Source organism: Variovorax sp. VNK109 (assembly GCF_049445855.1).
Taxonomy (GTDB): Bacteria; Pseudomonadota; Gammaproteobacteria; order Burkholderiales; family Burkholderiaceae_C; genus JAGOCV01.
The window spans coordinates 224941-451147 of record NZ_JBMSDV010000001.1; the positions used below are offsets into that span (position 1 = coordinate 224941).

Below are 226207 nucleotides of genomic sequence, written 5' to 3' on the forward strand. Positions count from 1 at the left end.
GCGCAGTTCGATGCGTCGTTCCCGAAGCTCGTGCCGATGTTCGACGAATTCTTCGGAAACGCCAACAGCCAGCTCAGCGACGCAGCAGCGCCTTGAGCGCGTTCTGCAAACGTCGCGCGCTGGCGTCGTCGTGCGCAGAAGCCAGCACGGCCGCCACGTCCTGGCCCCAGGTCTGCGCCGGCGGCGGATCGTTGCGGCGTGTGAGCAACTGCAGTTGCATCGCACGGCGCGCCTCGAGGTGCTCCGCCGGCGTCGGCACTTCAGCAGCCATTTCGAGGCGCAGCAGCGCTTGCGCAGCGTCGCCCTTCGGCGCGCTGCCGAGACTCTGCGTCCAGCCGGTGCGCAGCGCCGGGGACACCGCACGACCCAGCTCCGCCTGGCTCGGGATCGCATCGGGCTTGCGCTGCGACCATGCGTCGAGCAGTTGCGTCAATGCTTCGCCATGAGCCTGCGCCGCAAGCTTCTTGAGTGCAAACTGTGCGCGGTCCATCGCGTCGCGCTGGGCGCGGAATGCCGCGTCGCCCAGGCGCGGGCCGCGCGGTGCGTCGTCTCGCGGGCCAAAGCCACGGCGGTCGTCACCGCGGCCTGCGCCGAAACCACCCGGGCCACGCGCCCCGTCACGACGGTCATCGGAGCGACGCTCCCCGCCGCCACGACGGTCGTCACGGCGATCCCCGGGGCGTCCGCCACGTGCAGGCGTGGGTGCCTCAGCCTTGCGTGCGCCGGGACGATCGTCACCACGCACGGCGACCACCGGCTTCGGCGGCGCCTTGGGTGCTGCAGCGGGAACTGGCGTTGCTTCGCCCTCGGCAGATTCTGTGGTGCCGCCAGCATCAGGTGCTTTGGCGCTTTCGTCTGCCGCACTTGCCTGAACAGCGTCGACAGCCGATGCAGCGGTGGTGACATCGGCGTCCGTCGCCGCAGGCGCGGGGGGTGCACCAGGCGCAACAGCCTGCTGCGCCGCCTGGTTGCGGATCGCCGCTTCCAGCGCGGTCACGGCGGCACGGATCTGCTGCGCGTCACCGCCCGCGCTGGCACTCTCGACAGCCTTCGCCGCCTCCAGCACCACGCGATCGTGCTCGCTCATCGCCGTCGCCGCCTTCTCGCGCTCGGCGGTCTTGCGGTTGAAAGCGTCGTCGATGGGCTTGCGGAATGCGTCCCACAGCTTCTGCTCCTGCCGACGGTCCAGCGGCACCACTTGCGCCTCGGCCTGCCAGCGCTGCTGCAGCGACTTCACCGCGTCGATGCGCAACATCGGCGCGGCACCCAGCGTCGTGGCCTCTTCGATCATCGCGTGGCGACGCTGCAGGCTCGCCTTCTGCGCAGCTTCGAGCGGACCATGCGCTGCAGAAATGGCTTCTTTCCATTGCGGCTGCAGTTCTGCGAAAGCCTTTTCACCCAGATGCCCGGCTTCACGCCAACGCTCGGCAAAATGATGCAAGGCGCGGTTCACGGCCTTCCAGTCGGTGTTTGCGGACTGCGCGGTTGTCCAGGCCTTGACCTCTTCGATCAGCGACAGGCGCTGCGCCTTGTGCTCGGCCGATTCGGCGCGCACCTTGTCGAGCCAGGCTTCCACGACCTTGTGGGCTTCGTTGCACGCTTCGTCAAAGCGCTTCCACAACGCGTGATTCGGCGCGCCGCCCTGGTCGATCTGCTTCCATTGTTCGCGCAAGCCACGCAGCGTCTCCTGCATCTTGCGTCCGCCCACGCGCGGCTCGACGAGCAATGCTTCAGCCTTGTTGACGAGCTCCTCGCGCAACTGGTCTGCACGCCAGCGTTGCCAGCCCTCGAGTTCACCGGCTGCTGCCAGCGCGGCATGGGCCTGCGCTTCGAGCTTGTCGTCGATGAGCTTGCCGTGTTCCTTGAGCGCATTGCGCAGTGCAGACGCCGCGCCAACGCTGGCCTTGCCGTGGCCTTCGGCGATTTCCTGCTCGAGCCTGGTGAGGACTTCGCGCACAGCAGTCACCGAACGCGCGCGCTCTTGCGGGTCGACCTTCGGCCGCGCGGGCTTGGCAGTCTTGGGAGCCGCTTCGGGGGCGACGCCGCGCGCTGCGCGCAATTCGTCGGCCCACACCGGCACCGGCGGCAAGGGAGCCGCCGCATCGGACGCAGCGGCAACGGCCAACGCGAGCGCTGCGGAGAAGGCCTCCCACACGACGAGGAGCTGACCACGCGAGGCATCGAGCAGGGGCGGGAACTTCGGATCGAGGCTGGCCCAGCCCGCATCCACCTGCAGTGCATCAGCCTGCGATTGCCAGGCGGCAACGTCCGTACCCAGGGTCTCGGCTGCGGCCCGCGCGTCCTGCCAGCCCTTGGTGGACAGCACCTCGATGCGTTGCGCGAGCAGCACGGCGGCTTCACGCTGTACCTGCACGCGATGCTGCAAGTCTTCAATGGCCTTGACGCGATCCGCCAATTGCGTCTTCAGTGCTGCCAGCGGCTCACGGCTGAGCGGCGCGCCGGCCTTGGCCGCGTCGCGTTGCCAGGCGAGCGCATCGGCAATGTTCAGGCGCGTCTGGGCAAGAAGCGCCTGCGCCTTGTCGGCCCATTCGGCAGCAATGGTTTCCTGACCCTTGGCACGGCGCAGTTCGTCGAGCTTCTCGCGCACCGGGCGCGCAGCACCCTTGTCGCGCGCACTCAGCTCCTTGAAGACTTCCTGCATCAGTTCGGGCGTGGGCTGGGTGGCAAGCCATTCACGCACACGCGAGGCGCGCTCACCCGCCGTGGGCGCAGAAAACGCGCCACCCGTGGTGGCGTCGAGAGGATGGGCTTCCTGGGGTTTGGGGGACTGCTGGCTCACGGGAACTGCTTCGGGCGATGGTTTACGGGACTGAAAAGGAAACATGCGATCTGCTTTTTTATTCCAACGACGTGCTGCTGACCACCGTTTGCCGGTGGCCGCGCCTTGTCCCCCTATTTTCGCCGCTATTTTCGGCGGCGACCCGGGAATAAACGCTGACCCTGCCGCTAACGTGTCGCCAGGCTGAGCTCCGCGCGGGGCCGCCATGCACCTTCGGCGGCCGTTGTGGCCGCAACGGCAGGCAACGCAGGTGCGCCGAGGAACAGCCGCTCAGCCGGAATCTGCCTGGAAGCCAGGTAGTCCTTCACGGCCACGCCGCGCTGGACAGCGAGCTCCCGCATCAGGTCCGGCGTGACGGGAATGCTTGCCAGAAGCAGGCTTTCCATTTCGTCCTGCGGCAGCTCTTTCATCATGCCGACGAGATTTCGCGGCTTCGGCATGTCGGCGCGGCGATAGACCGCGCGCAGCAACGCCGGGTATTCCGCATCGCTGACGGTGACTGTGCCCGACGCGCTCTGCCCCCCGAGCACCATGACGCGCCGCTTTTCAGCCTGCACCAGCTGGCGCAACCTGTCGCGCTTGAAAGCGTCACGCTCGGCGTCGAGGTTGGCGGCGCCGACCACCGTCATGCGGAGTGCGGGACGGTCGGCCAGTGCCTTGGCGATCTTGTCCAGACTCTGCTGCGACTGTGGCGTCACTTCTGACGTGCCCGCGGGGAACGTGATCGCGCTCAACTCGTCGCCTCCTCCGCCGAATGCGCCGGCCAGCAAGCTGAAGGGCGAGGTGATGGCCTTCACGATCAGGTTGACGATGACCTTGAAGATCACGGGCCCCAGGCTGAACTGCGGGTCGTTGAGCGAACCGCTGATGGGCAGGTCGATGTCGATCACGCCATTGCGATCCGCCAGCAGCGCCACCGCCAGCTTCACCGGCAGGCTGTTGGGCGCGCCGGGCACCGGCTCGCTGAAAGTCAGCTGATTGAGCACGAGTTTGTTGCTCGCCGTGAGTTGGCCATCGGGCTGCACCTTGTAGGCGACGTCCACGCTCAGCTTGCCGCGCTCGATGCCATGCCCGGCGTACTTGATGCTGTAAGGCGACAACGGCGAGAGCTCGAGGTCGCGCACCTTGCCGCGAACATCGAGCGCGAGCGGCTTCGCGAGCGGGTTGAGCTTGCCGGTGATCTCCAGTGAAGCCGTGCCTTCCGCACGGCCCCGGAGTTCGAGATCCGCCAGCTCCGGCTCGCCTTGCGGCGCCAGCGATGAGAACGCGCCCAGGCGACCCGTGAGCTCACTGAGGTTGGCGCTGTAGTTGGGCCGGACGAAATAGTCGGAGAACAGCACGCGGCCATTCACCAGCGAGATCGGGCCGAAGCGGATGTCGGCCGGCGGGCCTTCTGCAACCGGCGCGGTTGCTGTGGCGCTTGCCGAGGCAGTCGCTGGCTGGCCCGCAGATGGCGGGTCGTGCCTCACCAGATCCTGCAGGTTGATGCGCCCGTCCGGATTGATCGTCACGCGCGCATAGAAATCGGCCAGCGTTGTTTCGCGCACATTGACGCGCGTCATGGTGCCCGGTGCCATGGCCACCTCCAGTCCGCGCAGGCTCAACGCTTTCCAGCTGAGCAGCTCTTCGCTGATGCTGAAACCGGCCGGCGCTCCAGCCACCTGCGCCAGCGGCACCGTGTTCGCACGGAAATCTTCCAGCGACGTATCGCCCGACACCTGGACGGCCGGACCTGCCGGCATCTGCGCGAACCGGACTTGTCCGCGGAAGCTCGCATCCGCACGCAGCAGCTCGATGTTCAGGAACTGCTGGAGATAGGCCGCGAAAGCATGAGCCGGCACGGCAACGGCCTCGAGTCGACCTTGCGCGACCAGCGGTCGAGGGGCCACGGTGCCACGGAAATCCACACGACCCGGCTCGCTGCGGGGCGTCGCGATGCGCGCCGACATGTTCACCTGCGCGGCACGCGCGGTGTCAGGCGCGACGTTGCGGGCCAGCAGCTTGAGCGCGGAGACCTCCAGCGCAACCGGCCTGCGGGAAGAGCGCGCGGCAAAACGGTCGGCAAACGACACGGCGCCACCCTCAAGGCTGAATTCGGCCAGCGTCACGGCCCAAGGCTTGGAGCTTTCCGCGGAAGATGCGCCGGCTGGTGTCGTGCTCCGCAGCCATCGTTCATACATCCAGACACCGTCGGCATCACGCTCGACACGCAGCCTGGGCTGGGTGATTCCAAGGCGGCCGACGGCAAGAGTCTGCTTTGCCAAGTCGGCCTGCACGTCGGCAACCTCCAGCTTGCCGAGCCCGGCGAGTTGCGTCTTGCCATTCGCCAGCGCCACATTGGCAATCGACGCGGCAGGCACGGCGATCTGCAGGCCGTCGGGTTTCCACGCCACCCGGGTTTGCGCACTGAGCGTGCCGGACAAGGTGGGCTCGATGAACGGGCGCAGATATGGCGCGACGACCTGAAGCGACAAGCCGTCGAGTTGCGCGTCCAGCTGCGCGGCGTCAGCCGTCGCCTCTCCCTTGAATGAAATCTGGCTCTGGGCGAGTTTGCCGGCGCCGCTGAACGGGATCGGCTGGCTGGCCGGCCACGCGACAGCATTGGCTTCCATGCCGAAATCCGTCAGCGCCAGATCTGCTGCAGGTCGCAGGGTCGCGTCGTGCCATTTGACGGTGGCTCCCTGGACCGAGAGCCTGGCGAGTTCGACACGCCAGGCCGGACCGGGAGTTGCCGTGTCCGGAACGGCCACCGCAGTAGGCGCACTTTTCGCCTCAGCCGGCTTTGGCGGCGTGGCGATCTCCACCAGATTGACCTGCCCACCCGCTCCACGGGTTACCGCCAGCTCCGGCGTGTCGAGCACGAGCTCGGACAGCTTGACCGAGCGTTCCAGCGGGCGCACGTCGGCCAGCCCGATCCGCAGGCTGCGGAAATCGAGCAAGGGCGCGTCCTGCCTGTCCGTCAACTTGAGACCGGAGATCTGGACGGTGCCGCTCAGGCGCACGGCCATCTGGGGCACTTGTTCGAAGTAGACCTTCATGTCGGCATCCACCGAAGCGGTTTTGAGCCGGACAGGAAGAGAAGCCGGAAGATAGGCCAGATAGGGCGACAGATCGAAGCCATTCAACCGGAATGCCGCATCCGTTTTGCGCGTTTCGTCGAACGGCGTGCCCTCGGCCGTGGAGTCGAAGCGGCTTCCGTTGAGGGAAAAAGCAAGGCGGGGGAGCACTTTCACCTCGCGCTGCGATGGCAGATTGCTCAGGAACGGCACGCCCAGCGCGAAATCCCGCAGCGCGTGCGTCTTGCCGACGCTGTCGTCCTGGAAATCCAGGGAGCCCCCCTGGATGGCCAGGTTGTAGAGCGCAAAGCGAAGCGGGTCGGCAGGCTTTTCCGGCTCGACGCCGCCCGACAGCTTCTGCAGCACATCGTCGATGTCGTAGCGCCCCGCGCCCAGATGGCGAAGGCGCACGAGCGGCTCATCGACCTGAACCGCGTCGACGACCGGCGCCAGCCGAAGCAGGGACTGCAGCTCACCATCTATATAGATACGTTGCACCGTCAACTGGGGCGGCGCACCCTCCGCACCGGCGATGCTCAGTTGCCGCAGTGTCAACTCGAGCGACCATGGACGGAAATCAACCTCGCCTACCGTGACATCGCGCCCCAGCGCCAGACTGGCCTGCTTCTGCAATTGGGACTTGACCAGCGGGGGCACGGCGACCCACGCCACGGCCCAGATCGCAAGCAGGCCCAACACGGCCCACAGCACCTTTCGCACCCATTTCCTGCCGAGAATCTGCGCCATGTTGCTCATGCGTGGAAGTGTCCATCGCCGGGCAACACGAGGTCAACCGAAGTCAGCCATTGAGAGGCGGGACCGGGTACCCCGGATCGACCAGAAAGAAGAAAGCCCGGCCACCTGGCCTTCAGCCGGATGGTCGGGCTCGACGGCTGACGCGAAGGCCCATGCCGTCTCGGTTTTGCAAGACTGGAAGCGTGTTGTTCCAGCCTGCCGGGCGCAATGGATTGCGCCCAAGGGTTGCCGTCGGTTTTCCGTCACCTCTGGTGCCGGCTACCTCTGGCGGTATGCCTGAACATTCAGGCCCGGGAAACTTAGCAAATGGGCCTCAGGATTTCAAAAAATGCTTTTCTATGGCTTCCAAAGCAGCGATTGCCTGATGAAAACCCGCATTTGTAAGATATTTTTACTTATGAAAGATTGATTTGATATTCTTGACTAGATATTAAGAATGTTTTTACAATCCGCCCCGTCCCAGCTTTCAGGGACACACGAACCCGCTGCCGACCCCGGCTACATCGGTTCCACAGACGCCCAGAGCATTCCCAAGCGGGCAGGAACCAGATGGCGTACCAATCCAACGACGTACCCTGCGACTGCCTCCTGCAGTCTCCCAAGGTCCGCGCCACGATGAGGAAGTGCTATGACAGCGTTAGAGAAAACAGTCCAGGCCGTACAGACGTTCGCGTCCGATGTGGCCGAGGGCTTTTTCGAGATCACGCACAACGGCTTCGCCCTGCTGGGCCTGGCCGTCGTATTCGGCGTGATCACACTGACGGCCCGCCCTGACCTGCGTCAGACGGGCGAAGAGAAATTGATGGGCTGGCTCCAGGCCCGCCAGATCGCGGCCCTGGGCATCACGCCCGAGCCGAGCGCCATGGAGCGCGCGACTGCCGCCAACCCGCATGCCCTCCCCAAGGACCAGGCGGCCGTGGCTTTCTGGCTGAGCCGCAAGTACAAGGTGGCGCCCGAGCCGTTGAGCGTGCTGGTGGCGGAGGCTTACGAGGTCGGCCGCAAGGCCAAACTCGACCCGACGCTGATCCTGGCCATCATGGCCGTGGAATCGAGCTTCAACCCTTTCGCGCAGAGCCCTGTCGGCGCACAGGGGCTGATGCAGGTGATGACCAAGGTCCACACCGACAAATACGACAGCTTCGGCGGCACCCTGGCCGCATTCGACCCCGTGGCCAATCTGCGGGTGGGCGTGAAGGTGCTGCAGGAATGCATCGCCCGCGCCGGCTCGCTCGAGGGAGGCCTGCGCTTTTACGTGGGTGCGGCCAATCTCGAAGACGACGGTGGCTATGCCGCCAAGGTGATGGCCGAACACGCCCGCCTGATGGTCGTGGCCTCGGGCCGCGCCATGCCGGTGGTTCCGCCGATGCCTGCCGCGCCGCCGGTTCAGGTGATCCCGGTCGAAGCCGGTCCGATCGCACATCCGCCTTCCGCCGACAAGGTGGCTCTGCTGTCCCAGTCCTGATCGGCTGGCGCAAACTGCGCCGGCTCAGTTAAACTCCAGCCCGTGCGCAACTGGCGATAGGTGCCCGCTCCCGCGAGCGAGGCGCTGACGTGGAAAAGCACGGGGCTTGCCCCCGTCAACCACTGGGAAGCGCACCGCCTGCCGCCGGCAGGTGTTCAGCCGTTCGCCTGGGCAGCCCTTGTTTTGCAAGGCCAACGTTTCAGGACTGCCATCCATGTACAACCGCAACATCCTCGTCGAACAGACCGACCCCGAGATCTGGGCTGCCATCCAGGCCGAGAACGCCCGCCAGGAACACCATATCGAGCTGATCGCCAGCGAAAACTACGCCTCGCCCGCCGTCATGGCCGCGCAGGGCACACAGCTCACCAACAAGTACGCCGAGGGCTACCCGGGCAAGCGCTATTACGGCGGCTGCGAATACGTCGACATCGCCGAGCAGCTGGCGATCGACCGCATCAAGCAGATCTTCGGCGCAGACGCCGCCAATGTGCAGGCGCACTGCGGCGCCTCAGCCAATGAAGCCGTGTTCCTCGCCTTCCTCAAGCCAGGCGACACCATCATGGGTATGAGCCTGGCCGAGGGCGGCCACCTCACGCACGGCATGCCGCTGAACATGTCGGGCAAGTGGTTCAACGTCGTGTCCTACGGCCTCAACGAGAAGGAAGAGATCGATTACGACGCCATGGAGCGCAAGGCGCATGAGTCGAAGCCCAAGCTGATCGTGGCCGGCGCATCTGCCTATTCGCTGCGCATCGACTTTGCCCGCTTCGCCAAGGTGGCCAAGGACGTCGGGGCGATCTTCATGGTGGACATGGCCCACTACGCCGGCCTGATCGCCGCAGGTGTTTACCCCAACCCGGTGCCGCACGCCGACGTCGTGACCTCCACCACGCACAAGAGCCTGCGCGGCCCGCGCGGCGGCTTCATCCTGATGAAGGCCGAGCATGAGAAGGCCATCAACAGCGCCATCTTCCCTGGTCTGCAGGGCGGCCCGTTGATGCATGTGATCGCGGCCAAGGCCGTGGCTTTCAAGGAAGCGCTGAGCCCCGAGTTCAAGGCATACCAGCAGCAGGTTGTGAAGAACGCGCAGATCGTCGCCGAGACGCTGACGCAGCGCGGCCTGCGCATCGTCTCCGGCCGCACCGAAAGCCATGTCATGCTGGTCGACCTGCGTGCCAAAGGCATCACCGGCAAGGAAGCCGAGGCCGTGCTGGGCGCCGCCCACATGACCATCAACAAGAACGCGATCCCCAACGACCCGGAAAAGCCGATGGTGACCAGCGGCGTGCGCATCGGCACCCCCGCCCTGACCACACGCGGCTTCAAGGACGAGGAAGCCCGCGCCACGGCCAATCTGGTGGCCGACGTGCTGGACAATCCGCGCGATCCGGCGAACATCGAGGCGGTTCGCGCCAAGGTGAATGCGCTGACCGCGCGCTTCCCTGTGTACAAATAATGAGCCCCTACGCTCAGCAGTTCGTGTCGTCGCTGCCCCCCGAGGGGGCCGAGCCCGCCTTGGGGCGGCCCGGTGGCGGGCTGTAACCATGCGCTGCCCCTTCTGCGGCCACGCCGAGACCCAGGTGGTCGAGACGCGCGTGTCCGAAGAAGGGGATTTCATCCGCCGGCGCCGCCAGTGCGCCGACTGCGAGAAGCGCTTCACCACGTATGAAAGGCCGGACGTCAACTACCCGGCCATCGTCAAGAAAGACGGCCGGCGCATCGACTACGAACGCGCCAAGCTGCTGGCCTCCATGAACCTGGCGCTGCGCAAGCGCCCCGTCAGCACCGACCAGATCGACAGCGCCATCGAGCGCATCGAGGAAAAACTCCTCAGCCTGGGCCTGCGCGAAGTGCCCTCCACCCGCATCGGCGAACTCGTCATGCGCGAACTCAAGAAGCTCGACAAGGTCGCCTACGTGCGGTTTGCCAGCGTTTACCGCAGCTTCGAAGACATCGACGAGTTCCGGGCGCTGGTGGATGAAGTGCGGCGTTGACGCCTTTTTCCGCAAGCTGGGCGACTTACGCAGCTACAGAGTCCACGCCACCTGTCCTCTGCCGGGAGCGCCAACTATTTCACACCGGCTCCCAATAATTGTAACGACGAATTGCCACTTGTCGGGAAAGAGTTCCCGCCCATCGGCACGCGGGAAGATACAGTTGTGACCATCTATATCCTTCCCCAACCGCTAAGAGGCCCGACATGCAACGCAAGAATGGATTTACCCTGATTGAAATGATGATCGTTGTCTCGATCGTCTCGATCCTGGCCGCCATTGCCATTCCCGCTTATTCCGATTACATCCGTCGAAGCAAGATTTCCGAAGCGGTCGCGGAACTGAGCTCGATGAAGCTCAAAATGGAGCAGTATTTTCAGGACAAGCGCACCTACACCGATTCGTGCACCGCCAATACCGTCGCCCCCCTGCCAGCAGCGACCAAGGAATTCACCTTCGCGTGCCCGACCCGGACTGACACCACCTATGTAGTGACGGCGACAGGCAATCCGGGCACCATCATGGCCGGCTTCACCTACACCATCAACCAAGCCGGCGTGAAGCAGACACTGGCGCTGCCCACTGGCTGGCCCGGGGCAGGCAATACGACCACCTGCTGGATCACGAAGAAGGGGGATCTGTGCTGACCGGGCGCCGCGTTCACGGCTTCACGCTGATCGAACTGGTGGTCGCGATGGCGATCCTGGCCGCTCTGGTGGCACTCGGCGCTCCGACACTGCGGGAGTTCAGCGCCAATAGCAAAATCAGGGCGGCTGCCGAGAGCATGGTCGCCACACTGCAACAAGCCCGCAGTGAAGCGCTCACCCGCAATGTACCGGAGGCCGCGCCAATCGAATTCGTGCTGACCAATCAGGATCCGCTGGAAAGCAACGTCGACGCAGTCGTTCCGACCGTCGGCGGCAGGAACTGGGTCGTGCGCGTCAAGGACATGTCGCCCAGCCCACCTGCGACGTACCTGTTCATCAGCGGCCAATCCGGCAGCGACGGGTCCGCCTCGCAGCCTGTCACGCTGACCGCGACATCGACCAGCGGCAGCGTCAAGGGCCTCTATTTCAACAGCCTTGGACAACTCAGTGTGAATGCTCCTGCGGGAGCGACAGGTGCACTCAATGAGCCTGCTTCGTTCCTGTTCAGCAATCCGCAGGGCGGCAACTGCCAGAGCGCGACGACGGACCCCGGCAGCATGCGCTGCCTGCAAGTACGCGTGTCCGTCAGCGGCCAGGTTCGCCTGTGCGACCCGATGGTGACAGCAGTGGGCGACTCCCGCACCTGCTAAGGAAGACCCGCATGACCACCCATCGATCCGCAGGTTCTCAACAAGGCAGCTTTGTCATTGAAGCGCTGGTGTCCCTTCTGATTTTTTCCCTTGGCATCCTTGCGATGATGACCGCCAGCCGCGTTGCGATCTCGGCGCAGACAGATGCCAACATCCGCACTGATGCCGCACAGTTGGCAAATGAGGCTGCGCAGATCATCTGGCTGAACGTGGACCGCACCAAAGAAAGCGACAAGCCGGAATTTGGCGCCTCGCTGAATACGTTTGCATATCAACCGGACGGGGCAGACTGCGTCTTCTCTGGCAGTACCACTGCGGCAACCTCCATCCCGGCCATCGGTGCCTGGCTCGCAAAAGTGAAATCGACGGCAGGCCTGCCGGGTTCGCTTGAAACCGGCCAGCAAATCAAAGTGGAACTCGATCCGGTTGACATTGACGATGGGAAGCCGGCAGGCCGAAACAAGGTGACGATCACGTTGTGCTGGCAAGGTCCCAACGATCTGGCCAAGCGGCAGCACATCCTCGTCACGCAGGTGAACTGAACGATGAACAACCTTCGCAATACCCGCCGCCCCCCGGCCAGTGCAGGCTTCTCGCTGATGGAGGTCATCGTCGGGATTGCCATCGGCATGGTGGCCATCATCGTCATCATGCAGACCTTGTCGGTCTGGGACGCGCAAAAACGCACCACGACGTCCGGTGCCGACGCGCAGTTGAACGGCAGCATCGGCATGTACGCGATGGACCGGGACCTCAAGCTGGGAGGAATGGGTTTTGGCACCGCGAACGCAGCAGTTCTGGGCTGCAGCGTCAAGGCCAGAAGCGCAGCGCGCGGCGGTGATTTCCTTTTCGATCTTATGCCCGTGCTCATCACGCCCGACACGGTCACCGGCCGCGACGAGATCGCGGTGACGTACGGAAACTCCAAGCTGCTGACTGCCGACATCGCGTTCACGGCGGCGACGACCACTTCCAAGGTCGCCACACGGCAAGCCGGCTTCCTGGTCGGCGACAAGGTGATCGCCACCCGTGAATCGGGCACCATGACCTGCGACATGGTCGAGATATCCGATGCCAGCAATGTCGATGGCAAGACCCTCGTCCATGCTGGCGGTGACTGGAACCGCACGTCCGGCTCCGACCCCACGCTCGCCACGGGCTTGCTGTTCAATATGGGCGACGCCCCCAGGCGACACGTCTGGCGAATCCAGTCGGACAATCTGGTGTGGTACGACGACTTCCTCACCGACCCTGCCACTCTTCCGGGCGCCGCTACACCGGTCGCTGAAGGCATCGTAGGCCTCAAGGCCGTTTATGGAATTGCCTCCGCCGGAACGACCATCGACAACTGGACCACAACTGCCCCCACCGACTGGACGACAGTACGGGCCATCCGCGTCGGCATGCTCGCGCGCAGCCGGCAGTACGAAGCCGTGCTCAAGGGCGACAAGACCTGCTGCGTGGACGTCACGCCCGATGTACCGACCTGGTTTGGCTCCACGCTGACCACGCCGGTGCCCTTTGTCATGACCAATCTGGATGGCTCGGACGGTACCAGTGAACCCGCCAACCCTGCCAACAACTGGAAGCGTTACCGCTATCGGGTGTACGAAACACTCGTCCCGCTGCGCAACGTGATTTGGGGAGTTTCGTCGTCGTGAGCATGAAACTGCGCCACCGCACAATGCCAGCCCGCGTCGGGTTCGCACGGGAGCAAAAAGGCATGGTCCTTGTGCTTTCCGTCATAGTCCTGATCGCGATGACTCTGGCTGCCTACGCCATGATGCGCGCTGTAGGCAGCAGCCTCAGCGTTGCAGGCAACCTTTCGTTCCGCCAGAACGCAACACTTGCCGGGGACACAGGCATCGAGGAGGCCATCAAATGGGTGGTCAACAACGACAACGTTCCCAAGCGCCTCGTGCGTGACGCCACCGTCCCTTACTACTATCCCACGTGGTTCGCGCCCGACGGCACGAGCACGTTTGATCCCTTCACATTCACCTGGGACAACGACACGAGTTCCGCAGAAATCAAGCAGCAGGGCGGCAACACCATCCGCTATGTGATCCACCGCATGTGCAAGGCTGCGGGCGACCTGTCCAGCAGCCCGACCCAGCAGTGCGTGCTGGTGCCCAAGAAGTATGTGGTGGAAGCACAAGGCTGCAAGCCGGACGAAGACCCGGCGTGCGGCACAGGCAATCTCGTCTATTTCCGCGTTACCGCGCGCGTGCAAGGCCCGCGCAACACCGTCAGCTACGTCCAGGTGCTCATGTTCTGAGCGCGCAGGGGGAAAAATGAAAACGAAACACGCTTCCACAACCCAGGGCCGCTCGCGCGCCCTGCGCAATGCCGCCCGGCTGGGGCTTGCGTCAGGTGCCTTGCTTCTCGCCTCTGTGGCAGGCTATGGCGCATCGACGGCCGATTCGACGGTGATCGGCACGGCGAACATCGCCAACGTGCCTGTCAGCAATGCGCGCACGTCGGTCATCAAGCCAAACATCATGCTGCTGGTGGACTCGTCGAAATCGATGTCCTGGACGCACATGCCGGACTCGATGGAAGTCGTGGGCCAGTTCGAGATGCCCATTGGCTATCGCTCCGCCGTCTGCAACGGGTTGTATTTCGATCCGGCCAAGAACTATCAGGTTCCCAAGTACGCCAATGGCAGCTCGCGCCCCACGCCCACGTGGCCCAATGCTGTCTACAACTACTACCTGCCTTCGGAGGCACCGGTCCCCAGCGCATCAATGCCCACGCCGGCCACGACGGTCGACCTGAACGTCAACTTCCAGGCCTACGACAACAAGACCCGCTATTTCAATTCATCTGCGGCGATCCCATCGGCCGGCTATAGCGATACGCGTCAGCAGGCCTACTACTACGTCTTTACTGGCACCACGGCGGTCCCCACGCCGACGGCTGACGGCTGCCGCCAACTCGAGTCCGTATCGGGCGTTTCGCCCAATACGGAGGTAAGCATTCCCGCCACGGGCGGCGGCACGTGGGAGCGCAAACTGGTCGCAAACCAGGGCGCAACCATCCAGCAAAAATTCGTCATCTGGTATCAGTACTACCGCACGCGTATGCTGCTCATCAAGAGCGGCGTGGGTTTGGCTTTCAACGGTTTGACCGATAGCTTCCGGGTCGGCCTTGTCACCATGGCGCCCACCGACACAGTCGGCGGGCCCGTGGTCAACTCCAAGTATCTCGCCATCAACGATTTCGCGGGCGACGGCAACAGTGGCCAGAAGTACGACTGGTACCAGAAGCTTGAAGGCCTGGTACCCGACGCCACGTCTTCACCCGCCCGCGAGGGCCTGGCCCGCGTAGGCCTGCACTATGCGGACCGGACCAAGCTGCTGGGCAACACGGCCAGCGGCCGCTCCACTGCGTCCATCGTGGCCGGCATGTCGGACCCTTACCAAGGTTCGTGCCAGCCCAACTTCACCATCATGACGACGGATGGCTACTGGAACAGTTCTGCCAATTCCGAAGCCTGGGGCCCTATCGGCATGAACGGGGCCAACGTCGGCCAGCAGGACGGTGACCTGTCCAACCCGAACTCGCCCCGTCCGATGTGGGACGGCCGTTCGTCTGGCCGCAAGACAACCATCGATGCCCAGAACGCCTACAGCTACACCGCATGCCCGGGGGTATGGGTCACCAGGAGCACGGCCCAGATCTTCCAGAGTACGTCGCGCACCACGCAATCGTTCCAGCAGATGCTGGCCTCGACGCACCAGGTCCTGCAGAGGACCGACCAGACCAGTGAATCGACCAGCCGCACGACGCGCAGCGAGGCGCAGGTGCAGGCCGCCACGTCGCAACTGAACATAGCCACCTTCCAGCGGCTGCGCAGCACGTCCCAGACGATGCGTAGTTCGCAGCAGTGGTTGCAGACGACGTCGCAAGTGCGCCAGAGCACCGCGCAGATTTTCGACACCACCACGCGCATCACGGCAAGCACCTCGCAACAGACGGAAAGCACATCGCAAACCAGCCGGAGCACGCTGCAGAATCGCCAGAGCACCTCGCAGATCCTGCGCACGCGCACCTGGATCACCGCCGGCACCGCCACGCTGCAAAGGTCCACCTCTCAGCGCACGCAAAGCACGTCGCAACGCAACCAGAGCACGTCGCAACTGCAGCGCAACACCTCCCAACTCACGCGGAGTACGACGCAAGCCAACGTCTCCACCGCGCAGATCCGTACGAGCACGTCCCAACTGCAGCGCAGCACGTCACAACTTCAGATGAGCACGGTGCAGAACCGGGCGACGACCGCGCAGATCCGTGCGAGCACGTCCCAGCTCACGCGAAGCACGTCGCAATTGACCAGGAGCACGTCGCAACTCACGCGAAGCACTGCCCAGATCAATGTGAGCACGCTGCAACGCACGCTCAGCACCTCGCAGCTGCAGAAAACCACATCGCAGCTGCTGCGCTCGACATCCCAGCTCAATAGCTACACGGAACAACTGCAGCGCAGCACCTCGCGCTGGACGCGCTCGACGCGCCAGGACTTCCGGCAGACGGCGGAGTCGTACACCGCAGTCCCGATTGATTCCTGCGTTACAGGCCCAGGCGTCGCGTGCCCCAAAGCCATCACCGGCCCGACTGCTGTAGTCAGCTGCTCGCCGCAGACGCCCAATTCCGGCAACGAGTATCTGCAGATCACCTGCACGGAAACGACCACCGGCCCGACCGGCGTCGCATCCTGCACGCCCGCTGGTGCCAGCAGCAGCAATGACTACACCAGCACCACTTGCTATACGCCGCCGCCGGTCTACACGCCTGTAGCGAGCTGTACCCCTGTGGCTGCGGGCTCCGGCAACAACTGGACGGCCACCAAGTGCACAACCCTCACCAGCGGCCCGACTGCTGTTGCCTCGTGTACTGCCAGCGGCGCCAACGCCGGCAACAGCTACACAGCCACCACATGCGCCAGCAGCACACCCGTGGTAACCGGCGTGGAGACGTGCACGCCCTCCGGTCCGACCAGCGCCAACGATTACACGACGACCACCTGTGCCACGGTAACCACGGGCCCCACCGCGGTCGGCTCCTGCACCCCGGCGACCGCGGGCACCGGCAACCAGTGGAAGACCACGACCTGCGCCGACGTGACCACGGGCCCGACCCCTGCGGCGTCCTGCTCGCCGGCGACTGCTGGCGTCGGCAACAGCTACACAGCCACCACCTGCAACACCGTCACGAGCGGCCCCACCGGCGTGGCTTCCTGCACGGCCTCAGGCGCCAATAGCGGCAACAACTACACCACCACGACCTGCAACACGGTGAATACCGGCCCCACGGGCGTGGCTTCCTGCGTAGCCGCAGCCGCTAATGCAGGCAACAGCTATGTCGCCACCAGCTGCAACACCGTGACATCCGGCCCGACCGGCGTCGGCTCATGCACACCTGCCGCTGCCGACGGCACCAACAGCTATGTCGCCACCTCGTGCAGCACGGTGACGACCGGCCCGACCCTGGTGGCTTCCTGCACCAACGCGAGCGCCAACGCCGGCAACAGCTACACCGCCACCACCTGTGCCACGACGACCAACGGCCCGACCCCCGTCGCGACGTGTACCCCCACGGGTGCCAACGCGGGCAACAATTTCACGAGCACCACTTGTGATGTTGTAGCCCCCCCGGCCACAGGTGTGCAAAACTGCACGGCATCTTCCGCCAACGCAGGCAACAATTACACGACTACCTCCTGCAACACCGTCACGACCGGTCCGACCGGCGTGCAAACCTGCTCGGCGTCGGCTGGCAACAGCGGCAACTCCTGGCTCACGACCACCTGCAACACGGCCACCACGGGCCCGACACCCAGCGCTGCCTGCACCCCGATCACAGCTGGCTCAGGCAATTCCTGGACGACGACGACCTGCAACACGGTCACCACCGGCCCGACGCCTGCCGCGTCCTGCACGCCTGTCGGTGCCAACGCGGGCAACAGCTACACCGCCACGACCTGTAGCAACGTGACCAGCGGCCCCACCGGTGTCGCTTCCTGCACGGCTTCCGGACCCAACGCCGGCAATACGTACACCACCACCACCTGCAACACCGTGAACACCGGCCCGACTGGCGTGCAAACCTGTTCGGCATCAGGTGCAAACGCTGGCAACAATTACGTGGAAACCACCTGCTTTACAGCGACCACCGGCCCGACGCCCGTGGCCAACTGCTCAGCACAGACTGCCGGATCAAGCAACAACTGGCTGACACGCACCTGCTCCACCGTGACCTCGGGACCGACTCCAGTGGCCTCCTGCACTGCCTCGGGTGCAAATGCCGGCAACAGCTACACCGTGACCACCTGCAACACCGTCACCACCGGCCCGACGACCGGCGCCTGCACGGCCTCCAGCGGCACGGCCGGCAATAACTGGGTCACAACCACCTGTACGGTGCTGTATGGCACGCCGTCCAACGTGGGTGCCTGCGTTCCGGAAGATCCGGGCCCGACCAATGGCTACGTCGGCCGCGTCTGTAACTTCAACGGTGGCGACGGCCCGACGGCGGTGGCGTCCTGCACGCCGCAGACCGCCGCCTCGGGCAACGGATGGGTCAACGTGTTCTGCAACACCCAGACCACCGGCCCGACGCCGATTGCCACCTGCACACCCTCGTCCCCGAATGCCGGCAACAGCTTTGTGACGACCACCTGCGATCAACAGACCACGGGACCGACATTTGTTGAGGCCTCCACTTGCACGCCGGTCACTGCGAATGCGGGCAACAGCTGGACCACCACAAGTTGCAACACGGCCACCACCGGTCCGACCGGCGTCGCTGCCTGCACGCCGATTACGGCCACGTCCCTCAACGGCTGGAAGACGACCTCCTGCAACACGGTGAACACCGGCCCGACCGGCGTGGCCTCATGCACAAACGCTGCGGCTGGTCCTGGCAACAACTGGACCTCGAGAAGCTGCAACACAACCGTCACCGGCCCGACACCTGTTGCGTCGTGCACCAACATCACGACCCCGACATTGACCAACGACTGGACAACCCACAGCTGCAGCACGACCAACACCGGTCCCACGCTGGTGGCATCCTGCACGGCAGAAACAGCCAGCAGTGCCAACAACTACGTGACCACCACCTGTACCCCGAGCACGCCTGTCGTGACAGGCGTGCAGACCTGCACCCCGTCGTCGGCCAACAGTGGCAACAATTACACGACCACGACGTGTAACAACTCGGTCAGCGGCCCGACGGCCGTTCAGGCCAGCACCTGCGTGGCGCAGACAGGTAATGCCGGCAACAACTGGCTGACCATCACCTGCAATACGGGAACGACCGGGCCGACGGCGGTGAACACCTGTACCCCTTCCGCGGCCAGCGGCACCAATAGTTGGGTCACGACCACCTGCGCAGACAACAACACGGGACCGACGCCCACAGCCTCGTGTACGCCTCAAAGCAAGAATGCTGGAAACAACTACGTCCTGACCACTTGCCCTGTCGTCACAACCGGTCCGACCTTCGTGCAGTCCTGCACGGCCTCCCCGGCCAGTGGCGGCAATAGCTGGACGGCCACGACCTGTACACCGGTTACCAGTGGTCCCACCGGCGTCGCGAGTTGCACGCCCATTACGGCCACCGCCGGCAACAACTGGAAAACCACTACTTGCAACACTGCCACCACCGGCCCGACCCTGGTCGCCAGTTGCGAGGCTGCTACCGTGGCGAACAACGACAACAACTGGACACTGCGAACCTGCAACACGGTCACCACCGGTCCGTCGCCCGTCGCCTCGTGCACGGACGCAGCAGCCGGTGCCGGCAACAACTACATCAAGACGACCTGCACGGCCGTCGACACCGGTCCCACTGGCGTCCAGAACTGTACCGACACGCCCGCCAATGCCGGCAACGCTTACACCTCGACCACCTGCCTGAACAGCATCGGTGGCCCGACCGGCGTCGCCACCTGCACGCCGCAGACCGGAAGCGCCGCCAACAACTGGCGGACGATCACCTGCGTCGGCCCGGTCACGACCGGCCCGACGGCGGTGGCCTCCTGCACGTCGGGAATTTCGGATGACTACACCATCACCACCTGCAACACGGCCACCACCGGCCCGGATGTGATCGTGGCTACGGATTGCGCAAATGCCGCGCCGTCCAGCGCCAACGGCTACATCGGTACGACCTGCACGCCAGTGGACGGCAAGCGCCAGAGCTACGTGACGACCAAGCGCACCACCGAAGTGATGTACAGCGGCACGACGACCAGCCAGATACTCCGCGACGTCACCGATGTGAGCGCCGTCCAGTACCTGGACAACGTGTGCCACTCGCCCAACGAAAACCCCTTGCCGCCCCTGCCGGCCAATGGCAAGCCGGCGGCAGGCTACAGCCCGCTCGCGTCCAACGAGACCGGCACGCTCAACGGCGTCCCGTTCACTTGCACCGAATGGCCTTGCATCAAGGACAACCCGGGCAGCGAAGGTGGCAGCAGTAATTCGCTGGCTGACGTCGCGCAATACTTCTATACGACCGACCTGCGCCCCGGCACCGACTACGGTCCGGACGGGGTCTATGGCCCGCCCACGGCGGGCCCCGGTGTGGAAGACGACCGCGCACGCTACCAGCACATGACGACGTTCGTCGTCGGCTTGGGCGTATCAGGCTCGGTCAAGTACCAGGACGACTATCGCAAGGGCATCCCTGGCGCTTTCGACGACATCCGCAAGGGGAACGTCAAGGCCTTGCCGAACTGGAAGGCAACGGAAGTCGGTGAGCAGGCGAACTGGCCCGTGTGGCCGGCAGCCGGTCTTGACTTCGAGAGCGACCCGGGGCTTTACAACGACGAGCGTTCGATTGACGACTTCTGGCACACTGCCGTCAACGGACGCGGCCAGTATTTCAGCGCGAGCGACTCCAACACCGTGGTGTCCGGCATCCGCGCTGCGCTAGGCTCCATTGCCGGTCTGGGCGGCGCCGGTTCGGCTGCCTCGACCACCACGCTGGAAATCACGGACGGCGACAACACGTCTTACGTGGCCAGCTACAAGACGGAAGACTGGTGGGGTGAGATCAACTCGGTGAAGGTGAATTCCGAAACCGGCGAAACGGACGACGTCGCGACCAAGAGCCAGTGGTCGGCACGTGATCTGCTCACCAACAAGGTTCAGGCCAACTGTGACACCCGCAGCATCTACTATTTCAACGCCTCGGCGACCGACAAACTGGCGCCGTTCACCTGGAACACGCGCAACTGCGGCACCAGCGGCACTACCACGGCACTAACGTCCGCCCTTCAGGCTTACTTCGGTGCCAGCCAGATCACCAACCTGAGCCAGAACCTGGACATGACCGACTCGCAGCGCACGGCAGCAGCCGCACCGGGCAACCTGGTCAATTTCATCCGGGGCCAGACGGGTCTGGAGGGTTACATCAATGGTGAAGACTCCAAGCTGTACCGCAAGCGCGCATTCGTGCTAGGTGACATCGTGGGCTCACAGCCGCAGTACGTGAAGGCACCATCCCGCAATTACACGGATGACTATTACAGCGACTTCAAGGCCGCCAACGCCACGCGCCAGCCCATGCTTTATGCCGGCGCCAACGATGGCATGCTGCACGCCTTCAACGCCACGACCGGTGAAGAAGTCTGGTCCTTCATCCCGACCGCGCTGATGCCCAGCCTGTACAAGCTGGCAGACAACGAGTACGGCAGCCGCCACGCATTTTTCGTGGACGGCACACCACAGATCTCTGACGCGTTCAACCCGGCCGACACGACCGACCGCGCGGAAGGCACCTGGCGGACCATTCTCGTCGGTGGTCTGGGCGCCGGCGGCAAGGAAAGCGATGTCGCCAACACCAATACGGGCTTCTTCGCGCTGGACGTGACCAACCCGGCAACACCCAAGGCGCTGTGGGAGTTCAACTACAAGGCCAGCGGCTGCTATGTCGCGGGCTCGCAGGAATACACTGACTGTGACCTGGGCCTGACGTTCGGCAAGCCGATCATCACCAAGCGTGCAAGCGACGGCAAATGGGTGGTGCTGGTGAGCTCGGGCTACAACAACACGGGCGGTGTAAACAAGGGCCGTGGCTTCATGTATGTGCTGGACGCGTTCACTGGCCGAATCCTGGAGAAGGTCGCCGCTGTCACCTCGACGCCGGATACGTTCACCGGGAATGAAACCACGCCCAGTGGCCTGCGCAACCTCAACAACTTCGTGATCAATGCGAATGCGGACAATACGACGCTGCGTACGTACGGCACCGACCTGCTGGGCAACGTGTGGCGCTTCGATATGGCTTCGTCGCCCACCACGGTGACTTTGCTGGGCGTGGCCCGCGACAAGGACGGCAACGCACAACCGATCACCACCCGTCCGGAACTGGCTGAAGTGGATGGATCGACCATCGTCCTGGTTGGTACCGGCCGCCTGTTGGGCATCACCGACCTGCTGGTGGACTCCAATTCGCAGATCCAGTCGGTCTACTCGTTCAAGGATGCCGATTATTCCGCGGGTGGCCTGCGCCAGCAGTTGCGTCCGATGAAGCTCACGCAAAGCGGCACGGGTACCAGCCTCACCCGTACCATCTCGTGCGACGGGGATGCAACGGCCTGTACGGGTACCGCTGGCTTCGTGGTCGATTTGCCGATCGCCGGCGAACGCATCAACGTCGACATGCGCCTGACTTCGGGCACGCTGGTCTTCGCCAGCAACGTCCCTGACAGCTCGACCTGCAGCGCCGGTGGCTTCTCGCTGCTCAACTATCTCGACCTGATCAAGGGCACGGCTGTGGGCGGAGATCCAGCGGGGGTGACCTCGGTCCACCTGTCGTCGTCGCTGAACGTGGGTCTCGGGTTGTTCCGCCTGAAGGACGGCACGATCATCGCCAACGCACGCGGCTCGGACGGCGTCATCACCCCGCTCCCGGTGCCCGTGTCGACACCGCCCAGCCCTGGCAAGCGGGTGAGCTGGCGCGAAATCACCGCGCCCAAGCAGTAAAGCGGGAGCAGCCGCCGCACCGTGACCGTGCTCGCGGCCCTTCCCTTCGGCCGGAGGCTCGCCCAGTGGCGAGCCTCCGGCTTTTTGCGTGATCCAGCCCGCAGGCGGCTTGCCTTCGGTCTTGTGCTTTCGGTGATGCTTCATGCACTGGTGTTGCTCAGGCTGGTGCAGATGCAGGGCAGCGTCACCTCGGACAACGACTCGGTGCCGATCGTGGTCGAGCTGCTACGCGCCGAGAACGAAATGCAGGTGGTGATGATCCGGGAAGCACCCGCACCCCAGCCAGGGCCAGATGCGCCGCAGGTGGTGGCGGAGGCAGCACCACCTCCGCCCGAGCCGGTGACGGCACCCCCGACTCCGGCTGCGGCCCCTCTTCCGGCGCCGGCGCCCTCACCCACGCCGGTCGCCGTACCCACGCCACCGCCCCTGCCATCGCCCCCCGCGCCGGCAATGCCCCCGGCTCCGGCCGAACCGCCAGCACCTGCTCCTCCCGCTCCACCCAGCGTGGCAACAGGCGGCAGCCCGCCTCCTGCGCCACCGACCTCCTACAACGTGAGCGGGTCACTCAACCCGCCACCCCGACTGCTCAGCGATGTGGATACAGAAAGCACCACGGTCCTTGGCGAGGGCCGTGTTGTCGTGCGCGTGCTCATCAACGCCCGAGGCGAGGTAGACGAGGTTGTCGTACTGACGTCCACCCCCAAGGGAAAGTATGATGCGGCTGCCATCGCCGCCTTCTCCAAGGCCCGCTATTCGCCTGGTTACCTCGACGGTCGTGCCGTCAAGAGCCAGATCACCTATGAAATCAATTACCAGCCGATCAACCGGGGCTCGGCCGTGTCAGGTCAGTCGAACTGACGCGCAGGTCGCGCCGCATCCATGAACACCTCCGTCTGGGACGACGCTCTCGCCCTGGCCCGGCAGGCCATCCCGCTGTCGTCGCCCAATCCCCGTGTCGGCTGTGTGCTGGCAGATGCCGGGGGCCAAGTGATTGGCCGCGGCTTCACGCAGCAGCCGGGCGGCGCACATGCGGAAGTGATGGCGCTGCGCGACGCTGCAGCCCGTGGCTTGCCCACGCAGGGTGCCACGGCCTGGGTGACGCTGGAGCCCTGCTCGCACCATGGCCGCACGCCTCCATGCGCGGACGCGCTTGTCGCGGCCGGGCTTGCGCAGGTGAATGTCGCCATGGTCGACCCCAACCCGCAGGTGTCGGGGCGCGGCCTGGCGCTTCTGCGCGAAGCAGGATTAGCGGTGGAACTGCTTTCGCCTGACCACCCGGTCGCCGTCGCGGCGCACGACCTGAACGCTGGCTTCATCAGCCGCATGACGCGCGGTCAGCCATGGCTGCGGCTGAAAACCGCCGCATCGCTGGACGGAAGGACCGCGCTGAACAACGGGACGAGCCAGTGGATCACCGGCGAAGCAGCGCGCGCCGACGGTCACGTGTGGCGTGCACGCGCGAGCGGCATCCTCACGGGCGTGGGAACCGTGCTGCGAGACGACCCGAGCCTGACCGTGCGTTCGACATCCGGCGGCACTTCGGGCGAGACGGAAATCCGCCAGCCCGACCTGGTGATCCTGGACAGCCACTTCAAGACGCCTCCGGGGGCACGGATATTCAGGACCGCACGGCGGGTTTTCGTCTATGGGCGCGAAGATGCCATGGCGAGCGAAGGTGCCGATGCGCGATGCAGGTCACTCCAGTCCGCCGGTGCGACGGTCATACCCCTCGCTTGCAGCGAGACATGGAAAAATGCCGGTGTTGACCTGCACGCCCTCGTGCGCGATCTCGCACGCCTCGAAATGAATGAAGTGCACGTGGAAGCGGGCGCGACACTCAATGGCGCGCTGCTGCGCGAAGCACTCATCGACGAGTTCCTTGTCTATCTGGCCCCCGTGCTGTTGGGGGAAGGCGCCGCCATCGCAGGCTTAGGCCCCCTCGAAACCCTGGCCCAGGCGTCACGCCTTCGCTTCACCGACATCCAGCCCGTGGGCAATGACCTGCGCCTGCGGCTGAGGCCTGCGACCGACACCCAATCCCTGCGAAAATAGCGTCATGTTCACAGGAATCATCACCGGGATCGGTCGCATTGTCGTCGTGCATTCGTTGGGCGAATCCTCCAGCCATGGCAAGCAGCTCGAGATCGAGGTCCCGCCTGGCTATCTGGACGATGTCGCGCTGGGAGACAGCGTGGCGCTCAATGGTGCCTGCATGACCGCAACTCGCATCGACAAGTCGTCCAGCCGCTTCACGGTGGACATCTCGGCCGAGTCGCTGGACAAGACCACCGGGCTTGACTCTCCCGGCCCCGTGAATCTAGAAAAAGCCTTGCGTGCAAGCGATCGTCTTGGCGGTCATGTGGTTTCCGGCCACGTAGACGGCGTCGGCCACATTACTCATTTCGGACCGGTGGGTGAGAGCTGGGACCTGCGTATCCGGGCGCCGGGCGCGCTCTCCCCGTTCCTCGCCATCAAGGGTTCGGTCACGGTCAACGGCGTGAGCCTCACCGTCAACACCGTCCATGACGGGGACGACGGCACGGAAATCGGCATCAACCTGATTCCCCAGACGATGCAACACACCACACTTGGCGGACTGGCACCAGGTGCTGGCGTCAACCTGGAAATTGACCTTTTCGCGCGCTACCTGCACAGAATGATCCAACTGACCAGCAGGCCGCAGCCCGCAACTTTCGCCGGCTGAGCCGGCTTGTCTTTCGGAGACATTCGAATGGAAAAACTTTCACGCCTCACCCTGGTCACAATCCCACTTCTTTGCATGCTGGTGCTTGCCGGCTGCAAACGGGCTGAAGAGCCCCGTGCCTCGTCCGGTGAGACTGGAACATCGATCGCCGCAAAGACCATCGAGCCAACGCAGGCAGCGCTGAGCATCAACGTTGGTTCCCACGTCCCCAACTGCAAGGAGGGAGGTCAGTTCCAGCCGATCACCTTGCCGGACAATATCGGCTTCGCCTGGACACCCGTCACGCAGCCGCCCGCCACACGATATGCGGTGTTGTTCACCAAGCTGCCCCCTGGCGCCACGACGCCCCTGGTCATTGCCGAACGAACCATCAAAGCCAGCGATGAACTCAAGGTGCAATCTGGCGAGCGCGTCACCGGCGTGAGCTACAAGGTTCGCGTCGTGGCCTATGACGACAAAGGTCCTGTTTGTATTGTTGACGGCATCAACGGCCTGTCGCCGCTGCCTAACTGAACACGATTTCCACCGATGACAGCCAACGTTTACAAAGCAGCCATCGCGCGGCAGCCCGCCCCCATCTCGCCCGTCACCGAAATCGTCGAAGAGATCCGCGCCGGGCGCATGGTCATCCTCGTGGACGAGGAAGACCGCGAGAACGAGGGCGACCTCGTCATCGCCGCCGACCACATCACACCCGAAGCCATCAACTTCATGGCGCGACATGCGCGCGGCCTGATCTGCCTCACGCTCTCGCGCGAGATCTGCGAGCGCCTGCAACTGCCGCCCATGGTGGCCCGCAACGGTGCCAAGCATTCCACCGCGTTCACCGTGTCCATCGAGGCAGCAGAAGGCGTGACCACCGGCATCTCGGCGGCCGACCGCTCGCGCACCGTGCAGGCCGCCGTCGCGCGCGACGCCAAGGCCAGCGACCTGGTGCAGCCCGGCCACATCTTCCCGCTGCAGGCGGTGGATGGTGGCGTGCTCATGCGCGCCGGGCACACCGAGGCGGGCTGCGACCTGTCCACCATGGCGGGTTGCAGCCCGGCGTCCGTCATCTGCGAAGTGATGAACGACGATGGCACGATGGCACGCCTGCCCGACCTGCAACTGTTTGCCGCCGAGCACGGCCTGAAGGTCGGCACCATCGCCGACCTCATCGAGTACCGCAGCCGCCACGAATCGCTGATCGAGAAAGTCGGCTCGCGTCCGCTGGCCACGCACTTCGGTGAGTTCACCGCCCACGCTTTCCGCGACAAGACGAGCGGCGACCTGCACCTCGCACTGGTCAAGGGCAGCTGGGGCAAGGACGACACCGTGGCCGTGCGCGTGCACGAACCGCTGTCGGTGCTGGATGCGCTGGAAGTCGACCGGTCCATGCACTCGTGGAGCCTGGACGCGGCGCTGCGCCTGATCGAGCGCGAGGGGCGCGGCGTGGCGGTGCTGCTCAACTGCGGTGAAAGCGCCGCCGAACTGCTCGCCCAGTTCGAAGGCAAGGCACGTGCGGCGCAGGCGCCAGAACGCGGCAGGATGGACCTGCGCACTTACGGCGTGGGCGCGCAGATCCTGCGCGAATGCGGCGTGCAGAAAATGAACCTCATGGGTGCTCCGCGCCGCATGCCCAGCATGGCCGGGTATGGGCTCGAGATCGCCTGCTACATCGACAAGGACTGACAAGAACATGTTTGGCGCAAACAAGGGAGCCCCCGAAGCGGGCAGCAAGTTGCTGGACGGCCGCAAGCTGTACATCGGCATCGTGCAGGCACGCTTCAACGAAGACATCACGAACGCACTGGCCGATGCGTGCAAGGCAGAACTCGCCGCGCTCGGCGTGCCGGAAAAGCACGTGGATCACGTGTATGTGCCCGGCGCGCTCGAAGTGCCGGTCGCCCTGCAGGCCATGGCCGAGCAGGACAAATACGACGCCCTCATCGCGCTGGGCTGCATCATCCGCGGCGAGACCTATCACTTCGAGCTGGTCGCCAACGAGTCCGGTGCAGGCGTGAGCCGCATCGCGCTGGACTACCAGCTGCCGATCGCCAACGCGATCATCACCACCGAAGACCTGCCGCAGGCCGTGGCACGCCAGACCGACAAGGGTCGTGACGCCGCGCGCGTGGCGGTCGAGATGGCCAACCTGCTGGACGCACTGGCATGACCGAACCGACGCAAGACGGCCTGCCGGAAGACGCCACGCCGGCCACCCCGCGCAAGCGCCCCGGTCTCACGGCCAGTGGCGCACGCAAGGCATCCGCCAAGTCCACCCGCAGCCGTGCGCGCGAATTCGCACTGCAGGCGCTGTACCAGCATCTCGTGGGCCGCAACACGGCGGAAGACATCGACGTCTTCACGCGTGACCTGGCCGGCTTCCACAAGGCTGATTCGGCCCACTACGACGCATTGCTGCATGGCTGTGTGGCCGAGGCTGCCGAGCTCGACGCGCTCATCCTGCCCCTGCTGGACCGCAAGATGGAAGAAATCTCGCCCATCGAGCACGGCATCATGTGGATCGGCGCCTACGAGTTCCGCCATTGCATGGACGTGCCGTGGCGCGTGGTCATCAACGAGTGCATCGAACTTGCCAAGGAATTCGGCGGCACCGACGGCCACAAGTACGTCAACGGTGTGCTCGGCGGGCTGGCGCCGCAATTGCGCGCCGCCGAAGTCGAGGCCGACAAGGCCGCGGGCAAGGCACGCTGACGCCGAGATGAAGATCGCCACCCGCGCGCAGCGCATCGAACCGTTCTACGTCATGGAAGTGGCCAAGGCCGCGCGCGCCTTGGCGGCCGAAGCAGCGCATGGCAGTTCGCCCATGATCTTCCTGAACATCGGCGAGCCGGACTTCACCGCGCCGCCCCTCGTGCAGGAAGCAGCCGCCCGTGCCGTGCGCGATGGCGTCACGCAGTACACGCATGCCGTCGGGCTGGACGCGCTGCGCGAGCGCATCAGCGGCTGGTACGCCCAGCGTTTCGACGCAGACGTGCCCGCACGCCGCATCATCGTGACAGCGGGCGCGTCGGCAGCCTTGCAGCTCGCCTGCCTCGCACTCATCGAAGCCGGTGACGAAATCCTCATGCCGGACCCGAGCTATCCGTGCAACCGGCATTTCGTCAGTGCGGCGGAAGGCAATGCCGTGCTCGTTCCCACGACACCCGAGGAACGCTTCCAGCTCAGCGCCGACAAGGTGGAGGCCGCGTGGAATGAGCGCACGCGTGGCGTGCTGCTGGCGTCTCCGTCGAACCCGACCGGCACGTCGATCCACCCCGCCGAGCTCCGCCGCATCCACAACTTCGTGCAGGACAAGGGTGGCATCACGCTGCTCGACGAAATCTATCTCGGCCTGAGCCACGACGAAACCTTCGGCCAGACCGCGCTGAAGATGGACGACCACGTCATCAGCATCAACAGCTTCTCGAAGTACTTCAACATGACGGGCTGGCGTCTGGGTTGGCTGGTGGTGCCTGACGTCCTGGTCCCCGTGGTCGAGCGGTTGGCGCAGAACCTCTTCATCTGCGCGAGCACGGTGTCGCAGCATGCCGCCCTCGCCTGCTTCGAGACCGAGAGCATCGCCGAATACGAACGCCGTCGTGCGGAATTCAAGGCGCGGCGCGACTGGTTCATCCCCGCGCTCAACGACATCGGCCTGAACGTCCCGGTCATGCCCGACGGCGCGTTCTACGCCTGGGCCGACTGCTCTGCTGCCTGCGCGAAGCTCGGCGTCAAGGACAGCTGGGACCTGTCGTTCGAGATCATGAAACGCGCCCACGTCGCCGTGACGCCGGGCCGCGACTTCGGCGCGGACAGCACGCACCGCTTCATCCGCTTTTCAACCGCCAGCTCCATGGCGCACCTGCAGGACGCCGTCGCGCGGCTGCGCACGCTGCTCGCATGACGGTGATGGCAACGTCGTCCCGACGCGCTTTCAGCTTCCCGCTGCGCGTCTACTGGGAAGACACCGACGCGGGCGGCATCGTCTTCTACGCCAACTACCTCAAGTACATGGAACGCGGCCGTACCGAGTGGCTGCGTTCGCTCGGCATCGCGCAGAGCACGCTGCGCGAAGAGACGGGTGGCATGTTCGTCGTGCTCGAAACTTCGGTGCGCTATCTCAAGCCCGCACGGCTCGACGATGAACTTCTTGTTACCGCGTCCCTCTCAGAGCAGGGGCGGGCCTCGCTCATAATCGCCCAGCAGGTGCTATCGAAACCAGAGCAGTCCGCAGAAGCCACCGTTCTCTGCGAAGGCTCCATCCGCATCGGCTGGGTCGACAGCCGCACCTTGCGCCCCGGGCGGATTCCGGTCAGCATCCTGCAATCGCTTCAGACAACATGAACCAACAAGACCTGTCCATCCTCCATCTCGTGCTGAACGCCAGCATCGTCGTCCAGCTGGTCATGCTGTTGCTGGTCTGCGTGTCCGTCACCAGTTGGGCGGCCATCTTCCGCAAGCTCTTCGCGCTCAAGCGCGTGAAATCGCTCAACGACGAGTTCGAGCGTGAGTTCTGGTCCGGCACCAGTCTGAACGACCTCTTCGCTGCCGCCGCACAGAACGCCAGGCAGGCAGGCCCGATGGAACGCATCTTCGCCAGCGGCATGCGCGAATACCAGAAGCTGCGCGAGCGCCGCATCGTCGACGCGCCCACGCTGCTCGACGGCGCGCGCCGTGCGATGCGGGCCAGCTTCCAGCGCGAGCTCGACGTGGTCGAGTCCAACCTGTCGTTCCTGGCCTCGGTCGGTTCCGTCTCTCCCTATGTCGGCCTGTTCGGTACGGTGTGGGGCATCATGCATGCCTTCACCGGCCTGGCAAGCCTTCAACAGGTGACGCTGGCCACCGTCGCGCCCGGCATCGCCGAAGCACTGGTCGCCACCGCCATCGGCCTGTTCGCCGCCATTCCCGCTGTCGTGGCCTACAACCGTTTCGCCCGCGACATCGATCGCGTCGCCATCAAGCTGGAGACCTTCATCGAGGAGTTCTCCAACATCCTGCAACGCAACCTCGGCACGGGCACGCCCGCCGGCCGCTGAGCGGGAACGAACGCCATGCCCGCCGTCGCATCCCGGGGCCGAGGCCGCCGCACCATCAACGAGATCAACATGGTGCCGTTCATCGACGTCATGCTGGTGCTGCTGATCATCTTCATGGTCACCGCACCGCTCATCACGCCCAGCCTGATCGACCTGCCCAGCGTCGGCCGCGCCTCCAAGCAGCCTGACCGCGTGGTGCAGATCGTCATCGGCAAGGACGAGTCGCTGCAGGTGAAGTCCGGCCCCGCCGGCGAGAAGAGCGCGCAGGTCACGCAGCGCGAACTCGTGGCGGCCGTGCAGCAAGCGCAGGCCGGCGATGCGACAAGTCCGGTCGTGATTGCGGCAGACAAGTCGGTCAAGTATGAGACGGTTGTAAAAGTCATGAACGAGCTGCAGAAGAGTGGCGTTCAACGCGTCGGTTTGTCCGTCCAGCTCGCGCCTTAGGACGCAAAGAAACGCAGAGCCATGCCCGCCCAGGCCGATCGCATCGAGTTCGCACCGCCACCGCAGAGCGGGATGGCGCGAGCGTTCGGCCTCGCACTCGTCGCGCACGGCCTGCTGGTCATTGCGCTCACCGTCGGCCTTCAATGGAAGCGCGAGGCCGAGAACGTGGCCGTCGAGGCCGAACTCTGGTCCAGCGTGCCGCGCGAGGCCGCACCTCGCCCCGTCGAAACACCGCCGCCTCCCCCGCCTCCGACTGCCAAGGTCGAGCAGGCTGCGCCTACACCGCAGCCTAAAGAAGCTGATATCGCCATCGAACGCGAGCGCAAGCAGCGCGAACTCGAGAAGGAAAAGCGCGAGCAGCAACGTGAACTGGAGAAGAAGCGCCAGGCCGAGAAGGACGCGCGCGACCGCAAAGCTGCCGATGAGAAAAAGGTGGCAGAGAAGCGCAAGCAGGACGAAGCCAGGCGCGAGGAGCAGCTGGCCAAAGCCGCCGAGGAAAAGAGGCGCCAGGACAACATCCGCCGCATGCAGGGGATGGCGGGCGCCAGCGGCTCGCCCGATGCAACAGGCAGCGCCTTGCAATCGGCCGGGCCGTCGGCAAGCTACGGCGCGCGTCTTGCGGCCCTGTTCAAGCGCAACATCAGTTTCCCGAATCCGGATTCGATCAGCGGCAATCCCAAGGCTACAGTGGAAGTACGCGTGTCACCCTCGGGGCTGATCATCGGTTCGAAGCTCACGCGCTCCAGCGGCGTGCCGGCCTGGGACGAAGCCGTGCTGCGGGCCGTGGAAAAGACCGAACGCATTCCTGCAGACGAGAACGGCCGCTTCGTCACCCAGTTCCCGGTGAACTTCGGCCCGAAGGACTGAGGCGCCTAGCGCACAGTGCCGCGCAACAATGCAGCTTCCCAGATGGGCCGACCCTGCGCCGCGGCCAGCGCCGCCATCGGCGCAGGGTCGTACGCCACCGAATGCTGCTCGACGTGCCAGCCATGGGGCGTACGCTCGACGATCGCATAGCGTGCGTCCGGCGTTCCCTGCTCCATGACATAGGGCTCAGGGTGATCGTCGTCATAGGCTTGTAGACCCACGCTCCCGGGATTCACCAACAAGGCTCCGTCCGGCATGACCATCGAGCGCGGCACATGGCTGTGGCCGCACGCGATCAGGCTGGCCCTGGTTGTTCCGAGACGTTCCCTGACTTCATCGGCATTGGCGGCCACCAGCTTGCCGCCACGCACCGATTCAAGAAAATGCTCGCAGTCGCTGCGCGGCGTGCCATGGCACACGAACACATCCGGCGAAAGCCACGCGTCGGGCTTCAGGCTGCGCATCCACGCAAGCTCTTCAGGCCCGAGCTGGCGCAACGCATAGGCATCGGACGGCCCACCGCCCTTGCGCTCGAAATCGAGCACCTGCCGCTCGTGATTGCCCGCGAGAACGAGCCAGCCCGAAGCCATGAGATACCGCGCTGTCTCGCGCGGCAGCAATGGCCCCGACAGGTTGTCCCCGAGGCAGACGATGCGGTCCACCGACCTGCGCGCGATATCGGCGACCACGGCTTCCAGTGCCGGAAGGTTGCCGTGGATGTCCGAAACGAATGCGATGCGGGTGTGACTCATCCAGCGACAAGCCTGCGCTTATTCGTACACGATGGATGCGGCCCCCTGGTCGGCCTGCGCCATCCAGCTGGCCAGTGCCGCGTCGCTGGGGAAGAACTTCGCGTCCTCGCCCAGTTGCAGCTCCGCCGTCGCGCCTTGGCGATGCACCTGCAGCCGCACGGCCAGACCCCGTACGAGTTCGCCCTGGTCCGAATACTCGCGCTTGGGCGGAAAGTCGTTGAGCAGGCGCTGGATGTCAGGTGCCTTGCCGTTCACCGCGACGCGCAGGAACTTGCCGAAGCGGCAGCGCGCGGTCGCGAGGTCCCACACCTGGTTCACGCTCAGGCGGAAGCCGCCGGAGAAACGGTCCGGCTGCAGCTTGCCCATGACGACGATGAGTTCGTCGTCCTTCAGCAGGTTGCGGTGGGCGTTGATCACGCCTTCATCGGCGGTGGCCTCGATCATCCCGGACTTGTCGTCGAGCTTGAACAGCGCGAGCTTGCCGCGCTGGCCGTTGATGACGCGGAAGTCGCTCACGATGCCCGCCAGCAGTTGCGGCTCGCGCGTGTCGATGAGCTCGTCGATCTCGCGCTTGACGAAGCGCCGCACCTCGGCTGCCACTTCGTCGAACAGGTGGCCCGACAGGTAGAAGCCGACGGCCGTCTTCTCGTGTGTGAGGCGCTCCTTCACACCCCAGGGCAAGGCTTCGACCAGGTCGGGCTCCTGCGTGCTGGAGCCATGTGTGTCGTCGCCCATGTCGAACAGGCCGCCCTGGTTCGCGTTGGCTTCGGTTGCGGCCGCAAAGTCGAAAGCGCGGTCGATGGACGCCACCATCGACGCACGGTTCTGCTGCAGCGCGTCGAACGCGCCAGCCTTGATGAGCGCTTCCACCGTGCGCTTGTTGATGCGCGTGCGGTCGATGCGGCGGCAGAAGTCGAACAGGCTGGTGAACGGGCCGCTCTCCCCGCCGGCCGGGCCACTGCCGCGCCCTTCACGTGCAGCGACGATGGCTTCGATGGCCTGCTGGCCCGTGCCCTTGATCGCGCCAAGACCGTAGCGGATGACCTTGTCCGTCACCGGCTCGAAACGATGGACGCCGCGGTTCACGTCCGGCGGCTCGAAGCTCATGCCGAAGTGCTTCACCGCATCTTCGAACAACACCTTGAGCTTGTCGGTGTCGTCCATTTCGACGGTCATGTTGGCGCAGTAGAACTCCGCCGTGTAGTGCACTTTCAACCAGCCCGTGTGGTAGGCGAGCAGGGAGTACGCGGCAGCGTGCGACTTGTTGAAGCCGTAGCCTGCAAACTTCTCCATCAGGTCGAATATCTCGTCAGCCTTCTCTTCGACGATACCGTGGGTGGCCAGGGCGCCCGCGCGGAATTTTTCGCGGTGCTCGGCCATTTCCTCGGCCTTCTTCTTGCCCATGGCACGGCGCAGCAAGTCGGCGCCGCCGAGCGAATACCCACCCAGGATCTGCGCGGTCTGCATCACCTGTTCCTGGTAGACCATGATCCCGTAGGTTTCGGAGAGCATGTCGGCCACGGCAGGATGCGGATACTCCACGTCCTCGCGCCCGTGCTTGCGCGCGACAAAACTGGGGATCAGGTCCATCGGGCCGGGACGGTACAGCGCATTCAGCGCGATCAGGTCTTCCAGGCGCGTGGGCTTCGCATCGCGCAGCATGCCCTGCATGCCGCGCGATTCGAACTGGAACACAGCCTCGGTCTTGCCGTCCGCGAAAAGCTTGTACGTTGGCGCATCGGTCAGGGGTATGTTCTCGAACGCGAAATCTTCCTGCCCCTTGTGCCGCCGGACGATGAAGTCCTTCGCGATCTCCAGGATGGTCAGCGTCGCGAGGCCCAGGAAGTCGAACTTCACGAGGCCGATGGCCTCCACGTCATCCTTGTCATACTGACTCACCGCCGATTCACTGCCGGGTTGCTGGTAGAGCGGGCAGAAGTCGGTGAGCTTGCCAGGCGCGATCAGCACACCGCCCGCGTGCATGCCGACGTTGCGCGTCATGCCTTCGAGCTTCTGCGCGAGCGCGACGAGCGTCTTGACCTCATCTTCCTTCTCCAGCCGTTCGGCAAGGATCGGCTCCGCCTTGATCGCGCCGTCGATGGTGATGTGCTGGCCCGGCTTGTTGGGAATGAGCTTGGAGATGCCGTCGCAGAACGTGTAGCTCATGTCGAGCACCCGGCCCACGTCGCGGATGGCCGCGCGCGCGGCCATGGTGCCGAAGGTGGCGATCTGGCTCACCGCGTCCTTGCCGTATTTCGACTTCACGTAGTCGATGACGCGGTCGCGGTTGCTCTGGCAGAAGTCGATGTCGAAGTCCGGCATCGACACCCGCTCGGGGTTCAGGAAGCGCTCGAACAGCAGGTTGTATTGCAGCGGGTCGAGGTCGGTGATCTTGAGCGCGTAAGCCACGAGCGACCCCGCGCCCGAGCCCCGGCCCGGCCCCACCGGGCAGCCGTTGTTCTTCGCCCAGCCGATGAAATCCCCCACGATCAGGAAGTAGCCCGGGAAGCCCATCTTCAGGATCACGTCGATCTCGAACGCCAGGCGCGCCTCGTAGCGTGGACGTTCCTTCTCGCGCTGCACGGCATCGGGGTACAAATGCTCGAGCCGCTCGTTCAGGCCTTCCGCAGATGCCACGCGGAAGTACTCCTCGATCGGCATGCCGTTCGGCGTGGGGAAATCAGGCAGGCGCGGCTTGCCCAACTGCAACTCCAGGTTGCAACGGCGCGCAATCTCCACCGTGTTGGCCAGCGCGGAAGGCACGTCGGCAAACAGCGCTTCCATCTGCGCGGCCGACTTGAAATACTGCTCGCGCGTGAACTTGCGCACGCGGCGCTGATTGCCGAGGATTTCACCTTCGGAGATGCACACACGCGCTTCGTGCGCCTCGTAGTCATCCTCGGCCGTGAACTGCACGGGATGCGTTGCGACCACCGGCAACTTCAGGCGCGCGGCCAACTGGACGGCTGCGATCACGTGCGCTTCGTCGTCGGCGCGGCCTGCGCGCTGCAATTCCAGATAGAAACGATGCGGAAAAAGGCTGGCAAGCTTCAAAGCCAGATCAGCCGCGCGTGCAGCGTCGCCCTGCACCAGGGCCTGCCCTACCGGACCGGCCTGCGCACCCGACAGCACGATCAGGCCTTCACCCAGTTCCTGCAGCCATTCCAGCTTGCAGACAGCCTGCGCCTTGACGATGTTGCGCGTCCACGCGCGCGCGAGCAGTTCGCTCAGGTTCAGGTAGCCCTGCCTGTTCTGGACGAGCAACACCACCCGCGACAGCACCGCCGCATCCTTGCCCAGACCTTCGAGGAAAACTTCGACGCCGATGATCGGCTTCACGCCCGCGCCCCGGGCTTCACGGTAGAACTTGATGGCACCGAACAGGTTGCTCAGGTCGGTGATGGCCAGTGCGCCCTGGCCGTCTGCGGCCGCAGTCTTGACGACATCGTCGATTCGGTTGGTTCCGTCGACGACGGAGAATTCGGTGTGCAGGCGCAGGTGGACAAACATGGGCTCATTGTAGGAAATGCGCCGCCCCGCTGAAGCCTTGACAGGTTCTTAAAATCACTCCCGTGAATCCCGCTGAAACCCCGTCCGCGCCCGGCGCAGTGCTCAACATTTCTGTCTACAAATTCGTCCCGATCCCGGACGCGGCGCAGCTGCGCGAAACGCTGTTCGAACGCGCGCAGGCCGCGACCCTGAAGGGCACGATCCTGCTGGCCGAAGAAGGCATCAACATGTTCCTGGCCGGCAGCGCCGGGGCCGTGCGCGGCTTTGTCGACGCGCTGCGTGCCGACACGCGTTTCGCCGACCTTGCACCGAAGGAAAGCTGGTCGACTTCGCAGCCTTTCCGCAAACTGCTGGTGAAGGTGAAGCGCGAGATCATCCGCATGAACCACCCGGCCATCAAGCCGGCGGACGCACGCGCACCGGCGGTGGATGCAGCCACGCTCGAGCGCTGGCTCGCGCAGGGCCACGACGACAACGGGCAGCCGGTCGTGACGCTGGACACGCGCAACGCCTTCGAGGTCGACCACGGCACGTTCGACGGCGCGATCGACTGGCGCATCGGCAAGTTCACCGAGTTCCCCGAGGCGCTGCGCGCGCACAAGGACGAATTCACCGGCAAGACGGTGGTGAGCTTCTGCACCGGCGGCATCCGCTGCGAGAAGGCGGCCATCCTGATGCGCGAGGAAGGCATCCAGGATGTCTATCAGCTCGAAGGCGGCATCCTCAAGTACTTCGAGGAAGTCGGCGGCGCTCACTACACCGGCCAGTGCTTCGTGTTCGACGAACGCGAGGCACTGGACGCAGAACTCAAGGCCAGCCAGGACGAGCCACGCTGACCCCGGGACAAAGAGCGGCCGTCAGAGCGGCTTGCGTTCCGGCAGCGGGATGAACTCCGTTTCGCCCGGCACCTTGTCGAAGCGGCCGGCCTCCCAATCGTCCGCAGCCTGCAGGATGCGCTCCTTGCGGCTGGACACGAAGTTCCACCACATGAAGCGGTGCCCGTCCAGCGGTGCGCCGCCCACAACGGCCAGACGCGCCGGGCCGGTCGATTCGATGCGCACGGCCTTCCCTGCCTCGAGCACGCCAAGCGTTTGCCGTGGCAGCGGCACGCCATCGACCAACACATCGCCGGACACGGGATAGACAGCGCGTTCTTCGACCAGCGCAGGCAGCTCGAAGACACCGCCCGACGGCAGATGGACGTCGAGGTAAAGCGTTGGCGCGAAGGTGGCCACCGGCGACTTCACACCGAACGCCTCGCCGATCAGCACGCGCACTTTCGCTGCGCCCACATCCGCCTCAGGGATCGACTCGGCTGGCGTATGCACGAATGCCGGTTCCGCTTCCTCGTGTTCGCGAGGCAATGCCGCCCACAGTTGCAGACCGTGGTTCACGAACTCCTTGTCCAGCAGGTCGTCCGGCTTGCGCTCGGAATGCACGATGCCCTTGCCCGCCGTCATCCAGTTGATCGCGCCGGGCTCGATGCGCTGCACGGCGCCCAGGCTGTCGCGGTGCATCATGGCGCCCTCGAACAGGTAGGTCACCGTCGCCAAGCCGATGTGCGGATGGGGGCGCACATCGTGCCCCTGCCCCGGGTGTTCGGTGACCGGGCCGAAGTGATCGAGAAAAAGGAAGGGCCCCACGGATTGCTTCTGCGCCGAGGGCAGCAGGCGGCGCACCATGAAGCCGCCGCCCAGGTCCTTGGCATGTCCGTTCAGGGCGAGTTGCAGGCTCATCATTTCTCCTTGTCATCGTGCAAAAAAAAAAAGGCGGCCTGCGGGCCGCCTTCGAAGCCATTGCTGGCGTTGCGGCCTCAGCCCTTGAGCCGGGCCGCGACTTCGGCAATGCGTTTGCCGAAGAGTTTCGCGGTTTCCAGGTCACCGGGCAAGCACTCGTCGGCACTCGAATCCGACGGCGAGGTCGCCATCGCACCGGCGAACGAGCCGACATAGTTGATGTCGTTGCGCTGCGACGCCTTGGTGTTCGCGGGCATCATGCCCGTTCCGACCCAGATGCCGCCGTGCTGCATGGCCAGCGTGAACAGGTAGTGCAGCGTGGACAGCTTGTCGCCGTTCATCGTCGCGCTGTTCGTGAAGCCCGCGAAGAGCTTGTCCTTCCAGCCCTGGCTGAACCATTGCTTCGAGGACGCGTCCGCGAACTTCTTGAACTGCCAGCTCGCCATGCCCATGTAGGTCGGCGAACCGAAGACGATCGCGTCCGCGCTGTTCAGCGTGTCCCATCCGCCCTCGGGCAGGTTGCCCTCGGCATCGATGGCCACGAGCGTGGCGTTGGCGCCTTCGGCCACCGATTGCGCGACGCGCTGGGTGTGACCGTAGCCCGAGTGGAATACGACGGCAATGCGTGTCATGACATCAACCCTTGCGCTTGGCATCGACGCTGAAGGCACCTGCGCCCCATGCGGCCAGCGTCAGCAAGCCACCGACGACGGCGATGTTCTTGAAGAACATGAGCTGCTGCATCATCTGCTGCTCGGCCGGCACACCCCAGTAGTTGTGGAAGATGAAGGTTGCGACGAGCGTGAACGCGGCCAGCGCCAGCGCTGCGATGCGCGTGCCGAAACCTGCCAGCAGCATGAGCCCGGCGCCCAGTTCGATGACGATGGCAATCACCACGCCCACCTCCGGCAGCGGCAGTCCCTTGGAAGCGATGTACCCCGCCGTGCCGGCGAATCCGCCGATCTTGCTGAAGCCCGCAGGGATGAAAAGCAGGGCGATCAGTGCGCGGCCGATCAGGCTCAGGGTGTTCTGGAAGGAAGTGGGCATGTTGGTCCTCGAAGGTTGGTTGAAAAAATGAGTAGGGACTGGAAAGGCCGCCAAAGGTTCACGCGGCCAGGTCGAACACCAGGACCTCGGCATCCTTGCCGTGATCCAGGGTGATTTGCGATTCGCCTTCGATCAGTGCCGCATCGCCACCTTGCAGCGACTTGCCATTGACCTCCAGCTCACCACGGATGAGGTGCACGTAGCTCTTGCGGGCAGGATCGAGCCCGAGCGAGGCCTTCTCGCCTTCGTCGAACAGGCCCGCATAGAGCGATGCGTCCGCGTGGATCGTCACCGAGCCTTCAGCGCCATCGGGCGACGCGACCAGGCGCAGCTTGCCGCGCTTCTCGCCGTCGTCGAACGACTTCTGCTCGTAGCTCGCGGGGATGCCGCGCACGTTGGGCTCGATCCAGATCTGCAGGAAGTGCGTTGTCTCGCCCTGGGCGTGGTTGAACTCGCTGTGCATCACGCCGCGACCGGCACTCATGCGCTGCACGTCGCCGGGCGGGATGCCCTTGACGTTGCCCATGCTGTCCTTGTGCGCCAGGTTGCCCTGCAGCACGTAGCTGATGATTTCCATGTCACGGTGGCCGTGCGTGCCGAAGCCGGTGCCCGGGGCGATGCGGTCCTCGTTGATGACGCGCAGGTTGCCGAAGCCCATGTGCTCCGCGTCGTAGTAATTGGCGAACGAGAAGCTGTGCTGGGACTTGAGCCAGCCGTGATCGGCGTGGCCGCGATCCTGCGATTTGCGAAGAGTCAACATGTGAAGCTCCTTTCTGTGTCAGGGCTGCAATGTGCAGCGCGTGGATGAAATGTAGATTCCCTCCATTCAGTTTTCAGCGCTTCAATTTGAAGAAATCATTCAAATATTTTGAATTAAACTTGTCGGATGGCCACACCCCGAGACGTCCTCACTCCCGATTCGCTGTCCATGCTGCAGGCCGTGGCGAAAGCGGGCAGTTTTGCGGCCGCAGCACGCGATCTGGGGCTCGTGCCGAGCGCGCTCACCTACCGCATCCGCGCCATCGAGGACGCGCTGGACGTGCTGCTGTTCGACCGCAGTTCCCGGCAGGCACGCATCACACCGGCGGGCGAAGAACTGCTGCGTGAATCGCGCCGGTTGCTGGACGACCTGGACAACGTGGCCAACCGCGTGAAGCGCGTGGCAACCGGCTGGGAGCCGCAGCTCACCCTGTCGGTGGATGGCGTGATTTCGCGGCTGGTGATGATGGAGCTCGCCGACGCTTTCTTCGCACTCGACCCGCCGACCCGGCTGCGCATCCGCGAGGAAACGCTGTCGGGCACGCAGGAGGCACTGACCTCGGGACTTGCAGACCTCGCCATCGGGATTGCGGCCGAGCCCCTGCTCACGAGCCTGATGATCAAGCCGCTGGGCAGCATGAGCTTCGTATTCGCTGTTGCGCCGCACCATCCGCTTGCGACCGCACCCGAACCGCTCACCGACGACGTGATCCGCCAGCACCGTGCGGTGGCCGTGGCCGACTCGGTGCAGCGCGGCGGCGGCGTCACCGTCGGTCTGCTGGGCGGGCAGGACGTGTTCACCGTGCCCACGATGACAGCCAAGCTCGAGGCGCAGTTGCGCGGCCTGGGTGCCGGCCACGTCCCCGAGCCGATGGCACGCCCTTTCATCGAGACCGGTCGTCTCGTCGTGCGCCAGACGCGCCGGCAGACACGCATCGGCCGAATGAGTTATGCGTGGCGCACCCCCGGAGCGTCCGGCATGGGCCGTGCGCTGCAGTGGTGGCTGCAACAGCTCGAAAGCCCGAAGACGCGTACGGCACTGCTCGAACGCCACCACGGCGTGTAGAGTGGGGGCATGGCACGAACCTCCCCGAACTCCTCCCTCCCCGCGCGTCGCGTGGCCGTCATCGGCGCCGGCATGGCCGGCATCACCTGCGCGCTGACGCTTGCCAAGGCAGGACGGCAGGTGGTGGTGTTCGAGCAGGGCGCCGAAGCCGGCGGCCGCATGTCCACGCGCGACACGCCGTTCGGCAGCTTCGATCCCGGCGCGCAGTACTTCACCGTGCGTGACGAACGTTTCGGGCAGGCCTTGCAGGCCACCGCCGCACCGTGCCGGCCATGGAGCGCCAACTCCGTGCGCGTGCTCGATCCGCACGGACGCGTGGCAGAAGCAGCGCGTCCCACCGGAGAGGCGCACTTCGTCGCCACGCCCGGCATGGGCGCCCTGTTGCAGCACTGGGCGGCCCCGCTGGCGGCCGGGGGCCAGCTCATCGGCAACACACGCGTCATGCGCATCGAGCGCGACGCCCTGCATGCCGAGCGCTGGCAACTGCGCACCGAGGGCATGGCCGGCGAACAGCACGTGCATTCCGATTTCGACGCCATCGTGCTTGCCATACCGAGCGCGCAAGCCCGCGAATTGCTGCTTGTATCGGGCCTGGCACCCGGCCTGTCGGACGCCATGGAAAGTGTGCAAGTCGCGCCCTGCTGGACACTGATGCTCGCCTTTCCCCAGGCGCCGGCTCCGGGGCAGCTCGGTCCGCAATGGAATGCCGCGCGCAGCACGCACCACCGCGTGGCCTGGCTCGCCCGCGAGTCGTCGAAGCCGCGCCGCGGCAGCGTGGAGCGCTGGACCGTGCAAGCCAGCGCGGAATGGTCGGCCGAACACGCGGGCGACGACGCACCGCGCATCCAGGCCAAGCTGCTTCGCGCGTTTTCCGAGATCACCGGCATCCATGCAGAGCCGTCGTATGCCGAGGCGATCTGCTGGCGCCACGCCCGCACCCTGGTCCCACTCGGCCAGCCGTATCTGTGGGATGCACGCGCCCGCATCGGCGCGTGCGGCGACTGGTGCCTGGGCCACCGGGTCGAAGATGCATTCGTCTCGGCGCTCGAACTCTCGCTGAACATGGCCTGATGGCGACGGGCTACGTCGGCCGCTTCGCTCCCTCGCCCACGGGCGCGCTGCATGCGGGCTCGGTGGCGGCGGCGCTGGCCAGCTGGCTCGACGCGCGCGCACACGGCGGCCAATGGCTGGTGCGCATCGAAGACGTGGACGCCGCCCGATGCGTGCCGGGTGCCGATCGCGTCATCCTCCAGCAACTCGCTGCGCTCGGCCTGCATCCCGACGCAGCGCCGCTGCGTCAGTCCACGCGCGGTGACGCCTATCAGGCCGCGCTCGACAGGTTGATCGAAGCCGGGCTCGCCTATCCCTGCGCCTGTTCGCGCAGCGACATCCTGGCTGCCCTCGCAGAGCGCGATGCGCTGCCGCGCCGGCATGAAGAGCTTGTCTATCCCGGCACCTGCCGCAGCGGGCTGAACGGCCGCCCCGCGCGCGCCTGGCGATTCCGCCTGCCGCAGGACGCCAGCGTGGACTGGCACGACCGTCGCCTGGGTGCGCAGCGGCAGGACGTTGCCACACGCGTCGGCGACTTCGTGCTCAAGCGCGCCGACGGCCAGTGGGCCTACCAGATCGCCGTCGTCGTGGACGATGCGGACCAGGGCGTGACCGACGTCGTGCGCGGGGTGGACCTGGCCGACAACACGCCACGCCAGTTGCTGCTGATGCGGGCACTCGGGTTGCCCGCGCCGCGCTGGCTGCACACGCCGCTGGTGCTCGGCGAAAACGGTGAAAAACTTTCCAAGCAGAACGGCGCGCAGCCGGTCGACACCGCAAGACCGCTGGACGTGCTCAATGCAGCAGCGGCGGCCTTGGGACTTCCCGCGCAGGCCGGCACGCCGCCGCAAGCCATGGCCGCATGGGTCGGGCAGTGGCGCGATCTCTACAATCTGTCTGCTTCATGACACGTCCCGACGAAACTCCAGAATCCCCCGCTGCCGACGCCGCTGCAGCACCCGAAGGGGTGCCATTCCCGAAGGCCATCCGTACCTTCGTCAAGCGCGGCGGCCGCACCACGACCGGCCAGAGCAAAGCCTTCGAGACACTGGGCCCGCAGTTCCTTGCCAGCTTCACCGGCCAGCCGATCGACTTCGAGAAGACTTTCGGGCGGCAGGCCCCCACCGTGCTCGAGATCGGCTTCGGAATGGGCGAAGCGACGGCGCATATCGCGTCGGGCCTGCCGGGCACCAACTTCCTCTGCTGCGAAGTGCACGAACCCGGCGTGGGCGCGCTGCTCAAGCGCATCGGCGAGCAGGGCATCGGCAACATCCGCATCCTCCAGCATGACGCGGTCGAAGTCATCGACCAGATGATCCCCGAAGCGTCGCTCGACGGCGTTCACATCTTCTTTCCCGACCCGTGGCACAAGAAGCGCCATCACAAGCGCAGGCTCGTGCAGCCCGCGCTCGTCGCGCGGCTGGCGCGCAGGCTCAAGCCCGGCGGCTACCTGCATTGCGCCACCGACTGGCAGCCCTACGCACAACAGATCCTCGAAGTGCTCGGTGCGGAGCCGCTGCTGCAGAACACCGCCGCCGACTACGCACCCAGGCCCGCCTACCGGCCGCTCACCAAGTTCGAGAATCGTGGCCTGAAGCTCGGGCACGGCGTCTGGGATGTGGTTTTCACGCGCCGCTGATCCGCGTCAAAAATCACTTTTTCATGCGCTTTCATCCCCATTTGGCCGACTTCACCACAGCGCGCCTTGGCATCGCAGGGCAACTGAGCTATGGTCGCTGTCACAGGCAGGTCACAAGAACACCACACGGCCACGGTTGAAAACGACAAGGGGGCGATTTGAAGGAATCGCAAATGGGCTTCGGACGCAGGAAATGGTTGTTGGGTACGGGTGCGACGCTCGCCGCACCGTTCGTCATGCCGGCGCACAGCTGGGCACAGGCCACCAAGGCCGCGCCGGGTGCCAGGCGGCTGGTGCTGGGACAGTCGGTCCCCCTCACCGGCAACGCGAGCGAAATCGGCCTGGCGTTCGCCGCCGGTGCCAAGTTGTACATCGACAGCTGGAACGCCAGACCCGCCAACGCAACGCTGCGCATCGAATTGCGCCAGATGGACGACGGCTACGAGCCCGCCACTGCGGCTGCCAATGCGCAGAAGCTGCTGGCCGAAGGCGCCGATGTGCTGTTCGGCTTCGTCGGCACGGCAAGTGCGGAAGCAGCGGCGGCTGTCGCGCAGAAACAGGACGCCCCCTTCTTCGCGCCTTTCGCCGCGAGCGATGGCTTGCGCGATGCAGCGCATGCCAACGTCTTCCACGTGCGTCCCAGCATGGCCGACGAGGCCTTCAAGATGGTGCGCCACTGCAACACGCTCGGCCAGACCCGCATCGCCGTCGTGGCCGATGACGACGCCATGGGCCGCGGTGGGCTTGCCGCTGTCAACCAGGCGATCGCCGAACTGAAGCTGCCGCCGCTGGTGGGCACGGCCTTCGTGCCACCGGGCAGCGACAAGGTCGATGCGGCCGTTGCCGCGCTCATGAAAGTACAACCGCAAGCCATCATCCAGGCCAGCCTGTTCAACACCACGGCCGCTTTCATCCGCAAGATCCGCAAGGCGGGCTACGGCGGTGCGTTCCTGAACTTCTCGGTGGTGGGCATCGATCCGCTGTTCACCGCGCTCGGCAAGGAAATCAACGGCGTCGTGGTTTCGCAGGTGGTGCCGTCCCCACGCCGTGCAGCCATTCCCATCGTGAAGGAATACCTGGCCGCGGTGGACGAAACCGACCTCGTGCCCTCATACGAAAGCCTGGAAGGTTTCATTGCTGCCAAGGCGCTGGCCGAATCGGCGCGCCGTGCCGGTCGCAGTGCCGACCGCGCAGCATTGGTCAAGGCCATGGGCTCGGTGACCGACTACGACGTCGGTGGTTTCCGCCTCAACCTGCGCGCGGGTGTTCGCGATGTGTCGCGCCCGATCGACCTCGTGACCATCACGGCCGACGGCCGGGTGATCCGTTAAGCGGCGGGCTCAGGCCCGTTCGGCCACCCAGCCCTGCACCGACTTCAGCGCAGCAGGCAGCCCGGCGGCATCGGTGCCACCGGCCATGGCCATGTCGGCCTTGCCGCCGCCCTTGCCGCCCACTTGCCGGGCGACGAAGTTCACCAGTTCCCCCGCCTTCAGCTTGCCCACGCTGTCGGGCGTGACGCCGGCTGCGATCTGCACCTTGCCGCCGTCGACCGCCGCGAGCACGATGGCTGCGGTTTTGAGCTTGTCCTTGAGCTTGTCCATGGTGTCACGCAGCGTTTTCGCGTCGGCACCTTCGAGCTTCGCGGCCAGCACCTTGATGCCGCTCACATCCACGGCCTGCGACATCAGGTCGTCGCCCTGCGAGGAAGCCAGCTTGCCCTTGAGCTGTGCGACTTCCTTCTCGAGTTGCCTGACCTGGTCGAGCACCTGGCCGATACGGCCCTGCAGTTCGGCAGCAGGGGCCTTGAGTGCGCCGGCCGCCTTGTGCACCGTGCTCTCCAGGTCCTGCAGATACGCCAGCGCATTGACACCGGTCACGGCTTCGATGCGGCGCACACCGGCGGCCACGCCGCCTTCGGCCACGACCTTGAACAGGCCAATGTCGCCGGTGCGCTGCACGTGCGTACCGCCGCAGAGTTCACGGCTCGTGCCGATGTCGAGCACGCGCACGTTCTCGCCGTATTTCTCGCCGAACAGCATCACGGCGCCGGTCTTCTGCGCTGAATCGATGTCCATCACGCGCGCCTGCGTGGCTTCGTTGGCCAGGATTTCGGCGTTGACCTTGTTCTCGATCAGGCGGATCTGCTCGCCGGTGACGGGGGCGTTGTGCGCGAAGTCGAAACGTGTGCGCTCGGCGTTGACCAGCGACCCCTTCTGCTGCACGTGGGTGCCCAGCACTTCACGCAATGCCTTGTGCATCAGGTGGGTGACCGAGTGGTTGCGCATGGTGGCCGCGCGCAGCGCGGTATTGACCTTCGCGGTCACCGCATCACCGATGTGAAGCGTACCTTCGGCCAGCGTGCCGTGGTGGCCGTACACGTCGGCCTTGATCTTCTGCGTGTCATCCACGGTGAACTTCACGCCGTTGCCGGCGAGTTCGCCCTGGTCGCCGACCTGGCCGCCGCTCTCGGCATAGAAGGGGGTCGTGTCCAGCACCACGGTGCCGACCTGCCCGGCATCGAGTTCGGGTACGGCCACGCCCTCGGCGTACAACGCGACGACGACGGCCTTCTCTTCGAGCTTCTCGTAGCCGGTGAAGATGTTGGACGCACCGGTGTATTCCAGCGCGCGGTCCATCTTGAACTTGCCGGCGGCGCGACCCGCAGCCTTCTGCTTGTCCATGGCGGCGTTGAAGCCGGCTTCGTCCACCGTCAGGCCGCGTTCACGGCACACGTCGGCCGACAGGTCGAGCGGAAAGCCGTAGGTGTCGTGCAGCTTGAAGGCCACGTCGCCGGGCAGCACCTTCGCGCCACCGGCCAGCGCCGCGTCGAGGATTTCCATGCCGTTGGCCAGCGTCTCGTAGAAGCGCTCTTCTTCGGCTTTGAGCACTTCGATGATGCGTTGCTCGCTGGCCGCGAGATTCGGGTACGCGGCGCCCATCAGCTTCACGAGGTCGGGCACCAGCTTGTGGAAGAACGGCGTCTTCTGGCCCAGCTTGTAGCCGTGGCGGATGGCGCGGCGGATGATGCGGCGCTGCACGTAGCCACGGCCTTCATTGGAAGGAATCACGCCATCGCTCACGAGGAACGAGGTTGCACGGATGTGGTCGGCGATGACCTTCAGCGACGGGTTCGACAGGTCGGGCGTGTGCGTCTCGCGGCCCGCAGCGGCGATGAGTGCCTCGAAGATGTCGATCTCGTAGTTGCTGTGCACATGCTGCAGGATCGCGGCGAGGCGCTCCAGCCCCATGCCCGTGTCCACGCACGGCGCGGGCAGCTTCTTCACGCTGCCGTCTTCCTGCATGTCGAACTGCATGAACACGTTGTTCCAGATCTCGATGTAGCGGTCGCCGTCGGCATCGGGGCTGCCCGGGGGACCGCCTGCAACTTCCGGTCCGTGGTCGAAGAAGATTTCGGAGCACGGACCGCAGGGGCCGGTGTCCGCCATCATCCAGAAGTTGTCGGACATGTACTTGCCGCCCTTGTTGTCGCCGATGCGCACGACGCGTTCGGGCGGCACGCCGATTTCCTTCGTCCAGATGTCGTAGGCCTCGTCGTCGTCGATATAGACGGTGGCCCAGAGGCGATCGCCCGGCAGCTTGTAGACCTCGGTGAGCAGTTCCCACGCCCATTTGAGCGACTCGCGCTTGAAGTAGTCGCCGAACGACCAGTTGCCCAGCATCTCGAAGAAGGTGTGGTGGCGCGCGGTGTAGCCCACATTTTCCAGGTCGTTGTGCTTGCCACCGGCGCGCAGGCAGGCCTGAACCGATGCGGCACGAACGTACGGGCGCTTGTCGGTGCCGAGGAACACGTCCTTGAACTGCACCATGCCGGAGTTTGTGAACATCAGTGTCGGGTCGTTGCCGGGCACGAGCGGGCTGGAGGCGACGACCGTGTGCCCCTTCGATGCAAAGAAGTCCAGAAAGGTCTTGCGGATGTCGGCAACGGTGAAGTTGGGGGTGCTCATCTGTCGAAGGGGCGCGTAAATGCTTGATTTATCAGAACATTCGATTATAGGTTTCAGCCCCGCTTTCAGCGCCCACATCGCCCGACGAGCTCGTACCAGGCCGGGTACGGGGTAGACCGCACGAGGGCGACATCGGTCACCATCCAGCGGATGGACTCGAAGAACTCCGGCGGCCTGCTCGCCGGCGTGGCATGGCGGCTGAGCGTGACGTGCGGCGTAGTCATGGCATGAAGGGGTTTCATGCCACTGCCCAGTGCCGAGGAAAGCAGCATGTCGCGCAGCCTGCGCAGGCCGAAGTTGTCCTCCGCGACGATCACCGCCTTGTTGCCGTGCCAGACCATGGCGTGATTGAGCTCGATCTGCATCGGCTTCAGGCGCAATTTGCCGAGGGACTGCGTCAGCCGCTGCTCCAGCACAGTCCAGTCCGCCAGCCGCGTGCCGGGGTCCGCGCCGAGGCCTGCCAGCATCGTGAGATGCAGGTGCCACGACTTTGTCAGCGAGCCGGGAGGCAGGCATGTCCAGCGCGATGCGTGCTCGAGAAGGCGCGCACGCACCTCGATTGGTGGGAGCAGGCACAAGTGCATGGGCAGCAGGCCGGCGGGATGGTCACGGCGCTCGGCCTTTCGAGAACTATTGTTCATGCGCATTCCCCTTCATGACTGTATTTATATACAGTTATACATGACAGTAGCGCGACAAATCCGGGAGAACGGCCAAATAGTTCTCAAAGCTTATGTTACATAACGGTTAAACCAGTTGGTCAACTTCTAGAATCCCGGGTTTTTCTTTGATCGCCCGAGTCCGAAGTCACATGATGGAAATCCTGGTTACCACTTATTCGCCCACGATGGTCGCACTGTCTTTCGTGGTTTCAGTCGTCGGAGCGCTGATCGCACTCTCCGCCGCACCCCATATGCTCCGCAGCAGCGGACGACTGTCGCTGCCGAACACCATCGCTGCCGGCACGGCGCTCGGCGGCATCGGCGTGTGGTCGATGCACTTCATCGGCATGATGGCGCTGCGCCTGCCCGTCGGTTACGGCTATTCGATCGCGGAGACGCTGATCTCGCTCATCGCCGCGGTCATCGCCAGCACGATCGCGCTCGTGTACGTGGCCCGCAATCCGCGCAACCCGCTGCGCCTCGTCGCGGCGGGCTTCTCGCTCGGCCTGGGTGTGTGCTTCATGCACTACCTCGGCATGTACGGCATGCGCTTCAACGGGTACCTCGCCTGGTCGCTCCCGCTGGTCGCCGCGTCCGTTGCGATCGCGTTCATTGCTGCCACGGCGGCACTCTGGCTGGCGTTCAACGTCCGCGGCTTCGCAGGCACACTCATCGCATCGATCGTGATGGCAGCAGCCGTCTGCGCCATGCACTACACCGGCATGTCCGCCGGCGACTTCGTCTGCACCACCGAGAACAAGTCGGCCGTGCCTTCTGGCGCCGGCATCATCAGCTCGTGGGAGTTGCCGCCCCTCGTGCTGATCGCCATTGCATGGATGGCCTTGCTGCTCGCGCTCGACCAGTTCATGCAGTACGTGTTCCACAAGGACAAGCGCAAAGCCGCCCGACCGATGGACGTTCCCGTCGAAGAGCAGCGCGCCTGATCACCTTCGACTTCGACGAGAAGCACCTGCGCATCGGCACGGTCTAGCTGTTCGGACAATTCAGGGCTTGTGACTGCGCGCCGCCGAAGAAATAATCGCGGCATGTCACCCGAGTGCCCTGAAACCAGCCCGCAGCCGAGCCGCCGTGTCATGGTGGTCGACGACACCGAGGTCAGCCGCATGCTGGCGCGCGCTTACCTCGAACTGGCGGGCTTCATCGTGAGCGAGCACGAAAGCGCCGCCGATGCGCTCACGCAATTGCGCGCGAATCCGGATGACAGCGGACTCCCGGCTGCGATGCTCATCGACATCGAGATGCCCGTGATGGGCGGCGAAGAACTTGCGCGCCGCGTCAGGGAAGAGTTCGGTGCCGCGCTGCGGCTGATCGGCTATACGGCGCATTGCCGCGACGAGGAACTCCGGCGCATCAAGGATGCGGGCTTCGATCAGGTCGTCATGAAGCCCGGATCGGTCGAGCAGATGGCGCTGGCCATCGGCGCCGCAAACGCATAGCGCCCCCGGCTCTTCAGGGTCTCAGCCTGCGCCGCCTTCCGGCGTCCACTCGAGGATGTCTTCCATCTGGACGCCGAGTGCCTTCGCGTAGTTGGCCGGAAATGCCTTGATGAGCGCGTCGCCCTCCCATCCCAGCTCCAGCGCGCGGGCCCGCCAGGACGCCATCTGCACCACGAGCGCGTCGTAATCCTGCGGGCTCGTCATGTTGCTCGCGCGTTGTCTGTCGACGATGCGGGCAATCGGCGCAGGCAGGCGCCACCTGCGTGTCAGCTCGGCCCCCACTTCCGCATAGCTGTACCCGAACGCCTTGACCTCCGCGCTGATGCGCTCGGGCTCCATGAGCGGCACGGCTGCATCGACTGCAGCCATGCGCTCCGGCATCCCCACACGCATGACGAGCTCGCCGATCATGTGGAGCAGACCGCCGATGTAAGCGGTGTCCTCGTCACCACGGCCCAGGCCGGCAATGTGCCGGGACAGTTCGGCCGTGTTGAGGCTGAAACGCCAGTACTGGTTCAGCACTTCCTCCGGCAGTGAGGGAAATGCATCCTTGGCCAGGATGCCGATCACCAGCGACCGGACCTTGGACAGCCCCAGCAACCGGACGGCCTCGGAAGGGCTCTCGATCAGGCGGCCCCTGAAAAACAGGGGCGAGTTCGCAACGCGCAGCAGTTGGAGAACCAGGACGGGATCCGACTCGATGATGGAGGTGACGTCCGCCGTGCGGGCATCTTCGTCTTCGAATGTGCGAGCCAGCTCCAGCACCGCCTGCGGGGCGCTGGGCAATGCGCTGGACGATGCGATCAGGGCATTGAGCTGCATGGGTTGCGGAATTGCACAGTTGGAGCGGGCGATGGGAATCGAACCCACGTCTTGAGCTTGGGAAGCTCAGGTCCTGCCATTGAACGACGCCCGCAGTGATCCATCAGCGACGGATCGCGGAAGTTTACGCGATCCAACTTCATTCGCCGCGCAGATCGGCCATCGGGCCGGACACCGGAATGCGCAGCCTGAATACCGAACCGGTATCGCCGGTGGCAAACAACTCCACGTCGCCGCCATGGCGACGGGCAATGCTGCGCACGAGATAAAGCCCCAGGCCCGTACCGCCAGTGCCGGCAGACGTCGTGCCGCGCTGGAATTTCTCGAAGATGCTGTCGCGTTCGTCCTGCCCGATGCCCCGCCCCTCGTCCCGGACGTCCAGGCAGATCGACGCTCCATCCACGCGGGTCGTGACTGTGACCGGACGATCCGCAGGGGAATACTTCAACGCGTTCTGGACCAGGTTCTGTACCGCGACTTCGAGCAGGGGCATGTCCCCCGCGATCGGGCAAGGCATGTCCGGAAGCACGATGCGCAGGCGTTGTTCACCTTGCGCGCCGAAAGCCGTCGTCAAGCGCTGCAGGATGGTCCGCAAGTCGAACCGGTCGCCTTTTCCGGCTGCAGGCCGCGACTGCGAAGGGTCTTCGGTCAGGAAGTTTTCGATGAGGCCGGTGAGGCGATCCACCGCCTTGCGTATCCGGCCCAGGCTCGTACGTGCGGGGGCGCTGGACGTGGTCAACTCCATCGCACCGGCCGCCGCGTCGATGATCGCCAGCGGTGTGCGGAATTCGTGCGATGCCATCTCGACGAACTGCCGCTGCTGCACGACTGCCTTGCGCTCGGCCTCCAGCGCGCCCTGGAGATTGAGTTCGGCCAGGCGCCTGTGTTCGACTTCCTTGTGCAGCAGTTCGTTGGTGTACGCCAGTTCCTGTGTGCGCTGGGCCACCTTTGCCTCCAGATCGCGTTCGGCGCGCCTGGCGACTTCGCGTTCGCGCCGGCGGGCCGTCCGGGCTTCCAGCTCGGATTTGCTCACGCGTTGCGCGATCAGCAGGCTCAGGAGAAGCAGATAGGTGATGCGCACGGCCACGGACAGCGGATCGAGGGCATCGCGATCCTGCAGCGCGGGGCCGCTGAAAAGTTCCAGCCGCGACACGAAGGTCAGCAGCAGGGGCGCCGTCACGCACAGCGCCGCGATCATGAGATCACGCTGGCGCCAGATGGAAACCCACCACACGTAGCAGAGGCCGGTGACGGCAATCGCCACCATGAGCAGCGCGAGCGGCGTCTGTACCAGCGCGTAGTGACCTGTGAGCGCAAACCCCGCGCCCACGAGGTTGAGCGCGATGCCGATCTGGCAGAAGCGCCAGAGCGGCATCGAGTAGCGGCGCACCTCGAAAAGCGAAGGAAAGAACCGCAGCGATGCTGCGTGGAACAGCGCCTGGATCGCGCCACGCAGATCCAGTTCCGGAGGACCGTGCGTGCCGGTGAGCGTCTGCACCACCTGCCAGAGATGAAGACTGGCCCCCGTCAAGGTCAGCAGCGAGAACTGCAGGTAAAGCTTGTCCTTGAGCCAGCGCCACAGGACCATGCTGACCATGCTCAACACCAGCGTCAGGCCCAGGCTCGTGCTGAGGAAGAAGAGTTGCGCCTGCAGCATCTGGTGGAAGCCGTCGTTCTGCCAGAGCGCAAGACTCCTGTCGGTCAGCGGGCGGGAGACACGCAGGTAATAGGTCGACCGGCGTTCGTGCATGACGATCGGGAAGATCAGGTCTGCGCTGCCGATCCGCCAGAAGAGCGTGTACTGCTGCCCCGCCACTGCAGGCAGGAGAACGCCTTCGGCAGTGCGCTCATACAGCATGACTTCGTGGGTTTCCGTTGCACGCAGCCGCAGGACCCATACAGGCAGGGTGTCGGCCCGGCGTGCCATCGACACGCGCAGCCAGCACGGGCTGGCCCGGCTGCAACGCGCGGCATCGCCATCGCCGAGCAACCTGAATTCATTGTCGTGCCGCCCGGCGATCACGTCCTGCACAGGCGCTTGTGCCCGCGCACCATCCAGCAGGAATGCCTGCGTTGTCAGTTCGACAGGGTCGTCCTTTCCATCCACCGGCGAAACCATGACGGCTCCCGCCATCAGGGGAGCCGTCATCAGCATCGACAGGAGGCCGTGGCGGATCGCGGGGAAGAAAGGCATGAAGTACTGTATGCGAAGGCTCTCGGCTGCGGCAATGGCATCAATGGAAATCACGGCTCCTGCCACTGCTGGCACCCAGCCTGCCGAGCATGGGCGTGAGGTCCACCAGCTGCTTCGCGACCAGATGGCAAACCTTGCCGCCACTGTCCACATCGCGCTGCCACGTGCCATGCACGGCCAGCAGGCGCGAGTGCAGCAAGGCCTGGCGCTGCGCCTCGCGCACGTGTTTCCAGACGATCACGTTGACCGGGCCTGTCTCGTCCTCCAGCGTGACGAAGATGGTTCCGTTGGCCGTCTGCGGCTGCTGGCGCACGGTGACGAGGCCGCAGGCCGCCACATGGCGGCCATGCGGCAAGCTGCCCAGTTCGGCCGATGTCTTCATCTGCATGGCTTCGAGTTTTTTCCTGAGCAGGGCCAACGGATGTTTTCGCAGCGTGAAGCCCAATGACGAATAGTCGAACAGGATTTCCTCACCTTCCTTCGCGGGGATGAGTTCGAGCGGCTGCTCCCGTACCGGTGCGCGCGACAGCAGGCGCGTCGGCCGCTTGGGTGCGGACGCGTCCCACACCTGCTGCCGGCGATGCCCCGAAAGCGACTTCAGCGCATCGCCCGAGGCGAGCGCATGCAGGTCGCGCGATTCGAGCATCGCACGCAAGGCGAGGTCTTCGACGTCGAGGAACGGGCCATCCTGCCGCGCCTGCACGATGCGATGCGCGGCCTTTGCATCGAGACTGCCGATCATGCGCAGGCCCAACCGTACGGGGACGAGAGGACGGTCGCAAGGTGCATGGGCATGGGCATGCACATGCGTGGATGACGCAGCGTGAGAGACCTCGCCCGGAAGCGATGCCATCACGAGCGTGCAGTCGCAGTCGCTCAGCGACACATCGGCAGGCAGCACCGGCACGCCATGCCGCTTCGCGTCCTGGATCAGTTGCGACGGTGAATAGAAGCCCATGGGCTGCGAATTGAGCATCGCCGCCAGAAAAGCCTCGGGCTCGTGCCGCTTGAGCCAGCTGCTGCTGTAGGCGAGCAATGCAAAGCTGTAGGCATGGCTTTCAGGGAAACCGTATTCGCCGAAGCCGAGCATCTGGTTGAAGATGTCACGGGCGAACTTTTCTTCATAGCCTTTATTCAGCATGCCGTCGATCAACTGCTTTTCGAAGCGGTGCACACCGCCCTTGCGCTTCCATGCCGCCATGGCCCGGCGAAGTTCATCGGCCTTGCCGGCATCGAAGCCCGCCGCGATCATGGAGATCTGCATCACCTGTTCCTGGAAGATCGGCACACCGAGGGTGCGCTTCAGTGCAGCCCTGAGACGGGACGGTTGTCCGAGCTCACGCTCTTCCTTCGTTTTCTCATATTCGATGGCATCCTCGGCACCCGCTTCGTCACCCGGGTGCTGCACCAGATACTGGCGCACCTTCTCGCGCGCCTTCAGGTACGGATGCACCATGCCGCCCTGGATCGGCCCTGGCCGCACGATGGCAACTTCGACCACCAGGTCATAGAACTTCGTGGGTTTCAGGCGTGGCAGCATCGACATCTGCGCGCGGCTCTCGATCTGGAAGACGCCGACGGTGTCGGCGTCGCGGATCATTTCGTAGGTCTGCGGGTCTTCGAGCCCGATATGCGATCGGGTGAATGGAGAGCCCCGCCGCGCGCTGATCAGATCCAGACAACGGCGGATGGCGGTGAGCATGCCCAGCGCGAGCACGTCCACCTTGATGAGCCCGAGGTCTTCGAGATCGTCCTTGTCCCACTGGATGACGGAGCGGTCTTTCATGGCGGCGTTCTCGATGGGCACGAGACGCCCGAGCTTCGTCTGCGTGAGCACGAAGCCGCCCACATGCTGGCTCAGGTGACGCGGAAATCCCTTGATGGCCCGCACCAGTTCCAGCCAGAGCGCTGCGACATGCGGCGTGATCGGATCCCCCGTTTTCATCGCCAGATCGCCAAGCCGCTGCACGGCCAGCCCGTCGTCGAACCAGAAGTGTTCTTTCGCAAACGCATCGATCAACGGCTCGCCGATGCCCAGCGCCATGCCGACATCGCGGATCGCGCTGCGTGTTCGATAGCAGATCACCACGGCGGCGATGGCCGCGCGATGCCGGCCGTATTTCCCGTAGATGTACTGGATGACATCCTCGCGCCGCTCATGCTCGAAGTCCACGTCGATGTCGGGTGGCTCGTTCCTCCGCTCGTGGCTGATGAACCGTTCCAGCAATGGATGCGACACGCGCGGATCGGCTTCGGTCACGCCCAGGCAATAGCAGACCACCGAATTGGCCGCCGACCCCCGGCCCTGGCAGAGGATGTTTTGCCGGCGCGCCTCCCGCACGATGTCATGCACCGTGAGAAAAAACATCTCGTACTTGCATTCGCCAATGAGTTTCAACTCCTTGTCGATCAGACCCACGATGTTCGGCGGAATGCCCTCCGGAAAACGCCGCGCCGCGCCTTCCATGGTGAAGTGTCGCAGCGCCTCCATCGGCGTCATGCCATGCGGCACCGACTCTTTCGGATAGTTGTAGCGGACGGACTCCAGCTCGAACCTGCACGCATCCACGACCTTCGACGTGTTGCGCATCAGCTCCAGCGGATACACCTGTGCCAGATGCATGCGCCTGCGCATGTGCCGCTCGGCATTCGCTTCGAGTTGCTGGCCGCACTCCTTCACCGGCCGGCCGAGGCGAACGGCAGTGATGACGTCATGAAGCGGCCGCCGCGAGCGTGCATGCATGAGCACACCGCCCGCCGCCACCAACGGCACGCCGCAGCGCTCACCCGCCTCGCGCAACGTGGCGAGCCACAGGCTGTCGTCGCGGTGGCTGGCGAGTTCGACAGCCAGCCACAGATGCGCGCGATAGAGCTTCTTCAGCGCCTGCAACCGCAGGCACAAGGCGTCGACGTCGAAATCTTCCAGCACTTGCCCGGCGTGGCGCGCCGGCGCGAACAGGATCTCGCAGCCCCTGAGCAGCGTCCAGTCACTGAAGTCCCAGCTCACGACGTAGCGGCCCTTGTCGGCCCGCATGCGCGCGGCGGTGATGAATTCGCAGAGGCCGCCCCAGCCTTCCAGGTCATGCGCGATGGCGACGAGGCGGCCATCGCCGGTGTCGAACTCGCTGCCGTAGAGCAACTTGAAGTTGTTTCGCATGCGGCGTTCGCCCGGCCGCTTCACCGTTTCCAGCCACTCGATGTAGCTCCGGTAATCCTTCAGGCCACTCCATGCGCGCACCACGCCCGCCACGGAGCATTCGTCGGTGATGGCCAGCGCCTCATAGCCCAGGTCCCACGCGCGCTCGACCAGTTCCTGCGGATGCGACGCGCCGCGCTGGAAGCTGAAGTTGCTCATGCAATGCAGCTCGGCATAGGCCGGCAGCGGGTCGGGTTCGTCCGGCACGAGGGGCGGCAGGGTTTCGTTCTCTGCGCGGTCCTCCCAGTCCTGCCGGGAAGGGCGGGGCTTGTCATGGGTTTCAGGCATGGACGTCAGGCATAAAAGCCCTGCAGGTACCACCGGCCCGAACGGCGCTCCCTGTAGATCCAGACGAGGCCCGACTGCTCCCCCTGCGCCACGTAGTAGTCGCGGAAACAGGCCGCGCCTTCTTCGCCGCCTTGGCCCTCTTCCCACCAGGCCGTCTCCATGCGACTGGGGCGGGTGAGCCTGCGCAGCGGGCCGCCGTAGTGCGGCGTGTCGTTGTGCACTTCGAGACACTGCGGCTGCGGCAGAAGCCACGCCGGAAAGAGCGCATCGGCCGCAGGGTTCGTGACGCCCGGCTTTGCACCCGGGGACTTCGCGGCCACCCAGTGCTGCATGCGCTCGGGCCGGTGGTCGTCGCCCGGCCGCATCACGCACACGGCGTCTTCGCCGAGCCGTGCACTCACGCGCTCGACGAACTCGTGCAGTCGCTCGCCTTTCACCTGGTCTTCGGGCAGCAGGCTCACGGGCATGCCACCCCAACTCGCGGTTTCCAGAGAACGCATGCGCAGGTGGTTGGCCGGCGCGGCCAGCGCGACGTGCGAGAGCCGTTCGTTCAGCAGGCGGCGCAGGTGCGCCATGTCCTGCGCAGGCCGCGCGGTGCGGATGACGAGTTGCGCGGTCGGCGGCAGCATCACGCCGTTCAACCGCTTCAGGTCGTGCGTCCATTCGAGTTCGAGCGCCAGCACGCCCAGCTTGCGCGACGCCAGCCATGCCTGCAGGCGCGACAGCAGCCGCTGCGCCGACCACATCAACTCGGGTGCGCTGGTGGCGGTGGCGGGCAGTTCGAGCTTCTCGTCGAAAGATTCCGGCGCTTCGATCCACGCATAACGCTCGGGCCGGTCGCCCCAAGCGGCATCGAGCGCCTCGAGCAATGGTGCGCCGAAACGCCGCGCCATGCCGCCGCGCGGCAATGCACGCAGGTCGCCCCAGGTCCGGCAGCCCATGCGCTCGAGCAGCCCGGCATGCGTCAACGCAGCCTGCAACGTGTCGATCGGGAATGCGGCAGGCAGGTTGGAAGCCGCTGGCAGCGGCTCGCCTCGCGCGCGCAAGCGCATCAACGCGAGCGCGGCAAGCGACGTACGGCCCATCGCTGCGGTGCGCATCGTCGGCAGGCCGGTTGCCGGATCGAGCAGCTTCGCACGCAACCGCTTCATGCCGCCCCACAGACGCAGGCTGCCGGAGACTTCGAGCAGCAATGCCTCGTCCACCCAGGCCACGCGCGACGTGAAGCGCAGCGCATGCCAGCCCCAGGCTTCGCGCTCGGCACCGGGACCGTCTTCAGGCAGCAGCGCGATCCAGTGCATGACCGCCCCCTGCAACAGTCGGCAGGCCGCGCGGCGACAGCCCAGCGACATCGGCAGCCATGGCGTCGGTATCCACGCACATCGACGTCGCACCCTTGCGGGACGCCAGCAACGCCTGCAGCGCCCTCGCCTGTGCACGCATGCGCAAGGGCTGCGCCAGCGGCGGGCCGCGGCGCTTGACGATCTGCACGTCGAGCGACGGGGCGGCGGCCGTGGCCTGCAGCTGCAGGCGCAGCCTGGCCGGCGAGCCGGTGCGCGCCGCACGCGCATCACGCAGCACGAAGAGCGGACGCGGCCTCTGCACGTCGGCCTGCATCGCCATCTGCAAACGGCGCAGTTGGGCATCGGTGGCCTGCGGCAGCCACGCGAGCACGGCCACCACGTCGGCGCACTTCAGGGCCTGCTCTGCCGCCCAGAGGCGCTGCGCGGGCGACTGCGACTCACGCGAGGCACACAGCCACAGCAAGCGTTCGCCCGGCAAACCCTGGGCCGCAAGGCTGGGTGCGAAGGGCACATGGGGCGGCGCCACCAGCACCACCGGCCCGGCGGCCTGTTGCACGCAGGCCGCCAGCGCCGGCAGCAGCAACTGCCAGAACGGCGTGCGTGCATCGCGCAGCAGCAGTTCCGTCATGCCGTCGAGCGGCCAGCCGCCGCCGGGCAGTTCGGCGTCGAGCGCGGCATGGCCACTGGGCAGCACGCGGCCCGCCTGATGGGCGAGCTCCTGCCCGCGCCAGACCGGCAATGAACCGGCCATGGCTTCGAGCGCGATGAGACGGGCTGAAGCGGCATTGGCCATGGCACACCCTGCTGGAATCCTTGTTGGTCGAAGTCAGGCCAGAATACTGTATTTATATACAGTCATCAAGCCGACCTGTAACAGCCCCCCTGCATCGTGGGCTTCCCGTGCCGGCAGACGGACCGGGCGCAATCGGACTAACATCGCCGGCCCAAGGAGTTTCCTCTTGCCTCTCTTCCGTTTCTTCGAGAAGCGGGTCACGCCCTATCCGCCGGCCGAACCCGCCCTGCCCCCGAAAAAATTCGTTTCCTTCGTCTGGGCCTGCGCCGCAGGGGTGCGCGGCTACGTCGGCTGGATGGCGCTGCTGTCGGCCGGCATTGCCGCATACGAAGCCTTCCTGTTCGCCGCGCTCGGCCATGTGGTCGACTGGCTGGTGAGCGTGCCGCAGGGCGAACTCTGGTCGCGCCACGGCGGCATGCTCTGGCTGCTGGGCGGCGTGCTTGCGGCCAGTGTCGTGCTGGTGGCGCTGCAGACCATCGTGAAGCACCAGGCGCTGGCCATCAACTTCCCGCTGCGCCTGCGCTGGAACTTCCACCGCCTGATGCTCGGGCAGAGCATGGCGTTCTATGCGGATGAATTCGCCGGCCGCATCACCACCAAGGTGATGCAGACCGCGCTGGGCGTGCGCGACATGCTGTTCACCACCAGCGACGTGCTGGTGGGCATCGGCGTGTATTTCATCTCCATCATGCTGCTGGCCTCGGGCTTCGACATCCGGCTGCTGGTGCCGTTTGCCGTCTGGGCCGCCTTCTACGCCGCGTCGGTGTTCTGGTTCGTGCCCAAGCTGGGAAAGATCGGCAAGGCGCAGGCCGATGCGCGCTCGATGATGACCGGCCGCATCACCGACGCGTACACCAACATCTCCACCGTCAAGCTGTTCTCGCACACGCACCGCGAAGCGTCGTTCGTGCGCGCGGCCATGGAAGACTTCAAGCGGACCGGCTATGCGCAGATGCGGCTCGTGAGCGCGTTCGAGATCGTCAACCACACGCTGGTGGTGCTGCTCATCGCAGGGGCCAGCGGCACGGCGCTGTGGCTGTGGTCGCTGGGTCAGGTAGGTGTGGGTGCTGTGGCTGCCGTCACCGCCATGGCGCTGCGCGTCACCGGCATGTCGCACTGGATCATGTGGGAGATGAGTTCGCTGTTCGAGAACATCGGCACGGTGCAGGACGGCATCAACATGCTCACACGCGCCCGCGCCGTGGTGGACGCACCCGATGCGAAGCCGCTGGCCATCGCGCGCGGCGAAGTGCGCTTCGACAACGTGAGCTTCTCGTACGGCCAGGGCCCGCGCGTCGTCGACCGGCTGTCGCTCACCGTGAAGCCGGGCGAGCGCATCGGCCTCATCGGCCGCTCGGGCGCAGGCAAATCGACGCTGGTGAACCTGCTGCTGCGCTTCCACGACGTGAGCGGAGGAAAGATCACCATCGACGGGCAGGACATCGCACACGTCACGCAGGACAGCCTGCGCAGCCACATCGGCATGGTCACGCAGGACACATCGCTGCTGCATCGCTCGATGCGCGACAACATCCTCTACGGCCGCCCCGACGCCACGGAAGAGCAGATGGTCACCGCCGCGCGCCGCGCCGAGGCGCATGAATTCATCCAGGGCCTGTCCGACCTGCAAGGTCGCACCGGCTACGACGCGCATGTGGGCGAACGCGGCGTGAAGCTCTCTGGCGGCCAGCGCCAGCGCGTGGCCATCGCGCGCGTGATGCTCAAGGACGCGCCCCTCCTGCTGCTGGACGAAGCCACGAGCGCTCTCGACTCCGAAGTCGAAGCCGCCATCCAGCAGAGCCTGGACACGCTGATGGAAGGCAAGACGGTGATCGCCATCGCACACCGCCTCTCCACCATCGCTGCGATGGACCGGCTCATCGTGCTCGACGCCGGCCGCATCGTGGAGGAAGGCGACCACCGCAGCCTGCTAGCGCAGGGCGGCATCTACGCGCGCCTGTGGGCACACCAGAGCGGTGGTTTCCTGGGCGGGGACAACGTGGAAGAAGAAGACATGTCAGTCATCGGCTGACACACGGACGCGCCCTGCACTGTCGGAGATCGTGAAGCGCGATCCCTACAGTGGGTATGAAGGAGACACCGTCATGGCCCTGTCGACCCATCGCATCCCGCCTTCCGGCCAGCCCGAAGTCAAATCACGGTCGCGCCACTTCTCGATGGTGCGCGATTTCCATCTCGCCGATTTCTTCACACTGGGCAACGCGGCCTGCGGTGTGGCCGGGGTTTTCCTCGCGATGCTGGCCATGGCGGGCAGCGACGCACCCGACCCCACCTACCTGCTGATCGCCGCCGCCTTCGCGCCTGCCGCATTCATCCTGGACATCTTCGACGGCCGCATCGCACGCTGGCGGCAGCAACATTCGGCGCTCGGCCGCGAGCTCGATTCGCTGGCCGACGTGATCAGCTTCGGCGTCGCGCCTGCCGCACTCGCCTTCGCAGCCGGCATGCAGGGCGGATGGGACGCGGTCATCCTCGCCTACTTCGTCTGCTGCGGCGTGAGCCGCCTCGCGCGCTACAACGTCACGGCCGAATCCATGGCCGATGAAGACAGCGGCAAGGTGAAGTACTTCGAAGGCACGCCCATCCCCACCAGCGTCATCCTCACCGCCATGCTGGCCGTCGCCGCGTGGCAAGGCCGTGTGGGCAATGAACTGTGGGGTGGCGTCTGGAACATCGCCGGCTGGGAGCTGCATCCCATGGCGCTGCTGTTCGCGCTGTCGGGCTCGCTGATGATCAGCAAGACGCTGCGGATCCCGAAACTCTGAGCATTGCGCCGATAGCCACATCGCTGTGGCATCATCCCTCGAGAAACACATGGAGAGGGAACGATGCGCATCACGCGGAAGGAATTTCTTCGGCGCGCCGCAGCGGGCAGTCTTGTTGCTACGGCAGGAATGCCGAGCTGGGCGCAGCAGATCCCGGGAGGCCCGCGCCCCAAGGTCCTGGTGGTATTTACGCCCGACCGGCCGATCGAATGGTTTCAGGACGCGTTTCCGATGCGCTTGACCGGATTGCCGTGGCAGTCCCGGTCCGAAAGACTGCCTGTTCCCGGCCTTGATTTTCAGGGTATTCTGCTTCCAGCCTTCTGCGCCGCTGCAGCGAGGAAGTGGCCCGCCGATTTCATTCCCGAGCCAGGCTACGCCTTAGAAATCTCGCAAGCAGCTCCCCCGTCATTTCATACAGCAGCATTTCCGGAACGACTGCTCGACGACAAGAACATATTCAAGCTTCTCAAGAGAGATGGCATCACTGCCGTCGTGGGACTTGAGTCCTTCTTCATTGGAGATATGGACCGACCGGCCCGCTACGGAGGGGTCAAGATTCAACTGGATGCAGCAGAGGGTTCCGTCATCAAGAACCATGAAGAATTGCAGTACCGCGCCATTCTTTCCATCTGCCTGCGCATGAGCATCTACGAGATTGCCAGAAGTGGCTTCTGGGGCGGCGGTGGGACCAAGCCCACGCATCTGGGCTACCCCATGTATCAGAGTCGGGACTTGTTCAAGGCGAGCAAAGAAGAAGGCACGTTTCCCAACATCAACGGTACGCGCACGCAAATCACGGAAGAACTAACACATCGGGCACCCGAGTTGGTCACGTTCTTGCGCGGCGTCATGGAAACCGAAATGCCCGAAAAAATGACAAAGGCCATGGAAGCCCATCTGGCGATCAGCAAGGAGCGGCAACCGTACTACTACACGCTGCCATTCTGAAAGCGCGGAATGAACATGAAAATTTCACGCAAGACGTTTCTTCGGCATGCCATGACTGGCAGCCTCCTGGCTGCTGCAGGCCTGCCGTCATGGGCACAGCAGACGGCCACCGCCGAGCGCAAAAAAGTGCTTGTGGTGTTCTCGCCCGACCGGCCAATCGAATGGTTCAAAGACGGGTTTCCGATGCGACTTGTCGGATTGCCATGGCAAGAGAAGTCTGAGCGCGTCTCGCTCCCGGGCATGGATTTCCAGGACTTCTTGCTGACCAGCTTCTGCGCCGCCGCATCGAAGGAGTGGCCGCAAATTGATTTCGTAGCAGTCCCCGAGTTCGCTGTGGCGCTCTCAAATGAAACTCCTACGGAAATCCGTGACGCGCCGTTTCCTCAGCTACTTCCGTTTCACGCGAGGATGGAGGAATTGGTCAAGCGTCCCGACGTGACAGCCGTCATCAATCTGGTATCAGGCGGAGGCGGAGATCGCCCCCGTCCATATGGTGGAGCCAAATTCTGGCTCTTTGCTTCCGGGGGAGCACTGACCAAGGGTCATGAAGAGGCGAATTACCGCGTCGAGCTTTCATGGGGAGCAGGCATCCACATCGCCGAAATTGCCCGCAAGGGGACATGGGGTGACGGCAACATCAAAACGACGAGGCTCGAGGGAAGGGCTTACTCGAGTCGCCGGATGACAGACTCCAAAACCTGGGTTGATGACCTTCCGGGCATTTCAGGCACGCGCGCAGAAATCATCCAGATATTGACCTCGCGAGCCCCCGAACTGGTTGCGCTCATACGCCGCTCCGCTGACGAACACTGGTCTGGCAGGTTTGGCATCCAGGCCATGCGTGACCAACTCGCCATGAATAAGGAACGGCAACCGTACTACTACACGCTGCCATTCTGAAAGCGCAGGAAGATCATGACAATTACACGCAAGACGTTTTTGCGGCGCGCCATGACTGGCAGCTTGCTAGCTGCTGCAGGCATGCCGTCATGGGCACAGCAGGTCGCAGGCGGTCCACGCCCCAAGGTGCTGGTGGTGTTTACGCCGGACCGGCCAATCAACTGGTTCCAGGATGCGTTGCCGATGCGGTTTGTCGGCTTACCTTGGCAAGAGAAGTCTGAACGCTTTCCGCTCCTTGGTATCGACTTCCAGAGCCTGCTGCTACCCAGCTTCTGCAAAGCGGCCTCGCAGGAGTGGCCGCACGTTGACTTCGTACCTGTTCCAGAGTTTGCAATCGCCGTTTCCAATCAGGCGGGCCCTTTGTTTCATGAAGCGACTTTCCCTGTCCTCCCCAGCCATATACCGAACATTCAGGAATTGCTGAACCAGAGTGAAGTGACAGCTGTCATCAATCTTGCGTCACCTGGAGCTGGCAATCAGTCGCGCCCCTACGGCGGGGTCAAGCTGTGGATGCTAGGCATTGAAGGCTCTTTGACCAAGAACGTCGACGAACTTCGCTATCGCGCGTCCATCTCCTGGGTGTTTTCGGCTCATATCCGTGAGCGTGCCCGAGGCGGCCTCTGGGGACGGGGCGGAGTCAAGTCCACATCTGTGGGGGACGTGGGCTATTCAGCGAGGATCCCTGATGGAGAAGGTACGCGCGCGCATCTGCTCGAGGCATTCACACGCCGCTCATCCGAGTTGCTCGAGCTGATCAGCAACTCCATGCCCGAGATGTGGGCCGGTCAATTCGGCCTTCGGCAAATACGTGACCAGCTCGCCATGAACAAAGAACGGCAGCCGTACTACTACACGCTGCCGTTCTAAGTCAGCTTCAGAACACCAGCTTCACACCCGTCTTGGCCTGAAGCTCTTCCTTCGTCACGCCCGGCGCGAGTTCGACGACCTTCAGGCCTTCGGGCACCACGTCCATCACCGCGAGGTCGGTGATCACGCGGTCCACCACTCCCACGCCGGTCAGCGGCAGCGTGCACTTGGCGAGGATCTTCATGTCCTCGGTGCCGTCCTTTTTCTTCGCGACGTGTTCCATGAGCACGATGACGCGCTTCACGCCCGCCACCAGGTCCATCGCGCCGCCCATGCCCTTGACCATCTTGCCGGGGATCATCCAGTTGGCAAGGTCGCCCTTCTCGCTCACCTGCATGGCGCCGAGGATGGACAGGTTGATCTTGCCGCCGCGGATCATGGCGAAGCTGTCGTGGCTGCCGAAGATGGCCGAGCCGGGCAGCGTGGTCACGGTCTGCTTGCCGGCATTGATCAGGTCCGCGTCCACCTTGTCTTCGGTGGGGAACGGGCCGATGCCCAGCATGCCGTTCTCGCTTTGCAGCCAGACTTCCTTGTCGCCCGTGTGGTTGGCCACCAGCGTCGGAATGCCGATGCCGAGGTTCACGTAGAAGCCGTCTTCCAGCTCCTGCGCCGCGCGTGCGGCCATTTGGTCTTGCGTCCAGGGCATGTCAGGCTCCTTGCTTTTCTGTCAGCGCCGCAGGCGCTTCGGTGATCGTGCGCTTCTCGATGCGCTTTTCGGGGGTCGGGTTGTGCACGATGCGGTGCACGTAAATGCCCGGCAGGTGGATGTCGTCCGGCGCGAGCTCGCCCACTTCCACGACCTTCTCCACTTCGACGATGCAGATCTTGCCGGCCATCGCAGCAGCCGGGTTGAAGTTGCGCGCCGTCAGGCGGAAGCGCAGGTTGCCGGAGGTGTCGGCCACGTCGGCCTTCACCAGCGCCACGTCGGGCACCAGCGAATGCTCCATGACGTAGGTCTCGCCGTCGAACTCGCGCAGTTCCTTGCCTTCGGAAATGATCGTGCCCACGCCCGTCTTGGTGAAGAACGCCGGAATGCCCGCGCCGCCCGCGCGCAGCTTCTCGGCCAGCGTGCCCTGCGGCGTGAATTCGAGCTCGAGTTCACCGGCCAGGTACTGACGCTCGAACTCCTTGTTCTCGCCCACGTAGCTGGAGATCATCTTCTTGATCTGCCGCGTGTCCAGCAGCTTGCCGAGGCCGAAGCCATCAACGCCTGCGTTGTTGGAAATGACGGTGAGGTTCTTCACGGCGCTGTCACGCAGCGCGTCGATCAGCGCTTCGGGAATGCCGCACAGGCCGAAGCCGCCCACGGCCAGAAGCTGGCCGTCCGCGACGACACCTTCCAGCGCCGCAGCCGCCGAGGGATAGAGTTTTTTCACAAGGGTCTCCTCTGAAGGATTTCAGACCGCGATACGATACTACTTACCCGCATACGTAGTTTTCCGTAAAGGTTAGGCCCGATGGAGGTTGATTACAGGCTCGCGTTCGACCTTGCCCCCGTGGGCATGGTGCTCTCGCGCAACCGCGTCATTGTGGACTGCAACCAGCGTTTGTGCGAAATGTTCGGCGCATCACGCGAGCAACTCGTGGGGCAATTGTTCCTCGTGCTCTACCCCAGCGCCGACGAATACGAACGCACCGGCCAGCGCATCGCCCCCATCCTCAATGCGCAAGGCACCTATGCCGACAACCGCATCATGAAGCGCGTGGACGGCCGGTTCAAAGGCGAGACATTCTGGTGCCACGTGACAGGGCGGGCGCTGAATCGCGCGGCGCCGCATGAGGCCGGCATCTGGACGTTCGAGGATCTGAGTTCAAGAAGGCCGGTGAAGTCGGAACTCACGGCGAGGGAGCGCGAGGTGGCGGCGTATCTGATGGAAGGCCTGACGTCCAAGGAGATTGGCAAGGCGCTGGAGATCAGCCATCGCACGGTGGAGATTTACCGGGCGAGGTTGATGAGGAAGTATCAGGCGGGGACGACTGCGGATTTGGTGCAGAAGTTGTTGGTGGCTTGAATGAACTGCAGGCCGCGCCATTGAGTGCAACTCGTCGCACATGACTGCTGTGCTCTAGCAGGCAGTCATGTTGCCAATTACAGCCACTGAAAGTGCTGACGGACCGACTGTGCACCAATGTTGATCGGTTGGTCGACGATGGTTGGAAAATACGCCACGCGAGGCGTAGCGGGTCGAATTGGCGAGGCGCCAAGCACCGCGCTCGCTCGAAACTGCCACCCTGCTTTAGTAAACGCAGATATGTACGCATGTGCGTCCGGATATTTCAAAGGATTCTTTGAATTGGCATGGGGCCAGAGGCAAAAGATCACACTCGATTGGCCTGTCCCTGCCACTTCATTGATGAACTTCTGTGGCTCAGTTTCCGACTCCTGTAACGAAGACACACGGGCGTAGATGTCGAGCACGCTGCCGCTGGAAAGTTGAACTTGACGGACGCTGCGATTGAAGCACCCCGTAAGGCTCCGAAGAACCGAAGACTTCCGTGTATTCGCATCACCCAAAATCACGAATGCATTCATGTTTGACTTTCGGGACAATCGCCCAAATTAAGCCGTGCTGCATAGCCACTGGCTTAAGCAAATTTCTATGTGAAATTACTACTTTTCCTCCGGCTCCGCATCGATCACTCGGTACGTTGTTTTTGGATTTGGCTTCTTACCAGTGATCTCCTCGTAGAGAACCCCAAGAAAAGCGGCGCCCGCACCAAAGACAACCCAAAGCGGAACACCGATTGCTGTACCAAGTGCAGCGACGCCCGCCCCTTGCCCCCCAAAAAATGCCACCCCCACTGCGGCACCGCTAAGTCCCAGTCGTCCTTTAAGCCCACGATCGTCCCATGCAAGTCGCTTCGTTTCGCGAGCGATCATCTTGACTGTCGGAAGAATCACGTTGCTACGACCGGTGACGGCTATGGCCTGCCTTGCTTTCTGCCGTGAAGGTAGGTCAGAGGCTTTGATTTCTAGAAGTCGCTCGATCCAGAGACGAAGCGCTTCCTTCTCAGTGGCATCCGCAGTTGATGCGATACGAACAGCTAGTTGCTTCTGCTTTTCTGAGCTTGGGATAGTCATGATTTTCTTTGCCGCATAACTTTGATGTAACGACAAAATGCAGAATATCCACAATCAAGTGGATTCAGCAAGAGCACTACCCCTTAGCCAGTCAGATTGCCCGCCATGCACTCACTTCGTCCCATCAATCACCTCAGCCGCCAACCTGAACCCATCCACCGCCGCTGGCAACCCCGCGTAGATGCTCGCGTGCATCAGCACCTCCTGAATCTCCACCGGTGTCGCACCGTTGTTGATCGCGCCGCGCACGTGCGCTTTCAGTTCATGCTGTTTGCCCATGGCCGTGAGCATGGCCACAGTGATAAGGCTGCGTGTCTTGAGGTCCAGGCCCGGGCGTTGCCAGACGTCGCCCCATGCGTTGCGCGTGATGAATTCCTGGATGGGCTGGGTGAACTCGGTGGCGTTGCCGAGGGCGTTGGCAACGTAGTTCTCGCCCATCACTTTCTTGCGGGTGGCGAGGCCGAGTTCGTAGTCTTTGGAAGATTGGGGTTGCGTCATGCTGGGCTCCATCGAAGTTGATGATTCGATGGTAGCCGTGCATGACGCTCCTGGGATGACGGGCGTCAGGTCAGCCCGCCCAGCCGCGCGCCATGTGGGCCAGCGTCACCATGAGGCCGGAACCCGAGATGGCGAAACCCACTGCTTTCCTGATGTTCTTCATGGCCTTGTCCTTTCAGGCAATCAGGCGATGTCGTAGCGCCCGAGGTTCATGACCTTGGCCCACGCGGCCACGAAGTCATCGACGAAGGTCTTCTGCGCGTCGCTGCTGGCGTACACCTCGGACAGTGCGCGCAGTTGCGAGTTGGAGCCGAAGACGAGGTCCACCACGGTCGCATTCCACTTCGGCGCCCCGCTCTTGCGGTCGGTGCCTTCGAGCACGCCGGCGTCCTTCTCCGACTTCGCCCACTTCGTGCCCATGTCGAGCAGGTTGACGAAGAAGTCGTTGGACAGCGTGCCGGGGCGTTGCGTGAACACGCCGTTCTTCGAGGAGCCGACGTTCGCGCCGAGCACGCGCAGGCCACCGACAAGCACGGTCATCTCGGGCGCGGTCAGCGTGAGCTGGTTGGCCTGGTCCACCAAATGCTCGGCGGCCGAGCCTTCGCCCTTCCTCAGGTAGTTGCGGAAGCCATCGGCGCGCGGTTCCATGACTTCGAACGACGGCACGTCGGTCTGTTCCTGGGTCGCGTCGGTGCGGCCTGCGGTGAAGGGCACCTTCACATCGTGGCCACCCTTCTTGGCAGCGGCTTCGACGGCGGCGTTGCCGGCAATCACGATCAGGTCGGCGATGGACACCTTCTTCTTGCCGCCCGCGGCATTGAATTCCTTCTGGATGCCTTCGAGCACACCGATCACCTTGGCGAGTTGTGCGGGCTGGTTCACTTCCCAGTCTTTCTGCGGCGCAAGGCGCACGCGGGCACCGTTGGCACCGCCGCGCTTGTCGCCGCCACGGAAGGTGGAAGCAGAAGCCCAGGCTGTGGCGACGAGTTCACCGGTGGACAGACCGGACGCGAGCACCCTGGCCTTGAGGCCCGCCACGTCCTGCTCGTTCACGAGTTCGTGGTCGATGGCGGGCACCGGGTCTTGCCAGATGAGCACTTCGGCGGGCACTTCGGGCCCGAGGTAGCGTTCACGCGGGCCCATGTCGCGGTGGGTGAGCTTGAACCAGGCGCGTGCGAATGCGTCGGCAAACTCGTCCGGGTTGGCGAGGAAACGGCGCGAAATCTTCTCGTAGGCCGGGTCGAAGCGCAGCGACAAGTCGGTGGTGAGCATGGTCGGCAGGATCTTCTTCGACGCATCGAACGCATGCGGAATGGTCGGGCTCGCGTTCTTCGCCACCCATTGGTGCGCGCCGGCGGGGCTCTTCGTCAGTTCCCATTCGAAGCCGAACAGGTTCTCGAAGAAGTTGTTGCTCCATTGGGTGGGCGTCGTGGTCCAGGTGACTTCGAGGCCGCTGGTGATCGCGTCGGCGCCCTTGCCGCTGCCGTGCGTGCTGATCCAGCCGAAGCCCTGGTTCTCGATGCCAGCAGCTTCGGGCTCGCGGCCGACGTGCTTCGCATCGCCCGCGCCGTGCGTCTTGCCGAAGCTGTGGCCGCCTGCGATGAGCGCCACGGTTTCTTCGTCGTCCATCGCCATGCGGGCGAAAGTGTCGCGGATGTCGCGTGCGGCGGCGAGCGGGTCGGGCTTGCCGTCCGGGCCTTCGGGGTTCACGTAGATCAGGCCCATCTGCACGGCGGCCAGCGGGTTGGCCAGATTGCGGTCACCGCTGTAGCGGCTGTCGGGCTTGTCACTGGTGGCCAGCCATTCCTTCTCGGCACCCCAGTAGACGCTTTCGTCCGGTTCCCACACGTCGGGGCGGCCGCCGGCGAAGCCGAAGGTCTTGAAGCCCATGGATTCGAGCGCGACGTTGCCGGTGAGGATCATCAGGTCGGCCCACGAGATCTTGCGGCCGTACTTCTGCTTGATCGGCCAGAGCAGGCGGCGCGCCTTGTCGAGGTTGCCGTTGTCGGGCCAGCTGTTGAGCGGCGCGAAGCGCTGCTGCCCCGCCCCCGCGCCGCCACGGCCATCGGCCAGGCGATAGGTGCCGGCGCTGTGCCAGGCCATGCGGATGAAGAGCGGGCCATAGTGGCCGAAGTCGGCGGGCCACCAGTCCTGCGAATCGGTCATGAGCGCGCGCAGGTCTTTCTTGAGCGCGGCGTAGTCGAGGCTTTCGAACTCCTTCGCGTAGTCGAAGTCACCGCCCATGGGGTCGTTCTTCGGCGAGTGCTGGTTCAAGAGGCGGAGGTTGAGCTGGTCGGGCCACCAGTCGGCATTGCTTCTTCCCTTGGGCTGGGGTTTGTCGGCGCCGCCGGAGAACGGGCACTTCGCTTCGGTCGATGGGGCTTCAGTCGTCATGGGGTTTCTCCTGTTGGTGAGTTGCAGGTGCGAAAGCAGGCTCGATGATCGCCAAGGAGCATGAATTCTCAAAGTCAATTGACTTTATTCATTCGATAGATTTTTTCAACAGGAAGTTGCAATGACCCCAAAGACGCCGAAGCCACGGTACCCCGCTCCGGAACTCAAGGACGTGCCGGACGATATCCGCGAGCGCATCCTCGAAGTGCAGGAGAAATCAGGCTTCATCCCCAACGTCTTCCTCGCACTGGCGCGTCGTCCGGCCGAGTGGCGCGCTTTCTTCGCCTACCACGACGCGCTGATGCTCAAGGAGAGCGGCAGCCTCACCAAGGGTGACCGCGAGATGATCGTCACCACGACGAGTGCCGCGAACCATTGCCTGTATTGCGTGGTGGCGCATGGCGCCATCCTGCGCATCTACGAGAAGAAGCCGCTGGTGGCCGACCAGGTGGCGGTGAACCACCGCAAGGCCGACATCAGCCCGCGCCAGCGCGCCATGCTCGACTTCGCGATGAAGGTGTGCCTGAACTCGCACGAAGTCGATGAAGACGACTTCACCGCGCTGCATGCACATGGCTTCGACGACGAAGACATCTGGGACATCACCGCCATCACCGCGTTCTTCGGCCTCTCGAACCGCGTGGCCAATGTGACGAGCATGATGCCCAACCCCGAGTTCTACCTGCTCGGGCGCGTGCCGCGCGAGAAGAAGACCGAAGCGAAAGCCTAGGGTTCAGCCCGCCTTGTTGCGGCACGGGTTGAGCGCGTCGAGCGCCGCCCGGTACGTCGGCGTCTTCACATCCATCAGGCCCAGCACGGTGGGGTAGAGGTTGTCGTGCGTCACCGCGTCGTCGAGCTTGCCGCGCAGGCAACCGACTGACACTTGCGTGCGCTGCGCCAGCGCGCCGGGCCAGAACACCATCGGCACGTGCTTCTGCGATTCGGGCGCAAACGCGTAGGGCATGCCGTGCAGGTAGATGCCGTATTCCCCCAGCGATTCGCCGTGGTCGCTCATGTAGAGCAAGGCCGTCTGGTTCTGCTGTTGCCGCTCGCGCGCCTTGAGCCAGTCGATGGCCGAGCCGAGCAGGTGGTCGGTCTGCACGATGGAGTTGTCGAAAGCGTTGATGAGCGCTTCGTGCGGGCACTGCGACAGTTCGATGGTCCTGCACTCCGGGCTGAAATGCTTGAGCTTCTGCGCCGATCGCTTGTAGTACGCCGGGCCATGGCTGCCCATCTGGTGCAGCACGACGACCACGCCGCGCGCCGTGCGCTCGGCGGGCAAGGCAGCGATGCGTTGGTCGAGGTTGGCGAGCAGCGCATCGTCCAGGCACTCGTCACCGTCGCAGAATTCACGTGCGGCTGCAGCGCCGGCCGCGTCGCGCGTGGACGCGCTGGCAACCCGGTCGCACACGCCCTTGCAACCGGCCTGGTTGTCCACCCACAGCACCGCGAGCCCGGCAGCCTGCAGCACGTCGAGCAGGTTCTCGTACTCGTTCTTGCGGGCCTCGAAGCCCGTCTTGCCCAGATGCGAGAACATGCAGGGCACCGACGCCGCAGTGCTGGTGCCGCACGAATGCGCATTGCGCCAGCTCAGCACGTCCTGCGCGGCGAGCCTGGGCGTGGTGTCGCGCACATAGCCGTTGATGCCGAAGTGATCGGCCCGCGCCGTTTCCCCGACGACCAGCAGTAACAGCGGCGGCCTGGCGGGTGCGGCGGCATAGCTGGCCCCCAGCGCTGCGCCGGCGGTGATGGCGACCAATGCCTGACCCTGGGTCCGCCCCGACTTGAACACGTGACGACCGAGCGAATAGAAGGTCGACAGCGGGTTGACCATGTAGCGCAACTGCGGGTTGTTGCGCATCAGGGGCGCCAGCTGGCGGTTCATGGTCACGCCCGCGGCGACGGCTACCGCTGCCGCCAGCACCAGCAGCAGCGCATTGCGCCACAGCAGGGTCGGCCAGCGTTGCGCGATGACCGGCACGCGCCACAACCACAGTGCAGGCAGCAGGACGACCAGCAGCACATCGGCCAGCATGCGGGCGCTCAGCAGGTCGCGTGCCTCGCCGACGTCCGTCTGCACGACATTGGCGACCATGCCCGGGTCGATGACGATGTGGAACTGCAACATGTAGTGTTGCGCGAACCCGGCCACCAGCAGCACCAGCAGTGCGACGGGTTTGACGGCGCGCCCCCATGCCACCGCGGCCAGCAGCGCAGCCGTCGCCGGGAAGATCAGTGCGACCATGGTGATCATGGAAGGCACGTAGAGGCTGGGCGCTCCACCCAGGCGGGCGAGTTCACGCCACAGCGCCCAGTTGCCCACGATGGCGAGCCAGAGGGCCATGCCGATTGCGACGGCTTGCGGCGTGCGAGGCTGGGTCCAGAACGGGCTTCCCAGCACCTCCTGCCAGAAGGTTTCCCTCCGCTGCGTGCGCCTGGCGATCCGGACGGCGACACCGTGTTCGAGCGACACGTGTTCAGACGGTACCAATTTTTTTCTCCCTGAGCGTCATGGACGAGCGCACGAAGTCGGCGGTGCAGGCCACGGCCCAGCAGATCCACGCCGTCCACATCGTGTGGCTCATGTAGTGCGCCCCGCGCGCCTGCTGCGCGAGGCCGAGAACGGTGCCGATGACCAGCGCAGCGGCAAGCCATGCGCGTGCCACGCGCCGATCGTGCGGGCGGAAGGCGAACCAGCCCGCCACCCATGCGAATGCGGCAGATGCGTGGCCCGCCGGGAAGCAGCGCCCGCCGCCACCATCGCGAATGCCCGGCACCCAGTGCGATACATAAGACGCGGAACCGCCGAACTGCTGCAGATCCCAGGGGCAGCTCGTGGCGCTCGACGACTTGACGAGCGACACCGCCACCAGCGAGAGCAGGATCGTGCCCACCAGCCAGGCCCGGCCCGCGCGGTCGAGTTTGGCGATCGGGCCGACCGGCCGCCAGATCGAGACGAGCAACAGCAGCACGCAGCCCCAGGCCGCAAGGCGGGGCACCTCGTGGAATCCGTAGAAGAGCCAGGGCACGTCTCTCAGCGCGAAACCCTTCGCGGTGCCGAACCAGCCGGCCAGGGCGAGGTCCAGCCCCGACGCGTCCCATGCCAGGAGCAGCGCCAGCGACAGCGCGAGGACGGCGAACTCGCCCCGCACGCGCGCGAACGCAGCGGCGCGATCCGCTCGCAACAACGGTGGAGTCCGGGACATTTCCTGCATGCCCGGGAGCGTAGAAACCCCAACTGAACGGAACCTGAACCGCGGCGCCCCTACACTGGCGGCCATGCGCATCCTGCTGGTCGAAGACGATACCCCGCTTGCCGAAGCGGTGTGCGGCTACCTGCGCGCCAAGGCATTCACTGTCGACGTGGCCGGCGACCTCGCATCCGCGCGCACCCTTCTGGTCGCGGCACGCCACGAAGCCGTGCTGCTGGACCTGCACCTGCCGGACGGGGATGGTCTTTCGCTGTTCGGCAGCCTGCGGGGCAAGGACGACAGGCCCATCGTCATCGTGCTCACCGCGCGCGACCAGGTCAGCGACCGCATCCGCGGCCTCGACGCCGGGGCCGACGATTACCTCACCAAGCCGTACGACCCGGAAGAGCTGCTCGCACGGCTGCGCGCGGTCGAGCGGCGCCGCAGCGCGTCGGCCGGCACCACGCTGCAACTGGGCGATGTGCTCATCGACCTGGCGCACGACGAGGTGCGCAAGGACGGGCGCGCGGTCGAACTCACGCAGAAGGAATGGGCGCTGCTGCGCGTGATGGCAGCGAGGCCGGGCCGCATCCACACGCGCGACAACCTGCAGGACGCGCTGTACGGTTTCGACGACGAGGCGGACAGCAACACGCTCGAAGTTTTCGTGAGCCGTCTGCGGCGCAAGCTCGGGCGTGACTGCATCCAGACGCTGCGCGGCCTCGGCTACCGGCTGGTGCTCGAATCGAAGGACGCCTCCTGATGCTGCGTCCCGACACCCTGGCCGGCCAGCTCACACGGACGCTGGTGCTGTGGGTAGGCGGCGTCTGGCTGGCGTGCGTGGCCGGCGTGGTCTGGTACGCCGACCGCGAGATCAACTTCAACTTCGACAGCGAACTCGTGGAAGTCTCCCACCGCATGTTCGAGATCGCGCTGGACCGGCTGGATCGCGCCCCTTCCGACGCGCAACGTCCGGTGATCGAGCCGGCTCCCCGGGCTTTCGCGGATGCCGCCGTGCTGTTCCGCATCGTCGATGCCAATGGACGCGTTCTGATGCGCTCGGCGGAAACACCTGCCGACATCTTCAGCGTCCCCGTTTCCTCCGGCTTCGCTGACACCGCGGAGTGGCGCATCTACACCGTGCACCATCCGCAGCGCGCGCTCTACCTCCAGGTGGCCGACCCGCTCGAGGAACGCAGCTCGGCCGTGAACCGCACGCTCGTGGGCCTGCTGGTTCCGCTCATCGCGGTGCTGCCGCTGCTCGCACTGCTGCTGCGCCGCATCGCGCGCGACGAGCTCCGTGTCCTGCAGCAGTTGTCCGGCGAGATCGGGCGGCGCGGCGGCAACCGGCTGGAGCCCATCCAGCTCGAGCGCCTGCCGCGTGAACTGCAACTGGTGAGCGACCACGTCAATCGCCTGCTGGAACGACTGTCGCAGTCGCTCGACGTGGAGCGTGCGCTGGCCGCCAACGCGGCGCATGAACTGCGCACGCCGCTGGCGGCCGCGCGATTGCGGCTGCACACAGCCTTGGAAGAATCTGGCGGACCGGAACGCCAGACCCATGTGCAGGCCGCGCTGCAGTCCCTGGAAACACTGAGCCAGCGTGCCGAAAAGCTGCTGCAGCTCTCGCGCGCCGAATCGGGCGGCGCCCTGGGCCGTGAGCCGGTCAGCCTCCCGGCACTCGCGGGCGCCGTGGTAGACGAGTTCTGGAGCGACATCACGGCCCGCCATCCGCTGGCGCTCGAAGTGGACGAGCAAGGCGTCATGCCGGTGCACGGCGATGCGGACGCACTCGCCATCGCGTTACGCAACCTGATCGAGAATGCATTGCGCCACGGCCGGGGCAGCCTGGTGGAGGTGGAAGCGAGGGCACCCGCGACCCTGGTCGTGCGTGACGCCGGTCCGGGCGTTCCGGCCAGCCAGATTGCCTCGCTGGTCAAGCGCCACGTGCGCAAGAGCAGCGACCGCGCGGGCTACGGCCTGGGCCTGTCCATCGTCACCACCATCGTCGAAAAGCATGGCGGCCGGCTCGAACTGGAATCGCCGCCACCGGGACGCGAGCATGGGCTGGAGGCACGCCTCGTGTTGCCCCCCGCATCGGCCGAAGAAGAAAGCGTCAGACCAGATGCGCCCGCATCCAGTCCGGCATCGGCGCGGACTTCTGCGCCGGAAAGTTGACCCACACCGTCGTCGCACCGCCGGCGGCGTAGATGACGCCGGGCTTGTCGGTCCGCTCCATCGTGCCCCAGCTCTCGAACGAACTCTTGCCGGGGTCGCTCACGTACATCTTCATCAGCACATCGCCGGGAAACTCGAACTGCCTGTAGAAATTGCAGAACGCATTGACGATGACCGGCCCTTCGCCGCGCGGGTCGGGCTGGCACCCGATAGAGCGCATCCATTCGATGCGGATGGTTTCCAGGTAACGGAAATAGATCGTGTTGTTGACATGGCCCATTGCGTCCATGTCACCCCAGCGGATGGGGATGACCATGTCGTAGACCAGCTTCTTTGTCTCGGGCAGTTCCAGCTTCATCGATGAATCTGCATCACTCCTTGTAGGCCGGCGGAATGCGGTCGGCCTTCGGGGGCAGGAAGCGGTCAGTATAGAGACTGGCCGCCGTCACCGTGGTCTTGGCACCGAAGGCTTCGATCACCGACTCGATGGACTTCTGCAGCTTGGCCTGGCTCACCGAAGAGAAGCCATTGGCCTTGACGTTGGGGGTGAGCAGCAGTTCCTTGATGTACAGCGCCATGCGCTGCGTCTCGTTGTCGGCGTTGATCAGCGGGTCACGGCCCTTCAATGCTTCGACGCCCGCCTTCGGGTCCGCCACCATTTCCTTCATGCCACGATTGAGCCCTTTCACGAACGCACCAATGGTCCTGGGGTTCTTCTCGACGAACTCGCGCATCGCGATGACAGCATTGCCGTAGCAGTCGAGGCCATTGGTGTCGTAGCGCACGATGTTCAGGTCGGCCGGCTTGGCGCCGATGGCCGCGAGCGACGGCACGGCAGAAGTCAGGAAGCCGGTGATCGCATCGACCTCGCCGCGCACCAGCATCTGCTCGCGCAGGTTGGCGTCCATCGACAGCCAGCTGATCTTGCTCGTGTCCAGTCCGTTGACCTTGGCGAACACGGGGAACATCTGGCGGCCACCGTCGAAATTGGGCGCGCCCATGCGCTTGCCTTCGAGGTCCTTGGGCTTTGTGATGCCGGTCTTCTTGAGCGACACGGCCACCAGCGGGCAGGCATCTTCGGCCACATAGACCATCAGCAATTCACGGCCGGGGTTCTCCAGGTTCCACTTGATGACGGTACCGACGTCGGCATAGGCCAGGTCATACGCGCCCGAGACGACGCGCTGCACCGACGTGGCCGAGCCAGACCCACGGTCGATGGCGACTTCGAGCCCTTCGGCCTTCCAGTAGTCCTTGTCAGCCGTCAGTGGAAACTGCGCCTGCGTGGCCTGGAACAGCCAGCCCTGCGAGAACTTGAGCGAGGCCTTTTCGACCTGCGCCACGGCCGGAACCGAAACCGCGCACAGGATCAGGGCACCCGCGACGCCAGGCAGGCCCATCTTGTTCCGGAAAAAGAACATGGAAGACGGGATTCGGAGGGAAAGTGCATTCATGGCGCGGCTCCTTCGGCAGGAATTGAGGAATGCCGCGCATCAAGCATGAGGCGTGCCCGGCTCCCGCTGGCCGGCGCGCCGGAGCGCCGTCAGGCCCCGAAGCCGTCGTCCGCCGCGATCACCGCCCCGTTGACGAAGTGGCTCTGGCCGCTGGCCAGCATGAGCAGCACCACATCGAGGTCTTCCGGCTTGCCCACACGCTTGCGCGGCAGCATGCCCACGAGTTTCTGCCCCTGCTCGGTGCTCCAGTGCGCGTGGTTGATCTCGGTGTCGATGTAGCCGGGGCAGATGGCGTTCACGTTGATGCCGAAGCGGCCCCACTCCACCGCCATGGCCTTGGTCATCTGCACCACCGCCGCCTTGCTCATGCAGTACACGCCGATCTGCGGCAGCACTTTCAGGCCCGCCATCGATGCGATGTTGATGATGCGCCCGCCCGTATAGGTGCCCGGCGCCGCGCCCCGCGCGCGGGCGATCATGCGCTTGCCGACTTCCTGCGCGACGAAGAAGGCACCCCGCGTGTTGGTGTCGAAGATGAACTCGTAGTCTTCCTCGGTCACATCCACCAGGTGCTGCGTGGTGCTCACGCCGGAATTGTTGACCAGGATATCGATCGAGCCGACTTCGGTTTCGGCATGTGCAACGGCAGCCCGGATGCTGGCGTTGTCCGTCACGTCGAGTTCCAGCACGTGCGCGTCGCCGCCCTCGCCTTCGATGCGGGCGCGCAGCTCCTTGAGTTTCTCCACGCGGCGACTGGCCAGCACGACGGCGGCGCCGGCACGGGAGAGCGTGCGCGCGAACTGGGCGCCCAAGCCGCTGGATGCGCCGGTGACGAAGGCCACGCGGCCCGAAAGATCGATGGTGTAGGCCATGGGTGCGTCTCCAATAGAATCGTCCGATTATCAGAGAGAAGCCACCGAGAGAAGCGACCATGACCCACGACGAAATCCTTGCCCAGTTCGGTCCCCGCGAAGCCATGGAATACGACGTTGTCGTCGTCGGCGGCGGCCCCGGCGGGCTGGCGACAGCCATCCGCCTGAAGCAGCTCGCAGCAGAAAAGGGCACCGATGTCTCTGTTGTCGTGCTGGAGAAGGGTTCGGAGCCCGGCGCGCACATCCTGTCGGGCGCCATCATGGATCCGAAGGCGTTGACCGAACTCATCCCCGACTGGAAGGAAAAGGGCGCACCGCTGAAGCAGGCGGTCACCGATGACGCATTCATGTTCTTCGGCGAGACCGGTGGCCTGCGCGTGCCCAACGTCATGCTGCCACCGAACTTCCAGAACCACGGCAACTACATCGTGCGTCTGGGTCATGTGGTGAAGTGGCTGTCCGAACAGGCCGAAGCCCTGGGCGTGGAAATCTTCCCCGGCTTCGCCGCCGCCGAGGTGCTCTACAACGAAGACGGTTCGGTCAAGGGCGTGGCCACCGGCAACATGGGCATCGGCAAGGAAGGCGAGCCGACCGACGACTTCCAGCTGGGCATGGAGCTGCACGGCAAGTACACGGTGTTTGCCGAAGGCGCGCGCGGCCATCTGGGCCGCCAGCTCATCGCCAAATACAAACTGTCCGAAGGCAAGGACCCGCAGAGTTTCGGCCTCGGTGTCAAGGAAGTGTGGGAGATCGACCCCCAGCGCCACTCGCCCGGCTTCGTGCTGCACAGTGCCGGCTGGCCGCTGGACAACGACACCTACGGCGGCGCGTTCCTCTACCACCTGGACGACAACCAGGTCGCGCTCGGCTTCATCACGGGCCTGGGCTATGCCAATCCGTACCTCAGCCCGTTCGAGGAATTCCAGCGCTGGAAAACACACCCCAACATCCGCTGGTACCTCGAAGGCGATGCCGCCAAGGGCATCAAGCCGGCCAAGCGCCTGGGCTACGGCGCGCGCGCCATCAACGCGAGCGGCCTGCTCGCGCTGCCCAAGACCGTGTTCCCAGGCGGCGCGCTGGTGGGCTGCGACGCGGGCTACCTCAACGTGGGCCGCATCAAGGGCAGCCACGCGGCCATCAAGACCGGCATGCAGGCTGCCGAAGCCGCGTATGACGCCGTGGTGGCCGGTCGCCAGCACGACGAGCTGACCGCCTACCCCGAAGCCTTCGAGAAGAGCTGGCTGCATACAGAGCTCAACAAGGACCGCAACTTCAAGAACTGGTTCAAGAAGGGCCTGGCCGTCGCCACGGTGATGAACGGCTTCGAGCAGTTCGTCCTGCGCGGCAACATCCCCTGGACGCTGCACCGCGACAAGCCGGACCACGCCATGCTGCGCCCGGCGTCCGAGTTCAAGCCCATCGTGTATCCGAAGCCCGACGGCAAGATCACCTTCGACAAACTCTCCAGCGTGTTCATCAGCAACACCAACCACTCGGAGAACCAGCCCTCGCACCTGACGCTGAAGGACGCGTCGGTGCCCGTGAACATCAACCTCGCCACTTACGCCGGCCCCGAGCAGCGTTACTGCCCGGCCGGCGTGTACGAGTTCGTGCCCGACGAGGCGAAGGGCGGGGATGCCAAGCGCCTGCAGATCAACGCGCAGAACTGCGTGCACTGCAAGACCTGCGACATCAAGGACCCGACGCAGAACATCGTATGGGTCACGCCCGAAGGCGGCGGCGGGCCGAACTACAACGGCATGTGATCATCCCTGCACTCTCCGGCCGGCAGCAACTGGCGTTCTGGGCGCTGCTCGCCGTCGTGGCGGGTGCCATCAGCTGGGGCGTGCTGAAGTTCGTCAGCCCCACGCCGCCCCGCACGCTGACCCTGAGCACGGGCGCGGCTGACGGCGCTTACCACCAGTTCGCCGTCCGTTACCAAGACCTGCTGCGTGCCGACGGCATCGCACTCACTCTCGATCCCAGTACAGGTTCGGTGGAAAACCTCGAACGCCTGAACCATGGGAAAACCGAAGTCGCCTTCATCCAGGGCGGTCTCGGCCCGATGGCGGCCAACCCCGACATCGAGGAAGACAGCACGCACCTGCGTGCGCTGGCCACGGTGGCTTACGAGCCGGTCTGGATCTTCACGCGCGGGCTCGATCTTTCGAACGGACTGGGCGGGCTGGCCGGCAAGCGCGTCGCGGCCGGCGCGGCAGGCAGCGGCAACGCGCGCGTGGCACAGGAGCTGTTGCGCATCTATGGCGTCGCCTCGTCTGCAACGCCCCCCGGCACGCAGATCGTGGCCGAAGGCGGAATGGCCGCCGCGCAGAAACTCGTCGACGGACAACTCGACGCCGCGATCCTCATCGCCGCACCGCAGGCGCAGGCGGTGCGCTTCCTGCTGGCACAGGAGACTCTCACGCTCACCTCGCTGCGCCACGCCCAGGGCCTCGCGCAGCGCATGCCGTACCTGCGGACGGTGACACTGCATCGCGGCTCGGTGGATCCGGCGAAGAACCTGCCTGCACGCGACATCACCCTGCTCGCCACGACCGCCAACCTCGTGGCCACGGACAACCTGCATCCTGCGCTCGCCTCGTTGTTGCTGCAGGCTGCGCAACAGATCCACCGCCCCGCCACGCTGGTCAGCACGAATGGCGAGTTCCCGAATGCGCAGTCGGTGGATTTCCCGCTGGCCGCGGAGGCCGAACGCCATTTCCGCGATGGTCGCCCGTTCCTGCAACGCTATCTGCCGTTCTGGGTGGCCAATCTTGTCCAGCGTATCTTCCTGCTGTTGCTGCCGTTGATTGCGGTGCTGGTGCCTCTATTCCGCATCCTGCCGCCGCTGCTGGCGTGGAGCCAGAAGCACAAGCTGTTCCGCCGCTATGGCGAACTGAAATTCCTCGAGCGCGACATGGCCTCGCGCACGCTCGACGAAGCGCAACGCCAAGCGGCACTGGAGCAACTCGACCGCATCGAACGCGACGTGATCACCGCAAAATTCCCTCTCGATCTGGCCGACCGCGTGTACACGCTGCGGCAGCATGTGGACTACGTGCGCTCGCAACTGCTCAAGCAGGCAGAATGAAAACACAACGACAACGGAGACAAGGCAATCATGAACATCGTCATCACGGGCGGTGCCGGCTTTCTCGGCGCGCGTCTCGCCCGCACGCTGCAGAAGACAGGCACGCTGCAACTGGCCGGTGATCCGGCACAACCCATCTCACGCATCACGCTGGTGGACCGGGTCGCGCCGCCACCGGACCTCGCGGGTGACTCCCGCATCGCATCCGTCGTCGGCGACCTGAACGACCTGCTGGTCCCCGATGCGCAAGGTCACGTTGCCGCCGTGCCGCGCGACACGCAGGTCGTCTTCCACCTGGCCGCCGCCGTCAGCGGCGAATGCGAGGCCGACTTCGACCTGGGCATGCGCAGCAACTACGCGGCCACGCATCAACTGCTGCAAACCTGCCGTGCGCTCGGCACACGGCCCGTGTTCGTGTTCGCCAGTTCGCTGGCCGTGTTCGGCCAGTCGCCGCTGCTGCCGATGCCGGACCTCATCACCGACACTACGCTGCCCACACCGCAATCGAGCTACGGCATCCAGAAATTCATCGGCGAACAACTGGTGGCCGACTATTCGCGCAAGGGCTTCATCCGGGGCCGCAGCACACGCCTGATGACGGTCAGTGTGCGCCCCGGCCGGCCCAATGGCGCGGCCTCGGGCTTCCTGTCCGGCATGATCCGCGAGCCGCTGGCCGGCGTGCGCGCCGTTGTGCCGGTGCCGCCGGACACACCTGTCGCGCTGGCCTCACCGGCCCACGCCATCGAGGGCCTGCTGCGCGCGGCTGAAGCGCCCGATGCCGACTGGGGCGCATTCACCGCCATCAACCTGCCTGCGCTCACCACCACACCGCGCCAGATGGCCCAGGCGCTGGCCGCCGTGGCTGGCGAAGGGGCAACCAATCTGCTCGACTGGCAGGTCGACCCGGCCATCGCGAAGGTCGTGACCAGTTGGCCGGCCCGCATCGCCTCGCCCCGCGCCAGCGCATTGGGTCTGTCGGCCGATGCGGATTTCGAGAGCATCGTGCGCGACTATGTGGGTGAAAATCCCGAGGGCGTGAAGCTGCCTTCTCGGGCATAGTGGCCGCTTTCCGGCAATTCCCGCAACCATCCAGAAAATCACAGGAGACAACATGCAAATGAACAAGCTGCTCGCAGGCTTGGTGATCAGCCTTGGCCTCACGGCCCCGGCGCTGGCCCAGACGACGACGATGCGCATCAGCATCTCGACCGCCCAGAACTCGCACCAGGGCGTGGCCATCGACACCTTCGCCCGTGAAGTCGAGAAGCGCACCGGCGGCCGCTACAAGGTCCAGACCTTCTACAACGGCGCACTCGGCGGCGAGCGCGAGTCCATCGAGTCCGTGCAGCTGGGCACGCAGGAACTGGCCTTCTCGTCCACCGGCCCGGTTCCCAATTTCGTGCCCGAAGCGAAGATCCTCGACGTGCCCTTCCTGTTCCGCGACAAGGCGCACGCGCGCGCCGTGCTCGACGGCCCCATCGGTCAGGACATGCTGACCAAGTTCGATGCCAAGGGCTTCAAGGCGCTGGCCTGGGCCGAGAACGGCTTCCGCCACATGACCAACAGCAAGCGCGACGTGAAGTCGCCGGAAGACCTCAAGGGCCTGAAGATGCGCACCATGGAGAACCCGGTGCACATTGCCGCCTACAAGGGCTTCGGCATCATCACCACGCCGATGGCGTTCCCCGAAGTGTTCACCGCGCTCCAGCAGGGCACGGTGGACGGCCAGGAGAACCCGCTGCCCGTCATCATCTCGGCCAAGTTCGACCAGGTGCAGAAGCATCTCACGCTGACCGGCCACGTCTACTCGCCCTGCATCTTCCTGATGAACAAGGCGGCGTTCGACAAGCTCAGCGCCGCCGACAAGCAGGCTTTCCTCGATGCCGCCAAGGAAGGCACGAAGGCCAACCGCGCCCGTGTGGACGAAGACGATGCCAAGGGCGTGGCTGACCTGCGCGCCAAGGGCATGACCGTGATCGACAACGTGGACAAGGCGAAATTCGTCGCCGCGCTCGCCCCGGTCAACGCGGAGTTCGAGAAGCAGTTCGGCAAGGCCGAACTCGACAAGATCCGCAACGTCAAGTAATCCCGCGGCAATCGCGCGCCTTGCGGCGACAGGCGCCCGCTTCCGCAGCGGGCGCTTTTTTTGCCGGTACACACCACATGAAAAAAGCATTCCTGACCTTCGAGCGCTGGACCACCCTCGCCGCCATGATCGGCGCCTGCCTCATGCTCGTGGTCGCGTCGGCCCTCGGCGTGTTCCAGATCATCACCCGCTTCGTGCTGGAGCAGCCGGCGGAATGGACCGAGGTGCTCATCCGCTTCTCGCTGATCTGGATGGTGTTCCTCGGCATTCCCGCCGCCTTCCGCCAGGGTGCGATGGTGAGCGTGGATGTGCTTTACCGCTGGAGCCCCCCGAAATTCAGGCGTGTGCTGGACTACGCGGTGACCATCGCCGCGCTGGCGCTCATCGCCGTGCTCATCTGGTGGGGCACGGACTACGCAAAACGCGGCGGCGTGCAGACCATGGCCGGCCTTGAAAGCCTTTCGATGATCTGGGCCTACGCTGCCGTGCCCGTGGGCGCTGTCTTCTGCGTGTTCGGCATCGTGGGCAACCTGCTCGATCCGCAGCGCCTCGAACTGGAGACCGCGCAATGACGTCGGCCATGCTCATCACGATGGTGGTGTGCTTCGCGCTCACCATCTCGGTTGCGGTGTCGATCGGCCTGGCGGCCGTGCTCGGCATCCAGGTCTCCAACATCAACATGCTCATCTCCGTGAAGGAGATGTTCGCGTCGATCAACAAGTTTCCGCTGGCGGCGATCCCGTTCTTCATCCTGGCCGGCAACCTGATGGAAACCGGCGGCATCTCGCGCCGTCTGGTTGAGTTCGCCAAGAGCATCGTCGGCGGCGTGCAGGGCGGCCTGCCGATGACCTGCGTGCTCACCTGCATGATCTTCGCGGCCGTGTCGGGCTCGTCGGTCGCCACCACTTTCGCGATCGGCGCGATCCTGATCCCGGCGCTCATCAAGCACGGTTATCCGACCAGCTACGCCGCAGCGTTGCAGGCCACCAGTGCCGAGCTGGGCGTGATCATCCCGCCTTCGATCCCGATGATCCTGTACGGCGTGAGCGCCGAAGTGTCCATCGGCGAACTGTTCATCGCCGGCTTCGGCCCGGGGCTGCTGATCAGTGGGGCGCTGATGCTGTTCGTCTGGGGCTATTGCAAGTACAAGGGCTGGGGCAAGAACGATGGCGACGGCCGCATGAAGATCGGCCCCGCCACGCTGCAGGCCGGCTGGGCCTTGCTGATGCCGGTCATCATCCTGGGCGGCATCTACGGCGGCGTGTTCACGCCTACCGAGGCATCGGCCGTGGCCGTGCTGTATGCGCTCGTGGTCGGCGTCGTGATCTACCGCGAGATCAAGCCCAAAGACCTGTACGCCATCCTGCGCAAATCGGTCATCTCGTCGGCGGTGATCATGTTCATCATCGCCAATGCAGGCCTGTTCGCCTTCCTGATCACGCGCGCCGGTGTGCCCGACGCCATCGGCCGCTGGCTCGAGGCCGTGCTGCAGTCGCCCACGCTCTTCCTGCTGGGCGTGAATGCGGCGCTGTTCGTCATCGGCATGTTCATCGAGACCTCGGCCGCGATCATCGTGCTGGCGCCCATCCTCGCACCGGTGGCGATGCACTTCGGCATCGACCCGGTGCACTTCGGGCTGATCATGGTGGTCAACCTCGCACTGGGCATGATCACGCCGCCCTTCGGCGTGAACCTGTTCGCGGCCTGCACGGTGGCGCGCATTTCGCTGGACCGGATCGTCACGCAGCTCATTCCGTTCGTGCTGGTGGTGCTGGCCTGCCTGATGGTCATCACCTATGTGCCCCAGCTTTCGCTGGGATTGCGTGACCTGGTGTACGCGAAGTAGTTAGAATCTGCCGGGTCAGGAGAGCGCTTGCGGCCACGGCCCGGCAAGCCGCCGAAGGCGCAGGCCCCACAGGCTTAACGCTCAGGCAAAAGGACTGGCAAGCGTCCGGGAAACCGGACGTTCCTCACTGGAGAGAGGCCCGGCAACGGGTCCACCGAAGGAGCAAGCCGGCATCGACCGGCGAATCTCTCAGGTAAAGCGGACAGCGGGGGAATACGTTCACTTGCGCGGCCTTCACCGGCCCTGCGGGTGTGTGAAGTTCCCTGCCCCTTGCCTGAAAGCGCCGCCAGTGACTGCCGACACGCTCCTCAAGACCCCGCTTCACGACCTGCACGTCGAACTCGGCGCGCGCATGGTGCCGTTCGCCGGTTATGCCATGCCGGTGCAGTACCCCGCCGGCCTGATGGCCGAACACCACCACACACGCACGGCCGCCGGGCTGTTCGACGTGTCGCACATGGGGCAGTTGCGGCTGGAAGGCGCCGACGCCGCAGCCGCCTTCGAGACGCTGATGCCCGTGGATGTGATCGGCCTCGCGCCCGGCAAGCAGCGCTACGGCCTGCTGCTGACCGACGAGGGCACGATCATCGACGACCTGATGTTCTTCAACCGGGGCCATGACCTGTTCGTCATCGTCAACGGTGCGTGCAAGGTGGGCGACATCGCGCACATCCAGGAGCGCATCGGCCATCGCTGCAAGGTCGTGCCGATGCCGGAGCGCGGCCTGCTCGCGCTGCAGGGGCCGCAAGCCGTGAACGCGTTGTCGCGCCTGGTGCCCGGCGTCGAGAAGCTCGTGTTCATGACCGGTGGCAGCTACGACTGGAACGGCGCCGATCTTTTCATCACCCGCAGTGGGTACACCGGCGAGGACGGCTTCGAGATTTCCGTGCCCGGCGACAAGGCGGACGCGCTCGCCCGCGCACTGCTCGCCGAGCCCGAAGTCAAACCCATCGGCCTGGGCGCACGCAATTCGCTGCGGCTCGAAGCGGGCCTCTGCCTCTATGGCAACGACATCGACACCACCACCACGCCGGTCGAAGCCGCACTCAACTGGGCCATGCAGAAGGTGCGGCGCACCGGCGGCGAGCGCGCAGGCGGCTTTCCCGGTGCGCACCGCATCCTGGCGCAGCTGGACGTGCCGACGCTGCTCACGCGCAAGCGCGTCGGCCTGGTCGCGCTGGAGCGCGTGCCGGTGCGGGAACACACGCCGTTGCAGTCCATGGAAGGCACGCCGATCGGCGAAGTCACGAGCGGCCTGCTCGGCCCCACGGTCGGCAAGCCCGTCGCCATGGGCTACGTGAGCGCGGAATTTGCTACGCTGGGGACACGCGTGCACGCCATCGTGCGCGGCAAGCCCGTGCCGATGGAAGTGAGCGCGATGCCTTTCGTTCCCGCGCGCTACCACCGTGGCTGAAACGGCAACCGAACCACCAGACACCTATCAACCGGAGAGAACACCATGACCCTGAAATACACCGAAGAGCACGAGTGGGTGCAACTGGAAGACCACGAAGCCGCCGTCGTCGGCATCACACTGCATGCGCAGGATGCGCTGGGCGACGTGGTGTTCGTCGACCTGCCCGAAGTCGGCAAGACCTTCGCCAAGGGCGAAGTCGCAGGCGTCGTCGAATCCGTGAAGGCCGCCGCCGACGTGTACATGCCGATTGCCGGCGAAGTGACCGAAGTGAACGAAGAACTGCGCGCTGACCCGTCGCTCGCCAACAGCGACCCTATGGGCAAGGGCTGGTTCTTCAAGATCCTGATCAAGGACATGGCTGAGTTCGACGTGCTGATGGACGAACCCGATTACGAGAAGTTCTCGAAGAACGCCTGATCCTCCCTTCCACCCTCCTCTTCCCGAGACGCCCCATGCTGATGCAATCCGCCCCGCCGCTTGGCGACCTGGAAAACGCCGACGAATTCATCGCCCGCCACATCGGCATCGAGCCGGAGGACGAGAAGAAGATGCTCGGCGTCATCGGCTCGGCGTCGCGACGTGAGCTGATCGAGGGCATCGTGCCGCCGTCGATCCGCCGCGCACAGGCCATGGACCTGCCGGCACCCGTCACCGAGAGCGCGGCGCTCGCCGAACTCAAGGCCATCGCGAAAAAGAACCAGGTGCTCAAGAGCTGGATCGGGCAGGGCTACTACGGCACGCACACGCCCGGCGTCATCCTGCGCAACATCCTGGAGAACCCGGCCTGGTACACGGCGTACACGCCGTATCAGGCCGAGATCAGCCAGGGCCGCATGGAAGCGCTGGTGAATTTCCAGACCATGGTGTGCGACCTGACCGGCATGCCGATCGCCAATGCGTCGATGCTCGACGAAGCCACGTCTGCCGCCGAGGCCATGACGCTGGCCAAGCGCAGCGTCAAGTCGAAGAGCAACGTGTTCATCGTCGCTGGCGATTGCCATGCGCAGACCATCGAGGTGATCCAGACACGCGCGAAGCCGCTGGGCATCGAGGTGAAGCTGGCGAATTCGGCGCCCGAGTGGGAAAAACTGATGAACGGCGACTACTTCGCCGTGCTGGCGCAGTACCCCACGACCAGCGGTCGCATCGACGACCTGCGTGAGGAAGTGAAGCGCGCCCACGCGAAACAGGCGGCCTTCATCGTCGCCGCCGACCTGCTGGCGCTCACCCTGCTCACGCCCCCCGGCGAGTTCGACGCGGACATCGTGCTCGGCACCACGCAGCGCTTCGGCATGCCGCTGTGCAACGGCGGCCCGCACGCGGCCTACCTCGCCTGCCGCGATGAATTCAAGCGTTCGCTGCCCGGCCGGCTGGTGGGTGTGAGCGTGGACGTGCACGGCAAGCCGGCTTACCGCCTCGCGCTGCAGACGCGCGAGCAGCACATCCGCCGAGAGAAGGCCACGTCCAACATCTGCACAGCGCAGGTGTTGCCGGCCGTCATCGCGAGCATGTACGCCGTGTACCACGGCCCTGCGGGCCTGAAGCGCATTGCGCAGCGCGTGGCGGCGTACACCGCCATCCTCGCAACGGGCCTCAAGCGCATGGGCTTCACGCTCACCAGCGAGCATGTGTTCGACACGGTCACCGTGAAAGCCGGCGACAAGGCGGCCAGCCTCATGGCCCGCGCACTCGACGCCGGCGTGAACCTGCGCCTTGCGTGGGGCGAATACGTGAGCATGTCGTTCGACGAGACCACGACGCGCAACGACATCGAGCAGCTCTGGTCGATCTTCGCGATCGACGGGCAAGCACTGCCCGACGTCAACGATTTCGCCAAGGGCATCGAGCCGATGATCCCGGCGGAGCTGCGCCGCACCAGCGCGTTCCTCACGCATCCGGTGTTCAACACGCACCACTCCGAGACCGGCATGCTGCGCTACATCCGGTCCTTGAGCGACAAGGACCTCGCGCTCGACCGCAGCATGATCCCGCTGGGCAGTTGCACGATGAAGCTCAACGCGACGAGCGAAATGATTCCCGTCACCTGGCCTGAGTTCGCGAACATCCATCCCTTCGCACCCGCCGACCAGCGCGCGGGCTACGCGCAACTCGACGAACAACTGCGCGCATGGCTGTGCCAGGCCACCGGCTACGCGGGCATCAGCCTGCAGCCCAACGCGGGCAGCCAGGGCGAATACGCCGGCCTGCTCGCCATCAAGGCGTGGCACGAATCGCGCGGCGACGCGCACCGCAACATCTGCCTGATTCCGTCTTCCGCACACGGCACCAACCCCGCCAGCGCGCAGATGGTGGGCATGCAGGTCGTCGTGACCGCGTGCGATGCACAGGGCAACGTCGATCTGGCGGACCTGCAGGCCAAGTGCGAGCAGCACAGCGCAGCACTGGCGGCAGTGATGATCACCTACCCCAGCACGCACGGCGTGTTCGAGACGCAGGTGAAGGAACTCTGCGCGCTCGTGCACCAGCACGGTGGCCGCGTCTACGTGGACGGCGCCAACATGAACGCGTTGGTGGGCGTGGCTGCGCCGGGCGAGTTCGGCGGCGACGTGAGCCACCTGAACCTGCACAAGACCTTCTGCATTCCGCACGGCGGCGGCGGCCCGGGCGTCGGCCCGGTGTGCGTGGTCGAAGACCTCGTGCCCTTCCTGCCCGGCCACGAAGCGGGCGGTGTGCCGTCCAATGGCGTGGGTGCGGTCAGCGCGGCACCGCTGGGCAACGCCGCCGTGCTGCCGATCAGCTGGATGTACTGCCGCATGATGGGCCCCGAAGGTCTCACGCAGGCCACCGAGACGGCCATCCTCAGCGCCAACTACATCAGCGCGCGCCTGAAGGACCACTATCCGACGCTGTACGCGAGCGCCAACGGCCACGTGGCGCACGAGTGCATCCTGGACCTGCGGCCTTTGAAAGACACCAGCGGCGTGACGGCGGAGGACGTCGCCAAGCGCCTCATCGACTACGGCTTCCACGCGCCGACGCTGAGCTTCCCCGTCGCGGGCACGCTGATGGTGGAGCCGACCGAAAGCGAGACGCTGTTCGAGCTCGACCGCTTCATCGACGCGATGATCGGCATCCGCGAAGAGATCCGCAAGGTGGAAGGCGGGGATTGGCCGCGTGAAGACAATCCGCTGAAGAACGCGCCGCACACCGCCGCTTCACTGATGGGTGACGACTGGTCGAAGCCCTACAGCCGTGAAGCCGCCGCCTATCCGGTGGCGTCGCTCAGCGGCGCGAAGTACTGGGTGCCGGTCGGCCGCGTGGACAATGTCTACGGCGACCGCAACCTGTTCTGCAGTTGCGTGCCGGTGTCCGATTACGCCTGAACGCCCGGCGCAGCCGGCGCGGGGAACATGACGGACACCGTGAGTCCGCAACCGCCAGCGCCGGGTTGCAGCGCCAGCTTCGCCCCCATGAGCTGCGCGTATTGGGACACGATGGCAAGGCCCAGCCCGACGCCCTGCCCCAGCACCTGGCCCGACTCGCCCTGCGCCCAGCGCTGCGACAGGCGCTCGTAGAACGCCGGCGCCAGGCCCGGTCCGTTGTCCGTCACCGACAGCGTCGTCCCCGATGCGTCCTGCGCCAGCGCCACCGTCACTGTCGGTGTCTCGCCTGCTGGCGGCCGGGCATAGCGCAATGCGTTGTCGATCAGGTTGTTGAGGATGCCTTCGACCAGCGTGAAGTTCGCGTGGACATTCACTGGCGCGTCGGCACCGCGCGCACCGAGGTCCACCCCCGCCGCATCGGCGCGTGGCAGGAAGCGCAGCACGGCGTCGGCAACATGCACGTCCAGCGGCACGGGTTCCATCGCAACGCCCGCGCGCACTTCTTCCGCCAGGGCCAGTGCGAGCAGTTGATCAACCAGCCGGCTTGCACGCGCCTCGCTGCCTGCGATGCGTTCGAGCTGCGCCCGCCAGGCCTGCGGGTCCTTCTGCGCAAGTCCGTATTCGGCCAGTGCACGGATGCCCGCCAGCGGTGTGCGCAACTCGTGCGCCACATTGCCCGCGAACTCCCGCTGCGCGCGCAGGCTGGCGTCCAGCCGGGCCAGCAGCGAGTTGATCGCATCGCCCAGTTGCTGCACGTCGCGGGTGCGCGCCGCCACGTGGATGGGCGTGAGGTCTCTTTCGTCGCGCCGGTACAGCTTGTGTTCGAGCTCGGCGAGCGGTTGCGTGTCGCGCCCGATCACGCGCCGCAGCCAGAGCGCAAGACCCGCCAGCAGCACGATCTGCGGCACGATGGAATACAGCAGCACGCTTTGCAGCAGCGCGCTGCGGCTGCGGTTGGTCTGCGCCATCACCACGGTGAAGGGCCGGGGCTGCTCGCGCCTGAGCGTCACTGCGCGCAGCGAACGCCCGCGCCAGATGAGATCGTGGAACTGGTACGGGCCGTCATCGCCGATTGCGTCGACTGCGGCGGGCTCCAGCCCTTCGTGTCCACCGACGAAGCGGCCCCCGGGCAGATGCACGCTGAACAGCATCGACTCCGACTGGTCGAACAGGACGGCGCTTTCCTCGTCGGCCGTCAGGTCGAGCGCGAGCTGGTCGCCGTGCAGCCGCACGTTGGCGGCCACGAGGTAGGCGTCATCGAGCAGTGAACGGTCGAACGCGCGGCCTGCGAAGAACTGCGCCACGCCCACCGCCACCAGCGTGCCGGCCAGCCAGGTGCAGGCCAGCGGCAGCAACACATGGCGCAGCAGCCGCGTGCGCAGCGACGGTGTCGGGCGCTGGCCAGCCGTGGTCATTGCGCACTTCCGGCCCCGACCGCTTCGACCACATAGCCCAGCCCGCGCAGGGTGCGGATCTGCACGCCCGAGCCGACGAGCTTCTTGCGCAGGCGCGAGATGAAGGCTTCGAGCGCGTTATCGCCCAGCGCCTCGTCGAACTCGGAAAGCTTGTTGGACAGCATGCGCTTGTTGACCACGCGGCCCGGTGGCGTCATGAGTTCCCACAACACCTCGAACTCGCGACCCGGCAGGTTGAGCGGCGCGCCGTCCATGAAGAAGCGGCGGTTGCTGCGGTCCAGCATGAGGCCGCCGAGCTCGACCCTGTCTTCGGTCTGCTGGGTACGACGCACGAGCGCGCGCAGACGGGCTTCCACTTCCGCGAGGTCGAACGGCTTGCCGAGGTAGTCGTCAGCACCGGCATCGAGCCCGGCGATGCGTTCTTCCGTGCGGTTGCGCGCGGTGAGGATCAACACCGGCGTGCGGTCGCCATTGGCGCGCGCGTTGCGCAATGCACGCAGCCCGCTGCCCAGCCCGCTCTGCGTATGGCTGGTGAGCGGCAGGTTCAGGTCGAGCAGCACGGCGTCGAAGGTCTGCACGCGCCAGAAGTGTTCGGCCTCTTCCACGCTCTGTGCGACGTCCACGCGATGGCCGGCATCGGTCAGGCTGCGCGCCATCATGTCGCGCAGCACGAGGTCGTCTTCCACCAGCAGGATTCGCATCCCGCAAATCATGCACCACACCTGCGCACCGCCCCCTACGGGAACTGCGTACGCGGAATCACTTAGCCGGCAGGTCAGCTTCAGGTCAGGCGCTGGCGTCGATAAACGGCGGGCTTATCCAGTTTCCAAGAGGAAGACACTATTGTGAAAATCAAGAGCCAGAAAGATTTCTTTTCCGGCCTCATGTTCACCGCTGTTGGGGCGGCATTCGCATGGGGCGCGACCAATTACACGGTCGGATCCGGTGCGCGCATGGGGCCGGGTTATTTCCCGCTGCTGCTGGGTGTGATCCTCGCCATCCTGGGCGCCGGGATCATGCTGAAGGCGACGATCACCGAGACCGAAGACGGTGACAAGATCGGCAAGTGGGCGTGGAAGCCGCTGGGCTACATCATCGGCGCCAATCTGCTGTTCGGCATCCTGCTGGGCGGCCTGCCGAGCTTCGGCGTGCCGGCCATGGGGCTGATCGTCGCCATCTACGGCCTGACATTCGTGTCGGCACTGGCCGGCGAGAAGTTCCACTTCCGCGAAACCGCCATCCTCGCCACCGTGCTGGCCGCGGGCAGCTACATCGCTTTCGTCTGGGCATTGAAGCTCCAGTTCCAGGTCTGGCCGACCTTCATCACCGGTTGAACGAGACACAGACATGGATCTGATCAATAACCTTTCCATCGGCTTCGGCGTGGCCTTCACGCTGCAGAACCTGCTGTATGCCTTCATCGGCTGTCTGCTGGGAACGCTGATCGGCGTGCTGCCCGGTGTGGGCCCCGTGGCCACCATCGCCATGCTGCTGCCCGCCACCTACGCACTGCCGCCCGTCTCGGCACTCATCATGCTGGCAGGTATCTACTACGGCGCGCAATACGGTGGTTCCACCACCGCCATCCTGGTGAACCTGCCGGGTGAATCGTCCTCGGTGGTGACCGTGATCGACGGGTACCAGATGGCCCGCAAGGGGAGAGCCGGACCGGCGCTCGCTGCTGCGGGCATCGGCTCGTTCTTCGCCGGTTGCGTGGGTACGCTGATTCTTGCGGCCTTCGCAGCGCCGCTGACTGAAGTGGCCTTCAAGTTCGGCCCCGCTGAATACTTCTCGCTGATGGTGCTGGGCCTGATCGGCGCCGTGGTGCTGGCCTCGGGCTCTCTCATCAAGGCGATTGCGATGATCATCCTGGGCCTGTTGCTGGGCCTGGTGGGAACCGACGTGAACTCGGGTGTTGCGCGCTACTCGTTCGACATCCCCGAGCTGACCGACGGCATCGGCTTCATCGTGATTGCGATGGGTGTTTTCGGTTACGGCGAAATCATCCACAACCTCTCGCAGCCCGACGAAGACCGCGAAGTGTTCACCGGCAAGGTGAAGGGCCTCATGCCCACGAAGGAAGACTTCAAGCTGATGACACCCGCCATCCTGCGCGGGACAGCCCTGGGCGCGGCCCTCGGTATCCTGCCCGGCGGCGGCGCGCTGCTCGCTTCGTTCGCGGCCTACACGATCGAGAAGAAGACCAAGCTCAAGCCCGGTGAAGTGCCGTTCGGCAAGGGCAACATCCGTGGTGTGGCTTCCCCCGAGTCCGCCAACAACGCCGGTTCGCAGACTTCGTTCATCCCGCTGCTGACGCTCGGTATTCCGCCCAACGCCGTGATGGCGCTGATGGTCGGCGCCATGACCATCCACAACATCCAGCCCGGCCCGCAGGTCATGACCAGCAACCCCGAGCTGTTCTGGGGCCTGATCGCCTCGATGTGGATCGGCAATGCGATGCTGATCATCCTGAACCTGCCGCTCATCGGCATCTGGATCAAGCTGCTCACCGTGCCCTACCGCTGGCTGTTCCCGTCCATCGTGCTGTTCTGCGCGATCGGCGTGTACTCCACGAACAACAACACGTTCGACATCTGGATGGTCGCGATCTTCGGCGTGATCGGCTACCTCTTCATCAAGCTCGGCTGCGAACCCGCACCGCTGCTGCTGGGCTTCATCCTGGGCCCGATGATGGAAGAGAACCTGCGACGCGCGCTGCTGCTCTCGCGTGGCGACTGGAGCGTGTTCGTCACGCGTCCGCTGTCTGCTGGCCTGCTGGCGGCTGCCGTGCTGCTGCTCGTCATCGTGCTGCTGCCTGCGGTGAAGAGCAAACGCGAGGAAGCCTTCGTCGAGGAGTGACGACGGCACGCTGCCAGAACGAAAAGGGCGATCGCAAGATCGCCCTTTTTCATTGGCGTTGCGATCAGCCCCGCAATGCGAAGGTATCCATCGCGAGCATGCTGTACATGACCTCGCGGCTGAGGTATTCGGGCTTCACGCCCGGGTCTTCGCCCCAGCCGCCCGCGCCCAGCGCGAAGAAGAGTGGCAGGAAGTGGTCTTCGCTCGGGTGTGCGCGACGGGCATGAGGGGCACGCTGGCGGTAGTCCAGCATCGCTTCCACATCGCCGCGTGCGATGGCGTCTTCCACCCAGCGGCTGAACTCGATGACATACGGTGCCGGCTCGCGATGACCGCCGAAGAACTCGGCCAGGTTGTGCGTCATGCTGCCCGAGCCGACGACCAGCACACCCTGCTCGCGCAGGCTGCGCACGGCGCGGCCCATGTCGAGCACTTGCGCCGCGCTGGCGCCGGCAGGCAAAGCCACCTGCACCACGGGAATGTTGGCCTGCGGGAACAGGTGCATGAGCGGCACCCAGGCGCCGTGGTCCATCGGCCGGTTCTCGTCGGGCCGTGCATCGAAGCCGGCGTCACGCAGCAGGTTCAGCACCTCCACGCCGAGCTCAGGCGCGCCAGGCGCTGGGTACTGCAGGCGGTAGAGCGCGGGCGGGAAGCCGCCGAAGTCGTGCCAGGTTTCGGGTGCGGGATTGGTCATGACCGCGGGAAGGCGCGCCATCCAGTGCGGCGACATGATGACGATGCCGCGGATCGCGCTGCCCTTCTCCGCAAGCAGCCCTTCGCCGTAACGGGTGAGCGCGGGACCGGTCTCGCCGGGTTCCACCGCGAACAGCGGAGCACCGTGGGAGATGAAAAGTGCCGGCAGTGATGCCGGGGCAAGAATGTTGTGCGTGTCCATGATGGGAATGTACGGTCGGTGACGTGCGGCATAAAGGGGCCGGCGTGGGATGCATCGTTGCGCAGATGGTGCCAATGACGCATTACTCCGATTCCGGTAAATACCTGTCGCAATACGCCACTGGTTACCGATCTTGCACAAGCGGTGAAGCTTTCGACGAGGGTGCTGCGTAGCATGCAGTCTTTCACTGGAGAGCCCATGGCAATGCAATCACCTTTCTTCGGCAAGCGCGAATCGGACACCCTGAATTCCCGCAACCTGTCGTCCGGCGCGACCCCGCTCAACAGCGGCCGCGCACCGCAAACCCACAATGCGCAGGGAGAGGTGAACCCCGCCATGCAGGCGGCTCAGGCCGTGCAGGCCGCAGTGGCGCCCCGTGCAGAAACGAAGGGCGAAGGCGGCAGCAAGCTCACCGTGGGCCCGAACATCAAGCTCAAGGGCGTGGAAATCACCGACTGCGACACGCTGGTGGTCGAGGGCACGGTCGAGGCGACGATGGATTCCCGCGTGATCGAAATCTCCGAGCGTGGCGCGTTCAAGGGCTCGGCCGAGATCGACATCGCTGAAATCCATGGCGAGTTCGACGGCAACCTCACCGTGCGCCAGAAGCTGGTCATCCATTCCAGCGGTCGCGTGACCGGCAAGATCCGCTACGGCAAGCTCATCATCGAGGAAGGCGGTCAATTGGCCGGCGAGATCGAGTGTGCACCTGCAGCGCGTCTGAACCCGGCCACCCGCCAGGGAATCCAGGCCGCAGCCTGAGCCGCGCGAAAGGCGCGGGCCATCCCGGTTCGCGCTTGAACGAATGGACGCGGGCCCATGCGGCGTGCTAGAACGCCACATGGCCCTCGCCGCATCCACACCCTCCCCCGCACCGGGTACCTCCACGGGCATTGCCCGCTGGTCGACGGACCTCGTGACGCAGGACCAGCGGCTCGACTATTGGGTAGGCGCGATCTGCGAGGCCTTCCTCGAAATGGATTGCGACTCGGTACGCCGCAACAGCTTCGACGGTTCACTGCAATGCCTCGCCACGCCGTCGATCAACCTCAATGTCGTCAGGGCAGCGCCTCAGGAAGTTTTCCGCACACGCCAGGCGATCACGCGGGCGAGTGCCAGCCCGTTCTACCTGATCAGCGACACGCGGTATCACTGGCATGTGAAGCAGGATGGTGAAGCGCTGCGCCTGAGACCGGGCGACGCCGTTCTGGTGGATGCCTCCAGGCCCTACGAATTCCACTTTCCCGAAGGCGTGGACTGCCTCTCGGTACAGATGCCGCGCCATTGGCTGGGCCAGTGGTTGCAGGCTCCCGACGCACGCGGCCTTCGCGCGTTGCGTGCCGAGGAAGGCTGGGGCCGCTCGGTGCACGCGATGACACAGCAGCTGTGCAGCAACCTGGGCAATGCACTGGCGCTGCCGCAGCCGCTGATTGCCGATCACCTCGGTGCCGTGATGGCGGCGACCTTCAATCCGCAGGACGCGATGCCGCCGCAGCAGGCTGCCGGCCTGCGAGAGCGCGCCGAGCACCTGATGCTCGAGCGTCTGTCCCAGAGCCAACTCACCGCAACCGTGATCGCCGACGCACTCGGCATCTCACCGCGCACCCTGCACCGCGCGTTCGCGAAAGACGGCCTGCCCTTCCTGCAGCAACTGCAGGTCCTGCGCATCCGCCGCGCGGCCGACATGCTGCGCGCCACGGCGTTCGCGCGTCTCACCAGCGCTGAAGTGGGCCGCCGCTGCGGCTTCACCGACGCATCGCACTTCACGCGCGTCTTCAAGGCGAATACGGGCCGGACTCCCGCGCAATGGCGCGGCACCATGCACTGATCCTTCGGTTCCGCCCTGTCGCAATCCGGCCATCGGCCTGGCACGCACAGACCATGCATCGCTGCATGCCGTCTTCATACTGCGCGCACCACAGCACAGGAGATTCCCATGTCCGACACCTACGTCATCGTCCACGGCGCATGGCACACCGGCGCCGAACTCGAAGCCACCGCAGCGCTCATGCGCAAGGCCGGTCACACCGTCCACTGCCCCACGCTCGCAGGCAACCGCCCCGGCGACAACAAGACCACCACAGGCCTGAAAGACGCCGTCGATTCACTGGTCGACTACATCGTCTCGAAAGACCTGAAGCAGGTGCGGCTCGTGGGCCACAGCTACGGCGGCATGGTGATCTCGATGACCTACGACCGCATTCCCGACCGCATCCAGCGCCTGGTGTACGTGAATGCCTTCGTGCCGAACCCGGGCGAATGCCTGAACGACCTGGTGCCGCCGCACTACCTGTCGCTGTTCGACGAAATCGCCGCCGCCAATGCCAACGCCGTCATGCTGCCCTTTCCGATCTGGCGCGAGGCTTTCATCAACGACGCGGACCTCGCGCTGGCCGAGTCGTCGTACGCGGCGCTCAATCCCCACCCCTACAAGACCTTCACCGACAAGGCGGAGCTCAAGATGCCGATGGCTGCCGCGCAGGTCGGCAAGTCCTACATCAACTGCCAGCAGGACACCGCGATGCCGCACGGCCATCCGTGGCATCCGCGCCTGTCCGAAAAGCTGGGTTTGTTCCGCCTGGTCGAATGCCAGGGCAGCCACGAGATCTGGTTCACCGACCCGGCGACCATCGCCGACGCGATCGTGAAGGCCGGGCGGGACTGACCGCGCCGCGCCGGGCCGGATCGGCTCAGGCCGCTTCGGCAGCGAGCTGGCGCAGCGCCTGCTCGAACACTTCCACCGGCTGGCCACCGGAGATGAGGTGCCGGTCGTTGAAGATGATGGCCGGCACCGAGTGGATGCCCGCGTTCAGGTACATCTGCTCGGCTTCGCGCGTCTCGGCCGCGAATTCGTCACCGGCCAGCACTTCGGCCGCGCGCCTGTCGTCCAGGCCGGCGCTGCGCACGGCGTCGAGCAGCACGTCGCTGGACTCGGGCGCCTTGCCGTCAGTGAAATAAGCTGTGAACAACGCTTTCTTCAAGGCGTGCTGCTGGCCCGGTGCGCCTTCCACATCGGCCCAGTGCAGCAGGCGGTGCGCATTGAAAGTGTTGTAGATGCGGTCGCGCCCTTCCATGCGGAAGGTGAAGCCCACGGCTTCGCCGCGCTGGCGGATGGTTTCGCGGATGGACGCCTGCTGCTCGGCCGTCGATCCGTATTTCTGCGAGAGGTGCTCGGTGATTTCCTGACCGCCGGCCCACATCTGCGGGTTCAGCTCGAAAGGCTGGAAGTGCAGCTCTGCCTTCACTTCGCTGCCGACGCGCTCGATCGCCTGCTCCAGCGCCGACAGGCCGATGGCGCACCAGGGGCACGACACGTCGGAGACGAAATCGATCTTGAGGGTGGGGGCAGCAGAGGCTGTGGTTGCGGTTGTGGCAGTGGTCATGGCAGCGGGCATGTCGGCAGGAGAAGCCGCCGATTGTGCCGCCGCGTCACTTTTTCTGCTGCACCGTCGGCATCGACCCTGCAATGAGCGCGGCCAGCGCTTCGCCCTGCAGCAATTGCACGCCTTCTGTCTTGAGCAGTGCCGCCGTGTTCTCATTGAGCGCAGCCAGCGCAACGTAGATGGCACCGCTTGCATCTGCCTTGCGCACGGCGGCGGCCAGTTCGCGGATCGGCTCTGCGCCGTGGTTGCCGGCCTTCCAGCGTCGGGCCGAAACCATCGTCGTGCGTCCCGCCTTCTCGAGGCGCAGGTCCGCGCCGCCGGAACCCGCCGTCACGGTGTAGCCGTCACGCGTCCAGGCATCACGCAGCAGGGCTTCGAAGTTCTTCCACGGCATGGTGGATACGGCTTCCAGCGTTTCTGTCACACGCGCGGCGCTCGGTGCCTTCCACTGCCGCCACGCGGCGATGGCACCGATGACCACGAACGGGAACGAGCCGAGCATGCCCACCGTCTGGAAGCGCTCGGGCAACAGCGCGCGCGCCACGGCAGCGAAGCCCGCTGCCACCAGCAGGCTCACCCACCAGGGCGAGCGCAGCAGCACCGCGAACAGTGACTTCTCGGACATCCTGAACTTCATGCGCGTCCTTCCGGTTGGGGTTTCTTTTCGAGGATCTGTGCGAGCAAGGCATCGACAGCCCCGGGTTTTTCGTACTGCACCCAATGACCGGCGTCCGGCACCCAGTGCATCTGCACGAAGTACGGCGTGGAAAGGGCGAAAGCTGCCGCCAGCTGCGGATGCCGGCCGGTGTAGATGGCGTCGTGCTCGCCATAGATGGCATGCACGGGGCAATCGGCGTGGGCCAGCGCATCGGCAAGCACGCGCGTGAATGCGAGACGGCGGCGCGGCAGGCGGTCGCGCACGACGTTGGTGCGATGCAGCGTGAGCGCGTCATCGTCGATGGTTGCGGGGTCCTTCACCATCAACGCTGCCAGGTTGTGCCGGTGGATGGCGTCGCGCGCGGCCGGGTCGTCCAGATGGCGCCAGCCGCGCAGGTCGACCTGGCGCGACGAGACGACGCCCATCGCGGGGGCACCGACCACCACGAGCCGCTTCACGCGCGACGGCTTCATGGCCATCCACAAACCGGCCACCATGCCACCGAAGGAGAAGCCCACCAGATCGACGGCCGCATCGCCGGCGATCTGCGACAGGCCCGCTTCGAGCGGCGCGGGCATCGCATCGGCATCGTCGCCGCCGGGCGGCAATGCGGAATCGCCGAAGCCCGGCAGGTCGGGCGCGATGACACGGCGGCCCGCATCCACCAGCGGCTGGATGTTGCGCAGCCAGTGCGTCCAGCTGCCGCTGCCGCCATGCAGCAGCACGAGCGGATCGCCGCCGCCCGGCGTCTCATCCCACACATGCCAGACGAGCGTGCCGTCGCCGCAAGGCGTTTCGATGCGGGTGGCGCTGGACTGCAGTTTCTGGATCAGTGAAGACATCTTGGAACGGGCTCAGGCTGCGCTTTCATGCGGTTTGCGCAGTTTGCGCGGTTTGCGCGACTTGCCCGGAGCGGTCGATGGTAAGCCACCCAGCAACAGCGCGCGCTGCGCGGGCGATGCACCCAGCGCAGCCGACAGGCTGTCCGCCTGCTGCAGCAACGCGGCGACGAACGCCGGACGCTTTTGCTCGACGCGATCGCGCAGGCCCGACAGCGTCATCGCACCGACGAACTGGTCGTCCTGGCCGAACACGGGCACGCACATCGACGCGGTGAACGAATCACGCACGCCGCTTGTCTGCACGGGCAGCGCCGGTGCCGGCACGCCGAGGTGCACAGCGCCCTGCAAGCCCCAGTGGCGGAACACCTGTCCGGTGGAACTGTCGTCGAACGGAAGCAGGCTGCCGGCCAGCACATGCTGGTGCAGGCCTTCACGAGGCTGGATGCGGAACAGGCACATGCGCTGCCCGGCACTCTCGACGTAATAAGACGCGGTCTCGTCGGTGGCCTGCGACAACTCGCGCAGCCGCGGCACCACCCAGTCCGACATCTGGAAGCCGAGCTCGTAGACACGCCCGAGGTACAGCACGCGCGGCCCGAGCGTGTACGCGCCGCCCGGCTGGCGCAGCACGTAGCCCATGCGCGTGAGCGAATTGAGCAGGCGGTAGATCGTTGTCTTGTGCAGCTTCACGCGTGAAGCGAAGGCCGCCAGCGTGAGGCTTTCTTCACCGGGCCGGAAGCAGTCCAGCAGGCCGAGCGCGCGTTCCACGGCCGTGACGCCGTCATTGCCCATTGTGTTCACCCATGTCATTGCCTCCAGGTCGGGAACAGATATTTTGCCACGTACAACATGATTTCAGCCAATACAATTTCGGCAACGCGCCCGGGACAGGCGCCAAAGAGACATCCAGAATGACGAAACCATCCCCCATCCCCGACTGGCTGACTTCCACCCTGCTCGCCGATGCCGGCGCGTTGCCGCTCAGGAGCGACATCCGTCCGCTCACCCCCGGCCTGCGCATGTTCGGTCCGGCGCTCACGGTCAGCGTGCCGCCCGGGGACAACCTCGCCATCCACGCCGCACTGGCGGTGGTCCAGCCCGGCGAGATACTCGTCATCGACGGCCAGGGCCATCGCGAACGCGCGCTGATGGGCGGCATCATGTCCACGCAGGCGAGCGCCAGTTCGGTGGGCGGCGTGGTCATCGACGGCGTGATGCGCGACGCGGCGGAACTGCTGCACATCGGCCTGCCGGCCTTCGCGCTCGGCGTGCACCCCGCAGGCCCGCACAAGAAGGGCGACGGCTCGGTTGGCGAGTCCATCCAGTGCTGCGGCGCGCCCGTGTCCACTGGCGACTGGGTCTTCGGCGACGACGACGGCGTCGTTGTGCTGCCCGTCGCCCAGCGCGGGACGCTGCTGGCCGGTGCCGAGGCCAAGTTCAAGCGCGAACAGGCACGTCTTGCGGCCATCGGGCGCGGCGAGCTGGTCGCGGGCTGGCTGAAGGAATCGCTGGCTGCAGCGAACGTGCAGTTCGCACCGGACAGGACGCCGGACCTCGGCTGAGGCACCCACGAAAGGGAAAAAGACGTGGCCCTGCTGCGCAACTTTCCTGCACTGGCCGAGCGCGGCGTGCGCCGCTACATGCTGGGCCAGGCCGCATCCGTGCTCGGCTTCTGGGTGCAGGCCATCACGCTCAACCTGCTGCTGTGGGACGGCACGCATTCGCCGGCTGCGCTCGGCCTGCTGAACTTCCTGCTGTACGGGCCGATGCTGGTCGTCGCGCCGTTGTTCGGCGGACGGATCAAGCCGCAGAACTCACGCGACACGGTGCTGCGCATCCTGGCTTGCACGCTCGCGGTCTCGGCCGCGCTGCTGGCGGCTTCTCTCCTGGGCATGCTCACACCTGCAGCCATCCTCGTTGCATCGCTGGCGCTCGGCGTGCTGAGCGCCATGGAAACCCCGGCGCGGCAGCTGATGCTGACCTCGTCGCTGGAAGACCGGTCCAGGCTTTCGAACGCCGTGGCCATGAACACGGTGGTCTTCAATGTCGGCCGCATGGCGGGCCCTGCTGTCGCTGCGGTCATCTATTCCCATGCGGGACCGACGGCTGCCATCGGGTGCAGCTTCGTGGGCATCCTCACCATGCGCTTCTGCGTGCAAGGCATCGAGACGCGCCGCATCGAAGTCAAGGCTGCAGGCGGACTTCGCGGCGCGCTGCAGTTCGCGCGTGGCGACGAATTCGCCCGACGCTACCTGCCCGTGATCACCTGCATGGGCCTGTTCGTCGGCACGTACCAGACGCTCATCCCCGTGCTGGCGGCGCAGCAGTTCGGCAACGCAGCTGCCTACACCGGCCTTTTCTTCAGTTGCGCCGGCGCGGGCTCGTTCGTCGCAGCCCTGCTGCTGTCGTCGCGCTTCGCGCTCGGGCCATCGGCGCTGGTGTGGGCGCCATGGATCAGCGTGGCCGCGCTCGCGGGGGTGGCGGCGTCGCTCTGGCCGGCCATGGCCGTGCCCTGCTTCGTCGTGATCGGCTTCACGCTCACATTCTCGTCCACCTCCGTGAATGCCACGTTGCAACACCGCGCAAGCGACGCCGTGCGCGGTGGCGTCGTGGGCCTGTACAGCATGGCGTTCATGGGCGCCATGCCCATCGGCCACCTGCTGGTCGGCCTGCTTTCTTCCGCCATCGGCCCGCGCCACGCGTTTGGCGTGCTGGCCTGCCTGATGTCACTCGCCCTCGTCCTGCAACGGCTGCTGCAGGGCCCCTCATCCATTTCAAACCCAAGGAGATCACCATGAACAAACGCAACTTCATCCTGCGTGCCGGCGCCGCTGCAGCCATTGCCTGCGCCATGGGTACCGGCAGCATCGCATCGGCGCAGTCCTGGCCGAACAAGCCGGTGCGCATCGTCGTCCCGTTCGCAGCAGGCGGCCCGGCCGACATCGTCGCGCGCGAAGTGGCGCAGAAGCTCACCAACCAGCTGGGTCAGAGCTTCGTGGTCGAGAACGCGGGCGGTGGGCACGGCATTCCCGCCATGAACACGGTGTCGCGCGGCCCCGCCGACGGCCACGTGCTGCTGATGGCCGCGTCAGGCAACGTGACCATCCAGCCGATCACCATGAAGGCCAGCGCCGATGCGCTCGCCACGCTCGAGCCGGTCGGCCAGGTCGCCACCAGCCCGCACGTGCTGGTGGTCACCAGCAAGTTGCCCGTGAAGTCGGTCAAGGAACTCGTGGACTATGCGAAGGCCAACCCGGGCAAGGTGAACTTCGGCTCGGCCGGCACCGGCGGCCTGGCGCACCTGGGCATGGAACTCTTCAAGTACCAGGGCAAGGTGGACGTGGTGCACGTGCCGTACAAGGGCACGTCGCAGGTGATGGTGGACATCAGCTCGGGCCAGGTGCAGGCGCTCTTCTCGAGCATGCCGTCGCTCAAGCCGCTGGTGGACAAGGGCAGCATCCGCGTGATCGGCCTCACTGCGCCGAGCGACGGTGCCGACACCGCCGGTGTGCCGCTGATCTCGGCCACGGTGCCCGGCGTGGAATACACCACCTGGTATGCCTTCTTCGCGCCCAAGGGCACGCCGGCCGCGGTGGCGAATCGCCTGAATGAAGAGATGAAGAAAGTCGCCGCCGACCCGGTGCTGCGCAAGAAGCTGTCGGATCAGGGCGTGGACCTGCAGGCCAGCAGCGCGGCGGAACTCCAGGCCCTGATGAAGCGCGACACCGACAAGTGGGCGAAACTGATCAAGGAAGCGAAGATCGAGATCGAGTGATCAGCCGGCCGTGAGGGCTGCCAGACCCGCGATGGCCAGCGGGTAGCCCGACACGCCGAAGCCGCACATCACGGCTTTGGCGACGGGCGAGATGTACGAGTGATGGCGGAACGCCTCGCGCGCGTGCACGTTGGAGATGTGAAGTTCGATCACCGTCACGGCAGCGCCCTTGATGGCGTCGTGCAGCGCGATGGAGGTGTGCGTGTACGCGCCCGCGTTCAGGATCACACCGGCCAGCGTGCCCGCCGCCTGCGCCTTGCCGGCTTCGTGGATCCAGTCCACCAGCGCGCCCTCGTGGCTGGTCTGGCGGAAGTCCAGCTTCAGCCCGTGCGCCGCGCACGCATCGGCGCAGAGCTTCTCGACGTCGGCCAGCGTATGCGCGCCATAGACGGCAGGCTCGCGCGTGCCGAGCAGGTTGAGGTTGGGACCGTTGAGGACAAGCGCGGTTTTCATGCGGGGCATTCTAGTGGAGGGGTTGGCGTGAAGCACTTACGATGCATGCTGGCCACCCGAGGACTTACCCGATGAGAGGCAACACGGCACCGCGCGCCATTGCGTGCACCGCAAGGACGCTGATCACCCATGGCGTACTGGCCCTGGCCTGCGCGCAAGGTGCGATGGCGCAGGAGCGGCAACTGCAGACACCCGGCCCCGCCGGGCCACTCGGCGGCACGCTGCGCATGGCACAGGTGCCCGAAGCCCCGGTGCCGACCAATGTTTCCGCCGCAGTCGCGGCGACCTTGGCGCCGCAGCCCGCACCGGCCGTGCTCATCATCCCCGGTTCCGGCCCCACCGATCGCGACGGCAACAGCCCGGCTGGCATCCGCGCATCCACCTACCGCCTGCTGGCCGAGGCGCTGGCGCAGCAGAACATCAGCAGTCTGCGCATCGACAAGCGCGGGCTGTTCGGCAGCAGCGCCGCAGTGGCCGACCCCAATGCCGTCACCATCGCCGACTACGCGACCGACGTGCGCAACTGGATCGCCCCGCTGCGCGAAGCCACGGCGGCACCGTGCATCTGGCTGCTCGGCCACAGCGAAGGCGGTGTCGTCGCACTGGCCGCCGGACAGGGGCTGCCGCCAGACATCTGCGGCCTGATCCTCGTCGCTACGCCGGGCCGGCCGCTGGGTCAGGTGTTGCGCGAGCAGTTCCGCACCAACCCCGCGAATGCACCGCTGCTCGACCAGGCACTGGCCGCCATCGACGCCCTCGAAGCGGGCCGACGCGTGGACACCGGTGCGATGCATCCGGCCCTCGCATCGATCTTCCACCCATCGGTGCAGGGCTACCTCATGAACACCTTCCCGCTCGATCCGGCCGTTCTGATCGCGGGCACGCGGCTGCCCGTGCTCATCCTGCAGGGCGAACGCGATATCCAGGTCAGCGTCACCGATGCGCAGCGGCTGCAGCAAGCGCAGCAACGCGCGAAGCTGGTGTTCCTGCCCAGCGCCAACCACGTGCTCAAGCAGGTGACCAGCGACGACCGCAATGCGAACATGTCCACCTATGTGGTGACGGATCTGCCGTTGGCCGGTGGTGTCGTGCGCGCGATCACGGAGTTCATCGAGGCGAATACGCCGCGGCGCTAGCGCGGTTGCCCGCACACGCACCAAGGACTGACGAAGGCCCGGACTGCCTCAGACGTGCCCCAGCACCGGATGCGGCTCGTACGCCGCTTCCAGCCTCTCCATCTCCGCCGGCGTGATGCTCACCTCCATCGCCGCAGCCGCCTGATCGAGTTGCCAGGTCTTGCTCGCGCCGACGATGGGCGCGGTGACGCCCTTGTGCATCAGCCACGCATACGCCAGCGTGGCATTGCCCACGCCCTTCTTCGCCGCAAGCTTCGTGAGAGCGTCCACCACCTTGAAGTCGCCCTTGCGGTAGTAGTAGCTCTGCGCAATGTCGTCGGTGCGGGCACGGCTGGTTTCTCCGCTGTCCTTGTCGCCAGTCTTGCGATTGCCTGCGAGGAAGCCGCGCGCCAGCGGACTCCACGGCAGCAGCGCGACGCCCTGATCCTTGCACTGCGGGATCATCTCGCGCTCTTCCTCGCGGTAGACGAGGTTGTAGTGGTTCTGCATGCTCACGAATTTCGTGTGGCCGCGCGCGGCCGCGATGTGCTGCGCCTTGGCGAACTGCCACGCGAACATGCTGGACGCGCCGATGTAGCGCACCTTTCCGGACTTCACGATGTCGTGCAGCGCCTCCATGATTTCCTCGATCGGCGTGCCGTGGTCGAGGCGGTGGATCTGGTAGAGATCGATGTAATCAGTGCCCAGGCGCTCGAGGCTCGCGTCCACCGCGTGGAACAGGCGCTTGCGCGAGAGCCCGTCCATGTTGGGCTTGCGGTCGGGCTTGGCCGCCGAGCTCGCGCCGCCCTTGAAGCCGAGTTCCACCGGGTAGTACACCTTGGTGGCGATGACCACCTCTTCCCGCCGGCAGAACTCGCGCACGAACTTGCCGGTGAGCACTTCGGATTCACCTGCCGAATACATGTCGGCGGTGTCGAAGAAGTTGATGCCCAGCTCCACTGCGTGCTTGACCACCGGGCGAGACGCGGCCTCCTCCATCACCCACGGGCGCCACTGCGGCGTGCCGTAGGTCATCATGCCCAGACAGATGCGTGAAACGGTGAGGCCGGTGTGGCCGAGCTTGGTGTACTGCATGCGTTCTGACTCCTCGTTGTGGTCGCCGTTGTGGTCGCCGTTGTCGTGGCCGGCTGGCGGTGAATGGCTGAGCGTACGGCAGAAATCCCGGGCTTGCACGACAATGCCGTGCCTGCATGAAAACCCGTCACTTCGCCCAACTGGTCGCGATGTCCGCCCTGTGGGGCGCATCCTTTCCCTTCATCCGCGTTGCAAGCCCCGCCCTCGGCCCGTGGGGCGTGGCGGGCATCCGCTGCCTGCTGGCCGCCATCGTGCTCGGCCTGCTGATGCGCTGGCTCGGCCAGCGCTGGCCGGCTCGCTCGGCCTGGGCGTCGCTCACGCGCCTGGCCATTTTCACGCTGGTGATTCCCTTCCTGCTGTTCAACTGGGCGTCCCTCTCGCTGCCGGCCGGCTACTCGGCCGTGCTGAACGCCACGATGCCGCTCTTCGGCGCCATCTTCGCGGCCATGCTGGGCGAGGAGAAGCTCACCCTGCGCCGCGTGATCGGCTGCGCCATCGGCTTCGCCGGCGTGGCCTTGCTGGTGCAGCTCGGCCCCGTGGAAACCAGCGCACGCGTCGTGTTGGCCGCCGTGGCCTGCACCGTGGCCGCAGCCAGCTATGGCCTGGGTTCGGTGATGATGAAACGCGCCACGCGCGATCACGAGCCCCTGACCGCCTCGGCCACCGTGCACGTGGCAGCGGCCGCCTTGCTGGCCATCCCCACCATGGCGACCGTGCCGTCGATGCAGTTCAGCATTCCTGCTGCAGTGTCGATGCTGGTGCTGGGCACGATCACCTCGGGCTTCATGTACTGGATCAGCATGCGGCTGCTGCGCGAGATCCCGCCGAGCGCGGCCAACTCCGCGGCATTCATGATTCCGTTCTTCGGCGTGACCTGGGGCAACCTGTTCCTGGGCGAGCCAGTGACGCCGGGCATGCTGCCCGGTTGCGCGCTGGTGCTGATCGCCACGGCGCTGATCACCGGATTCAACCCGTTCAGGGGCGCGCCGCCGGAACCCTGAGCGCAGGAACCCAGAGCGCCGCCCCTCAAGCCTCCGGGTGCTCGACCTTGAACACCTGCCACGCGCAGGCCGTTGCCACCATACCGAGCCCGGCCGCCGCGACGAACAGCACGTCGAAGCCCCACTGCGACGCGATCGCGCCGCCGGCCAGCACCCCCGCCACGCCGCCAAAGCCATAGCCGATGACGGTGAAGAGCGCCTGCCCACGACCGCGCAGGCGATCGGGGAAGTAGTGCGACACGAGCGCAATGCACACCGTGTGGTGCGTGGCGAAGGTGAAGGCATGCAGCAGCTGTGCGAGCAGGACCGCCATGAGCACATCGCCCAGCAGACCGGTGGTCGCCATGCGCAGCGCCGTCAATGCACCGCAGACGACGAGCCAGCGCGTCATCGGCAGCTTGCCGATCAGCCGTCCCTGCAGGAAGAACCAGCCGATCTCCACCACCACCGACACGGCCCAGAGCGCGCCGATCATGCCCTTGCTGTAGCCCAGCGAGTCGAGGTAGAGCGAGAGGAAGGCATACACCGCGAAGTGCGCCATGACGTGGAACAGCAGCGAGGCGAAGAACCAGCGCACCGCCGGCTTGCGCAGCACCGGCATCACGGGTTCGTCCGCCGTCTTGTGGTGGACCGCTGTTTCGCGCACGTCGGGCAGGCGCATCGTGGCCACCAGCACCAGCAGCAACGTGATGCCGGCCCACGCGGGGAAGTGGCCCATGCCGAAGTACTGGAACCAGCCGCCGGCAAGGAACACCGTCAGCAGGAAACCCGCCGACCCCCAGAGGCGGATGCGCCCGTAGCGGCCCCAGTCGCCCGCCACCAGATGCGCCATGGCGGCTTCGGTGAGCGACATCATCGAACTCGTGTGGATGAACACGACCAGCAGCACGAAGCCCAACCACCAGCCGCCACCGGAAATCCACAAGCCGAGCGAACCCACCATCGCGACGGCCGCGCTGTAGCGCAGCAGGCGCACGCGCTCGCCCGTGCGGTCGCTGATGGCGCCCCAGATGTAGGGCGCGAAGACGCGCGTGAACGACTGCACCGACGTGAGCAGGCTGATCACGAAGATCGGCAGGCCCAGCTCTTTCAGCCAGAGCGGCAGGTAGGGATTGAAGAACCCGATGTGCGCGAAGTAGCTCGCCGACAGGAACGCGAACGGCACGAGCTGGCGGCTTTGCGCCGCCGCTATCGGGGCCGGCGGCATCAGAGGAACGACGCCTTGATGGGCAAGACTTCGGGCTTCACGTCGCCGCACTGCGCGCGGTTGCGGAGCATGTGGTCCATCACCACCAGCGCGAGCAGCGCCTCGGCGATCGGCGTGGCACGGATGCCCACGCACGGGTCGTGACGGCCCTTGGTGACAATCTCGGTGCTGTTGCCCTGCACGTCGATGGTTTCGCGCGGGCTGATGATGGAGCTGGTCGGCTTGATGGCGATGCTCACTTCCAGGTCCTGCCCGGTGCTGATGCCGCCGAGCACGCCGCCCGCATTGTTGGACTTGAAGCCACCGGGCGAAAGCGAGTCGCCATGCGTGGTGCCGCGTTGCGACACACTCGCAAAGCCGGCACCGATCTCCACGCCCTTCACCGCATTCAGGCCCATCATGGCCTTGGCGATGTCGGCATCCAGCCGGTCGTACAGCGGCTCACCCAGGCCGACCGGCATGCCGGTGGCCGTGACGCGCAGCTTCGCGCCGCACGAGTCGCCGGCCTTGCGCAGTGCGTCCATGTAGTCCTCGAGCTTCGACACGTCGGCCACTGGTGCGAAGAACGGGTTGTTGGGCACGTGGTCCCAGCTCTCGAAGGGAATCTCCACTTCGCCCACCTGCGTCATGCAACCGCGGAACGCGATGCCGTGCTGGGCCAGCCATTTCTTCGCCACCGCGCCTGCCGCCACGGTTGGCGCGGTGAGGCGCGCGGAGGAACGGCCGCCGCCACGCGGGTCGCGCAGGCCGTACTTGTGCATGTAGGTGTAGTCGGCATGGCCGGGACGGTAGGACTGGGCAATGGCCGAATAGTCCTTGCTGCGCTGGTCGGTGTTGCGGATGAGCAGGCAGATCGGCGTACCTGTGGTCCTGCCTTCGTACACGCCGGAGAGGATTTCCACCCTGTCGGCCTCGTCGCGCTGGGTGACGTGCCGGCTGGTGCCGGGACGGCGGCGGTCCAGGTCGGGCTGGATGTCGGCCTCCGACAGTTCCATGCCCGGGGGGCAGCCGTCGATCACGCAGCCAATGGCCGGGCCATGCGATTCACCGAAATTCGTGACCGCGAACAGGGTTCCAAGGGTGTTGCCGCTCATGGGCCCGGATTATCCCAGAGGGGAGAAAGTGGGAACGGTTCATGCTTTCTGCCGCACTGCAGCATTCCTTATTTGCTGACAAAGGAGAGCCACCCATGCTGGATAGAACCTCAACAAAGTTTTCGCATGTGAAGCTGACCGACACCGACTACGTGTCAGGCGGACTGCGCGACTTCTTCCTCTACCGCGACCTCGGCATCGCCGAAGCCACCCACGGCAAGGTCATCGCGCACCTCGTCAAGGCCAACATGGCACCGGAAGTGGGCACGGGCTGGCACCGACATGAGGCGGACTTCCAGATCGTGATCATGGTCAAGGGTTGGGCCAGGTTCATGTACGAGGACAAGGAAACCCTGGTCGAAGCCGGCGACGTGGTGCACCAGCGCCCGGGCATCCGCCACTACCTGTTCGACTATTCGCCCGACATGGAATACCTGGAGATCGTCTCCCCCGCCGACTTCAAGACGGTGGACGTCGAGCCGGTCTGCGAAATCCCGGCCCCCACCCCCTGGAAGTAAAAAGCCAGAGGCATCGCGGAACCGGCTCCGCCGGGCCGCCGATGCCGCCCCCCTGGGGGGAGGCGCCAAAGGCGCTTCGGGGGAGATCAGAATTCGGCGTCGAGTTCGTCGATCTCGTCGGGCTCCTGCTTTGCGGCAGTCACCCATTCCTGCATCGCGGGCAGTTCCATCATGCGCTTGCAGTACGCAGTGCACACCTTGTCCAGCGCCACGTCATAGGTCATGAAGCGCGTCACGACCGGCGCATACATCGCGTCGGCCATACAGGGCTGCTTGCCGAAGAGGAATGGGCCGCCATAGGTAGCCAGGCACTCCTTCCAGATGGCGATCACGCGATCGATGTCTCCCTGCGCACGCGACCACACCTTGAAGCCCGGAAAGCGGGCCTTGATGTTCATGGGCAGCGACGCGCGCATGGCAGAGAAGCCCGAGTGCATCTCGCCGCAGATGGCGCGGCAGTGCGCGCGCGCCTTGGCATCTGCCGGCAGCAGGCCCGCCTTGGGTTTGACTTCGTTGATGTACTCGCCGATGGCCAGCGTGTCCCACACCTTGATGCCGTTGTGCTGCAGCGAAGGCACCAGCATCGACGCGGACAGCAGCAGGATTTCGGCCTTCATCGCCGGATCGTCCGGCGGGATGACCTTCTCGGTGAAGTCGAGCCCCGCCAGCCGGGCCATGAGCCAGCCACGCAATGCCCACGCGCCGTAGTTCTTGCTGCTGATGGTGAGGACGGCTTTGGTGGCCATGGTGTCGTGCTCCTGTTGTCCAGCAGTCAGCAAGCCCTGTGCCAGAACGGTGCGCTCCGTTCGTCGGCTGCGTCACATGCGCGATGCTGCAGCGCAGCATTGGCCCGCAAATTGCCTCACAATGTCCCAGAAGGTCACCTTCAGGAACCCCATGCTCTATCAGGCCTACCAGCTCCAATCCGACCTCATGTCGCCGCTGAGGCTTCTGGCCCAGCAGGCCAGCACCAGCCTCTGGTTGCGTGACACGGAGCGCAGCATCGTGAGACAGATGTCTGCCGCCAGTGAAGTGTTCTCCCGCATGCGGCTCACGCACAGCCGCCCGCCGTACCGTATCGATTCCGTCATGGTCGGCGAGAAGGAAGTTCCGGTCATCGAGGAGAAGAAGCTGAGCCTGCCCTTCGGCACGCTGCTGCGCTTCCGCAAGGAAGGCGTCAAGGGCCATCCGCCGGTGCTGCTGGTGGCGCCGCTGTCCGGCCACTTCGCCACGCTGCTGCGCGAGACCGTGCGCACGCTGCTGCAGGACCACGACGTCTACATCACCGACTGGCACAACGCGCGCGACGTGTCGCTGCGCAACGGCGCGTTCGGTCTGGAGGACTACATCACCTACATGATCCGCTTCACCGAAGCCGTGCACGCGGAATCGGGCGTGCCGGTACACATGGTGGCGGTGTGCCAGCCCTGCGTGGCGGCGCTGGCCGCCACCGCCGTGATGGCCGAGGACAACAACCCCGCGCAACCCCGCACGCTCACGCTGATGGCCGGCCCGGTGGACTGCCGCGTGAACCCGACCGAGGTGAACCGGCTGGCCGTGAGCAAACCGATCGAATGGTTCGAGAAGAACCTCATCAGCCACGTGCCGCTGCCGCATGCGGGCTTCATGCGCCGCGTGTACCCGGGCTTCGTGCAGCTGTCCGCCTTCATGAGCATGAACATGGAGCGGCACAAGAAGTCGTTCGAGGACATGTACCAGCACCTGGTCGAAGGCGAAGTCGACAAGGCGCAGACCATCGGCACCTTCTACGACGAATACCTGGCGGTGAACGACCTGCCCGCCGAGTTCTACCTGGAGACGGTGAACAAGGTCTTCCAGACCTACGACCTGCCGCTGGGCAAGCTCACCTGGCAGGGCCGCACGGTGAATCCGGCGGCCATCCGCAAGACCTGGCTGCTGACGGTGGAAGGCGAGCGCGACGACATCTGTGCCGTCGGCCAGACCGTGGCTGCGCTCGACATGTGCAGCGGTATCCGCCCGTACATGAAGAGCAACCACCTGCAGGCCGGCGTGGGCCACTACGGTGTGTTCAGCGGTCGCAAGTGGAACCAGCAGATCTACCCGCGCGTGCGGGAGATGATCCACGCGAGCCTCGGCTGAGGCCGCGCTTCACGGAAGAAAGCTCAGAGCCGCGGCGCGCTGTCGCTGGACTCTTCCTCGGGCCAGTCGCGGATGTAGGCCTTGAGCATCTTGTTCTCGAAGTTCTGGCTGTCCACGACGGCCTTGGCCACGTCGTAGAAGCTGATGACACCCATGAGCATGCGCTTGTCCATGACCGGCATGTAACGCGCGTGGCGCTCCAGCATCATGCGGCGGACTTCGTCGAGTTCGGTCTCGAAGGTGCAGGTGAGCGGGTGGTCGTCCATGGCCGAACGCACGAGCGAGTTGCCGACCTGTCCGCCGTTCTTGACGATGGTCTGGATGACTTCGCGGAAGGTGAGCATGCCGACCAGATCGCCATGCTCCATGACGACGAGCGAGCCGATGTCCTTTTCGGCCATGGCCTGGATGGCCAGCGCCAGGGGCTCGTCGGGGGTGACTGTGAAGAGTGTGCCGCCCTTCACGCGCAGGATGTCGCTGACTTTCATCGTTTTTCTCCTCGGGTTCCGGGGTCGCGGGTCTGAAATATAGCCCACAAATGGCCCACAATCAGGGCCATTCAACAACGTCGGCGCGCACGGGTCAAGTGCCCGCGACAACAAGGAGACAGACTGATGCCCGGTTATTCAGACCCCGGCTTCGACACGCTGGCCCTGCATGCCGGTGCGGCCCCCGACCCCGTCACCGGGGCCCGCGCGGTGCCCATCCACCTCACCACGTCCTTCGTCTTCGAGTCCAGCGACCATGCGGCCGCCCTCTTCAACCTGGAGCGCGCGGGCCACGTCTACAGCCGCATCAGCAACCCGACCAACGCCGTGCTTGAGCAGCGCGTGGCAGCGCTCGAAGGCGGCATCGGCGCGATCGCCACGGCCAGCGGCCAGGCGGCGCTGCACCTGTCGGTGGCCACGCTGATGGGCGCGGGCTCGCACATCGTCGCGTCGACCGCGTTATATGGCGGCTCGCAGAACCTGCTGCATTACACGATGCGCCGCTTCGGCATCGAAACGACGTTCGTGAAGCCGGGCGACATCGACGGCTGGCGTGCAGCCGTGCGGCCGAACACGAAGCTTTTCTTCGGCGAGACGGTGGGCAACCCCGGGCTGGACGTGCTGGATATTCCCGCCGTGGCGCAGATCGCCCACGAGGCCGGCGCGCCGCTGCTGGTGGATTCGACGCTGACGTCGCCCTATCTCGTGAAGCCGCTCGAACTCGGCGCAGACCTCGTCTACCACTCGGCCACCAAGTTCCTGTCGGGCCATGGAACGGTGATCGGCGGCATCGTGGTGGACGGCGGCAGTTTCGACTGGGAAGCATCGGGCAAGTTCGATGAACTCACGTCGCCCTACGACGGCTTCCACAACATGGTGTTCAGCGAGGAAAGCACGGTCGGCGCATTCCTGCTGCGCGCACGGCGCGAAGGCCTGCGTGACTTCGGCGCGTGCATGAGCCCCCACACGGCATGGCTGATCCTGCAGGGCATCGAGACGCTGCCGCTTCGCATGGAGCGGCACATGTCGAACACGGAGAAGATCGTGCAGTTCCTCGCGAGCCATCCGTTCGTGCAGCGCGTGGGGCATCCGCTGCTGGAGAGCCACCCGAGCCATCAGTTGGCCGGCAGGATCCTGCGCTTCGGGCCGCGTGGTGCGGGCTCGGTGTTCAGCTTCGACATCAAGGGCAATCGCGAGCAGGGCAAGAAGTTCATCGAGACGCTGAAGCTGTTCAGCCATCTGGCGAACGTGGGCGACTGCCGCTCGCTGGTGATCCACCCGGCATCGACGACGCATTTCCGCATGACGGACGAAGCGCTCGCGGGCGCGGGCATTTCGCAGGGAACGATCCGTCTTTCGATCGGTCTCGAAGATGCAGACGACCTGATCGACGACCTGAAGCGGGCATTGAAGGCGGCCGAGAAGGCCGCTTGATCATGAACTTCGTTGGGATTGCCTCCAGTCAACACCGACCGTCGTACTCGACTGATTGTTGCGACACCAGTGCGCCCGGGCGGCAGGGGGTAGGGCTGTGGGCCTCACTCTGTGTCGCCGAGCAGCGCAATCCTGGGGATGGCGCGCGCAGCGCGCTTCAACAACTGACTCACGGCGGTTGTCTGAGCGGAGCGGGCCAAGTGGCCCGCGCAGCGAGTTCCGCCGTGCATCCCCAGGATGAGCAGCACAGGGAAGTCGGCGCAACGCGCCGACCGACACAGCGTGAGGCCCACAGCCCTACCCCCTGCCGCCAAGCACGCTCCTGGAAAACGGAGACAACAGCATGAACTACAAAGTAAATGGCAACGAAACCTACTGCTACACCGGCAGCAAACCCTTCGACGCCGACAAGCCCACAGTCGTCTTCATCCACGGCGTGCTCAACGACCACAGCGTCTGGATCCTCCAGAGCCGCTACATGGCCAACCACGGCTGGAACGTGCTGGCAGTCGACCTGCCCGGTCACTGCCGCAGCGAAGGCGACGCCCCCTCTTCCGTGGAAGAAGCGGCGACGTTCATCGCGGCATTGCTCGACGCCGCCGGCGCGAAGCGCGCTGCGCTGGTCGGTCACAGCTGGGGCTCGCTCATTGCGCTGGAAGCGGCGTCGCAACTGAAGGACCGCGTCACCCACCTGGTGATGATCGGCACCGCCGCGCCGATGAAAGTCTCGCCCGCCCTGCTCGACGCATCGCTCAACGAACCCGGGAAGGCAATGAAGATGATCAACGTCTTTTCGCGCTCGACCATCGCCGCGCCGCCGTCAGCACTTGGGCCGGGCACCTGGGTCTACGGTAGCTCGCTCGCACTCAACCGCCGCGTGCTGCGCAGCAACCCGAAAGTGAATGTGTTCCACCGTGGCTTCAAGGCGTGTGACGACTACGCCAACGCCGAGAAAGCCATCACACAAGTCACCGCGCCCGTGCTCTTCCTGCTCGGCAGCGACGACCAGATGACACAACCGCGCGCGGCCGAACCGCTGATCACCAAGGCGCGTGAGGCCGGCGTCGAGCACACCGTCGTGCGCCTGCCGGTTGGCCATCACCAGATGACCGAAGCACCCGACGCCACGCTCTTCGCGCTGCGCGACTTCCTGAAGACCTGAGCATCCATGAACCTGCGTATCACCGCACTCGAACTGGCCCAGGCCCACAAGCTGGACCACACGGCCACCGCGCGACTGATGTCGCTCGCTGGCCTGGACACGCAACCCGCACCGCTCGCCCGCTGGTTCTGGCGCGCCGTCGCCATCCTCGCCGCAGCGCTGGGTGGACTGGGCCTCATCTTCTGGGTGGCCGCCAACTGGGGCGACTTCGGGCGCGCGGGCCGCTTTGCGTTGCTGCAGGCCTTCGTCGTCGTGATGCTGCTGGGCGCGTGGTGGCGACCGGCCTTGCGCGCACCGCTTGCGCTGCTGGCCCTGCTGGGCACGGGCGGGCTCTTCGCCTACTTCGGACAGACCTACCAGACCGGCGCGGACCCGTGGCAGCTCTTCGCGCTGTGGGCCGTGCTCACGCTGCCGCTGGCGCTGGCCGTGCGCAGCGACGTGGTGTGGGCACCGTGGGCCATTGTGGTGATGACCGCCATCTCGCTATGGATGCAGACGCACATGGGCCATCAGTGGAACATCCGCACCGAGCATCTGTTCGTGCACATGGCTGCGTGGGCTGCGGCACTCACGCTGAGCGTGGGCCTGAGCACGCTGCTCTCGGGCATCACAGGCGCGGGTGTGTGGAGCTGGCGCACGGCCACCATGCTGTTCATCTCGATGGTCACGCTCACGGCGCTGGGTGGCCTGTTCGCCAGGCACGTCAGCGCGCATTACGTGCTGGGTCTTGTCGTGCTGGCGGCAGCAGGCGCGATGTTTGCCAGCGCGCGCATGTACGACGTGTTCGCGCTCAGCGGCGTCGCGCTCGGCCTGAACGTGCTCGTCCTCGGCGGCGTCGGGCGACTGCTCTTCGAAGGCGCCCGCAGCGACATCATCGGCGCGCTGCTGCTGATGGGCCTGGTGTCCGCCGGTGTGCTGGCGGCTTCGGTGAACGTGATCCTGCGGATCGTGCGGGCCCGCACGCCAGGCGATGCACGCGCCACGCCCGTGGAGGACGCCGCATGAGCACGACTGCAACGCAGATGCTGCAGCGTGCGCAGGCAGAAGGCCTGTTGCCCGCCGACGCCGCCTTGCCCACGCCGCGCGAGCAGCGACCCTGGCCTGTCGTGCTGCTCACCGCGCTGGGCGCGTGGCTTGCCGCCTTTCCGCTCATGGGCGTGGTCGGCATGCTGCTCGGCCCCTTGATGACGGCCGGCGTCGGCCCCTACATCGTGGGGGCGCTCATGCTCGCCGGTGCATGGGTCGTGCTGCGCGCGCAGGACGTGCCGGTCTTCGTGGAGCAACTCGCAGTGCCCGCGCTGCTCACTGCCGGTGGCTCACTCGGCTTCGGCCTGTTCCGCGACCTGCCGGACCCGATCGCCGCAGCCGTGCTGGGCGCGCTGTGCATCGGCTTCGGCATCACCGTCGCGCGCGACTGGTTGCGTGCGCTGCTGGGCGCGTCGGCGTGCCTGCTCTTCATGCTGGCACTTCTGCCGCAAGGCGACTTCTGGTGGTCGCGCAGCGCCGCATTCGCGCTTTGGATGATGCTGCACGCCACGCTGGCCGCATGGCTCGTCGTGACGCTCCTGCGCCAGCGGGGGTTGGACAGCGGTGCAACCGCGCGAGCGGGCATTGCGGCCGAAGTCATGGGCGCAGGCTGGCTGCTGGCTGCCGTGGCCTGCATGGCGTGGCAGTCGGGCATGACTTTCATGGTCGGAGGTGCCATGGGCAGCGGCTTCGCGGCAGACCTTGGCCGCGCGGTGGTGAGCGAGAGCGCAGGCAGGCGTTTCGCCGACATCGCCACGGCTGCTGGTTCCGTGCTGCTGGCATGTGCTGCGGGCGCGCTGGCAGGTCGTGCCTGGCCTTTCATGCGCACACCGGCTTGCCTCGGCGTGGCGCTGGTGCTGGTGGTGCTCTGCGCCTTCATGCCGCTTCTGGGCGGTGTGCTGCTCGCACTGGCCGTCACGGCAACCACGCATCGCTGGCGGCTGGCCGCGGCCTGCGCGGTTGCGGCGGCGTGGATCGTTGGTGCCTTCTACTACCAATTGGCGTGGCCGCTCGCGACGAAGGCGCTGGTGATGGCGGGTGCCGGTGGCTTGCTGGCCCTGCTCGTATGGGCCGGCCAGCGGATGTCGCCCACGAGCGCGAGCGCCGAAGCGGATACACGTGCGGAATGGCCCGCTACGCTGCAGGACGCCGGCTCGCGCATCGCATCACGTCAAGGGCCTGGCTGGCTGATTGGACTGAGTCTCGTTGCCGTGGTTGCGGCCTGCAACTTTGCCATCTGGCAGAAGGAAGACATCATTGCCAGCGGCAAACCGGTATTCGTGCCATTGGCACCGGCGGATCCGCGCTCGCTGATGCAGGGCGACTTCATGCGGCTCAACTTCAACCTGCCGGGCGGCGTGCGCAGCGAGGTGCAGGACACGCTCAGCGTCAAGCGCCCGCACGTCGTCGCCAGGCAGGACGCGCGCGGCGTCGCCACATTGACGCGCCTGCATACACCGGGCCAGCCGCTGGCCGAGGGCGAATTCCTCATCGAGCTCACGCCCAAGGCCGGCCGATGGATCCTTGTCACCGACGCGTGGTTCTTCCGCGAGGGCGATGCTGCGCGATTCGAACGCGCACGCTTCGGCGAATTCCGCGTTGATCCGAGCGGACGCGCGCTGCTGGTCGGCATGGCCGGTGAAGACCTGCAGCGCATCGAGCCCTGAAAAGACAAGAGAGAAGAAACAAGAGACAAGTACGCATGACCACGGATACGACGACTGACACGACAACCGTCACAGCGCCGGTCATCACCCCTGCGATGACCGCTACACGCGCCGGCGAAATCGCCCGCGACCTCGACCTGCGCGCACTGCCGCAGGTCTTCTACAGCAACCCCTACCCCGTTTACGCTGCGCTTCGCGAGCAATCGCCCGTGAAGCCCATGCCGGACGGGTCGGTGTTCCTCACGCGCTATGCCGATCTGGTGGCCGTGTACCGCGACGCGCAGACGTTCAGTTCGGACAAGAAAGTCGAGTTCTCGCCCAAGTACGGCGCAGCCTCGCCGCTCTTCGAGCACCACACCACCAGCCTGGTGTTCAACGACCCGCCGCTGCACACGCGTGTGCGCAAGCTCATCATGGGCGCGCTCACGCGGCGCGCGATCGCCGACCTGGAGCCCGGCCTCGTCGTGCTGGTGGATGGCCTGCTGGACGCCATCGAGGCGAAGGGCGGCGGCGACCTCATCGAAGACTTCGCCAGCGCGATTCCGGTGGAGATCATCGGCAACCTGCTCGGCGTGCCGCATGCAGACCGCGGGCCGCTGCGCGCGTGGTCGCTCGCCATCCTCGGTGCGCTGGAGCCGCGCCTGACGCCTGAGCAGGAAGCGCTGGGCAACCGCAGCGTGGCCGAGTTCACGGCCTACCTGCGCGATCTCGTCGCAGACCGTCGCAAGTCACCCGGCGACCCGGAGCACGACGTGCTCACCCGCCTCATCCAGGGCGAGGAAGCAGGCGAGAAGCTGAGCGAGGCCGAACTTCTGCAGAACTGCGTGTTCATCCTCAATGCCGGACACGAGACCACCACCAACCTCATCGGCAATGCGCTCGTTGCGCTGCAGGAATGGCCGCAGGAAAAACAGCGGCTGATGGAGGCACTCACCGGCAATGCAGGCGACGCATCGGCACAGGAATCCGTCATGACGCTGGCCGTCGATGAATTCCTGCGCTTCGAGTCGTCCAACCAACTGGGCAACCGCCGCGCGGTGCGCGCTTGCACCGTGGGTGGCGTCGACCTGGCGGAAGGCGCGCTCGTCACGCTGTGCATCGGTGCGGCGAACCGCGACCCGGCGCAGTTCACGCAGCCCGACGTGCTCGACCTGCAGCGCGAAAACAACCGGCATCTGGCCTTCGGCTTCGGCATTCACCAGTGCGCGGGCCTGAGCCTTGCGCGGCTGGAGGGGCGCATTGCGATCGGCCGCTTCCTGCAGCGCTTTCCGGACTACCGGCTGACGCAGTCGCCGGTGCGCGGCGGGCGGGCCCGGTTCAGGGGCTTCCTCAGCGCGCCGTTCAGCGCGTAGGACGCCGTCAGGCCGACGGACTCCATCCGGCCAGTCGCGCCGCCAGATCGCGCACGTCCTGCGAAATGCCCGCTGCTTCGCTCGCGGTCCCGGCGTCCAGCGATTCGACGAGCCGCGCCAGCGTCTGCGCGTGCGGCGTGAGCGGGCCGAAGAAACGCACGCGGGGCGTGGCCGAAGCATCGGCGACATCCGCGATCAGCAGCGTCGGGAAGGTCTCCACCTCCACGTCGCCCACGAGATCGGCCTCGTCCTCTATGTCCACCCACAGCACGTGCAGGCCCGCATGGCGCGCGGCCACCTCGTCGAAGAGCGGACGGTATTCGCGGCAGGTGCCGCACCACTCGGCACACAGGCACACCAGCAGGCGCCGGGCCGGCGGGGTGGCAGCCACGGCAGGAGTCGCGTCAGGGACAGGAAGCGAAGCAGTCATGAGGGGCGGAAGTGGAGAAAAGTCTTGTCACCGGAAAGCTTGACTATTGTGGCCGCAACTGAAAAATGCCGTGATCGGGCGCAAGAAACGCAGCAAGAAACACAAGGAGACAGACGATGAACACCCAGACCAGCACGACCCACCCGGCTGCTACAGCGGGCCACACTCCGGTCGACCCGCGCAGCTTCGCAAGCTTCGCCGAGTTCTACCCGTTCTACCTCACCGAGCACAGCGACCGCACCTGCCGCCGCCTGCATTTCGTCGGGTCTACGCTGTCGCTGGCCTGTCTGGCGGCGTTGCTGCTCACCGGCAACGGCTGGTGGCTGCTGGCGGGCCTGCTCTGCGGTTACGGGTTCGCCTGGATCGGCCACTTCGGCTTCGAGAAGAACAAGCCGGCCTCGTTCAAGCGCCCGCTGTACAGCTTCATGGGCGACTGGGTGATGTACAAGGACATCTGGACGGGGCGAATTCCTTTCTGAAAGCTTTCACTTCTGTGTAACAGCCGGGCAAAGGCGGACAACCCTGTCTGCCGGAGCAGGCCTTCATGCGTCTTTGCGGTCTGGGCACGCAATCTGCTTGAACTTTTGGGCGTGCCTCCCACTCTGTTTTTGCCATGAAACTCCGCCACGCCCTCCTGAGTGTCTTCGCCGGCATCGTGCTGCTGGCGGGTTGTTCGTCGCTGGACGAAAAGCAGCGCGAATGGATTTTCCAGCCCAGCGATCGCAGCTGGGGCGCCGCCATGACCGACGGCATGCAGGACGTGTGGATCGAGTTCGATTCCAAGGTCAGTGGCGAGCCTACCAAGTTGCACGCCCTGTGGATGGCCGGCCCGCCCGAAGCCGGTGCCAACGGACCCGTGCTGCTTTACCTGCACGGCGCGCGCTGGAACGTCAGTGGCTCGGCCGGCCGCATCCGCCGCATGCAGGAACTCGGCTTCTCGGTGCTGGCCATCGACTACCGCGGCTTCGGCAAGAGTACCAATGTGCTCCCTTCCGAAGACAGCGCTTACGAAGACGCCAAGCAGGCCTGGGACTGGCTGGCCAGGAAGCACCCGACCCAGCCGCGCTACATCTTCGGCCACTCGCTCGGCGGTGCCATCGGCATCGACCTGGCCACGCGGGTCAAGGACGAAAGCGGTCTCATCGTGGAAGGCACGTTCACGTCGATCCCTGAAGTCGTCGCCACCTTCAAATGGGGCTGGCTGCCCGTCAGCGGCCTGATCACCCAGCGATTCGAATCGCTGCGCAAGATCGACAAGATCGGCTCGCCCCTGCTGGTGGTGCACGGCTCGAACGACAGCCTGATCCTCCCATCGCTCGGCCGCAAGCTCTACGAAGCGGCCATCGACCCCAAGCGCTTCGTGCTCGTGGAAGGCGGCTCGCACCACAGCACCAATTCCGTCGGCCAGGACCAGTACCGTGAGGCGTTGCGCGACCTGTTCGGCTGGCAGCCTGCCTTCGGCGGCTTGAAGACGGCGAGCGAGGCGGGCGCGCGGCTGTAAGTCGCCCAGCATCAACGCTTGCGCAGGTGCAATGGACTTTGCACCCATACGCGGATCAACTGGTGTTCTTGTTCACGCGGAGTGGAGCAAGTAAGCTAGCGGCCGACCGGGCCGATTTGCCTACGTCAAAACTCAATGCATAAACCGCTTCCCGTGTGTGCCAGCCATTCGCTTGCGTTACGCGCCGCGACGGGCCTTGCAGTTCTGCTTCTCGTTCTACCTGCTATTGCTGCGAATAGCGCAGTCGCACCTATTGACCGGCAGCAAGAAATTTCTCCCGTTTCGTCCAGCGAGGCCTGTTCGTCCACACAGATCACGCGTTTCGATCGCGCGTCTGACTTGCGCAAACTGGCCCGAAATTGCAGCGATCAGGCAGGCACCATGCGCGTGCTGCGACACCTCAACGGACGGGAGCCCCCGAAGGCGACTTCGATCACCTTGCAGCCAGCGTCCGATCTTCTGCACAGTGTGCGGTCCAGCTACGACATGGACGTGTTCTTTAATTCTTTTGAGGCCTATCCGCCAGACGAGGCCTTCGAAAAGCTTGACGCCTTGTTTACAAAGCTGGCATCGACTTACAGGATCGAAAAACTGTCAATGGTCGGGTCCGCAGACGTGTTCGAGAAGAACGCACGCGCGGGAGACCTTGCATCTCAACGCATCGATTTTCTGCGTCGCTATCTGGCAGGTGCGGGCATTTCGCCCGACCATGTATCGCAGCGCATTGAAGTCGTCAATTCAGCCGACACGACCGATGGACGCGCGCAGGATCGAAGTGTGCGGATCAAGATACGCGCACTGAAATTCCGGGATCCGGCCGTCGCGTCCGGCGCGCCACCGACGCCGCCGGTTTATCCGCTTCTGTCCAAAAGGCTTGGTGAAGAAGGCTTGGTTCTCGTCAGCGTGGTGCTTGACATGTATGGCTTGCCCAAGGAAACGACCTTGAAGCGATCCAGTGGATTCCCTCGTCTGGACGAAGCAGCAGTCGATGCCGTGTCCGGTTGGTACTTCACTCCAGGAATGCAAAACGGCTATCCAGTGTCCGGATCGATCGACGTTCCGGTGCGATTCGTCTTGCAATCCAGCCTGCCGCAACAAGGTTCCGACTCACAGCGAATGCAGGTTCAGGATCTGAAAGCACGCGCCGCCACACTTCCGCCCTCGGAAGGAAAGACAGAGTTGGCCAAGCTGATCGCAGAAATAGAGAAACGCCTGTCGGGGGAAAAGTTTGATGCAGCCGTCAAAGACCAGACGGCCATGTCTCCTACGATCACCGCCTATCGCGCCAAAGCTCTCCGTCGTATCGAAGATTGCGGGACACGTTACTGGCCCGTACACAACAGCGTACGGCTCTATGGAAGCGGTCGCATCAGGTTTGCGATCAATCGGGCAGGCCTGCTTCTCGGCACGGAGATTGTCAGTTCAAGCGGCGACATCCGGCTCGATCGCCATATCCAGGCCGCCGTGACCGCCACCGCGCCGTTCGGGCCCCTTCCGGCAGAACCTGCCAATGACCCGCCCGTGGACAGCCTGGTCCTGGAGGTACGCTTCAACTTCAAGCGGGACGCAGACGATCTTCCAGACTTGCCCGAAGGCGAACGCTGCCGGTGGAGCGGCCAACGGTAACCGGGATGCGCGACGGTCAGCGCGTGGCTGGCACGAAGATGAAAATGGGACCTGGATTGCAAGAAGTGGTTGTCGGCACCCATTTGTAGGGTGCCTGTTTGAGCTTGCCCTTGAACTGGGGATAGTCGCGATCGACCATGGCTGCGGCCTCCGTCAACCTGTTCTGCAGTTGGACCGAAAGCCGGCCTGAAGGCTGGAACTCGAAATCAGCGATGTAGATCGCCTCGCCCGCGGGGACATCAAATACCGCGACTTTCTGATCGCCACATGCGTCGTAAGGGGTGCCCGCGAATGGCCCCTGCCCCCACACGAAAGCACGCACTACGCCGAGCGTTTGCCCCGTCCTGGCTTTGGATACGAGGTAACCGTCCTGTCCTTTGCCAGCGATCGCGGCGTTGAGCCAAGGATTCACATGGAATCGATCGTTGCGTAGATCTCCGGGAAAGACATAGAGGCCAATCGTTTCGATCGGCTTCACACCGATCACGATAAGGCTCTCGTCCGCATTGACAACACTGCCCGGAGCCAGATGGCGCGTTCCACATGCGACGCAAAGCAAGCACGCCGCCAGCGCCACAAGTCGGTGGATCAGATTGGCCATGAAATTTCCCTCGATCAGTTTTGGGACGGACGGACATCGTAACTCCAGCACCGCCCAGCAACCGCAACAGGCTTCGCGCGCGAAGGCAGAATCGAGCCCCATGAAGGCTCTCATTCTCGGTGGGTATGGCAATTTCGGTGCACGCATCTGTCGCACATTGGCAGCGGACCCGGATATCGAGTTACTGATCGCCGGGCGGGACAGTGCCCGAGCCAATGTCCTGGCTGCAGAACTCGGCCCACGATCAACCGGGCTGGCGCTCGATCTCGGCGCGAACGACCTTTCCCGGCGCATCGCCAAATTGGACATCGGGGTTGTCCTTCATACGGCCGGACCTTTCCAGGCACAAGGCTATGCCGTCGCACAGGCAGCAGCGCACGCCGGCGCGCACTATCTCGATCTCGCTGACGGTCGCCGCTTCGTGTGCGACTTTCCCGCCGCGCTGGACGCCGCGTTCCGCGAGGCTGGACGCACAGCCATCAGCGGTGCGAGCACCGTACCAGCACTGTCATCGGCGGTGGTCGACCATCTGGGTGCCGGCTGGCAGCACATCGACGGCATCGACATCTGCATCGCGCCCGCGCAGACGGCGCCGCGTGGCGATGCCACGCTTGCTGCCGTGCTCAGTTATTGCGGCGAGACCGTGCCCGTGTGGCGCGGAGGTGGCTGGCAAGCCGGACGCGGATGGGGCGGTCTGCATCGCGAAAGTTTTGCGCGCATGAAACCGCGACTCAGTGCCCTTTGCGACATTCCGGATCTGGAGCTTTTTCCGGCTTACTACGCTGTGCGGGACCGCGTGATGTTCCGTGCAGCAGTCGAAGTCGGCCTATCGCAACGGATCTTTGCCGTCCTCGCCGCGCTTCGTGCTGCGCGGCTCATTCCGTCCCCTGCACGCTGGGCTGGCATCCTCAACAGGCTCGGTGGACTGCTGGACCCGTTCGGTTCGGGCCTTGGCGGCATGGTGGTGCGCGTCACGGGCGTCGGTGCGCACGGAAAGCTGGCGAAAGCTGCGTGGCACATTGCTGCGGACAATGACCATGGACCAGAAATTCCCTGCATGGCAGCAATACTGCTGACACGCCGCCTTGCGCGTGGTCCTGCACTGCCGGTCGGGGCGTTCACAGCGGCGGGGCATCTTGCCTTGCAGGACTTCACACCCGAATTCGCGCGATGGGGCATGCAGACGGACGTCGAGAAGAACTGACATGGCACACCGCAAACTCGAATTCATCATGCCCGCACCCGCCTCGGTGGTGTTCGACGCGTTCCACTATCACGCGTGGCGCGTCCACTGGGACTCTCTGGTTTCGCGGACGCAGGTGGAGGGTGGCGCACCGTGCCCGTCCGTGGGTGCCATTAGTGAGAACAATGGGGCCGGGCTACTGGGCGGCATCTCGATGCGCACACGCTTCGTGTCTTACGAGCCCGGTGTACTGGCAGCGGCGAGCATGATCGAGCCGTCGTTTCCCTTCTCGCGCTGGGCTGCATCCATGCGCCATGCAGAAGCGCCGAACGGGTTTTCGGTGCTCGTCTACACCTACACATTCGACGTCATGCCGGCCCGTCTGAAATGGGCACTGGAGCCCGTGGTGGACTCGATGTTCCTGCGCGCCACGCGCAAACGGTTCCAGCGGTTGCAAGTCTTTCTGGCAGGGCACGCCCATGAGGTGCGCGAATGGCAGGAAAAACCCCTCACTGTTCACGCCACACATACATCTTGATCGCGACGGAGCGGTCGCGTGCACGACCCTCCACCGTATTTGGGTGTCGAGGTGTTCCTATGGTCAGCGTGATCGCATTGGGAGGAATACCCACGGCCTCCAGATACTGCCGGATGAATTCGGCGCGACGCAGATTCAACGCCATCCGCGGTGCTTCCCTGCGCTCGTTTTCATCGAAGTAGCCGACGATTTCGACACGACTGATCTCATTGAAACCACTCAGATGGCTTGTGAGTTGCTCCAGTCTGGTGAAAGCTGTAGGCAACGGATAGGACTGGAGCAGATAGAAGAAGACGTCGATCTCCAAGGTCACCCCAACGGTCTTGCCAGCATTGCTGGTCGGGGCCAACGAGATAGGTTTGAGTCCGGCTGGCGGGGGTAAGCGGTTGATCTTGCTCAATGCGAGAACAAAGCCGTCCGTATTCCAGCTACAGCGATCCAGCACGGCTTGCAGGTCATGCGGTGTTTCTGCGATTTCTGCGTAGATGCGGTCACACACTTTGGCGTCTTGGGGGATGGGAGGTAGAGCCTGTGCGTGAGCTGACGCCCCAAAACCCAATGCACAAGCCAGAAAGACCAACCCGCTCCGCACAGTTCTGCTTATCCACATGCCGAAATCCTAAAGGCAGCGCCCGGTGCACGCAAGGGTAATTCAGACCAGCTTCTGTTACCCTGCCCCCATGACTGCCTCCTCCCCGGCACGGCCCGAGAACGCCGCCGGCTCCTCACCTTCTTCCGCCATGTCTTCCGGCCTCGTCGTGCTGGTGCTGTCGCTGCTGCTGGGCATCCAGCCGATCACGACGGACGTTTACCTGCCTGCCCTGCCTGCGCTCACACAGGGCTTCGGCGCACCGATGACGCAGGCGCAGCTCACGCTCACGGCGTTGCTGCTGGCTTTCGGCATTTCGCAGCTCGTGCTCGGGCCGCTGTCGGACCGTTTCGGGCGCCGTCCTGTCCTGTTGTGGGGCATGGGCGCGTACACCGTGGCGTCCACGGCGTGCGCGCTGGCACCGTCGATGGAAATGCTGATCCTCGCCCGGACCGTGCAGGGTGCAGCCATGGGCGCGGCGGTGATGTGCGCGCGTGCGCTGGTGCGCGACCTGTACACGCCCGAACTCGGCGCGCGCGCCATGTCGCGCGGGCTCACGGGGCTGGGCGTCATCGCCTGCCTGTGCGCGCCGGTGGGCGGCCTCGCTTCGGACATGCTGGGCTGGCGCGCGGCGCTGGCGGTGACGGCGCTGTTCGGCGCAGTCACCTTCACCATCCTCGCACTGCGATTCCGCGAGACACTGGCCGCGCCGAACGCGCGTGCGCTTCAGGCCCGCATGATCGTGGGCAACTGGTGGCACATCGTGCGCAACCCGACGTTCATCGCCTACTGCGCGCTGTCTTCGGCGTCTTACGGCGGGCTGTTCACCTTCCTCGCATCTTCGTCGTTCGTGTTCATCCAGGTGCTGGGTCTGTCGAAGACGCAGTACGGCATCGTGATGTTCTCGCAGTCGTTCATCTACATCTTCGGTACGCTGCTGTGCCGCCGCCTGTTGCCGCGCCTGGGTGTGCGCCGCTCGGTGTGGGTGGCAGGCTTCCTCACGCTCGCGGGCGGCACGCTGATGGGTGTGCTGTCGCTCGCAGGCGTGAAGACATGGTGGGCCGTCGCCGTGCCGTTCTGGATTTTCATGGTCGGCCACGGCGTGCACCAGCCCTGCAGCCAGAGCGGCGCGGTCGGCCCGTTCCCGCAGGCAGCAGGTGCGGCATCGGCGCTCAACGGTTTCGTGATGATGCTCGTGGCCTTCGCCATGGGCGGCTGGCTGGGCCGCAACATGGACGGCACGGCGTTCCCGCTGACGCTGGGCATCTGGTTCTGGAGCATCGTCATCGCCACGGTGGCGTGGACGCTGGTGCAACGCCATGGCGAAGCCCGCAAGGCCTGACAGGCACAGGACGCTCGCGCTTGCCGGGCCCACGGCCTCCGGCAAGACGGCGGCAGCGCTCGCCATCGCAGCGCGGCACAACGCAGAAATCATTTCGGTGGACTCGGCGCTGGTCTACCGCCACATGGACATCGGCACCGCCAAGCCGACGGCGCAGGAGCTGGCTTCGGTGCCGCATCACCTCATCGACATCCGCGAGCCGACGCAGAGCTATTCGGCCGCCGAATTCGCGGCGGACGCAACGCGCCTCATCGGAGAAATCCATTCACGTGGCCGCGTGGCGCTGCTCGTGGGTGGCACCATGCTGTACTTCAAGGCCTTGTTCGAAGGGCTGGACCCGCTGCCACGCGCGGACACCACACTGCGCGCCGAGCTCGATGCACAGGCCGCGCGGCTCGGCTGGCCAGCCATGCATGCCGAGCTCGCGCGCGTCGACCCCGTCACCGCCGCGCGGCTGGCGCCGGCCGACAGCCAACGCATCCAGCGGGCGCTGGAAGTGCATCGGCTCACGGGCCAGCCGCTGTCGTCCTTCCACACCGGGCGCAGTGTGCGCGACGATGTGCCACCCCTCATCTCGCTCGAACCCGTGGACCGCGCATGGCTGCACGAACGCATCGCCCGGCGCTTCGACGCCATGCTCGCGGACGGCCTCATCGATGAAGTGAAGGCGCTGCGCGCACGCGGCGATCTGCAGCCGCAGATGACCTCGATGCGTTGCGTCGGTTACCGGCAGACGTGGGAGACGCTGGACGGCGACCATCCCATGGCCGAACTGCGCGACAGGGGCATCTATGCCACACGCCAGCTCGCCAAGCGGCAGATCACCTGGCTGCGTTCGATGCCGCAGCGCATCGTGGTGGCTTGCGATGCACCGGACGCGCAGTCGCAGGTGCTGGCAAAAGCACAGGAGCTCCTCACATGAGCCTGCAGCTCGACGACGTGACCAAGCGCTATGGCGACACGCCGGTGTTCGCCCATGTGTCGCTCGAAGCCGCGCAGGGCGAGTTCGTCGCCATCATCGGCGAATCGGGCGTGGGCAAGTCGACGCTGCTCAACTGCATGGCCGCGCTCGACACCTGGGACAGTGGCCGCATCGTGCACGACGGCATTGACCTGGGCACGCTCGGCGACGAACAGCGCGCGCTCTGGCGCCGCCGTGCCGTCGGCTTCGTGTTCCAGGCTTTCCATGTGTTGCCGCATCTGGACGTGGCGCAGAACGTGGCCTTGCCCCTCATGCTGCTGGGGCAGGAAGAGCCGGCGCGCGTGCAGGCGATGCTCGCAGCGGTCGGGCTCGAAGGCCTGGGTGCACGTCTGCCGCAGCAACTGAGCGGCGGACAACTTCAGCGCGTGGCCATCGCGCGCGCGCTCATCCACCGCCCCGCCCTGCTGCTGGCTGACGAACCCACCGGCAACCTCGACCCCACGACGGCGTCGCGCGTGATGGACGTGCTGGTGGAACAGACCCGCAGCCATGGCGCAACGCTGGTGCTGGTAACCCATTCGGAAGCCGCAGCCGCACGCGCAGACCGCGTGCTGCGTCTGGCGGCGGACGGCATCCGCGGCTGAAGCGGCCAGCCACCACCAGGATTGCAGGGATTGCGCATGGCCTCCACACTTCCCGGGCTGCTGCGCACGTTTTCATGGCAGGAATTGCGCCATCACCCGTGGCGCAGCGCGGCTGCGGTGGTGGCCGTCATGCTCGGCGTGGCGCTGGCTTTTGCGGTGCAGCTGATCAACGCATCCGCGCTCGGCGAATTCGCGAGCGCAGTACGCGCCGTCAACGGGCAGAGCGATCTCGAGCTGCGCGCCACGCGCGGAAGTTTCGATGAAACGGTCTTCGCGCGCGTCGCCACGCACCCTGCCGTGCAGATTGCCAGCCCGGTGCTGGAGCTGACGACGCTCGCACAGAGCGGCAATTCCGCGCAACGCATTCCCCTGCGCGTGCTGGGCATCGACGCACTGGTGGCACCCGCCATCGCCCCTGCGCTGATGCCCCAGCCGGTTGCCGGCGAGGACAGGTTCGCCATGTTCCTGCCCGGCAACGTGTTCCTCAACGCCGCAGCGAAGCAGGCGCTGTCGGCAGAAGACGGCTCGACCCTCCGCCTGCAAAGCGGCACGCTGCTGCGCGAGGCGCGCGTGGCTGGCGGCGTGGCGGCGGCTGGCGAAGCGCTGGCCGTGATGGACATCGGCGCGGCGCAGGAGCTGTTCGGCCGGCAGGGGCAACTCACACGCATCGACATCCGCCTGGTGCCCGGCGCTGATCGGGCAGCCCTGACGCGCGATCTTCCCGCAGCGGCGGGCGTGCTTGCGACGGAGGCCGGCGAGCTGGCCGAGCGCGCCAGCAACCTGTCGCGCGCATACCGCGTCAACCTCACCGTGCTGGCGCTGGTGGCGCTGTTCACCGGCGCGTTCCTCGTGTTCTCCGTGCTCTCGCTCAGTGTCGCCAAGCGGCTGCAGCAGTTTGCCTTGCTCGGCGTGCTGGGCCTCACCCCACGCGAGCGGTTGCTGCTTGTCGTCGGCGAGTCCTTCATCATCGGCGTGGCGGGCAGCGTGGCGGGCCTGGCGCTGGGCACGGCGCTCGCGTCGCTGGCATTGCGGCTGCTGGGCGGTGACCTCGGCGGCGGCTACTTCCAGGGCGCGGCACCCGCGTTGCAATGGAGCACGCCGGCCGCACTGGCCTACGGAACGCTCGGCACACTGGCCGCGCTCGCAGGCGGCTGGTGGCCCGCGCGTACCGCGCAGCGGCTGCCGCCTGCGCAGGCGCTCAAGGGCCTGGGCAGCCACTCGACGGGTGGCGACGTGTCGCGCACGCCCGGCCTGCTGCTCATGGGTGCGGGTGTGTTGCTGGCCTTCGCGCCGCCGGTGCACGGCATTCCCCTGGCCGCTTACATCAGCGTCGGGCTGTTGCTGGTTGGCGGCATCGCGACGCTGCCCTGGCTGGTGGCGCTGCTGCTGCGGGCGGTCCGCCCCCTCGCCGCCGGCCGCGTGCTTCCCATGCTTGCGCTGGAGCGCGCACGGCGCATGCGTGCGTCTGCCGCCGTGGCTGTGAGCGGCGTGGTCGCATCGCTGAGCCTGGCGGTGGCGTTGACAGTGATGGTGAGCAGCTTCCGTGAATCGGTCACGCAATGGCTCGACGTCGTGCTGCCCGCACAACTGTACGTGCGCAGCGCCACGACAGCGGGCGTCGGCGACTCGGTGTATTTCACACCGGAGCTCGTGCAGGCCGCCGCGCGCGTACCCGGCGTGCAACGCGCCACCGGTCAGCGCAACATACCCGTGCTGCTGCGGGCAGGGCAACCCCAGGTGATGGTGATCGCACGGCCGTTGCAAGACGCAGCGCGCGTGCTGCCGCTGGTCAGCGAGCCGTTGCAGCCACCCGCCGGCAGCGTCGCCGTGTACGTGAGCGAAGCCATGCTCGACCTGTATGGTGCACGCCCGGGCACGAAGCTCGCCGCGCTCGCGCAGGCGATACCCGGCGGCGACTTCTTCGTGGCCGGCGTGTGGCGGGACTATGCACGCCAGTCCGGTTCCATCGCAATGGATCTCGCAGCCTACGAACGCCTGACCGGCGACCGGCGCGTGAACGACATCGCGCTGTGGCTCGATGAAGGTGCCGATGAAGGCGCGGTGCGCGAAGGCCTGCGTGCGGCACTGGACGGCGTTCCGCTCGAATTCGCTTCCGTCGCGCAGATACGGGCCACGTCGCTGCGCATCTTCGACCGCAGTTTTGCCGTCACCTACTGGCTGCAGGCGGTGGCCATCGGCATCGGCCTGTTCGGGATTGCAGCAAGCTTCAGCGCGCAGGTGCTGGCACGCCGCAAGGAGTTCGGCCTGCTCGCGCACCTGGGCCTCACGCGGCGGCAGATCCTTGCCGTGGTGGCCGGCGAAGGCGCCGCATGGACCGTGGTGGGTGCGGTGGCAGGGCTGGCCCTGGGCATCGCCGTGTCGGTGGTGCTGGTGCATGTGGTGAACCCGCAAAGCTTCCACTGGACCATGGACCTGCTGCTGCCGTGGGCGCGCCTGCTCGCGCTGTGCGCGGCCGTGGTCGTCGCAGGCACATTGACCGCATGGCTCGCGGGCCGCGCAGCCGCCGGGCACGATGCGGTGATGGCCGTGAAGGAAGACTGGTGATCTCGCGCCGCATGTTCATGACAGCACCCGCGCTCGCCATCTCGGGCGGGCTGCACGTTCCGGCCGCCGTTGCATTGCCTCCGCGCACACTGGAGTTTCCGCGCGACCATGGCGCACACCCCGACCTGCGCACCGAGTGGTGGTACATCACCGGCACCTTGCGCAGCACGCAAGCACCCCGGCGCGAGTTCGGCTTCCAGGTGACCTTCTTCCGTTCGCGCGTGGACGGTACGCAGGGCATGTCGTCCGCCTTCGCAGCCAGGCAGATGCTGTTCGCGCACGCGGCCGTCACCGACCTGCAGGGCCGCGTGCTGCTGCACGACCAGCGCATCGCGCGCGCAGGTTTCGACATCGCCTCCGCGAGCGAGCAGGACACCGACATCCGGCTGCGCGACTGGTCGCTGCGCCATGACGGTCGACGGTACGAAGCCGGTGTGCGCGGCAACGACTTCACGCTCGCGCTGAACTTCGACGAGACACAGCCGTTGCTGCTGCAAGGCAGGAAGGGCCTGTCGCGCAAGGGGCCGGACGCCACGCAGGCGAGCTACTACTACAGCCAGCCTCAACTGGCCACCGGCGGGCGGCTGTCCATCAAGGGCCAGACATTCGAAGTGACCGGCCGCGCGTGGCTGGACCACGAATGGAGCGAGGCGCTCATGCACCCGCAGGCTGTCGGCTGGGACTGGATCGGCATGAACCTGGACGACGGAAGCGCACTCACTGCGTTCCGCTTGCGCACGAAGGACGGGCAGTCGCTGTGGGACGGCGGATCGTTCCGGGGAAAGAGCGGCCATGGCGTCGGCGACACCTACGTCTTCAGCCCCGGCGAGACGACCTTCGTCGCGCAGCGCCAGTGGCAGAGCCCGCTGAGCCGCGCGACCTATCCGGTCGAATGGCGCATCCGCACGCCGGCAGATTTCTACACCGTTCGCGCGTTGCTCGACAACCAGGAGCTGGACAGCCGCGGGTCGACCGGTGCGATCTACTGGGAGGGTTTGTCGGACCTGATCGACAGCAGCGGACGGACCGTCGGGCGCGGGTATCTGGAGATGACGGGGTACGCGAGTCCGCTGCGCATCTGAAACGCGGCGGACGGGTCAGGAAACTGCGTCTTGCGAAACTTCCCGCAGCAACGATACGAACGCCGTCGTCGCGGGTGACATGACTTCACGCGCACGCGAGTAGATCTGGAAGGTCCGCACGACGGTCGGGCTGCGGAAGGGCACGAAGCGGACATCGAAGTAAGGCGCGAGCGACGCCACATAGGCCGGCGCCGCTGTCACGCCTGAGCCACTGCCCACCAGCGCCAATGCGGTCGTGAGATAGCTGACTTTCGATGCCTGCGTCGACATGCGCTCGATGCCGCCCGGGCTCAGCGTCTGCTCCAGCTGCCGGAAGAATTCGTCCGAGTACGCGACCCACTTTTCGTTGCGCGTATCGTCCCAGGTCACCTGCCTGCGACGGGCCAGCTTGTGGCTTGCGGGGCAGACGAAGCAGATGCCGACATCGAGAAAGGGTTCGGTGAGGATTTCTTCGCTCGTCGGCCGCAGCGGACCCAGCCCGATGTCGGCTTCGTGCCGCAGCACTTCATCGGCCACGCCATCCGTCGACGAGTCCGTGAGGATGACTTCTATTTCCGGATAACGCGTCGCAAAGGTCTTGAGCACGGGCGGTAGCCAGGTGCATGCCAGCATCTGCGATACGGCCACGCGAACCACACCCCGGCGCAGTGACCGCAGGTCGCTTGCGCCGCTCTTGACCGTCTCGAGGTCATCGAGCATGCGCTGCACCAGCGGCAAGAGCTGGCGACCGGCATCGGTGAGCGTCACCGATGTCTTGCCCCGGTTGAACAGGACCAGGTTCATCTCCGACTCCAGTTGCCGCACCAGCATGCTGACGGCCGACTGCGACAGATGAAGGGCCACCGCGGCCTGCGTGAAGCTTCCATGCCTGCACACCGCCGCAAAGGCACGCATCTGGCGCAGGCTGATATTCATGAGGCAGGAAAGCGGGATTCGATGGGCTAGGAAATACAGCGAAGCACGGAACATGCCCGTTGCTGCCTGCGGTGTCGCCCCATCAGTCAACTTGATGACCCGAGCAATTTATATCGCTGGCCCGGTGCGATGCGGCTGAACATACTCGACGCAACAGCAATTCAAGGACACATGACAATGAGTATGCACAGCGGCGCAGTTGCCCTGTTCTCGGCCGCGCGCAATGCCGGCGCCGACATCTGCTTCGCCAACCCCGGAACCACCGAAATGCCGATGGTGCAGGCCCTCGACGAAACGCCCGGCATGAAGGCCGTGCTCGGTCTCTTCGAAGGTGTCTGCACCGGCGCAGCCGACGGCTATGGCCGGATGCTCGGCAAACCCGCGCTGACACTGCTGCACCTCGGCCCGGGTTTTGCCAACGGCATCGCGAACCTGCACAACGCCAAACGCGCACGGTCGCCGATCGTCAATCTCGTCGGACAGCACACGGCTTCCCACATGAAGTTCGACAGCCCCATGGCTTGCGACATAGAGTCGCTCGCCCGGCCCGTGTCGGGCTGGGTCAGGTCGTCCGCCACGGCCGACGCGTTGCCGCATGATGTGATCGATGCCATCGCCCATGCGACGGAAGAAGGCAGCGTGTCGACGCTGCTCGTGCCGGTGGACTTGCAGCAGGCGCAATCAACTGTTTCGCAGCCGCCGGTGAAAGCACCAAAGCCCGCGATCACCTCCAGCGTGCCCGACAGCCAGTTCGACGAGATCGCCGGCACGCTGCGCCTGGGCAAGCCGGTGGTCTTCCTGCTCGGCTCCAGCGCGCTGACGGTGGGTGGTGGCCGCGCGGTGGCGCGCATCCTGTCCAGCGCACCGAACGCGCGCTTCTACAGCGACACGTTCCCCGCGCGGGCCGAGCGCGGCGGCGGGCTTCCCGAAATCAAACGCCTGCCGTATGCGCCCGAAGCGGCCATCGAGGCGCTCGACATGGGCGACAGGGTGGTCCTCGTTGCGACCGCACCGCCGGTGTCGCTCTTCGGCTATCCGCATCTGCCAGGCCAGCTCGCCAGACCCGACCGGACAACCGTGCTGGCCGGAATGCGTGACGATGGCGCGATCGCGCTCGAACGGCTGGCAGACATGCTGGGTTCACCCCGCACCGTCGAGGGTGTGGAGGTGCGCCAGATGCCGGTGCTCGAAAGTGCGCTGACACCGCTCAACATCGGGGCCATCGTCGCGAACCTGCTGCCGGACGACGCGATCGTTTCCATCGAAGGCAGCACCTGCGGTCATCCGTTCTTTGCGCAATCGGTACACGCGAAACGCCACACGGTGATGACCAACACCGGCGGCTCCATCGGGCAGGCGATCCCGTGCGCGCTCGGCGCATCGCTGGCATGTCCGGGGCAGCGCGTCGTCGTGTTGCAGTCCGACGGTGGCGCGCAGTTCACGGTGCAGACGCTGTGGACCCTGGCGCGCGAGCAGTTGCCGGTCACCATCCTGATCGTGTGCAACCAGCGCTACGGCATCCTGCAGTCCGAGCTTGCGCGCATGGGCGTGAAGCAGCTCGGGCCGCAGGCGCAGGGCCTGACCGAATTCAACGCACCGCCGGTTGACTGGGTATCGCTTTCGAAGGGATACGGCGTGCCGGCCGTCCGCGTGCTCGACACGGCCGCGCTCACCACCGCGATGAACCGCTCACTGCAAGCCGAAGGGCCGATGCTGATCGAAATGGTGATCTGAGCTGCACCGTCCGGGCGCATCAGGAAACCTGATCGGCACAAGAGAAAAATTCGCTGTCCAGTGAATCGGGATTTCCATAAATTGGACGGCGTCAGGTAGGTATGTACGAACTTCTGGGGTAGCCATGCAACGTAGAAATTTCAATTCCGCCGGAGCCGCGCTGCTCCTGTCCGCCATCGCACAAGGCGTCCGTGCACAGGCCACGCAGCCGGTACGCATCCAGGTCGGCTTCGCGCCGGGGGGCGGGTTCGACACCATCGGCCGGCAACTCGCACCGCCGCTGGCGGACGCGCTCGGTCGCCAGGTCATCGTCGAGAACCGCACCGGTGCCGCCGGGCGCGTGGCCCTCGACTATGTGCGGCAGGCTGTGCCCAATGGTGACGTCATCAGCATCACCAACCAGGGTGCGATGACGCTGTTCCCCTACCTCTACAAGAACCTGCCGTTCGATCCGGTGAAGGACTTCACGCCGATCACGCGCCTCGTCTCGTTCGACTACGTGCTGGCCGTCGGCCCGGGCGCGCCGGTGAACACCTTCGCCGAATACCTTGACTGGCTGAAGAAAAACCCGGAGAAAGGCAACTACGCCTCGCCCGGCAACGGAACCACACCGCACCTGCTGGGCATCTGGCTGCACCAGAAAACCAACCTGCCGGCCGTGCATGTGCCCTACCGCGGCGTGGCGCCGGCCATGCCCGATCTCATCTCGGGTCGGCTGATCAGCGCGATCAACACGATGGGCGACCTGATCGAGTTCCACCGCGCGGGCAAGATCAAGATCATCGCCACCATGGGTTCCGAACGCAGCCCGTTCCTGCCGAACGTGCCGACGCTCAAGGAATCGGGCATCGACATCGTCGTACCCGGATGGATCGCGCTCTACGGCCCGGCGAAGATGCCCGCCGACACACTGCAGAAGACGCACGCGGCGGTGACGCAGGCGATGCAGGCCACGTCGTTCAAGGAAGGCATGCTGCGACTGGGCTGGACGGCGTCGCCCTCCACCCCGACCGAGATGGGCGATCAGCAGCGCCGCGAACTCGCCGCCTGGGGCCCGGTGATCAAGGCCGCCGGCATCCAGCCGGAAGAGTGAATGAGGCCCGAAGGCATGACCGAGCGTGAATGGCTGCTGCGCCTGGACCTCGCGGCCTGCTATCGCCTAGTTGCATGGATGGGCTGGTCGGAGATGATCTTCAACCACATCACGCTGCGGGTATCGGAACAAGGCGAGACGCCGGCTTACCTGATCAACCCGTACGGCTTGCACTACGCCGAGGTCACGGCGTCCAACCTGGTGAAGGTGGACATCGACGGCAACAAGCTCGACGACTCGCCATGGCCGATCAATCCGGCAGGCTTCGTCATCCACAGCGCGATCCATTCCGTGCGTGAAGACGCGCATTGCATCCTGCACCTGCACACCACGGCTGGCATGGCGGTGGCCTGTAAGGAAGAAGGGCTGCGGCCCGACAACTTCTACAGCGCGATCCTGAACGACCGCATCGCGTATCACGACTTCGAGGGCATCACCACCGACCTGGCCGAGCAGTCACGGTTGCAAGCGAGTCTGGGTACGAAGGACATCCTGATCCTGCGCAACCACGGCACGCTGGTGGTGGGCGGCGATGTACCGACCGCCTTCCATTCGGCATGGACGCTCGAACGCGCATGCCAGGTGCAGATGGCGGCAGACAGCATGGCGGGCCCGAACCGCGCCATCCCCGCTGACGTGCTGGCGCGTATACCGGCACAGCGCGCGCCGATGCGTGCCAACCAGCAACAACCGCGCAGGTTCATCTTCGACGCGATGCTGCGGCATGCGGGGATCGTTGCGACGGACCTGGCCTGATCTGCCCCTGGCGGCTTCGCTTCCGTAGGTGGCCAGAGAGGGCGGGGTACAGCTCCGCGAATGTCCCCCGCCGACCACGGTCGAGAGCCAACGGTCTGGGATCAGTGGGCTCCAGCCCCGGCATCACCACCCGCGCCACCACGGATCGGCCGCGCGAACCACACCAGCGGGATCAGCACGAGGAACAGCGCCGCTGACGCGTAGAAGATGTCGTTGGCCGCCAGCATGAAGGCCTGCTGGTTCACCAGCGCGTTCACCTGCGCCAGCGCCTGCTCTGGCGTCAGCCCCGCAGCGGCCAGGCCGTTCAGCGTGGATGATGCGGTCGCATTGCCCAGCGAGACGGACTCCACCAACTGGGCATGATGCAAGGCGGCGCGGCTTTCCCACAACGTGGTCGACACCGAGGTGCCAATCGCACCCGCCGTGATGCGCACGAAGTTCGACAACCCCGATGCCGCCGGCATACGCTCGGGCGGCAGGCCTGACAGCATCAGCGTCGACAGCGGGATGAAGAAGAACGCCATGGCCACGCCCTGGATCACCGTGGGCACCATGATGGTGGAGAAGTCGGCCTGTGTGCTGAAGTTCGAGCGCATCCACAGCACGATGGCGAAGATGATGAACGAGAACGACGCGTACTTGCGTGGATCGACCTTGCCCACGGTCTTGCCGACCATGGGCGAGAGCACGATGGCCAGCAGGCCGACGGGCGCCATGATCATGCCCGCATCCGTCGCGGTGTAACCCATGAACTGCTGCAGCCACAGCGGCAACAGCACCACGTTGCCGAAGAACAGGCCGTAGGCAATGGAAATGGCCAGCGTGCCCGCCCAGAAATTGCGCCGTGCGAACAGGCGCAGGTCCACCACCGGGTGCTTGTCGGTCAGTTCCCAGATGAGGAAGAACGCGAAGCCCACCACAGCCGTCGCAGCCAGCGCCACGATGATCGGCGAATGGAACCAGTCGTACTCCTTGCCAAGGTCGAGCATCAGCTGCATCGCGCCGACCCACAGCACGAGCAATGCGAGACCGATGCTGTCGATGGGCAGCTTGTGCGTGACGCTGTCACGCTTGCGGTAGATGGCCCACGCGGCGAATGCCGCAAGCATGCCGACCGGCACGTTGATGTAGAAAATCCACGGCCAGGAAATGTTGTCGGTGATCCAGCCACCGAGCAACGGGCCCATGACGGGCGCGACCAGCGTGGTCATCGCCCACATGGCCATGGCCAACCCGGCAAGTGCGCGCGGATAGCTGGCCAACAGCAGTGTCTGCGACAGCGGGATCATCGGCCCGGCGACGAAGCCCTGCAGGGCGCGGAATGCGATGAGCATCGTCATGTTGGGCGCGAGACCACACAGCAGCGAGGCGATGACGAACAGGATGACGCTGCCCACGAACAGGCGCACCTGACCGAAGCGTTGCGACAGCCAGCCGGTGAGCGGCACCGCGATGGCGTTGGCCACCGCGAAACTGGTGATGACCCAGGTGCCCTGATTGGGGCTCACGCCCAGGTCACCCGCGATGGCGGGCAGCGACACGTTGGCGATGGACGTGTCCAGCACGTTCATGAACGTGGCGGCAGACAGGGCGATGGTGCCCCAGGTCCGCGCAGCACCTTCGAGCGGAGGATGCGCGATGTGTGCGCCGGGAGACGACATGTTCGGTCCGCGGCGTATCAGTTCGCGGTGGTCAGCGAAGCAGCAGCGACTGCAGCAGGGGCCACGTCATGCACAGCAGGCGCGTTGGATGTGTTGCCACTGCCACGCACGGCAGCCCGCCCACCATTCGCGAGGACAATGCGGCGCACTTCGGCATCGGCACCGTCGTCGGACGTGGTGTACACGGCGGTCTGCGCCATGGCGTTTTCGCGCGGCGCGTCAGCCAGCGTCTTGCCGTCCTTGTTGGCCACGTCCACTTCGACGTCCATCGACAGGCCTACGCGCAGCGGATGCTCCATCACCTGCTTCGCGTCGAGCGCGATGCGCACGGGCACGCGTTGCACGACCTTGATCCAGTTGCCGGTGGCGTTCTGCGCGGGCAGCAGCGCGAACGCAGCGCCGGTGCCGACACCCAGGCCAGCCACCGTGCCGGTGTATTCGACCTTCTTGCCATACACGTCGGCCTTGAGCTTCACCGGCTGGCCGATGCGGATATTGCGCAACTGCACTTCCTTGAAGTTCGCATCGACCCACACCTGCTGCAGCGGCACGACCGACATCATCGGCGTGCCGGCTGCCACGCGCTGGCCCAGTTGCACCGTGCGGCGCGCGACGTAGCCATCGACCGGCGCAGGCAACGCGGCGCGCTGCGTGGCGAGCCAGGCTTCGCGCACCTTGGCGGCGGCAGCCTGCACGCTCGGGTGCTGCTCGATGGACGTGCCTTCGGTCATGGCCTGGTTGCTCGCGAGTTGCTCACGTGCTGCCTGCTCGGCAGCCTGCGCGGCGGCAATCGCGCTCTTCGCGTTGTTCACCGTGGTCTGTGCATGGTTGAGTTCTTCCTTCGACACGGCACCGTTGCCCACCAGCGACTGGCGGCGGTTCAGGTCGTCGTTCGCGCGGGCCAGGTCGCTCTGTGCCTTGACCACTTCGGTCTGCCGCAGCGAGATCTGCGCGGCCAGCGAACCGTTGTTGGCGTACAGCGTGCGCACCTGGCGCACCGTCTGCGCGAGATTGGCCTCGGCCTGGTCGAGTGCGACGCGCGCGTCGGCGGGGTCGAGCTTCACGAGCGGCTGGCCGGCTTTCACGAAGTCGGTGTCATCGGCCATGATGGCCATCACCGTGCCGCCGATCTGCGGCGTGATCTGGATGACGTTGCCCTGCACGTAGGCGTTGTCTGTCGTCTCGTAGTGGCTGGCCACCAGCCACTCATAGGCGCCCCATGCGCCGCCAGCCACGACAACGGCTGCGGTCAGCAGCGTCAGCGCCTTCTTGCGGGGGGAATTCTTCGCCGGTTCGGCAGCGGGTGCAGTGTTGGAAGTTTGTACGTCGCTCATGGTGTTCTCGTTTGTGAAGCATTGCCGCGATGCGGCGAATGAAGATGTGGTCAGTTGGCCGGCTTGACTTGCGATGACAGGCTTGCGGTGGACAGCGAGGCGTCCGGCTGCCAGCCACCACCGACCGCGCGGATCAGCGCGACCTGTGTGTCGAGCGAACGCGCCGTCAGGTCCACGGCCGCACGGCGCTGGTTGAGCACGGCGGTTTCGGCGGTCAGCACTTGCAGGTACGTGCCGAGGCCGGCCTTGTAGCGCTGCACGGCGATGTCGTACGCACTCTCGGCAGCGGCCTGCGCCTGCGACTGCTCGTTCTGCTGGCGGCCGATGGACTGCAACGAGGCAGACTGGTCCGCCACGTCGCGCACGGCGTCGATGATGGCGGCGTTGTAGCTCTCGACGGCTGCGTCCAGATCCGCCGTCTTGCCGCGCAGGTTGGCGCGCAGGCGGCCAGCGTCGAAGATCGGCAGGCGGATCGCCGGGCCGATGCCCCACTGCGTGCTGCCCGACTCGAGCAGGCGGTCCAGGCCGATGCTCGACAGGCCCGCGAACGCGACGAGGTTGATGTTGGGATAGAACTGCGTCTTCGCGTTGGCGACGTCATGCGTCGCCGCTTCCACACGCCAGCGCGCTGCGGCAATGTCGGCACGCTGGCCCAGCAGGTTGGCGGGGAGTGATGCCGTCACGCCTGCGGGGCGGATGTTTGCCAGAGCGGGTGCTTTCAGCGTCGTGGCGATGGACGGATCACCCGCCAGCGCAGCAATGGCGTTGCGCGTCAGCGCTGCCTGTTCCTTCAGGGCTTCGATCTGCTGGCGCGCTTCGGGCAGGCTGCCTTCGCTCTGGCGCAACTCGAGGCGCGTATCGAGGCCCGCGTCCACGCGGTCACGCACGAGGCGGAGTGTTTCCTGCCGCTGCGCGAGCGTGCGTTCGGCCACGGCCAGTTGCGCCTCGATGCGTGCCAGCTGGAACCAGCCACGCGCCACGTTGCTGGCCAGCAGCACGCGCGCTGCGTCACGGTCGGCCTGCGCAGCGCGCGCGGCGCCCAGCGCGGTGTCGAGTGCGGCCTGGTACTTGCCGAAGAAGTCGATTTCCCAGCTCGCGCCGAGTTGCAGCGTGCCGGTGTTACGGATGGAGCCGGCCAGCGGCGCGGGCACGGCGCCGTTCTCGGTGTAGAGCTGGCGCGTGAGGTCGAGCGAGCCGTTGAGTTGCGGGCGCTTGGCAGCGTCCGCAACTTCAGTCACCGCCATGGCGCGCGCGAGGCGGGCCTGCGCCACCTTCAGGTTGGGATTGGTCGACAACGCCTGCGCAATCAGCGCGTCGAGTTGTGCATCGCGGAATGAATGCCACCAGTCGACCGACAGCGTTTCGGTGGAAGCCGACGCTGCGTCAGCGCGCAGGCCGACCGAAGCCGCATCACGCAGCTTCGCCTCGGGAGCAATGCCGGACATGTCGGCGCAGGCGGCAAGCAGCAAGGTCACGGCGGCAGCGGTGACAAGCTTTGCCATCGTGCGTGGCCGGGCTGTGACGGGGTTGTTGTTGTGTGAGTTCTTCATGTTGTTGTTCACGGTGTTGTTCACTGCTTTTCTCTGGCGGCCTGTTCGGCAAGGCCGTTCTCCAGCATGCGGCGCAGCAGGCCCTTGAGCATCTGCCACTCCTCCTGCGTGAAACCTTTCAGGTGCGCGTTCTGAACGTCGCAAAGAATGGCGGGAATGCGTTGCGCAGCTTCGCGGCCTGCATCGGTGAGTTCGACATTCACCACGCGGCGGTCTTCGGCGTTGCGCACGCGCTTGCAGAGGTCCTTGCTCTCCAGCCGGTCGAGCATGCGCGTCATGGCGCCCGCGTCCATGTGCGCTTCGCGGGCGAGTTCGGCGACGGTGGATGCGTGCCCCATGTAAATCTTGAGCAGCGGTATCCACTGCGCGTTGGTCAGGCCGGCGGGCTCCATCTCCTGGTCCACACGCTGGGCGAGCAACGTCATGATGCGGCGCATGAGATAGCCGACGCTCTCGTCGGCGGCATAGCCTTTGGGGCGGTAGAACTCCGCCGGTTTGGAGGTGGGTGTGGAAATCATGGAGACCGGATATTACTTGCCTAGTCAACTATTGTCAAGGCAATATTTGTCTGGGCAATCGCAACCGGTACACTTCGCCCATGTCCGAGCCCTCCGCCAGCACCGAATCGCCACGCGGTTCTCCCCGTTCCCTGTCGGGGCTGCTCCCCTTTCTCCGGCCTTACCGGGGCCGGATCACGCTGGCCCTGGTTTTCCTCGTGCTGGCGGCCGTCGCCACACTGGCATTCCCCGTCGCCCTGCGCAGCCTGATCGATGGCGGACTCGCCGCCCCGGACAAAGGCGCACAGGTCATGGCGCTGCGCGAGCATTTCCTCGCGCTTTTCGGCGTGGCGGTGGCACTGGGTCTGTTTTCCGCGGCACGCTTCTATACGGTGAGCTGGCTGGGCGAACGCGTCACTTCCGACCTGCGCAATGCCGTCTATTCGCACGTGATCGGGCAGAGCCCTGAATTCTTCGAGACCACGCAGACCGGCGAAGTGCTTTCGCGCCTGACCACCGACACCACGCTCGTGCAGACCGTCGTGGGCTCATCGCTCTCGATGGGCTTGCGCAACGCGGTCATGGGTGCGGGGGCCCTCGCGATGCTGGTGTGGACCAACCCGTATGTGATGACGCAGGTGCTGGGCATCCTGGTGCTGGTAGTGCTGCCCAGCCTCTGGTTCGGGCGGCGCGTACGCAAGCTTTCGCGCGCCAGCCAGGACCGCGTGGCCGACTCCAGCGCCATCGCAGCCGAGGTGCTGAACGCGGTTCCGGTGGTACAGAGTTACGTGGCGGAATCGCGCGAGTCCGAACGTTTCACCGAGTCCACGCAGAACGCATTCCGCACGGCCGTCCGCCGCACCAAGGCCCGTTCGGTGCTGGTGGCGTTCATCATCATCGCCACGTCCGCGGCATTGCTCTGGGGCCTGTATCAGGGTACGCAAGCGGTGATGGCCGGGCGCATCAGCGCAGGGCACCTCGGCCAGACCGTGGTGTACGTGATCATCCTGGCCAGTGCCTTCGCGGTGCTCGGTGAGGTCTACGGCGACCTGCTCCGTGCGGCCGGCGCAACGGAGCGCCTGATGGAACTGCTGCATGCGCGCTCGCCCATAGCATCTCCCGCGAGCGCCACCACGCCGCCCACACCGCAGGCCGGGAGCGCGCTGGGCTTCGACGCGGTGAACTTCCATTACCCGTCGCGCCCGGGCACGCCCGCATTGCGGGACTTCGACCTGCAGGTGCACCCCGGGGAAACGGTGGCGCTGGTCGGCCCGAGCGGCGCAGGAAAGACCACTGTATTCCAGCTCCTCCTTCGCTTCTACGACCCGCAGGGCGGCACTGTGCTGCTGGATGGTGTGCCCATCCGGGACATGGCGCTTGCCGAACTGCGAACGCGCATCGGCATCGTCCCCCAGGAAGCGGTGATTTTCTCCAGCAGCGCGATGGAGAACATCCGCTATGGCAAACCGGGCGCCAGCGATGACGAAGTGAAGGCTGCCGCGCGGGCGGCTTATGCCGACGAGTTCATCCAGGCGCTGCCCGAGGGCTACGAGACCTTCCTCGGTGAGCGCGGCGTCCGCCTCTCGGGCGGCCAGCGCCAGCGCATTGCCATCGCACGCGCAATGCTGAAGAACCCGCCGCTGCTGCTGCTGGACGAAGCCACCAGCGCACTCGACGCGCAGAGCGAGCGCGTGGTGCAAGCCGCGCTGGAATCGGCCATGAAAGACCGCACGACGCTGGTCATCGCGCACCGGCTGGCGACTGTGCAGAAGGCCGACCGCATCGTGGTGCTGGACCATGGCCGCATCGTCGAGCAGGGAACGCACGACAGCCTGGTGGCAGCGGGTGGTGTGTATGCGAGGCTGGCCGCGCTGCAGTTCACGGCCTGAGCGTCGGTCGGACCGGGCAGCCGGTCCGATATGGGTTACTGCAACGGGCCCTTGAGCGCCTCGGGAAGCGCCAGCGGCAGGACGCTGATGCCCTCTTCGAGCAACTCGCGCGTCTCGCCCGCGGTGGCCTGGCCGCGGATGTTGCGCTCCTCGGCTTCGCCATAGTGCATGCGACGTGCCTCGTCGGCAAAGCGCTCGCCGACGTCTTCGGTTTTCGCCATCAGTTCTCGCACGGCCTTGAACCATGCGGCCTGCAGCTTCGGATCTGGCGGCGCTGCCATCACTTCCTGGCGGGCGTCGTCCGATGCCGCAACGTGCCCCTGCGCTTCGGCCCTGCCACCGCGCAGGTTCAGGCGCGGCGCGCTCAGGCCCTTGGTGATGCCGGCGTCCCCGCACATCGGGCAGGTCACCAGTCCGCGTGCATGCTGCGACTGGAAATCGTCCTCCGAGGCGAACCAGCCTTCGAAGGCGTGGCCGCTCGTGCAATGCAGGTTGAGGACTTTCATGGCATGGATTATCGGCCGGCCTCGGGATCGCCCGTCACCTGCCAGTCCAGAGACCATGCGCCCGAGCGGATGTTCTGCAGCCACAGCAGGGCTGTGAGCGTCTTGGCATCCGTCAGGTGGCCTTCGCGGCTCCATGTCATGAGTTCTTCGAAGGTCGCGGCGAACACGTCGAGGAACTCGCCTGCATCGAGCTTGCGCTCGTGCTGCGTCAGTCCGCGTGCGAACCAGATGTCGATGAATTCGGTTGAATACGAAATGACCGGATGCAGCACACCCGCGCGCACCCACTCGGTGGCCACGTAGCCGGTTTCCTCGAACAACTCACGCTGCGCACAGGCCAGCACTTCTTCGCCCGGGTCGAGCTTGCCGGCAGGGAATTCGATCATCACGCGGCGTACCGGGTAGCGGTACTGGCGCTCGACGACGACACGTCCATCGTCAAGCAGCGGCACGACCATCACCGCGCCGGGGTGCACCACGTATTCGCGTGTCGATGTCGAGCCGTCGGGCAGTTTCACGGTGTCGCGGAACGCGTGAAGGAAACGGCCCTGGAACAGTTCCTCGCTGGAGACGCCCTCTTCCATCAGATGCGGATAACCAGGCGTGAGGCTGGACATGTGCTTCATCTTGTTCTCCTCAAGCGCCTTTGTGCTTGAGCAGATAACGCCAGACGAAACCCGGGAATGCCAGGGTGACGAAGAGCGCCCCCGTCACCGCGTAGAACTCCCAGCCCTGCGGCGCAATCTGCCCGGCGCGCTTTTCCAGCAGCAGGCCGATGCCACCCGTCGCGAAATACAGCACGACGAGTTCGGCCAGCCGCAATGCAAGCGGCTTGGCGGCAGCACGAAGCGGCACCACGGCGAAGAGGCGCTGGTTGATGAATGGCAGGTTCGCCGCGCACAGCGCGATCAGCAGGACCAGCCAGACGGAAGCGGTTTGAGACACGAGAGGTGGATCGCCACACGGGCGATCAGGTTCCCAGTGTCTTCAGGATCGCCTGCGAGCACAACGTCATCAGGCCACCCGGCAGGATGCCGAGGCCCAGCACCAGCGCGCCATTGACCGTGAGCACCGCGCGCACGTCCGCCGGCGCGGACACCGTGGTGGCAGTGATCGGCGAGTCGAAGTACATGACCTTGATGACGCGCAGGTAGTAGAAAGCGCCGATCAGCGACATGACGACCGCGAACACGGCCAGCCCGATGTGGAAGGCTTCGCCCGAAGCGATCAGTGCCTGCAGCACCGCGAGCTTTGCGTAGAAACCCACGAGCGGCGGGATGCCGGCCAGCGAGAACAGGCACACCGCCATCACGGCGGCATACAGCGGGCTGCGCTGGTTGAGGCCGGCAAGGTCCGCGATCTCTTCGCTCTCGAAGCCTTCGCGCGCCAGCAGCAGGATGATGCCGAAGCTCGCCAGCGTGGTCAGCACATACGTGATGATGTAGAACATGGCCGCGCTGTACGCCGCCTGCGCGTTGTAGGTGTTGCCACCCACCACGCCCGACATCAGGCCGAGCAGCACGAAGCCCATCTGCGCGATCGTGGAGTAGGCCAGCATGCGCTTGAGGTTGGTCTGCGCAATTGCCGCGAGGTTGCCCACCAGCAGCGACGCAACAGCCAGCACACCCAGCATCTGCTGCCAGTCGATCGCCAGCGGCAGCAGGCCCTCGACCAGCAGACGGATGGTCATGGCGAACGCAGCCAGCTTCGGTGCGCTGCCGATCAGCAGCGTGACGGCCGTGGGCGCGCCGTGATAGACATCCGGAATCCACATGTGGAAGGGAGCAGCGCCCAGCTTGAATGCGATGCCTGCCACGATGAACACCACGCCGAACACCAGGACCTGATGGTTGACCTGGCGGCTTGCGATCTTGTTGAAGACATCGTTGATGTCGAGTGAGCCGGTCGCGCCGTACATCATCGACAGGCCATAGAGCAGGAAACCCGAGGCCATGGCGCCGAGCACGAAGTACTTCATCGCGGCTTCGGTGGCCGTGGCATGGTCACGGCGCAGGGCCACCAGCGCATAACTCGACAGCGTGAGCAGTTCGAGACCCAGGTAAAGGACCAGGAAGTTGCTGCCGGAGATCATGACGAACATGCCCAGCAGCGAGAACATCGCCAGCGTGAACATTTCGCCACCGCGCAGCATGTCGCGGTCGCCTGCATACGGTCGCGCGTAGACGAGGGTCACCATCATCGCGAGTGCGGCGAAGCACTTCAGCCAGTTGCCCATGGGGTCATTGACGACCATGTCGTTGAAGGCGAACACGGTGGTTCCCTGCATGGCGAAGCCGGCGGTAAGCCAGGCGACAGCGCCCAGCGACAGCATGCTCAGGATGTAGGTCGCATTGCGCAGGCGGCTTTTGACACCCAGGTCCACCAGCAGGACCACGCAGGTCATGAACAGCAGGAGGATTTCCGGCGAGACGGCGATCAGGCTTGATTTATCAACCACGGCTGGATCTTTCAGTTCAGTTTGGACGCGGCCACGTGCTTGAGGAAGTCGGCCACGGAGACATCCATGACGTCGGTGAACGGCTTGGGGTGGATACCCATGTACAGCACGGCTGCGGCCAGCAGCGCGAGCACCAGGAACTCGCGCGAGTTGATGTCGGTGAGTTCCCTGACATAGTCATTGCCCACGGGACCGAGGTACACGCGCTTGAACATCCACAGCGTGTAGGCCGCGCCGAAGATCAGCGCGGTGGCAGCCAGCAGGCCGATCCAGAAGTTGTACTTCACGGCACCCAGGATGACCATCCACTCACCCACGAAACCGGCGGTACCCGGCAGGCCGCAGTTGGCCATGGCGAACAGCAGTGCGAAGGCGGCGAACTTGGGCATGGTGTTCACCACGCCGCCGTAGTCGGCGATCTCGCGCGAATGCACGCGGTCGTACAGCACACCGATGGAGAGGAACATCGCGCCCGAAACGAAACCGTGCGCGATCATCTGCACCAGACCGCCAGCCACGCCGAGGTCGTTGAAGATGAAGAAGCCGAGCGTCACGAAGCCCATGTGCGCAACGGACGAATAAGCGACCAGCTTCTTCATGTCCTGCTGGACCATGGCCACCAGGCCCACGTAGATCACGGCGATGAGCGACAGCGCGATCATCAGCCAGGCCCATTCGCGCGCGGCGTCAGGGGCAATCGGCATCGAGAAGCGCAGGAAGCCATAGGCACCCAGCTTCAGCATGATGGCCGCCAGCACGGCGGAACCACCGGTTGGCGCTTCCACGTGCACATCGGGCAGCCAGGTGTGCACCGGCCACATCGGCACCTTCACCGCGAACGCGGCGAAGAAGGCGAAGAACAACAGCGTTTGCGCCGTGCTGCCCAACGGCAGCGCGTGCCAGGTGAGGATGTCGAAACTGCCGCCCGACTTGTTGTACAGGTAGACCAGCGCCACCAGCATCAGCAGCGAGCCGAGCAGCGTGTACAGGAAGAACTTGAACGCGGCGTAGATCTTGTTCGGGCCACCCCAGATGCCGATGATCAGGTACATCGGGATCAGCGTGGCTTCGAAGAACACGTAGAACAGCAGGCCGTCGAGCGCACTGAACACGCCGATCATCAGGCCTGACAGGATGAGGAATGCGCCCATGTACTGGTTGACGCGTTCGGTGATCACTTCCCAGCCGGCGATGACCACGATGACGTTGATGAACGCCGTCAGCAGCACGAACCACACCGAGATGCCATCCACGCCCAGGTGGTACTGGATCTTGAAGCGGTCGATCCATTCGGCTTTCTCGACGAATTGCATCGCCGAGGTGGCGAGGTCGAAGCGTGCGTACAGCGGCAGCGTCACCAGGAAGCCAACCAGCGCGCCGATCAGCGCGATCCAGCGGACGGCCTTGGCGTGCTCGTCACGGCCCAGTGCCAGCAGCACGGCGCCGAATGCGATCGGCGTCCAGATTGCGAGGCTCAACAAACCCATCTTGTTCTTCTCCTTATTTGCCGAGCCAGTTCGAGATCATGGGCCAGGTGACGAAGTACGTCAGCAGCGCGAGCGCGCCACCGGCCATCACCAGCGCGTAGTGGTACAGGTAGCCGGTCTGGAACCAGCGCACCAGACCGGAAATCCAGCCCACCACTTTCCACGAACCATTGACGACCGCGCCGTCGATCAGCGCGCGGTCGCCGCCCTTCCACAGGCCGGTGCCGAGCGCGCGGGCGCCGCGCGCCAGGATGTTCTCGTTGATCCAGTCCAGGTAGTACTTGTTCTCCAGCAGCGTGTAGATCGGCATCACGCGCTTCTTGATCGCCGCCGGCAAGGCCGGGTTGACCATGTACATGTAGTAGGACAGTGCGACCCCGGCAGCAGCCAGCCAGAATGGCGCCGTCTGCAGGCCATGCAGCGCCATGGCGACGGGGCCGTGGAACTCTTCGGCCAGTTCCCTCATGGCGTGATGCAACTCGCCATTGACGAAGATCGCGTCCTTGAAGAATTCGCCGAACAGCATCGGTCCGATGGTCATGAAGCCGATCACCACGGAAGGGATGGCCAGCAGGATCAGCGGCACCGTCACGACCCAGGGCGACTCGTGCGGCTTGTGGTCATGGTGATCGTCGTGACCGTGGTGGTCATCGTGATGATCGTCATGGTGTGCGTCGGGGTTCTGGTCGAAACGTTCCTTGCCGTGGAAGACCAGGAAGTACATGCGGAACGAATAGAACGCCGTGACGAACACGCCGGCCATCACCGCGAACTGCGCGAAGCCCGCCCCTGGCAAGTGGCTGGCATGCGTGGCGATGATGATGCTGTCCTTCGAATAGAAGCCCGAGAACAACGGCGTGCCGATCAGCGCGAGCGAGCCCAGCAGCGACGTGATCCAGGTGATGGGCATGTACTTGCGCAGGCCACCCATCCAGCGGATGTCCTGGTTGTGGTGCACACCCATGATGACCGAGCCCGCACCGAGGAACAGCAGCGCCTTGAAGAACGCGTGCGTCATGAGGTGGAACACGGCGACCGAGTATGCCGAGGCGCCGAGCGCCACCGTCATGTAGCCCAACTGCGAGAGCGTGGAATACGCCACCACGCGCTTGATGTCGTTCTGGATGATGCCCAGGAAGCCCATGAACAGCGCCGTGATGGAGCCGATCACCAGGATGAAGTTGAGCGCGGTGTCCGACAGTTCGAACACAGGTGACATGCGCGCGACCATGAAGATGCCGGCCGTCACCATGGTGGCGGCGTGGATCAGCGCAGAGATCGGCGTCGGGCCTTCCATCGAGTCGGGCAGCCACACATGCAACGGGAACTGCGCGCTCTTGCCCATCGCGCCGATGAACAGGCAGATGCAGATCACGGTGACCAGCATCCAGTCGGTGCCGGGGAAACCGAGCTTGGCGAGCTCGCCGGTCTTGCCGAAGATCTCGGTGTAGTTCATCGTGCCGGTGTAGGCGGCGATGAGGCCGATGCCCAGGATGAAGCCGAAGTCACCCACGCGGTTGACCAGGAAAGCCTTCATGTTGGCGAAGATGGCCGTCGGCTTGTTGAACCAGAAGCCGATCAGCAGGTAGGACACCAGGCCCACGGCTTCCCAGCCGAAGAACAGCTGCAGCAGGTTGTTGCTCATCACCAGCATCAGCATGGAGAAGGTGAAGAGCGAGATGTAGGCGAAGAAGCGGTTGTAGCCCTCGTCTTCCTCCATGTAGCCGATGGTGTAGATGTGCACCATCAACGAGACGAAGGTCACCACGCACATCATCATCGCGGTGAGGCCGTCGACCAGGAAGCCGATTTCCATCTTCAGGCCGCCGATGACCATCCATTCGTAGATGGTCGCGTTGAAGCGCGCGCCGTCCAGCGCCACGCTCTTGAGCGTCATCGCAGAGATGATGAACGCGACCAGCACGCCCAGGATCGTGAAGGTGTGCGAGAGCCGTCGGCCGATCCAGTTGCCGCCGAACTTGGTGCCCAGGATGCCGGCGATCGCCGAACCCGCGAGCGGGGCCAGCGGAACGGCCAGCAGGGTCGATGCGGAAAGTGTTGCGCTCATATTCTGATCAGCCTTTGAGCGTATTCATTTCGTCCACATTGATGCTGGACCGGTTGCGGAACAGCAGCACCAGGATGGCCAGGCCGATCGCCGATTCGGCGGCCGCCACCGTCAGGATGAAGAACACGAAGATCTGGCCGTGCATGTCGTTCAGGTAATGAGAGAACGCCACGAAGTTCATGTTGACGGCCAGCAGCATCAGCTCGATGGCCATGAGCAGCACGATCAGGTTCTTCCGGTTCAGGAAGATGCCGATGATCGACAGCGCGAAAAGCAGCGCGCCGAGCGAGAGGTAATGTCCGAGTGTGAGCGTCATGGCTTCTTCTCCACGGCAGGCGCGGTGGGCGGAGCCTGCGGTTCGGGGGGGGCCGGCGGCGCGGGTGGTGCGCCCACACGCGAGGCATCGACCTTCAGCACCGTCAGGCGGTCGCGGGCACGCACCTTGATCTGGTCGGCCGGGTCGACGAACTTGCTGTCCTTGCGTTCACGCAGCGTGAGCGCGATGGCCGCGACGATGGCCACCAGCAGGATGACCGCCGCGATCTCGAGCGGGAACAGGTACTCCGTGTAGAGCAGGACGCCCAGCTCCTTCGTGTTCGAAACCTGCACACCGGCTTGCGCGGCCACGGCCGGCAGGCGCGCGGGCTCGCGGAAGCCTCCCAGCAGCACGGCCGCCATTTCGAGCGCAATGATCGCCCCGACGGTCGCGGCCAGCGGGAAGTGCTTCCAGAACCCCTGGCGCAACTCCTCCATGTTGAGATCGAGCATCATCACCACGAAGAGGAACAGCACCATCACAGCGCCGAGGTAGACCAGCACCAGCGTGATGGCCAGGAACTCGGCCTTGAGCAGCAGCCAGACGGCAGCAGCCTGCGAGAACGCAAGCATGAGATAGAGCACCGCGTGGACCGCGTTGCGCGACGTGATCACGCGGAATGCGGCAAACAGCAGCACCAGCGAGAACAGGTAGAAGAATCCGGTTTTGACGTCCATGGATCGTTGTCTTTTTATGGCGTTCAGCGGTACTTCGCGTCGGCGGCCTTGGCTGCGGCGATCTCGGGTTCGTAGCGGTCGCCCACGGCCAGGAGCATGTCCTTGGTGAAGTACAGGTCTCCGCGCTTTTCACCGTGGTACTCGAAGATGTGCGTCTCGACGATCGAGTCCACCGGGCAGCTTTCCTCGCAGAAGCCGCAGAAGATGCACTTGGTCAGGTCGATGTCGTAGCGCGTCGTGCGGCGCGAACCGTCGGTGCGCACGTCCGATTCGATGGTGATGGCCATCGCCGGGCAGACGGCTTCGCAGAGCTTGCAGGCGATGCAGCGCTCTTCGCCATTTTCATAGCGACGCAGCGCGTGCAGGCCACGGAAGCGCGGCGACAGCGGTGTCTTTTCTTCCGGGAACTGCACCGTCACCTTGCGACGGAACATGTAGCGGCCGGTCAGGGCCATGCCCTTGAAAAGTTCTGCCAGCATGAAGCTGGACATGAAGTCCTTGATGGATGCGGCGGTGCTCATCAGCGGCTCACTTCCAGATGTTGAACGGCGTCTGCATCCAGGCGCCTACGACGACGAGCCACACCAGGGTGACGGGAATGAAGATCTTCCAGCCCAGACGCATGATCTGGTCGTAGCGGAAGCGCGGGAAGGTGGCGCGGATCCAGATGAACAGCGACACGACGAAGCAGGTCTTCAGACCCAGCCAGATCCAGCCCGGAATCCAGTTGAACAGCACACTGTCGATCGGGGACAGCCAGCCGCCCAGGAACATCAGCGCCGCAAGAATGGACACGAGCCACATGCTGGCGTACTCGGCCAGGAAGAAGATCGCGAAACCCATGCCCGAATATTCGACCATGTGGCCAGCCACGATTTCCGCTTCGCCTTCCACCACGTCGAACGGGTGGCGGTTGGTTTCGGCCACGCCGGAGATCAGATAGACCATGAAGATCGGCAGCAGCGGCAGCCAGTTCCACGACAGGAACGTCAGGCCCTTGTCGGCCAGCATGCCCTTGCCCTGTGCGGCGACGATTTCACCAAGGCTCAGGCTGCCGGAGACCATGATCACCACCACGAGACAGAAGCCCATGGCGATTTCGTAGCTCACCATCTGCGCGGATGCGCGCAAGGCGCCCAGGAACGCGTACTTGGAGTTGGAGGCCCAGCCCGCGATGATCACGCCATACACCTCGATGGAGGTGATCGCCATGATCAGCAGCAGCGCGGCGTTGACGTTGGCGATGGCGGACTCGGGGCCGAACGGAATGGCAACCCACGCGGCCAGCGCCGGCATGATGGCCATGACCGGACCGAGGCGGAACAGGCCCGTGCTGGACGCCGTCGGCGAGATGATTTCCTTCGTCAGCAGCTTCAGGCCGTCGGCGATCGGCTGGAACAGGCCGAAAGGGCCGACGCGATTCGGCCCGTGACGGACCTGGATCCAGCCGAGCAGCTTGCGCTCCCACAGCGTGAGGTAGGCGATCGCGCCCATCAGCGGCGCAAGCACCGCGATGATCTTGATCATGCTCCAGACGACGGGCCAGACGATACCGGACCACCACGAAGCGGCAATGAGGTTCAGTCCCCCGTTGTAGAACGCGTCGATCATGCGACCACCTCCTCGCCTCGCGCCACACGCGCATCGGACGTGAGTTGCAGTGATTCAGCGCGACGCACGATGCTGTCGAGCTGGTAGATCGAGGCGCTGGCGGGTTCGCCTTGCGCAGCAGACAGGTCGATCGTGCCGGACGTGGCGTTCGACAGCATGGCGGCAGGCACGACGCCCGCGCCGGCCAGCGCGCCGCCCGCGACACGGGCCAGCACTTCGGGGGCGGCTTCGAAATCGAAGCCTTGCAGGCCCATCAGGTTGGCCAGCACGCGCAGCACCTTCCAGCCCGGACGCGTTTCGCCCAAGGGACGCACGACAGCATGGAAGCCCTGGATACGGCCTTCGGCATTGATGAAGGTGCCCGCAGTTTCCGAGAACGGCGCGATCGGCAGCAGCACGTCGCTGAACGCCATGTTGGCCTTGAAGGGGCTGAGCGTCACGACCATCTGGGCCTTGTCGATCTGGTGCGCCTTGCCGGCAGCGGAGTCGAAATCGGGTTCGGTGTTGAGCAACAGCACGGCCTTGAGCGCACCGCCGAGCATCTGGCCCGCATTCAGGCCGCTCGTGCCCGGTTGCGCACCGGCGATGGGTGCACCCACCGTGTTGGCGGCTTCGGTGAGATAGCCGACGCTCGCGCCGGTCTGCTCGCCGAGCCACTGCGCCAGCGCCAGCAGGCTCGATGCCTTTGCATGGTGCGCGGCCGCGTTGCCCAGCAGGATGGCCTTGCGTTCGCCGCCCAGCAGTGATTGCGCGATGGCTTTGGCAGCGTCGGTCACATTACCGGCGGCGGGTGCAGTGACGCCCTTCTCGGCGGCCACGGCTGCGGCCACATCGGCCAGGGCCTGCGCCCATTGCGCGGACGGAACATAGGCCGCATTGGCCACATTCATCGCCCAGTCCTGCGCCGCAGCCTGGATGACGTTGAGCTTGCCGCCACGGCGCACGGCCTGGCGGATGCGCTGCGCGAACAGCGGATGGTCCTTGCGGAGGTTGGAACCGATCACCAGCACGCGTTGCAGCTGCGACAGCGAAGCGATGCTCGTGCCCAGCCAGTGGGCATTGCCCAGCGTGTTCGTGAATTCGGCGTTGCGCAGGCGGGTGTCGATGTTCTCGCTGCCCAGGCCACGCATCAGTGCGCCGGCCAGGTAGAGCTCTTCCACCGTGCTGTGCGGGCTGGCCAGCGTGCCGATGGACGACGCGCCATGGTCCGCCTTGATCTGGCGCAGGCCGTTGGCCACGTATTCGAGTGCGGTTTGCCAGTCGACCGCCTTCCATTCACCACCCTGCTTGAGCATGGGCTGCGTCAGGCGTTCGTCGCAGTTGAGCGCCTCGTACGAGAAGCGGTCGCGGTCGGCGATCCAGCATTCGTTGACGTCTTCATTCTCGAGCGGCACGACGCGCATCACCTTGCTGTTCTTCACCTGGACGATCAGGTTGGCGCCCGTGCCGTCGTGCGGGCTCACCGACTTGCGGCGCGACAACTCCCATGTGCGGGCGCTGTAGCGGAACGGCTTGCTCGTGAGCGCGCCCACCGGGCAGATGTCGATCATGTTGCCGGAGAGTTCGGAATCCACCGAGTCGCCCACAAAAGTTTCGATCTCGGAATGCTCGCCGCGATGGCTCATGCCGAGCTCCATCACGCCGGCCACTTCCTGGCCGAAGCGCACGCAGCGCGTGCAGTGGATGCAGCGGCTCATCTCTTCCATCGAGATCAGCGGGCCGACGTCCTTGTGGAACACGACACGCTTCTCTTCCTCGTAGCGCGAGGAAGAACCTCCGTAGCCGACGGCCAGATCCTGCAGCTGGCATTCGCCACCCTGGTCGCAGATGGGGCAATCGAGCGGGTGGTTGATGAGGAGGAACTCCATCACCGACTGCTGGGCCTTGATGGCCTTCTCGCTCTTGGTCCGGACAATCATGCCCTGCGTGACCGGCGTGGCGCAGGCCGGCATGGCCTTGGGGGCCTTCTCCACGTCCACCAGGCACATGCGGCAGTTGGCGGCGATGGAAAGTTTCTTGTGATAGCAGAAATGCGGGATGTAGGTGCCGGCTTTTTCGGCGGCATGCATCACCATGCTGCCTTCGACAACTTCCACCTTCTGACCGTCGAGTTCGATTTCAACCATAGTGCTGTTCCCGCGTCAGGCCTGAGTGGCGCCGGACTTTTCGTCCTTGATCATGGCCGCGAATTCGTGACGGAAGTGCTTGATCATGGCCCGCACGGGCATCGCAGCCGCATCACCCAGCGCGCAGATCGTGCGGCCCATGATGTTGCCGGCCACGGAGTCGAGCAGGTCGAGATCGGCCTGGCGACCTTTCCCGGTGTGGATGCGGTCGACCACGCGCCACAGCCAGCCCGTGCCTTCGCGGCATGGCGTGCACTGGCCGCACGACTCGTGCATGTAGAAGTAAGACAGGCGCTTGAGCGACTCGACCATGCAGCGCGAATCGTCCATGACGATCACGGCGCCCGAGCCGAGCATCGAGCCCGCCTTGGCGATGGAGTCGTAGTCCATCGTGCACTGCATCATGACGTCGGCCGGCAGCACGGGTGCCGACGATCCGCCGGGGATCACGGCCTTGAGCGTGCGGCCCTTGCGAACGCCGCCAGCCAGCTCGAGCAGCTTGGAGAACGGCGTGCCGAGCGGAATCTCGTAGTTGCCGGGCAGTTCGACGTCACCGCTGATCGAGAAGATCTTGGTGCCGCCATTGTTCGGCTTGCCGCATTCGAGGTAGGCCTGACCACCGTTGCGGATGATCCACGGCACCGCCGCGAACGTTTCGGTGTTGTTGATGGTGGTCGGCTTGCCGTAGAGGCCGAAGCTCGCCGGGAACGGCGGCTTGAAGCGCGGCTGCCCCTTCTTGCCTTCGAGCGATTCGAGCAGCGCGGTTTCCTCGCCACAGATGTAGGCGCCGAAGCCGTGGTGACCGTGAAGCTGGAACGTGAAGTTGCTGCCCAGGATGTTGTTGCCGAGCAGGCCCGCGGCACGCGCTTCTTCGAGCGCAGCTTCGAAGCGTTCGTAGACCTGGAAGATTTCGCCGTGGATGTAGTTGTAGCCCACGTTGATGCCCATGGCATACGCCGCGATCGCCATGCCTTCGATGACGATGTGCGGGTTGTACATGAGGATGTCGCGGTCCTTGCACGTGCCAGGCTCGCCCTCGTCGGAATTGCAGACAAGGTACTTCTGGCCCGGGAACTGGCGGGGCATGAAGCTCCACTTCAGGCCCGAGGGGAATCCCGCGCCGCCGCGACCGCGCAATGCGGATTCCTTGACGGTGGCGATCACCTGGTCCTGCGTGAGCGGCTCGGCACCCGAACCGTCCTTGCCGAGGATCTTGCGCAGCGCCTGATAGCCGCCACGCGCCTCGTAATCGGCGAGGTGCCAGTTGCTGCCGTCGAGGTCGGCGTAGATCTGGGGATTGATGTGACGGCCGTGGAAGCAGGTCTGTACGCCCGTGGCCTGGAATTGCGCGAGGATCTTGTCGACGGACATCACTGGCCCTCCGCGGACTTGAGTGCATCGATCAGCTGGTCGAGCTTCTCGTTGCTCATGAAACTGCACATGGTGCGGTCGTTCACCAGCATCACCGGTGAGTCAGCGCATGCGCCAAGGCATTCGCTCTGTTGCAGCGTGAACAGGCCGTCGGCTGTGGTCTCGCCCATGGCGATGCCCAGCTTCTGCTCCAGATGGTGCAGCGCCTTCGCACCGTCGCGCAGCTGGCACGGCAGGTTGGTGCAAACGTTCAGCTTGAACTTGCCCACCGGACGCTGGTTGTACATGTTGTAGAACGAGGTGACTTCGTGCACCGCGATCGGGGGCATGCCCAGGTAATCGGCAATCTCGCGCTCGCTCTCGGGGCTCACATGGCCCTGCTCCTGCTGGACGATCGCGAGGCAGGCCATCACGGCCGATTGCGCCTGTTCTTTCGGGTATTTGGCCACTTCGCGCGCGAAGCGGGCCTTGGTGGTGTCAGAAATCATCGGTCGATTTCCCCAAAAACAATGTCCAGCGTGCCGATGATGGCCACCGCATCGGCCAGCATGTGGCCACGGGCCAGTTCGTTGAGCGCAGCCAGATGCACGAAACCCGGCGGGCGGATCTTCAGGCGATAGGGTTTGTTGGCACCGTCGCTCACGAGGTAGATGCCGAACTCGCCCTTCGGGTGCTCGACGGCGGCATACGCTTCGCCCGGCGGAACGTGGAAGCCTTCGGTGAAGAGCTTGAAGTGGTGGATCAGCTCTTCCATGTTGGCCTTCATCGACTCACGCGACGGCGGCGCCACCTTGTGGTTGTCGGTGATGACAGGACCGGGGTTCACGCGCAGCCAGTCCACGCACTGCTTGATGATGCGGTTGGACTGCGCCATTTCCTCCATGCGCACGAGGTAACGGTCGTAGCTGTCACCCGTCTTGCCGACCGGGATATCGAAATCCATGCGGTCGTACACCTCGTAGGGCTGCTTCTTGCGCAGGTCCCACGCGATGCCGGAGCCGCGCAGCATGGGACCCGTCATGCCGAGGTTGATGGCCCGCTCGGGCGAGAGCACGCCGATGCCAACGGTGCGCTGCTTCCAGATGCGGTTCTCGGTGAACAACGTGTGGTACTCGGCCATCAGCCCGGGGAAGCGCTGCGTGAAGTCGTCGATGAAGTCGAGCAGCGAACCCTGGCGGTTCTCGTTCATCTTCGCGATCGCCCTGGCGTTGCGGATCTTGTTGACCGTGTACTGCGGCATGGTGTCCGGAAGGTCGCGGTACACACCACCCGGACGGAAGTACGCCGCATGCATGCGCGCGCCGGAAACGGCCTCGTACATGTCGAACAGGTCTTCGCGCTCGCGGAAGCTGTAGATGAGGATGGTGGAACTGCCGCAGTCGTTGCCGTGCGAACCGAGCCACATCAGGTGGTTCAGCAGGCGCGTGATCTCGGCGAACATGACGCGGATGTACTGCGCGCGGATCGGCACCTCGATGCCCATGAGCTTCTCGATGGCGAGGCAATACGCGTGCTCGTTGCTCATCATCGACACATAGTCCAGGCGGTCCATGTAAGGCAGCGACTGGATGTAGGTGCGCGTTTCGGCCAACTTCTCGGTGGCACGATGGAGCAGGCCGATGTGGGGGTCGGCGCGCTGGACGACTTCGCCATCCAGCTCGAGCACGAGGCGCAGCACGCCGTGCGCGGCCGGGTGCTGCGGGCCGAAGTTCAGGGTGTAGTTCTTGATTTCTGCCATGTCAGTGCAGCCCGCCGCCGTAATTGTCCTCACGGATCACGCGGGGAATGATTTCGCGCGGCTCGATGGTCACCGGCTGGTAGACCACGCGGCGCTGCTCTTCGTCGTAACGCATCTCGACGTGGCCTGTGATCGGAAAGTCCTTGCGGAACGGATGGCCGATGAAGCCGTAGTCGGTCAGGATGCGGCGCAGGTCTTCATGGCCTTCGAACACGATGCCGTACAGGTCGAACGCCTCGCGCTCGAACCAGTTGGCCGAGGCCCAGAGGTCGTTGACCGACGCCACCATCGGCAGGCCGTCGTCTTCACAGAACACCTTGACGCGCACGCGCTGGTTGAGTTCGAGCGACAGCAGGTGCGAGACGACGGCGAAGCGTTCGCCTTCCCACTGGCCATCGCCATAGGTGGAATAGTCGACGCCGCACAGATCGGACAACAGGTTGAAACGGCAGTCCGGCGCGTCGCGCAGTGTCTGCATGGCCTTGAGGTAGTTCGCAGGCTTGACCACGACGGTCACCTCACCGAGCGCCAGCGTCACGCTGCGCGCCAGGTCGCCCAGAGCGGCAGCGACGACTTCCTTGAGGGTTTCGGGATGGAGGGCGGTATCACTCATCGGGCTTTCCTTCAGGCGCGCGCGATGGTGTTGGTGCGGCGGATCTTCTGCTGCAGCTGGATGATGCCGTACAGCAGTGCCTCTGCCGTCGGCGGGCAGCCAGGCACATACACGTCCACCGGCACGATGCGGTCGCAGCCGCGCACCACGGAATAGCTGTAGTGGTAGTAGCCGCCGCCATTGGCGCAAGAGCCCATCGACAGGACCCAGCGCGGCTCGGACATCTGGTCATACACCTTGCGCAGCGCGGGGGCCATCTTGTTGCACAGCGTGCCGGCCACGATCATCAGGTCGGATTGCCGGGGGCTGGCGCGGAACACTTCGGCGCCGAAGCGGCCGATGTCGTAACGCGCGGCGGCGGCGTGCATCATCTCGACCGCGCAGCAGGCCAGGCCGAACGTCATCGGCCACAGGGAGCCGGTCTTGGCCCAGTTCACCACGGCGTCATAGCTCGTGGTGACGAAGCCTTCTTTCATTACGCCTTCAATCATCGTGCAGCTTTCTGTTGTGTTTTTTCCTGGCAAGTGAAGGGCGGAACCGACAAGGGAATCACTCCCAGTCGAGCGCGCCCTTCTTCCATTCGTAGATGAAGCCCACCACGAGGATGCCGAGGAAAACGATCACCGACCAGAAACCCACGACACCGACATCCTTGAGCGCGACGGCCCAGGGGAAGAGGAACGCGATTTCCAGGTCGAACAGGATGAACAGGATGGCAACGAGGTAGTAGCGCACATCGAACTTCATGCGCGCGTCTTCAAAGGCCTCGAAGCCGCATTCGTAGGGGGAATTCTTGGCCGGGTCCGGCCGGTTGGGACCAAGGATGTAGCCGAGCACCTGGGGCGCCACTCCGACGCCGATGCCGACCAGGATGAACAAGAGGACGGGCAGGTACTGGTCGAGGTTCATCTTGGGCTCTGTTCACCGCAGGCTGCCGGTGAACCAGCCTGCCTGTTTATGGTGCCGTCGGCGAGACTCGAACTCGCACAGCTTTCGCCACTACCCCCTCAAGATAGCGTGTCTACCAATTTCACCACGACGGCGGTTTCTAGCGTGTTCGGATGGCATGAGGAACCTTGCGGCTTTTGGCTTTCCGAAAACCCTAGGAGTTTACCCTGAAAACACACGCGCTCTCCCCGGACACGCGTGTTTTTCAGAGTGGATTACTTGGTCGGAATCTGCCCTGCGCCAGTGGCAGGTGCCGTGGACGGCCCAGGCACGGTGGACGCTGCGGGTGCAGGCGTCGATGCAGCACCCGGCGTTGCGGCGGGCGGCGTGGAGTTGCCGGGGATCTGCGCTGCGCCGGTAGGCGGTGCCACGGGCGCTGACGGTGCCGCCGGTGCAGTCACTGCCGGACCGTCGAGCACGCTGCCCATGCCGGAGGGACGGGGCGTGCCGAAATAAGCCAGCAACAGCGTGCAGGCGAAGAACACCGAGGCCAGCACCGCCGTCGTGCGCGACAGGAAGTTCGCACTCCCGCTGGCACCGAACAGGCTGCCCGAGCTGCCGCCGCCGAACGCCGCGCCCATGTCGGCACCCTTGCCGTGCTGGATGAGGATGAGGCCGATCATGGCCACCGCGGTGAGCAGCTGGATCGCCAGGATGATGTTGAGGACGAAGTTCATCAGTTTTCTCCGGAATGGACTACAGGACCTGCGCCGCGCCGACGATGGCGAGGAAATCAGATGCCTTGAGGGACGCGCCGCCGATGAGGCCGCCGTCGATGTCGGGTTGGGCCAGCAGTTCGGCCGCGTTGCCCGCGTTCATGCTGCCGCCGTAGAGGATGCGGATGCCGCCTGCCGCAGGGCTGGCAACACCGAGCTGGGCCCGCAGCACGGCATGCACCTGCTGCGCCTGTTCGGGGCTCGCCGTCTTGCCGGTGCCGATGGCCCACACAGGCTCGTAGGCAACGACGATCTCGGTGATGCAATGACCGTTCTCGTGGATGACGGCGGCCAGCTGGCGGCGCACCACGTCATCCGTCTGGCCGGCCTCGCGCTCGGCGAGTGTCTCGCCAACGCAAACGATGGGGGTGATGCCGGCGGACAGCGCCGCCTTGGCCTTGAGCGCAACAGTCTCATCGGTCTCACCGTGGTACTGGCGACGCTCGGAATGGCCGACGAGTGCGAAGCGCACGCCGAACTCACGCAGCATGCGGCCGGACACCTCACCGGTGTACGCACCGGATTCGTGACGGGAAATGTCCTGCGCGCCCAGCCACAGGCGCGGCGCGCCAGAGGAATCACGGCTGCGATCCTGATAGCCCTGCACCTGCAAGAGATACGGCGCCGGCACGCAGACGGCCACGTCGCACGCGAGCGCGCGGCCGCCGAGCCCTTCCAGAACCGCGTCCAGCAACTGGGCATTGGCGCCCAGGTTGCCGTTCATCTTCCAGTTGCCAGCGATCAGCTTCTTCGTCATTTCAGCTTCACCAGGTCAGGACGATCTTGCCGACGTGCTGATTCGACTCCATGAGCACATGCGCCTTCGCAGCGTCGGCCGCCGCAAAGGTGCTGTGGATCACGGGGCGGATGCTGCCGCTGGCGATCAGCGGCCACACGTTGTGTCGCAGTGCCTGCGCGATCGCGACCTTGAAAGCGACGGGGCGCGGACGCAGGGTCGAGCCGGTCACCGTCAGGCGGCGGCGCAGGACCAGCCCCGCGTTGAAATCGGCCTTGGCACCACCCTGCACCGCGATGATGACCAAACGGCCGTCTTCGGCCATGCATTCGATCTCGCGCGACACGTACGAACCGGCCACCATGTCGAGCACCACATTCACGCCCTTGCCGCTCGTGAGGTTCTTGACCTCGGCGACGAAGTCGTGCGTGCGGTAGTTGATGGCATGGTCGGCACCGAGTCCGACGCAGGCCGCGCATTTGCTGTCGCTGCCGGCCGTGACGATCACGGTCGCGCCCAGCGCCTTGGCCATCTGGATGGCCGTGACGCCGATGCCGCTGCTGCCGCCCTGCACGAGGAGCGTCTCGCCCTTCTGCAACCCGGCACGGTCGAAAACATTGCTCCAGACCGTGAAGAAGGTTTCGGGCAGCGAAGCCGCCTCGACGTCCGACAGGCCTTCCGGCACCGGGAGCGTCTGGCCGACCGGCGCAACGCACAGTTCGGCATAGCCGCCACCGGCGACCAGTGCACAGACGCGGTCGCCGACCTTCAGGCCGGCTTCGGTCATGGCATCGCGGTCACCGGATTCGATGACGCCCGCGACCTCGAGGCCGGGAATGTCGGAGGCCCCCGGCGGCACCGGATAGTTGCCGGTGCGCTGGAGCACATCGGGACGGTTGACGCCACTGGCCGCGACGCGGATGAGCAACTCCCCTGCACCGGCAACCGGTGCAGGGCGCTCGCCCACCTTCAAAACGTCCGGCGCACCGAACGACGTGATCTCAATGGCCTTCATTGCTCGCAGGCGGTACAGCGTCGGCAGGTTGCTGCTGTTGCGCAGCGCGGTCGAGCAGCGCCTTCATGGACAGCTTCACGCGGCCCTTTTCGTCGGTCTCGAGCACCTTGACCTTCACGACCTGGCCCTCCTTGAGGTAGTCCGTGACCTTCTCGACGCGCTCGTGGGCGATCTGGCTGATGTGCAGCAGGCCGTCCTTGCCGGGCAGCAGGTTGATCAGGGCGCCGAAGTCCAGGATCTTGGTGACCGGGCCTTCGTAGACCTTGCCCACTTCCACTTCGGCGGTGATCTGCTCGATGCGGCGCTTGGCCTCGTCGGCCTTGGCCCCGTCTGTGGAAGCGATGGTGATGGTGCCGTCTTCCTCGATGTTGATCTGCGTGCCGGTTTCTTCGGTCAGCGCACGGATGACGGCGCCGCCCTTGCCGATCACGTCACGGATCTTCTCGGGGTTGATCTTCATCGTGTAGAGCTTGGGCGCGAAGTTGGAGACTTCGGTCTTCGCTTCGCCCATGGCGTCCTGCATCTTGCCCAGGATGTGCATGCGCGCTTCCTTGGCCTGGGCCAGGGCGACCTGCATGATTTCCTTGGTGATGCCCTGGATCTTGATGTCCATCTGCAGCGCGGTGATGCCGTTGGTCGTGCCGGCCACCTTGAAGTCCATGTCGCCCAGGTGATCTTCGTCACCCAGGATGTCGGTCAGCACGGCGAAGCGGTTGCCTTCCTTGATCAGGCCCATGGCAATACCAGCCACGTGGGCTTTCATCGGCACGCCGGCGTCCATCATCGCCAGGCAGCCGCCGCAGACCGAAGCCATGGACGACGACCCGTTCGACTCGGTGATCTCGGACACCACACGGATCGTGTAGGGGAATTCTTCCTTGCTCGGCAGGCAGGCGACGAGCGCGCGCTTGGCCAGGCGGCCGTGGCCGATTTCGCGGCGCTTGGTGGAGCCCATGCGGCCCACTTCACCAGTGGCGAAGGGAGGCATGTTGTAGTGGAACATGAAGCGGTCTTCGAACTCGCCGGCCAGCGCGTCGATGCGCTGCGCGTCGCGTTCGGTGCCCAGCGTGGATACGACCAGCGCCTGCGTTTCACCACGGGTGAACAGCGCAGAGCCGTGCGTGCGCGGCAGCACGGAATTGCGGATCTCGATGGGGCGCACGGTACGCGTGTCGCGGCCGTCGATGCGCGGCTCGCCAGCCAGGATCTGGCTGCGGACGATGGACGATTCGATGGCGAACATCAGGTCGCCGACCTTCACGGCGTCGAAGTCGGCGCCTTCTTCCTTCAGCGCGGCCAGCACCGAAGAAGAAGCTTCGCGCAGGGCTTGCGTGCGCGACTGCTTGCTGCGGATCTGGTAGGCGGCGCGCAGCTTTTCTTCGGCCAGCGCAGTGACCTTGGCGATGAACGGCTCGTCCTTGGCCGGCGGCTGCCAGTCCCAGGCCGGCTTGCCAGCGTCGCGCACGAGGTCATGAATCGCGTTGATGGCAATCTTGCCCTGTTCATGGCCGAACACCACGCCACCCAGCATGATTTCTTCGGACAGTTGCAGCGCTTCGGATTCGACCATCAGCACGGCAGCTTCGGTACCGGCGACCACGAGGTCCATCTGGCTGTCCTTGCGCTGGGTCTGGCCCGGGTTCAGGACGTATTCACCGTTGATGTAGCCCACGCGCGCAGCGCCGATCGGGCCCGCGAACGGAATGCCGGAGACGGCCAGTGCGGCGCTGGAGGCGATCAGGGCAGCGATGTCGGCATCGACTTCCGGGTTCAGTGACAGCGTGTGGATGACCACGTGCACTTCGTTGAAGAAGCCTTCGGGGAACAGCGGGCGGATCGGACGGTCGATCAGGCGGCTGGTCAGGGTTTCGAGTTCGCTGGGCTTGGCTTCACGCTTGAAGAAGCTGCCGGGGATCTTGCCGGCGGCGTAGGTCTTCTCGATGTAGTCGACGGTCAGCGGGAAGAAGTCCTGGCCGGGCTTGGCGGACTTGGAAGCCACCACGGTGGCGAGCACCACGGTGTCGTCCATGTTGACCAGCACGGCGCCGGTGGACTGGCGGGCGATTTCGCCGGTTTCCATGGTGACCGTGTGCTGGCCCCACTGGAAGGTCTTGGTGACTTTGTTGAAGAGACTCATGTTGGCTCCTGGGTTATGACGGGGAATGAAGGCCATTCCCCAAGCCCGGAGGACGCGTCACAGAACACGATGCCATTCCAGAGGGTTTCCGCGCCGACACGGCCGGGAAACGCTTTGGAATGACACAGCTTCGCTCTGTTTGGCTTCTCCGAAGTGCAAACGCCTGAGCTTGACTGGCAAACTCAGGCGTTTTTCGTTCAATACAGCTTACTTGCGCAGGCCAAGCTTGGCGATCAGCGCGGTGTAACGGTCAGCGTCCTTGGACTTGAGATAGTCCAGCAGCTTGCGGCGACGGCTCACCATGCGCAGCAGGCCGCGACGGCCGTGGTGGTCCTTGGCGTGCGTCTTGAAGTGGGGGGTGAGTTCGTTGATGCGGGCGGTCAGCAGTGCGACTTGCACTTCCGGGCTGCCCGTGTCGTTTGCGCTGCGCGCATTGGCCTGGACGACCTCGGCCTTGTTCAAAGCGGTCATTTGGGTTTCCTGTGAATGTTTGACTTGCGAGGGCGGCTGGAAATGCTGCCCACGTGTGCCCTGCGAAAGCAAAGCCTTGGAATTATAGCCAGTTTTCCAGCCGCCTGACCCCTTCGGCCAGTCGGGACAGGTCCTTGGAGGCAAAACACCAGCGCAGCCAGCCCTGCGCCTCGGGTGCGAATGCCTCCCCCGGGGCCAGGCCCAGACCGGCTTCGGCGACCAGCCTTTTGGCCGTCACCAGCGAGTCCGGGTGACCTTCCAGCTGGAAAAACGCGTACATGCCGCCCCTGGCGGGCGAAACACGCACCTGCGGCACCGCCTGCAGCAGGGGCACCAGCGTGTCACGGCAAGTCTTGAGGTGGGCGACCACGCGCGGCGTCACCTCGTCCTGCCGGGCCAGGGCGGCCAGGGCAGCGCGCTGGGTGAAGACACTGGCACAGGAGGTGTTGAACTCCACCAGCTTGCCCATGTGTTCGGTCATCGCGGATGGCATCACCAGCCAGCCCAGACGCCAGCCGGTCATGAGGAAGCTCTTGGAGAAACTGTGGGCGACGACGAGCCGGTCTTCCGTCGCGGCGACGTCCAGGAAACTCGGCGCGCAGCGGTTCGGCGTCGGCTCGTAGTACAGCCGCTCGTACACCTCGTCCGCCAGGATCCACGTGCCCGTCTTGCGGCAATGCTCCAGGATCGACTGCTGTTCTTCGCGACTGAGCGTCCAGCCGGTCGGATTGTTCGGCGCATTGACGATCAGCAGCTTCGTCGAGGGGGTGATGGCAGCCAGCAGCGCATCCAGGTCCAGCGTCCACGCGCCATCCACCGGCTTGAGCGGCACGCAACGCAGCTTTGCTCCCATGATGGCGGGCTGCGCAGTCAGGTTCGGCCAGACCGGCGTGACAGCGACCACGTCATCGCCCGCATCGACCAACGCCTGCACAGCAAGCATCAGCGCGCTCACGCCGCCGGAAGTCACGGCGATGCGGTCCGCAGTCACCTGCCCGTGCAACCCGCTGGCGTACGCCGCAATGGCTTCCCGAAGCTCCGGCAGGCCCAGGTTGTGGGCGTAGAAGGTTTCGCCGCTGCTCAGCGAATCGATGGCGGCCTGGCGGATGAAATCCGGCGTGACTTCATCACTCTCACCGAACCAGAATGCGAGCACGTCCTTGCGGCCGAGACCGGCGTTGGCGACTTCGCGGATGCGGGATGCTTCGAGATTCAGGATGGCGTTGCGCATGGATGACGGGACTTGTTCGATTCAGGAAGGACGGTTCATCTTGCAGGCGTGCGGCAACTCGGCCTGCGCGGCGGGGATGGTGCGGATGACGCGGAAGCCGTAACCCGAGCCCTCGACGTCGAACTTCACGCCCGGTGCACCCTGCCGCTCCATCAGGCCCACCGCCAGCGACTGCTGGAACTGGTGGTCTGCTGCGCGCATCGTACCCGTCTGTCCTGCGAGCGTGACGGATGCGTTCTCCATCTGCAGCGCCACGCGTACCGGATCGGTCGTGCCCGCCTTCTCGATGGACTGCGCCAGCGTCTCCACCAGCAGTTGCATGCGCATGTGCACGTAGTCTTCCGACGGTTTGGGAAAGCGCGCGCGGAACGACTGGTAGAACGCCTCGCTTTGGGGCGTGGGCCAGTTCGGCAGCCAGTCCGCCACGGCAATCACGCGGCCGACGCCGGCATCGCCCAGCGCGGCAGGTGCGCCCAGCGCGTTGCCATAGAAGGTGTAGAACTTGCCCTCGAAGCCGGCTTCACGCGCGGCTTTCACGAGCAGCGTGAGATCGTTGCCCCAGTTGGGGGTGAGCACGGCCTGCGCACCGCTGGCGACAATTTTCGACGCATATGGTGCAAAGTCCTTCACGCGGCCGATGGGGTGCAGCTCTTCACCGGCGATCCTCACATCCGGCCGCTGCGTGCCGAGCTGCCTGCGCGCCTCGCGCAGCACGGCCTGGCCGAAACTGTAGTCCTGCGCGATCAGATAGACGCTACCGACATCGCGGTCGTCCTTGAGCACGCTCATCAGTGCGGTCATGCGCATGTCGGCATGCGCATCGAAACGGAAGTGCCAGAAGCTGCAGCGCTCGTTGGTGAGCGTGGGCTCCACGGCCGAATAATTGAGGAACACGACGCGACGCGCAGGCTCGCGCTCGTTGTGCTTGTTGATGGCGTCGATCAGCACCGAAGCGGTGGATGAACTGTTGCCCTGCGCGACGTACTGCACGCCGCTGTCGATCGCCGAACGCAGCACGGAAAGCGCCTCCTCGTTCTGCCCCTTGCTGTCGAAGCGCTCGAGCGCCAGCGGCCGCGCGCCGCCCTGTGATGCGGGCAGTTTCACGCCGCCACGCGCATTCACGCGCTCCATGGCCCAGTGCAGATTGCGGAAGACGGCCTCGCCCGTGTTGGCAAACGGGCCGCTCAGGCTTTCGATGAGTGCGACGCGGATGGGTGCGCCGCCAGGAGGAACGGGAGTGGAAGAAGGCGCTGCTGCGGGGCCCTGGGCCCAGGCGAAAAGCGGAGCAGATAGCGCTGCGGCGAGGGATTTCAAGACCCGGCGGCGCAGATTTTTCATCAATGACTTTCCCTTGAAAAAGCAGGATGCACACACAGATTCCCTCCATGCGGCAATCGAGGTGAGAGCCGCGCAGTGTAAGGGACGACGCCAGCGCATTTCGCGTCAGCCGACCCTCAATGACTGACAAGGAAACATCATGTTTTTCGCTCCCGTTCTCCGCACCCGTGCTTACGCTCCCGCCCTGCGCTCGTTCGACCGCAGCTTCGAGCGTTTCTTCAACGACGCCCTGCAAGGCAGCCAGCATGCCGCCAACGTCGAACAGGACGACGCATCGTGGTCGATCACCCTGGACGTGCCCGGCGTGAGCCGCGAACAGCTGGACATCGGCATTGAAGGCAATGTCGTGCGCGTCGCCACCAAGGCCGAAGCCACCCGCCAATACAAGGCCGCCTACGAATTCGCACAGGAAATCGACGTGGCCGCCAGCGAAGCAAAGCTGGAAAACGGCGTGCTGACGCTCAAGCTCGGCAAGAAGGCGCCGGTGAGCAACGTCACCCAACTGACCGTGCAATAACACTGCAATCACTGCAACGAGGAAGACGCCGGCCCGCCGCCCATCCAGCGCAGCGGGTCCGGCAACTCAGGCGGACGACAGTTCCGCCAGCGGCCAGCGCGGCCTGACGTCGAAGGCGTACAGGCGGCTGGCCGATTCTTTTTGCGCGTCCAGGCGCATGGCCGCAGCCATGGCGATCATCGCGCCGTTGTCGGTACACAGGTCGAGTTCCGGGTAGTGCACGCGTACGCCGCGCTTGCGGCATTCGGCATTCAGCTGTTCGCGCAACAGGCGGTTGGCGCCGACACCACCGGCAACCACCAGACGCTTGAGCCCGGTTTCGTGCAGTGCGGCGACGGATTTCTTCAGCAACACCTCGACGATCGCAGCTTCGGTGGATGCAGCCAGATCCGCCTTGCGCAGCTCGAGTTCTTCGCCCAGTTTCTTCGCCTGCGTGAGCACGGCAGTCTTCAAGCCCGCGAACGAGAAATCGAGATCGCCGCTGTGCAGCAACGGGCGCGGCAGTTTGAATGCCGTCGCATCGCCCTGCTGCGCCAGGCGCGAAAGCGCAGGCCCGCCCGGATAGCCCAGCCCCATGAGCTTGGCCGACTTGTCGAAGGCTTCGCCCGCAGCGTCGTCGATGGTTTCGCCCAGCAATTCGTAGCGACCCACACCGTCCACACGCATGAGCTGCGTGTGCCCGCCGGACACCAGCAGCGCGACGAACGGGAACCCGGGCGCGTCCGCGCTCAGGAACGGCGAAAGCAGATGGCCCTCGAGGTGATGCACGCCAAGCACGGGTTTGTCGATCGCCGCGCCCAGGGCACACGCAACGCCCGCACCCACGAGCAATGCGCCCGCGAGACCGGGGCCTCGCGTGTACGCGACGACATCGACATCACTCAACGGCCGATCCGCATCGCGCAGTACCTGCGATGCCAGTGGCAGTACGCGGCGGATGTGGTCGCGGCTGGCCAGCTCCGGCACCACGCCGCCGTAAGCCTGATGCATCCGGATCTGGCTGTGCAGCCCGTGCGCCAGCAGGCGCGGCAACCCGGTGCCGCCGGACTCCACCAGCGCCACGCCGGTTTCGTCACACGACGATTCGATTCCCAGGACAAGCATGCGTCCGAGTGTAAAGTGCCCACGCGCCACGCTGGCGGCATGGTTGTTGCTGCTGCGGGTGCACCACAAGCGCCCACGATGAAATCCGGACTCAGCTTCCTTGTCGCCGCCCGCCAGAGCGAGATCGGCGAACTCGAACAGCTCGCCAAGACCAGCGAGCTGGTCAACGTGATCGGCCGCCTCATCCATGCGTTGCAGCGCGAGCGCGGCATCTCCAACATCTTCCTGGGCACACACGGCAGCCGCTTCGGGGACCAGCGCCGCCAGCAGATCGCCGAGTGCGACGAGGTCGAACAACGGGTGCGCGAACACTTCGACGCGCTGGACACCGACGCCTATCGCGCCTACAACGGCTCACGCCTGTTCAGCCGCATTGCCTTCGTGCTGCACGGGCTCGACGCCCTGCCCGGCCTGCGACAGCGCATCAGCACCATGGCGTTGCCGCCCGAAGAATCCACCGCCGCCTTCGTGCGCCTCATCGCCGGTTTGCTGGCCGTGGTGTTCGAAGCGGCCGACAGCGCGACCGACCCGGAAATCTCGCGCGCGCTGGTGGCGCTGTTCAACTTCATGCAGGGCAAGGAATTCGCCGGGCAGGAACGCGCCTTCGGTGCCTTCGTCTTCGCTTCTGGCCATGCGGATGCCGCACAGCAGCAGCAATGGCTGCACCTCATCGCGTCGCAGGAGGGCTGCTTCGATGTCTTCACCGACTTCTCCGATGCAGAAGTGCTGGCCTCCTGGCGCGCCAGCGAGAGCGGCGAGACCATGGCCGAGCTCGAGCGCATGCGCCGCATCGGCACCACGCTCAATGCGCGCGGCGCATTCGACACCGACCTGAGCCAGAAATGGTATGACTGCTGCACCCGCCGCATCGATGCGATGAAGATGGTGGAAGACCTGCTCGCCGCCCACCTGCGCATGCTGAGCGAACGCAAGATCGCGCAGGCCCGCGCCGAGTTGCGCGACCAGCAGGCCATCCTCGACGCGTTGTCGCGCGAAGCCGGCGCGGCGAGTCCGGGCGATCCGGCGCAGTACGGCCGCCACCTCGAGCGCTCGGTACTGGGCATGGTGCAGGAACAGTCGCGCCGCCTGCAATCGATGAGCGACGAGCTCGAGACCGTGCGCGCCGCGCTCAATGAACGCAAGGTGGTCGAGCGCGCCAAGGGCCTGCTGATGGCGACCCGCAAGCTCAGCGAGGAAGAAGCGTTCAAGATGCTGCGCCAGACCGCCATGAACCAGAACCGAAAGCTCGTGGAAGTGGCCGAATCGGTGCTGGCGATGGCGGAATACCTTTAGCTGCACCGCACAAAAGCTGTGCCTGGCGCGGCAAGCTCGCACCAGCTTGGCTCCGTCCGACCGGATGGTCGGAAATCGATGGACCCGCCATTCGACGTCGCCGGAACCGCGTGCTCCAGAGGGGAAACAGGCCAGCGGGCGCGCACGATCCCGATGGCGCGGCCAGGCTCGGCAACTGCTGGCACATTTTCTGCTTGAAGTGCAGCAAGGTCAGGCCAACGGCGGTCTGCCCGCAAGCCCTCCAAGGCTTACGTTTGGACAACGGCGTCCATTTCCCATCTGCGAAAGCAGATGCGAGATGGACGCCGTTTTTTATTTCAACTTCGAAAACCCGACGCATCAGGAGTTCACATGCAAGACCACGCTTCCGCCAACGCCTCCGGCGTGACACGCCGCTCCGTCCTGAAAGCCGCTGCCGGTGCAGCCGCCTCCGGCGGCTTGTGGCCCGGGATCGTTTCAGCGCAAGGCACGTCCCTGGAAACCAAAGCCGCCAAACTCGGCTTCATCGCGCTGACCGACGCCGCGCCACTGTTCGTTGCAGACGAAAAGGGCTTCTTCAAGAAGCATGGCATGACCGAGGTGGAGGTGCTCAAGCAATCTTCATGGGGCACGACCCGCGACAACCTCGTCCTGGGCTCGAAGTCCGGGGGCATCGATGGCGCCCACATCCTCACACCGATGCCCTACCTCATCAGCACCGGCGCGACAACGGCCAACAACGTCCAGGTGCCGATGAACATCCTGGCCCGTCTCAACCTGGGTGGCCAATGCATCTCGGTGGGCAACGAGTACAAGGACATGAAGGTCGGACTGGATACCAAAGATTTCGGCAAGGCGCTGCTCGCCAAGCGCGTGAAGACCGGCAAGTCCGTGAATGCGGCGATGACTTTCCCCGGCGGCACCCACGACATGTGGATCCGCTACTGGATGGCGGCCGGCGGTGTCGACCCGAACAAGGACATCACCACCATCGTGGTGCCGCCCGCGCAGATGGTGGCCAACATGAAAGTCGGCAGCATGGACACGTTCTGCGTCTGCGAGCCCTGGAACCGCCAGCTCATCAACCAGAAAATCGGCTACACGGCCCTCACGACCAGCGAGCTGTGGATGAACCATCCCGAGAAAGCGTTTGCGATGCGGGCCGACTACGTGCAGGCCAATCCGAACGCAACCAAGGCGCTGCTCAAGGCCGTCATGGAAGCGCAGATGTGGTGCGAAGACCCCGCGAATCGCGCCGAAGTTGCGGAGATCTGTTCGCGCCGCCGCTGGATCAACGCTCCCGTCGAAGACGTGATCGACCGCGTCAAGGGTGACTTCGACTACGGAACCGGCCGCATCGAGGCCAACAGCAAGTTCCAGATGCGCTTCTGGAAAGACAACGCCAGCTATCCGTACCAGAGCCACGACCTGTGGTTCCTCACGGAAAACATCCGCTGGGGCTACCTGCCGCCCAACCTGGACACCAAGGCGCTGATCGCCAAGGTCAATCGCGAGGACATCTGGCGCCAAGCGGCAAAGGAACTCGGAGTCGCGGCCAAGGACATTCCCGCATCGACTTCGCGCGGTGTCGAGAAGTTCTTCGACGGCAAGGTCTTCGATCCGGCCAATCCGAAGAAATACCTCGACAGCCTGTCGATCAAGTACCTCAAGAGCGCCTGACAGCTCGCGCACCACAAATCCACGGAGCACCCATGAGCAGCACAGAAACCATCGAACCGATCCGGCTCGCGGCACCAGACGAGCCTTCGAAAGCCGCTGTCTGGCTGACGGGGAAGGCGCGCACGCTCGCGGCCCATATCGTCCCGCCCCTCGTGATTCTCGCGATCCTGCTGCTCGTCTGGGAGGCGTGGGGCACGCGCCCCGGCGCGGCGCTTCCCCCGCCCAGCAAGGTCGTGCAGGACACCTGGGAGCTGATCGTCCACCCGTTCTACGACAACGGCGGCAACGATGTCGGCATTGCATGGCAACTGCTTGCCAGCCTCAAGCGGGTCGCCTATGGCTACGCGCTGGCAGTGGTGGCCGGTGTGAGCCTCGGTGTGCTCGTGGGGCAGTCGACCTGGGCATTGCGCGGCCTCGATCCCATCTTCCAGGTTCTGCGCACGGTTCCTCCGCTGGCCTGGCTTCCGATCTCGCTGGCGGGCTTCCGCGACGGCCATCCTTCCGCGATCTTCGTGATCTTCATCACTTCGGTCTGGCCGATCATCATCAACACGTCCATTGGTGTGCGCAACATTCCCGACGACTACCGGAACGTGGCGAAGGTGATCCGGCTCAATGGCATCGAATACTTCTCCAAGATCATGCTGCCAGCCGCCGCGCCCTTCATCTTCTCGGGACTGCGTATCGGCGTCGGCCTGTCGTGGCTTGCCATCGTGGCGGCGGAGATGCTCATCGGCGGCGTGGGCATCGGCTTCTTCATCTGGGACGCGTGGAACTCCTCGCGCATCAGCGACATCATCCTGGCGCTCGTTTATGTGGGATTGATCGGGTTCCTCCTCGATCGCATCGTGGCCTGGATCGGCCGCCTGGTCACCCGCGGCACCTCGGCCAGTTGATTGCAGGAAGGAAACGGATCATGAGCGACGCATACCTCAGCCTGTCCCGCGTGGACATGACATTCGCCAGCAAGGGCGGCACAACCAATCCGGTGCTGCGCAATATCAATCTCGATGTGAAGCGCGGGGAGTTCATTTCCCTGATCGGGCACTCGGGCTGCGGCAAGTCGACGGTGCTCAACATCGTCGCCGGCCTGCTCAAGTGCACGGGCGGCGGTGTCATCGTCGACGGCAAGGAAGTCAACGCCCCGGGCCCCGATCGCGCGGTGGTTTTCCAGAACCACTCGCTGCTGCCCTGGCTCACCGTCTGGCAGAACGTGGAGATCGCGGTCAACAAGATTTTCCGCGACAGCAAGACCGCTGCCGAACGCAAGGCATGGATCGAACACAACCTCGAGATGGTCAGCATGGCGCACGCCTTGCACCGGCTTCCCTCCGAAATTTCCGGCGGCATGAAGCAGCGCGTGGGCATCGCCAGGGCGCTGGCCATGGAGCCGAAGGTTCTTCTTCTGGACGAACCGTTCGGGGCTCTCGATGCCCTGACGCGCGCCCACCTGCAGGACGAAGTGATCCGCATCCAGGGCGAGCTCGGCAACACGGTGCTCATGATCACCCACGATGTCGACGAAGCCGTGCTTCTGTCCGATCGCGTCGTGATGATGACCAACGGACCAGCCGCAACCATCGGCCAGATCATGGACGTGCCGCTGCCGCGTCCGCGCAATCGCCTCGCCCTGGTCGAAAACCCTGTCTACAACCATTGCCGCCAGGAAATCCTCACCTTCCTCTACGAGAAGCAGCGCAAGGTGGAGCCCATCTCTTTGCGCAACGCCTCCGCAGATCCGGTGGCCATGCGCGCCTGAACGACGTTTCGAAGACGAGTCCACTCACCGGAGAACCACGATGACACCCCAACAGATCTCGCTCGTGCAGTCCAGCTTCGCCAAAGTGGTGCCCATCGCCGAACAGGCGGCAGCGCTGTTCTATGCGCGCCTCTTCGAGCTCGCACCCGAAGTGCGCCCGCTCTTCAAGGGCGACATGGCAGAACAGGGCCGCAAGCTCATGGCCATGCTCGGCATGGTGGTGAACGGCCTCACGCGGCTGGAAACCATCGTGCCCGCCGCGCAGAAACTCGGCGAACGGCACAACGCGTATGGCGCGAAGCCGGAGCACTACGCCGTCGTCGGTGCTGCATTGCTCGACACGCTGGCCAAGGGCCTGGGCGACGACTTCACACCCGAAGTCCGTGATGCGTGGACCGAGGCCTACGGCACGCTGGCCGGTGTGATGGTCGACGCGCAGAAGGCAGCAGCCGAAAAGGCGCCCGAGGTCGCGTGATGCTCTCCCCCGTCCAGAACACATCCGCCGCCGGCGAAAAGTCCGGCACCGGCCGCCAGAAGCTGGTGATGGTCGGCAACGGCATGGCCGGCGTGCGCGCGCTCGAAGAGTTGCTGAAGGTCGCGCCCGACCTCTACGACATCACCGTCTTCGGTGCCGAACCGCATCCCAACTACAACCGCATCCTGCTGTCGCCGGTGCTTGCCGGTGAGCAGACGCTGGACGAGATCGTGCTCAACAGCTGGGCCTGGTACGACGAGAACGGCATCACGCTGCATGCCGGCAAGAAGGTGACCGAGGTCGATCGCGTGCACCGCATCGTGCGCGCGAAAGACGCCGATGGCAACACTGTCGAAGCCCCCTACGACCGGCTGCTGCTCGCCACCGGCTCCAACCCGTTCATCCTGCCCGTGCCGGGCAAGGACCTGCCGGGCGTTCTGGCCTACCGCGACATTGCCGACACGCAGGCCATGATCGACGCCGCGGCGAAGTACAGGAAAGCAGTGGTGATCGGTGGCGGCCTGCTCGGCCTCGAAGCCGCCAACGGACTGATGAAGCGCGGCATGGAAGTGGCCGTGGTGCATGTCTCGCCCTGGCTGATGGAGCGCCAGCTCGACAAGGTCGCGGGCGGGCTGCTGCAGAAATCGCTGGAAGAGCGCGGCATGACGTTCCTGATCGGCGCGCAGACGCAGGAGCTCGTGGCTGGCTCCGGGGGTCGCGTGAAAGCCGTGAAGTTCAAGGACGGCACGGAAGTGGACGCCGACCTCGTCGTCATGGCCGTGGGCATCCGCCCCAACACGGCGCTGGCCGAGGCCATGCGCATCCATTGCGACCGCGGCATTGTCGTCACCGACACCATGCAGACCGTCACCGACGCGCGCATCTACGCCGTGGGCGAATGCGCGAGCCATCGCGGCATCGCCTACGGTCTTGTCGCGCCGCTGTTCGAGCAAGGCAAGGTCGTGGCCAACCATCTGGCGCAACACGGCATCGGGCGTTACCAGGGCTCGCTCACCTCGACCAAGCTCAAGGTCACGGGCATCGACCTGTTCTCCGCCGGTGCATTCATGGGCGGCGAAGGGACCGAAGAGATCGTGATGAGCGATCCGTTCGGCGGCGTGTACAAGAAGCTCGTCATCAAGGACGACAAGCTGGTCGGCGCGTGCCTCTATGGCGACACGGTGGACGGCAGCTGGTACTTCAAGCTGCTGCGCGAAGGCCGCAGCATCGGCGACATCCGGGACAAGCTGATGTTCGGCGAGTCGAACATCGGTGACGTGGGCCACGAAGGGCACAGCAAGGCCGCGAGCATGCCCGACGAGGCCGAAGTCTGCGGCTGCAACGGCGTGAACAAGGGCACCATCTGCAAGGCCATCAAGGACAAGGGCCTGTTCACGCTGGATGAAGTGCGCAAGCACACCAAGGCCAGCGCGAGCTGCGGTTCGTGCACGGGCCTCGTCGAGCAGATCATCATGTTCACCGCCGGTGGCGACTACTCGGCCACGCCGAAGAAGAAGGCCATCTGCGCCTGTACCGACCACAGCCACGAGGACGTCCGGCAGGCCATCCGCACGCCTTTGCCCGATGGCAGCAAGCTGCTGACCATCGACGGCGTGTACCGCGCACTCTCGTGGCGCACGCCGAACGGTTGCGCGACCTGCCGTCCGGCGGTGAACTACTACGTCACCAGCACCTGGCCCAAGGAAGCGAAAGACGATCCGCAGAGCCGCTTCATCAACGAGCGCTCGCACGCCAACATCCAGAAGGACGGCACGTATTCCGTCATCCCGCGCATGTGGGGCGGCGAGACCACGGCCGACGAGTTGCGCCGCATCGCGGACGCGGTGGACAAATACAAGATCCCGACGGTGAAGGTGACGGGCGGCCAGCGCATCGACCTGCTGGGCGTGAAGAAGGAAGACCTGCAGAACGTCTGGAAGGACATCGGCATGCCGTCGGGTCATGCGTATGCCAAGGCACTGCGCACGGTGAAGACCTGCGTCGGCAGCGAATGGTGCCGCATGGGCACGCAGGACAGCACGCAGATGGGCAAGGACCTGGAGCGCGCGATGTGGCGCATGTACGCGCCGCACAAGGTGAAGTTCGCCGTGAGCGGCTGCCCGCGCAACTGCGCGGAGGCCGGCATCAAGGACGTCGGCATCATCGGCGTGGACAGTGGCTGGGAGATGTACATCGCCGGCAACGGTGGCATCAAGACCGAGGTGGCGCATTTCTTCGTGAAGCTCAAGACGGCCGCCGAGGTGCTGGAATACACCGGCGCGTTCTGCGAGCTGTACCGCCAGGAAGGCTGGTACCTCGAGCGTACGGTGCACTACGTCAACCGCGTCGGCCTGGACTATGTGAAGAAGCGCATCCTCGACGACCACGAAGGCCGCAAGGCGCTGTGGGAACGCCTGCAGTTCGCGCTGGATGGCGAGCCCGACCCGTGGTTCGAGTTCGACAAGGCGTCGGTGGACACGCGGCAGTTCGCACCGGTGGCGATGAGCGGGGGTGCTGCATGAGCGCCGTCCTGCAAACACCGGTGGCGCACGACGCCGTCGTGCAGCCTGACTGGTTCGCGGTGTGCAGCGTGGAGGAAATTCCCGTGCTCGGCTCGCGCCGCGTCGCCCGCCCCGGGCTGATCGATGTGGCGGTGTTCCGCAATTCCGAAGACCAGGTGTTCGCCCTGCTCGACCGCTGCCCTCACAAGGGCGGTCCGCTGTCGCAGGGCATCGTGTTCGGCACCAGCGTGGCCTGCCCGCTGCACAACTGGACGATCGGCCTGGACGACGGGTGCGCCAGGGAGCCGGACGTCGGCTGTACGCCGCGCTTCTCGCTGAAGGTGGATGCGGGCACGGTGTACCTGGACGCGAATGAACTGAAGACGCTGGGCGCAGACCTCGCTGCACCCATGGCCGGACCGGCCCGCCGCACGGTGATGCTGACCGCAGTCTGAACTGCCGCACCGCACGTCACGCACCACCACGCAGCCATGCCAAGCGCCGCCATCCAGGAGACGCGCTCCACCTGCCCGTATTGCGGCGTGGGTTGCGGTGTGCTGATCGAATCGCGCGGTGACCAGATCACCGGCGTGCGCGGCGACCCGGATCACCCGGCCAACTTCGGCCGGCTGTGCACCAAGGGCTCGACCCTGCATCTCACCGCGCAGCACAACGTGACGTGGCAGACACGTCTGCTGCAACCGATGCAGCGGATGACACGCGGCGCCCCGGCGCAGCCCGTGTCGTGGGACAGCGCGCTGGACACAGCCGCAGAAGCATTCGCGCGCATCATCCAGGATCACGGGACCGATGCCGTCGGCTTCTACATCTCGGGCCAGTTGCTCACCGAGGACTACTACGTCTTCAACAAGCTGGCCAAGGGCCTCATCGGCACCAACAACATCGACACCAACTCGCGCCTGTGCATGAGCAGCGCGGTCGCCGGCTACAGGAAGACGCTGGGTGCCGATGCGCCGCCCACCTGCTACGACGACGTGAACCATGCGGACTGCATCTTCATCGTCGGCAGCAACACGGCATACGCGCACCCCATCCTGTTCCGCCGCATCGAGGACGCGAAGGCGCGCAACCCGCAGATGAAGATCGTCTTCTGCGACCCGCGTCGCACCGACACCGCCGAAATCGCCGACCTGTACCTGCCGCTCCAGCCCGGCACCGACGTGATGCTGTTCCACGGCATGCTGCACCTCATGCTGTGGGAAGGCTGGACCGATGCGGCCTATATCGCGGCGCACACCAGCGGCTTCGACGAACTGCGCAGCGTGGTGCGCGACTGCACGCCCGACCTCGTCGCGCAGACCTGCGGCATCCGCAAGGAAGACCTGTTCACCGCCGCGAAATGGTTCGCCACCTCGCAGGCCACACTCAGCCTCTACTGCCAGGGGCTCAACCAGTCGAGCAGCGGTACGGCGAAGAATGCGGCGCTGATCAACCTGCACCTGGCCACAGCGCAGATCGGCAAGCCGGGCGCGGGGCCGTTCTCGCTGACCGGCCAACCCAATGCGATGGGCGGGCGTGAGGTGGGTGGCTTGGCCAACCTGCTATCCGCACACCGCGACATGGGCAACGAGCTGCATCGCGCGGAAGTCGCCGCGCTGTGGGGCGTGCCGTCCGTCCCGTCGAAACCCGGCAAGACCGCTGTGGAGATGTTCCAGGCGGCGGCCGACGGCGAGATCCGTGCGCTGTGGATCGCCTGCACCAACCCGGCGCAGTCCATGCCCGACCAGGCCACGGTGCGCCGTGCGCTCGAACGCGCGGAATTCGTCGTGGTGCAGGAAGCCTTCGCCACCGCCGCGACCTGCGACTATGCCGACCTGTTGCTGCCTGCCACCACCTGGGGCGAAAAGGAAGGCACCGTGACGAACAGCGAGCGTCGCATCAGCCGCGTCCGAGCCGCCGTGCCAGCGCCGGGCGAGACCCGGCACGACTGGCGCATCGCCGTGGATTTCGGACAGCGACTCGCCAAGCGCCTCGGACGCAGCGAACACCTGATGCGCTACGACACGCCCGAGTCCATCTGGGCCGAACATCGCGAATCGACGCGCGGGCGCGACCTCGACATCACGGGCCTGAGCTACGCGATGCTCGATGCGCAAGGCCCCCAGCAGTGGCCGCTGCGCGAAGGCGAGGCTGCCGGAAAAGTGCGACTGTATGAAGACGGCGTCTTCCCGACCGCCGACGGCCGCGCGCGCTTCGCGCCTGTCGCGTATCGCCCCGTCGCCGAACAACGCGAATCGCGCTATCCCTTCTCACTGACCACCGGCCGGTTGCGCGACCAGTGGCACGGCATGACGCGCACCGGCACGCTCGGCCGCCTGTTCGGCCACGTGTCCGAACCCGTCGTCCAGATGAATCCGCAGGACATGGCGCGCCGGCTGCTGAAGGACGGCGACCTGGTGCACGTGACCAGCAAGCGCGGCTCCATCGTGCTTGCGGTGCAGGCCAGCAACGAGATCAACGTGACGCAGGCGTTCATCGCCATGCATTGGGGCGAGGAATTCCTTTCCGGGATATCGTCCACAGGCGCGCGGCTTGCCGGCGTGAATGCGATCACCACGTCGGCATATTGCCCGGACTCCAAGCAGCCAGAGCTCAAGCACGCGGCGGTGAAAATCCTCAAGGCGGAGTTGCCGTGGAGCCTGTTCGCCATGGCCTGGTTGCCGGGAGATGCGCTGCATGCACGCCGGCAGGAGTTGCGTACGCTGATGTCGCTGTTCCCTTTCGCCAGCTGTGTGCCGTTTTCCAACCATGCGCCGCTGGGCGACGCCGCACACGAACGCCATGGCCTGCTGTTCCGGGCCGCCGCGTTCGAGGCTCCCTCCGCCGCCGTGCTTGCACGTCTCGAAGCTGCGCTCGACCTCGACACAACCGCGACACTGCGCTACGTCGACGCACGTCGGCAACAACACCGCTCCGCGCGTCTTGCTCAGACGGGCGGCAAGGTATCGCTCGAAGGATTCATGCTCGCCGGCGATACATCGGCAGAAGCCTGGATCCGCGCCGTATTGCAGGAAGAACTCCCCGCGCAGACCTATGGCCGCATGATGCTCGCGCCCGGTGTGAAGCCGCCGGTTGCCGTCGCCGCGCGCGGCAAGGCCGTCTGCAGCTGCTTCAACGTGGCCGAGACGGCCATTGCAGGGCACCTCGCGCAATGCCCAGGAAGCGATGAAGAACGCCTCTCTTCGCTGCAAGGCGCGCTGAAATGCGGCACCAACTGCGGCTCCTGCGTGCCCGAACTCAAGCGCCTGGTCCGCAGCACGCCCGCGCTGCGGGAAGCCGCATGAACCGCGGCCTCCCCTTCATTCACCTTATGACTCAAAGTCATCAGTGATCGCGGACAATCGCAGCCATGGGCATCGGTCAGTACATCAAGGAAATCGGACGCGGCAAGGAAGGCGCGCGCGCCATCACGCGCGAGCAGGCCTGCGACCTGTTCGGCCAGGTGCTGGACGGCACCGTGACCGACCTGGAAATCGGCGCGTTCTGCCTCGCCATGCGCATCAAGGGCGAGACGACCGACGAGATGATGGGTTTCCTCGACGCCACCCATGCGCGGGTGGCTGCGTTTCCTGCCACGGCAAAGCCCGTCATCGTGCTGCCCAGCTACAACGGTGCACGCCGCCTGCCCGTGCTCACGCCGCTGCTTGCGTTGCTGATCGCGCGTGAAGGCCTGCCGGTGCTGATGCACGGCATGCGGACCGAGGCGCGCCGTGTGCTCGCCAGCGATGTCCTGTCGGCCCTGGGCATCGCAGCGCTGGATTCGCCGGGGGCCATCCCTGCCGCAACAGTGGCGCACATCGAGACGAAATCACTGCACGCGGGGCTCGCCCGCCTGCTCGCGGTGCGCGAGGTCGTCAACCTGCGCAACCCTGGTCACAGCGTCGTGAAGCTGCTGGCGCCGTGCGCCGGTCCGTCGCTGCTCGTCACCAGTTACACGCACCCCGAATACCTGGACATGCTTCACGAGACTTTTTCCTCGCGCCGCATGAACGTCCTGATCTCGCGTGGGCTGGAAGGCGAAGTGGCCGCCGACCCGCGCCGCCATCCACGCTACGACGCTTTCATCGACGGTCAACGGCATGTGCTGGCCGAGCAACAGCCAGGCACGCTGACGGAAGTGCCCGGCCTCGTGACCGGGATCGATGTCGATTCCACCGCCCGCTGGACGCAGCGCGTGCTGGCTGGCGACCTGCCCGTTCCCGATGCCATCGCGCAGCAGGTGGCCCATATCGTGCATACGGTGAAGCTCATGGAATCCCCGGTCACCAATGCCATCGTCGCCACTGCGGAGCACGCCCTGTGACGGACGCACATGATCTCTCGCATCCGCGGCACATGGGCCGTTGCACGCTCGTTGGCGCCGGTCCGGGCGACCCGGAGCTGCTCACGATCAAGGCGATGAAGGCCATACAAGCCGCCACCGTGCTGCTGGTGGACGACCTCGTGAGCGATGCAGTGACAGCCTACGCCCGCCCCGACGCGCGCATCGTGCACGTGGGCAAGCGCGGCGGCTGCAAGAGCACGCCACAGGCCTTCATCGAGAAGCTCATGATCACCGCCGTGCTGGAGGGCGAGAACGTCGTGCGACTCAAGGGCGGCGATCCGTTCATCTTCGGACGCGGCGGTGAAGAAATCGAGCACCTGCGCGAAGCCGGCATCGAAGTGGAAGTCGTCAGTGGCATCACGTCCGGGCTGGCGGCGGCCACAGCGCTGGGCGTGCCGCTCACGCATCGCGAGCACGCGCACGGCGTCGTGTTCGTCACCGGACATGCCAAGCCCGGCGACCGAGGCACCGACTGGCGGCAACTTGCGGCAACCGCGCGCAGCGCAAAGCTCACGCTCGTGATCTACATGGGTATTTCCAAGGCAGCGAGCATCCAGGACCAGTTGCTGGACGGACTGCCGGCTTCCACGCCTGTCGCGATCATCGAAAAGGCCAGCCTTGCGGAGCAGCGCCACACCGTCGCCACGCTCGGCGAACTCGACGCCGTGATCGCGCGCGATGGACTGGCGAGCCCCTGCGTGATCGTCGTCGGCGACGTGCTGTCCGGTCTTGCAGCCGCTCAGGCCGATGCGGCGCAGCGCCGGCTGGCCTGATTCACGGCCTGAACGTGCTCGAAAAACTCAACGACCTGTCCGAAAGCCATGGCGAAATGAAGCCCGGGCAGGGCATCATCAGCGGCGTCATCGCGATGTCGCTGGCCATCCTGAGCTTCCTTGCCGTCCTCGCTTTCATCTTTCCCGAGTACCTCACCACGCCGGAACTGCGCAAAAGCTACGACGTGAACGTCATGCGCAAGCTGCTGTTCGCGGCCATGGTGATCGCGGGTGGACTGTCGCTGGTCAACATCATCTTCAACCGGTCGCGCTGGTTGTCCACCTTTGCATTCGTCCTGGTGGCACTGGCCGCATTCCTCGGTGGAAACAAGGTCGACGTGGACCCGAACTTTCCCGACAACACGCCCTACATCGGCCTGGACTGGTTCATCCTCGACCTGCTGGGCTCGTCGCTGATCTTCATCTTCATCGAAAAGCTGTTCGCCCTGCGCAAGGACCAGCCGGTGTTCCGCGCCGAATGGCAGACCGACTTGCACCACTTCATCGTCAACCACATGATCGTGGGCTTCGTGCTGCTGGCCACCAACCTGATGGTGCACAAGTTCTTCGGCTGGGCCGCACACGACGGCATCCGTGGCTGGGTGGCGGGCCTGAACTTCTGGGTGGCGCTGTTCCTCATCGTCCTCGTCGCCGATCTGGTGCAGTACTGGACGCACCGCGCCTATCACGAGGTGCCGGTGCTGTGGCGCCTGCATGCCGTGCACCACAGCGTGAAGAGCATGGACTGGCTCGCCGGTTCGCGCCAGCACATCCTGGAGCTGCTCATCACCCGCACACTGGTGCTCGCTCCGATCTACGTCCTGGGCTTCACGAAGGAGGTGATCGACGCATACATCGTCATCGTCGGCTTCCAGGCGGTGTTCAACCATGCCAACGTGAGCGTGCGGCTCGGCCCGCTGCGCTACCTCATCGTCACGCCCAACTTCCATCACTGGCACCACAGCCAGGACCAGGACGCACTGGACAAGAACTACGCCGCGCACTTCGCTTTCCTCGACTACGCGTTCGGCACCGCCGTGAAGAGCGACAAGGTGTGGCCCGAAAAATACGGTGTACTCGGCGACTATGTGCCGAACGGCTTTTTCAGGCAATTGAAGTTCCCATTCACCTGGAAAGGCTGAGTCCTGGAAAGGCAAGGCATTTGAATTTCGACGCCGTCATCATCGGCGCCGGCGCCGCCGGTCTCTTCTGCGCAGGCATTGCGGGCCAGCGCGGGCTGAAGGTGCTCGTCATCGACCACAGCGGCAAGGTGGCGGAGAAGATCCGCATTTCCGGCGGCGGGCGCGCCAACTTCACCAACCGGGACCTCGACGTGCGGGCGCCGCACAAGCACTTCCTGGGCGCGAACCCGAACTTCTGCCGCTCGGCGCTCAGCCGCTACACGCCGCAGGATTTCCTGTCGCTCATGCAGCGGCATGGCGTGCCCTTCCACGAAAAACACAAGGGCCAGATGTTCTGCGACCGCTCGGCCGGCGACCTGATCGATCTGCTGCTGGCCGAATGTGCGGCCGGCGGCGTGGAGCACTGGCAACCTTGCGCCGTGAATGCAGTGCGCACCGGAAGCGGCTCCCGCTACGAGATCGACACCGATCGCGGCACTGTGCAGGCGCACAGCGTCGTCGTCGCCACGGGCGGGTTGTCGATCCCCAAGATCGGTGCCACCGATTTCGGCCACCGTCTGGCGAAGCAATTCGGTTTGCGCATGGTCGAAACACGACCCGCCCTCGTGCCACTCACCTTCGACGGTGCCGCCTGGGCACCTTATGCCGGGCTTGCCGGCCTGGCGCTGCCCGTGCGCATCGAAACAGGGGCGAAGAAGGAACGCATGGCGTTCGATGAGGACCTGCTGTTCACCCACCGCGGCCTGTCGGGTCCGGGGGTTCTCCAGATTTCGAGCTATTGGCGCCCCGGCACGCCGCTGCGCATCGACCTCGCACCCGGACAGGACGTGGCCGCCCGCCTCGGCGATGCCAAGGCGAATTCGCGCAAGCGCATCGCCAACGAACTGGCGAACCTGCTGCCCTCGCGGCTGGCCGAGGCCTGGGTTTCGCGCGATGAAGCGCTGCAGCGCCCGGTGAACGAGGCCTCGGACAAGGCACTCACCCAGCTCGCCGGGCAGGTTTCGCGCTGGGAGATCACCCCGTCCGGCACCGAGGGTTATGCCAAGGCCGAGGTCACGGCGGGCGGTGTGGACACGCGCGACCTGTCATCCCAAACACTGGAATCGACGGTTCCCGGGCTGTTTTTCATCGGTGAAGTGGTGGATGTGACCGGCTGGCTCGGCGGTTACAACTTCCAGTGGGCCTGGAGCAGCGCTCACGCCTGCGCGCAGGCGCTCCCGCGGCGAGCAGCACTGGCTGCCTGACGGCACACCCGGCCCGGCTTGCCCGGCCCCTCAAAAGCGTTATAATTCAAGGCTTTGCTGGCAAACCCCAACGGCCTGATCAACACTAGTTGGGGACTATTTCGCGACGCAAGAAGCCGGAGCCCGATCTTCTCCAGCCTCCTCTGCCCGCACATTGACGGAAATCCATTACGTAATGACTACGATCCGCGTAAAAGAAAACGAACCGTTTGACGTGGCCCTGCGCCGCTTCAAGCGCACCATTGAAAAGCTGGGCCTTCTGACCGACCTGCGCGCGCGCGAGTTCTACGAAAAGCCCACTGCTGAACGCAAGCGCAAGAAGGCCGCCGCCGTCAAGCGTCACTACAAGCGCGTTCGCAGCATGCAGCTGCCCAAGAAGCTGTACTGAGCGCCGGGCTTCTCGCAAGCCTGACAGGCTCGCCCGGGGACGCCCTGGCGAGCCTTTGTTTTTTGTCCACCCCTTTGTCCACCCCATTCACCAGGGACACACCATGAGCCTCAAGGAAAAGATCACCGAAGACATGAAGTCCGCCATGCGCGCCAAGGACACCGAGCGCCTGGGCACCATCCGCCTGCTGACTGCGGCGATGAAGCAGAAAGAAGTGGACGAACGGATCGAACTCGACGACGTGGCCGTGGTCGCCATCGTGGACAAGCTCATCAAGCAGCGCAAGGACAGCATCGAGGCGTTCCAGAAGGCCGATCGCCAGGACCTGGCCGACAAGGAAGCGTCCGAGATGAAAGTGCTGGAGGCCTACCTGCCCCAGCGTCTGGGCGCGGAAGAGATCGCTGCGGAAGTGAAGGCGATCGTCGCCGAGCTGGGCGCCAAGGGCCCCGGCGACATGGGCAAGGTCATGGGCGCGGTGAAATCACGCCTGGCCGGCAAGGCCGAGATGGGCCAGGTCAGCGCCGCGGTGAAGGCCGCACTGGCCGGTTGATCAGGACCCTGCAACCTTCATCCGGTTGATCAGCACCGAGCCGACCGTCTTCGCGCCGTAGTTGTAGGCATCCGCGCCGATGGCCTGGATGCCCTTGAACATGTCCTTCAGATTGCCCGCAATGGTGATCTCCTGCACCGGAAACGCGATGCGGCCCTTCTCGACCCAGAAGCCGCTCGCGCCGCGCGAATAGTCACCGGTCACGTAATTCACGCCCTGCCCCATCAGCTCGGTCACGAAGAGGCCGGTGCCGAGCTTGCGCAGCATTTCGTCCAGGTCGTCCTGCGCGCGCGTGAGGCGCGAGGTGAGCGTGAGGTTGTGTGAACCGCCTGCGTTCCCGGTGGTGCGCATGCCAAGCTTGCGTGCGGAATAGGTGCTCAGGAAATAGCCCTGCACCACACCGGCGTCGACCACCTTGCGCGCACGCGTGGTCACGCCTTCTTCGTCGAACGGTGCACTGCCCTTGCCGCGCAGCACGTGCGGGTCTTCGTCCACATGGATGTGATCGGGAAACACCTTCTTGCCCATCGCATCCGGCAGGAACGTGCTCTTGCGATACAGCGCGCCGCCACTCACGGCCTGCACGAACGAGCCGAGCAGCCCCGCAGCGAGCGGGGACTCGAACAAGACCGGGCATTGCGTCGTCGCGATCTTGCGTGCCTTCAGGCGGCTGAGGGCGCGCTCGGCAGCGTAACGGCCCACGGCCTTCGCACCCGCCAGTTCCCCGGGCGAACGCATGGAGCTGTACCACGCGTCGCGCTGCATGTCGTCGCCCTTGCCTGCAATCGGCGCCACCGAGATGCTGTGGCGCGAACTCGCGTATCCGCCGCGGAAACCATGCGTATGCGCGCTGAAGAAATGGCTCTGCTGCGCGGAGACGCCAGCGCCTTCGCTGTTGGTGATCCGCCGATCGGTCGAGAGCGCAGCGGCCTCGCATTCCAGCGCCAGTTTTGCGGCGGCTTCGCTGTCGATGCTCCACGGATGGAACAGGTCCAGCTCGGGATGTTTGCGCGAGATGTCTGCTTCATCGGGAAGTCCCGCCACGGGGTCTTCGGCCGTGAAGCGGGCGATGTCGTAGGCCGCCTGCACCGTCTGCTCGATGGCCTTCTGCGAGAAGTCCGATGTGCTGGCGTTGCCGCGGCGCTTGCCGACGTAGACCGTCACGCCGAGCGATTTGTCGCGGTTGCGCTCCACGGTCTCGATCTCGCCCTTGCGCACGCTGACCGACAGGCCGCAACCTTCGGAGGCTTCCGCGCCAGCGTTGGTCGCGCCGAGCTTCTTCGCATGTGCCAGTGCGCTGTCGACCAGTTCTTCAAACCGGGCTCGGCTGTAGCTGAAGCCGCTGTCGGCTTTCGCCGCCTTTTGCTGTTTTCGCTGTGCAGGTAGGGTCATATCGAAGGCTATGATACTTGGGACAACATTTCCCCTCCCATGTCCCGCAAACCCAAAAAAGGCTACTTCGTGCGCGGCCAGTTCGTGGCCGAAGGCAGCGAGCTCGACCTCGAGCTCAAGGCCGAGCTCAAAGGCACGACAGAGCTGAGCAAGACCGACCTCAAGAAAGAAAGCGCCGAGCAGCAACAGCTCGGCGAAGCACTGCTCACGCTGCGCCCCGACCTGCTCGATCGCCTCGACCTGCCGGAGAAGCTGCTCGAAGCGCTGGCCGAGGTGCGCCGCATCACCAATTTCGAAGGCCGCCGCCGGCAGATGCAGTTCATCGGCAAGCTCATGCGAAAGCTGGACGACGAGGTGCTCGAAGCCGCGCGCGCAGCGCTGGTCGAGCAGCACAGCGGCTCCGCACGCGAGACGATCGCGCTGCACCTGGCCGAGCAATGGCGCGACCGCCTCATCGAAAGCGACGATGCCGTCGCCGAATGGCTCACGCTGCATCCGGACACCGACTCGCAGCAACTGCGTGCCCTGGCACGCCAGGCACGCAAGGACGCGAAGCCGTCGAAACCCGGCGAGGCCGCGCGTCATGGCCGCGCATACCGCGAGATCTTCCAGCTCGTTCGCGAGGCGCTGTCCCGGGACGCCGCGCAGGTCGACGGAGGAACAGACGGTGAGTGACATCCTGGAAAACCCGGGCGCCGGGCCCGTCCGCATCGGCATCGTGTCCATCAGCGACCGCGCGTCGACCGGCGTCTACGAAGACAAGGGCCTTCCCGCGCTGCAGGACTGGCTGACGCGCGCATTGCGCAACCCGATCAGCTTCGAAGCGCGCCTGATTCCCGACGAGAAGGACCGCATCAGCGCGACGCTGATCGAACTCGTGGACGCAGGCTGCTCACTGGTGCTCACCACCGGCGGCACCGGCCCCGCCCCGCGCGACGTGACGCCAGAGGCGACACTGGCCGTCGCCGACAAGGAAATGCCCGGCTTCGGCGAGCAGATGCGCCAGATCAGCCTGAAGTTCGTGCCGACGGCGATCCTGTCGCGACAGGTCGCAGTCATCCGCGGCAAGAGCCTGATCATCAACCTGCCAGGACAGCCGAAGTCGATCGCGGAAACGCTGGAAGGCCTCAAGGGCGCAGATGGCACCCAGATCGTGCACGGCATCTTTGCGGCTGTGCCGTACTGCATCGACCTGATCGGCGGGCCTTACCTCGAAACGAACGACGACGTCTGCAAGGCCTTCCGGCCGAAAAATAAATAACGCCCCGAAGCCGGGCTACTTGCCGACCAACTGGTTCAGCTTCTCGGCTTCGAAGCACTCCTTGCGCGCGGCCTCGTCCGGCACGCAATCGGGCGTGACATGTGCCGCCGACAGCTTCTCGATGGCCTGCCAGATCAACGCGATCTGGTGCTCCTGGCCCGCCGCACTGTCGATGAGCTTGCGCATGGCCTGGCTCAGCGGGTCGTCTTCCTGCGTGACGCCGTAGGCCGAGAACTGCGGCTTGGCGGGCTCGGTCACATCGGCACTGGTGTCCGTCTTCGAGGGAATGATGCGCGCAGGAATGCCCACCGCCGTCGCGCCCGCGGGCACGGGCTTGATGACCACCGCATTGCTTCCGATCTTGGCGCCGTCGCCCACCACGAAGCCGCCCAGCACCTTGGCGCCGGCGCTCACCACGACGTCCTTGCCGAGTGTCGGGTGGCGCTTCTGGCCCTTGTAGAGCGAGGTGCCGCCCAGCGTCACGCCCTGGTAGATCGTGCATCCGTCACCGATCTCAGCGGTCTCGCCGACCACCACGCCCATCGCATGATCGAAGAAGACGCGTTCGCCGATCTTCGCGCCGGGGTGGATCTCGATGCCGGTGAACCAGCGCGAGAAGTTGGAGATGAAACGGGCCAGCCACTTGAAGCCGTGGTTCCAGCACCAGTGGGCGCCCCGATGCAGCACCAGCGCGTGCAGGCCCGGATAACAGGTCAGCACCTCCCACGACGTGCGCGCAGCAGGGTCACGGTCGAGGATGCACTGGATATCGGAACGCAGGCGGTCAAACATGGATGTTGTTCATGTGCTTATGCCGGGCAAGTCTATCGTCTTGTGCCCTGCCCTGCTTCCGACATGGCCTTGGCGATTCCGCGCAGGATGTGGATTTCCTCCTGCGTGAGTTGTGTGCGGTTGAACAGCTGGTTCAGGCGCGGCATCAGCTTGCGCGGCACCGCCGGGTCGAGGAAGCCGATGTCGGCCAGCGCCGTTTCCCAGTGCGCGAGCATGCCGGCGACCTGCTCCGCCCCGGCCCACTGCGGCGCAGTGACGGCGTCCTGAACCTCGAAGCCACCGAGCGCCGTACGCCATTCGTAGGCGATCACCTGAATGGCCGCCCCGAGGTTGAGCGAACCGAACTGCGGATTGGTGGGAATCGACAGGCAGGTATGGCAGCGGTACACATCTTCATTGGCCATGCCGAAACGCTCGGAGCCGAACAGGAAGGCGACGTGGTGCTCTTGCCTGGCCAACGCGGTGAAGTGCTCGCGCGGCGCGCGCGTCGGCGGGCCGAAGTCGCGCGGCGTCATCGCCGTGGCGCACAGGTGGGTCACGCCGTCGATCGCCTCGTCCAGCGTTTCCACGACGCGGGCGTTCTCCAGCACGTCCAGGGCGCCGCTGGCCCGCTGGATGGTTTCCTCCCGGCGCAGCACGTTGGGCCAGCGCGGGGCCACCAGCACCAGATCGTCGAAGCCCATGACTTTCATGGCACGCGCCGCGGCGCCCACATTGCCGGCATGGCTGGTCTGGATCAGGACAAAGCGGGTTTTCATGGTGGCGCGGTAAAATCACGCCATTGTCGCCTCCCGCATCGCCGGGTCGCCCGTTCCGCGCCCGGTGCGCACCGCTCTTCCCTACAACTCATGTCGACCAACCTGCATCCCATGCTCAACGTGGCCATCAAGGCCGCACGCGCCGCTGGCGCCATCATCAACCGCGCCGCGCTCGACGTCGAGTCGGTGCGCATCTCGCAAAAGCAGGTGAACGACTTCGTCACCGAGGTCGATCAGGCGGCAGAGGCCATCATCATCGAAACGCTGCTCACGGCCTACCCGGGCCACGGCATCCTCGCGGAGGAAAGCGGCAGCGAGCATGGCGCCAGGGATTCCGACTACGTCTGGATCATCGATCCGCTGGACGGCACCACCAACTTCATCCACGGCTTCCCGGTCTATTGCGTGAGCATCGCGCTGTCCGTCAAGGGCAAGATCGAGCAGGCCGTCATCTACGACCCGAGTCGCAACGACCTCTTCACCGCCACACGCGGCCGCGGCGCGTACCTCAATGAGCGCCGCATCCGCGTGTCCAAGCGCACCGAGCTGAAGCAGTGCCTCATTTCCACCGGCTTCCCTTTCCGCCCGGGCGACAACTTCAACAACTACCTGCGCATGATGGGCGATGTGATGCAGCGCACCGCCGGCCTGCGCCGACCCGGCGCCGCGGCCCTCGACCTCGCTTACGTGGCGGCCGGCTTTGCCGACGGCTTCTTCGAAACCGGTCTCAACCCCTGGGACGTGGCCGCTGGTTCGCTGCTGGTCACCGAAGCGGGCGGGCTGGTGGGCAACTTCACCGGCGAAGCCGACTTCCTGGAGCAGCGCGAATGCCTGGCGGGCAACCCGCGCATCTACGGCCAGCTGGTGTCCATCCTCGGTCGTTACAGCAAGTTCGCCAGCGCTGGCGAAAAAGCCGCCGTACGTGCGGAAGCCCAGGCGGACCGCGTCACACTGGCCATCGATGGCCCGGCCGGGTCCGCCGATCCGGCCGGCGACGCTGTGCCCGGCCAGCCCACCTGAGCAGGCCCCGGAAAGCTTGAGGGGAAGTTTCCCCAATTCCCAAGCCGGCTTCATTGGGGAAAAATAGCCCGGTAGTGCGTGTAAGAGAATCGTACTATCCTGTGCATTTTGCGGGGTGGATTCTCTTGCCCCAGCCGGAGCCGAATGCAAGAGCCAGCCCCTGCCATTGCGTCCGCAACGTCACGACATGCCGTCGTGCGCGTGATACTGCTGTACGCGGTCTTCTCCGGGCTCTGGATCCTTTTCTCTGACTGGCTGCTCGCCCTGTGGGTATCCAACGCCGAACTGTTGTCGCGCCTGAGCGTGATCAAGGGTTGGCTCTACGTCGGTGTTTCGGCCTTGCTCCTTTACCTAGGCCTGCGCCGCGCGCTGGCGCCAGCCGTTGTGCCGGCAGACGCTGAAGCAGAGGCCCCGGCACACCGCGCTCGCAGCCTTGCGCTCACGCTGGGGGTCATTTCTGCCGGCATCGTTGCCCTGACCTGGGCTGCCATCACCTACACCTACGGCAACTATCGAGAACGGGAAAGTGCACGCCTGGAAGCCATTGCCCAATTGCAGGCGGACCGGATCGCCGGCTGGTTGCGCGAGGTGACCGCACAAGCACGGTATCTCGGCTCGAACCCGCAGGTCGTGCAGCTCTATGCCCGCTGGCGGGAGCGTGGTGACGAAGCGGCGCGCCAGCAACTGATGGCCCTGGTCAAGGATTTCCGCCGTACCACCGTCGCGCACAGCGCCATCCTGCTGGACGAAAACGGAGAAGCGGTGGGTCGCGAGACACCCACCAACCGCAAGATCGCACCGGAACTGAAGGAAACTGCCCTGCAGGCCATGAGCGATGGCCTGGCGCACAACACCAGCATCTACTACCGGGCCGGGACGGAACTGCCACTGCGCATGGATTTCGTCGTTCCCATCGACAAGCCCAGCGGAACCCGGGGCGGCGCCATCGTGCTGCGCATGGACCCGCAGACGACCGTGTTCCCGATGCTGGGCAACTGGCCGCAACCCAACGAAACCGCCGAGACCGCGCTGTGGGCCGCGTCGGGCGACGAAGTCATCCTGCTGTCGGAGCATCAGGAGTCACAGGAGGCAGCGACAGAGCCGCTTCGCATGCGCCTGTCGGAACCGGACCTGCTCGCAGCCCGACTGCTGCGTGGCGAAGTGCAGCCAGGCGGCATGGTCCAGGGCATCGACTATCACGGCCAGCGCGTGCTGGGCGCCGCACGCTTCGTACCGGGCAGCAACTGGCTCCTGCTCGCCAAGATCACGGCCGCCGAGGTCTACGCGCCCGCCCAGCGCGACGCGCTATGGATCGGCTCGGGCGGCTTCCTCGCCCTGATGGCAGCCATCATCACGGCCTGGTTGCTGCGCGAGCGGCAGTACCTGCGCATGGCATTGATGCGACGCGACAGCGAAACCGAACGACTGGGCACGCTCTACCTGCTCGACGCCATCGTCGACAACTCGATCGATGCGATCTACGCCAAGGATCTGCAGGGGCGCTACACGCTCGCCAACCGGCGCACCTGCGAGCTGATCGGGAAACCGCGTGAGGAAATCATCGGCCGCGACGCCAGTTCCCTCATTCCCGCCGAGCTGGCGCAGCGCGTGCGCGAGAACGATCGCAAAGCCAGCGTGAGCCCCGTGCCGCTGACCTTCGAGACCAGCATGGACACGCCGGAAGGACCGGTAGCGCTGCTGGTCACCAAAGGGCCGTTGCGCGACGCGCAGGGCCGCACCATCGGCACCTTCGGCGTGTCGCACGACATCACGCGCCACAGGCTCGCGCAGGCTGCGCTCGAAGCCGGTGAGCAGAAGCTGCGGCTGTTCGTCGAGTACGCCCCTGCCGCCATCGCCATGCTCGACACCGAAATGCGCTACGTCGCCGTCAGCCGCCGCTGGCTGCGCGACTACGGCATCCCGGACCGCGACGTGATCGGCCTGTCGCACTACGAGATATTCCCGGACATCCCCGAACACTGGCGCGCCATCCACCGGCGCTCCCTGCAGGGCGAAATCCACAAGAACGAAGCGGACACCTACCGGCGCGCCGACGGCTCGATGGAATGGGTGCAGTGGGAAATCCACCCCTGGCGCGACCCCGGTGGCGCCATTGGTGGCGTGATGCTGTTCAGCGAAATGCTGACCGAGCGCAAGCGCGCCGAGGTGGCGTTGCGTGAATCGGCCGAACTGCTGCAGGCCGTCGGCGATTCAATGGTGGACCTGATGGCCGTACTCGACGCCAACGGACGCATCATCACCGCCAATGCGGCCTGGCGGCAGCACGAACAGAACGCGGCAGCGCCTGGCGCTGCATACGGCGAGCCGCCGCGGCCGCCACTGGGGGTCGGCACCGACTATCTGGCGGTGTGCGCCGCAGGGCACCCCTCGCCATCCGAAGGCCCGCTGGCCGCGCGTGGCATCCGCGAGGTGATTTCAGGCGCGCGTGACATCTTCACCATCGACTACGGCTGGGGCGAGGGGCATGACGCGCAGTGGTTCGAACTCACGGCCGCACCGCTGCAGATCGCATCGGGCGGCGCAGTCGTCATGCATGCCGACATCACCAACCGGCGCTATGCCGAGATGGCGCTGCTGGAGAGCGAAGCGAACTACCGATCGATGGTGTCGGCACTGAGCGAAGGCGTGATCATCTTTGCGCCCGATGGCAACATCCGCCTCACCAATCCGTCGGCACGTTCGATCCTGGGATCATCGATCACCAACATCGCGGGCACGTCCGAAAAGGCGCTCACCTGGCGACCCATCCGGCGCGACGGCACCCTGTTCCCCGTGGACGAATTGCCGCACATGCGTGCGCTGGCAACCGGTCTTTCGGTCCATCAGGTCGTGTTGGGGCACGTGGGCCGTGGTGGCGCCGTCACCTGGCTGCTGGTCAACGCTGAGCCGGTGCGCGACGAAGCGCAGCGACAGATGATCGCCGTTGTGGTCTCGTTCACCGACATCACCGAGCGCCATGCGGCCGAAGAGCAATTGCGCAAGCTGTCGATGGCAGTGGACCAGAGCCCCAGCGCCATCGTGATCACCGGGCTCAACGGGAAGATCGAGTACGTCAACGCGGCCTACGAGCGCAACAGCGGCTACGCGCTCGAGGAAGTCGTCAACCGGAACCCGCGGCTGCTGCAATCGGGCCGCACGCCGGGTACCACGTTCACCGCGATGTGGCAGGCGCTCACACGCGGCGAGACATGGCGCGGCGAATTCATCAACCGCAGGAAAGACGGCACGCTCTACACCGACCGCGTGCTGGTGGCGCCCATCCACCAGCCCGACGGCAGCGTGACGCATTACCTGTCGATCTCGGACGACATCACCGAGCAGAAGCGCATCCAGACGGAGCTCGAGGGTTACCAGCACCGGCTGGAAGATCTGGTATTGCAGCGCACCTCTCAGCTCGAGGCAACCAACCGCGCACTGGTGGACAGCGAGCGCTTCGTGCGCGCCATGACCGACAACCTCCCCGCCGCCATTGCCTACTGGGACCGCGACCTGCGCTGCCGGTTCGCCAACCGCGAATACCGGGCACGTTTCGCCCCGGAAGGCCAGCACCTGGAGAACCGGCTGCTGCACGAATTGATGGGCGATGCCTACGAGGAGGTCCGGCAGATGGCCGGCCGGGCGCTGGATGGCGAGTTCCAGCAGTACGAACGCATCCTCGATGCAGGCACCCCGGGAGAGTCGCTGTTCTGGGTGAATTTCGTGCCCGACGTCGTGGAGGGCAAAACGCAGGGCTTCTTCGTGCTGGCCTCCAACGTCACCGCGCTCAAACAGGCCGAGCGGGAACTCCAGCAGCTCAACGCCGCACTGGTCGCCGAGCGCGACAAGGCGGACGCGGCGAACCGCGCGAAGAGCTCGTTCCTGGCCAACATGAGCCACGAGATCCGCACGCCGATGAACGCGATCATCGGCCTCACCTGGCTGCTGCGCAACGACAGCCGCGACGCACGCGATGCAGCGCGCCTGGGCCAGGTGGCCGACGCCGCGCAACACCTGCTGCAGGTGATCAACGACATCCTGGACCTGAGCAAGATCGAGTCCGGCAAGCTGGTCATGGAAGAGGCCGACTTCCAGCTCGACGCGCTTCTTTCGCGCACCTGCGCACTGGTCGCCGAACGCGCGCGCGCCAAAGGCCTGGACCTGCGCGTGGACACCGACCACCTGCCCAGCCTGTTGCGCGGCGACTCGACGCGCCTGTCACAGGCACTCATCAACCTGCTCGGCAACGCGGTGAAATTCACGCAACAGGGCCACATCACGCTCAGGGGCGACCTGCTGGAAGAAGACGGCCAGCGGCTCCTGGTGCGTTTCTCAGTGGAGGACACGGGCATCGGCATCGCGCCTGACAAGCTCGACGCGCTGTTCAACGCATTCGTCCAGGCGGACAGCTCCATCACGCGGCGCCACGGCGGCACGGGCCTGGGCCTGGCCATCACACGCCATCTGGCCGAACTCATGGGTGGCGAGGTGGGCGTCGAAAGCGAACCGGGCAAAGGGAGCCGGTTCTGGTTCACCGCCTGGCTGCAGCAGGCGCAGGAACCGGCCGGCGATCGCCCGGCCGAAACCCCCGCGCGACGCAACGCTGCGGCCCTGCTTCGCGCAGGGCATCGCGGCCAGCTCATCCTCCTGGCGGAAGACAACCCGGTCAACCAGGACGTCGCGGTCGAGCTGCTCCGCGCGGCGAGCCTGCGTGTCGACGTGGCAGCCAATGGCTGGCAGGCCATCGAGATGGCGCAGCAGCAACCCTACGCATTGATCCTCATGGACATGCAGATGCCCGAGATGGACGGCCTGCGTGCCACACGCGCCATCCGCCAATTGCCGCGGCACGCGAAGACCCCGATCCTCTCGCTCACCGCCAACGTCTTCGGTGAAGACCTCGCGGCCTGCCTCGAAGCCGGCATGAACGACCATCTGGCCAAGCCGGTCGATCCGCAGCAGCTCTACGAAGCGCTGCTGCGCTGGCTGCCCCCGCAAAGCGAGAGCGAGATGCTGCGCAGTGTGGAGAGCAGTGCCGAGCCTGAGGACGGCTCCCGCGCTCCCGTGCAAATGGCATGGCTGTCGGGCATCCCCGGCTTCGACGCCGACATCGGCCGCCAGCGTCTCGGCGGCAACGAGAAGGCCTACATCCGGCTCGTGCGGCAATTCATCTCGCACTACAAGGACAACCTCGCCGAGTTGCCCGCACTGCTGGCGACCCACAACCTCGACGGCGCCCGCATGCTCGCCCATTCGCTCAAGGGCGCAGCCGGCAGCATCGGCGCGGAGCGCATCCGCAAGTACGCTGAGCAGCTCGAATCCACGCTGCGGGCAGGCGCGCCCATGCAGACCTTCAACGATCTCGGCGTCCAGTTGCGCCACTCGCTCGAGCAGTTGATCAAGTCGCTGGCCGACCGGCTGGCCGACCCGGAAGAAGCGGCCGACAGCGGCAATGGCGACGCCACGGGCGATCCCGCCGCGCAAGCCATGAATGACGAGCAGATGCTCGACGCACTGGAGGCCCTGCTCGAGCAGGCGGACTTCAGCGCGGGCGCGCTCTTTCGCGGCATGCGCGAGCGGGTGCGTGCGCTGATGTCCGACGGCAGGAAGGACAGCAACCAATTCGAGGCGCTGGACGGCGCACTCGCACGCCACGACCATGTGCAGGCACTGGCTGCACTGCGGACGTGGCGCTTGGCAAACCCGGATTCAACGAACCCCGATTCAACGAAGCCTGAGGAACGAGGAGAAGTATGACCGAGCCTTCAGACAAACCCGTGGTACTGGTGGTGGACGACACCCCCGAGTACCTGACCGTGCTGGGCGAAATGCTGTCGCCGCACTACACGGTGCGCGTGGCGAATTCGGGCCGCCGTGCGCTGGAACTCGTGCACGTCAGCCCGCGACCCGATCTGATCCTGCTGGACGTCATGATGCCGGAGATGGACGGCCTGCAGGTGCTGTCGGCCCTGCGGGAAGACGCCTGCTCGCGCGAGATTCCCGCCATCTTCATCACCGGTCTGGACGACACGGCCGATGAGATCGCCGGCCTGCGCGTGGGTGCAGTGGACTACATCGTGAAGCCGCTCTCCGCGCCCGTGGTGCTGGCGCGGGTGAACACGCACGTCTCGCTCAAACGCGCACGCGAGGCCCTGCAGGCACGCACCGAAGCCCTGCAACGCAGCATCGCCGACATGGAGACCTTCAGCTACAGCCTGTCCCACGACCTGCGCTCGCCGCTGTCCACCATCAGCGGCTTTGCCGACCTGCTGCGCCGGATCGAAGCGCCACGCATGAGCGAGGAAGGCGTGCGCCGGCTGGGTCGCATCATCGACAGCGCGCAGCGCATGGACCACACCATCCGCGACATCCTCGCGCGCATCCAGGCGGACCGCGCCGAGATGAAACGCAAGCCGGTGGACCTGGCCGCGCTCGCCCGGGATGTCCTGCACGAGGCAGGCCCCGCGTACCCGGAGGCCGAAGTGGTCATCGGCGAACTTCCCGTCGTCAGCGCGGATGCGACGATGGCGCGGCAGGTCTTGGCCAACCTCATCGGCAATGCGCTCAAGTTCTCTTCCAAGGCCGAAAAGCCGCGCGTGGAAGTGGGCATGCGCGCGGTGGAAGGCGGCGCGGAGAACGCGCGCGAGGTTTTCGTGCGCGACAACGGCGCGGGCTTCGATGCGCAGAACGCCGACAAACTGTTCACCATGTTCCAGCGCCTGCATTCGGAGTCGGACTTCAAGGGCACGGGTGTGGGCCTGGCCATCGTGAAGCGGCTGGTCGAGCGGCACGGCGGCACCATCCGTGCCGATTCGCAACCCGGTCAGGGGGCGACCTTCAGCTTCACCCTGTGGCCGCCCACCGGGCCGGTGCCTGGGGCCGACAACACGAATCGTTAATGTCCCGGCGCGGACCCGAGAAATTTGCGCGCTGTCATCATCCCGGGCGGAGGTACCCCACCCGATGACTGAGCTTTTCGATTTGTCTTCCCCCTGGCTGGCCGCACTGGGACCCGCGCTCGTCGCGGTGATTGCCGCACTCGTCGTCCACCGCATCGGCGGGCTCGTGCTGATGCGCACGACCCAGTTCTCGCCGGTCCTGCACAACATGGTGAAGGCGGCGCGCAAGCCCGCGCAGATTGCGCTGCCGCTCATCGCGCTGCAGGCTGTCTGGCAGGCGGCGCCGGATGACCTGCGGTTCATCGGCAGCATCCGTCACTTCAACGGGCTGGCGCTCATCGCTTCGTTCACGTGGCTCCTCATGTCCGTCATCCGGGGCATCGCCGACGGCATCATCGCCCAGCACCCTTCGGACGTGCAGGACAACCTGAATGCCCGACGCATCTTCACCCAGGCGCGCGTGCTCTCGCGCACCGCGATGTTCATCGTGCTGCTGGCCGGTGCGGCCATGATGCTCATGACCTTCCCCGGCGCGCGCCAGGTCGGCGCGAGCCTGCTGGCCTCCGCGGGTGTGGTCGGCATCGTCGCCGGTATTGCAGCGCGGCCGGTGTTCAGCAACCTCATTGCCGGATTGCAGATCGCACTCGCGCAACCCATCCGAATCGACGACGTGCTCATCGTGCAGGGCGAATGGGGCCGCGTGGAAGAGATCACCGGCACCTACGTCGTGCTGCGCATCTGGGACGACCGGCGGCTCATCATCCCGCTGCAGTGGTTCATCGAGAACCCGTTCCAGAACTGGACGCGCAACAGTGCGCAGATCATGGGCTCCGTCTTCTTCAGCGTGGACTACGGCATGCCGGTGGCCGCCATCCGCGCCGAGGTCGAGCGGCTCGTGCCGACGCTGCCGGAGTTCGACGGCCGCTTCTTCAACCTGCAGGTCACCGACACCACCGAGAAAACCGTCCAGCTGCGCGTTCTGGTGACGGCCGCTTCATCCAGCCTCGCTTTCGACTTGCGCTGCAAGGTCCGCGAAGCGATCATCGATTTCATGCAGCGCGAATATCCCCAGCACCTGCCCACCCTGCGCATCCGTCCCGATGCCGGGTCGGATGCCTTCGAAACGCCGGCAACCCCCTGATGTCGTGAAAGCCAGTGACCGCTTCACCCGCTGGCTGGCTTATCTCGTCGTCGGGGCGTTCGGCGCGGTCGCCATCTTCTGCTCATGGACCTACGGCCGCGCCGTGTGGATGTCATGGCAGGCAAGTGACTGGGTCGCGGTGCCCGCGCAGGTGGATCACTGGGAGGTCAAGTCGACGACCAGCACCACCAGCCGGGGCATCCGCACCCACACGCAGGTCGTCGCGCAGTACCGCTACACGTGGCAAGGCCAGGACTATGCCAGCACGCGCGTGGGTTTCTCGCGCGGCACGGACAATTTCTCCGACGACTTCCGCCGCCGCGCCATTTCCGCGCTGCGCGATCCGCCGGCCGGCCACGTCGTCGCGTGGATCGACCCGGAGCGCCCCGGCTACGCGGTGCTGGTGCGCAGCCTGCCCTGGGAACAGGCGCTGTTCATGGCGATCTTCCTCATCATGCCGTGCGGCATTTCCACCTTCGCGATGATCGCGGGCCTCGACCTGCTCCGCATGCGTCTCTTCGATGCCCGCGATAACCCGGCGCCCATCGGGAGCATCTGGGCGCTGCTGCACGGTGCCACGGCCATCCCGATCATCGCGCTGGCGCCGCCCGGCGCGTTCGGCTTCGGGCCATGGCTGTTGATCGGGCTTCTGCTGACGATCGCCGCTTTCGGGTTCAAGGGTCTGGTTGCCCGCCTGACAGAAACACCGCACGCTGCGGGCAAGGGCCTGACGCACCCACGCTGATTCCCCGTTCACCCAGAAAGGTCTTTCTATATCGATACGATTCAGATATATCTAAATTGAATCGATATAGAACCATGCGCCATGCGCCCGATTTCGGACACCATGAAGGCCGCCGCGGCCGCTTTTTCAGCCACGGCGGGCTGCGCTTCGTACTTCTGCAGCTCATCGCCGACAAGCCCAGCCACGGCTACGAGCTCATCCGCACCATCGAGGACCGGCTGCAAGGCCTTTACAGCCCGAGTCCGGGCGTCGTCTATCCCACGCTGACCCTGCTGGAAGAACAGGGCTACATCTCGCAGGCCGCACAGGGCGACGGGCGCAAGCTCTGCACCGCCACCCCCGCCGGCCTCGCGCTCCTGCAGGAAAACCGCGCAGCCGTGGACGAACTGCTGGCCCGCATGGGAGGGGACGGCAAGCCCCCTGCCGCGCGGCCGCCACAGATCGAACGTGCGCTGCACAACTTCAAGATGGCTGTGCGGCTGCGTCTCTCGCGCGATGCGCTGAGCGACGACCAGGCCCATGCCATCGCCGCCATCCTCGACGAGGCGGCACGCAACATCGAAAGAACCTGACCGAATGACTACCGACAACATTTCCACCCCTGCTTCCGCGGCCGTCCCTGACCGCACGCCACGACGCGTACGCCACGATGTGCGTTTCCGCATCCTCGAAGTGCTGCGCGTGACACGCGTCACGCCGCATCTGGTGCGCGTCACGCTCGGCGGCGACGAACTCGAAGGCTTCACCAGCCTCGGCTTCGACGACCATGTGAAGCTTTTCTTCCCCGATGCCACGGGCGTGCTGCCGCGCCCCGTCATGGGCCCGGACGGCCTGAACTTCCCTGGCGGCCGCCCGCCCATGCGCGACTACACACCGCGCAGCTTCGACGCCGCAGCGCGCACGCTGGACATCGAATTCGCCGTGCATGAAGCCGGCCCCGCCACCGACTGGGCCGTGCGCGCCAAGGTCGGCGACAAGCTCGGCGTCGGCGGCCCGCGCGGCTCGTTCGTCATCCCCATGAATTTCGACGGCTACGTGCTCATCGGCGACGACACCGCTCTGCCCGCCATCGCGCGCCGCCTGGGCGAACTGCCAACGGGTGCCAAGGTCACCGTGCTGGCCGAAGTGGACAGCGCGGCCGACGAACTGACATTCGAGACGAATGCCGACCTCACCGTGCATTGGGTGCATCGCAACGGCACGGGCAACCCGCTGCCGGCCGCCTTGCGCGCCGCGCAACTGCCGGCCGGCGACATCTACACCTGGGTCGCCTGCGAATCGGGCGTGGCCAAGGAACTGCGCGCCATCCTCGTCGGCGAGAAGCAGCTCAACAAGGCCTGGGTGAAGGTGGCGGGCTACTGGCGGCGCGGCGCTGTGGCCACGCACGACACGCACGAGGACTGAGGCACAAGCCCGTCCCAGCGCCGTCCATAATCGGCGAATCGCGGCCCGGTCTCGGGCCGCTTTGCTTGGAGCCCCATACATTGATTGACCGTTTGACTCGGACGGTCGTCGCGTATAAAATTTTATACAAACAAATTTGTGAACGACGACAAGGAAATTCGCTGGGTTGGCTCCTCCTACGACGATCTTCTGGCCTTCCCGCAGGAGCCACGCAAAGAAGCCGGTTTTCAGTTGAGCAAGGTGCAGGCGGGTCTCGATCCGACGGACTGGAAGCCGTTCGACGATGTGGGTGCCGGCACACGGGAGATCCGCATCAAGGACACGGATGGCATCTATCGGGTGATGTATGTCGCCAAATTTCCCGAAGCAATTTACGTCCTGCATTGCTTCCAGAAAAAGACCCAGGCAACCAGCAAGCAGGACAAGACCGTCGCAGAAGCACGCTACCGCGCCGTACTGAATGCAAGGAAGACAAACCGATGAAAGTCGACACCGCAATCCGCCATGTCACCCAACCGGGCACCAACCTTTTTCTTGAGTTGGGCTTTTCGCCCCAGGAAGCCAGAACTCTTCAGCAAGCCGCGCGCAAACAGATCAATGACACGCATTTGCTCAAGCAACAGCTCATGGAAGAACTATCGACATGGATCGAAGAGCATCATCTGAAGCAGGCGGAGGCCGCCGCCATCTTGATGGTTTCGCGTCCACGCGTGTCCGACGTCGTCAACAAGAAGACCTCGAAGTTCACCATCGACACCTTGGTCGAAATGCTCAGCCGCGTCGGTAAACCAGTCAAGCTGGCGGTGGGCTGAGTCATCGATGTCCAGTGGAATCGTGAAAATTCCAGACAACAGGCCCGGCGCGCCATCGCACACGCCCATGATGGCCCAGTACCTGGGTCTCAAGGCGGACTTCCCCGACACCTTGCTGTTCTATCGCATGGGGGACTTCTACGAAGTCTTCTATGCCGATGCGGAGAAGGCTTCGCGGCTGCTGGACATCACGCTCACGCGGCGCGGCATGTCGGGCGGCGAGCCGGTCGTCATGGCTGGCGTGCCTTTCCATTCGGTGGAGACGTATCTCGCCCGGCTCATCAAGCTGGGCGAGTCGGTCGCCATCTGCGAACAGGTAGGCGATGTCGCCACGGCCAAGGGGCCCGTGGAGCGCAAGGTGGTGCGGGTGGTGACGCCCGGCACGCTGACCGACTCCGAACTGCTCACCGACAAATCCGAATCCGTGCTGCTGGCCGTGCATCAGGGCCCTCGCAACACCTGCGGCCTCGCGTGGATGGCGGTGACGCAGGGCGAGATGCAACTGGCCGAGTGCGACGGTGACGACCTTGCGGCGTGGATCACTCGCATCACGCCGAGCGAACTGCTCTACAGCGCCGAGATCACCGCTGCGCTCGAGCAGCGCCTGAAGGCCGCCTGCAACGGCACGTTGACCGTGCGCGCTGCATGGCAGTTCGACCCGGCGCTGGGCCAGCGCAAGCTGCTGGAGCAACTCGGCGCAGCCAGCCTCGCGGCCTGGAGCGCGGAGGCCCTGCCGCAGGCGCACGCCGCCGCGTCGGCACTGCTGGGTTTCGCCGAGCACACACAGGGCCGCGCACTGTCGCACCTGCAAGCCTTACGCGTGCAGCGCAGCGACGAACTGCTCGACCTGCCGGCCACCACGCGGCGCAATCTCGAACTCGTGCAGACGCTGCGCGGCGAGGACTCCCCCACGTTGTTCTCGCTGCTGGACACCTGCATGACCGGCATGGGCAGCCGTCTGCTGCGCCGCTGGCTGCTGGAGCCGCCGCGCGACCGCGCCATCGCGTCCGAGCGGCTGGACGGCATCGCCGCGCTGCAGGTGCCCGCCGCGGATGGCACTGCGCCGTGGTCGTCGCTGCGCACGCAGCTCAAGGGCATGAGCGACGTGGAACGCATCACCGCGCGTGTGGCGCTGCGGCAGGTACGGCCGCGCGAACTCGTGGCGCTTTGCCAGTCGCTGGAGAAAGCGCGCAAGCTCTCGCCGCTGTTGCCTGAGGGCGGCGCCGCCCTCGCGCGCGCCGCGCAGCACCTGCAGCCGCCGCTGGACTGCGCGCAACTTCTCGCGCGCTCGCTGCTGGAAGAACCAGCGGCGCTCGTGCGCGACGGTGGCGTCATCGCCAACGGCTTCGACGCCGAGCTCGACGAATTGCGCGCCATCCAGGACAACTGCGACGGCTTCCTGCTGGAGCTCGAAACGCGCGAACGTGCGCGGACCGGCATCGCCAACCTGCGCGTGCAGTTCAACAAGGTGCACGGTTTCTATATCGAGGTGACGCAGGGCCAGCTGGACCGCGTGCCCGACGACTACCGCCGCCGCCAGACGCTGAAGAACGCCGAGCGATTCATCACACCCGAGCTCAAGGCGTTCGAGGACAAGGCGCTATCCGCGCAGGACCGCGCACTGGCCCGCGAGAAGTGGCTGTACGAGCAGTTGCTCGATGCACTGCAGCCGCATGTGCCCGCGCTCACGCGCCTGGCCCGCGCGCTGGCCACGGTGGATGCACTGGCCACGCTGACCGAGCGTGCCCTGACGTTGCAGTGGTGCCGGCCGCAGTTCGTCAAGGAGCCGTGCATCGAGATCCGCGCCGGCCGGCACCCGGTGGTGGAAGCGCGGCTCGCCGAAACGACCGGCGGCAGCTTCATTCCCAACGACACGCAGCTCGGCCCCAAGGCCCGCATGCAGATCATCACCGGCCCGAACATGGGCGGCAAATCGACCTACATGCGGCAGGTGGCGCTCATCGTGCTGCTTGCGTCCATCGGCTCGTATGTGCCGGCCACCTCGTGCAGGCTCGGGCCCATCGATGCCATCCACACGCGCATCGGCGCGGCGGACGACCTGGCGAACGCGCAGTCGACTTTCATGCTGGAGATGACCGAGGGCGCGCAGATCCTGCACGCCGCCACCGCGCAGTCGCTGGTGCTGATGGATGAGATCGGGCGCGGCACGTCCACCTTCGACGGGCTCGCGCTCGCGTCCGGCATCGCAGCGCATCTGCACGACAGGACGCGCGCGTTCACGCTCTTCGCCACCCACTACTTCGAGCTGACGGAATTCCCCGCCAGTAACCACGCCGCCGTGAACGTGCACGTGAGTGCGACCGAAACACCCGGCAAGGGCGGCACCGACATCGTGTTCCTGCACGAGATCCAGAGCGGCCCGGCCAGCCGCAGCTACGGCATCCAGGTGGCGCGGCTGGCGGGCATGCCGGCCGCCGTGGTGAACCATGCACGCCATGCGCTGGCGGCGCTGGAAGACGGTGCTTCGCAGACGCGTGCGCAGGTGGACCTGTTCGCGCCCCCGCCCGCCGCCGAGGCCTTGCCGCCCAGCCCCGTAGAATCGGCCCTGTCCGCGATCGATCCCGACGCACTGAGCCCCCGCGAGGCGCTCGACGCCCTGTACTCGCTCAGGAAAATCCTCAAACAACTCGACCCATGACTTACTGCGTCGCCATCAAACTCAATGCCGGGCTGGTCTTCCTCTCCGACTCGCGCACCAACGCCGGGCTCGACCAGATCAGCTCCTTCCGCAAGATGATCGTCTACGAGAAGCCGGACGACCGCTTCATGGTGCTGCTGTCGGCCGGCAACCTGTCGATCTCGCAGTCTGTCCGCGAAATCCTGCAGGTGGAAAAGCTCAAGGAAACAGAGGACGGCGAACCGCTCACCATCTGGAACGCCAAAAGCATGTTCGACGCCGCACGTGTGCTCGGCTCGGCCGTGCGCCGCGTGTACGAGCGCGATGCGAAGTCGCTCAAGCAGGCGGGCGTGGAGTTCAATGTCTCGCTGATCTTCGGCGGCCAGATCAGGGGCGAAGGCATGCGCCTGTTCCAGGTGTATTCCGCCGGCAACTTCATCGAGGCCACGCCCGAGACGCCGTATTTCCAGGTGGGTGAATCCAAGTACGGCAAGCCCGTGCTCGACCGTGTCGTCACCCCCGAAACGCCGCTGGACGAAGCCGCCAAGTGCGCGCTGGTCTCCATGGATTCGACGCTCAAGTCCAACCTGTCCGTCGGCCTGCCGCTGGACCTGGTGGTCTACGAAGCCGACCAGTACCGCACCGACCGCGTGATCTGCATCGACGACCAGAACCCCTACTTCCGCATGCTGCGCGGTGCCTGGGGCCAGAAGCTGCGCGAGGTGTTCGACAGCATCGAAGATCCGGCATGGAACGGCGGCCAGACCGAAGTGCCGCTGCTCGTGCCGTCCATCCGCGCCAAGCCGCTCAGGAAGATCAGCACCCCCGACGAGCGGCTGATCTGACTGCCGGCGCTGCTGCATGTCCCTGGTCATCTTCTCCCACGGCAACAGCTTTCCGGCGGGCACCTACCGCATTCTCTTCGAGAGCCTGAAGAAGCGCGGCTTCACGGTGAAGGCCGTCGAGAAATTCGGGCATGACGAGAAATTTCCCGTCACCAGCAACTGGCCGAACCTGGTTCAGCAGCTCGCTGAATTCACGGAGCGTGAGACCGAGCGCGCTGGCGAGCAGGCCTTCCTGGTCGGCCACTCGCTCGGCGGTTTCCTGAGCGTGATGTGCGCGGCGCGGCACCCCAAACTCGCGCGTGGCGTGCTGATGATCGACTCACCGCTGCTCGGCGGCTGGCGCGCGAAGGCGCTCAGCGTGGCCAAGCGCACCCAGCTCGTCGGCTCCATCTCGCCCGGGGCCATCAGCCGCAAGCGCAAGAACAGCTGGCCCGACGCCAAGGCCGCGCTGGAACACTTCCGCCACAAGAAGGCCTTCGCCAGCTGGGACCCGCAGGTGCTGCAGGACTACATCGACCACGGCACGCACGACGAGGACGGCAAGCGCGTGCTCGACTTCGACCGCGACGTCGAGACCGCGATCTACAACACCCTGCCCCACAACATGGACCGCCTGCTCGCACGCCATCCGCTCAAGTGCCCGGCCGCCTTCATCGGCGGCATGGCGTCGGAAGAGATGAAGCAGGTGGGCATGGCGATGACGCAGCAGATCACCGGCGGCCGCATCATGATGCTCGACGGCTCGCACCTGTTCCCCATGGAAAAGCCGCTTGCCACCGCCGCCGCCATCGAGGCGGCGCTGCGGAACATGGGTTCAGCCTGACCAGGTCACCCAGCCCGTCCACGCCGTCAGCAGCACCACGCAGCCGAACGCGATGCGGTACCAGGCGAACGGCACGAAGCTGTGCGAGGCGATGTAGCGCAGCAGCCATCGCACGCAAATCCAGGCGCTGATGAACGAAAACAGAAGGCCGACACCGAACATCGGGAGGTCGGCCACGGAGAGCAGCGCGCGCTCCTTGTAGAGGCTGTAAACGCCCGCGCCGATCAGCGTGGGAATGGCCAGGAAGAAGGAGAAGTCAGTCGCCGCCTTGCGCGACAGGCCCAGCAGCATGCCGCCGATGATGGTGGCGCCGCTGCGGCTGGTGCCGGGGATCATGGCCAGGCATTGCACCAGGCCGACCTTCAGCGCGTCCAGCGGCGTCATGTCGTCCACGCTGTTCACGCGCACGGCCGTCGACTGGCGCTTTTCCGCCCACAGGATGATGAAGCCGCCGACGATGAAGGCACTCGCCACCACCGTGGGGGTGAACAGGTGGGCCTTGATCATCTTGCCCAGCAGCAGGCCCAGCACCACCGCCGGCAGGAAGCCGATGGCCACATTGAGCGAGAAGCGTTGCGCCTGCCGCTGCGTGGGCAGCGCCACGAGCGTCTCGCGGATCTTCTGCCAGTACACGATGATCACCGCCAGGATGGCCCCCGTCTGGATGGCGATGTCGAACACCTTGGCCTTGGCGTCGTCGAAGCCGAGCAGCGCGCCCGCCAGGATCAGGTGCCCGGTGGAGGAAATGGGAAGAAATTCAGTGAGGCCCTCGACCACGCCCATGATGGCGGCCTTGACCAGCAAAACGATGTCCACGCGTATTCCTTGAACGGGGCGATTGAAACCGGGCGATTATCCCGCGCCCTGCCTGACTGATCGGCACAAAGCACCTTGCATTTCGCACCGGTTTCCTGCATTTCGCGCCGCCGGGCCCGCATTCCGTCGCAGCCCCGTCGCGCCCGTCAGCCGGGCCCGGCACAGTCCGTCCATTCCAACACCGCCCGGAACCACCGCCATGAACCTCCTCGCTATCCTCACGCACACCCCTGCGTACGTCTTCGTCCTGTTCGCCGCCCTGCTCTGGCTGGGCGTGAGCCAGCTGTTCACCCGCAAGGTCAAGCTCCTGCGCGTGGCCATCATGGGCCTGGGCATGGCCGGGCTGTCGCTCTACGGCGCCCTGTCGGCCTTTCCCGGCCAGTTGCTGACGCTGCCGGTCTGGCTGGCGGTCGCCGCCGTCACGTTCTTCGTCGTGCAGCGCATGCCGCTGCCTGCGGGCACGCAGTACGACGGCTGGCAGCAACGCTTCACCGTGCCGGGCAGCAAGGTGCCGCTGGCGCTGATCATGGCGGTGTTCTTCACCAAGTACGTGGTCGGCGTCGCGATGGTCATGCAGCCCACCCTGACGCACGACACCACCGCAGCACTGGTCATCAGCGCGCTCTACGGCCTGTTCAGCGGCATGTTCGCCGGCCGGTCGATGCGCCTGGGCAAGCTGGCCCTGCGCGCCGAGCGCAGCGGCGCGAACATGGCCTCGGCCTGATGCTCGCCGCGCCCTCTCCACTTTCAGTCAGAATCCCACGATCATGCAAGACCGCTACACCCCCGACGACGAACTCGACCGCCTGGCACGCCGCCGCGCCGGCGCCAAACTGGGCTGGTTCGCGCACGCCACCGTCTACGTGCTGGTGAACATCCTCCTGTTCTACATCGCCACCACCAAGGGCACCAGCCGCTGGAACATCTACCCCGCCATGGGCTGGGGCCTGGGCCTGGCGATGCACGGCATCGGCGTGTTCGTGCTCGGCCCGGGCAGCAGCCTGCGCGAGAACATGATCCGCCGCGAGCGCGAACGCCTCGAGCAAGAGCGCAACCGCCGTCCCTGAGCGGCACCGGCACCGGAAAGCAGACGCAGCCATGCCGACAAGCACGCAAACCAGCCGCCCCGACATGGCCAGCCTGCTGAACCACTTCGTTCACACGGTGGCGTTCTGCCTGTCGATCTCGGCGCTGATGTTCTTCTTCGCTTCCGGCACGCACGCCTCCTCGTACGCGCATCCGCTGGTCTATTCGCTGGCGATCGGCATCATCACCTGGGCCATCATCGACATCGGCCGCTTCGTGCTGCCGCTGGACCCCGACAGCGGCTGGCCGCGCGGCTTCGGCGGCATCTTCATCGTGGCGCTGGGCATCACCGTCGGCTTCGTGGGCGGCACCTTCATCGGGGACAGCATCATCGGCCAGTCGTCGTGGAAGGACCTGCCGCGGTCCGACCTGCGCATGTCGTGGATCATCACCATCCTCGCGGGCGTGGCGGGCAGCATCTACTTTTATTCGCGCAGCCGTGATGCCCGGCAGCAGGCGCGCATCCAGCTCGCGCAGCGCGCGGTCGCCGAGGCCAAGCTCAAACTGCTCGAAACACAGCTCGAACCGCACATGCTGTTCAACACGCTGGCGAACCTGCGCGTGCTCATCGCCACCGACGCGCCGCGCGCACAGGACATGCTGGACCGCCTGATTGCTTACCTGCGCGCCACGCTCAGCGCCTCGCGCGTGCTCGCGCACCCGCTGTCCAGCGAATTCGCCCGGCTCGACGACTATCTGCAGCTCATGGCCGTGCGCATGGGCGAGCGCCTGAGGTACACGCTGACGCTGCCGCAGGACCTGCAATCCATCACCGTGCCGCCGCTGCTGCTGCAACCGCTGGTGGAAAACGCCATCAAGCATGGTCTGGAGCCGAGCCTGGAAGGCGGCGAGATCCGCGTGAGCGCCACGCGCGAAGGCATGCGCCTGCGGCTGGACGTGGAAGACACCGGTGTGGGTATGCCGGCGTTCGCGGCCAGCACCAGCGGCGCGGGCTTCGGCCTGTCACAGGTGCGCGAGCGGCTGGCCGCCGCCTACGAAGGCAACGCCCTGTTCGAAGTAGTGGCGGGCCTCGAAAGCGGCACGCACATCATCCTGCGCCTGCCCATCGGCATGGATACGCTCGACGCCACGACGGAGGCCGCATGAGCCGGAAGACGACAGCCGTGATCGCCGAAGACGAACCCCTGCTCGCGCAGGCGTTGCGGGCGGAACTCGCCAAGGCCTGGCCTGAACTCGAAGTGCTGGCCACGGTGGGCGACGGCGCATCCGCCGTGAAAAAGGCGCTGGAGCTGCGCCCCGACGTGCTGTTCTTCGACATCCGCATGCCACGCATGAGCGGGCTCGAAGCCGCTGCTGAACTCGCGGATTCGTGGCCGCCCGAAGATGCGGGCGACCTGCCCTTCCCCGCGCTGGTGTTTGTGACCGCTTACGACCAGTACGCCGTGCAGGCTTTCGAAGCGCAGGCGGCTGATTACGTGCTCAAACCCGTACAGCCCGAGCGCCTGCAGAAAACCGTGGCCCGAGTGCAGCAGACGCTGGCTACCCGAAATCCGGCCGCCGCATCCCAGGCGCTGGACGACACCGTGGCGCAACTGCGCGCCTTGTTGGGTGGTATGAACGTGGGCGGCTCGAATGCGTTACAGGTGACTGCTGCACCTGTGGCGCCGCTGCAGGTGATCCAGGCCAGCGTGGGCAGCAGCATCCGCATGGTGCCGCTGACTGACGTGATCTACTTCGAGGCGGCCGACAAGTACGTCCGCGTGCTCACCGCCGGGCATGAATACCTCATCCGCACGCCGCTCAAAGACCTGCTGCCCCAGCTGGACGCCAATGTCTTCTGGCAGATCCATCGCGGCACCGTGGTGCGCGCATCAGCCATCGACGCCGTGCACCGCGACGAGGCCGGCAAGCTCAGCCTGAGCTTGCGCGGTCACGTCGACAAACTGCCGGTCAGCCGCCTTTACGCGCACCTGTTCAGGGCGATGTAGGCGTCCCGCTGGCGCTCAGCGGCGATGATGGCCATGCCCACGGCCATGGTGCCAATGCGGCGGCCCCGGACGCACCACCACCGGCGGCGAGTAATAGATCGGGCGCGGCTGGTAGTAAACCGGCGGCGGGGGCGCGTAATACACCGGCGCGGGTGCCGAGTAGTACACAGGGGGTGCCGGGCGGTAGTACGGACGCGGCGCCACATACACCGGGCGCGCGTTGCCGGCGCTCACCACCACGCCGGGGGCGGCTTGCACGCCCACCGACCAGTACACATCAGACGCAGCGGCGACGCCCGCGCCGGCCAGACCGGCAACAGCCACGGCTCCGGCAATCAGATAACGGTAAGTTCTCATCGTTTCTCTCCTTGGGTGCAGGCAGACGGAATGCGCCTTGCCCGTATTTAACGCGCCAGCCCTGATGCAAATACAGCACGCCGCGTCAAAGTAGTCTCCGGACGTAACGGCGCCCGGCCCCTAAAATGCCCCGATGAGCTCTTCCGCTGACAAAGACACAACAAAACCCGCCAATTTCCTGCGCCAGATCGTCGAAAACGATGTGGAAAAGCACACCTACGCCGCCCGCCACTGGGGCGGCAGCCCGGGCGACGCCGCCCACCACCAGGCCGGCCCGGCCGACCCGTCGCCCGTGCGCCTGCGCTTTCCGCCCGAGCCCAACGGCTACCTGCACGTCGGCCACGCCAAGAGCATCTGCCTGAACTTCGGCTTGGCGCGCGACTTCGGTGGCATCTGCCACATGCGCTTCGACGACACCAACCCCGAGAAGGAAGAGCAGGAATACGTCGACGGCATCCTCGATGCCGTGCGCTGGCTCGGGTTCGACTGGCAGGCCAACGGCACCGACCATCTCTACTACGCGAGCAACTACTTCGGCTTCATGTACCGCGCCGCCGAACACCTCATCGAGACCGGCAACGCCTATGTCGACGAGCAGACGCCTGAAGAAATGCGCGCCAACCGCGGCGACTTCACCACGCCCGGCAAGAACAGCCCCTTCCGCGACCGCACGCCCGCAGAGAACCTCGCCCGCTTCCGCGAGATGAAGGACGGCAAGCTGCCCGACGGCGCGGCCGTGCTGCGCGCCAAGATCGACATGGCCTCGCCCAACATCAACCTGCGCGACCCGGCCATCTACCGCATCAAGCACGCCGAGCACCACAACACCGGCAACACCTGGTGCATCTACCCGATGTACACCTTCGCACACCCCATCGAGGACGCGCTGGAGAACATCACCCACAGCATCTGCACGCTGGAATTCGAAGACCAGCGCCCGTTCTACGACTGGCTGCTCGACCGCCTGCGCGAAGGCGGCCTCATCAGCTCGCCGCAACCGCGCCAATATGAATTTGCGCGGCTGAACCTCACCTATGTGATCACCAGCAAGCGCAAGCTCAAGCACCTGGTGGACAGCGGCATCGTCACCGGCTGGGACGACCCGCGCATGCCCACCATCGTCGGCCTGCGCCGCCGCGGCTACACGCCCGAATCCATCCAGCTCTTCTGCGAACGCATCGGCGTCACCAAGGACTACAGCTGGATCGACTACGCCAACCTCGACGGCGCCCTGCGTGACGACCTCGACCCCAAGGCCGCCCGCGCCATGGCCGTGCTCGACCCCGTGAAGCTCGTCATCACCAACTGGGACGAAGTCATGGGCGCCGGCAAGCTCGACGACTGCAGCGCCTCCGTGCACCCGCACCACGCCGAACGCGGCAAGCGCGAATTCAAGTTCGGCAAGGAACTCTGGATCGAACGCACCGACTACGAAGAAGTGCCGCCCAAGGGCTACAACCGCCTGTACCCCGGCAACAAGGTTCGCCTGAAATACGGCCACGTCATCGAATGCACCGGTGCGGTGAAAGACGCCGAAGGCAAGGTGACGGAAGTGCACGCCAACCTCATCCCCGACACCAAGAGCGGTACGCCGGGTGCAGACGCCATCAAGGTCAAGGGCGTCATCACCTGGGTGGGCGTGAGCGATGCGGTGCCTGCGGAAGTGCGGCTGTATGACCGCCTGTTCACCGATGCGCAGCCGGATGCGGGTGGCAAGGACTACCTGACCCTGCTCAACCCGGATTCGCTGAAGGTGACGAACGGGTATGTGGAACCGTCACTGGCGAAGAGCCAGCCGGATGAGAAGTTCCAGTTCGAACGTCACGGGTACTTTGTGGCGGATCGGAAGGATCATCAGCCGGGGAAGCTGGTGTTCAATCGGGTGACGGGGTTGAAGGATAGTTGGACAAAGTAACCGCCCTCTACCTAAATGTCTGCGAAAAAACCCTCCAAAGACCACAAGGCGGACCTCGGCCCGAGTTTAGACAAGGTTCTGGTAGGAGATGCACGCCTTCTATCAAGAGAGCTTCCTACTGGAAGCATCGACGTAACCATCACGTCACCTCCCTACTTTGACATGAAGGACTATGGGAGAGCCAATCAGATTGGCTATGGTCAAGACTATGCAAACTATCTAAAAGATCTCACTAACGTTTTTTCGGAAGTGCATCGCGCGACCAGGGCAACGGGATCTCTTTGGATAATTATTGACACTTTCAGAAAGGGACAAGAAGTTGTCCCTTTGCCGTTCGATCTGGCCAATCACCTCAAGGCTGCCGGCTGGATCCTCAGGGACATCGTAATCTGGAAGAAAGATCGAACAGTTCCTTGGAGGGCTCAAGGCGCGACGCGCAGAATATTCGAGTACATACTAATCTTCTCTCGTTCTGCGGGCTCATTTAGATATGACCATGAAAAGTTTCGAGATACAGTCGATATCAAGAAGTGGTGGGTCAGGTATCCCGAACGATACAACCCGAAAGGTAAGGCAGCAGAGGAGATATGGTCATACAGCATCCCAACTCAAGGATCATGGGGAGATCGATACATCGGGCATTTTTGTCCTCTTCCAAGCGATCTGGTTTCCAGAATAGTCCAAATGACAACCGACGTCCGGGATGTAGTGCTTGATCCATTTTCCGGCTCAGGAACGGTTCCAACGGTAAGCAAGTTGCTTGATCGGCATTTTGTCGGATTTGAACTCAATCGAAGCTACGTTACTCGCTTCGAGAAGCATTTAAAAAGTGAGCTGGAGAAACAACGACAATTAAGTCTAATTCCCCAGTCGCCTAGACACGAAGAAGACTTCCGAAACACGATTATTTCCTTGAGAATCCTGAAGTACGGTCGCCTACTGCTTCGCGCTCTCAAGAAAGAGTTTCTAGAAAAACACATCACCGTCCTTGCATTTAGATCTGCAAGAAAGACCAGCGAGCCACACAAAATCGTTTGCGCCGAGTACGTTGTGTACTCCAAATCAAAATCAGTGCTGTCTAAAGTTCAGCTTTTAGTTAAAGAAATCACTGAGCGTCCTCCATTTTCAAAATTTGGAATTCAACCGACACTTCTTTTCGCGCACGACTCTTCAGAACTAGAGGAGAAGCGTCGAGTAGCCACATACTTTCTTTACACAAGCACCAATTCCCATCACTACTCTGGAAAGCTTTTGACAGCAGACGAAGTTTTCAAAATTGACGGGATATTGTGTAGCCCTATCGGCGTTCAAGTGGAGGAGCCTGATGCCTAAGAAGCCAACTAAGAAAGTAAAGAAAAAAATTGATCCTCAAAAGCTAATACAGCGACGTCATCGCTTGACGAATCGCGCTATTTTTAAGCGCCTGGGATTCACTTGGATAAAGTCAGATGGATTAACTTTCAAATTCCAAGAAAGAACCGGTGAAATCGATGACATTCTTATTTACGAGAACATTATCGTCATCACTGAATACACGACCGGAAAAGGCGATAGCGGGCACCTGACAAAGAAATCCATTCTTTACGAGAAAATTTTGAACAGCAAAGAGGATTGGATTTCTGAGTATCAAACGTTGAATGAAAGCTTTGGAGAAATAATTAAAAGACAAAGCTACGAACTAGTCGATTACCAATTATTCATTGTCTATGCCTCCCAGCAGGGAGTTGGCGAGGAAATATCAAACGCCTTCCAGCATTACAGATTCTTTGATGGGACTATTTCTCGATACTTTGACGCCCTGAGCAAAACCATTCATCAATCTGCACGTCATGAGTTTTTCAACTATCTAGGCGTTGATCTTGAGAAAGTTGGTCAGCGAGTTCTAACGTCGTCAGGGCAATCACAAACGTTCTCAGGGCATCTTCTCCCCGAAGGCAACAGCGGATATCCGAAAGGCTTCAAGGTTGCATCTTTCTATGCAGACCCCGCCACATTACTTGAGATTTCATACGTACTTCGCCGCGACAGTTGGAGAGATCAAGACGGGCTCTACCAACGCATTCTTATCAAGTCGAAGATAGCAAGAATGCGTCAATATTTGACAACACAAAGACGCGTTTTTGTTAATAACATCATTGTGACACTTCCGAGCGAAGCGCGGCTTCTAGATCCGAAGTCACAGTCTCAAGTTGACCCTTCCTCAGTCTCTCGAGTTCAGGCAATTAATCTCTCTGTCCCAATAAAGGCGAACATGGTCGGCCTAGTGGATGGTCAGCATCGAGTCTTCTGCTACCACGAGTCACCAGGGGACCCTCTCGAGAAAGAAATTTCTCGGCAGAGACAGCGACAAAATTTACTAGTAACTGGCATCATTTTCCCCGCTTCGTGGAAGGACGCGGAGCGACGCGAGTTTGAGGCAAAGCTATTCTTAGAGATCAACGATACACAAGCAAAAGCCAAGTCAGTGCTCAGGCAAAGCATTGAAGTTCTTCTGAATCCGTTCTCTACCATTGCAATCTCAAAAGAAACTGCCAATCGTCTGTCGCGCCGAGGTCCGTTAGCCAAGCTACTTCAGACGAACTTTTTTGATCCCCCAGATAAGATCAAAACCAGTTCCATTGTGAGTTATGGTTTGAGCCCGCTAGTTAAACTAGAGGGGAGCGATTGTTTGTATTCCATTTGGAAGCATCAGGAGAAGGGGCTGCTGCTAGATAAAAAAGCTGCGAAGTCTGACAGGGAACGTGTTCTGAGCGAATACATTGATTTTTGCGTTCTGGAAATTTCTACCTTTTTTTCATCAATTAAAAGAACTCTGCCGACAGATGATTGGCAACCGAGCTCCAAGAGGCAGAAGCACGCACTAAGTCCCACAACGATAAACGGGTTCTTTGTTTGTATGAGACTTTTGATCGAAGCTAAATTATTAGGATCAGAAGATTTCTATCTAAAGAAGTTGTCTAAGCTGAGCTCGGTTCAGATGCAAAGCTATAAATCAAGTGCATGGAAATCGCTCGGCGAGGATATATACCGGACGTGTTTCACTTAACGGATATCTCAATATTTTTGGCAGCGCACAAGCCTTCGGGATTCTTGACGCATAAGTCCCCTCTCGACCCTCACGAAACCCGTATCGTCGTCCAGGCTGTTCGTGACCAGATCGGCCAACACGTCTATCCCGTCCATCGGCTCGACAAGGGCACCTGCGGCGTCCTGCTGCTCGCGCTCAATCCGGATGCGGCACGTTCACTCACGCAGTCTTTCGCCACGCAGCAGGTGCGCAAGCGCTATCTGGCTTTCGTGCGCGGCTGGCCGCCGGAGACGGCGTTTGTGGACCATGCGCTGAAGCCTGACGACGCGCCGGCCGACGCGGCCGCGCAGTCGGCGCAGACACGGTTCACGAGGTTGGCGTGCTTCGAGATTCCCGATTCGGCAGACGGCCGCTTTCCGACGACGCGTGTGGCGCTGGCGGCGGCGGAGCCGCTGACGGGGCGGCGGCACCAGATACGGCGGCATCTCAAGCACATGGCGCATCCGATCATCGGCGACGCGACGCATGGCAAGGGGCCGCTGAACCGCTGGTGGGCGGCGCGGCTGGGCCTGCAGCGGCTGTGGCTGCATTCGCAGAGCCTGGCGTTTCCGCATCCGGAAACGGGCGAGACGGTGACGGTGGAAAGCGGGCTGCGCTGGGTGCCGGGCGTGTCGGGCGATTCGCCGGGCGCGGGTGAGCTGGTAGCTTCGCCTGACGTGGCGGAGCTGGAGCCGGTGCAGCAGTGGCTAGGCTTGTGGGCTCATCTGCGGACCTTTGCGGTTCAGCCCTGAATACCCAATTTGGGTACGCGCGTACCCAAATTGGGTAACTCGCCCTCAGCGGTAATACGCCTCGACCTTGCCCTTGAGCTTGATCAGCAGCGGCTGGCCCTTGCGGTCGAGCGTCTTGCCCGAGGGCACCTTGATCCAGCCTTCGCTCAAACAATATTCCTCGACGTCGAAGCGCTCCTTGTCGTTGAAGCGGATGCCGATGGGATGTTCGAAGACGGCGGCCACGTGGTGCGGGCTTCGCGGGTCCACCGACAGGTGGTCCGGCAGCGGTGGGCGTTCGGTGGCGGGGGAAGCGGCGGCGGTGTCTTGCGGTTCGGTCATGCAGTCTGTGTTCAGGCGGGTTGTGCGGTCTTCTCAGCGGCGGCTTCGGGCGCGGTGACGCCCATGCGGTCGAGCGCAGCGGCCAGATGGGCCACGGTGCGGTCCACGTTGTGCCACTTCTCCAGGCCGAAGAGGCCGATGCGGAAGGTCTTGAAGTCTGCCCCTTCGTCGCATTGCAGGGGCACACCAGCGGCGCTCTGCACGCCTTCGGCGATGAATTTCTTGCCGGACTGGATGTCCGGGTCGCTGGTGTAGCTCACCACGACGCCGGGGGCCTTGAAGCCGTCGGCGGCCACGCTGGCGAAGCCGCGGCTCTCGAACAACTGGCGCACCTTGCGGCCGAGTTCTTCCTGTTCGGTGCGGACCTTGGCGAAGCCGTAGGCCTGCGTTTCCTTCATGACCACGGCCAGACGCGTGAGCGCGTCGGTGGGCATGGTGGCGTGGTACATGTGGCCACCGCCTTCGTACGCTTCCATGATCTGCAGCCACTTCTTGAGGTCGCAGGCGAAGCTGCTGCTCGTGGTGCCGTCGATAGCTTGCCGTGCACGCTCGCTCATCATCACCATGGCGCAGCAGGGCGAGCTGCTCCAGCCCTTCTGCGGCGCGGACACGAGCAGGTCCACGCCCGTGGCTTGCATGTCCACCCACATCGCGCCGGACGCGATGCAGTCCAGCACGAACAGGCCGCCCACCGCATGCACCGCGTCGGCCACGGCGCGCAGGTAGCTGTCGGGCAGGATCATGCCGCTGGCGGTTTCGACATGCGGCGCAAACACAACCGCAGGCTTCTGCTGCGCGATCGTGGCGACCACTTCGTCGATGGGTGCCGGCTGCCAGGCGGCCGTTGCGCCTTGCGCCACCTTGCGGGCCTTGAGCACGGTGGACGCCGCGGGGATGTTGCCCATCTCGAAGATCTGGGTCCAGCGGTAGCTGAACCAGCCATTGCGCAGCACCATGACGTTCTTGCCGGTGGCGAACTGGCGCGCCACGGCCTCCATGCCGAAGGTGCCGCTGCCGGGCACGAGCGCGACAGCATGCGCCTTGTACACGTCCTTGAGGATCGAGGAGATGTCGCGCATGACGCCCTGGAAGTTGCGTGACATGTGGTTGAGCGCGCGGTCGGTGTAGACCACCGAGAACTCGAGCAGGCCGTCGGGGTCGACGTTGGGCAGCAGTCCGGGCATGAGGGCCTCCTTGTTAGCGAAAACGGGGAACCGCGCAGCTTAGCACCGACGCAAAGCCATGCGCACAGGGGGATTACCCAGCAGGCATGCGGCTATTTCAGCAGGCCGACGTCTTGCAGCGTGTCGCGCAGTTCGTTCGCGAAACGTTCGTAGCCTTTCGCGTTGGCGTGCACCTGGTCGGACCGCAGCGACGAGTCGCCCAGCACGCGCGACCAGCCCTTGGCATGCAGGGGCACCTGCATCTCGGTGGCGACGCTTTCGTACAGCGCATGGTCGCTGAGCGAACTCGTCACCGCCGACATGATGTTCAGTGCGGGCACCGCCACCAGCAGCACCTGGGCGCCCGCGTCCTTGCATTGCTGGCAGATGGCGCGGAGGGTGGCGCGCGTGTCGGCCTCGGGCTTTTTCTGCAGGAAGTCGTTGCCGCCCGCGCAGACCAGCACGAGCGCGGGCTTGTGCTCCTGCAACAAACCGGGGGTGCGTTCGAGGATCTGCGCGGCCGTCTCACCGGTCACGCCGGCGTTGACGACATTCCAGCCCGTCAGGCGCGCCAGCACCGTGGGGTAGCTGGTCTCGGGCGTCGCGCCGTAGCCGAAGGTGAGCGAATCGCCCAGCGCGAGCACTGTAGCGCCGGCGGGCACAGCCTGCATCTTCGGGCCCTTGCGGCCGCAGGCGGCGAGCAGCGCGGCGGACGAAGCGGCCAGGCCCATGCCGAGAACCCGGCGGCGGCTGGGGCAATCCGTCACCTCAGGCCTTCAGCACGTCAAGCAGCCACTTGTTCATGTCCGCCACTTCTTCCATGCACACGGTGTGCGGCATGTCGTACTCGTGCCATTCGACGCCGTAGCCCAGCGCGCGCAGTGCGTCGCGCGAAGCGACGGCGCGGGGCAGCACGATCATCGGGTCTTGTCGGCCATGCGCGAGGAAGATGCGCGTGTTGGCGTTGGCTTCGCTGCGTTCAGCCGCCGTGAGCGTGGCCAGCGGCAGATAGCCGGACATGCCGAGGATGCCTGCCAGCGGCTCTGCGTGGCGCAGCCCGACCATGAGCGACATGGCGCAGCCCTGCGAGAAGCCGGCGATCACGATGCGGCTGGCCGGCATGCCGCGCTGCTTCTCGCGCGCGATGAGCGCTTCGATGGCGGCCTGCGACTTGCGCAGCCCGGCTTCGTCTTCCTGGCTGCGGTCGTGCGCGATGTCGTACCACGCAGGCATGACATAGCCATTGTTCATGGTGACCGGGATGTGCGGCGCATGCGGGAAGATGAAACGTACGGGGCCGACGGCGGACAGGTCCCACTCCTGCGCGATGGGCACGAAGTCGTTGCCGTTGGCCCCCAGGCCGTGCATGACAAAAATGGTGGCAACCGGGTTGGGTGCGGTTTCGATCTCGATGGCGTCAAGCATGGCTGTTCAGGAGCGTCCGGAAGCGTTCAGGGGAAAAGGAGTTCCGAGCATAGCGGCTCAACGCTTTCGCGTGGATGACGGGCTTTTCCTGCGTGGGGTCTTGGGTGGCGCGTTGGCGATCTGCACGATCTGCTGGCGCAGCCAGACGATGCCCGGGTCGCTGGCCGCACGCGCGTCCCAGCACAGCATCGACTGGTACTTGGGCAACTCGAAGGGCAGCGGCGCGATATCGAGCTGGTCCGCATGCGCGATGGCGACACGGCGGCCGAGCACCGCCGCATGATCGCTGTGGCCCAGCTGGTGGATGATCTGCCCGAAGCTTGTCACCGCGAACTGCGCGTTGCGCTGGCGGCCTTGCCTGGCCAGCAATTCGTCGATGGTGTTGTCCAGCACGGACGAACCGTAGCCCAGGAAGATCTGCGGCGTCTCGCAGAACATGTCCACGGTGAGCTTTTTCTTCGCCAGCGGATGGCCCTTGCGGCGTGCGTAGACATAGCTGTCTTCGTAGAGCACATGCGTTTCCATGTCGCGCGGCATGACAAGGCGCGCGACCACCGCCACGTCCAGGTCGCCCCGCCCCAACCGCTCCTGCAACGACCACGAACCCGTGGGCTCCCACACGATGCGGATGCCCGAGCCGCAGGCCGCCAGTGTCTGCCCCAGCGGTGCGAGGAACAGGGCACTCGCATGGTCCGAGCCCGCGATGCGGAACACGCGCGTCGATGTCGCGGGATCGAACGCCTGCTCCACGTCGAGCAGCGCTGCGATGTCCGCCAGCACCTTCTCCACCTGCGGCGCGAGCGCCTGCGCGCGCACCGTCGGCAGCACGCCGTGCGACGTGCGCGTGAAGAGCGCGTCGCCGAACGTCTCGCGCAGCCGGTTGAGCGAAGCGCTCACCGCAGGCTGGCTGAGGAAGAGCCGGTCCGCCGCGCGCGACACGCTGCGCTCGCGCATCAACGCGTCGAACGTGCGCAGCATGCCGATGTCCAGGCTGCGGATATCACGCTGATTCATATCTCATATCCAAATATTCGAATTGTTCTCGCGGGTGGGTAACCATAGCATCCGCGTGTTCGCCCTTACTACAAATTCCGGAGACAAACCATGATGAATCGCAGAGAAGCCCTCATTACGTCCGCAGCCGGCCTGGCCTCGCTGGCGGCACCTTCCGTGTTCGCACAGACCGCGGCCGCGCCCTTCCCCAACAAGGTCATCCGCATCGTGCCGTTCGGCACCGCAGGCGGCCCCATCGACACACTGGCGCGCGTGTATGCCGACAAGCTGCAGGCACGCTGGGGCCAGCCGGTCATCATCGACGCCAAGCCAGGCGCAAGCGGCATCATCGCGGCAGACTTCGTCGCCAAAGCAGCACCGGACGGCCACACCGTCTTCTTCACGCTGCCGCTCACGCATGTGAACGTACCCATCCTGCAAGCCAAGGTGCCCTACGACCCGTTCAAGGATTTCTCGCCGCTGTCGATGCTCGCCACGGGCGGCCCGATGCTGGTGGCGCGCGCCAATGCGCCCTACAACAACCTCAAGGAATTCGTCGCCTACGCCAGGACGCAGAAGAGCCTGAGCTACGGCACCTGGGGCAATGGTTCGTCGGCGCACCTGTTCGGTGAACTGCTCAAGCGCCAGAGCGGCACGGAACTGATCCACGCTGCCTACAAGGCCGAAGCCGCCGTGCACAACGACCTGTTCGGCGAAGCGCTCGACTTCGCGTGGGCGAACCCTTCCACCGCGCGCGGTCACATCCAGGCCGGCAAGATGAAGGCGCTGGGCGTGGCCGGCACGCGCCGCGTGTCCGCGCTGCCCAACGTGCCCACGTTCGCCGAGCAGGGCTTCCAGGGCTTCGACGTGGACAGCTGGATCGGTGTGTTCGCACCGGCAAAGACGCCGCAGCCCATCGTCGAAGCGTGGACGGCCGCGCTGCGCGAAACCACCCGCATGCCTGACGTATCGGCGCGTCTGTCGGCCTTCGGCTTCGAGCCGCTGGGCAACACGCCGCCCGAGTTCGTGCAGATCTTCAAGGCCGATTACCCGCGCGTGGCCGAACTCATCAAGGCTGCGGGCGTGACTGCCGACTGAGTCGCGCCACCCCAAGGAAAAACACAACCATGAACAACAGAATCCCGGACGCCGTCGTTTCAGAAGTTGCGGGTGAATCGCCCCGGCGCGTCATCCCGATTTCGGTGGACACGGGCACCGCCTACGGCATGCCCAAGCCCACGTACCGCAAGGAGCTGACCGAGGTCGGCCAGGGCACGCCCATGGGCGAGCTGCTGCGCCGCTACTGGCACCCCATCGGCCTCGTCTCGGACGCGACGGACACGCCCGCCAAGGTGCGCGTGCTGGGCGAAGACCTCATCCTGTTCCGCGACAAGACGGGCCGGCCGGGCCTCGTGCATCCGAACTGCGCGCACCGTGGTTCGTCGCTCTACTACGGCAAAGTGGAAGAGCGCGGCATCCGCTGCTGCTACCACGGCTGGCTGTTCGACGTGCAGGGCCATTGCGTGGAGCAGCCGTGCGAGCCCGGTGGCGGCAAGGCGCGCGACAAGGTGCGCCAGCCCTGGTACCCGGTGGAAGAGCTGTACGGCCTCATCTGGGCCTACATGGGCCCGCCGGAGAAAAAGCCCGTGCTGCCGCGCTACGAATGCCTGGACGTTCTGGACGAAGGCGAATTCCTCGAAGCCAATGCCAACAGCATCGGCGGCGGCGGCCCGGCGGTCATCCCCTGCAACTGGCTGCAGCACTACGAGAACCTGGTCGACCCCTTCCACGTGGTCATCCTGCACTCTTCGTTCAGCGGCACGCAGTTCGTCGAACAGATGGCGCTGATGCCCGAGGTGAAGTGGGACGTGCAGGAACACAGCGTGCGCACGCTCTCCACCCGCAAGCTGCCAGACGGCAAGACGTTCCGCCGCATCAGCGAAGCCGGCCTGCCGACGCTGCGCGTGATCCCGAGCCCGCGCGTGGGCAAGTACGGTCGCGTCGAATCGCTCGGCTGGGTGTTGCCCATCGACGATCACAGCTTCCGCATCTACGTGGTGGGCCGTGTGACGGAGGCAGGCGAACTCGCGAAGATGCGTTCGCGCTTGGGCGGCAAGCTGTGGGAAGAGCTCACGGAAGAAGAGCATCGCCAGTTCCCCGGCGACTACGAAGCCATGGTCAGCCAGGGCGCCATTGCCAGACATTCGGAAGAGCATCTGGCCACCACCGACCGCGGCATCGTGATGTTGCGCCGCCTGCTGCAGAAGCAGCTGGAAGCGGTCGCCGAGGGCCGTGACCCGGCCGGCGTGAGCTTCGACCCGGACGCACCGCCCGTGCGCTTCTCGGCGGGCAACTTCCTGGAGGATTGAGCCGGTGGACGCAGCGCTTCAGGACAAGAATGGACAGGTCGCGGGACAGAACGTGGCGGGCAACGTCGATTTCCAGGTGAAGCTGGCAAAGAGCGGCCGGCTGGTGCCGGTGCTCAAGGACCAGAGCGTGGTCGATGCGCTGGCGGCATGCGGCGTGATGGTGGAGACCTCGTGCGCGCAGGGCGTGTGCGGCACCTGCCTCACCCGCGTGCTGGAAGGTGAGCCCGAGCACTGGGACATGTTCCTCACGCCCGAGGAACAGGAGAAGAACGACCAGTTCCTGCCCTGCTGCTCGCGCTCCAGAAGCCCGGTGCTGGTGCTGGACCTCTGAGGCGGGCTCCGGAAAAGCAAAAAGCGGCCCGAAAGGCCGCTTTCTTGTTGCCGGCCGTGAAGGCCCGGGCAGGTTCGCTCAGCGCGAAGACGTGGGCGCCGGACGACCCGGCAGGTGGCGGAACATGATCCGGCCCTTCGTCAGGTCGTAAGGGGAAAGTTCCAGCGTCACGTTGTCACCCGCGATGATGCGGATGTGGTTCTTGCGCATCTTGCCGCCGGAATACGCCACGAGTTCGTGGCCGTTTTCCAGCGTCACGCGGTAACGTGAATCCGGAAGCACTTCGGACACGCGACCGCGCATCTCAATCAGCTCTTCTTTTGCCATTCAGCTCGGGCTCCCTTTCGTGAGAGCCATCAAAAAAGTGGGTTGCAGGGCCCGAAAAGGCAAACCGCGCCCTTTCAGAAAACCCGGTATTGTACGGCGCGAGGCGGTTTTTGTCGACCGCCTCAGGCGGCCAGCGCCATACGCCGGGGCACCCCCAGCCGCGCCGGAGAAACGTATTCCTGGCGGTAGATTTCGAATGGCATGGTGTCGGCCGTCTCGATGGCCTTCTGGTCCTGCACGGAACGGGCGCCCAGGGCCTCGAAATGCGCCTGGTCGGCGCCGCTCCAGGGCAGGGCCAGCAGGCTGGCCTGTGTGGCGGCGGACTGCGCCTGCACGAAGGGCAGGAAGCCGTTCCCGTGCGCCTGCGCCATGCGGGCCAGCACGCGGGCAGAAGGCAGGCTGTCCGGGTCGGCCAGACCCTGCCGGGCGGCACCGACGGCGTCCGAATACGCGCTGCCGCCCTGGCCGGCATCCAGCTTTGCGGCGATCAGGGCACACCCTTGCAGGAGTTCATCGGCCCAGTCGGCCAGCGGCACCTGGGCACCGCCGCGCTCCAGTTTCAAGCCGGGCTCGCGCCCACGCGCCGCCGTGCGGTGCTGGTTGCGGCCGATTTCGGCGATTTCCGCCGGCGAATCGTCAGGGCTGTCGGCCAGCAGGCAATGCAGCAGGAACACGTCGAGGAAGCGCATGGTGCGGGCATTGATGCCGACAGGCTCGAACGGGTCCAGGTCCATCAGTCGCACCTCGACGTATTCGACGCCCCGCTCGCGCAGCGCATGCAACGGCCGCTCGCCGGAGAAGATGGTGCGCTTGGGACGGATGGTGCCGTAGAACTCGTTCTCGATCTGCAGCAGCGAGGTGGCCAGCTGGTTGTAGTCGCCGCCGGGGTTGCGGATGCCCACGGCTTCATACGCCGGGTACGGCCGCGTCAGCGCGTCGTGCAGCGACGCGGCATAGCCTTCGAGGTTGTTGTAGCTCACCGCGAGCGAGGCCTGCGCGTCGCTCTGATAACCCAGCCTGCCCATGCGGAGCGACGTGCCATGCGGCATGTACATGGTGGCCTCGCCCAGGCTTTGAAGCCCATGGTCGCGCCCGCCCACGAAGTCGGACGACAACGCGGGGGATGCGCCAAAGAGGTACAGCAGCAGGAACGCATTCCGCCTGAAATTGCGGATGAGCCCGAAATATTCCTCATTGCCCACGCCGGGCAGCGACCAGTTGTAGTGGATGCCCGAGATCGTCTGCATGCGCCGGCCATACCGATGGCCCAGGCCCATGCGGTACACGCTCTTGGCGCGCCCCACATTGGACGAGCCGTAACGGCCCAGCGGGATCGTCTCGTCCGTCGGCAGGCGGCTGGGCATGCTGCTGACCCAGAGCATCTCGTCGCCTTGCTCACGCAGCGTGCGATAGGTGAACTGGTGGATGCGGGTGAGTTCGTCCAGGCAGGCCTGCACGTCCTTGTGCGCACCGGTGATCAGCTCGAGCTGCGACTCACTGTAATCGGTGGTGATGAACGGATGCGTGAGCGCGGAGCCCAGCGCGAGCGGGTGCGGCGTGAGCGCGAGCGTGCCATCGGGCGTGGCGCGCAGGCTCTCCTTTTCGATGCCGCGGCGCATGCCGTCCAACCTTTCGGTGGACAGGGCTCCCAGCTTCTCCGTGATGCTTGTCATTGTGTGTGGCAACTCTCGTGTGGGGCGCAAGTTACCACGCTTGGCGGCATCAGGCAGCGGGCTGCCTCAATTGGCCGCCGGGGCGGGCTGGAATTCCTGCGGTTCCGTGCAGACGAAGCCCGCTTCGTCAGGGCTTACCCGGGGTGGCTTTCACATCCGTGAAACCTCTTTCACGGATGTGAAAGATCGGGCCGGAAGCATTGAATGCACACCGTGTCCTTTCGATACTCGCTTTCAACCAAAGGTGAAGGACATGTACAAAAGCATTCGAATCGACAAGGCCGGCCCGGTGTGGCGCGTGGTGCTGAACCGGCCCGAGGTGCGCAACGCGCACGACCTGGAAATGTTCCGCGAACTGATCGATGCATTCGATGAAGTCGAAAACGACCCCGAATGCCGCTGCGCCGTGCTCACGGGCGAAGGCGACTTCTTCAGCGCGGGCCAGGACCTGCGCTTCACGCGAAGCGCAGACGCCCTGGCCATCGACGCGTATGGCCGCGCCAACGTGGGCGCACGCCAGCGCATCCAGCGCAACTTCAAGCCGGTGGTGGCAGCCATGAACGGCCCGGCCATCGGTGGGGGCGTGTATCTGGCGACGGCCTGCGACCTGATCGTGTCGGTGGACACGGCATTCCTGCAGATGCGCGAGATCCAGGCAGGCAACCACGCGGGTGGCGCATTCCTTTTCACCGTGGGCCGCGCACGTTCGCTGGAGCTTTCTCTGTTGGGCCGCCGCATCGCTGCGCCGCAGGCCGAAGAATGGGGGCTGATCAACCGCAGCGTGCCGGCCAGCGAGTTCCAGGCCGCGGTGGACGACTACGTGAACGCGCTGCTCGAGTTGCCGCCGCTGGCGATCCGCTACACCAAGAGCGCCACCAACCTTCTGCTCGACATGGCGGGCTTCTCCACGCACTCGGAAGCCAGCGGTCCGATGCAGCGCTACCTGAGCCTGAGCCCGGACGGGCGCGAAGCCAAGCGCGCTTTCCAGGAAAAGCGCAAACCCAACTTCACCGGTGCGTATCCGCGCGCGGCGGACGAGGCCTGACGCGATGGCACAGGCACTGAACGGCATCCGCGTGCTGGACTTCAGCCACGTGCTGGCGGGGCCCATCGCCACGAACTACCTGTGCATGCAGGGTGCGGACGTGGTGAAGGTGGAATCGGGCAAGGGCGACACCATGCGCAACTATGGCGGCGAATCGCACGCCGAAGGGCTGGGGCCGTCGTTCGTTTCGGTCAACACGGGCAAGCGTTCCATCGTGCTCGACCTCAAGAAGCCGGAGCACCTGGCGGTTGCGCGCAAGCTGGTGGCATGGGCCGATGTGGTGGTGGAGAACTTCCGCCCCGGCGTGATGGAGCGGCTGGGTCTGGGCTACGAGGCCTGCCGGAAGATCCGCGCCGACATCGTGTTCTGTTCGGTGTCGGGCTTCGGCCAGTCGGGCCCGCTGAAGGCGAACCCGGCGGTCGACCAGATCATCCAGAGCATGTCGGGCCTGATGAACCTCTCGGGCGAGCCTGGCAGTCCGGCCATGCGCATCGGCTTTCCGGTGGTCGACACCTTCACCGGCATGCTCGCGTCGCTGGCCATCGTCACGGCGCTGCTGCATCGCGGGCGCACCGGCGAAGGCCAGTTCATCGACGTGGCGATGATGGACGCCGCGATGGTGATGATGGTTTCGGTCGCCGGGCCGTATCTGGTCGCCGGCGTGAAGCCCGTCAAGCAGGGCAACCTGGGCTACAGCAAGGCGCCCACCGCCGACACCTTCCCTACTGCGGACGGCGAGATCACCATCGGCGCGATAAGGCAGGACCAGTACGAGATGCTGTGCAAGGTCATCGAACGGCCGGATCTCGTCATCGACGCGCGCTTCGCCGACCGCGGCTTGCGCCGCAAGAACGCCGCAGCGCTGCGAGCCGAAGTGATCGACGCTTTCTCATCGCGCACCGCGCTCGAGTGGGAACAGTTGCTCAACGATGCCGGCGTCGCCGCAGGCGCAGTGCGCAACCTGTGGGACGCCTTCGCACATCCGCACCTCCAGGCACGCAAGCTCACGCTGCCGGTCCAGCTCCCCGGTGAGGCGGCCCAGGCCGGCAACGAAGCCCGTGTGCTGAATGCCGGCTTCGTGCTGGGCCATGACAACCCCGGCACGGACAAACCGCCTCCGCGCCTGGGCGAGCACTCGCGCGAGATCCTGCAGGAACTCGGCTACCGGCAGACCGAGATCGACCGCCTGCTGGCCGAGCCCGCGGAACAGCATTGACAACCCATCCAACGCAAACCGATAAAAGGAGACAAGCATGGACAAGAGACATTTCCTGCGCATCGCAGGCGCCGCACCGGCCGCACTGGCACTCGGCTCGCTCGCGCCCTTCGCGCGACTCGCGCAGGCCCAGGCCTATCCGGCGCGGCCGATCCGCCTGGTGGCACCGTTTGCCGCCGGCAGCACCAGCGACACGTCGGCGCGCTTCATCGCGCAGCACCTCACCACCGCGCTCGGCCAGGCCGTGGCGGTGGACAACCAGCCGGGCGCCGACGGCCGCCTGGGCATGATGGTCGCCAGGAACGCACCGCCGGACGGCTACACGCTCGTGCTGGGCAGCTGGACGAACCTGGCCGTGAACCCGGTCCTCATCAAGGACCTGCCCTATGACCCGGTGAAGGAATTCAAGCCCGTGGCCGGCATCGGCCGCAGCATGCTGGGCATCTGTGTCTCGGGCCAGTCGGAAATCAAATCGCTCAAGGACCTGATCGACGCCGCGAAGAAGAAGCCCAAGGGCCTGAACTTCGGCAACTTCGGCACGGGCTACCGCCTCGCAACGGAATGGTTCTCGCAGCTCGCCGGCATCCAGTTCACGCACGTGCCCTACCGCACCACCAGCCAGATGAACACCGACCTGGCCGGGCGGCAGATCGACGTGGCCATGGACGGCGTGACCTCGCTCACGCCGCTGCTCAAGTCGGGCCAGTTGCGCATGCTGGCGGTGACGGGCGACCAGCGCCACACCGAGTTTCCGGATGTGCCGACGGTGAAGGAAACCTTCCCCGAGTTCTCGATCTACGGCTGGTCCGCGCTGATGGTGCGCAGCGAAGTGCCCGACGACATCACCGAAAAGCTGGCGGACGAAGTCGAGAAGATCCTTGCCTCCGCAGATGGCCGCGATTTCGCACGCAAGGTCGGCTCCCAACTGCTTTCGCGCAAGACCGGCGAGATGCGC

Annotated in this window: 205 protein-coding genes, 2 tRNA genes, 1 pseudogene and 3 riboswitches (2 of these 211 running past the window's edge); of the genes and pseudogenes, 122 read left to right on the forward strand and 86 right to left on the reverse strand. The window is 65.0% G+C overall.

Annotated features, from left to right (window positions below; all coding sequences use genetic code 11):
- Positions 1–96, forward strand: the end of a protein-coding gene (locus ACO2Q9_RS01065; RefSeq protein ID WP_423307425.1) for a zinc-dependent peptidase. It extends 714 nt beyond the left edge of the window; only the last 96 of its 810 coding nucleotides appear in the window; the start codon falls outside the window, past its left edge; the stop codon is at positions 94–96.
- Here the strand turns inward: ACO2Q9_RS01065 and ACO2Q9_RS01070 are convergent.
- Together ACO2Q9_RS01070 and ACO2Q9_RS01075 are read right to left on the reverse strand one after the other, a co-directional pair.
- On the reverse strand, positions 74–2845 hold the full coding sequence (locus ACO2Q9_RS01070; protein ID WP_423307427.1) for a DUF349 domain-containing protein: 2772 nt from the start codon (positions 2843–2845) through the stop codon (positions 74–76). The genes ACO2Q9_RS01065 and ACO2Q9_RS01070 overlap by 23 nt on opposite strands.
- Positions 2846–2967: 122 nt before the next feature.
- Entirely contained in the window at positions 2968–6612 is a 3645-nt protein-coding gene (locus ACO2Q9_RS01075; protein WP_423307429.1) for a DUF748 domain-containing protein, read from the reverse strand.
- Between the two features lie 628 nt (positions 6613–7240).
- Here ACO2Q9_RS01075 and ACO2Q9_RS01080 point away from each other — a divergent pair.
- The 21 genes from ACO2Q9_RS01080 to tolA all read left to right on the forward strand — a co-directional run bounded on the left by ACO2Q9_RS01080 (position 7241) and on the right by tolA (position 31401).
- The gene (locus tag ACO2Q9_RS01080) at positions 7241–8074 is read left to right on the forward strand and encodes a transglycosylase SLT domain-containing protein (RefSeq protein WP_423307431.1); all 834 of its coding nucleotides are present in this window, start codon (positions 7241–7243) and stop codon (positions 8072–8074) included.
- A 36-nt stretch (positions 8075–8110) separates the two neighbouring features.
- Positions 8111–8254: riboswitch (ZMP/ZTP riboswitch) on the forward strand.
- Between the two features lie 34 nt (positions 8255–8288).
- Positions 8289–9533 (forward strand): serine hydroxymethyltransferase, encoded by a 1245-nt coding sequence (glyA, locus tag ACO2Q9_RS01085; RefSeq protein ID WP_423307433.1) that lies wholly within the window; start codon positions 8289–8291, stop codon positions 9531–9533.
- A gap of 88 nt (positions 9534–9621) precedes the next feature.
- Entirely contained in the window at positions 9622–10071 is a 450-nt protein-coding gene (gene nrdR / locus ACO2Q9_RS01090; protein ID WP_423307435.1) for a transcriptional regulator NrdR, read from the forward strand.
- 206 nt (positions 10072–10277) lie between these two features.
- A complete protein-coding gene (locus ACO2Q9_RS01095) occupies positions 10278–10718 on the forward strand; it encodes a type IV pilin protein (protein ID WP_423307437.1) in 441 nt (146 codons plus the stop codon).
- Complete coding sequence (locus ACO2Q9_RS01100) at positions 10712–11368, forward strand: prepilin-type N-terminal cleavage/methylation domain-containing protein (protein ID WP_423307439.1); 657 nt, start codon at positions 10712–10714, stop codon at positions 11366–11368. Before ACO2Q9_RS01095 ends, ACO2Q9_RS01100 begins: the two co-directional genes overlap by 7 nt.
- An 11-nt stretch (positions 11369–11379) precedes the next feature.
- A complete protein-coding gene (locus tag ACO2Q9_RS01105) occupies positions 11380–11910 on the forward strand; it encodes a type IV pilus modification PilV family protein (protein WP_423307441.1) in 531 nt (176 codons plus the stop codon).
- A 3-nt stretch (positions 11911–11913) separates the two neighbouring features.
- A complete protein-coding gene (locus ACO2Q9_RS01110) occupies positions 11914–13029 on the forward strand; it encodes a PilW family protein (RefSeq protein WP_423307443.1) in 1116 nt (371 codons plus the stop codon).
- Between the two features lie 98 nt (positions 13030–13127).
- On the forward strand, positions 13128–13646 hold the full coding sequence (locus ACO2Q9_RS01115) for a pilus assembly PilX family protein (RefSeq protein ID WP_423307445.1): 519 nt from the start codon (positions 13128–13130) through the stop codon (positions 13644–13646).
- Positions 13647–13662: 16 nt separating this feature from the next.
- Positions 13663–22365 (forward strand): PilC/PilY family type IV pilus protein, encoded by an 8703-nt coding sequence (locus tag ACO2Q9_RS01120; protein ID WP_423307447.1) that lies wholly within the window; start codon positions 13663–13665, stop codon positions 22363–22365.
- Between the two features lie 135 nt (positions 22366–22500).
- The gene (locus tag ACO2Q9_RS01125; RefSeq protein WP_423307449.1) at positions 22501–23223 is read left to right on the forward strand and encodes a TonB family protein; all 723 of its coding nucleotides are present in this window, start codon (positions 22501–22503) and stop codon (positions 23221–23223) included.
- A 21-nt stretch (positions 23224–23244) separates the two neighbouring features.
- Positions 23245–24417, forward strand: a complete 1173-nt coding sequence (gene ribD, locus ACO2Q9_RS01130) for a bifunctional diaminohydroxyphosphoribosylaminopyrimidine deaminase/5-amino-6-(5-phosphoribosylamino)uracil reductase RibD (RefSeq protein ID WP_423307450.1) — start codon at positions 23245–23247, stop codon at positions 24415–24417.
- Positions 24418–24421: 4 nt separating this feature from the next.
- Entirely contained in the window at positions 24422–25069 is a 648-nt protein-coding gene (locus tag ACO2Q9_RS01135) for a riboflavin synthase (RefSeq protein ID WP_423307451.1), read from the forward strand.
- 27 nt (positions 25070–25096) lie between these two features.
- Complete coding sequence (locus ACO2Q9_RS01140; RefSeq protein WP_423307453.1) at positions 25097–25582, forward strand: hypothetical protein; 486 nt, start codon at positions 25097–25099, stop codon at positions 25580–25582.
- 15 nt (positions 25583–25597) lie between these two features.
- Positions 25598–26740, forward strand: a complete 1143-nt coding sequence (gene ribBA, locus ACO2Q9_RS01145; RefSeq protein WP_423307454.1) for a bifunctional 3,4-dihydroxy-2-butanone-4-phosphate synthase/GTP cyclohydrolase II — start codon at positions 25598–25600, stop codon at positions 26738–26740.
- A 7-nt stretch (positions 26741–26747) separates the two neighbouring features.
- Positions 26748–27224 carry a 6,7-dimethyl-8-ribityllumazine synthase gene (ribH, locus tag ACO2Q9_RS01150; RefSeq protein ID WP_423307456.1) on the forward strand — a complete coding sequence of 159 codons (477 nt, stop codon included), beginning with the start codon at positions 26748–26750 and terminating at the stop codon, positions 27222–27224.
- Positions 27221–27766, forward strand: a complete 546-nt coding sequence (gene nusB / locus ACO2Q9_RS01155; protein WP_423307458.1) for a transcription antitermination factor NusB — start codon at positions 27221–27223, stop codon at positions 27764–27766. Before ribH ends, nusB begins: the two co-directional genes overlap by 4 nt.
- 7 nt (positions 27767–27773) lie before the next feature.
- Positions 27774–28958, forward strand: coding sequence for a pyridoxal phosphate-dependent aminotransferase (locus tag ACO2Q9_RS01160; RefSeq protein ID WP_423307460.1), 1185 nt, complete (start codon positions 27774–27776; stop codon positions 28956–28958).
- Entirely contained in the window at positions 28955–29398 is a 444-nt protein-coding gene (gene ybgC / locus ACO2Q9_RS01165) for a tol-pal system-associated acyl-CoA thioesterase (protein ID WP_423307462.1), read from the forward strand. The genes ACO2Q9_RS01160 and ybgC overlap by 4 nt, the downstream gene beginning before the upstream one ends.
- A complete protein-coding gene (tolQ, locus tag ACO2Q9_RS01170) occupies positions 29395–30090 on the forward strand; it encodes a protein TolQ (protein ID WP_423307464.1) in 696 nt (231 codons plus the stop codon). The genes ybgC and tolQ overlap by 4 nt, the downstream gene beginning before the upstream one ends.
- Positions 30091–30105: 15 nt before the next feature.
- A complete protein-coding gene (gene tolR / locus ACO2Q9_RS01175) occupies positions 30106–30534 on the forward strand; it encodes a protein TolR (RefSeq protein ID WP_423307466.1) in 429 nt (142 codons plus the stop codon).
- A 21-nt stretch (positions 30535–30555) separates the two neighbouring features.
- Positions 30556–31401 (forward strand): cell envelope integrity protein TolA, encoded by an 846-nt coding sequence (gene tolA / locus ACO2Q9_RS01180; RefSeq protein WP_423307468.1) that lies wholly within the window; start codon positions 30556–30558, stop codon positions 31399–31401.
- Positions 31402–31406: 5 nt separating this feature from the next.
- Here the strand turns inward: tolA and ACO2Q9_RS01185 are convergent, their stop codons facing one another.
- Both ACO2Q9_RS01185 and dnaE read right to left on the reverse strand, forming a co-directional pair.
- Positions 31407–32153, reverse strand: coding sequence for a metallophosphoesterase family protein (locus ACO2Q9_RS01185; protein WP_423307470.1), 747 nt, complete (start codon positions 32151–32153; stop codon positions 31407–31409).
- Positions 32154–32171: 18 nt separating this feature from the next.
- The gene (gene dnaE, locus ACO2Q9_RS01190) at positions 32172–35663 is read right to left on the reverse strand and encodes a DNA polymerase III subunit alpha (protein WP_423307472.1); all 3492 of its coding nucleotides are present in this window, start codon (positions 35661–35663) and stop codon (positions 32172–32174) included.
- Between the two features lie 62 nt (positions 35664–35725).
- Between dnaE and ACO2Q9_RS01195 the strand changes: the two genes are divergently transcribed.
- Positions 35726–36499, forward strand: coding sequence for a sulfurtransferase (locus tag ACO2Q9_RS01195; protein WP_423307474.1), 774 nt, complete (start codon positions 35726–35728; stop codon positions 36497–36499).
- A 21-nt stretch (positions 36500–36520) separates the two neighbouring features.
- On the opposite strand, the gene ACO2Q9_RS01200 is transcribed toward ACO2Q9_RS01195, so the two are convergent.
- From ACO2Q9_RS01200 to ACO2Q9_RS01215, 4 genes are all read right to left on the reverse strand, one after another.
- A complete protein-coding gene (locus ACO2Q9_RS01200; protein WP_423307476.1) occupies positions 36521–37399 on the reverse strand; it encodes a pirin family protein in 879 nt (292 codons plus the stop codon).
- Positions 37400–37476: 77 nt separating this feature from the next.
- Complete coding sequence (locus tag ACO2Q9_RS01205) at positions 37477–38031, reverse strand: flavodoxin family protein (RefSeq protein ID WP_423307478.1); 555 nt, start codon at positions 38029–38031, stop codon at positions 37477–37479.
- Positions 38032–38035: 4 nt separating this feature from the next.
- Positions 38036–38446: a DoxX family protein gene (locus ACO2Q9_RS01210; protein ID WP_423307480.1), complete on the reverse strand. Its 411-nt coding sequence runs from the start codon at positions 38444–38446 to the stop codon at positions 38036–38038.
- Positions 38447–38504: 58 nt separating this feature from the next.
- The gene (locus tag ACO2Q9_RS01215; protein WP_423307482.1) at positions 38505–39206 is read right to left on the reverse strand and encodes a pirin family protein; all 702 of its coding nucleotides are present in this window, start codon (positions 39204–39206) and stop codon (positions 38505–38507) included.
- Positions 39207–39332: 126 nt separating this feature from the next.
- Between ACO2Q9_RS01215 and ACO2Q9_RS01220 the strand changes: the two genes are divergently transcribed.
- From ACO2Q9_RS01220 to ACO2Q9_RS01240, 5 genes are all read left to right on the forward strand, one after another.
- Entirely contained in the window at positions 39333–40271 is a 939-nt protein-coding gene (locus ACO2Q9_RS01220; RefSeq protein WP_423307484.1) for a LysR substrate-binding domain-containing protein, read from the forward strand.
- 9 nt (positions 40272–40280) lie between these two features.
- Complete coding sequence (locus ACO2Q9_RS01225) at positions 40281–41342, forward strand: NAD(P)/FAD-dependent oxidoreductase (protein WP_423307486.1); 1062 nt, start codon at positions 40281–40283, stop codon at positions 41340–41342.
- On the forward strand, positions 41342–42229 hold the full coding sequence (gene gluQRS, locus ACO2Q9_RS01230; protein WP_423307488.1) for a tRNA glutamyl-Q(34) synthetase GluQRS: 888 nt from the start codon (positions 41342–41344) through the stop codon (positions 42227–42229). The genes ACO2Q9_RS01225 and gluQRS overlap by 1 nt, the downstream gene beginning before the upstream one ends.
- Complete coding sequence (gene trmB, locus ACO2Q9_RS01235; protein ID WP_423307490.1) at positions 42226–42960, forward strand: tRNA (guanosine(46)-N7)-methyltransferase TrmB; 735 nt, start codon at positions 42226–42228, stop codon at positions 42958–42960. The genes gluQRS and trmB overlap by 4 nt, the downstream gene beginning before the upstream one ends.
- A gap of 173 nt (positions 42961–43133) precedes the next feature.
- Complete coding sequence (locus tag ACO2Q9_RS01240) at positions 43134–44291, forward strand: ABC transporter substrate-binding protein (protein ID WP_423307492.1); 1158 nt, start codon at positions 43134–43136, stop codon at positions 44289–44291.
- 9 nt (positions 44292–44300) lie between these two features.
- Here ACO2Q9_RS01240 and alaS read toward each other — a convergent pair whose 3' ends face one another.
- Entirely contained in the window at positions 44301–46925 is a 2625-nt protein-coding gene (alaS, locus tag ACO2Q9_RS01245; protein ID WP_423307494.1) for an alanine--tRNA ligase, read from the reverse strand.
- Between the two features lie 65 nt (positions 46926–46990).
- A complete protein-coding gene (locus ACO2Q9_RS01250; protein ID WP_423307496.1) occupies positions 46991–47566 on the reverse strand; it encodes a 2'-5' RNA ligase family protein in 576 nt (191 codons plus the stop codon).
- Between the two features lie 173 nt (positions 47567–47739).
- On the opposite strand from ACO2Q9_RS01250, the gene ACO2Q9_RS01255 reads away from it, so the two are divergent.
- On the forward strand, positions 47740–48531 hold the full coding sequence (locus tag ACO2Q9_RS01255; RefSeq protein WP_423307498.1) for an MHYT domain-containing protein: 792 nt from the start codon (positions 47740–47742) through the stop codon (positions 48529–48531).
- A gap of 102 nt (positions 48532–48633) precedes the next feature.
- Positions 48634–49044, forward strand: a complete 411-nt coding sequence (locus ACO2Q9_RS01260; protein WP_423307500.1) for a response regulator — start codon at positions 48634–48636, stop codon at positions 49042–49044.
- A gap of 21 nt (positions 49045–49065) precedes the next feature.
- On the opposite strand, the gene ACO2Q9_RS01265 is transcribed toward ACO2Q9_RS01260, so the two are convergent.
- From ACO2Q9_RS01265 to imuA, 6 genes are all read right to left on the reverse strand, one after another.
- Positions 49066–49866, reverse strand: a complete 801-nt coding sequence (locus tag ACO2Q9_RS01265; protein ID WP_423307502.1) for an HDOD domain-containing protein — start codon at positions 49864–49866, stop codon at positions 49066–49068.
- Between the two features lie 20 nt (positions 49867–49886).
- Positions 49887–49960, reverse strand: a tRNA-Gly gene (locus ACO2Q9_RS01270).
- Between the two features lie 45 nt (positions 49961–50005).
- A complete protein-coding gene (locus tag ACO2Q9_RS01275; RefSeq protein ID WP_423307504.1) occupies positions 50006–52060 on the reverse strand; it encodes an ATP-binding protein in 2055 nt (684 codons plus the stop codon).
- A 40-nt stretch (positions 52061–52100) separates the two neighbouring features.
- Positions 52101–55544 carry an error-prone DNA polymerase gene (locus ACO2Q9_RS01280; RefSeq protein WP_423307506.1) on the reverse strand — a complete coding sequence of 1148 codons (3444 nt, stop codon included), beginning with the start codon at positions 55542–55544 and terminating at the stop codon, positions 52101–52103.
- 5 nt (positions 55545–55549) lie between these two features.
- Positions 55550–56845: a Y-family DNA polymerase gene (locus tag ACO2Q9_RS01285; RefSeq protein WP_423307508.1), complete on the reverse strand. Its 1296-nt coding sequence runs from the start codon at positions 56843–56845 to the stop codon at positions 55550–55552.
- A complete protein-coding gene (gene imuA, locus ACO2Q9_RS01290) occupies positions 56820–57641 on the reverse strand; it encodes a translesion DNA synthesis-associated protein ImuA (RefSeq protein WP_423307510.1) in 822 nt (273 codons plus the stop codon). Before imuA ends, ACO2Q9_RS01285 begins: the two co-directional genes overlap by 26 nt.
- Positions 57642–57807: 166 nt before the next feature.
- Here imuA and ACO2Q9_RS01295 point away from each other — a divergent pair, with 166 nt between their 5' ends.
- From ACO2Q9_RS01295 to ACO2Q9_RS01315, 5 genes are all read left to right on the forward strand, one after another.
- Positions 57808–59673: an ABC transporter ATP-binding protein gene (locus tag ACO2Q9_RS01295; RefSeq protein ID WP_423307512.1), complete on the forward strand. Its 1866-nt coding sequence runs from the start codon at positions 57808–57810 to the stop codon at positions 59671–59673.
- A 73-nt stretch (positions 59674–59746) separates the two neighbouring features.
- Positions 59747–60427, forward strand: coding sequence for a CDP-alcohol phosphatidyltransferase family protein (locus tag ACO2Q9_RS01300; protein ID WP_423307514.1), 681 nt, complete (start codon positions 59747–59749; stop codon positions 60425–60427).
- Positions 60428–60490: 63 nt separating this feature from the next.
- Positions 60491–61375, forward strand: a complete 885-nt coding sequence (locus ACO2Q9_RS01305; protein ID WP_423307516.1) for a hypothetical protein — start codon at positions 60491–60493, stop codon at positions 61373–61375.
- 15 nt (positions 61376–61390) lie between these two features.
- Positions 61391–62275 carry a hypothetical protein gene (locus ACO2Q9_RS01310; protein ID WP_423307518.1) on the forward strand — a complete coding sequence of 295 codons (885 nt, stop codon included), beginning with the start codon at positions 61391–61393 and terminating at the stop codon, positions 62273–62275.
- 15 nt (positions 62276–62290) lie between these two features.
- Positions 62291–63142: a hypothetical protein gene (locus ACO2Q9_RS01315; RefSeq protein WP_423307520.1), complete on the forward strand. Its 852-nt coding sequence runs from the start codon at positions 62291–62293 to the stop codon at positions 63140–63142.
- A 7-nt stretch (positions 63143–63149) separates the two neighbouring features.
- Here the strand turns inward: ACO2Q9_RS01315 and ACO2Q9_RS01320 are convergent, their stop codons facing one another.
- Both ACO2Q9_RS01320 and ACO2Q9_RS01325 read right to left on the reverse strand, forming a co-directional pair.
- On the reverse strand, positions 63150–63788 hold the full coding sequence (locus ACO2Q9_RS01320) for a 3-oxoacid CoA-transferase subunit B (RefSeq protein ID WP_423307522.1): 639 nt from the start codon (positions 63786–63788) through the stop codon (positions 63150–63152).
- A gap of 1 nt (position 63789) precedes the next feature.
- Positions 63790–64518: a CoA transferase subunit A gene (locus tag ACO2Q9_RS01325; RefSeq protein WP_423307524.1), complete on the reverse strand. Its 729-nt coding sequence runs from the start codon at positions 64516–64518 to the stop codon at positions 63790–63792.
- An 81-nt stretch (positions 64519–64599) separates the two neighbouring features.
- On the opposite strand from ACO2Q9_RS01325, the gene ACO2Q9_RS01330 reads away from it, so the two are divergent.
- A complete protein-coding gene (locus ACO2Q9_RS01330; protein ID WP_423307526.1) occupies positions 64600–65154 on the forward strand; it encodes a LuxR C-terminal-related transcriptional regulator in 555 nt (184 codons plus the stop codon).
- Positions 65155–65231: 77 nt separating this feature from the next.
- Here the strand turns inward: ACO2Q9_RS01330 and ACO2Q9_RS01335 are convergent, their stop codons facing one another.
- The 4 genes from ACO2Q9_RS01335 to katG form a co-directional block, all read right to left on the reverse strand.
- On the reverse strand, positions 65232–65675 hold the full coding sequence (locus tag ACO2Q9_RS01335; RefSeq protein WP_423307528.1) for a hypothetical protein: 444 nt from the start codon (positions 65673–65675) through the stop codon (positions 65232–65234).
- 78 nt (positions 65676–65753) lie between these two features.
- Complete coding sequence (locus ACO2Q9_RS01340; protein WP_423307530.1) at positions 65754–66224, reverse strand: hypothetical protein; 471 nt, start codon at positions 66222–66224, stop codon at positions 65754–65756.
- Between the two features lie 111 nt (positions 66225–66335).
- The gene (locus tag ACO2Q9_RS01345) at positions 66336–66722 is read right to left on the reverse strand and encodes a carboxymuconolactone decarboxylase family protein (RefSeq protein WP_423307532.1); all 387 of its coding nucleotides are present in this window, start codon (positions 66720–66722) and stop codon (positions 66336–66338) included.
- A gap of 183 nt (positions 66723–66905) precedes the next feature.
- Positions 66906–69116, reverse strand: coding sequence for a catalase/peroxidase HPI (katG, locus tag ACO2Q9_RS01350; protein ID WP_423307534.1), 2211 nt, complete (start codon positions 69114–69116; stop codon positions 66906–66908).
- Between the two features lie 121 nt (positions 69117–69237).
- On the opposite strand from katG, the gene ACO2Q9_RS01355 reads away from it, so the two are divergent.
- Positions 69238–69846, forward strand: a complete 609-nt coding sequence (locus ACO2Q9_RS01355) for a peroxidase-related enzyme (protein WP_423307536.1) — start codon at positions 69238–69240, stop codon at positions 69844–69846.
- Positions 69847–69849: 3 nt separating this feature from the next.
- Here the strand turns inward: ACO2Q9_RS01355 and ACO2Q9_RS01360 are convergent, their stop codons facing one another.
- Complete coding sequence (locus ACO2Q9_RS01360; RefSeq protein ID WP_423307538.1) at positions 69850–71589, reverse strand: phosphoethanolamine transferase; 1740 nt, start codon at positions 71587–71589, stop codon at positions 69850–69852.
- 4 nt (positions 71590–71593) lie between these two features.
- On the reverse strand, positions 71594–72322 hold the full coding sequence (locus ACO2Q9_RS01365; RefSeq protein WP_423307540.1) for a phosphatase PAP2 family protein: 729 nt from the start codon (positions 72320–72322) through the stop codon (positions 71594–71596).
- Between the two features lie 73 nt (positions 72323–72395).
- Between ACO2Q9_RS01365 and ACO2Q9_RS01370 the strand changes: the two genes are divergently transcribed.
- Both ACO2Q9_RS01370 and ACO2Q9_RS01375 read left to right on the forward strand, forming a co-directional pair.
- The gene (locus tag ACO2Q9_RS01370; protein ID WP_423307542.1) at positions 72396–73070 is read left to right on the forward strand and encodes a response regulator; all 675 of its coding nucleotides are present in this window, start codon (positions 72396–72398) and stop codon (positions 73068–73070) included.
- Positions 73070–74485 carry an ATP-binding protein gene (locus ACO2Q9_RS01375; RefSeq protein WP_423307544.1) on the forward strand — a complete coding sequence of 472 codons (1416 nt, stop codon included), beginning with the start codon at positions 73070–73072 and terminating at the stop codon, positions 74483–74485. Before ACO2Q9_RS01370 ends, ACO2Q9_RS01375 begins: the two co-directional genes overlap by 1 nt.
- On the opposite strand, the gene ACO2Q9_RS01380 is transcribed toward ACO2Q9_RS01375, so the two are convergent.
- The 3 genes from ACO2Q9_RS01380 to ACO2Q9_RS01390 form a co-directional block, all read right to left on the reverse strand.
- Positions 74424–74843, reverse strand: coding sequence for an acyl-CoA thioesterase (locus tag ACO2Q9_RS01380; RefSeq protein ID WP_423307546.1), 420 nt, complete (start codon positions 74841–74843; stop codon positions 74424–74426). The two genes, ACO2Q9_RS01375 and ACO2Q9_RS01380, sit on opposite strands and share 62 nt — an antisense overlap.
- 13 nt (positions 74844–74856) lie before the next feature.
- Positions 74857–75939 (reverse strand): ABC transporter substrate-binding protein, encoded by a 1083-nt coding sequence (locus ACO2Q9_RS01385; protein WP_423307548.1) that lies wholly within the window; start codon positions 75937–75939, stop codon positions 74857–74859.
- 89 nt (positions 75940–76028) lie between these two features.
- On the reverse strand, positions 76029–76811 hold the full coding sequence (locus ACO2Q9_RS01390) for an SDR family oxidoreductase (RefSeq protein WP_423307550.1): 783 nt from the start codon (positions 76809–76811) through the stop codon (positions 76029–76031).
- A 59-nt stretch (positions 76812–76870) separates the two neighbouring features.
- On the opposite strand from ACO2Q9_RS01390, the gene ACO2Q9_RS01395 reads away from it, so the two are divergent.
- From ACO2Q9_RS01395 to gcvP, 9 genes are all read left to right on the forward strand, one after another.
- Complete coding sequence (locus ACO2Q9_RS01395) at positions 76871–78577, forward strand: electron transfer flavoprotein-ubiquinone oxidoreductase (RefSeq protein WP_423307552.1); 1707 nt, start codon at positions 76871–76873, stop codon at positions 78575–78577.
- A complete protein-coding gene (locus ACO2Q9_RS01400; RefSeq protein ID WP_423307554.1) occupies positions 78574–79902 on the forward strand; it encodes a TAXI family TRAP transporter solute-binding subunit in 1329 nt (442 codons plus the stop codon). Before ACO2Q9_RS01395 ends, ACO2Q9_RS01400 begins: the two co-directional genes overlap by 4 nt.
- 30 nt (positions 79903–79932) lie before the next feature.
- Positions 79933–80961 carry a D-erythronate dehydrogenase gene (denD, locus tag ACO2Q9_RS01405; RefSeq protein ID WP_423307556.1) on the forward strand — a complete coding sequence of 343 codons (1029 nt, stop codon included), beginning with the start codon at positions 79933–79935 and terminating at the stop codon, positions 80959–80961.
- 52 nt (positions 80962–81013) lie between these two features.
- Complete coding sequence (locus ACO2Q9_RS01410) at positions 81014–81988, forward strand: TRAP transporter substrate-binding protein (RefSeq protein ID WP_423307558.1); 975 nt, start codon at positions 81014–81016, stop codon at positions 81986–81988.
- A gap of 77 nt (positions 81989–82065) precedes the next feature.
- Positions 82066–82560, forward strand: coding sequence for a TRAP transporter small permease (locus ACO2Q9_RS01415; protein WP_423307560.1), 495 nt, complete (start codon positions 82066–82068; stop codon positions 82558–82560).
- Positions 82557–83834, forward strand: coding sequence for a TRAP transporter large permease (locus tag ACO2Q9_RS01420; protein WP_423307562.1), 1278 nt, complete (start codon positions 82557–82559; stop codon positions 83832–83834). The genes ACO2Q9_RS01415 and ACO2Q9_RS01420 overlap by 4 nt, the downstream gene beginning before the upstream one ends.
- Positions 83835–83840: 6 nt before the next feature.
- Positions 83841–83941, forward strand: a riboswitch (glycine riboswitch).
- 10 nt (positions 83942–83951) lie between these two features.
- Positions 83952–84050: riboswitch (glycine riboswitch) on the forward strand.
- 73 nt (positions 84051–84123) lie between these two features.
- A complete protein-coding gene (gcvT, locus tag ACO2Q9_RS01425) occupies positions 84124–85248 on the forward strand; it encodes a glycine cleavage system aminomethyltransferase GcvT (RefSeq protein ID WP_423307564.1) in 1125 nt (374 codons plus the stop codon).
- A gap of 45 nt (positions 85249–85293) precedes the next feature.
- Positions 85294–85668: a glycine cleavage system protein GcvH gene (gene gcvH, locus ACO2Q9_RS01430; protein ID WP_423307566.1), complete on the forward strand. Its 375-nt coding sequence runs from the start codon at positions 85294–85296 to the stop codon at positions 85666–85668.
- A 35-nt stretch (positions 85669–85703) separates the two neighbouring features.
- A complete protein-coding gene (gcvP, locus tag ACO2Q9_RS01435; RefSeq protein WP_423307568.1) occupies positions 85704–88595 on the forward strand; it encodes an aminomethyl-transferring glycine dehydrogenase in 2892 nt (963 codons plus the stop codon).
- Here the strand turns inward: gcvP and ACO2Q9_RS01440 are convergent.
- Complete coding sequence (locus tag ACO2Q9_RS01440) at positions 88586–90010, reverse strand: sensor histidine kinase (RefSeq protein WP_423307570.1); 1425 nt, start codon at positions 90008–90010, stop codon at positions 88586–88588. The two genes, gcvP and ACO2Q9_RS01440, sit on opposite strands and share 10 nt — an antisense overlap.
- On the reverse strand, positions 90007–90711 hold the full coding sequence (locus ACO2Q9_RS01445) for a response regulator transcription factor (RefSeq protein WP_423307572.1): 705 nt from the start codon (positions 90709–90711) through the stop codon (positions 90007–90009). Before ACO2Q9_RS01445 ends, ACO2Q9_RS01440 begins: the two co-directional genes overlap by 4 nt.
- A 144-nt stretch (positions 90712–90855) precedes the next feature.
- Between ACO2Q9_RS01445 and ACO2Q9_RS01450 the strand changes: the two genes are divergently transcribed.
- Positions 90856–91344, forward strand: a complete 489-nt coding sequence (locus ACO2Q9_RS01450; protein ID WP_423307574.1) for a tripartite tricarboxylate transporter TctB family protein — start codon at positions 90856–90858, stop codon at positions 91342–91344.
- A gap of 13 nt (positions 91345–91357) precedes the next feature.
- On the forward strand, positions 91358–92869 hold the full coding sequence (locus tag ACO2Q9_RS01455) for a tripartite tricarboxylate transporter permease (protein WP_423307576.1): 1512 nt from the start codon (positions 91358–91360) through the stop codon (positions 92867–92869).
- A gap of 64 nt (positions 92870–92933) precedes the next feature.
- Here ACO2Q9_RS01455 and ACO2Q9_RS01460 read toward each other — a convergent pair whose 3' ends face one another.
- Positions 92934–93764, reverse strand: coding sequence for a DODA-type extradiol aromatic ring-opening family dioxygenase (locus ACO2Q9_RS01460; RefSeq protein WP_423307578.1), 831 nt, complete (start codon positions 93762–93764; stop codon positions 92934–92936).
- A gap of 198 nt (positions 93765–93962) precedes the next feature.
- Between ACO2Q9_RS01460 and ACO2Q9_RS01465 the strand changes: the two genes are divergently transcribed.
- The 3 genes from ACO2Q9_RS01465 (at position 93963) to ACO2Q9_RS01475 (ending at position 96429) form a co-directional block, all read left to right on the forward strand.
- Complete coding sequence (locus ACO2Q9_RS01465) at positions 93963–94526, forward strand: bactofilin family protein (protein ID WP_423307580.1); 564 nt, start codon at positions 93963–93965, stop codon at positions 94524–94526.
- Positions 94527–94605: 79 nt separating this feature from the next.
- Positions 94606–95592, forward strand: coding sequence for a helix-turn-helix domain-containing protein (locus ACO2Q9_RS01470; RefSeq protein WP_423307582.1), 987 nt, complete (start codon positions 94606–94608; stop codon positions 95590–95592).
- Between the two features lie 108 nt (positions 95593–95700).
- Positions 95701–96429: an alpha/beta fold hydrolase gene (locus ACO2Q9_RS01475; RefSeq protein WP_423307584.1), complete on the forward strand. Its 729-nt coding sequence runs from the start codon at positions 95701–95703 to the stop codon at positions 96427–96429.
- A 25-nt stretch (positions 96430–96454) separates the two neighbouring features.
- On the opposite strand, the gene ACO2Q9_RS01480 is transcribed toward ACO2Q9_RS01475, so the two are convergent.
- Genes ACO2Q9_RS01480 through ACO2Q9_RS01495 form a run of 4 tightly spaced genes read right to left on the reverse strand, consistent with a single transcriptional unit; the run spans position 96455 to position 99439 of the window.
- Positions 96455–97147, reverse strand: coding sequence for a DsbA family oxidoreductase (locus tag ACO2Q9_RS01480; protein WP_423307586.1), 693 nt, complete (start codon positions 97145–97147; stop codon positions 96455–96457).
- Between the two features lie 46 nt (positions 97148–97193).
- Positions 97194–97784 carry a restriction endonuclease gene (locus tag ACO2Q9_RS01485; protein WP_423307588.1) on the reverse strand — a complete coding sequence of 197 codons (591 nt, stop codon included), beginning with the start codon at positions 97782–97784 and terminating at the stop codon, positions 97194–97196.
- Positions 97781–98647 carry an alpha/beta fold hydrolase gene (locus ACO2Q9_RS01490; protein ID WP_423307590.1) on the reverse strand — a complete coding sequence of 289 codons (867 nt, stop codon included), beginning with the start codon at positions 98645–98647 and terminating at the stop codon, positions 97781–97783. The genes ACO2Q9_RS01485 and ACO2Q9_RS01490 overlap by 4 nt, the downstream gene beginning before the upstream one ends.
- A gap of 12 nt (positions 98648–98659) precedes the next feature.
- Positions 98660–99439, reverse strand: a complete 780-nt coding sequence (locus ACO2Q9_RS01495; RefSeq protein WP_423309872.1) for an IclR family transcriptional regulator — start codon at positions 99437–99439, stop codon at positions 98660–98662.
- A gap of 119 nt (positions 99440–99558) precedes the next feature.
- Here ACO2Q9_RS01495 and ACO2Q9_RS01500 point away from each other — a divergent pair, with 119 nt between their 5' ends.
- The 3 genes from ACO2Q9_RS01500 to ACO2Q9_RS01510 are packed head-to-tail and all read left to right on the forward strand — an operon-like array spanning position 99559 to position 102422.
- Positions 99559–100209 carry an RraA family protein gene (locus tag ACO2Q9_RS01500; RefSeq protein ID WP_423307592.1) on the forward strand — a complete coding sequence of 217 codons (651 nt, stop codon included), beginning with the start codon at positions 99559–99561 and terminating at the stop codon, positions 100207–100209.
- Positions 100210–100233: 24 nt separating this feature from the next.
- Positions 100234–101445, forward strand: a complete 1212-nt coding sequence (locus ACO2Q9_RS01505; RefSeq protein WP_423307594.1) for an MFS transporter — start codon at positions 100234–100236, stop codon at positions 101443–101445.
- Complete coding sequence (locus tag ACO2Q9_RS01510) at positions 101442–102422, forward strand: Bug family tripartite tricarboxylate transporter substrate binding protein (protein WP_423307596.1); 981 nt, start codon at positions 101442–101444, stop codon at positions 102420–102422. Before ACO2Q9_RS01505 ends, ACO2Q9_RS01510 begins: the two co-directional genes overlap by 4 nt.
- On the opposite strand, the gene aroQ is transcribed toward ACO2Q9_RS01510, so the two are convergent.
- On the reverse strand, positions 102423–102875 hold the full coding sequence (gene aroQ / locus ACO2Q9_RS01515; RefSeq protein ID WP_423307598.1) for a type II 3-dehydroquinate dehydratase: 453 nt from the start codon (positions 102873–102875) through the stop codon (positions 102423–102425). It abuts the gene before it with no gap.
- A 71-nt stretch (positions 102876–102946) separates the two neighbouring features.
- Between aroQ and ACO2Q9_RS01520 the strand changes: the two genes are divergently transcribed.
- Complete coding sequence (locus tag ACO2Q9_RS01520) at positions 102947–104011, forward strand: alpha/beta hydrolase (protein WP_423307600.1); 1065 nt, start codon at positions 102947–102949, stop codon at positions 104009–104011.
- 48 nt (positions 104012–104059) lie between these two features.
- Here the strand turns inward: ACO2Q9_RS01520 and ACO2Q9_RS01525 are convergent, their stop codons facing one another.
- Positions 104060–105085: an aldo/keto reductase gene (locus tag ACO2Q9_RS01525; protein WP_423309874.1), complete on the reverse strand. Its 1026-nt coding sequence runs from the start codon at positions 105083–105085 to the stop codon at positions 104060–104062.
- A gap of 116 nt (positions 105086–105201) precedes the next feature.
- Here ACO2Q9_RS01525 and ACO2Q9_RS01530 point away from each other — a divergent pair, with 116 nt between their 5' ends.
- The gene (locus ACO2Q9_RS01530; protein ID WP_423307602.1) at positions 105202–106086 is read left to right on the forward strand and encodes a DMT family transporter; all 885 of its coding nucleotides are present in this window, start codon (positions 105202–105204) and stop codon (positions 106084–106086) included.
- Positions 106087–106111: 25 nt separating this feature from the next.
- Here the strand turns inward: ACO2Q9_RS01530 and ACO2Q9_RS01535 are convergent, their stop codons facing one another.
- Both ACO2Q9_RS01535 and aroC read right to left on the reverse strand, forming a co-directional pair.
- Complete coding sequence (locus ACO2Q9_RS01535; protein ID WP_423307604.1) at positions 106112–107293, reverse strand: MFS transporter; 1182 nt, start codon at positions 107291–107293, stop codon at positions 106112–106114.
- On the reverse strand, positions 107293–108387 hold the full coding sequence (aroC, locus tag ACO2Q9_RS01540) for a chorismate synthase (RefSeq protein WP_423307606.1): 1095 nt from the start codon (positions 108385–108387) through the stop codon (positions 107293–107295). The genes ACO2Q9_RS01535 and aroC overlap by 1 nt, the downstream gene beginning before the upstream one ends.
- A 95-nt stretch (positions 108388–108482) precedes the next feature.
- On the opposite strand from aroC, the gene ACO2Q9_RS01545 reads away from it, so the two are divergent.
- Positions 108483–108905 (forward strand): cupin domain-containing protein, encoded by a 423-nt coding sequence (locus ACO2Q9_RS01545; protein ID WP_423307608.1) that lies wholly within the window; start codon positions 108483–108485, stop codon positions 108903–108905.
- 86 nt (positions 108906–108991) lie between these two features.
- Here ACO2Q9_RS01545 and ACO2Q9_RS01550 read toward each other — a convergent pair whose 3' ends face one another.
- Positions 108992–109651 carry a glutathione S-transferase gene (locus ACO2Q9_RS01550; protein ID WP_423307610.1) on the reverse strand — a complete coding sequence of 220 codons (660 nt, stop codon included), beginning with the start codon at positions 109649–109651 and terminating at the stop codon, positions 108992–108994.
- A gap of 151 nt (positions 109652–109802) precedes the next feature.
- Here ACO2Q9_RS01550 and ACO2Q9_RS01555 point away from each other — a divergent pair, with 151 nt between their 5' ends.
- Entirely contained in the window at positions 109803–111026 is a 1224-nt protein-coding gene (locus ACO2Q9_RS01555; protein ID WP_423309876.1) for a polyhydroxyalkanoate depolymerase, read from the forward strand.
- A 23-nt stretch (positions 111027–111049) separates the two neighbouring features.
- On the opposite strand, the gene ACO2Q9_RS01560 is transcribed toward ACO2Q9_RS01555, so the two are convergent.
- Complete coding sequence (locus ACO2Q9_RS01560; protein ID WP_423307612.1) at positions 111050–111514, reverse strand: CBS domain-containing protein; 465 nt, start codon at positions 111512–111514, stop codon at positions 111050–111052.
- A 126-nt stretch (positions 111515–111640) separates the two neighbouring features.
- On the opposite strand from ACO2Q9_RS01560, the gene ACO2Q9_RS01565 reads away from it, so the two are divergent.
- The 5 genes from ACO2Q9_RS01565 (at position 111641) to ACO2Q9_RS01585 (ending at position 118155) form a co-directional block, all read left to right on the forward strand.
- A complete protein-coding gene (locus ACO2Q9_RS01565) occupies positions 111641–112948 on the forward strand; it encodes an O-acetylhomoserine aminocarboxypropyltransferase (protein WP_423307614.1) in 1308 nt (435 codons plus the stop codon).
- Between the two features lie 343 nt (positions 112949–113291).
- Positions 113292–114110: an alpha/beta fold hydrolase gene (locus ACO2Q9_RS01570; protein ID WP_423307616.1), complete on the forward strand. Its 819-nt coding sequence runs from the start codon at positions 113292–113294 to the stop codon at positions 114108–114110.
- A 6-nt stretch (positions 114111–114116) separates the two neighbouring features.
- Entirely contained in the window at positions 114117–115115 is a 999-nt protein-coding gene (locus ACO2Q9_RS01575) for a DUF2157 domain-containing protein (protein WP_423307618.1), read from the forward strand.
- Positions 115112–116803 carry a GDYXXLXY domain-containing protein gene (locus ACO2Q9_RS01580; RefSeq protein WP_423307620.1) on the forward strand — a complete coding sequence of 564 codons (1692 nt, stop codon included), beginning with the start codon at positions 115112–115114 and terminating at the stop codon, positions 116801–116803. Before ACO2Q9_RS01575 ends, ACO2Q9_RS01580 begins: the two co-directional genes overlap by 4 nt.
- Before the next feature lie 95 nt (positions 116804–116898).
- Positions 116899–118155, forward strand: coding sequence for a cytochrome P450 (locus ACO2Q9_RS01585; RefSeq protein WP_423309878.1), 1257 nt, complete (start codon positions 116899–116901; stop codon positions 118153–118155).
- Positions 118156–118162: 7 nt separating this feature from the next.
- Here ACO2Q9_RS01585 and ACO2Q9_RS01590 read toward each other — a convergent pair whose 3' ends face one another.
- Entirely contained in the window at positions 118163–118585 is a 423-nt protein-coding gene (locus ACO2Q9_RS01590; protein WP_423307622.1) for a thioredoxin family protein, read from the reverse strand.
- A 116-nt stretch (positions 118586–118701) separates the two neighbouring features.
- Here ACO2Q9_RS01590 and ACO2Q9_RS01595 point away from each other — a divergent pair, with 116 nt between their 5' ends.
- The 3 genes from ACO2Q9_RS01595 (at position 118702) to ACO2Q9_RS01605 (ending at position 121712) form a co-directional block, all read left to right on the forward strand.
- Positions 118702–119064 (forward strand): Mpo1-like protein, encoded by a 363-nt coding sequence (locus tag ACO2Q9_RS01595; protein ID WP_423307624.1) that lies wholly within the window; start codon positions 118702–118704, stop codon positions 119062–119064.
- A gap of 134 nt (positions 119065–119198) precedes the next feature.
- Complete coding sequence (locus ACO2Q9_RS01600) at positions 119199–120086, forward strand: alpha/beta hydrolase (RefSeq protein ID WP_423307626.1); 888 nt, start codon at positions 119199–119201, stop codon at positions 120084–120086.
- A 135-nt stretch (positions 120087–120221) separates the two neighbouring features.
- Positions 120222–121712 (forward strand): TonB family protein, encoded by a 1491-nt coding sequence (locus ACO2Q9_RS01605; RefSeq protein ID WP_423307628.1) that lies wholly within the window; start codon positions 120222–120224, stop codon positions 121710–121712.
- 16 nt (positions 121713–121728) lie between these two features.
- Here ACO2Q9_RS01605 and ACO2Q9_RS01610 read toward each other — a convergent pair whose 3' ends face one another.
- Complete coding sequence (locus ACO2Q9_RS01610; RefSeq protein WP_423307630.1) at positions 121729–122415, reverse strand: hypothetical protein; 687 nt, start codon at positions 122413–122415, stop codon at positions 121729–121731.
- On the opposite strand from ACO2Q9_RS01610, the gene ACO2Q9_RS01615 reads away from it, so the two are divergent.
- Together ACO2Q9_RS01615 and ACO2Q9_RS01620 are read left to right on the forward strand one after the other, a co-directional pair.
- On the forward strand, positions 122414–123517 hold the full coding sequence (locus ACO2Q9_RS01615) for a saccharopine dehydrogenase NADP-binding domain-containing protein (RefSeq protein ID WP_423307632.1): 1104 nt from the start codon (positions 122414–122416) through the stop codon (positions 123515–123517). The two genes, ACO2Q9_RS01610 and ACO2Q9_RS01615, sit on opposite strands and share 2 nt — an antisense overlap.
- 1 nt (position 123518) lies before the next feature.
- The gene (locus ACO2Q9_RS01620; RefSeq protein WP_423307634.1) at positions 123519–124034 is read left to right on the forward strand and encodes an SRPBCC family protein; all 516 of its coding nucleotides are present in this window, start codon (positions 123519–123521) and stop codon (positions 124032–124034) included.
- Here the strand turns inward: ACO2Q9_RS01620 and ACO2Q9_RS01625 are convergent.
- Positions 124006–124533, reverse strand: coding sequence for an OmpA family protein (locus ACO2Q9_RS01625; RefSeq protein ID WP_423307636.1), 528 nt, complete (start codon positions 124531–124533; stop codon positions 124006–124008). The genes ACO2Q9_RS01620 and ACO2Q9_RS01625 overlap by 29 nt on opposite strands.
- A 181-nt stretch (positions 124534–124714) precedes the next feature.
- On the opposite strand from ACO2Q9_RS01625, the gene ACO2Q9_RS01630 reads away from it, so the two are divergent.
- From ACO2Q9_RS01630 to ACO2Q9_RS01650, 5 genes are read left to right on the forward strand one after another with little or no spacing between them, the layout of a single operon-like run.
- Positions 124715–125965, forward strand: coding sequence for a multidrug effflux MFS transporter (locus ACO2Q9_RS01630; RefSeq protein ID WP_423307638.1), 1251 nt, complete (start codon positions 124715–124717; stop codon positions 125963–125965).
- Positions 125943–126887 (forward strand): tRNA (adenosine(37)-N6)-dimethylallyltransferase MiaA, encoded by a 945-nt coding sequence (miaA, locus tag ACO2Q9_RS01635; RefSeq protein ID WP_423307640.1) that lies wholly within the window; start codon positions 125943–125945, stop codon positions 126885–126887. The genes ACO2Q9_RS01630 and miaA overlap by 23 nt, the downstream gene beginning before the upstream one ends.
- Positions 126884–127531: an ABC transporter ATP-binding protein gene (locus ACO2Q9_RS01640; RefSeq protein ID WP_423307642.1), complete on the forward strand. Its 648-nt coding sequence runs from the start codon at positions 126884–126886 to the stop codon at positions 127529–127531. Before miaA ends, ACO2Q9_RS01640 begins: the two co-directional genes overlap by 4 nt.
- 36 nt (positions 127532–127567) lie before the next feature.
- Complete coding sequence (locus ACO2Q9_RS01645) at positions 127568–130096, forward strand: FtsX-like permease family protein (RefSeq protein WP_423307644.1); 2529 nt, start codon at positions 127568–127570, stop codon at positions 130094–130096.
- Positions 130097–130107: 11 nt separating this feature from the next.
- Entirely contained in the window at positions 130108–131178 is a 1071-nt protein-coding gene (locus ACO2Q9_RS01650; protein WP_423309880.1) for a lipocalin-like domain-containing protein, read from the forward strand.
- Between the two features lie 15 nt (positions 131179–131193).
- Here the strand turns inward: ACO2Q9_RS01650 and ACO2Q9_RS01655 are convergent, their stop codons facing one another.
- Positions 131194–132093 carry a LysR family transcriptional regulator gene (locus tag ACO2Q9_RS01655; protein ID WP_423307646.1) on the reverse strand — a complete coding sequence of 300 codons (900 nt, stop codon included), beginning with the start codon at positions 132091–132093 and terminating at the stop codon, positions 131194–131196.
- A 177-nt stretch (positions 132094–132270) separates the two neighbouring features.
- Between ACO2Q9_RS01655 and ACO2Q9_RS01660 the strand changes: the two genes are divergently transcribed.
- The 3 genes from ACO2Q9_RS01660 (at position 132271) to ACO2Q9_RS01670 (ending at position 135676) form a co-directional block, all read left to right on the forward strand.
- On the forward strand, positions 132271–133827 hold the full coding sequence (locus tag ACO2Q9_RS01660) for an acetolactate synthase large subunit (RefSeq protein WP_423307648.1): 1557 nt from the start codon (positions 132271–132273) through the stop codon (positions 133825–133827).
- A gap of 124 nt (positions 133828–133951) precedes the next feature.
- On the forward strand, positions 133952–134920 hold the full coding sequence (locus ACO2Q9_RS01665; protein ID WP_423307650.1) for a Bug family tripartite tricarboxylate transporter substrate binding protein: 969 nt from the start codon (positions 133952–133954) through the stop codon (positions 134918–134920).
- Positions 134921–134935: 15 nt separating this feature from the next.
- Positions 134936–135676: a class II aldolase/adducin family protein gene (locus ACO2Q9_RS01670; RefSeq protein ID WP_423307652.1), complete on the forward strand. Its 741-nt coding sequence runs from the start codon at positions 134936–134938 to the stop codon at positions 135674–135676.
- A 101-nt stretch (positions 135677–135777) separates the two neighbouring features.
- On the opposite strand, the gene ACO2Q9_RS01675 is transcribed toward ACO2Q9_RS01670, so the two are convergent.
- Genes ACO2Q9_RS01675 through ACO2Q9_RS01690 form a run of 4 tightly spaced genes read right to left on the reverse strand, consistent with a single transcriptional unit; the run spans position 135778 to position 140739 of the window.
- The gene (locus ACO2Q9_RS01675; protein WP_423307654.1) at positions 135778–137337 is read right to left on the reverse strand and encodes a DHA2 family efflux MFS transporter permease subunit; all 1560 of its coding nucleotides are present in this window, start codon (positions 137335–137337) and stop codon (positions 135778–135780) included.
- 17 nt (positions 137338–137354) lie between these two features.
- Positions 137355–138671 (reverse strand): HlyD family efflux transporter periplasmic adaptor subunit, encoded by a 1317-nt coding sequence (locus ACO2Q9_RS01680; RefSeq protein WP_423307656.1) that lies wholly within the window; start codon positions 138669–138671, stop codon positions 137355–137357.
- 50 nt (positions 138672–138721) lie between these two features.
- Positions 138722–140221 (reverse strand): efflux transporter outer membrane subunit, encoded by a 1500-nt coding sequence (locus tag ACO2Q9_RS01685; RefSeq protein ID WP_423309882.1) that lies wholly within the window; start codon positions 140219–140221, stop codon positions 138722–138724.
- A gap of 20 nt (positions 140222–140241) precedes the next feature.
- Complete coding sequence (locus ACO2Q9_RS01690) at positions 140242–140739, reverse strand: MarR family winged helix-turn-helix transcriptional regulator (protein ID WP_423307658.1); 498 nt, start codon at positions 140737–140739, stop codon at positions 140242–140244.
- Between the two features lie 80 nt (positions 140740–140819).
- Here ACO2Q9_RS01690 and ACO2Q9_RS01695 point away from each other — a divergent pair, with 80 nt between their 5' ends.
- Positions 140820–142607, forward strand: a complete 1788-nt coding sequence (locus ACO2Q9_RS01695; protein ID WP_423307660.1) for an ABC transporter transmembrane domain-containing protein — start codon at positions 140820–140822, stop codon at positions 142605–142607.
- 35 nt (positions 142608–142642) lie between these two features.
- Here ACO2Q9_RS01695 and ACO2Q9_RS01700 read toward each other — a convergent pair whose 3' ends face one another.
- The 25 genes from ACO2Q9_RS01700 to ACO2Q9_RS01820 all read right to left on the reverse strand — a co-directional run bounded on the left by ACO2Q9_RS01700 (position 142643) and on the right by ACO2Q9_RS01820 (position 166170).
- Complete coding sequence (locus tag ACO2Q9_RS01700) at positions 142643–143113, reverse strand: DUF1178 family protein (protein WP_423307662.1); 471 nt, start codon at positions 143111–143113, stop codon at positions 142643–142645.
- An 8-nt stretch (positions 143114–143121) separates the two neighbouring features.
- Entirely contained in the window at positions 143122–143739 is a 618-nt protein-coding gene (locus ACO2Q9_RS01705) for an NUDIX domain-containing protein (protein ID WP_423307664.1), read from the reverse strand.
- Between the two features lie 10 nt (positions 143740–143749).
- On the reverse strand, positions 143750–144058 hold the full coding sequence (locus ACO2Q9_RS01710; RefSeq protein ID WP_423307666.1) for a DUF2818 family protein: 309 nt from the start codon (positions 144056–144058) through the stop codon (positions 143750–143752).
- Between the two features lie 25 nt (positions 144059–144083).
- Positions 144084–145571, reverse strand: a complete 1488-nt coding sequence (gene nuoN / locus ACO2Q9_RS01715; RefSeq protein WP_423307668.1) for an NADH-quinone oxidoreductase subunit NuoN — start codon at positions 145569–145571, stop codon at positions 144084–144086.
- 11 nt (positions 145572–145582) lie between these two features.
- Positions 145583–147058 carry an NADH-quinone oxidoreductase subunit M gene (locus tag ACO2Q9_RS01720; protein WP_423307670.1) on the reverse strand — a complete coding sequence of 492 codons (1476 nt, stop codon included), beginning with the start codon at positions 147056–147058 and terminating at the stop codon, positions 145583–145585.
- A gap of 13 nt (positions 147059–147071) precedes the next feature.
- On the reverse strand, positions 147072–149126 hold the full coding sequence (nuoL, locus tag ACO2Q9_RS01725; protein WP_423307672.1) for an NADH-quinone oxidoreductase subunit L: 2055 nt from the start codon (positions 149124–149126) through the stop codon (positions 147072–147074).
- A gap of 7 nt (positions 149127–149133) precedes the next feature.
- A complete protein-coding gene (gene nuoK, locus ACO2Q9_RS01730; RefSeq protein WP_423307674.1) occupies positions 149134–149442 on the reverse strand; it encodes an NADH-quinone oxidoreductase subunit NuoK in 309 nt (102 codons plus the stop codon).
- Positions 149439–150119, reverse strand: a complete 681-nt coding sequence (locus ACO2Q9_RS01735; protein WP_423307676.1) for an NADH-quinone oxidoreductase subunit J — start codon at positions 150117–150119, stop codon at positions 149439–149441. The genes nuoK and ACO2Q9_RS01735 overlap by 4 nt, the downstream gene beginning before the upstream one ends.
- A 23-nt stretch (positions 150120–150142) precedes the next feature.
- Positions 150143–150640, reverse strand: a complete 498-nt coding sequence (gene nuoI / locus ACO2Q9_RS01740; RefSeq protein ID WP_423307678.1) for an NADH-quinone oxidoreductase subunit NuoI — start codon at positions 150638–150640, stop codon at positions 150143–150145.
- Between the two features lie 7 nt (positions 150641–150647).
- A complete protein-coding gene (gene nuoH / locus ACO2Q9_RS01745; RefSeq protein ID WP_423307680.1) occupies positions 150648–151730 on the reverse strand; it encodes an NADH-quinone oxidoreductase subunit NuoH in 1083 nt (360 codons plus the stop codon).
- Positions 151727–153856, reverse strand: coding sequence for an NADH-quinone oxidoreductase subunit NuoG (gene nuoG / locus ACO2Q9_RS01750; protein ID WP_423307682.1), 2130 nt, complete (start codon positions 153854–153856; stop codon positions 151727–151729). The genes nuoH and nuoG overlap by 4 nt, the downstream gene beginning before the upstream one ends.
- Before the next feature lie 15 nt (positions 153857–153871).
- The gene (gene nuoF / locus ACO2Q9_RS01755) at positions 153872–155227 is read right to left on the reverse strand and encodes an NADH-quinone oxidoreductase subunit NuoF (protein WP_423307684.1); all 1356 of its coding nucleotides are present in this window, start codon (positions 155225–155227) and stop codon (positions 153872–153874) included.
- Complete coding sequence (gene nuoE / locus ACO2Q9_RS01760; RefSeq protein WP_423307686.1) at positions 155227–155715, reverse strand: NADH-quinone oxidoreductase subunit NuoE; 489 nt, start codon at positions 155713–155715, stop codon at positions 155227–155229. The genes nuoF and nuoE overlap by 1 nt, the downstream gene beginning before the upstream one ends.
- Positions 155712–156965, reverse strand: coding sequence for an NADH-quinone oxidoreductase subunit D (locus ACO2Q9_RS01765; protein WP_423307688.1), 1254 nt, complete (start codon positions 156963–156965; stop codon positions 155712–155714). The genes nuoE and ACO2Q9_RS01765 overlap by 4 nt, the downstream gene beginning before the upstream one ends.
- Position 156966: 1 nt before the next feature.
- Positions 156967–157578: an NADH-quinone oxidoreductase subunit C gene (locus ACO2Q9_RS01770; protein ID WP_423307690.1), complete on the reverse strand. Its 612-nt coding sequence runs from the start codon at positions 157576–157578 to the stop codon at positions 156967–156969.
- Positions 157579–157589: 11 nt separating this feature from the next.
- Positions 157590–158069 carry a NuoB/complex I 20 kDa subunit family protein gene (locus ACO2Q9_RS01775; RefSeq protein WP_423307692.1) on the reverse strand — a complete coding sequence of 160 codons (480 nt, stop codon included), beginning with the start codon at positions 158067–158069 and terminating at the stop codon, positions 157590–157592.
- A 58-nt stretch (positions 158070–158127) separates the two neighbouring features.
- On the reverse strand, positions 158128–158487 hold the full coding sequence (locus ACO2Q9_RS01780; protein ID WP_423307694.1) for an NADH-quinone oxidoreductase subunit A: 360 nt from the start codon (positions 158485–158487) through the stop codon (positions 158128–158130).
- A gap of 49 nt (positions 158488–158536) precedes the next feature.
- A tRNA-Leu gene (locus tag ACO2Q9_RS01785) sits at positions 158537–158621 on the reverse strand.
- 120 nt (positions 158622–158741) lie between these two features.
- Positions 158742–159203, reverse strand: a complete 462-nt coding sequence (gene secG / locus ACO2Q9_RS01790; protein WP_423307696.1) for a preprotein translocase subunit SecG — start codon at positions 159201–159203, stop codon at positions 158742–158744.
- A gap of 19 nt (positions 159204–159222) precedes the next feature.
- Complete coding sequence (tpiA, locus tag ACO2Q9_RS01795) at positions 159223–159999, reverse strand: triose-phosphate isomerase (protein WP_423307698.1); 777 nt, start codon at positions 159997–159999, stop codon at positions 159223–159225.
- Between the two features lie 7 nt (positions 160000–160006).
- Positions 160007–160993: an NAD(P)H-quinone oxidoreductase gene (locus tag ACO2Q9_RS01800; protein WP_423307700.1), complete on the reverse strand. Its 987-nt coding sequence runs from the start codon at positions 160991–160993 to the stop codon at positions 160007–160009.
- A complete protein-coding gene (gene pnp / locus ACO2Q9_RS01805) occupies positions 160980–163130 on the reverse strand; it encodes a polyribonucleotide nucleotidyltransferase (protein ID WP_423307702.1) in 2151 nt (716 codons plus the stop codon). The genes ACO2Q9_RS01800 and pnp overlap by 14 nt, the downstream gene beginning before the upstream one ends.
- Positions 163131–163337: 207 nt before the next feature.
- Positions 163338–163601 carry a 30S ribosomal protein S15 gene (gene rpsO / locus ACO2Q9_RS01810; RefSeq protein ID WP_423307704.1) on the reverse strand — a complete coding sequence of 88 codons (264 nt, stop codon included), beginning with the start codon at positions 163599–163601 and terminating at the stop codon, positions 163338–163340.
- Positions 163602–163683: 82 nt separating this feature from the next.
- Complete coding sequence (locus tag ACO2Q9_RS01815; protein WP_423307706.1) at positions 163684–164832, reverse strand: pyridoxal phosphate-dependent aminotransferase; 1149 nt, start codon at positions 164830–164832, stop codon at positions 163684–163686.
- Positions 164833–164853: 21 nt separating this feature from the next.
- Complete coding sequence (locus tag ACO2Q9_RS01820; protein ID WP_423307708.1) at positions 164854–166170, reverse strand: branched-chain amino acid ABC transporter substrate-binding protein; 1317 nt, start codon at positions 166168–166170, stop codon at positions 164854–164856.
- A 139-nt stretch (positions 166171–166309) separates the two neighbouring features.
- Here ACO2Q9_RS01820 and ACO2Q9_RS01825 point away from each other — a divergent pair, with 139 nt between their 5' ends.
- Positions 166310–166687, forward strand: coding sequence for an Hsp20/alpha crystallin family protein (locus ACO2Q9_RS01825; RefSeq protein WP_423307710.1), 378 nt, complete (start codon positions 166310–166312; stop codon positions 166685–166687).
- Between the two features lie 66 nt (positions 166688–166753).
- Here ACO2Q9_RS01825 and tsaD read toward each other — a convergent pair whose 3' ends face one another.
- Complete coding sequence (gene tsaD, locus ACO2Q9_RS01830; protein ID WP_423307712.1) at positions 166754–167791, reverse strand: tRNA (adenosine(37)-N6)-threonylcarbamoyltransferase complex transferase subunit TsaD; 1038 nt, start codon at positions 167789–167791, stop codon at positions 166754–166756.
- 78 nt (positions 167792–167869) lie between these two features.
- On the opposite strand from tsaD, the gene ACO2Q9_RS01835 reads away from it, so the two are divergent.
- The 14 genes from ACO2Q9_RS01835 (at position 167870) to ACO2Q9_RS01900 (ending at position 183920) form a co-directional block, all read left to right on the forward strand.
- Complete coding sequence (locus ACO2Q9_RS01835; RefSeq protein ID WP_423307714.1) at positions 167870–169084, forward strand: nitrate- and nitrite sensing domain-containing protein; 1215 nt, start codon at positions 167870–167872, stop codon at positions 169082–169084.
- Positions 169085–169435: 351 nt separating this feature from the next.
- Positions 169436–170743 carry a CmpA/NrtA family ABC transporter substrate-binding protein gene (locus ACO2Q9_RS01840; protein WP_423307716.1) on the forward strand — a complete coding sequence of 436 codons (1308 nt, stop codon included), beginning with the start codon at positions 169436–169438 and terminating at the stop codon, positions 170741–170743.
- Positions 170744–170775: 32 nt separating this feature from the next.
- Complete coding sequence (gene ntrB / locus ACO2Q9_RS01845) at positions 170776–171639, forward strand: nitrate ABC transporter permease (RefSeq protein WP_423307718.1); 864 nt, start codon at positions 170776–170778, stop codon at positions 171637–171639.
- A gap of 20 nt (positions 171640–171659) precedes the next feature.
- Positions 171660–172502 carry an ABC transporter ATP-binding protein gene (locus ACO2Q9_RS01850; RefSeq protein WP_423307720.1) on the forward strand — a complete coding sequence of 281 codons (843 nt, stop codon included), beginning with the start codon at positions 171660–171662 and terminating at the stop codon, positions 172500–172502.
- A gap of 40 nt (positions 172503–172542) precedes the next feature.
- Positions 172543–172977 carry a globin family protein gene (locus tag ACO2Q9_RS01855; protein ID WP_423307722.1) on the forward strand — a complete coding sequence of 145 codons (435 nt, stop codon included), beginning with the start codon at positions 172543–172545 and terminating at the stop codon, positions 172975–172977.
- Positions 172977–175499, forward strand: coding sequence for a nitrite reductase large subunit NirB (nirB, locus tag ACO2Q9_RS01860; RefSeq protein ID WP_423307724.1), 2523 nt, complete (start codon positions 172977–172979; stop codon positions 175497–175499). Before ACO2Q9_RS01855 ends, nirB begins: the two co-directional genes overlap by 1 nt.
- Positions 175496–175933, forward strand: coding sequence for a nitrite reductase small subunit NirD (gene nirD / locus ACO2Q9_RS01865; protein ID WP_423307726.1), 438 nt, complete (start codon positions 175496–175498; stop codon positions 175931–175933). Before nirB ends, nirD begins: the two co-directional genes overlap by 4 nt.
- Positions 175934–175969: 36 nt before the next feature.
- On the forward strand, positions 175970–178783 hold the full coding sequence (locus ACO2Q9_RS01870; RefSeq protein WP_423307728.1) for a molybdopterin-dependent oxidoreductase: 2814 nt from the start codon (positions 175970–175972) through the stop codon (positions 178781–178783).
- Between the two features lie 65 nt (positions 178784–178848).
- A complete protein-coding gene (gene ybiB, locus ACO2Q9_RS01875) occupies positions 178849–179802 on the forward strand; it encodes a DNA-binding protein YbiB (RefSeq protein WP_423307730.1) in 954 nt (317 codons plus the stop codon).
- A gap of 32 nt (positions 179803–179834) precedes the next feature.
- Entirely contained in the window at positions 179835–180596 is a 762-nt protein-coding gene (cobA, locus tag ACO2Q9_RS01880) for a uroporphyrinogen-III C-methyltransferase (protein WP_423309884.1), read from the forward strand.
- A gap of 14 nt (positions 180597–180610) precedes the next feature.
- Positions 180611–181738: a sterol desaturase family protein gene (locus tag ACO2Q9_RS01885; RefSeq protein ID WP_423307732.1), complete on the forward strand. Its 1128-nt coding sequence runs from the start codon at positions 180611–180613 to the stop codon at positions 181736–181738.
- Positions 181739–181758: 20 nt separating this feature from the next.
- Positions 181759–182982, forward strand: coding sequence for an NAD(P)/FAD-dependent oxidoreductase (locus ACO2Q9_RS01890; RefSeq protein WP_423307734.1), 1224 nt, complete (start codon positions 181759–181761; stop codon positions 182980–182982).
- Positions 182983–183157: 175 nt separating this feature from the next.
- Positions 183158–183370: a 30S ribosomal protein S21 gene (rpsU, locus tag ACO2Q9_RS01895; protein WP_007833691.1), complete on the forward strand. Its 213-nt coding sequence runs from the start codon at positions 183158–183160 to the stop codon at positions 183368–183370.
- Positions 183371–183473: 103 nt separating this feature from the next.
- Positions 183474–183920, forward strand: a complete 447-nt coding sequence (locus ACO2Q9_RS01900; protein WP_423307743.1) for a GatB/YqeY domain-containing protein — start codon at positions 183474–183476, stop codon at positions 183918–183920.
- Here ACO2Q9_RS01900 and pmbA read toward each other — a convergent pair whose 3' ends face one another.
- Entirely contained in the window at positions 183921–185312 is a 1392-nt protein-coding gene (pmbA, locus tag ACO2Q9_RS01905; RefSeq protein WP_423307745.1) for a metalloprotease PmbA, read from the reverse strand.
- Positions 185313–185351: 39 nt separating this feature from the next.
- On the opposite strand from pmbA, the gene yjgA reads away from it, so the two are divergent.
- Together yjgA and mog are read left to right on the forward strand one after the other, a co-directional pair.
- Positions 185352–185987: a ribosome biogenesis factor YjgA gene (gene yjgA / locus ACO2Q9_RS01910; RefSeq protein ID WP_423307747.1), complete on the forward strand. Its 636-nt coding sequence runs from the start codon at positions 185352–185354 to the stop codon at positions 185985–185987.
- Positions 185980–186573: a molybdopterin adenylyltransferase gene (gene mog, locus ACO2Q9_RS01915; protein ID WP_423307749.1), complete on the forward strand. Its 594-nt coding sequence runs from the start codon at positions 185980–185982 to the stop codon at positions 186571–186573. Before yjgA ends, mog begins: the two co-directional genes overlap by 8 nt.
- A 15-nt stretch (positions 186574–186588) precedes the next feature.
- On the opposite strand, the gene cysE is transcribed toward mog, so the two are convergent.
- Positions 186589–187365, reverse strand: coding sequence for a serine O-acetyltransferase (cysE, locus tag ACO2Q9_RS01920; protein ID WP_423307751.1), 777 nt, complete (start codon positions 187363–187365; stop codon positions 186589–186591).
- Between the two features lie 32 nt (positions 187366–187397).
- On the reverse strand, positions 187398–188123 hold the full coding sequence (locus tag ACO2Q9_RS01925) for an RNA methyltransferase (protein WP_423307753.1): 726 nt from the start codon (positions 188121–188123) through the stop codon (positions 187398–187400).
- 90 nt (positions 188124–188213) lie between these two features.
- On the opposite strand from ACO2Q9_RS01925, the gene ACO2Q9_RS01930 reads away from it, so the two are divergent.
- The 12 genes from ACO2Q9_RS01930 (at position 188214) to ACO2Q9_RS01985 (ending at position 204447) form a co-directional block, all read left to right on the forward strand.
- Positions 188214–189143, forward strand: coding sequence for an inositol monophosphatase family protein (locus tag ACO2Q9_RS01930; protein ID WP_423307755.1), 930 nt, complete (start codon positions 188214–188216; stop codon positions 189141–189143).
- A gap of 144 nt (positions 189144–189287) precedes the next feature.
- On the forward strand, positions 189288–194897 hold the full coding sequence (locus ACO2Q9_RS01935; protein WP_423307757.1) for a PAS domain-containing protein: 5610 nt from the start codon (positions 189288–189290) through the stop codon (positions 194895–194897).
- Entirely contained in the window at positions 194894–196039 is a 1146-nt protein-coding gene (locus ACO2Q9_RS01940; RefSeq protein WP_423307759.1) for an ATP-binding protein, read from the forward strand. The genes ACO2Q9_RS01935 and ACO2Q9_RS01940 overlap by 4 nt, the downstream gene beginning before the upstream one ends.
- 64 nt (positions 196040–196103) lie before the next feature.
- Positions 196104–197180, forward strand: a complete 1077-nt coding sequence (locus tag ACO2Q9_RS01945) for a mechanosensitive ion channel family protein (RefSeq protein WP_423307762.1) — start codon at positions 196104–196106, stop codon at positions 197178–197180.
- A gap of 4 nt (positions 197181–197184) precedes the next feature.
- Positions 197185–197925: a DUF3592 domain-containing protein gene (locus ACO2Q9_RS01950; RefSeq protein ID WP_423307764.1), complete on the forward strand. Its 741-nt coding sequence runs from the start codon at positions 197185–197187 to the stop codon at positions 197923–197925.
- Between the two features lie 74 nt (positions 197926–197999).
- Positions 198000–198497: a PadR family transcriptional regulator gene (locus ACO2Q9_RS01955; protein WP_423307766.1), complete on the forward strand. Its 498-nt coding sequence runs from the start codon at positions 198000–198002 to the stop codon at positions 198495–198497.
- 4 nt (positions 198498–198501) lie between these two features.
- Positions 198502–199329 (forward strand): siderophore-interacting protein, encoded by an 828-nt coding sequence (locus ACO2Q9_RS01960; protein WP_423307768.1) that lies wholly within the window; start codon positions 198502–198504, stop codon positions 199327–199329.
- A 138-nt stretch (positions 199330–199467) separates the two neighbouring features.
- Entirely contained in the window at positions 199468–199812 is a 345-nt protein-coding gene (locus ACO2Q9_RS01965; protein ID WP_423307770.1) for a type II toxin-antitoxin system RelE/ParE family toxin, read from the forward strand.
- Complete coding sequence (locus ACO2Q9_RS01970; RefSeq protein ID WP_423307773.1) at positions 199809–200141, forward strand: helix-turn-helix domain-containing protein; 333 nt, start codon at positions 199809–199811, stop codon at positions 200139–200141. The genes ACO2Q9_RS01965 and ACO2Q9_RS01970 overlap by 4 nt, the downstream gene beginning before the upstream one ends.
- Before the next feature lie 67 nt (positions 200142–200208).
- Complete coding sequence (gene mutS / locus ACO2Q9_RS01975; protein WP_423309886.1) at positions 200209–202800, forward strand: DNA mismatch repair protein MutS; 2592 nt, start codon at positions 200209–200211, stop codon at positions 202798–202800.
- On the forward strand, positions 202797–203624 hold the full coding sequence (locus ACO2Q9_RS01980) for a peptidase (protein ID WP_423307775.1): 828 nt from the start codon (positions 202797–202799) through the stop codon (positions 203622–203624). Before mutS ends, ACO2Q9_RS01980 begins: the two co-directional genes overlap by 4 nt.
- A 16-nt stretch (positions 203625–203640) precedes the next feature.
- A complete protein-coding gene (locus tag ACO2Q9_RS01985) occupies positions 203641–204447 on the forward strand; it encodes an alpha/beta hydrolase (RefSeq protein ID WP_423307779.1) in 807 nt (268 codons plus the stop codon).
- On the opposite strand, the gene ACO2Q9_RS01990 is transcribed toward ACO2Q9_RS01985, so the two are convergent.
- Positions 204439–205263 (reverse strand): undecaprenyl-diphosphate phosphatase, encoded by an 825-nt coding sequence (locus ACO2Q9_RS01990; RefSeq protein WP_423307782.1) that lies wholly within the window; start codon positions 205261–205263, stop codon positions 204439–204441. The two genes, ACO2Q9_RS01985 and ACO2Q9_RS01990, sit on opposite strands and share 9 nt — an antisense overlap.
- Before the next feature lie 199 nt (positions 205264–205462).
- Between ACO2Q9_RS01990 and ACO2Q9_RS01995 the strand changes: the two genes are divergently transcribed.
- Genes ACO2Q9_RS01995 through ACO2Q9_RS02010 form a run of 4 tightly spaced genes read left to right on the forward strand, consistent with a single transcriptional unit; the run spans position 205463 to position 208298 of the window.
- Positions 205463–205987, forward strand: coding sequence for a DUF6622 family protein (locus tag ACO2Q9_RS01995; protein WP_423307784.1), 525 nt, complete (start codon positions 205463–205465; stop codon positions 205985–205987).
- A 43-nt stretch (positions 205988–206030) separates the two neighbouring features.
- The gene (locus ACO2Q9_RS02000; protein ID WP_423307786.1) at positions 206031–206330 is read left to right on the forward strand and encodes a 2TM domain-containing protein; all 300 of its coding nucleotides are present in this window, start codon (positions 206031–206033) and stop codon (positions 206328–206330) included.
- 31 nt (positions 206331–206361) lie between these two features.
- A complete protein-coding gene (locus ACO2Q9_RS02005) occupies positions 206362–207456 on the forward strand; it encodes a sensor histidine kinase (RefSeq protein ID WP_423307788.1) in 1095 nt (364 codons plus the stop codon).
- Positions 207453–208298, forward strand: a complete 846-nt coding sequence (locus ACO2Q9_RS02010; RefSeq protein ID WP_423307790.1) for a LytR/AlgR family response regulator transcription factor — start codon at positions 207453–207455, stop codon at positions 208296–208298. The genes ACO2Q9_RS02005 and ACO2Q9_RS02010 overlap by 4 nt, the downstream gene beginning before the upstream one ends.
- 15 nt (positions 208299–208313) lie before the next feature.
- On the opposite strand, the gene ACO2Q9_RS02015 is transcribed toward ACO2Q9_RS02010, so the two are convergent.
- Positions 208314–208655 (reverse strand): hypothetical protein, encoded by a 342-nt coding sequence (locus ACO2Q9_RS02015; protein WP_423307792.1) that lies wholly within the window; start codon positions 208653–208655, stop codon positions 208314–208316.
- 133 nt (positions 208656–208788) lie between these two features.
- On the opposite strand from ACO2Q9_RS02015, the gene ACO2Q9_RS02020 reads away from it, so the two are divergent.
- From ACO2Q9_RS02020 to ACO2Q9_RS02035, 4 genes are read left to right on the forward strand one after another with little or no spacing between them, the layout of a single operon-like run.
- Positions 208789–210570, forward strand: coding sequence for a glutamine--tRNA ligase/YqeY domain fusion protein (locus tag ACO2Q9_RS02020; RefSeq protein ID WP_423307794.1), 1782 nt, complete (start codon positions 208789–208791; stop codon positions 210568–210570).
- A gap of 15 nt (positions 210571–210585) precedes the next feature.
- Positions 210586–211902, forward strand: a complete 1317-nt coding sequence (locus ACO2Q9_RS02025) for a DNA-methyltransferase (RefSeq protein ID WP_423307796.1) — start codon at positions 210586–210588, stop codon at positions 211900–211902.
- Entirely contained in the window at positions 211895–213616 is a 1722-nt protein-coding gene (locus ACO2Q9_RS02030) for a DGQHR domain-containing protein (RefSeq protein ID WP_423307798.1), read from the forward strand. The genes ACO2Q9_RS02025 and ACO2Q9_RS02030 overlap by 8 nt, the downstream gene beginning before the upstream one ends.
- Positions 213595–214389 (forward strand): pseudouridine synthase, encoded by a 795-nt coding sequence (locus ACO2Q9_RS02035; protein ID WP_423309888.1) that lies wholly within the window; start codon positions 213595–213597, stop codon positions 214387–214389. The genes ACO2Q9_RS02030 and ACO2Q9_RS02035 overlap by 22 nt, the downstream gene beginning before the upstream one ends.
- A gap of 45 nt (positions 214390–214434) precedes the next feature.
- Here the strand turns inward: ACO2Q9_RS02035 and ACO2Q9_RS02040 are convergent, their stop codons facing one another.
- The 5 genes from ACO2Q9_RS02040 to ACO2Q9_RS02060 form a co-directional block, all read right to left on the reverse strand.
- Positions 214435–214710, reverse strand: a complete 276-nt coding sequence (locus tag ACO2Q9_RS02040; protein WP_423307800.1) for a DUF3297 family protein — start codon at positions 214708–214710, stop codon at positions 214435–214437.
- A gap of 11 nt (positions 214711–214721) precedes the next feature.
- Positions 214722–215894 carry an aminotransferase class V-fold PLP-dependent enzyme gene (locus tag ACO2Q9_RS02045; RefSeq protein ID WP_423307802.1) on the reverse strand — a complete coding sequence of 391 codons (1173 nt, stop codon included), beginning with the start codon at positions 215892–215894 and terminating at the stop codon, positions 214722–214724.
- Between the two features lie 92 nt (positions 215895–215986).
- On the reverse strand, positions 215987–216604 hold the full coding sequence (locus tag ACO2Q9_RS02050; RefSeq protein WP_423307804.1) for a lipoprotein: 618 nt from the start codon (positions 216602–216604) through the stop codon (positions 215987–215989).
- 37 nt (positions 216605–216641) lie between these two features.
- Positions 216642–217298: an alpha/beta hydrolase gene (locus tag ACO2Q9_RS02055; RefSeq protein WP_423307806.1), complete on the reverse strand. Its 657-nt coding sequence runs from the start codon at positions 217296–217298 to the stop codon at positions 216642–216644.
- Between the two features lie 57 nt (positions 217299–217355).
- Positions 217356–218312, reverse strand: coding sequence for a LysR family transcriptional regulator (locus tag ACO2Q9_RS02060; RefSeq protein ID WP_423307808.1), 957 nt, complete (start codon positions 218310–218312; stop codon positions 217356–217358).
- A 90-nt stretch (positions 218313–218402) separates the two neighbouring features.
- Here ACO2Q9_RS02060 and ACO2Q9_RS02065 point away from each other — a divergent pair, with 90 nt between their 5' ends.
- The 3 genes and pseudogenes from ACO2Q9_RS02065 to ACO2Q9_RS02075 form a co-directional block, all read left to right on the forward strand.
- Positions 218403–219389: a Bug family tripartite tricarboxylate transporter substrate binding protein gene (locus tag ACO2Q9_RS02065; protein WP_423307810.1), complete on the forward strand. Its 987-nt coding sequence runs from the start codon at positions 218403–218405 to the stop codon at positions 219387–219389.
- A gap of 29 nt (positions 219390–219418) precedes the next feature.
- Positions 219419–220660: a Rieske 2Fe-2S domain-containing protein gene (locus ACO2Q9_RS02070; RefSeq protein WP_423307812.1), complete on the forward strand. Its 1242-nt coding sequence runs from the start codon at positions 219419–219421 to the stop codon at positions 220658–220660.
- A 70-nt stretch (positions 220661–220730) separates the two neighbouring features.
- Positions 220731–220991, forward strand: a pseudogene (locus tag ACO2Q9_RS02075) (2Fe-2S iron-sulfur cluster-binding protein); the annotation flags it as partial.
- A gap of 78 nt (positions 220992–221069) precedes the next feature.
- Here the strand turns inward: ACO2Q9_RS02075 and infA are convergent.
- Both infA and gshA read right to left on the reverse strand, forming a co-directional pair.
- The gene (infA, locus tag ACO2Q9_RS02080; protein ID WP_423307814.1) at positions 221070–221318 is read right to left on the reverse strand and encodes a translation initiation factor IF-1; all 249 of its coding nucleotides are present in this window, start codon (positions 221316–221318) and stop codon (positions 221070–221072) included.
- Positions 221319–221440: 122 nt separating this feature from the next.
- On the reverse strand, positions 221441–222991 hold the full coding sequence (gene gshA / locus ACO2Q9_RS02085; RefSeq protein ID WP_423307816.1) for a glutamate--cysteine ligase: 1551 nt from the start codon (positions 222989–222991) through the stop codon (positions 221441–221443).
- Positions 222992–223244: 253 nt separating this feature from the next.
- Here gshA and ACO2Q9_RS02090 point away from each other — a divergent pair, with 253 nt between their 5' ends.
- The 3 genes in view from ACO2Q9_RS02090 to ACO2Q9_RS02100 are tightly spaced (at most 37 nt apart) and all read left to right on the forward strand, a layout consistent with a single transcriptional unit that may run on beyond the window.
- A complete protein-coding gene (locus ACO2Q9_RS02090; RefSeq protein ID WP_423307818.1) occupies positions 223245–224036 on the forward strand; it encodes an enoyl-CoA hydratase/isomerase family protein in 792 nt (263 codons plus the stop codon).
- A gap of 4 nt (positions 224037–224040) precedes the next feature.
- On the forward strand, positions 224041–225252 hold the full coding sequence (locus tag ACO2Q9_RS02095) for a CaiB/BaiF CoA transferase family protein (protein WP_423307820.1): 1212 nt from the start codon (positions 224041–224043) through the stop codon (positions 225250–225252).
- Positions 225253–225289: 37 nt separating this feature from the next.
- Positions 225290–226207, forward strand: the 5' portion of a protein-coding gene (locus ACO2Q9_RS02100; protein ID WP_423307822.1) for a Bug family tripartite tricarboxylate transporter substrate binding protein. 69 nt of this gene lie beyond the right edge of the window; the window shows 918 of its 987 coding nt (coding positions 1–918); it begins with the start codon at positions 225290–225292; its stop codon lies off the right edge, out of view.

Coding starts and splice junctions, on each gene's coding strand:
- ACO2Q9_RS01070 (WP_423307427.1), bottom strand. CDS start 2,845: ATGTTTCCTTTTCAGTCCCGTAAACCATCGCCCGAAGCAGTTCCCGTG.
- ACO2Q9_RS01075 (WP_423307429.1), bottom strand. CDS start 6,612: ATGAGCAACATGGCGCAGATTCTCGGCAGGAAATGGGTGCGAAAGGTG.
- ACO2Q9_RS01080 (WP_423307431.1), top strand. CDS start 7,241: ATGACAGCGTTAGAGAAAACAGTCCAGGCCGTACAGACGTTCGCGTCC.
- glyA (WP_423307433.1), top strand. CDS start 8,289: ATGTACAACCGCAACATCCTCGTCGAACAGACCGACCCCGAGATCTGG.
- nrdR (WP_423307435.1), top strand. CDS start 9,622: ATGCGCTGCCCCTTCTGCGGCCACGCCGAGACCCAGGTGGTCGAGACG.
- ACO2Q9_RS01095 (WP_423307437.1), top strand. CDS start 10,278: ATGCAACGCAAGAATGGATTTACCCTGATTGAAATGATGATCGTTGTC.
- ACO2Q9_RS01105 (WP_423307441.1), top strand. CDS start 11,380: ATGACCACCCATCGATCCGCAGGTTCTCAACAAGGCAGCTTTGTCATT.
- ACO2Q9_RS01110 (WP_423307443.1), top strand. CDS start 11,914: ATGAACAACCTTCGCAATACCCGCCGCCCCCCGGCCAGTGCAGGCTTC.
- ACO2Q9_RS01115 (WP_423307445.1), top strand. CDS start 13,128: ATGACTCTGGCTGCCTACGCCATGATGCGCGCTGTAGGCAGCAGCCTC.
- ACO2Q9_RS01120 (WP_423307447.1), top strand. CDS start 13,663: ATGAAAACGAAACACGCTTCCACAACCCAGGGCCGCTCGCGCGCCCTG.
- ACO2Q9_RS01125 (WP_423307449.1), top strand. CDS start 22,501: ATGCTTCATGCACTGGTGTTGCTCAGGCTGGTGCAGATGCAGGGCAGC.
- ribD (WP_423307450.1), top strand. CDS start 23,245: ATGAACACCTCCGTCTGGGACGACGCTCTCGCCCTGGCCCGGCAGGCC.
- ACO2Q9_RS01135 (WP_423307451.1), top strand. CDS start 24,422: ATGTTCACAGGAATCATCACCGGGATCGGTCGCATTGTCGTCGTGCAT.
- ACO2Q9_RS01140 (WP_423307453.1), top strand. CDS start 25,097: ATGGAAAAACTTTCACGCCTCACCCTGGTCACAATCCCACTTCTTTGC.
- ribBA (WP_423307454.1), top strand. CDS start 25,598: ATGACAGCCAACGTTTACAAAGCAGCCATCGCGCGGCAGCCCGCCCCC.
- ribH (WP_423307456.1), top strand. CDS start 26,748: ATGTTTGGCGCAAACAAGGGAGCCCCCGAAGCGGGCAGCAAGTTGCTG.
- nusB (WP_423307458.1), top strand. CDS start 27,221: ATGACCGAACCGACGCAAGACGGCCTGCCGGAAGACGCCACGCCGGCC.
- ACO2Q9_RS01160 (WP_423307460.1), top strand. CDS start 27,774: ATGAAGATCGCCACCCGCGCGCAGCGCATCGAACCGTTCTACGTCATG.
- ybgC (WP_423307462.1), top strand. CDS start 28,955: ATGACGGTGATGGCAACGTCGTCCCGACGCGCTTTCAGCTTCCCGCTG.
- tolQ (WP_423307464.1), top strand. CDS start 29,395: ATGAACCAACAAGACCTGTCCATCCTCCATCTCGTGCTGAACGCCAGC.
- tolR (WP_423307466.1), top strand. CDS start 30,106: ATGCCCGCCGTCGCATCCCGGGGCCGAGGCCGCCGCACCATCAACGAG.
- tolA (WP_423307468.1), top strand. CDS start 30,556: ATGCCCGCCCAGGCCGATCGCATCGAGTTCGCACCGCCACCGCAGAGC.
- ACO2Q9_RS01185 (WP_423307470.1), bottom strand. CDS start 32,153: ATGAGTCACACCCGCATCGCATTCGTTTCGGACATCCACGGCAACCTT.
- dnaE (WP_423307472.1), bottom strand. CDS start 35,663: ATGTTTGTCCACCTGCGCCTGCACACCGAATTCTCCGTCGTCGACGGA.
- ACO2Q9_RS01200 (WP_423307476.1), bottom strand. CDS start 37,399: ATGAGCCTGCAACTCGCCCTGAACGGACATGCCAAGGACCTGGGCGGC.
- ACO2Q9_RS01205 (WP_423307478.1), bottom strand. CDS start 38,031: ATGACACGCATTGCCGTCGTATTCCACTCGGGCTACGGTCACACCCAG.
- ACO2Q9_RS01210 (WP_423307480.1), bottom strand. CDS start 38,446: ATGCCCACTTCCTTCCAGAACACCCTGAGCCTGATCGGCCGCGCACTG.
- ACO2Q9_RS01215 (WP_423307482.1), bottom strand. CDS start 39,206: ATGTTGACTCTTCGCAAATCGCAGGATCGCGGCCACGCCGATCACGGC.
- ACO2Q9_RS01220 (WP_423307484.1), top strand. CDS start 39,333: ATGGCCACACCCCGAGACGTCCTCACTCCCGATTCGCTGTCCATGCTG.
- ACO2Q9_RS01225 (WP_423307486.1), top strand. CDS start 40,281: ATGGCACGAACCTCCCCGAACTCCTCCCTCCCCGCGCGTCGCGTGGCC.
- gluQRS (WP_423307488.1), top strand. CDS start 41,342: ATGGCGACGGGCTACGTCGGCCGCTTCGCTCCCTCGCCCACGGGCGCG.
- trmB (WP_423307490.1), top strand. CDS start 42,226: ATGACACGTCCCGACGAAACTCCAGAATCCCCCGCTGCCGACGCCGCT.
- ACO2Q9_RS01240 (WP_423307492.1), top strand. CDS start 43,134: ATGGGCTTCGGACGCAGGAAATGGTTGTTGGGTACGGGTGCGACGCTC.
- alaS (WP_423307494.1), bottom strand. CDS start 46,925: ATGAGCACCCCCAACTTCACCGTTGCCGACATCCGCAAGACCTTTCTG.
- ACO2Q9_RS01250 (WP_423307496.1), bottom strand. CDS start 47,566: ATGAACAATAGTTCTCGAAAGGCCGAGCGCCGTGACCATCCCGCCGGC.
- ACO2Q9_RS01255 (WP_423307498.1), top strand. CDS start 47,740: ATGGAAATCCTGGTTACCACTTATTCGCCCACGATGGTCGCACTGTCT.
- ACO2Q9_RS01260 (WP_423307500.1), top strand. CDS start 48,634: ATGTCACCCGAGTGCCCTGAAACCAGCCCGCAGCCGAGCCGCCGTGTC.
- ACO2Q9_RS01265 (WP_423307502.1), bottom strand. CDS start 49,866: ATGCAGCTCAATGCCCTGATCGCATCGTCCAGCGCATTGCCCAGCGCC.
- ACO2Q9_RS01275 (WP_423307504.1), bottom strand. CDS start 52,060: ATGCCTTTCTTCCCCGCGATCCGCCACGGCCTCCTGTCGATGCTGATG.
- ACO2Q9_RS01280 (WP_423307506.1), bottom strand. CDS start 55,544: ATGCCTGAAACCCATGACAAGCCCCGCCCTTCCCGGCAGGACTGGGAG.
- ACO2Q9_RS01285 (WP_423307508.1), bottom strand. CDS start 56,845: ATGCACTGGATCGCGCTGCTGCCTGAAGACGGTCCCGGTGCCGAGCGC.
- imuA (WP_423307510.1), bottom strand. CDS start 57,641: ATGGCCAATGCCGCTTCAGCCCGTCTCATCGCGCTCGAAGCCATGGCC.
- ACO2Q9_RS01300 (WP_423307514.1), top strand. CDS start 59,747: ATGGCCCTGTCGACCCATCGCATCCCGCCTTCCGGCCAGCCCGAAGTC.
- ACO2Q9_RS01305 (WP_423307516.1), top strand. CDS start 60,491: ATGCGCATCACGCGGAAGGAATTTCTTCGGCGCGCCGCAGCGGGCAGT.
- ACO2Q9_RS01310 (WP_423307518.1), top strand. CDS start 61,391: ATGAAAATTTCACGCAAGACGTTTCTTCGGCATGCCATGACTGGCAGC.
- ACO2Q9_RS01315 (WP_423307520.1), top strand. CDS start 62,291: ATGACAATTACACGCAAGACGTTTTTGCGGCGCGCCATGACTGGCAGC.
- ACO2Q9_RS01320 (WP_423307522.1), bottom strand. CDS start 63,788: ATGCCCTGGACGCAAGACCAAATGGCCGCACGCGCGGCGCAGGAGCTG.
- ACO2Q9_RS01330 (WP_423307526.1), top strand. CDS start 64,600: ATGGAGGTTGATTACAGGCTCGCGTTCGACCTTGCCCCCGTGGGCATG.
- ACO2Q9_RS01335 (WP_423307528.1), bottom strand. CDS start 65,675: ATGAATGCATTCGTGATTTTGGGTGATGCGAATACACGGAAGTCTTCG.
- ACO2Q9_RS01340 (WP_423307530.1), bottom strand. CDS start 66,224: ATGACTATCCCAAGCTCAGAAAAGCAGAAGCAACTAGCTGTTCGTATC.
- ACO2Q9_RS01345 (WP_423307532.1), bottom strand. CDS start 66,722: ATGACGCAACCCCAATCTTCCAAAGACTACGAACTCGGCCTCGCCACC.
- katG (WP_423307534.1), bottom strand. CDS start 69,116: ATGACGACTGAAGCCCCATCGACCGAAGCGAAGTGCCCGTTCTCCGGC.
- ACO2Q9_RS01355 (WP_423307536.1), top strand. CDS start 69,238: ATGACCCCAAAGACGCCGAAGCCACGGTACCCCGCTCCGGAACTCAAG.
- ACO2Q9_RS01365 (WP_423307540.1), bottom strand. CDS start 72,322: ATGTCCCGGACTCCACCGTTGTTGCGAGCGGATCGCGCCGCTGCGTTC.
- ACO2Q9_RS01370 (WP_423307542.1), top strand. CDS start 72,396: ATGCGCATCCTGCTGGTCGAAGACGATACCCCGCTTGCCGAAGCGGTG.
- ACO2Q9_RS01375 (WP_423307544.1), top strand. CDS start 73,070: ATGCTGCGTCCCGACACCCTGGCCGGCCAGCTCACACGGACGCTGGTG.
- ACO2Q9_RS01380 (WP_423307546.1), bottom strand. CDS start 74,843: ATGAAGCTGGAACTGCCCGAGACAAAGAAGCTGGTCTACGACATGGTC.
- ACO2Q9_RS01385 (WP_423307548.1), bottom strand. CDS start 75,939: ATGAATGCACTTTCCCTCCGAATCCCGTCTTCCATGTTCTTTTTCCGG.
- ACO2Q9_RS01390 (WP_423307550.1), bottom strand. CDS start 76,811: ATGGCCTACACCATCGATCTTTCGGGCCGCGTGGCCTTCGTCACCGGC.
- ACO2Q9_RS01395 (WP_423307552.1), top strand. CDS start 76,871: ATGACCCACGACGAAATCCTTGCCCAGTTCGGTCCCCGCGAAGCCATG.
- denD (WP_423307556.1), top strand. CDS start 79,933: ATGAACATCGTCATCACGGGCGGTGCCGGCTTTCTCGGCGCGCGTCTC.
- ACO2Q9_RS01410 (WP_423307558.1), top strand. CDS start 81,014: ATGCAAATGAACAAGCTGCTCGCAGGCTTGGTGATCAGCCTTGGCCTC.
- ACO2Q9_RS01415 (WP_423307560.1), top strand. CDS start 82,066: ATGAAAAAAGCATTCCTGACCTTCGAGCGCTGGACCACCCTCGCCGCC.
- ACO2Q9_RS01420 (WP_423307562.1), top strand. CDS start 82,557: ATGACGTCGGCCATGCTCATCACGATGGTGGTGTGCTTCGCGCTCACC.
- gcvH (WP_423307566.1), top strand. CDS start 85,294: ATGACCCTGAAATACACCGAAGAGCACGAGTGGGTGCAACTGGAAGAC.
- gcvP (WP_423307568.1), top strand. CDS start 85,704: ATGCTGATGCAATCCGCCCCGCCGCTTGGCGACCTGGAAAACGCCGAC.
- ACO2Q9_RS01440 (WP_423307570.1), bottom strand. CDS start 90,010: ATGACCACGGCTGGCCAGCGCCCGACACCGTCGCTGCGCACGCGGCTG.
- ACO2Q9_RS01445 (WP_423307572.1), bottom strand. CDS start 90,711: ATGCGAATCCTGCTGGTGGAAGACGACCTCGTGCTGCGCGACATGATG.
- ACO2Q9_RS01455 (WP_423307576.1), top strand. CDS start 91,358: ATGGATCTGATCAATAACCTTTCCATCGGCTTCGGCGTGGCCTTCACG.
- ACO2Q9_RS01460 (WP_423307578.1), bottom strand. CDS start 93,764: ATGGACACGCACAACATTCTTGCCCCGGCATCACTGCCGGCACTTTTC.
- ACO2Q9_RS01465 (WP_423307580.1), top strand. CDS start 93,963: ATGGCAATGCAATCACCTTTCTTCGGCAAGCGCGAATCGGACACCCTG.
- ACO2Q9_RS01470 (WP_423307582.1), top strand. CDS start 94,606: ATGGCCCTCGCCGCATCCACACCCTCCCCCGCACCGGGTACCTCCACG.
- ACO2Q9_RS01475 (WP_423307584.1), top strand. CDS start 95,701: ATGTCCGACACCTACGTCATCGTCCACGGCGCATGGCACACCGGCGCC.
- ACO2Q9_RS01480 (WP_423307586.1), bottom strand. CDS start 97,147: ATGACCACTGCCACAACCGCAACCACAGCCTCTGCTGCCCCCACCCTC.
- ACO2Q9_RS01485 (WP_423307588.1), bottom strand. CDS start 97,784: ATGAAGTTCAGGATGTCCGAGAAGTCACTGTTCGCGGTGCTGCTGCGC.
- ACO2Q9_RS01490 (WP_423307590.1), bottom strand. CDS start 98,647: ATGTCTTCACTGATCCAGAAACTGCAGTCCAGCGCCACCCGCATCGAA.
- ACO2Q9_RS01495 (WP_423309872.1), bottom strand. CDS start 99,439: ATGGGCAATGACGGCGTCACGGCCGTGGAACGCGCGCTCGGCCTGCTG.
- ACO2Q9_RS01500 (WP_423307592.1), top strand. CDS start 99,559: ATGACGAAACCATCCCCCATCCCCGACTGGCTGACTTCCACCCTGCTC.
- ACO2Q9_RS01510 (WP_423307596.1), top strand. CDS start 101,442: ATGAACAAACGCAACTTCATCCTGCGTGCCGGCGCCGCTGCAGCCATT.
- aroQ (WP_423307598.1), bottom strand. CDS start 102,875: ATGAAAACCGCGCTTGTCCTCAACGGTCCCAACCTCAACCTGCTCGGC.
- ACO2Q9_RS01520 (WP_423307600.1), top strand. CDS start 102,947: ATGAGAGGCAACACGGCACCGCGCGCCATTGCGTGCACCGCAAGGACG.
- ACO2Q9_RS01525 (WP_423309874.1), bottom strand. CDS start 105,085: ATGCAGTACACCAAGCTCGGCCACACCGGCCTCACCGTTTCACGCATC.
- ACO2Q9_RS01530 (WP_423307602.1), top strand. CDS start 105,202: ATGAAAACCCGTCACTTCGCCCAACTGGTCGCGATGTCCGCCCTGTGG.
- ACO2Q9_RS01535 (WP_423307604.1), bottom strand. CDS start 107,293: ATGCCGCCGGCCCCGATAGCGGCGGCGCAAAGCCGCCAGCTCGTGCCG.
- aroC (WP_423307606.1), bottom strand. CDS start 108,387: ATGAGCGGCAACACCCTTGGAACCCTGTTCGCGGTCACGAATTTCGGT.
- ACO2Q9_RS01545 (WP_423307608.1), top strand. CDS start 108,483: ATGCTGGATAGAACCTCAACAAAGTTTTCGCATGTGAAGCTGACCGAC.
- ACO2Q9_RS01550 (WP_423307610.1), bottom strand. CDS start 109,651: ATGGCCACCAAAGCCGTCCTCACCATCAGCAGCAAGAACTACGGCGCG.
- ACO2Q9_RS01555 (WP_423309876.1), top strand. CDS start 109,803: ATGCTCTATCAGGCCTACCAGCTCCAATCCGACCTCATGTCGCCGCTG.
- ACO2Q9_RS01560 (WP_423307612.1), bottom strand. CDS start 111,514: ATGAAAGTCAGCGACATCCTGCGCGTGAAGGGCGGCACACTCTTCACA.
- ACO2Q9_RS01565 (WP_423307614.1), top strand. CDS start 111,641: ATGCCCGGTTATTCAGACCCCGGCTTCGACACGCTGGCCCTGCATGCC.
- ACO2Q9_RS01570 (WP_423307616.1), top strand. CDS start 113,292: ATGAACTACAAAGTAAATGGCAACGAAACCTACTGCTACACCGGCAGC.
- ACO2Q9_RS01575 (WP_423307618.1), top strand. CDS start 114,117: ATGAACCTGCGTATCACCGCACTCGAACTGGCCCAGGCCCACAAGCTG.
- ACO2Q9_RS01580 (WP_423307620.1), top strand. CDS start 115,112: ATGAGCACGACTGCAACGCAGATGCTGCAGCGTGCGCAGGCAGAAGGC.
- ACO2Q9_RS01585 (WP_423309878.1), top strand. CDS start 116,899: ATGACCGCTACACGCGCCGGCGAAATCGCCCGCGACCTCGACCTGCGC.
- ACO2Q9_RS01590 (WP_423307622.1), bottom strand. CDS start 118,585: ATGACTGCTTCGCTTCCTGTCCCTGACGCGACTCCTGCCGTGGCTGCC.
- ACO2Q9_RS01595 (WP_423307624.1), top strand. CDS start 118,702: ATGAACACCCAGACCAGCACGACCCACCCGGCTGCTACAGCGGGCCAC.
- ACO2Q9_RS01600 (WP_423307626.1), top strand. CDS start 119,199: ATGAAACTCCGCCACGCCCTCCTGAGTGTCTTCGCCGGCATCGTGCTG.
- ACO2Q9_RS01605 (WP_423307628.1), top strand. CDS start 120,222: ATGCATAAACCGCTTCCCGTGTGTGCCAGCCATTCGCTTGCGTTACGC.
- ACO2Q9_RS01615 (WP_423307632.1), top strand. CDS start 122,414: ATGAAGGCTCTCATTCTCGGTGGGTATGGCAATTTCGGTGCACGCATC.
- ACO2Q9_RS01610 (WP_423307630.1), bottom strand. CDS start 122,415: ATGGGGCTCGATTCTGCCTTCGCGCGCGAAGCCTGTTGCGGTTGCTGG.
- ACO2Q9_RS01620 (WP_423307634.1), top strand. CDS start 123,519: ATGGCACACCGCAAACTCGAATTCATCATGCCCGCACCCGCCTCGGTG.
- ACO2Q9_RS01630 (WP_423307638.1), top strand. CDS start 124,715: ATGACTGCCTCCTCCCCGGCACGGCCCGAGAACGCCGCCGGCTCCTCA.
- miaA (WP_423307640.1), top strand. CDS start 125,943: ATGGCGAAGCCCGCAAGGCCTGACAGGCACAGGACGCTCGCGCTTGCC.
- ACO2Q9_RS01640 (WP_423307642.1), top strand. CDS start 126,884: ATGAGCCTGCAGCTCGACGACGTGACCAAGCGCTATGGCGACACGCCG.
- ACO2Q9_RS01645 (WP_423307644.1), top strand. CDS start 127,568: ATGGCCTCCACACTTCCCGGGCTGCTGCGCACGTTTTCATGGCAGGAA.
- ACO2Q9_RS01650 (WP_423309880.1), top strand. CDS start 130,108: ATGTTCATGACAGCACCCGCGCTCGCCATCTCGGGCGGGCTGCACGTT.
- ACO2Q9_RS01655 (WP_423307646.1), bottom strand. CDS start 132,093: ATGAATATCAGCCTGCGCCAGATGCGTGCCTTTGCGGCGGTGTGCAGG.
- ACO2Q9_RS01660 (WP_423307648.1), top strand. CDS start 132,271: ATGAGTATGCACAGCGGCGCAGTTGCCCTGTTCTCGGCCGCGCGCAAT.
- ACO2Q9_RS01665 (WP_423307650.1), top strand. CDS start 133,952: ATGCAACGTAGAAATTTCAATTCCGCCGGAGCCGCGCTGCTCCTGTCC.
- ACO2Q9_RS01670 (WP_423307652.1), top strand. CDS start 134,936: ATGACCGAGCGTGAATGGCTGCTGCGCCTGGACCTCGCGGCCTGCTAT.
- ACO2Q9_RS01675 (WP_423307654.1), bottom strand. CDS start 137,337: ATGTCGTCTCCCGGCGCACACATCGCGCATCCTCCGCTCGAAGGTGCT.
- ACO2Q9_RS01680 (WP_423307656.1), bottom strand. CDS start 138,671: ATGAGCGACGTACAAACTTCCAACACTGCACCCGCTGCCGAACCGGCG.
- ACO2Q9_RS01685 (WP_423309882.1), bottom strand. CDS start 140,221: ATGAAGAACTCACACAACAACAACCCCGTCACAGCCCGGCCACGCACG.
- ACO2Q9_RS01690 (WP_423307658.1), bottom strand. CDS start 140,739: ATGATTTCCACACCCACCTCCAAACCGGCGGAGTTCTACCGCCCCAAA.
- ACO2Q9_RS01695 (WP_423307660.1), top strand. CDS start 140,820: ATGTCCGAGCCCTCCGCCAGCACCGAATCGCCACGCGGTTCTCCCCGT.
- ACO2Q9_RS01700 (WP_423307662.1), bottom strand. CDS start 143,113: ATGAAAGTCCTCAACCTGCATTGCACGAGCGGCCACGCCTTCGAAGGC.
- ACO2Q9_RS01705 (WP_423307664.1), bottom strand. CDS start 143,739: ATGAAGCACATGTCCAGCCTCACGCCTGGTTATCCGCATCTGATGGAA.
- ACO2Q9_RS01720 (WP_423307670.1), bottom strand. CDS start 147,058: ATGGGTTTGTTGAGCCTCGCAATCTGGACGCCGATCGCATTCGGCGCC.
- nuoL (WP_423307672.1), bottom strand. CDS start 149,126: ATGAGCGCAACACTTTCCGCATCGACCCTGCTGGCCGTTCCGCTGGCC.
- nuoK (WP_423307674.1), bottom strand. CDS start 149,442: ATGACGCTCACACTCGGACATTACCTCTCGCTCGGCGCGCTGCTTTTC.
- ACO2Q9_RS01735 (WP_423307676.1), bottom strand. CDS start 150,119: ATGGACGTCAAAACCGGATTCTTCTACCTGTTCTCGCTGGTGCTGCTG.
- nuoI (WP_423307678.1), bottom strand. CDS start 150,640: ATGAGCACCGCCGCATCCATCAAGGACTTCATGTCCAGCTTCATGCTG.
- nuoH (WP_423307680.1), bottom strand. CDS start 151,730: ATGATCGACGCGTTCTACAACGGGGGACTGAACCTCATTGCCGCTTCG.
- nuoG (WP_423307682.1), bottom strand. CDS start 153,856: ATGGTTGAAATCGAACTCGACGGTCAGAAGGTGGAAGTTGTCGAAGGC.
- nuoF (WP_423307684.1), bottom strand. CDS start 155,227: ATGTCCGTCGACAAGATCCTCGCGCAATTCCAGGCCACGGGCGTACAG.
- nuoE (WP_423307686.1), bottom strand. CDS start 155,715: ATGATTTCTGACACCACCAAGGCCCGCTTCGCGCGCGAAGTGGCCAAA.
- ACO2Q9_RS01765 (WP_423307688.1), bottom strand. CDS start 156,965: ATGGCAGAAATCAAGAACTACACCCTGAACTTCGGCCCGCAGCACCCG.
- ACO2Q9_RS01770 (WP_423307690.1), bottom strand. CDS start 157,578: ATGAGTGATACCGCCCTCCATCCCGAAACCCTCAAGGAAGTCGTCGCT.
- ACO2Q9_RS01775 (WP_423307692.1), bottom strand. CDS start 158,069: ATGATTGAAGGCGTAATGAAAGAAGGCTTCGTCACCACGAGCTATGAC.
- ACO2Q9_RS01780 (WP_423307694.1), bottom strand. CDS start 158,487: ATGAACCTCGACCAGTACCTGCCCGTCCTCTTGTTCATCCTGGTCGGC.
- secG (WP_423307696.1), bottom strand. CDS start 159,203: ATGAACTTCGTCCTCAACATCATCCTGGCGATCCAGCTGCTCACCGCG.
- tpiA (WP_423307698.1), bottom strand. CDS start 159,999: ATGACGAAGAAGCTGATCGCTGGCAACTGGAAGATGAACGGCAACCTG.
- ACO2Q9_RS01800 (WP_423307700.1), bottom strand. CDS start 160,993: ATGAAGGCCATTGAGATCACGTCGTTCGGTGCGCCGGACGTTTTGAAG.
- pnp (WP_423307702.1), bottom strand. CDS start 163,130: ATGAGTCTCTTCAACAAAGTCACCAAGACCTTCCAGTGGGGCCAGCAC.
- rpsO (WP_423307704.1), bottom strand. CDS start 163,601: ATGACCGCTTTGAACAAGGCCGAGGTCGTCCAGGCCAATGCGCGCAGC.
- ACO2Q9_RS01815 (WP_423307706.1), bottom strand. CDS start 164,832: ATGCGCAACGCCATCCTGAATCTCGAAGCATCCCGCATCCGCGAAGTC.
- ACO2Q9_RS01820 (WP_423307708.1), bottom strand. CDS start 166,170: ATGAAAAATCTGCGCCGCCGGGTCTTGAAATCCCTCGCCGCAGCGCTA.
- ACO2Q9_RS01825 (WP_423307710.1), top strand. CDS start 166,310: ATGTTTTTCGCTCCCGTTCTCCGCACCCGTGCTTACGCTCCCGCCCTG.
- tsaD (WP_423307712.1), bottom strand. CDS start 167,791: ATGCTTGTCCTGGGAATCGAATCGTCGTGTGACGAAACCGGCGTGGCG.
- ACO2Q9_RS01835 (WP_423307714.1), top strand. CDS start 167,870: ATGAAATCCGGACTCAGCTTCCTTGTCGCCGCCCGCCAGAGCGAGATC.
- ACO2Q9_RS01840 (WP_423307716.1), top strand. CDS start 169,436: ATGCAAGACCACGCTTCCGCCAACGCCTCCGGCGTGACACGCCGCTCC.
- ntrB (WP_423307718.1), top strand. CDS start 170,776: ATGAGCAGCACAGAAACCATCGAACCGATCCGGCTCGCGGCACCAGAC.
- ACO2Q9_RS01850 (WP_423307720.1), top strand. CDS start 171,660: ATGAGCGACGCATACCTCAGCCTGTCCCGCGTGGACATGACATTCGCC.
- ACO2Q9_RS01855 (WP_423307722.1), top strand. CDS start 172,543: ATGACACCCCAACAGATCTCGCTCGTGCAGTCCAGCTTCGCCAAAGTG.
- nirB (WP_423307724.1), top strand. CDS start 172,977: ATGCTCTCCCCCGTCCAGAACACATCCGCCGCCGGCGAAAAGTCCGGC.
- nirD (WP_423307726.1), top strand. CDS start 175,496: ATGAGCGCCGTCCTGCAAACACCGGTGGCGCACGACGCCGTCGTGCAG.
- ACO2Q9_RS01870 (WP_423307728.1), top strand. CDS start 175,970: ATGCCAAGCGCCGCCATCCAGGAGACGCGCTCCACCTGCCCGTATTGC.
- ybiB (WP_423307730.1), top strand. CDS start 178,849: ATGGGCATCGGTCAGTACATCAAGGAAATCGGACGCGGCAAGGAAGGC.
- cobA (WP_423309884.1), top strand. CDS start 179,835: ATGGGCCGTTGCACGCTCGTTGGCGCCGGTCCGGGCGACCCGGAGCTG.
- rpsU (WP_007833691.1), top strand. CDS start 183,158: ATGACTACGATCCGCGTAAAAGAAAACGAACCGTTTGACGTGGCCCTG.
- ACO2Q9_RS01900 (WP_423307743.1), top strand. CDS start 183,474: ATGAGCCTCAAGGAAAAGATCACCGAAGACATGAAGTCCGCCATGCGC.
- pmbA (WP_423307745.1), bottom strand. CDS start 185,312: ATGACCCTACCTGCACAGCGAAAACAGCAAAAGGCGGCGAAAGCCGAC.
- yjgA (WP_423307747.1), top strand. CDS start 185,352: ATGTCCCGCAAACCCAAAAAAGGCTACTTCGTGCGCGGCCAGTTCGTG.
- cysE (WP_423307751.1), bottom strand. CDS start 187,365: ATGTTTGACCGCCTGCGTTCCGATATCCAGTGCATCCTCGACCGTGAC.
- ACO2Q9_RS01925 (WP_423307753.1), bottom strand. CDS start 188,123: ATGAAAACCCGCTTTGTCCTGATCCAGACCAGCCATGCCGGCAATGTG.
- ACO2Q9_RS01930 (WP_423307755.1), top strand. CDS start 188,214: ATGTCGACCAACCTGCATCCCATGCTCAACGTGGCCATCAAGGCCGCA.
- ACO2Q9_RS01935 (WP_423307757.1), top strand. CDS start 189,288: ATGCAAGAGCCAGCCCCTGCCATTGCGTCCGCAACGTCACGACATGCC.
- ACO2Q9_RS01940 (WP_423307759.1), top strand. CDS start 194,894: ATGACCGAGCCTTCAGACAAACCCGTGGTACTGGTGGTGGACGACACC.
- ACO2Q9_RS01945 (WP_423307762.1), top strand. CDS start 196,104: ATGACTGAGCTTTTCGATTTGTCTTCCCCCTGGCTGGCCGCACTGGGA.
- ACO2Q9_RS01955 (WP_423307766.1), top strand. CDS start 198,000: ATGCGCCATGCGCCCGATTTCGGACACCATGAAGGCCGCCGCGGCCGC.
- ACO2Q9_RS01960 (WP_423307768.1), top strand. CDS start 198,502: ATGACTACCGACAACATTTCCACCCCTGCTTCCGCGGCCGTCCCTGAC.
- ACO2Q9_RS01970 (WP_423307773.1), top strand. CDS start 199,809: ATGAAAGTCGACACCGCAATCCGCCATGTCACCCAACCGGGCACCAAC.
- mutS (WP_423309886.1), top strand. CDS start 200,209: ATGATGGCCCAGTACCTGGGTCTCAAGGCGGACTTCCCCGACACCTTG.
- ACO2Q9_RS01980 (WP_423307775.1), top strand. CDS start 202,797: ATGACTTACTGCGTCGCCATCAAACTCAATGCCGGGCTGGTCTTCCTC.
- ACO2Q9_RS01985 (WP_423307779.1), top strand. CDS start 203,641: ATGTCCCTGGTCATCTTCTCCCACGGCAACAGCTTTCCGGCGGGCACC.
- ACO2Q9_RS01995 (WP_423307784.1), top strand. CDS start 205,463: ATGAACCTCCTCGCTATCCTCACGCACACCCCTGCGTACGTCTTCGTC.
- ACO2Q9_RS02000 (WP_423307786.1), top strand. CDS start 206,031: ATGCAAGACCGCTACACCCCCGACGACGAACTCGACCGCCTGGCACGC.
- ACO2Q9_RS02005 (WP_423307788.1), top strand. CDS start 206,362: ATGCCGACAAGCACGCAAACCAGCCGCCCCGACATGGCCAGCCTGCTG.
- ACO2Q9_RS02010 (WP_423307790.1), top strand. CDS start 207,453: ATGAGCCGGAAGACGACAGCCGTGATCGCCGAAGACGAACCCCTGCTC.
- ACO2Q9_RS02015 (WP_423307792.1), bottom strand. CDS start 208,655: ATGAGAACTTACCGTTATCTGATTGCCGGAGCCGTGGCTGTTGCCGGT.
- ACO2Q9_RS02020 (WP_423307794.1), top strand. CDS start 208,789: ATGAGCTCTTCCGCTGACAAAGACACAACAAAACCCGCCAATTTCCTG.
- ACO2Q9_RS02025 (WP_423307796.1), top strand. CDS start 210,586: ATGTCTGCGAAAAAACCCTCCAAAGACCACAAGGCGGACCTCGGCCCG.
- ACO2Q9_RS02030 (WP_423307798.1), top strand. CDS start 211,895: ATGCCTAAGAAGCCAACTAAGAAAGTAAAGAAAAAAATTGATCCTCAA.
- ACO2Q9_RS02040 (WP_423307800.1), bottom strand. CDS start 214,710: ATGACCGAACCGCAAGACACCGCCGCCGCTTCCCCCGCCACCGAACGC.
- ACO2Q9_RS02045 (WP_423307802.1), bottom strand. CDS start 215,894: ATGCCCGGACTGCTGCCCAACGTCGACCCCGACGGCCTGCTCGAGTTC.
- ACO2Q9_RS02050 (WP_423307804.1), bottom strand. CDS start 216,604: ATGGGCCTGGCCGCTTCGTCCGCCGCGCTGCTCGCCGCCTGCGGCCGC.
- ACO2Q9_RS02055 (WP_423307806.1), bottom strand. CDS start 217,298: ATGCTTGACGCCATCGAGATCGAAACCGCACCCAACCCGGTTGCCACC.
- ACO2Q9_RS02060 (WP_423307808.1), bottom strand. CDS start 218,312: ATGAATCAGCGTGATATCCGCAGCCTGGACATCGGCATGCTGCGCACG.
- ACO2Q9_RS02065 (WP_423307810.1), top strand. CDS start 218,403: ATGATGAATCGCAGAGAAGCCCTCATTACGTCCGCAGCCGGCCTGGCC.
- ACO2Q9_RS02070 (WP_423307812.1), top strand. CDS start 219,419: ATGAACAACAGAATCCCGGACGCCGTCGTTTCAGAAGTTGCGGGTGAA.
- infA (WP_423307814.1), bottom strand. CDS start 221,318: ATGGCAAAAGAAGAGCTGATTGAGATGCGCGGTCGCGTGTCCGAAGTG.
- gshA (WP_423307816.1), bottom strand. CDS start 222,991: ATGACAAGCATCACGGAGAAGCTGGGAGCCCTGTCCACCGAAAGGTTG.
- ACO2Q9_RS02090 (WP_423307818.1), top strand. CDS start 223,245: ATGTACAAAAGCATTCGAATCGACAAGGCCGGCCCGGTGTGGCGCGTG.
- ACO2Q9_RS02095 (WP_423307820.1), top strand. CDS start 224,041: ATGGCACAGGCACTGAACGGCATCCGCGTGCTGGACTTCAGCCACGTG.